General features: G+C 43.1%; 235 protein-coding genes and 2 tRNA genes (2 of these 237 only partly in view). 97 read left to right on the top strand and 140 right to left on the bottom strand.

The window, feature by feature from the left end:
• On the bottom strand, positions 1-146 hold the start of the coding sequence (locus tag V6M43_RS17865; RefSeq protein ID WP_332737676.1) for a menaquinone biosynthetic enzyme MqnA/MqnD family protein. 613 nt of this gene lie to the left of the window's left edge; only the first 146 of its 759 coding nucleotides appear in the window; its start codon is at positions 144-146; its stop codon lies off the left edge, out of view.
• Between the two features lie 26 nt (positions 147-172).
• Between V6M43_RS17865 and purB the strand changes: the two genes are divergently transcribed.
• A complete protein-coding gene (gene purB / locus V6M43_RS17860) occupies positions 173-1,516 on the top strand; it encodes an adenylosuccinate lyase (protein WP_332737675.1) in 1,344 nt (447 codons plus the stop codon).
• An 8-nt stretch (positions 1,517-1,524) separates the two neighbouring features.
• On the opposite strand, the gene V6M43_RS17855 is transcribed toward purB, so the two are convergent.
• Positions 1,525-3,117 (bottom strand): peptide chain release factor 3, encoded by a 1,593-nt coding sequence (locus tag V6M43_RS17855; protein WP_332737673.1) that lies wholly within the window; start codon positions 3,115-3,117, stop codon positions 1,525-1,527.
• 67 nt (positions 3,118-3,184) lie between these two features.
• Between V6M43_RS17855 and V6M43_RS17850 the strand changes: the two genes are divergently transcribed.
• From V6M43_RS17850 to ctlX, 3 genes are all read left to right on the top strand, one after another.
• On the top strand, positions 3,185-4,006 hold the full coding sequence (locus V6M43_RS17850; RefSeq protein ID WP_332737671.1) for a universal stress protein: 822 nt from the start codon (positions 3,185-3,187) through the stop codon (positions 4,004-4,006).
• Between the two features lie 153 nt (positions 4,007-4,159).
• A complete protein-coding gene (locus V6M43_RS17845) occupies positions 4,160-5,614 on the top strand; it encodes an arginine deiminase family protein (RefSeq protein ID WP_332737669.1) in 1,455 nt (484 codons plus the stop codon).
• A gap of 9 nt (positions 5,615-5,623) precedes the next feature.
• On the top strand, positions 5,624-6,544 hold the full coding sequence (gene ctlX, locus V6M43_RS17840; protein WP_332737667.1) for a citrulline utilization hydrolase CtlX: 921 nt from the start codon (positions 5,624-5,626) through the stop codon (positions 6,542-6,544).
• Here ctlX and V6M43_RS17835 read toward each other — a convergent pair.
• On the bottom strand, positions 6,533-7,420 hold the full coding sequence (locus tag V6M43_RS17835) for an SDR family oxidoreductase (RefSeq protein ID WP_332737665.1): 888 nt from the start codon (positions 7,418-7,420) through the stop codon (positions 6,533-6,535). The two genes, ctlX and V6M43_RS17835, sit on opposite strands and share 12 nt — an antisense overlap.
• A complete protein-coding gene (locus V6M43_RS17830) occupies positions 7,420-9,543 on the bottom strand; it encodes a prolyl oligopeptidase family serine peptidase (protein ID WP_332737663.1) in 2,124 nt (707 codons plus the stop codon). Before V6M43_RS17830 ends, V6M43_RS17835 begins: the two co-directional genes overlap by 1 nt.
• Before the next feature lie 168 nt (positions 9,544-9,711).
• On the opposite strand from V6M43_RS17830, the gene pfkA reads away from it, so the two are divergent.
• On the top strand, positions 9,712-10,698 hold the full coding sequence (pfkA, locus tag V6M43_RS17825; RefSeq protein WP_332737661.1) for a 6-phosphofructokinase: 987 nt from the start codon (positions 9,712-9,714) through the stop codon (positions 10,696-10,698).
• A gap of 33 nt (positions 10,699-10,731) precedes the next feature.
• Positions 10,732-12,222, top strand: a complete 1,491-nt coding sequence (pyk, locus tag V6M43_RS17820; protein WP_332737659.1) for a pyruvate kinase — start codon at positions 10,732-10,734, stop codon at positions 12,220-12,222.
• Between the two features lie 86 nt (positions 12,223-12,308).
• Here pyk and V6M43_RS17815 read toward each other — a convergent pair whose 3' ends face one another.
• Together V6M43_RS17815 and V6M43_RS17810 are read right to left on the bottom strand one after the other, a co-directional pair.
• Complete coding sequence (locus V6M43_RS17815) at positions 12,309-13,046, bottom strand: copper homeostasis protein CutC (protein WP_332737657.1); 738 nt, start codon at positions 13,044-13,046, stop codon at positions 12,309-12,311.
• Between the two features lie 18 nt (positions 13,047-13,064).
• Positions 13,065-14,099 (bottom strand): N(4)-(beta-N-acetylglucosaminyl)-L-asparaginase, encoded by a 1,035-nt coding sequence (locus V6M43_RS17810; RefSeq protein WP_332737656.1) that lies wholly within the window; start codon positions 14,097-14,099, stop codon positions 13,065-13,067.
• Positions 14,100-14,189: 90 nt separating this feature from the next.
• Here V6M43_RS17810 and V6M43_RS17805 point away from each other — a divergent pair, with 90 nt between their 5' ends.
• The 4 genes from V6M43_RS17805 (at position 14,190) to V6M43_RS17790 (ending at position 20,607) form a co-directional block, all read left to right on the top strand.
• Entirely contained in the window at positions 14,190-16,073 is a 1,884-nt protein-coding gene (locus V6M43_RS17805; RefSeq protein ID WP_332737654.1) for a CocE/NonD family hydrolase, read from the top strand.
• Positions 16,074-16,151: 78 nt separating this feature from the next.
• Positions 16,152-18,494: a glycoside hydrolase family 20 protein gene (locus V6M43_RS17800; protein ID WP_332737652.1), complete on the top strand. Its 2,343-nt coding sequence runs from the start codon at positions 16,152-16,154 to the stop codon at positions 18,492-18,494.
• Between the two features lie 9 nt (positions 18,495-18,503).
• The gene (gene nagB, locus V6M43_RS17795; RefSeq protein ID WP_332737825.1) at positions 18,504-20,453 is read left to right on the top strand and encodes a glucosamine-6-phosphate deaminase; all 1,950 of its coding nucleotides are present in this window, start codon (positions 18,504-18,506) and stop codon (positions 20,451-20,453) included.
• 80 nt (positions 20,454-20,533) lie between these two features.
• Positions 20,534-20,607 (top strand) — tRNA-Arg (locus V6M43_RS17790).
• Positions 20,608-20,673: 66 nt separating this feature from the next.
• Here the strand turns inward: V6M43_RS17790 and V6M43_RS17785 are convergent.
• The 3 genes from V6M43_RS17785 to V6M43_RS17775 all read right to left on the bottom strand — a co-directional run bounded on the left by V6M43_RS17785 (position 20,674) and on the right by V6M43_RS17775 (position 22,980).
• Entirely contained in the window at positions 20,674-21,204 is a 531-nt protein-coding gene (locus V6M43_RS17785; RefSeq protein ID WP_332737650.1) for a DinB family protein, read from the bottom strand.
• A 98-nt stretch (positions 21,205-21,302) separates the two neighbouring features.
• Positions 21,303-22,022 carry a hypothetical protein gene (locus V6M43_RS17780; protein ID WP_332737648.1) on the bottom strand — a complete coding sequence of 240 codons (720 nt, stop codon included), beginning with the start codon at positions 22,020-22,022 and terminating at the stop codon, positions 21,303-21,305.
• Between the two features lie 124 nt (positions 22,023-22,146).
• Positions 22,147-22,980: a glycoside hydrolase family 16 protein gene (locus tag V6M43_RS17775; protein WP_332737646.1), complete on the bottom strand. Its 834-nt coding sequence runs from the start codon at positions 22,978-22,980 to the stop codon at positions 22,147-22,149.
• A gap of 132 nt (positions 22,981-23,112) precedes the next feature.
• Here V6M43_RS17775 and V6M43_RS17770 point away from each other — a divergent pair, with 132 nt between their 5' ends.
• The 6 genes from V6M43_RS17770 to V6M43_RS17745 all read left to right on the top strand — a co-directional run bounded on the left by V6M43_RS17770 (position 23,113) and on the right by V6M43_RS17745 (position 32,933).
• Positions 23,113-24,174: an efflux RND transporter periplasmic adaptor subunit gene (locus tag V6M43_RS17770; RefSeq protein ID WP_332737644.1), complete on the top strand. Its 1,062-nt coding sequence runs from the start codon at positions 23,113-23,115 to the stop codon at positions 24,172-24,174.
• Positions 24,175-24,191: 17 nt separating this feature from the next.
• Entirely contained in the window at positions 24,192-27,296 is a 3,105-nt protein-coding gene (locus tag V6M43_RS17765; protein WP_332737642.1) for an efflux RND transporter permease subunit, read from the top strand.
• A 17-nt stretch (positions 27,297-27,313) separates the two neighbouring features.
• Positions 27,314-28,651 carry a TolC family protein gene (locus V6M43_RS17760; RefSeq protein ID WP_332737640.1) on the top strand — a complete coding sequence of 446 codons (1,338 nt, stop codon included), beginning with the start codon at positions 27,314-27,316 and terminating at the stop codon, positions 28,649-28,651.
• Between the two features lie 18 nt (positions 28,652-28,669).
• Positions 28,670-30,085, top strand: a complete 1,416-nt coding sequence (locus tag V6M43_RS17755; RefSeq protein WP_332737638.1) for an MFS transporter — start codon at positions 28,670-28,672, stop codon at positions 30,083-30,085.
• Positions 30,086-30,156: 71 nt separating this feature from the next.
• Entirely contained in the window at positions 30,157-30,723 is a 567-nt protein-coding gene (locus V6M43_RS17750) for a DUF2911 domain-containing protein (protein ID WP_332737636.1), read from the top strand.
• A gap of 71 nt (positions 30,724-30,794) precedes the next feature.
• A complete protein-coding gene (locus V6M43_RS17745; protein ID WP_332737634.1) occupies positions 30,795-32,933 on the top strand; it encodes a copper-translocating P-type ATPase in 2,139 nt (712 codons plus the stop codon).
• 57 nt (positions 32,934-32,990) lie between these two features.
• Here the strand turns inward: V6M43_RS17745 and V6M43_RS17740 are convergent, their stop codons facing one another.
• From V6M43_RS17740 to V6M43_RS17710, 7 genes are all read right to left on the bottom strand, one after another.
• Positions 32,991-33,614, bottom strand: a complete 624-nt coding sequence (locus V6M43_RS17740; RefSeq protein WP_332737632.1) for an alpha/beta hydrolase — start codon at positions 33,612-33,614, stop codon at positions 32,991-32,993.
• 1 nt (position 33,615) lies between these two features.
• Entirely contained in the window at positions 33,616-34,569 is a 954-nt protein-coding gene (locus tag V6M43_RS17735; RefSeq protein ID WP_332737630.1) for a VOC family protein, read from the bottom strand.
• A 29-nt stretch (positions 34,570-34,598) separates the two neighbouring features.
• Positions 34,599-35,531: a ring-cleaving dioxygenase gene (locus V6M43_RS17730; protein ID WP_332737628.1), complete on the bottom strand. Its 933-nt coding sequence runs from the start codon at positions 35,529-35,531 to the stop codon at positions 34,599-34,601.
• A gap of 108 nt (positions 35,532-35,639) precedes the next feature.
• Entirely contained in the window at positions 35,640-36,476 is an 837-nt protein-coding gene (locus V6M43_RS17725; RefSeq protein WP_332737626.1) for a helix-turn-helix domain-containing protein, read from the bottom strand.
• Between the two features lie 5 nt (positions 36,477-36,481).
• On the bottom strand, positions 36,482-37,021 hold the full coding sequence (locus V6M43_RS17720) for a YceI family protein (RefSeq protein ID WP_332737624.1): 540 nt from the start codon (positions 37,019-37,021) through the stop codon (positions 36,482-36,484).
• 17 nt (positions 37,022-37,038) lie between these two features.
• Positions 37,039-37,701 carry a (4Fe-4S)-binding protein gene (locus tag V6M43_RS17715; RefSeq protein ID WP_332737622.1) on the bottom strand — a complete coding sequence of 221 codons (663 nt, stop codon included), beginning with the start codon at positions 37,699-37,701 and terminating at the stop codon, positions 37,039-37,041.
• 53 nt (positions 37,702-37,754) lie between these two features.
• Positions 37,755-38,429, bottom strand: a complete 675-nt coding sequence (locus V6M43_RS17710) for a carbonic anhydrase family protein (protein WP_332737620.1) — start codon at positions 38,427-38,429, stop codon at positions 37,755-37,757.
• A 143-nt stretch (positions 38,430-38,572) separates the two neighbouring features.
• Between V6M43_RS17710 and V6M43_RS17705 the strand changes: the two genes are divergently transcribed.
• Entirely contained in the window at positions 38,573-39,232 is a 660-nt protein-coding gene (locus V6M43_RS17705) for a TetR/AcrR family transcriptional regulator (RefSeq protein WP_332737618.1), read from the top strand.
• Here V6M43_RS17705 and uxaC read toward each other — a convergent pair.
• The 3 genes from uxaC to V6M43_RS17690 are packed head-to-tail and all read right to left on the bottom strand — an operon-like array spanning position 39,229 to position 43,209.
• Positions 39,229-40,629, bottom strand: coding sequence for a glucuronate isomerase (gene uxaC / locus V6M43_RS17700; RefSeq protein WP_332737616.1), 1,401 nt, complete (start codon positions 40,627-40,629; stop codon positions 39,229-39,231). The genes V6M43_RS17705 and uxaC overlap by 4 nt on opposite strands.
• A gap of 11 nt (positions 40,630-40,640) precedes the next feature.
• Positions 40,641-41,837, bottom strand: a complete 1,197-nt coding sequence (gene uxuA, locus V6M43_RS17695; protein ID WP_332737614.1) for a mannonate dehydratase — start codon at positions 41,835-41,837, stop codon at positions 40,641-40,643.
• A 10-nt stretch (positions 41,838-41,847) separates the two neighbouring features.
• Positions 41,848-43,209 carry a 3-keto-disaccharide hydrolase gene (locus V6M43_RS17690; protein ID WP_332737613.1) on the bottom strand — a complete coding sequence of 454 codons (1,362 nt, stop codon included), beginning with the start codon at positions 43,207-43,209 and terminating at the stop codon, positions 41,848-41,850.
• 433 nt (positions 43,210-43,642) lie between these two features.
• Between V6M43_RS17690 and V6M43_RS17685 the strand changes: the two genes are divergently transcribed.
• From V6M43_RS17685 to V6M43_RS17670, 4 genes are all read left to right on the top strand, one after another.
• Positions 43,643-44,467, top strand: a complete 825-nt coding sequence (locus tag V6M43_RS17685; protein ID WP_332737611.1) for a hypothetical protein — start codon at positions 43,643-43,645, stop codon at positions 44,465-44,467.
• A 47-nt stretch (positions 44,468-44,514) separates the two neighbouring features.
• Positions 44,515-45,114: a hypothetical protein gene (locus tag V6M43_RS17680; RefSeq protein WP_332737609.1), complete on the top strand. Its 600-nt coding sequence runs from the start codon at positions 44,515-44,517 to the stop codon at positions 45,112-45,114.
• A 65-nt stretch (positions 45,115-45,179) separates the two neighbouring features.
• The gene (locus V6M43_RS17675) at positions 45,180-46,307 is read left to right on the top strand and encodes a caspase family protein (RefSeq protein WP_332737607.1); all 1,128 of its coding nucleotides are present in this window, start codon (positions 45,180-45,182) and stop codon (positions 46,305-46,307) included.
• Positions 46,308-46,309: 2 nt separating this feature from the next.
• A complete protein-coding gene (locus V6M43_RS17670) occupies positions 46,310-47,884 on the top strand; it encodes a S8 family peptidase (protein WP_332737605.1) in 1,575 nt (524 codons plus the stop codon).
• 515 nt (positions 47,885-48,399) lie between these two features.
• Here V6M43_RS17670 and V6M43_RS17665 read toward each other — a convergent pair.
• Both V6M43_RS17665 and V6M43_RS17660 read right to left on the bottom strand, forming a co-directional pair.
• Positions 48,400-50,094, bottom strand: coding sequence for an ATP-dependent nuclease (locus V6M43_RS17665; protein WP_332737604.1), 1,695 nt, complete (start codon positions 50,092-50,094; stop codon positions 48,400-48,402).
• A gap of 830 nt (positions 50,095-50,924) precedes the next feature.
• Positions 50,925-51,203: a hypothetical protein gene (locus tag V6M43_RS17660; protein ID WP_332737602.1), complete on the bottom strand. Its 279-nt coding sequence runs from the start codon at positions 51,201-51,203 to the stop codon at positions 50,925-50,927.
• 642 nt (positions 51,204-51,845) lie between these two features.
• Between V6M43_RS17660 and V6M43_RS17655 the strand changes: the two genes are divergently transcribed.
• The 8 genes from V6M43_RS17655 to V6M43_RS17620 all read left to right on the top strand — a co-directional run bounded on the left by V6M43_RS17655 (position 51,846) and on the right by V6M43_RS17620 (position 56,634).
• Complete coding sequence (locus V6M43_RS17655) at positions 51,846-52,091, top strand: hypothetical protein (RefSeq protein ID WP_332737600.1); 246 nt, start codon at positions 51,846-51,848, stop codon at positions 52,089-52,091.
• 382 nt (positions 52,092-52,473) lie between these two features.
• Positions 52,474-53,046, top strand: a complete 573-nt coding sequence (locus V6M43_RS17650) for a hypothetical protein (protein ID WP_332737598.1) — start codon at positions 52,474-52,476, stop codon at positions 53,044-53,046.
• A gap of 143 nt (positions 53,047-53,189) precedes the next feature.
• The gene (locus V6M43_RS17645) at positions 53,190-53,327 is read left to right on the top strand and encodes a hypothetical protein (RefSeq protein WP_332737596.1); all 138 of its coding nucleotides are present in this window, start codon (positions 53,190-53,192) and stop codon (positions 53,325-53,327) included.
• 81 nt (positions 53,328-53,408) lie between these two features.
• Positions 53,409-53,972 carry a hypothetical protein gene (locus tag V6M43_RS17640; RefSeq protein ID WP_332737595.1) on the top strand — a complete coding sequence of 188 codons (564 nt, stop codon included), beginning with the start codon at positions 53,409-53,411 and terminating at the stop codon, positions 53,970-53,972.
• Position 53,973: 1 nt separating this feature from the next.
• Positions 53,974-54,393, top strand: a complete 420-nt coding sequence (locus V6M43_RS17635) for a DUF5675 family protein (RefSeq protein ID WP_332737593.1) — start codon at positions 53,974-53,976, stop codon at positions 54,391-54,393.
• A gap of 203 nt (positions 54,394-54,596) precedes the next feature.
• Entirely contained in the window at positions 54,597-55,523 is a 927-nt protein-coding gene (locus V6M43_RS17630; RefSeq protein WP_332737591.1) for a helix-turn-helix domain-containing protein, read from the top strand.
• Positions 55,520-56,290, top strand: coding sequence for a FecR domain-containing protein (locus V6M43_RS17625; RefSeq protein WP_332737589.1), 771 nt, complete (start codon positions 55,520-55,522; stop codon positions 56,288-56,290). The genes V6M43_RS17630 and V6M43_RS17625 overlap by 4 nt, the downstream gene beginning before the upstream one ends.
• A 23-nt stretch (positions 56,291-56,313) precedes the next feature.
• Positions 56,314-56,634: a LytR/AlgR family response regulator transcription factor gene (locus V6M43_RS17620; RefSeq protein ID WP_332737587.1), complete on the top strand. Its 321-nt coding sequence runs from the start codon at positions 56,314-56,316 to the stop codon at positions 56,632-56,634.
• Positions 56,635-56,672: 38 nt separating this feature from the next.
• On the opposite strand, the gene V6M43_RS17615 is transcribed toward V6M43_RS17620, so the two are convergent.
• The 5 genes from V6M43_RS17615 to V6M43_RS17595 all read right to left on the bottom strand — a co-directional run bounded on the left by V6M43_RS17615 (position 56,673) and on the right by V6M43_RS17595 (position 61,996).
• On the bottom strand, positions 56,673-57,599 hold the full coding sequence (locus tag V6M43_RS17615; RefSeq protein ID WP_332737585.1) for a DUF5677 domain-containing protein: 927 nt from the start codon (positions 57,597-57,599) through the stop codon (positions 56,673-56,675).
• Positions 57,600-57,685: 86 nt separating this feature from the next.
• Positions 57,686-58,429 carry a S1 family peptidase gene (locus V6M43_RS17610; RefSeq protein WP_332737583.1) on the bottom strand — a complete coding sequence of 248 codons (744 nt, stop codon included), beginning with the start codon at positions 58,427-58,429 and terminating at the stop codon, positions 57,686-57,688.
• Between the two features lie 53 nt (positions 58,430-58,482).
• A complete protein-coding gene (locus V6M43_RS17605) occupies positions 58,483-60,105 on the bottom strand; it encodes a hypothetical protein (protein ID WP_332737581.1) in 1,623 nt (540 codons plus the stop codon).
• A 333-nt stretch (positions 60,106-60,438) separates the two neighbouring features.
• Positions 60,439-60,777, bottom strand: a complete 339-nt coding sequence (locus V6M43_RS17600; RefSeq protein WP_332737579.1) for an alpha/beta fold hydrolase — start codon at positions 60,775-60,777, stop codon at positions 60,439-60,441.
• 211 nt (positions 60,778-60,988) lie between these two features.
• A complete protein-coding gene (locus V6M43_RS17595; protein WP_332737577.1) occupies positions 60,989-61,996 on the bottom strand; it encodes an alpha/beta hydrolase in 1,008 nt (335 codons plus the stop codon).
• A 98-nt stretch (positions 61,997-62,094) separates the two neighbouring features.
• Here V6M43_RS17595 and V6M43_RS17590 point away from each other — a divergent pair, with 98 nt between their 5' ends.
• Entirely contained in the window at positions 62,095-62,583 is a 489-nt protein-coding gene (locus V6M43_RS17590) for a YqhA family protein (protein ID WP_332737575.1), read from the top strand.
• Positions 62,584-62,624: 41 nt separating this feature from the next.
• On the opposite strand, the gene V6M43_RS17585 is transcribed toward V6M43_RS17590, so the two are convergent.
• The 3 genes from V6M43_RS17585 to V6M43_RS17575 form a co-directional block, all read right to left on the bottom strand.
• Positions 62,625-63,479 carry an alpha/beta fold hydrolase gene (locus tag V6M43_RS17585; protein ID WP_332737573.1) on the bottom strand — a complete coding sequence of 285 codons (855 nt, stop codon included), beginning with the start codon at positions 63,477-63,479 and terminating at the stop codon, positions 62,625-62,627.
• Positions 63,466-64,146 (bottom strand): hypothetical protein, encoded by a 681-nt coding sequence (locus tag V6M43_RS17580; protein WP_332737571.1) that lies wholly within the window; start codon positions 64,144-64,146, stop codon positions 63,466-63,468. The genes V6M43_RS17585 and V6M43_RS17580 overlap by 14 nt, the downstream gene beginning before the upstream one ends.
• Before the next feature lie 72 nt (positions 64,147-64,218).
• Positions 64,219-65,217 carry a S41 family peptidase gene (locus V6M43_RS17575; RefSeq protein ID WP_332737570.1) on the bottom strand — a complete coding sequence of 333 codons (999 nt, stop codon included), beginning with the start codon at positions 65,215-65,217 and terminating at the stop codon, positions 64,219-64,221.
• A gap of 243 nt (positions 65,218-65,460) precedes the next feature.
• Here V6M43_RS17575 and V6M43_RS17570 point away from each other — a divergent pair, with 243 nt between their 5' ends.
• The 4 genes from V6M43_RS17570 to V6M43_RS17555 are packed head-to-tail and all read left to right on the top strand — an operon-like array spanning position 65,461 to position 67,658.
• Positions 65,461-65,664: a hypothetical protein gene (locus V6M43_RS17570; protein ID WP_332737568.1), complete on the top strand. Its 204-nt coding sequence runs from the start codon at positions 65,461-65,463 to the stop codon at positions 65,662-65,664.
• 22 nt (positions 65,665-65,686) lie between these two features.
• Entirely contained in the window at positions 65,687-66,310 is a 624-nt protein-coding gene (locus V6M43_RS17565) for an adenylate/guanylate cyclase domain-containing protein (RefSeq protein WP_332737566.1), read from the top strand.
• Positions 66,311-66,333: 23 nt separating this feature from the next.
• The gene (locus V6M43_RS17560; protein WP_332737564.1) at positions 66,334-66,726 is read left to right on the top strand and encodes a DUF6010 family protein; all 393 of its coding nucleotides are present in this window, start codon (positions 66,334-66,336) and stop codon (positions 66,724-66,726) included.
• 17 nt (positions 66,727-66,743) lie between these two features.
• Positions 66,744-67,658 (top strand): GlxA family transcriptional regulator, encoded by a 915-nt coding sequence (locus V6M43_RS17555; RefSeq protein ID WP_332737562.1) that lies wholly within the window; start codon positions 66,744-66,746, stop codon positions 67,656-67,658.
• Here V6M43_RS17555 and V6M43_RS17550 read toward each other — a convergent pair.
• The 4 genes from V6M43_RS17550 to V6M43_RS17535 form a co-directional block, all read right to left on the bottom strand.
• The gene (locus V6M43_RS17550) at positions 67,635-68,687 is read right to left on the bottom strand and encodes a HEAT repeat domain-containing protein (RefSeq protein ID WP_332737560.1); all 1,053 of its coding nucleotides are present in this window, start codon (positions 68,685-68,687) and stop codon (positions 67,635-67,637) included. The two genes, V6M43_RS17555 and V6M43_RS17550, sit on opposite strands and share 24 nt — an antisense overlap.
• Positions 68,675-69,220: a hypothetical protein gene (locus tag V6M43_RS17545; RefSeq protein WP_332737558.1), complete on the bottom strand. Its 546-nt coding sequence runs from the start codon at positions 69,218-69,220 to the stop codon at positions 68,675-68,677. The genes V6M43_RS17550 and V6M43_RS17545 overlap by 13 nt, the downstream gene beginning before the upstream one ends.
• The gene (locus V6M43_RS17540; protein WP_332737556.1) at positions 69,207-70,067 is read right to left on the bottom strand and encodes a DUF5694 domain-containing protein; all 861 of its coding nucleotides are present in this window, start codon (positions 70,065-70,067) and stop codon (positions 69,207-69,209) included. Before V6M43_RS17540 ends, V6M43_RS17545 begins: the two co-directional genes overlap by 14 nt.
• Before the next feature lie 327 nt (positions 70,068-70,394).
• On the bottom strand, positions 70,395-70,916 hold the full coding sequence (locus tag V6M43_RS17535) for a DinB family protein (protein ID WP_332737554.1): 522 nt from the start codon (positions 70,914-70,916) through the stop codon (positions 70,395-70,397).
• 156 nt (positions 70,917-71,072) lie between these two features.
• Between V6M43_RS17535 and V6M43_RS17530 the strand changes: the two genes are divergently transcribed.
• Positions 71,073-71,666: a cupin domain-containing protein gene (locus tag V6M43_RS17530; RefSeq protein ID WP_332737552.1), complete on the top strand. Its 594-nt coding sequence runs from the start codon at positions 71,073-71,075 to the stop codon at positions 71,664-71,666.
• Between the two features lie 20 nt (positions 71,667-71,686).
• Here the strand turns inward: V6M43_RS17530 and V6M43_RS17525 are convergent, their stop codons facing one another.
• The 30 genes from V6M43_RS17525 to V6M43_RS17385 all read right to left on the bottom strand — a co-directional run bounded on the left by V6M43_RS17525 (position 71,687) and on the right by V6M43_RS17385 (position 93,025).
• Entirely contained in the window at positions 71,687-72,511 is an 825-nt protein-coding gene (locus V6M43_RS17525) for a DUF6597 domain-containing transcriptional factor (protein ID WP_332737550.1), read from the bottom strand.
• A 38-nt stretch (positions 72,512-72,549) separates the two neighbouring features.
• Positions 72,550-73,410 carry an alpha/beta hydrolase gene (locus V6M43_RS17520; RefSeq protein WP_332737548.1) on the bottom strand — a complete coding sequence of 287 codons (861 nt, stop codon included), beginning with the start codon at positions 73,408-73,410 and terminating at the stop codon, positions 72,550-72,552.
• A 9-nt stretch (positions 73,411-73,419) separates the two neighbouring features.
• Positions 73,420-73,941: an NADPH-dependent FMN reductase gene (locus V6M43_RS17515; RefSeq protein ID WP_332737823.1), complete on the bottom strand. Its 522-nt coding sequence runs from the start codon at positions 73,939-73,941 to the stop codon at positions 73,420-73,422.
• Between the two features lie 23 nt (positions 73,942-73,964).
• Positions 73,965-74,903, bottom strand: coding sequence for an alpha/beta fold hydrolase (locus V6M43_RS17510; protein WP_332737546.1), 939 nt, complete (start codon positions 74,901-74,903; stop codon positions 73,965-73,967).
• A gap of 33 nt (positions 74,904-74,936) precedes the next feature.
• Positions 74,937-75,206 (bottom strand): DUF3764 family protein, encoded by a 270-nt coding sequence (locus V6M43_RS17505; protein ID WP_332737544.1) that lies wholly within the window; start codon positions 75,204-75,206, stop codon positions 74,937-74,939.
• A 93-nt stretch (positions 75,207-75,299) separates the two neighbouring features.
• Positions 75,300-75,665, bottom strand: a complete 366-nt coding sequence (locus V6M43_RS17500) for a hypothetical protein (protein WP_332737542.1) — start codon at positions 75,663-75,665, stop codon at positions 75,300-75,302.
• Positions 75,665-76,150: a YybH family protein gene (locus tag V6M43_RS17495; protein ID WP_332737540.1), complete on the bottom strand. Its 486-nt coding sequence runs from the start codon at positions 76,148-76,150 to the stop codon at positions 75,665-75,667. Before V6M43_RS17495 ends, V6M43_RS17500 begins: the two co-directional genes overlap by 1 nt.
• A gap of 54 nt (positions 76,151-76,204) precedes the next feature.
• The gene (locus V6M43_RS17490; RefSeq protein WP_332737538.1) at positions 76,205-76,918 is read right to left on the bottom strand and encodes a hypothetical protein; all 714 of its coding nucleotides are present in this window, start codon (positions 76,916-76,918) and stop codon (positions 76,205-76,207) included.
• Between the two features lie 30 nt (positions 76,919-76,948).
• Positions 76,949-78,754: a serine hydrolase domain-containing protein gene (locus V6M43_RS17485; RefSeq protein ID WP_332737536.1), complete on the bottom strand. Its 1,806-nt coding sequence runs from the start codon at positions 78,752-78,754 to the stop codon at positions 76,949-76,951.
• Between the two features lie 14 nt (positions 78,755-78,768).
• Entirely contained in the window at positions 78,769-79,557 is a 789-nt protein-coding gene (locus V6M43_RS17480) for a PhzF family phenazine biosynthesis protein (RefSeq protein ID WP_332737534.1), read from the bottom strand.
• A gap of 182 nt (positions 79,558-79,739) precedes the next feature.
• Positions 79,740-80,336 carry a YdeI/OmpD-associated family protein gene (locus tag V6M43_RS17475; RefSeq protein ID WP_332737532.1) on the bottom strand — a complete coding sequence of 199 codons (597 nt, stop codon included), beginning with the start codon at positions 80,334-80,336 and terminating at the stop codon, positions 79,740-79,742.
• Positions 80,329-80,709 carry a DoxX family protein gene (locus tag V6M43_RS17470; RefSeq protein WP_332737530.1) on the bottom strand — a complete coding sequence of 127 codons (381 nt, stop codon included), beginning with the start codon at positions 80,707-80,709 and terminating at the stop codon, positions 80,329-80,331. The genes V6M43_RS17475 and V6M43_RS17470 overlap by 8 nt, the downstream gene beginning before the upstream one ends.
• 6 nt (positions 80,710-80,715) lie before the next feature.
• On the bottom strand, positions 80,716-81,180 hold the full coding sequence (locus tag V6M43_RS17465) for an SRPBCC family protein (RefSeq protein WP_332737528.1): 465 nt from the start codon (positions 81,178-81,180) through the stop codon (positions 80,716-80,718).
• Between the two features lie 6 nt (positions 81,181-81,186).
• Positions 81,187-81,510 carry an ArsR/SmtB family transcription factor gene (locus V6M43_RS17460; RefSeq protein WP_332737526.1) on the bottom strand — a complete coding sequence of 108 codons (324 nt, stop codon included), beginning with the start codon at positions 81,508-81,510 and terminating at the stop codon, positions 81,187-81,189.
• Between the two features lie 101 nt (positions 81,511-81,611).
• On the bottom strand, positions 81,612-81,989 hold the full coding sequence (locus V6M43_RS17455; protein ID WP_332737524.1) for a nuclear transport factor 2 family protein: 378 nt from the start codon (positions 81,987-81,989) through the stop codon (positions 81,612-81,614).
• A gap of 11 nt (positions 81,990-82,000) precedes the next feature.
• The gene (locus tag V6M43_RS17450; protein ID WP_332737522.1) at positions 82,001-83,263 is read right to left on the bottom strand and encodes an alpha/beta hydrolase-fold protein; all 1,263 of its coding nucleotides are present in this window, start codon (positions 83,261-83,263) and stop codon (positions 82,001-82,003) included.
• Positions 83,264-83,355: 92 nt separating this feature from the next.
• Positions 83,356-83,865 carry a GNAT family N-acetyltransferase gene (locus V6M43_RS17445; RefSeq protein WP_332737520.1) on the bottom strand — a complete coding sequence of 170 codons (510 nt, stop codon included), beginning with the start codon at positions 83,863-83,865 and terminating at the stop codon, positions 83,356-83,358.
• Positions 83,866-83,869: 4 nt separating this feature from the next.
• On the bottom strand, positions 83,870-84,340 hold the full coding sequence (locus V6M43_RS17440; RefSeq protein WP_332737518.1) for a hypothetical protein: 471 nt from the start codon (positions 84,338-84,340) through the stop codon (positions 83,870-83,872).
• 53 nt (positions 84,341-84,393) lie between these two features.
• Complete coding sequence (locus tag V6M43_RS17435) at positions 84,394-84,786, bottom strand: nuclear transport factor 2 family protein (RefSeq protein WP_332737516.1); 393 nt, start codon at positions 84,784-84,786, stop codon at positions 84,394-84,396.
• 180 nt (positions 84,787-84,966) lie between these two features.
• Complete coding sequence (locus tag V6M43_RS17430; protein WP_332737514.1) at positions 84,967-85,713, bottom strand: AraC family transcriptional regulator; 747 nt, start codon at positions 85,711-85,713, stop codon at positions 84,967-84,969.
• Between the two features lie 102 nt (positions 85,714-85,815).
• On the bottom strand, positions 85,816-86,820 hold the full coding sequence (locus tag V6M43_RS17425) for an SDR family NAD(P)-dependent oxidoreductase (RefSeq protein ID WP_332737512.1): 1,005 nt from the start codon (positions 86,818-86,820) through the stop codon (positions 85,816-85,818).
• Between the two features lie 640 nt (positions 86,821-87,460).
• Positions 87,461-88,444: an MBL fold metallo-hydrolase gene (locus V6M43_RS17420; RefSeq protein ID WP_332737510.1), complete on the bottom strand. Its 984-nt coding sequence runs from the start codon at positions 88,442-88,444 to the stop codon at positions 87,461-87,463.
• 10 nt (positions 88,445-88,454) lie between these two features.
• On the bottom strand, positions 88,455-88,907 hold the full coding sequence (locus V6M43_RS17415) for a nuclear transport factor 2 family protein (RefSeq protein WP_332737508.1): 453 nt from the start codon (positions 88,905-88,907) through the stop codon (positions 88,455-88,457).
• Positions 88,900-89,076, bottom strand: coding sequence for a YdeI/OmpD-associated family protein (locus V6M43_RS18315; protein WP_442902326.1), 177 nt, complete (start codon positions 89,074-89,076; stop codon positions 88,900-88,902). Before V6M43_RS18315 ends, V6M43_RS17415 begins: the two co-directional genes overlap by 8 nt.
• Positions 89,077-89,093: 17 nt before the next feature.
• Complete coding sequence (locus tag V6M43_RS17410) at positions 89,094-90,002, bottom strand: alpha/beta fold hydrolase (RefSeq protein WP_332737506.1); 909 nt, start codon at positions 90,000-90,002, stop codon at positions 89,094-89,096.
• A 5-nt stretch (positions 90,003-90,007) separates the two neighbouring features.
• Entirely contained in the window at positions 90,008-90,802 is a 795-nt protein-coding gene (locus V6M43_RS17405; RefSeq protein ID WP_332737504.1) for an alpha/beta fold hydrolase, read from the bottom strand.
• A gap of 30 nt (positions 90,803-90,832) precedes the next feature.
• Entirely contained in the window at positions 90,833-91,339 is a 507-nt protein-coding gene (locus V6M43_RS17400) for a DinB family protein (RefSeq protein WP_332737502.1), read from the bottom strand.
• A 17-nt stretch (positions 91,340-91,356) separates the two neighbouring features.
• Positions 91,357-91,782 (bottom strand): heavy metal-binding domain-containing protein, encoded by a 426-nt coding sequence (locus V6M43_RS17395; protein WP_332737500.1) that lies wholly within the window; start codon positions 91,780-91,782, stop codon positions 91,357-91,359.
• Positions 91,783-91,839: 57 nt separating this feature from the next.
• Positions 91,840-92,415: an L-2-amino-thiazoline-4-carboxylic acid hydrolase gene (locus V6M43_RS17390; protein WP_332737498.1), complete on the bottom strand. Its 576-nt coding sequence runs from the start codon at positions 92,413-92,415 to the stop codon at positions 91,840-91,842.
• A gap of 85 nt (positions 92,416-92,500) precedes the next feature.
• Positions 92,501-93,025, bottom strand: a complete 525-nt coding sequence (locus tag V6M43_RS17385) for a class I SAM-dependent methyltransferase (RefSeq protein ID WP_332737496.1) — start codon at positions 93,023-93,025, stop codon at positions 92,501-92,503.
• 160 nt (positions 93,026-93,185) lie between these two features.
• Here V6M43_RS17385 and V6M43_RS17380 point away from each other — a divergent pair, with 160 nt between their 5' ends.
• On the top strand, positions 93,186-93,650 hold the full coding sequence (locus tag V6M43_RS17380; RefSeq protein WP_332737494.1) for a 23S rRNA (pseudouridine(1915)-N(3))-methyltransferase RlmH: 465 nt from the start codon (positions 93,186-93,188) through the stop codon (positions 93,648-93,650).
• A complete protein-coding gene (locus V6M43_RS17375) occupies positions 93,628-94,308 on the top strand; it encodes a rhomboid family intramembrane serine protease (protein WP_332737492.1) in 681 nt (226 codons plus the stop codon). Before V6M43_RS17380 ends, V6M43_RS17375 begins: the two co-directional genes overlap by 23 nt.
• Here the strand turns inward: V6M43_RS17375 and tilS are convergent.
• Positions 94,292-95,665, bottom strand: coding sequence for a tRNA lysidine(34) synthetase TilS (gene tilS, locus V6M43_RS17370; RefSeq protein WP_332737490.1), 1,374 nt, complete (start codon positions 95,663-95,665; stop codon positions 94,292-94,294). The genes V6M43_RS17375 and tilS overlap by 17 nt on opposite strands.
• Before the next feature lie 103 nt (positions 95,666-95,768).
• Here tilS and V6M43_RS17365 point away from each other — a divergent pair, with 103 nt between their 5' ends.
• On the top strand, positions 95,769-96,443 hold the full coding sequence (locus tag V6M43_RS17365) for a hypothetical protein (protein WP_332737488.1): 675 nt from the start codon (positions 95,769-95,771) through the stop codon (positions 96,441-96,443).
• Here the strand turns inward: V6M43_RS17365 and V6M43_RS17360 are convergent, their stop codons facing one another.
• Positions 96,444-96,755: a tetratricopeptide repeat protein gene (locus tag V6M43_RS17360; protein WP_332737487.1), complete on the bottom strand. Its 312-nt coding sequence runs from the start codon at positions 96,753-96,755 to the stop codon at positions 96,444-96,446.
• A 111-nt stretch (positions 96,756-96,866) separates the two neighbouring features.
• Here V6M43_RS17360 and V6M43_RS17355 point away from each other — a divergent pair, with 111 nt between their 5' ends.
• From V6M43_RS17355 to V6M43_RS17330, 6 genes are all read left to right on the top strand, one after another.
• Positions 96,867-97,610, top strand: a complete 744-nt coding sequence (locus V6M43_RS17355) for an electron transfer flavoprotein subunit beta/FixA family protein (protein WP_332737485.1) — start codon at positions 96,867-96,869, stop codon at positions 97,608-97,610.
• 33 nt (positions 97,611-97,643) lie between these two features.
• A complete protein-coding gene (locus V6M43_RS17350) occupies positions 97,644-98,606 on the top strand; it encodes an electron transfer flavoprotein subunit alpha/FixB family protein (RefSeq protein ID WP_332737483.1) in 963 nt (320 codons plus the stop codon).
• Positions 98,607-98,648: 42 nt separating this feature from the next.
• Positions 98,649-99,245, top strand: coding sequence for a bifunctional nuclease family protein (locus tag V6M43_RS17345; RefSeq protein ID WP_332737481.1), 597 nt, complete (start codon positions 98,649-98,651; stop codon positions 99,243-99,245).
• A gap of 21 nt (positions 99,246-99,266) precedes the next feature.
• On the top strand, positions 99,267-100,112 hold the full coding sequence (gene ispE, locus V6M43_RS17340; protein ID WP_332737479.1) for a 4-(cytidine 5'-diphospho)-2-C-methyl-D-erythritol kinase: 846 nt from the start codon (positions 99,267-99,269) through the stop codon (positions 100,110-100,112).
• A 306-nt stretch (positions 100,113-100,418) separates the two neighbouring features.
• A complete protein-coding gene (gene rocD, locus V6M43_RS17335) occupies positions 100,419-101,660 on the top strand; it encodes an ornithine--oxo-acid transaminase (RefSeq protein ID WP_332737477.1) in 1,242 nt (413 codons plus the stop codon).
• Positions 101,657-102,253 (top strand): VIT1/CCC1 transporter family protein, encoded by a 597-nt coding sequence (locus tag V6M43_RS17330; RefSeq protein WP_332737475.1) that lies wholly within the window; start codon positions 101,657-101,659, stop codon positions 102,251-102,253. Before rocD ends, V6M43_RS17330 begins: the two co-directional genes overlap by 4 nt.
• On the opposite strand, the gene V6M43_RS17325 is transcribed toward V6M43_RS17330, so the two are convergent.
• Positions 102,242-102,646 carry a hypothetical protein gene (locus V6M43_RS17325; protein WP_332737473.1) on the bottom strand — a complete coding sequence of 135 codons (405 nt, stop codon included), beginning with the start codon at positions 102,644-102,646 and terminating at the stop codon, positions 102,242-102,244. The genes V6M43_RS17330 and V6M43_RS17325 overlap by 12 nt on opposite strands.
• 64 nt (positions 102,647-102,710) lie before the next feature.
• Positions 102,711-102,784, bottom strand: a tRNA-Cys gene (locus V6M43_RS17320).
• Positions 102,785-102,863: 79 nt separating this feature from the next.
• Here V6M43_RS17320 and V6M43_RS17315 point away from each other — a divergent pair.
• The 5 genes from V6M43_RS17315 to V6M43_RS17295 all read left to right on the top strand — a co-directional run bounded on the left by V6M43_RS17315 (position 102,864) and on the right by V6M43_RS17295 (position 106,681).
• The gene (locus V6M43_RS17315) at positions 102,864-103,739 is read left to right on the top strand and encodes a nucleoside phosphorylase (RefSeq protein ID WP_332737471.1); all 876 of its coding nucleotides are present in this window, start codon (positions 102,864-102,866) and stop codon (positions 103,737-103,739) included.
• Between the two features lie 32 nt (positions 103,740-103,771).
• Complete coding sequence (gene dapF / locus V6M43_RS17310; protein WP_332737469.1) at positions 103,772-104,560, top strand: diaminopimelate epimerase; 789 nt, start codon at positions 103,772-103,774, stop codon at positions 104,558-104,560.
• 44 nt (positions 104,561-104,604) lie between these two features.
• Complete coding sequence (locus V6M43_RS17305; protein ID WP_332737467.1) at positions 104,605-105,543, top strand: magnesium transporter CorA family protein; 939 nt, start codon at positions 104,605-104,607, stop codon at positions 105,541-105,543.
• Between the two features lie 81 nt (positions 105,544-105,624).
• Positions 105,625-106,194, top strand: coding sequence for a hypothetical protein (locus V6M43_RS17300; RefSeq protein ID WP_332737465.1), 570 nt, complete (start codon positions 105,625-105,627; stop codon positions 106,192-106,194).
• A 31-nt stretch (positions 106,195-106,225) separates the two neighbouring features.
• Positions 106,226-106,681: an NUDIX hydrolase gene (locus V6M43_RS17295; RefSeq protein ID WP_332737463.1), complete on the top strand. Its 456-nt coding sequence runs from the start codon at positions 106,226-106,228 to the stop codon at positions 106,679-106,681.
• 31 nt (positions 106,682-106,712) lie between these two features.
• Here V6M43_RS17295 and V6M43_RS17290 read toward each other — a convergent pair whose 3' ends face one another.
• The gene (locus V6M43_RS17290; RefSeq protein WP_332737461.1) at positions 106,713-107,444 is read right to left on the bottom strand and encodes an SIMPL domain-containing protein; all 732 of its coding nucleotides are present in this window, start codon (positions 107,442-107,444) and stop codon (positions 106,713-106,715) included.
• Between the two features lie 17 nt (positions 107,445-107,461).
• A complete protein-coding gene (locus tag V6M43_RS17285) occupies positions 107,462-107,764 on the bottom strand; it encodes a hypothetical protein (RefSeq protein WP_039128842.1) in 303 nt (100 codons plus the stop codon).
• 74 nt (positions 107,765-107,838) lie between these two features.
• On the opposite strand from V6M43_RS17285, the gene ahcY reads away from it, so the two are divergent.
• Positions 107,839-109,167 (top strand): adenosylhomocysteinase, encoded by a 1,329-nt coding sequence (ahcY, locus tag V6M43_RS17280; RefSeq protein ID WP_332737458.1) that lies wholly within the window; start codon positions 107,839-107,841, stop codon positions 109,165-109,167.
• A gap of 132 nt (positions 109,168-109,299) precedes the next feature.
• Entirely contained in the window at positions 109,300-110,145 is an 846-nt protein-coding gene (locus V6M43_RS17275) for an endonuclease/exonuclease/phosphatase family protein (RefSeq protein WP_332737456.1), read from the top strand.
• Positions 110,146-110,158: 13 nt separating this feature from the next.
• Here the strand turns inward: V6M43_RS17275 and V6M43_RS17270 are convergent, their stop codons facing one another.
• On the bottom strand, positions 110,159-110,665 hold the full coding sequence (locus V6M43_RS17270) for a hypothetical protein (protein ID WP_332737454.1): 507 nt from the start codon (positions 110,663-110,665) through the stop codon (positions 110,159-110,161).
• Between the two features lie 54 nt (positions 110,666-110,719).
• Between V6M43_RS17270 and V6M43_RS17265 the strand changes: the two genes are divergently transcribed.
• Positions 110,720-112,624 carry a beta-N-acetylhexosaminidase gene (locus V6M43_RS17265; protein WP_332737452.1) on the top strand — a complete coding sequence of 635 codons (1,905 nt, stop codon included), beginning with the start codon at positions 110,720-110,722 and terminating at the stop codon, positions 112,622-112,624.
• Here the strand turns inward: V6M43_RS17265 and V6M43_RS17260 are convergent, their stop codons facing one another.
• Positions 112,625-113,077 (bottom strand): DUF4268 domain-containing protein, encoded by a 453-nt coding sequence (locus V6M43_RS17260; RefSeq protein ID WP_332737450.1) that lies wholly within the window; start codon positions 113,075-113,077, stop codon positions 112,625-112,627.
• Positions 113,078-113,177: 100 nt separating this feature from the next.
• Between V6M43_RS17260 and V6M43_RS17255 the strand changes: the two genes are divergently transcribed.
• From V6M43_RS17255 to V6M43_RS17215, 9 genes are all read left to right on the top strand, one after another.
• Positions 113,178-113,456, top strand: coding sequence for a hypothetical protein (locus V6M43_RS17255; protein ID WP_332737448.1), 279 nt, complete (start codon positions 113,178-113,180; stop codon positions 113,454-113,456).
• Positions 113,457-113,501: 45 nt separating this feature from the next.
• Positions 113,502-114,383 carry a cysteine synthase CysM gene (gene cysM, locus V6M43_RS17250; RefSeq protein WP_332737446.1) on the top strand — a complete coding sequence of 294 codons (882 nt, stop codon included), beginning with the start codon at positions 113,502-113,504 and terminating at the stop codon, positions 114,381-114,383.
• Positions 114,384-114,411: 28 nt separating this feature from the next.
• Positions 114,412-115,239 (top strand): DUF2452 domain-containing protein, encoded by an 828-nt coding sequence (locus V6M43_RS17245; RefSeq protein ID WP_332737444.1) that lies wholly within the window; start codon positions 114,412-114,414, stop codon positions 115,237-115,239.
• On the top strand, positions 115,217-115,627 hold the full coding sequence (locus tag V6M43_RS17240) for an SET domain-containing protein (RefSeq protein WP_332737443.1): 411 nt from the start codon (positions 115,217-115,219) through the stop codon (positions 115,625-115,627). Before V6M43_RS17245 ends, V6M43_RS17240 begins: the two co-directional genes overlap by 23 nt.
• Positions 115,628-115,782: 155 nt before the next feature.
• Positions 115,783-116,754 carry a PhoH family protein gene (locus V6M43_RS17235; protein WP_039128817.1) on the top strand — a complete coding sequence of 324 codons (972 nt, stop codon included), beginning with the start codon at positions 115,783-115,785 and terminating at the stop codon, positions 116,752-116,754.
• Positions 116,755-116,821: 67 nt separating this feature from the next.
• The gene (locus V6M43_RS17230) at positions 116,822-117,229 is read left to right on the top strand and encodes a hypothetical protein (protein WP_332737440.1); all 408 of its coding nucleotides are present in this window, start codon (positions 116,822-116,824) and stop codon (positions 117,227-117,229) included.
• A 2-nt stretch (positions 117,230-117,231) separates the two neighbouring features.
• A complete protein-coding gene (gene crcB / locus V6M43_RS17225) occupies positions 117,232-117,594 on the top strand; it encodes a fluoride efflux transporter CrcB (RefSeq protein ID WP_332737438.1) in 363 nt (120 codons plus the stop codon).
• Positions 117,595-117,602: 8 nt separating this feature from the next.
• Positions 117,603-118,145, top strand: a complete 543-nt coding sequence (locus V6M43_RS17220; protein WP_332737436.1) for an inorganic diphosphatase — start codon at positions 117,603-117,605, stop codon at positions 118,143-118,145.
• Between the two features lie 21 nt (positions 118,146-118,166).
• Positions 118,167-118,598, top strand: coding sequence for a TSUP family transporter (locus tag V6M43_RS17215; protein ID WP_332737434.1), 432 nt, complete (start codon positions 118,167-118,169; stop codon positions 118,596-118,598).
• Here the strand turns inward: V6M43_RS17215 and V6M43_RS17210 are convergent.
• Positions 118,579-119,343 carry a C40 family peptidase gene (locus V6M43_RS17210; protein ID WP_332737432.1) on the bottom strand — a complete coding sequence of 255 codons (765 nt, stop codon included), beginning with the start codon at positions 119,341-119,343 and terminating at the stop codon, positions 118,579-118,581. The genes V6M43_RS17215 and V6M43_RS17210 overlap by 20 nt on opposite strands.
• Positions 119,344-119,408: 65 nt before the next feature.
• On the opposite strand from V6M43_RS17210, the gene V6M43_RS17205 reads away from it, so the two are divergent.
• Both V6M43_RS17205 and V6M43_RS17200 read left to right on the top strand, forming a co-directional pair.
• On the top strand, positions 119,409-119,984 hold the full coding sequence (locus tag V6M43_RS17205; RefSeq protein WP_052323852.1) for an RNA polymerase sigma factor: 576 nt from the start codon (positions 119,409-119,411) through the stop codon (positions 119,982-119,984).
• The gene (locus V6M43_RS17200; RefSeq protein WP_332737429.1) at positions 119,981-120,343 is read left to right on the top strand and encodes a hypothetical protein; all 363 of its coding nucleotides are present in this window, start codon (positions 119,981-119,983) and stop codon (positions 120,341-120,343) included. Before V6M43_RS17205 ends, V6M43_RS17200 begins: the two co-directional genes overlap by 4 nt.
• Here the strand turns inward: V6M43_RS17200 and V6M43_RS17195 are convergent.
• Together V6M43_RS17195 and V6M43_RS17190 are read right to left on the bottom strand one after the other, a co-directional pair.
• Positions 120,337-120,813 (bottom strand): nucleoside deaminase, encoded by a 477-nt coding sequence (locus V6M43_RS17195; RefSeq protein WP_332737427.1) that lies wholly within the window; start codon positions 120,811-120,813, stop codon positions 120,337-120,339. The genes V6M43_RS17200 and V6M43_RS17195 overlap by 7 nt on opposite strands.
• A 33-nt stretch (positions 120,814-120,846) precedes the next feature.
• Positions 120,847-121,911 carry a hypothetical protein gene (locus V6M43_RS17190; RefSeq protein ID WP_332737425.1) on the bottom strand — a complete coding sequence of 355 codons (1,065 nt, stop codon included), beginning with the start codon at positions 121,909-121,911 and terminating at the stop codon, positions 120,847-120,849.
• Positions 121,912-122,051: 140 nt separating this feature from the next.
• Here V6M43_RS17190 and V6M43_RS17185 point away from each other — a divergent pair, with 140 nt between their 5' ends.
• Complete coding sequence (locus tag V6M43_RS17185) at positions 122,052-123,491, top strand: SDR family oxidoreductase (protein WP_332737424.1); 1,440 nt, start codon at positions 122,052-122,054, stop codon at positions 123,489-123,491.
• A 26-nt stretch (positions 123,492-123,517) separates the two neighbouring features.
• Here the strand turns inward: V6M43_RS17185 and V6M43_RS17180 are convergent, their stop codons facing one another.
• The 6 genes from V6M43_RS17180 to clpB all read right to left on the bottom strand — a co-directional run bounded on the left by V6M43_RS17180 (position 123,518) and on the right by clpB (position 128,827).
• Positions 123,518-123,874, bottom strand: a complete 357-nt coding sequence (locus V6M43_RS17180) for a hypothetical protein (RefSeq protein ID WP_332737423.1) — start codon at positions 123,872-123,874, stop codon at positions 123,518-123,520.
• 83 nt (positions 123,875-123,957) lie between these two features.
• A complete protein-coding gene (gene queD / locus V6M43_RS17175; RefSeq protein WP_332737422.1) occupies positions 123,958-124,314 on the bottom strand; it encodes a 6-carboxytetrahydropterin synthase QueD in 357 nt (118 codons plus the stop codon).
• Between the two features lie 43 nt (positions 124,315-124,357).
• Positions 124,358-124,906 carry a DsbA family protein gene (locus V6M43_RS17170; RefSeq protein WP_332737421.1) on the bottom strand — a complete coding sequence of 183 codons (549 nt, stop codon included), beginning with the start codon at positions 124,904-124,906 and terminating at the stop codon, positions 124,358-124,360.
• A gap of 63 nt (positions 124,907-124,969) precedes the next feature.
• Positions 124,970-125,470: a YdeI/OmpD-associated family protein gene (locus V6M43_RS17165; protein WP_332737420.1), complete on the bottom strand. Its 501-nt coding sequence runs from the start codon at positions 125,468-125,470 to the stop codon at positions 124,970-124,972.
• 1 nt (position 125,471) lies between these two features.
• The gene (locus tag V6M43_RS17160; RefSeq protein ID WP_332737418.1) at positions 125,472-126,221 is read right to left on the bottom strand and encodes an SOS response-associated peptidase; all 750 of its coding nucleotides are present in this window, start codon (positions 126,219-126,221) and stop codon (positions 125,472-125,474) included.
• Between the two features lie 8 nt (positions 126,222-126,229).
• Positions 126,230-128,827, bottom strand: coding sequence for an ATP-dependent chaperone ClpB (clpB, locus tag V6M43_RS17155; protein WP_332737416.1), 2,598 nt, complete (start codon positions 128,825-128,827; stop codon positions 126,230-126,232).
• A gap of 212 nt (positions 128,828-129,039) precedes the next feature.
• Here clpB and V6M43_RS17150 point away from each other — a divergent pair, with 212 nt between their 5' ends.
• On the top strand, positions 129,040-130,095 hold the full coding sequence (locus V6M43_RS17150; protein WP_332737415.1) for a serine hydrolase domain-containing protein: 1,056 nt from the start codon (positions 129,040-129,042) through the stop codon (positions 130,093-130,095).
• Between the two features lie 5 nt (positions 130,096-130,100).
• Here the strand turns inward: V6M43_RS17150 and V6M43_RS17145 are convergent, their stop codons facing one another.
• Entirely contained in the window at positions 130,101-132,017 is a 1,917-nt protein-coding gene (locus V6M43_RS17145) for a DUF3857 domain-containing protein (protein ID WP_332737413.1), read from the bottom strand.
• The gene (locus V6M43_RS17140; protein ID WP_332737411.1) at positions 132,014-134,032 is read right to left on the bottom strand and encodes a DUF3857 domain-containing protein; all 2,019 of its coding nucleotides are present in this window, start codon (positions 134,030-134,032) and stop codon (positions 132,014-132,016) included. Before V6M43_RS17140 ends, V6M43_RS17145 begins: the two co-directional genes overlap by 4 nt.
• A 58-nt stretch (positions 134,033-134,090) precedes the next feature.
• Here V6M43_RS17140 and queG point away from each other — a divergent pair, with 58 nt between their 5' ends.
• Positions 134,091-135,035 carry a tRNA epoxyqueuosine(34) reductase QueG gene (gene queG, locus V6M43_RS17135; protein WP_332737409.1) on the top strand — a complete coding sequence of 315 codons (945 nt, stop codon included), beginning with the start codon at positions 134,091-134,093 and terminating at the stop codon, positions 135,033-135,035.
• Between the two features lies 1 nt (position 135,036).
• Here queG and V6M43_RS17130 read toward each other — a convergent pair whose 3' ends face one another.
• The 4 genes from V6M43_RS17130 to V6M43_RS17115 are packed head-to-tail and all read right to left on the bottom strand — an operon-like array spanning position 135,037 to position 138,824.
• On the bottom strand, positions 135,037-135,555 hold the full coding sequence (locus V6M43_RS17130; RefSeq protein ID WP_332737407.1) for a hypothetical protein: 519 nt from the start codon (positions 135,553-135,555) through the stop codon (positions 135,037-135,039).
• A complete protein-coding gene (locus V6M43_RS17125; protein WP_332737405.1) occupies positions 135,555-136,793 on the bottom strand; it encodes an LVIVD repeat-containing protein in 1,239 nt (412 codons plus the stop codon). Before V6M43_RS17125 ends, V6M43_RS17130 begins: the two co-directional genes overlap by 1 nt.
• Positions 136,794-136,798: 5 nt before the next feature.
• Positions 136,799-138,265 carry an outer membrane beta-barrel protein gene (locus V6M43_RS17120; RefSeq protein ID WP_332737403.1) on the bottom strand — a complete coding sequence of 489 codons (1,467 nt, stop codon included), beginning with the start codon at positions 138,263-138,265 and terminating at the stop codon, positions 136,799-136,801.
• Positions 138,252-138,824 carry an RNA polymerase sigma factor gene (locus V6M43_RS17115; protein ID WP_332737401.1) on the bottom strand — a complete coding sequence of 191 codons (573 nt, stop codon included), beginning with the start codon at positions 138,822-138,824 and terminating at the stop codon, positions 138,252-138,254. The genes V6M43_RS17120 and V6M43_RS17115 overlap by 14 nt, the downstream gene beginning before the upstream one ends.
• Positions 138,825-138,941: 117 nt before the next feature.
• Here V6M43_RS17115 and bioA point away from each other — a divergent pair, with 117 nt between their 5' ends.
• Positions 138,942-140,246: an adenosylmethionine--8-amino-7-oxononanoate transaminase gene (gene bioA / locus V6M43_RS17110; protein ID WP_332737399.1), complete on the top strand. Its 1,305-nt coding sequence runs from the start codon at positions 138,942-138,944 to the stop codon at positions 140,244-140,246.
• A 10-nt stretch (positions 140,247-140,256) separates the two neighbouring features.
• Here bioA and V6M43_RS17105 read toward each other — a convergent pair whose 3' ends face one another.
• The 3 genes from V6M43_RS17105 to sppA are packed head-to-tail and all read right to left on the bottom strand — an operon-like array spanning position 140,257 to position 142,998.
• Positions 140,257-140,748, bottom strand: a complete 492-nt coding sequence (locus V6M43_RS17105; RefSeq protein WP_332737397.1) for a DUF2911 domain-containing protein — start codon at positions 140,746-140,748, stop codon at positions 140,257-140,259.
• A gap of 24 nt (positions 140,749-140,772) precedes the next feature.
• Positions 140,773-141,228 (bottom strand): hypothetical protein, encoded by a 456-nt coding sequence (locus V6M43_RS17100; protein ID WP_332737395.1) that lies wholly within the window; start codon positions 141,226-141,228, stop codon positions 140,773-140,775.
• Positions 141,229-141,240: 12 nt separating this feature from the next.
• Positions 141,241-142,998 (bottom strand): signal peptide peptidase SppA, encoded by a 1,758-nt coding sequence (gene sppA / locus V6M43_RS17095; RefSeq protein ID WP_332737393.1) that lies wholly within the window; start codon positions 142,996-142,998, stop codon positions 141,241-141,243.
• A gap of 58 nt (positions 142,999-143,056) precedes the next feature.
• Between sppA and folK the strand changes: the two genes are divergently transcribed.
• Genes folK through V6M43_RS17080 form a run of 3 tightly spaced genes read left to right on the top strand, consistent with a single transcriptional unit; the run spans position 143,057 to position 145,437 of the window.
• Positions 143,057-143,542: a 2-amino-4-hydroxy-6-hydroxymethyldihydropteridine diphosphokinase gene (folK, locus tag V6M43_RS17090; RefSeq protein WP_332737391.1), complete on the top strand. Its 486-nt coding sequence runs from the start codon at positions 143,057-143,059 to the stop codon at positions 143,540-143,542.
• Positions 143,539-144,171, top strand: coding sequence for a deoxynucleoside kinase (locus V6M43_RS17085; protein WP_332737389.1), 633 nt, complete (start codon positions 143,539-143,541; stop codon positions 144,169-144,171). Before folK ends, V6M43_RS17085 begins: the two co-directional genes overlap by 4 nt.
• 9 nt (positions 144,172-144,180) lie before the next feature.
• Positions 144,181-145,437: an MFS transporter gene (locus V6M43_RS17080; protein ID WP_332737387.1), complete on the top strand. Its 1,257-nt coding sequence runs from the start codon at positions 144,181-144,183 to the stop codon at positions 145,435-145,437.
• On the opposite strand, the gene V6M43_RS17075 is transcribed toward V6M43_RS17080, so the two are convergent.
• Complete coding sequence (locus tag V6M43_RS17075) at positions 145,438-147,669, bottom strand: cation:proton antiporter domain-containing protein (RefSeq protein ID WP_332737386.1); 2,232 nt, start codon at positions 147,667-147,669, stop codon at positions 145,438-145,440. It lies immediately after the preceding gene.
• Positions 147,670-147,712: 43 nt separating this feature from the next.
• Positions 147,713-148,195: a YkgJ family cysteine cluster protein gene (locus tag V6M43_RS17070; RefSeq protein ID WP_332737385.1), complete on the bottom strand. Its 483-nt coding sequence runs from the start codon at positions 148,193-148,195 to the stop codon at positions 147,713-147,715.
• A gap of 151 nt (positions 148,196-148,346) precedes the next feature.
• Between V6M43_RS17070 and gcvP the strand changes: the two genes are divergently transcribed.
• Positions 148,347-151,235, top strand: coding sequence for an aminomethyl-transferring glycine dehydrogenase (gene gcvP / locus V6M43_RS17065; RefSeq protein WP_332737383.1), 2,889 nt, complete (start codon positions 148,347-148,349; stop codon positions 151,233-151,235).
• Positions 151,236-151,335: 100 nt separating this feature from the next.
• Here the strand turns inward: gcvP and V6M43_RS17060 are convergent, their stop codons facing one another.
• Positions 151,336-152,238, bottom strand: a complete 903-nt coding sequence (locus V6M43_RS17060) for a polysaccharide deacetylase family protein (RefSeq protein WP_332737381.1) — start codon at positions 152,236-152,238, stop codon at positions 151,336-151,338.
• Positions 152,239-152,318: 80 nt separating this feature from the next.
• Between V6M43_RS17060 and V6M43_RS17055 the strand changes: the two genes are divergently transcribed.
• Positions 152,319-152,969: a DnaJ domain-containing protein gene (locus tag V6M43_RS17055; protein WP_332737380.1), complete on the top strand. Its 651-nt coding sequence runs from the start codon at positions 152,319-152,321 to the stop codon at positions 152,967-152,969.
• Between the two features lie 11 nt (positions 152,970-152,980).
• Positions 152,981-154,108 (top strand): lactonase family protein, encoded by a 1,128-nt coding sequence (locus V6M43_RS17050; RefSeq protein WP_332737378.1) that lies wholly within the window; start codon positions 152,981-152,983, stop codon positions 154,106-154,108.
• On the opposite strand, the gene V6M43_RS17045 is transcribed toward V6M43_RS17050, so the two are convergent.
• Both V6M43_RS17045 and V6M43_RS17040 read right to left on the bottom strand, forming a co-directional pair.
• Positions 154,105-155,505 (bottom strand): serine hydrolase domain-containing protein, encoded by a 1,401-nt coding sequence (locus tag V6M43_RS17045; protein ID WP_332737376.1) that lies wholly within the window; start codon positions 155,503-155,505, stop codon positions 154,105-154,107. The genes V6M43_RS17050 and V6M43_RS17045 overlap by 4 nt on opposite strands.
• Positions 155,506-155,512: 7 nt before the next feature.
• The gene (locus V6M43_RS17040) at positions 155,513-156,523 is read right to left on the bottom strand and encodes a DUF4421 domain-containing protein (RefSeq protein WP_332737374.1); all 1,011 of its coding nucleotides are present in this window, start codon (positions 156,521-156,523) and stop codon (positions 155,513-155,515) included.
• 48 nt (positions 156,524-156,571) lie between these two features.
• Here V6M43_RS17040 and V6M43_RS17035 point away from each other — a divergent pair, with 48 nt between their 5' ends.
• Positions 156,572-158,464 carry an ABC-F family ATP-binding cassette domain-containing protein gene (locus tag V6M43_RS17035; RefSeq protein ID WP_332737372.1) on the top strand — a complete coding sequence of 631 codons (1,893 nt, stop codon included), beginning with the start codon at positions 156,572-156,574 and terminating at the stop codon, positions 158,462-158,464.
• On the opposite strand, the gene V6M43_RS17030 is transcribed toward V6M43_RS17035, so the two are convergent.
• Both V6M43_RS17030 and V6M43_RS17025 read right to left on the bottom strand, forming a co-directional pair.
• On the bottom strand, positions 158,444-159,679 hold the full coding sequence (locus V6M43_RS17030; protein WP_332737370.1) for an MFS transporter: 1,236 nt from the start codon (positions 159,677-159,679) through the stop codon (positions 158,444-158,446). The genes V6M43_RS17035 and V6M43_RS17030 overlap by 21 nt on opposite strands.
• Positions 159,680-159,733: 54 nt before the next feature.
• On the bottom strand, positions 159,734-160,468 hold the full coding sequence (locus tag V6M43_RS17025; RefSeq protein WP_332737368.1) for a DUF4197 domain-containing protein: 735 nt from the start codon (positions 160,466-160,468) through the stop codon (positions 159,734-159,736).
• A 130-nt stretch (positions 160,469-160,598) separates the two neighbouring features.
• Here V6M43_RS17025 and V6M43_RS17020 point away from each other — a divergent pair, with 130 nt between their 5' ends.
• Positions 160,599-161,330 carry an FKBP-type peptidyl-prolyl cis-trans isomerase gene (locus V6M43_RS17020; RefSeq protein WP_332737366.1) on the top strand — a complete coding sequence of 244 codons (732 nt, stop codon included), beginning with the start codon at positions 160,599-160,601 and terminating at the stop codon, positions 161,328-161,330.
• 55 nt (positions 161,331-161,385) lie between these two features.
• Here the strand turns inward: V6M43_RS17020 and V6M43_RS17015 are convergent, their stop codons facing one another.
• The 4 genes from V6M43_RS17015 to V6M43_RS17000 all read right to left on the bottom strand — a co-directional run bounded on the left by V6M43_RS17015 (position 161,386) and on the right by V6M43_RS17000 (position 165,643).
• The gene (locus V6M43_RS17015; protein WP_332737364.1) at positions 161,386-161,763 is read right to left on the bottom strand and encodes a PKD domain-containing protein; all 378 of its coding nucleotides are present in this window, start codon (positions 161,761-161,763) and stop codon (positions 161,386-161,388) included.
• A gap of 66 nt (positions 161,764-161,829) precedes the next feature.
• Positions 161,830-162,837, bottom strand: a complete 1,008-nt coding sequence (locus V6M43_RS17010) for a potassium channel family protein (RefSeq protein ID WP_332737362.1) — start codon at positions 162,835-162,837, stop codon at positions 161,830-161,832.
• A gap of 100 nt (positions 162,838-162,937) precedes the next feature.
• Positions 162,938-164,602, bottom strand: a complete 1,665-nt coding sequence (glgP, locus tag V6M43_RS17005; protein ID WP_332737360.1) for an alpha-glucan family phosphorylase — start codon at positions 164,600-164,602, stop codon at positions 162,938-162,940.
• A 66-nt stretch (positions 164,603-164,668) separates the two neighbouring features.
• A complete protein-coding gene (locus V6M43_RS17000; RefSeq protein WP_332737358.1) occupies positions 164,669-165,643 on the bottom strand; it encodes a hypothetical protein in 975 nt (324 codons plus the stop codon).
• Between the two features lie 103 nt (positions 165,644-165,746).
• On the opposite strand from V6M43_RS17000, the gene V6M43_RS16995 reads away from it, so the two are divergent.
• Entirely contained in the window at positions 165,747-166,418 is a 672-nt protein-coding gene (locus V6M43_RS16995; RefSeq protein WP_332737356.1) for a metal-dependent transcriptional regulator, read from the top strand.
• Positions 166,419-166,427: 9 nt separating this feature from the next.
• On the opposite strand, the gene V6M43_RS16990 is transcribed toward V6M43_RS16995, so the two are convergent.
• Both V6M43_RS16990 and V6M43_RS16985 read right to left on the bottom strand, forming a co-directional pair.
• Positions 166,428-167,042 (bottom strand): Crp/Fnr family transcriptional regulator, encoded by a 615-nt coding sequence (locus tag V6M43_RS16990; RefSeq protein WP_332737354.1) that lies wholly within the window; start codon positions 167,040-167,042, stop codon positions 166,428-166,430.
• Positions 167,043-167,044: 2 nt separating this feature from the next.
• Positions 167,045-167,635 carry a Crp/Fnr family transcriptional regulator gene (locus tag V6M43_RS16985; protein WP_332737352.1) on the bottom strand — a complete coding sequence of 197 codons (591 nt, stop codon included), beginning with the start codon at positions 167,633-167,635 and terminating at the stop codon, positions 167,045-167,047.
• A 113-nt stretch (positions 167,636-167,748) separates the two neighbouring features.
• Between V6M43_RS16985 and V6M43_RS16980 the strand changes: the two genes are divergently transcribed.
• Positions 167,749-168,984, top strand: a complete 1,236-nt coding sequence (locus V6M43_RS16980; protein WP_332737350.1) for an isocitrate dehydrogenase (NADP(+)) — start codon at positions 167,749-167,751, stop codon at positions 168,982-168,984.
• Positions 168,985-169,067: 83 nt separating this feature from the next.
• On the opposite strand, the gene V6M43_RS16975 is transcribed toward V6M43_RS16980, so the two are convergent.
• From V6M43_RS16975 to V6M43_RS16955, 5 genes are all read right to left on the bottom strand, one after another.
• Positions 169,068-169,334 (bottom strand): hypothetical protein, encoded by a 267-nt coding sequence (locus V6M43_RS16975; protein WP_332737348.1) that lies wholly within the window; start codon positions 169,332-169,334, stop codon positions 169,068-169,070.
• Positions 169,335-169,353: 19 nt separating this feature from the next.
• Positions 169,354-173,142 carry a beta strand repeat-containing protein gene (locus V6M43_RS16970; RefSeq protein ID WP_332737346.1) on the bottom strand — a complete coding sequence of 1,263 codons (3,789 nt, stop codon included), beginning with the start codon at positions 173,140-173,142 and terminating at the stop codon, positions 169,354-169,356.
• Between the two features lie 20 nt (positions 173,143-173,162).
• Positions 173,163-173,705, bottom strand: coding sequence for a hypothetical protein (locus V6M43_RS16965; RefSeq protein WP_332737344.1), 543 nt, complete (start codon positions 173,703-173,705; stop codon positions 173,163-173,165).
• 21 nt (positions 173,706-173,726) lie between these two features.
• Positions 173,727-175,718: a T9SS type A sorting domain-containing protein gene (locus tag V6M43_RS16960; protein ID WP_332737342.1), complete on the bottom strand. Its 1,992-nt coding sequence runs from the start codon at positions 175,716-175,718 to the stop codon at positions 173,727-173,729.
• A gap of 443 nt (positions 175,719-176,161) precedes the next feature.
• Positions 176,162-176,374 (bottom strand): hypothetical protein, encoded by a 213-nt coding sequence (locus V6M43_RS16955; RefSeq protein ID WP_039128697.1) that lies wholly within the window; start codon positions 176,372-176,374, stop codon positions 176,162-176,164.
• Between the two features lie 142 nt (positions 176,375-176,516).
• Here V6M43_RS16955 and V6M43_RS16950 point away from each other — a divergent pair, with 142 nt between their 5' ends.
• Together V6M43_RS16950 and V6M43_RS16945 are read left to right on the top strand one after the other, a co-directional pair.
• Positions 176,517-177,086: an RNA polymerase sigma factor gene (locus V6M43_RS16950; RefSeq protein WP_332737339.1), complete on the top strand. Its 570-nt coding sequence runs from the start codon at positions 176,517-176,519 to the stop codon at positions 177,084-177,086.
• Positions 177,083-178,189, top strand: coding sequence for a S1 family peptidase (locus V6M43_RS16945; protein ID WP_332737337.1), 1,107 nt, complete (start codon positions 177,083-177,085; stop codon positions 178,187-178,189). Before V6M43_RS16950 ends, V6M43_RS16945 begins: the two co-directional genes overlap by 4 nt.
• Positions 178,190-178,320: 131 nt before the next feature.
• On the opposite strand, the gene V6M43_RS16940 is transcribed toward V6M43_RS16945, so the two are convergent.
• A complete protein-coding gene (locus V6M43_RS16940) occupies positions 178,321-179,217 on the bottom strand; it encodes a sugar phosphate nucleotidyltransferase (RefSeq protein WP_332737335.1) in 897 nt (298 codons plus the stop codon).
• A gap of 43 nt (positions 179,218-179,260) precedes the next feature.
• Between V6M43_RS16940 and V6M43_RS16935 the strand changes: the two genes are divergently transcribed.
• Both V6M43_RS16935 and V6M43_RS16930 read left to right on the top strand, forming a co-directional pair.
• Positions 179,261-180,160 carry a 1-aminocyclopropane-1-carboxylate deaminase/D-cysteine desulfhydrase gene (locus tag V6M43_RS16935; protein WP_332737333.1) on the top strand — a complete coding sequence of 300 codons (900 nt, stop codon included), beginning with the start codon at positions 179,261-179,263 and terminating at the stop codon, positions 180,158-180,160.
• A gap of 39 nt (positions 180,161-180,199) precedes the next feature.
• Positions 180,200-181,108, top strand: a complete 909-nt coding sequence (locus V6M43_RS16930; RefSeq protein WP_332737331.1) for a hypothetical protein — start codon at positions 180,200-180,202, stop codon at positions 181,106-181,108.
• Here the strand turns inward: V6M43_RS16930 and lipB are convergent.
• Positions 181,092-181,808, bottom strand: coding sequence for a lipoyl(octanoyl) transferase LipB (gene lipB, locus V6M43_RS16925; protein WP_332737329.1), 717 nt, complete (start codon positions 181,806-181,808; stop codon positions 181,092-181,094). The two genes, V6M43_RS16930 and lipB, sit on opposite strands and share 17 nt — an antisense overlap.
• Positions 181,809-181,875: 67 nt before the next feature.
• Between lipB and V6M43_RS16920 the strand changes: the two genes are divergently transcribed.
• Complete coding sequence (locus V6M43_RS16920) at positions 181,876-182,943, top strand: RluA family pseudouridine synthase (protein ID WP_332737326.1); 1,068 nt, start codon at positions 181,876-181,878, stop codon at positions 182,941-182,943.
• On the opposite strand, the gene V6M43_RS16915 is transcribed toward V6M43_RS16920, so the two are convergent.
• Genes V6M43_RS16915 through V6M43_RS16895 form a run of 5 tightly spaced genes read right to left on the bottom strand, consistent with a single transcriptional unit; the run spans position 182,928 to position 186,388 of the window.
• The gene (locus V6M43_RS16915; RefSeq protein WP_332737324.1) at positions 182,928-183,881 is read right to left on the bottom strand and encodes a hypothetical protein; all 954 of its coding nucleotides are present in this window, start codon (positions 183,879-183,881) and stop codon (positions 182,928-182,930) included. The genes V6M43_RS16920 and V6M43_RS16915 overlap by 16 nt on opposite strands.
• Positions 183,882-183,889: 8 nt before the next feature.
• The gene (gene def, locus V6M43_RS16910) at positions 183,890-184,468 is read right to left on the bottom strand and encodes a peptide deformylase (protein ID WP_332737322.1); all 579 of its coding nucleotides are present in this window, start codon (positions 184,466-184,468) and stop codon (positions 183,890-183,892) included.
• 59 nt (positions 184,469-184,527) lie between these two features.
• Positions 184,528-184,938: a Holliday junction resolvase RuvX gene (gene ruvX / locus V6M43_RS16905; protein ID WP_332737320.1), complete on the bottom strand. Its 411-nt coding sequence runs from the start codon at positions 184,936-184,938 to the stop codon at positions 184,528-184,530.
• Positions 184,939-184,970: 32 nt separating this feature from the next.
• Positions 184,971-185,858, bottom strand: a complete 888-nt coding sequence (locus V6M43_RS16900) for a UbiA-like polyprenyltransferase (protein ID WP_332737318.1) — start codon at positions 185,856-185,858, stop codon at positions 184,971-184,973.
• 2 nt (positions 185,859-185,860) lie between these two features.
• Entirely contained in the window at positions 185,861-186,388 is a 528-nt protein-coding gene (locus V6M43_RS16895; RefSeq protein ID WP_332737316.1) for an RNA methyltransferase, read from the bottom strand.
• An 81-nt stretch (positions 186,389-186,469) separates the two neighbouring features.
• Here V6M43_RS16895 and mutS point away from each other — a divergent pair, with 81 nt between their 5' ends.
• The gene (gene mutS, locus V6M43_RS16890; protein ID WP_332737314.1) at positions 186,470-189,121 is read left to right on the top strand and encodes a DNA mismatch repair protein MutS; all 2,652 of its coding nucleotides are present in this window, start codon (positions 186,470-186,472) and stop codon (positions 189,119-189,121) included.
• Positions 189,122-189,178: 57 nt separating this feature from the next.
• On the opposite strand, the gene V6M43_RS16885 is transcribed toward mutS, so the two are convergent.
• From V6M43_RS16885 to glmM, 3 genes are all read right to left on the bottom strand, one after another.
• Positions 189,179-189,847, bottom strand: coding sequence for a porin family protein (locus tag V6M43_RS16885; protein WP_332737313.1), 669 nt, complete (start codon positions 189,845-189,847; stop codon positions 189,179-189,181).
• 108 nt (positions 189,848-189,955) lie between these two features.
• A complete protein-coding gene (locus V6M43_RS16880) occupies positions 189,956-191,083 on the bottom strand; it encodes a cysteine desulfurase family protein (RefSeq protein ID WP_332737311.1) in 1,128 nt (375 codons plus the stop codon).
• A gap of 66 nt (positions 191,084-191,149) precedes the next feature.
• Entirely contained in the window at positions 191,150-192,529 is a 1,380-nt protein-coding gene (gene glmM / locus V6M43_RS16875) for a phosphoglucosamine mutase (RefSeq protein ID WP_332737309.1), read from the bottom strand.
• A gap of 78 nt (positions 192,530-192,607) precedes the next feature.
• Between glmM and V6M43_RS16870 the strand changes: the two genes are divergently transcribed.
• Positions 192,608-193,354 (top strand): class I SAM-dependent methyltransferase, encoded by a 747-nt coding sequence (locus V6M43_RS16870; RefSeq protein WP_332737307.1) that lies wholly within the window; start codon positions 192,608-192,610, stop codon positions 193,352-193,354.
• A 7-nt stretch (positions 193,355-193,361) separates the two neighbouring features.
• Here the strand turns inward: V6M43_RS16870 and V6M43_RS16865 are convergent, their stop codons facing one another.
• Complete coding sequence (locus V6M43_RS16865; protein WP_332737305.1) at positions 193,362-195,359, bottom strand: LTA synthase family protein; 1,998 nt, start codon at positions 195,357-195,359, stop codon at positions 193,362-193,364.
• An 82-nt stretch (positions 195,360-195,441) separates the two neighbouring features.
• Between V6M43_RS16865 and V6M43_RS16860 the strand changes: the two genes are divergently transcribed.
• On the top strand, positions 195,442-196,029 hold the full coding sequence (locus V6M43_RS16860; RefSeq protein ID WP_332737303.1) for a phosphatase PAP2 family protein: 588 nt from the start codon (positions 195,442-195,444) through the stop codon (positions 196,027-196,029).
• A 13-nt stretch (positions 196,030-196,042) separates the two neighbouring features.
• A complete protein-coding gene (locus tag V6M43_RS16855) occupies positions 196,043-197,344 on the top strand; it encodes a hemolysin family protein (protein ID WP_332737301.1) in 1,302 nt (433 codons plus the stop codon).
• On the opposite strand, the gene V6M43_RS16850 is transcribed toward V6M43_RS16855, so the two are convergent.
• Positions 197,341-197,829, bottom strand: coding sequence for a DUF6702 family protein (locus V6M43_RS16850; protein WP_332737300.1), 489 nt, complete (start codon positions 197,827-197,829; stop codon positions 197,341-197,343). The two genes, V6M43_RS16855 and V6M43_RS16850, sit on opposite strands and share 4 nt — an antisense overlap.
• Positions 197,830-197,887: 58 nt before the next feature.
• Between V6M43_RS16850 and V6M43_RS16845 the strand changes: the two genes are divergently transcribed.
• A complete protein-coding gene (locus V6M43_RS16845; protein ID WP_332737298.1) occupies positions 197,888-198,499 on the top strand; it encodes a HupE/UreJ family protein in 612 nt (203 codons plus the stop codon).
• On the top strand, positions 198,496-200,868 hold the full coding sequence (locus V6M43_RS16840) for a M1 family metallopeptidase (RefSeq protein ID WP_332737296.1): 2,373 nt from the start codon (positions 198,496-198,498) through the stop codon (positions 200,866-200,868). Before V6M43_RS16845 ends, V6M43_RS16840 begins: the two co-directional genes overlap by 4 nt.
• 93 nt (positions 200,869-200,961) lie before the next feature.
• On the opposite strand, the gene V6M43_RS16835 is transcribed toward V6M43_RS16840, so the two are convergent.
• Together V6M43_RS16835 and V6M43_RS16830 are read right to left on the bottom strand one after the other, a co-directional pair.
• Positions 200,962-202,326 carry a DUF418 domain-containing protein gene (locus tag V6M43_RS16835; RefSeq protein WP_332737295.1) on the bottom strand — a complete coding sequence of 455 codons (1,365 nt, stop codon included), beginning with the start codon at positions 202,324-202,326 and terminating at the stop codon, positions 200,962-200,964.
• A gap of 17 nt (positions 202,327-202,343) precedes the next feature.
• Positions 202,344-203,777 (bottom strand): DUF418 domain-containing protein, encoded by a 1,434-nt coding sequence (locus tag V6M43_RS16830; protein WP_332737293.1) that lies wholly within the window; start codon positions 203,775-203,777, stop codon positions 202,344-202,346.
• 161 nt (positions 203,778-203,938) lie between these two features.
• Here V6M43_RS16830 and V6M43_RS16825 point away from each other — a divergent pair, with 161 nt between their 5' ends.
• Complete coding sequence (locus tag V6M43_RS16825; RefSeq protein ID WP_332737291.1) at positions 203,939-206,065, top strand: penicillin acylase family protein; 2,127 nt, start codon at positions 203,939-203,941, stop codon at positions 206,063-206,065.
• A gap of 13 nt (positions 206,066-206,078) precedes the next feature.
• Here the strand turns inward: V6M43_RS16825 and V6M43_RS16820 are convergent, their stop codons facing one another.
• Genes V6M43_RS16820 through V6M43_RS16805 form a run of 4 tightly spaced genes read right to left on the bottom strand, consistent with a single transcriptional unit; the run spans position 206,079 to position 209,097 of the window.
• The gene (locus V6M43_RS16820) at positions 206,079-206,291 is read right to left on the bottom strand and encodes a hypothetical protein (RefSeq protein ID WP_332737289.1); all 213 of its coding nucleotides are present in this window, start codon (positions 206,289-206,291) and stop codon (positions 206,079-206,081) included.
• Between the two features lie 17 nt (positions 206,292-206,308).
• Complete coding sequence (locus V6M43_RS16815) at positions 206,309-207,172, bottom strand: SPFH domain-containing protein (protein WP_332737287.1); 864 nt, start codon at positions 207,170-207,172, stop codon at positions 206,309-206,311.
• Between the two features lie 32 nt (positions 207,173-207,204).
• A complete protein-coding gene (locus V6M43_RS16810) occupies positions 207,205-208,407 on the bottom strand; it encodes an MFS transporter (RefSeq protein WP_332737286.1) in 1,203 nt (400 codons plus the stop codon).
• Between the two features lie 24 nt (positions 208,408-208,431).
• A complete protein-coding gene (locus V6M43_RS16805) occupies positions 208,432-209,097 on the bottom strand; it encodes a hypothetical protein (protein ID WP_332737285.1) in 666 nt (221 codons plus the stop codon).
• A gap of 45 nt (positions 209,098-209,142) precedes the next feature.
• Here V6M43_RS16805 and V6M43_RS16800 point away from each other — a divergent pair, with 45 nt between their 5' ends.
• Entirely contained in the window at positions 209,143-211,695 is a 2,553-nt protein-coding gene (locus V6M43_RS16800) for a VPS10 domain-containing protein (RefSeq protein WP_332737284.1), read from the top strand.
• Between the two features lie 35 nt (positions 211,696-211,730).
• On the opposite strand, the gene aroQ is transcribed toward V6M43_RS16800, so the two are convergent.
• The 12 genes from aroQ to V6M43_RS16740 form a co-directional block, all read right to left on the bottom strand.
• On the bottom strand, positions 211,731-212,150 hold the full coding sequence (aroQ, locus tag V6M43_RS16795; RefSeq protein WP_332737283.1) for a type II 3-dehydroquinate dehydratase: 420 nt from the start codon (positions 212,148-212,150) through the stop codon (positions 211,731-211,733).
• 9 nt (positions 212,151-212,159) lie between these two features.
• Positions 212,160-212,690: a GNAT family N-acetyltransferase gene (locus V6M43_RS16790; protein ID WP_332737281.1), complete on the bottom strand. Its 531-nt coding sequence runs from the start codon at positions 212,688-212,690 to the stop codon at positions 212,160-212,162.
• Positions 212,691-212,787: 97 nt separating this feature from the next.
• The gene (gene carA, locus V6M43_RS16785; RefSeq protein ID WP_332737279.1) at positions 212,788-213,897 is read right to left on the bottom strand and encodes a glutamine-hydrolyzing carbamoyl-phosphate synthase small subunit; all 1,110 of its coding nucleotides are present in this window, start codon (positions 213,895-213,897) and stop codon (positions 212,788-212,790) included.
• 90 nt (positions 213,898-213,987) lie between these two features.
• Positions 213,988-214,518, bottom strand: a complete 531-nt coding sequence (rplQ, locus tag V6M43_RS16780) for a 50S ribosomal protein L17 (protein ID WP_442902325.1) — start codon at positions 214,516-214,518, stop codon at positions 213,988-213,990.
• A 68-nt stretch (positions 214,519-214,586) separates the two neighbouring features.
• Entirely contained in the window at positions 214,587-215,585 is a 999-nt protein-coding gene (locus V6M43_RS16775; RefSeq protein ID WP_039128631.1) for a DNA-directed RNA polymerase subunit alpha, read from the bottom strand.
• 92 nt (positions 215,586-215,677) lie between these two features.
• A complete protein-coding gene (gene rpsD, locus V6M43_RS16770; protein ID WP_039128627.1) occupies positions 215,678-216,283 on the bottom strand; it encodes a 30S ribosomal protein S4 in 606 nt (201 codons plus the stop codon).
• A 132-nt stretch (positions 216,284-216,415) separates the two neighbouring features.
• Positions 216,416-216,817: a 30S ribosomal protein S11 gene (rpsK, locus tag V6M43_RS16765; protein ID WP_039128624.1), complete on the bottom strand. Its 402-nt coding sequence runs from the start codon at positions 216,815-216,817 to the stop codon at positions 216,416-216,418.
• Between the two features lie 103 nt (positions 216,818-216,920).
• Positions 216,921-217,301 (bottom strand): 30S ribosomal protein S13, encoded by a 381-nt coding sequence (gene rpsM / locus V6M43_RS16760; RefSeq protein ID WP_039128620.1) that lies wholly within the window; start codon positions 217,299-217,301, stop codon positions 216,921-216,923.
• A 53-nt stretch (positions 217,302-217,354) separates the two neighbouring features.
• A complete protein-coding gene (gene ykgO, locus V6M43_RS16755) occupies positions 217,355-217,471 on the bottom strand; it encodes a type B 50S ribosomal protein L36 (protein ID WP_046369371.1) in 117 nt (38 codons plus the stop codon).
• A 10-nt stretch (positions 217,472-217,481) separates the two neighbouring features.
• Positions 217,482-217,700: a translation initiation factor IF-1 gene (gene infA, locus V6M43_RS16750; RefSeq protein ID WP_039128617.1), complete on the bottom strand. Its 219-nt coding sequence runs from the start codon at positions 217,698-217,700 to the stop codon at positions 217,482-217,484.
• 133 nt (positions 217,701-217,833) lie between these two features.
• Positions 217,834-218,232, bottom strand: a complete 399-nt coding sequence (locus V6M43_RS16745) for a hypothetical protein (protein ID WP_332737264.1) — start codon at positions 218,230-218,232, stop codon at positions 217,834-217,836.
• Positions 218,233-218,287: 55 nt separating this feature from the next.
• Positions 218,288-219,445, bottom strand: a complete 1,158-nt coding sequence (locus V6M43_RS16740; protein ID WP_332737262.1) for a homogentisate 1,2-dioxygenase — start codon at positions 219,443-219,445, stop codon at positions 218,288-218,290.
• A 202-nt stretch (positions 219,446-219,647) separates the two neighbouring features.
• Here V6M43_RS16740 and V6M43_RS16735 point away from each other — a divergent pair, with 202 nt between their 5' ends.
• Both V6M43_RS16735 and V6M43_RS16730 read left to right on the top strand, forming a co-directional pair.
• Positions 219,648-220,148, top strand: a complete 501-nt coding sequence (locus tag V6M43_RS16735) for a metallophosphoesterase family protein (RefSeq protein ID WP_332737260.1) — start codon at positions 219,648-219,650, stop codon at positions 220,146-220,148.
• Positions 220,149-220,190: 42 nt separating this feature from the next.
• Positions 220,191-221,324: a pyridoxal phosphate-dependent aminotransferase gene (locus V6M43_RS16730; protein WP_332737258.1), complete on the top strand. Its 1,134-nt coding sequence runs from the start codon at positions 220,191-220,193 to the stop codon at positions 221,322-221,324.
• A gap of 21 nt (positions 221,325-221,345) precedes the next feature.
• Here V6M43_RS16730 and V6M43_RS16725 read toward each other — a convergent pair whose 3' ends face one another.
• Both V6M43_RS16725 and V6M43_RS16720 read right to left on the bottom strand, forming a co-directional pair.
• Positions 221,346-221,816, bottom strand: coding sequence for a hypothetical protein (locus V6M43_RS16725; protein WP_332737256.1), 471 nt, complete (start codon positions 221,814-221,816; stop codon positions 221,346-221,348).
• 44 nt (positions 221,817-221,860) lie between these two features.
• Positions 221,861-222,961, bottom strand: coding sequence for a TolB family protein (locus V6M43_RS16720; protein ID WP_332737253.1), 1,101 nt, complete (start codon positions 222,959-222,961; stop codon positions 221,861-221,863).
• Positions 222,962-223,038: 77 nt separating this feature from the next.
• Here V6M43_RS16720 and V6M43_RS16715 point away from each other — a divergent pair, with 77 nt between their 5' ends.
• Genes V6M43_RS16715 through V6M43_RS16695 form a run of 5 tightly spaced genes read left to right on the top strand, consistent with a single transcriptional unit; the run spans position 223,039 to position 229,570 of the window.
• Positions 223,039-224,058: a tetratricopeptide repeat protein gene (locus tag V6M43_RS16715; protein ID WP_332737251.1), complete on the top strand. Its 1,020-nt coding sequence runs from the start codon at positions 223,039-223,041 to the stop codon at positions 224,056-224,058.
• Positions 224,059-224,072: 14 nt separating this feature from the next.
• The gene (rpe, locus tag V6M43_RS16710) at positions 224,073-224,723 is read left to right on the top strand and encodes a ribulose-phosphate 3-epimerase (RefSeq protein ID WP_332737249.1); all 651 of its coding nucleotides are present in this window, start codon (positions 224,073-224,075) and stop codon (positions 224,721-224,723) included.
• Positions 224,724-224,757: 34 nt separating this feature from the next.
• Entirely contained in the window at positions 224,758-227,238 is a 2,481-nt protein-coding gene (locus tag V6M43_RS16705; RefSeq protein ID WP_332737247.1) for a TonB-dependent receptor, read from the top strand.
• 28 nt (positions 227,239-227,266) lie between these two features.
• Positions 227,267-227,989, top strand: coding sequence for a pyridoxine 5'-phosphate synthase (locus V6M43_RS16700; protein WP_332737245.1), 723 nt, complete (start codon positions 227,267-227,269; stop codon positions 227,987-227,989).
• A 57-nt stretch (positions 227,990-228,046) separates the two neighbouring features.
• A complete protein-coding gene (locus V6M43_RS16695) occupies positions 228,047-229,570 on the top strand; it encodes a DUF4394 domain-containing protein (protein ID WP_332737243.1) in 1,524 nt (507 codons plus the stop codon).
• Positions 229,571-229,649: 79 nt separating this feature from the next.
• Here V6M43_RS16695 and V6M43_RS16690 read toward each other — a convergent pair whose 3' ends face one another.
• A protein-coding gene (locus V6M43_RS16690) for an OmpA family protein (protein WP_332737241.1) crosses the window boundary here: on the bottom strand, positions 229,650-230,686 show its 3' portion. The gene runs 574 nt beyond the window's last position; only the last 1,037 of its 1,611 coding nucleotides appear in the window; its start codon lies beyond the right edge, outside the window — the gene reads right to left on this strand; the stop codon is at positions 229,650-229,652.

The raw sequence follows: 230,686 nt of genomic DNA, 5'->3' as shown, positions 1-230,686 counted from the left end.
CTATCATCGAGTAACTTGCCCGCAATATTAGCAGGGAAGTCCATTTCCAGCGTTATCTCGTCTTGCAGCATTCCTCTCTCCAGTCCATAGATCAGCGGCTTTGTATTCAGGTAACTCACTGCTCCCACTCTGATTTTTCTGTCCAATCGCTTTAATTTAATTTTGCAAATATATGGAACTACAATCCCTTACTGCCATCTCTCCCATCGATGGACGTTATCGTAACCAACTTCAACAATTAGATGAGTATTTTTCTGAATATGCCCTGATGAAATACCGGGTGATCATTGAAGTGGAGTATTTCCTTTTCCTCGCCGATAACCGGTTTTTCAAACTTCCTGTCAAAGCCCGCAACTTCATGAAAGAAGCCGCAGCAGGTTTCAGTACTGAAGACGCCCTTACTATTAAGGAAACGGAAAAGATCACCAACCACGATGTGAAAGCAGTTGAATATTTTGTAAAGAGTAAGCTCGAAGCCTGTGGAGCTGCCAACCTGGTTGAATGGGTTCATTTCGGACTTACCTCGCAGGATGTAAACAACACATCAGTTCCCCTTAGCTGGAAAAACGCGATGGAATTCGAATACCTTCCTGCATTGTTAAACCTCAATACCGCCTTTCGCAACCTGGCAGAGAGCTGGCGCAATATCCCGATGCTGGCGCGTACACATGGACAACCCGCCAGCCCAACAAAACTGGGAAAGGAAATGATGGTATTTGTTGAGCGACTGCAAAACCAGGTTGAACAGTTAACGTATATACCTTACACCGCAAAGTTCGGTGGTGCAACCGGTAACTTCAATGCTCACCATATTGCCTATCCTAAAAAGGACTGGGTTAAGCTCGGCAATACATTTGTTGAATCCCTGGGCCTTCAGCGCCAGCAATTCACTACCCAGATCGAACACTATGATAACATGGCGGCTCATTTCGATGGGCTGAAAAGGATCAATACAATCCTAATGGATTTCTGTCGCGATATCTGGACCTATATCTCCATGGATTATTTCAAACAGAAAACAAAAAAGGGGGAGATAGGATCTTCGGCCATGCCTCATAAGGTTAATCCTATCGATTTTGAAAACGCAGAAGGTAATCTCGGCATCGCTAATGCTCTGCTGGAGCACCTTTCGGCAAAACTTCCTATAAGTCGCTTACAGCGCGACCTAACCGATTCTACTGTTCTCCGCAATATAGGTGTGCCCTTCGCACATATCATTCTCGCCATCCGTTCAATTGAAAAAGGACTTGGCAAACTTGTGCTGAATGAGAAAAAGATCAATGAAGACCTCGAAGCTAACTGGGCCGTTGTAGCGGAAGCCATTCAAACGGTATTGCGTAGGGAAAATTACCCCAAGCCCTATGAAGCGTTGAAGGATCTTACCAGGGGTAATGCAACCATCGACAAAAAAGCCATCCATAATTTCATCAATGGTCTCAAAACCTCAGCAGCTATCAAAAAGGAATTGAAAAAGATCACTCCTCAAAACTATACCGGCATAAGCGCCGACTATTAATTTGCTGATCAGATCATATCCTTATGTATCTCTGAAGTAAAGTGGAATTCAATATCCGGGTTATTGGTCCTTTCTGTATTCAGGAACCATTCACTTTGTGCCAGGTATACAAGGTGACCATCTTTGTCTTCCGCAATATTGGATGACTTAAAGCGGATGAAATCCTGCAGTTTTTTGGGATCATCACTTGTTATCCAGCATGCCTTATAATAAGGCTGGGCGCGGAATTCAACAGATGCACCATATTCCTGCAACAGTCGATACTGTATCACTTCAAACTGCAGTTCTCCCACACACCCGATGATCTTTTTATTACCACCAAACTGTGTAAATAGCTGTGCAACCCCTTCATCTGTAAGTTGCAGCAATCCTTTCTCCAGTTGTTTGGTTTTCATCGGATCCTTGTTCAGAACCTCTTTAAAGATCTCCGGTGAAAAAGATGGTATGCCAGTAAAGTAAAACTCCTCTCCCTCTGTAAGCGTATCTCCTATTTTAAAATTTCCGGTATCAAATAATCCCACCACATCCCCTGGATAGGCTTCTTCAATCACATCCTTGCTGCGGGCAAGAAAGCTATAAGGGTTACTGAACCTCACATCCTTATCAAGCCGTACATGATGGAAATATTTATTTCTTTCAAAGCGGCCTGAACATACCCGTAAAAAGGCGATCCTGTCGCGGTGCTTGGGATCAAGGTTGGCATGTATCTTAAAGATGAATCCGCTGAATTTATCTTCTTCAACATCAACTTTTCGCTTGGTGGTTTCACGGCTTCGTGGGATGGGTGCTATCCGAATAAAGGTGTCAAGCATTTCCTTCACCCCGAAATTGTTAACCGCACTCCCGAAAAATACCGGCGCCACTTTACCTGCCAGGTAATCTTCCACATTGAGTTCGCCATGAACACCATCCACCAGTTCTACATCTTCCCGAAGAACAGCTGCATCGCGTGCTCCCAGTTTATCATCGAGAACCGGGTCACTGAGGTCCTCCAGCTGTAATACCCCGTCTTCCGCCTTGGTATGGGCAGTGAAGAGACGAAGATTCTTATTATGCAGATCATATACCCCCTTAAAATCCTTACCACTGTTGATAGGCCATGTAAGGGGATGGAGCTGTATGCTAAGTTCTTTTTCTATCTCTTCAATCAGATCAAAACGGTTCTTACCATCACGATCCATTTTATTCACAAAAACGATCACCGGCGTATCCCGCATACGGCAGACCTCCATCAGGCGTCTTGTCTGTTCTTCCACCCCATTTACACTGTCAATTACCAGGATAACACTATCCACCGCCGTGAGGGTGCGATAAGTATCTTCGGCAAAATCTTTGTGGCCGGGAGTATCCAACAGGTTTATAAGAATGCCCTGGTATTCGAAGGTCATAACCGATGTAGCAACCGAAATTCCTCTCTGGCGCTCGATCTCCATGAAGTCGGAGGTAGCGTGCTTCTTGATCTTATTGCTTTTTACCGCCCCTGCCGTCTGGATAGCACCTCCAAACAGGAGGAGCTTCTCAGTAAGGGTGGTTTTACCGGCATCGGGGTGAGAAATAATGGCAAAACTGCGGCGTTTAACTATTTCTGAATGATATTTCATGACGGGCGCAAAGGTAATACATGCGGAGGATGAAGAATCATTTTGTAAATTTCCACAAATAAATACCATGAAGAGACTGCTTGTTCCTATCGATTTTTCAGAAACCTCGCGTAATGCTGCCCGCTATGCTGCTGCACTTGCAGCAGATCTGAAGGGTACAAAACTGGCTTTTTATCATGTTTTCAGCCCTGTTCTTGCCGGTTCCGATGGTACCCCCCTGGAGAACAATACAGAAGCACGCAGGCAGGTGGTTGAAATGGCCCTGGGTAATATTGTGGCCGACCTCCCACCCGGACTGGATATTGAAACCATCGCCGAAGAAGGTGATTCACTCACTGAAAACCTGGTAAGATATGTAAGACACCAGGGGGCCGACATGATCATAATGGGTCTCACAGGCGCTACCCGCCTGCAGCAATTGCTGATGGGAAGTAACTCCCTCAATATGGCCCTCGAAGCCGTTTGTCCGGTGCTTATTGTTCCGCCTAATGCAGCCTACAGGGGAGTTAAAAATATCCTTTTTGCAACCGATATGAAGAATGCAAAAACCAGCACCCCTATTCACCAGTTAAGATCAGTGCTTTCCATCTTCGAGGCTAACCTGCATATTGTTAATATTGATGTTGATCATTACGTGGAACTGACTGAAGAATATAAAAAAGAAAAAGCCGACCTGCAGCAGATGCTGGATGGTTTCAACCCCGAATTCTACTTTATCCGGATCGGTGATTTCGTCGAAACCATTAATATTTTCTCTAAAGACAAAGACATTGACCTCATCATAACAGTGCCGCGGAAACATAATTTCTTTTCTGCCCTGTTCAATCCTAGCAATACAAAACGCCTGCTTTATCATACCCATGTTCCGGTTGTGGCGATTCGGGAATAATACTGTAGTTTTGGCATATACAATGTACAGCACCTTAGCCATATCATCATTTGCTTCCAAAGCACTTCCGGCTAACTATTACCAGCCTTACTGACAGCGCTGTTATATTTCCTGCTGTTTACTAAATTCTTATTTAGTTATAATCCTTTTTATATGCCTAAAGACTTAGCATTTGCCAACGTTACCAGCGAAATTGGTACACTTAGAAGATTATTAGTTCATAGTCCCGATAGCGGCCTCGGAAAGGTAGTTCCTTCCAAAGCGCAGGACTGGCTCTTTGAAGACATTGTTCACCTGGATACCATCCGGCGGAAAGAGTATGATTATTACACCAAGATCCTGCTCTATTTCCTTGATCCGGAAAAGATCAAAGGAAAGTTGAAGGAGATCGATGCACCTGATGCGAAAAGGAATTTCTACAAGCCAGCCCACAAAGATTTTTATCGCTCTGATAAAGTGATAGAATTGCAGTGGCTGCTCGAAGAGATACTTGAAGACCGCGAGATAAGGATCACACTGGTGGCATCCGTTTGCGCCATAGAAGGCTGTTCCTATGAGAGCCAGCAGGAGATGATGAACCACTCTCCCGCCGACCTCGCCAAGATTTTCATCAGCGGCAGCCTTTCTGATAAGATCATGCTCTTTCCGCCGATCCCAAACTTCATTTTCACCCGCGATATTGGTATCACCATCAACAACCATATCCTTCTAAATAAGCCGGCAAAAAAAGCCAGGACCCGCGAAGCCCTGCTGGTGCGATATATATTTTTCAACCACCCGCTGTTCGCCGACCTGCGCAACAATATCATTGAACTCCCCGATACCCACCAGCATTTCCTTCTTCCAAAAGAAGGTGATGACAGAAAGGTTACCCTCGAAGGTGGCGACGTAATGGTTGTAAGTAAAGACCATGTGCTGATTGGCGTAAGTGAAAGAACCAGTATGGAAGCTGCTCACCAGGCGGTGCATGCCCTTTTTAATAAAGGTGTTGTAAAGAAAGTATCGATAGTGAAGATCCCAAAAAAGCGCGACTACATGCATATCGATACGGTGTTCACCCAGGTGAAAAGAAATGTATGGGTGATGCTGGGGCATTTCTCCAAGAAGGCCATCAAGAAAGATGATGCCGATATTGTTCAACGCATCCTCGAAGGAAAGAAAGAAGATCATAAGATTAAGATCATTCAGTTTCGTAAAAAAGATCTTGATAACCCTGTGTATTTCGACAACCTCGAAGACCTGCTCACAGATATCAGTCGCAATGATCTTGGCTGTGATGAAAAAGTTCGTTTTATCTATTCCGGCAACAATGAGTTCCCTTTTGATGCCCGTGAACAGTGGACAGATTCCTGCAATGTACTTGCGCTGAAAGAAGGCGTGGTGCTGGGTTATGATCGCAATGATAAAACCGCTGATGCCTTTATTAATGCGGGTTTCACCGTAATTGAAGCAAAGGAACTTCTCAATCAACTGGAAGAAGGAACAACAACAGTTGAGAAGTTAAAGGACTGTCTCATAACAATGCCTTCCGCTGAACTATCGAGGGCACGCGGGGGCTTCCATTGTATGAGTATGCCATTGTTAAGAGATCCACTGGATGAAAAATAAAATAATACCATGCAAACCACTTCCCATATAATGATGATAAGGCCGGTGAATTTCAGCTTCAATGCCGAAACGGCCGTGAACAATGCTTTCCAGGTAGCCACCGAGTCTGATGATGCACAGGATAAAGCTGCCGCAGAATTCGATGGATTTGTGAGCAAACTGCAGCAAAATGGCATAGACGTTACCGTTATACATGATACACCAGAGCCCTATACACCCGATTCAATTTTTCCAAACAACTGGGTAAGCTTTCATGATGATGGAACCGTTGTATTATACCCCATGTTTGCCGTCAACCGCCGCGCTGAAAGAAAGCCGCAGGTACTGGAAAATATTTTCGGCAAGTTTGATCATAGCCAGTTGATCGACTGGAGCAAAGAAGAAGCATCAAACCGTTTCCTGGAAGGCACAGGTAGCATGGTGCTCGACAGAGAGAATAAGATCTGTTATGCCTGCCTCTCACCCCGCACCAGCCAGCAATTGGTTGACAAGTTCTGTCAGCAATTCGGATATACTGCCGTCACCTTTTTCTCCCGTGATCAGCAGGGTCGCGAGATCTACCATACCAATGTTATGATGTGCGTTGCAGATCAATATGTGGTCATTTGCCTTGACTCCATCACCGATGAGGCAGAAAGAAAAATGGTGTCTGAAAAGATCACGCAGAGTGGCAAAAAGATCATAGAGATATCTATAGAACAGATGAATTCTTTCGCTGGAAATATGCTTCAGGTGAATAACAGGGATGGGAAGAAATTCCTTGTCATGAGCTCACAAGCATATCATTCCCTTTCAGCAAACCAGCAACAGGAACTCGAATCTTTTAACCCTATCATACATTCTGATATCACCACCATTGAAACCAATGGCGGTGGCAGTGCGAGATGTATGATGGCGGAGGTTTTCCTTCCCCCTAAATCATTGTCTTAAATATTCAAACGATTCATCAATGGACCTGGGCGCAAAACCCAGTTCCATTGATGCTTTCTCAATATTGAACCCGGTTAATAATGGTCGCCTTCCTGGCTGACTGAAATTGTCAGCGGTAACTTTCTCCAGCAATCCACTATCCAATCCGTATGCTTCTGCCAGCTTCAATGCAAATCGGTATGGTGTAAGCTGGTCCTTGCCCGACAAATGCCAGATCCCCTCTTTCTGCTGTTCTACCAGCAAGAGTATTCCATTCACCAGATCATCAACTAGTGTTGGGGTTCGCCACTGGTCATCCACCACTTTTATAGCCTTTCCGACTTCAAGACTTTCCCTGATCCAGCTATAAAGATTTGCCCTTCCCCCTTCTGGTTTTGCACCATATACTAAACAGGTGCGCACAATGGCCCATGGTATGGTAGATGTTTGTACCACCGCTTCTGCTTCCACTTTTGTTTGCCCATACCAACTGATCGGATTAACATCATCTTCTTCACTATACATTCCCCGCTCGCCATCAAATACAAAATCAGTGGAAAGAAAAATAAAGTAGCTGCTGAATTCTTCCGCGTCCAATAATAATCTGGCAGTTGCCTCCACATTCAGTGAATGCGCTTCCTTCTGCCTTTGCTCACATTCATCCACCTGCGTCATCGCTGCTCCATGAATAACCAATTCAGGCTTCTCCGCTTCAATAATAACGCGAAGCTGAAATGGATGGGTTATATCAGCATCATACCATCTCAATAAATTATGCTCAAAGCCTAACCTTGATGGCCCTATACCGGTAGCTATCACCTCATGGCCGGCAAGCGCCAATGCTTTCACCAAAACCCTTCCCACCAGGCCATTGGCCCCTGTCACCAATACTTTCATTAGTTGAATGTTGGAGTGAGACCCATATGATAAAAAGCAAATGACATCAGGTCGGCATATAGCTCAATGGATTTACTGAGGTTACTCGCTCCATGTCCTGAATTGGTATCTATCCTGATGATCACCGGGTTCTCTCCTTTGTATTTTTCCTGAAGGGTGGCTGCATACTTAAATGAATGTGCCGGCACTACCCTGTCGTCATGATCCGCAGTTGTAATAATGGTAGGTGGATAGGCAATCCCTTCCCTGATATTATGTATGGGAGAATATTTATAGAGGAAGGGAAAATGTTCCGGCTTCTCACTGCTGCCATATTCAGCGATCCAGTTCCAGCCAATTGTAAATTTCTGATAACGCAGCATATCCATCACACCAACCTGCGGAATAGCAACACCGAAAAGATCAGGACGCTGGTTGATAACAGCACCTATCAGCAGTCCGCCATTGGACCCTCCCTGTATAGCAAGTTTTTTCGGATTGGTATATTTCTGACTCACCAGGTATTCTGCTGCAGCAATAAAATCATCAAACACATTTTGCTTCTTCTCAAGCATACCTGCTTCATGCCATTTTTCACCGAGTTCTGCTCCACCTCTTAGATTAGCAACAGCATACACACCGCCCTGCTCAAGCCAGGTTAAATTCACCGCGCTGAAACCAGGTGTCATACTAATATTGAATCCACCATAAGCATATAGCAAAACAGGGTTTTCTCCATTCAATTCAATTCCCTTTTTATGGGTGATGAACATAGGAACCCTTGTACCATCTTTTGAGGGATAAAATACCTGTTTTGTTTCGTAGGCCTTAGGATCATAGGATGGTATGGTTGGCGCCTTAAAAACGGATGATTTTTCTGTGGCGATATCATACCTGAAAATGGTGGGTGGATAAGTATAGGAGCTGAAGGTGTAGAACAATTCCTTATCATCCATATTGCCATCAAAACCACTAACACTGCCTATGCCCGGCAGATTCACTTCTCCTTCCGGCGTACCATCACTATTCACGATATAAATATGTGAACTTATATTCTCCAGGTAGTTCAGAAATAATTTTCCACCGCCACTTCCCGCACCCTGCATAGGATAATTGCGCTCTTCTACAAATGGCTCCCATGCTGCCATATCAGGATTCTTTGCATTGGCCACCACCAGTTTATAATTGGGCGCCTTATCATTTGTGCGAAGGATGATACGATCATTAAAATTATCTACCCATGAATATAGATATTGACCGGGTTCTTTCACCAATGGTTTCCAATTCTTATCAGCAGATTTGCTATCCTTTATCCAGAGTGCATTACCCTGAAATCCCTTGCCCCTGTCGCTGATATTCAGTATCAGAAATCTTTCATCTTCACTGGTTGAGGCTATATGAAATCTTTGTGGATTGGAAGCGTCTTCATAGATCAGTTGATCTGCTTTCTGTGAAGTTCCTATCTTATGATAATATACCTGGTGATTCTCATTCTTGGTACTTAGTTCTTTCCCTTTTTCAGTGGCTGGATATCGGCTATAATAAAATCCGTTACCCTGCCAGGCTATTCCGGAAACCTTTACCCACTCAAGCTGATCTGCCAGGTCCTTGCCCGTCTGCAGGTCGCGCACACGGTAACTCTGCCAGTCTGACCCTCCCTTTGATAATGCATAAACAGCATAGCGGCCATTTTTTGATAGTGAGAAACTGGTCATCCTCGTTGTTCCATCAGCAGAGAGTTTATTGGGATCTATCACAAGTTGCTCAGCACCCGTTAATCCCTTGCGGCGATATAATACAGATTGATTCTGCAGTCCATTATTGCGATAATAATAATAATATTCACCCTTTCTGTTTGGCGCGGTCGTCTTCTCATAATTGCTGACCTCCAGCATTCTTTTTTTCCAGTTTTCGCGGAAGCTGATTTTTTCAAGATGGGAGAAGGTCACTTTATTCTGCTCTTTCACCCATGCCCTGGTTTCTTCACTGTTATCATCTTCGAGCCAGCGGTAAGGATCCTCAACCGCAGTGCCATGATAATCTTCTTTTGTATCGGTTTTTCTTGTTTCGGGATAAGTGAGCTGTGCAAGTCCATCCAAACTAACAAGTGTAAGTAGAACAATAATGATATTTTTTGATCGCATATTGCTTTTTTTTGAAAATGTACCCCTGCAAAATACAACAGCTCACCTGTTCTCCCGCATAATCATGGCAAATCCTTATTTTTGGCGCGCCTAAGCAAAATATTGCCGGCTCCAGCGAACCTTGCCACGCTAACTTTATGACTAACCAAAACAAATTAATTTAATTCAATGAACGATAGAAAGGTCACAAAAATCGGGGTACTGACCTCTGGCGGTGACTCACCCGGAATGAATGCTGCGGTTCGGGCAGTGGTGCGTACCGGGCTTTACCATGGATTAGAAGTGTATGGAATCATCAGGGGTTATGCCGGCATGGTAGAAGATGATATTTACCAGATGGAATCAAGATCGGTTGCCAATATTATCCAACGCGGTGGCACCATACTTAAAACAGCCAGGTGTAAAGAATTTTTTGAATACGAGGGAAGGAAGAAAGCCTATGAGAACCTCAAGAAGAGAGGGATCAACGGGCTCGTCATAATAGGTGGCGACGGATCCTTTAACGGCGCACTGAAATTCAGCCAGGAATTTGATATCCCCTGTATCGGACTTCCGGGTACTATCGACAAAGATATTTCAGGTACAGATTTCACCATCGGGTTCGACACGGCGGTTAATACTGCTGTTGAAGCAATCGATAAGATCCGGGATACTGCAGATGCGCACGACAGGCTTTTTATTATTGAAGTGATGGGTCGCGATGCTGGATATATTGCCCTGCATAGCGGCATCGCAACCGGCGCTGAACATATTCTTATTCCGGAGCGTAAAACCGATATCAACAGCGTTCTCGACAGCCTGCTGGAAAAAGAAAAACGCAAAAAGCTCGTAAACCTTATTGTAGTTGCTGAAGGCGATGAATTTGGCGGTGCAGAAGAGGTTGCCAAACACGTTAAAGCAAGATTACCTAAAGTAGATACCAGGGTTTGTATCCTCGGTCATATTCAAAGGGGTGGATCACCAACCTGTCTCGACCGACTGATCGCCAGCAGGATGGGATACCATGCCGTGGAGTCACTCATGAATGGCCGCCACAACGTTATGGTAGGTATCCAGAATAATAAGATGCATTATACTCCGCTGGAAAATGCGGTTAAAGCAAAGCAGAAAATAAATGAGGAATGGATGAAGATCGTGAAGATCCTCGCCTCCTGATGAACAAGCATTCAAGCAACGAAACCAAAACATATGTCTAAACACGCTTCCAAATACCTGCACCAGCAGATGGATAAAGAAGCAGGTCGCCAACACGCTTTTAAAAGAACTAAGATCGTAGCAACTGTTGGTCCCGCCTGTGATAAATACGAACAACTACTGGCACTGGTAAAAGCTGGCGTCAATGTATTCCGTCTGAATTTTTCCCATGGCTCACATGAGGACAAACTGATGATCATTGACCATATCCGCAATATCAATTCTACCGAGCCTTATAATATTGCTATCCTCGGCGACCTGCAGGGCCCTAAGCTCCGCGTTGGCGAAATTGAACATAACAGCCTCATGGTAACAGAAGGTGATATCCTCACTTTCACCAATACAAAATGTATTGGCACCATGGAAAAGATCTATGTAAGCTATCCTAACCTGCATGCAGATGTGGTAGTGGGAAACAGGATCTTTATTGATGATGGTAAAATTGAAGTGGAAGTAGTTGAGATCACCCCAACCAATGATGTAAAGGTGATGGTTACACTCGGAGGAAAGATCTCTTCCAAGAAAGGAATCAATCTTCCTGATACCAAAATATCTCTTCCTGCCCTAACCGAAAAAGACCTGGCTGACCTCGACTTCATCATCGAGCAAAAACTTGATTGGGTTGCGCTTTCTTTCGTGAAGCGTGTTGAAGACCTTCGTGATCTTCGCGCCATCCTCGATAAGAATGAAAGCAAAACCAAGGTCATTTCCAAAATCGAGATGCCTGAAGCTATAACCAACCTGAGGGATATCATTCTTGAAAGTGATGGCGTGATGATTGCGCGTGGCGACCTTGGTATTGAGATCCCCATGGAGCAGGTTCCCCTCATTCAGAAAGATATCATCCGCAAATGTATGCACCGTGCCAAGCCGGTTATCGTTGCAACGCAGATGATGGAAAGTATGATCGACCGCGTGAAGCCCAACCGTAGCGAGGTGACTGATGTTGCCAATGCTGTTATGGAAGGCGCTGACGCAGTGATGCTGAGTGGTGAAACTGCTACGGGTCAGCATCCCGTGCTGGTAATTGAAACCATGAGTAAGATCATCGGCGAAATTGAGAACAAAGCGTATAATTATAACCGTGAGGATGACCTCACGCCTCAGCCACACTCACCATCATTCCTGAGTGATGCTATATGTTACAATGCCTGTAAGATCGCGAAGGATGTTAACTCTGATGCACTGATAGGTATGACCCAGAGTGGTTATACCGGTTTCATGCTATCCAGTTACCGTCCCCGTTCACCGCTTTATATCTTCACCAAGGAAAGGACCCTCGTAAACCAGCTCAGCCTGAGCTGGGGAGTACGTGCATTTTTCTATAATGAAGAAGAAAGTCTGGATGATATTATCTCCGACCAGATCGAGATCCTGAAGAGCCGCGGCTTCATCAATGCCGGCGATGTTGTAGTAAGTACAGGTAGTACGCCAGTGCGTGAGCATTTGCCTACCAACGTGCTGAAGATCACGACAGTGAGATAGAGAGATGGAGGGATGGAGAGATGGAAAAGGCTGCCAGCATTCTGGCAGCCTTTATCATTATGTGAACCCAAATCTTAACTCAAATCTTACCTCTTACCTCTTACCTCACATCTTACCTCCCACATCTTCCTAATCTCCTCCCCATCCACCGTCCACTGCTCCATGTGTTCCGTCATAAGTTCATTATGCCAGAGCATCGTTGTTTGCTTCAGGGTGCGGGCAGAGCTGTGAAACTCGCGGAGACCGGTTGCGGCGGCAATGGCCGCAATATTTGTTGAGCGTATGCCCGAGCCCGGTAGTATTATGATACGGTCGTCGGCTGCTTTGATCCATTCCTGCAGTTGTGGGATGCCCTGCTCCACTGTATCACGCCCCCCTGAGGTAAGGATTCTGTTGCAGCCAGCCTCTATCACCAGCTCAAGCGATTCAAGCGGATCCTTCACCCTGTCGAATGCACGGTGAAAAGTTACTTCCATCGGGTAGGCCAGTTCCACCATGGCGGCGATCTTTGGAAAATCAATGGCCCCTTCCCTGGTGAGCATGCCAATCACCACACCTTCCATACCGGTTTCTTTTGCAAGCCTGATATCGGAAAGCATGATCGCATATTCCTCTTCGTTATAATGGAAATCTCCTCCCCTCGGCCTGATGATAGGGAATATAGGAATTGTTACCGCTTCCCTCGCTGCCTTCATCATTCCATACGAAACAGTAGTGCCTCCTTCAAGTGGATTGGCACAGAGTTCTATCCTTCCACCTCCTGCTTCTTCTATGATCTTGCAACTTTCAATATTGAAAGCAATCACCTCAAGTAAATAATCCATTGTAAGTGCTTGAAATGATCAGATTAAGAATTTTGCATTTTTTGTATAAGGCCCACTCTCCGTATGCACAGCATAGTTAAAGCCATCAATCAGTGAATAAGCGCCAACTTCTCCCTGTTTGTTGATAGCAATAAATCCGGCCTGTATCTCTTTTGCTTTCTGCAGGCCATTGCGCTTTACAATACGCTCCACTGCTTTCTTACAGGCTTCCTCAGGTGAATGCCCCACTCGCATCATCTCTACTATTGTATGTGAACCACAGATCCTGACAATTTCTTCTCCCACTCCTGTTGCCGTTGCTGCTCCTACCTCGTTGTCTACAAATAATCCGGCACCAATTATGGGTGAGTCGCCCACCCTTCCATTCATCTTGAAAGCCATCCCACTGGTGGAACAGGCGCCGCTAAGATTACCATTGCTATCGAGGGCAAGCATACCGATGGTATCATGGTCATGCTGTTGACCTGGCTTTTTCTTGTTCTTTTTATTTCTTTCTTCCAGGTGCTCAACTGTGATCATCGGATCATACTTGGAGGTCTTCAACCAGTTCCGCCAGGCTTTCTCCGCTTCCGGCGTCAGCAGGTTGGTCTTGCTGAAACCCTGCTCCAGCGCAAACTTCAGGGCGCCTTCACCAACCAGTTGTACATGCGGTGTTTTCTCCATCACCAGCCTGGCAACAGAAACAGGATGCAATATATGTTCAAGGCACATCACGGCACCACAATTACCAAACTCATCCATCACACAGCTGTCCACCGTAACCTTTCCATCCCTGTCGGGGAGGCCGCCATACCCTACACTCTGGTCGCTAGGATCAGCCTCGGTTACATGAATACCCTTTTCAAGCGCATCCAGCGCCCTTCCCTTTGCTGCCAGCACTTCCCATGCCGCCGCATTGGCCTTGGCATTCGGCGCCCAGGTGGATATCACCACCGGACCGGAAGCTTTCCCCATCTTTCCGCCAACAGGGTTAGCACGAAGCTGCTCTTTACCGATCAATACACCCAATGAACCAAGCAGCGACTGCTGCAGAAATTTTCTTCGCAATAACATGTATACAGAATTTGAATTTCAAAGTAAGGCATTTTGACCCATCAAATCAGTATTTTTAAGCCCTCATCTTTTTCAAACAATCTATTCAACATGAGAAAATCCATTTTTATTCTGTTGGCCCTATTCACAGTTTTGATTTCACAGGCACAGACACAATACACACTTGACTCTGCATGGATCCGTGATAACTATGTGAAAACAGAAACGATGATCCCTATGCGTGATGGTACTAAACTCTTCACTGCCATCTATGCGCCAAAAGACCAGTCGGAGAAACATCCCGTTCTCATGACAAGAACTCCATACTCCTGTGCGCCATATGGCGAAGACAGGTACCGCAACTTCTGGGATAACCATTGGAGATATTATATGCGGGAAGGCTATGTCATCGTACTGCAGGATGTGAGAGGAAGGTGGATGAGCGAAGGTGAATTTGTTGATGTAAGACCTTTCATCAAAGACAAAAAAGCGAAGACGGATATTGATGAAGCAAGTGACACCTATGACACTATCGACTGGCTCACAAAAAATATCGCCAATAATAATGGTCGTGTTGGAGTAATGGGAATATCCTATCCCGGATTCTATTCCACCATGGCGGCGGCAAGCGCACACCCGGCTCTCAAAGCAGTGAGCCCGCAGGCACCGGTAACAGACTGGTTTATTGGTGACGATTTCCACCACAATGGTGCCCTCGCCATCATGGATGGATTTGATTTCTATGCCGGTGGCTTCGGTTACCCACGCCCAAACCCAACTACCAAAGGCCCGGTGAATGCACTTAAGATTCCACGCAATGATAATTATAAGACTTTCCTCGAAATAGGTGCTCTTCCTAATTTCATGAAGCTTACCGGCGACAGTATTAAATTCTGGAAAGATCTCTATGCGCATCCCAACTATGATGATTTCTGGAAGGCGAGAGATGCTCGCAGGGCCATGGTGGATATCAAACCTGCCATGCTCACTGTTGGCGGAACTTTTGATGCTGAAGATGTTTTCGGTGCATGGAATCTTTACAAGGCAATAGAAAAACAAAGCAGCAATACCAATAGCAAACTGGTAATGGGGCCCTGGTTCCATGGACAGTGGAGCCGCGCCGACGGCAGCTACCTTGGCAATGTTCGCTTTGGCAGCCGAACTGCAGAATGGTACCAGAACAATATCGAGATACCCTTCTTTAATTATCACCTGAAACAACAGGGTGCTGATCCCGCCCTGGCAGAAGCCACCATTTTCTTCACCGGTGAAAATAAATGGAGGCAGTTTGAAAGCTGGCCACCAGCACCCATGAAAGAAACAGCTATCTATCTCCAGCCCAATGGCTCTCTCGCATATACAAAGCCGGCAGGCAAAGCCGCACCAAGTGAATATATAAGCGATCCCGCCAAACCTGTTCCTTATACTGAAGATGTTCATTTCAACCGCACCCGTGAGTACATGACAGATGACCAGCGTTTTGCCAGCAGAAGGCCCGATGTGCTTACATTCCAGACAGAGGTACTTGAGCAGGATCTTAGCCTGGCCGGACCATTGATCGCCGATCTCCTGGTAAGTATCAGCAGCACCGATGCCGACTTCGTTGTTAAGCTGGTGGATGTTTTCCCTGATGATTTCCGCTATGAGGGCAACCGGTCTGATGATGAATCTTACCCCATGGGGGGATACCAGATGCTGGTACGCGGTGAGATCATGCGCGGCAAATTCCGCAAGAGTTTTGAGACACCGGTGCCCTTTAAACCCAATGCCGTTGAACGCGTGAAGTTTGAACTGCCTGATGTTGCCCATACATTCAAAAAAGGACATCGCCTCATGGTACAGATCCAGAGTAGCTGGTTCCCATTGATGGATCGCAACCCTCAGCAGTTCCTGAATATCTATGAAGCTAAAGACAGCGATTTCAAAAAGGCTACCATCCGCATTCATCACGATGCCACCAATTCATCGGCCATCTTATTACCTGTAGTTAAATAAGAATGCATAAAAGATAATTTTGAGACCGGTTTACTAAAAAGCCGGTCTTTATTTTTGCACCCGGATCAAACAATTAACATGATGAAAATCTACGCTTGCCTGCTGGCACTGGCTATAACCCTGGCCAACAGCCTCTCCGCTCAAAACTATAGTATCGTTCCCGAGCCCGTTTCCTTTACCGTTTCTAAGACCGCCGGATCATTCACGGTGAATTCTTCCACTAAGATCAATAATATGGGAAGCGGACTCGAACATTCCGCAAATTTCCTGGCAGCTTATGTTCAGAAACTCTATGGCACAAAACTCGACACCATCAGAGGGGGAAATATTGCTGATATCACGCTCTATAACTTATTTAATAAAGAACCCCGAGCTGGCGCATACGAACTGCAGGTGAACAGCAAAGGCATCTTCATTGGTGGCGATGATGCAGAAGGTGTTTTTCATGGCGTACAAACACTCCTGCAGTTACTGGCACAGAATAAGAAGGACGCTGCTTTCGCACTTCCCTTCATGACCATCCGCGATTACCCACGCTTTGCCTATCGCTCTATGCACCTCGATGAAGGAAGACATTTCTTCGGGATGGATTTCGTGAAGAAATATATTGATTATCTCGCCATGCACAAGATGAACTATTTCCACTGGCATCTTACCGAAGACCAGGGCTGGCGTATCGAGATAAAAAAATATCCTCGTCTCACTGAAGTTGGTGGATTCCGTAATGGTACTATCATTGGCCGCTATCCCGGCACTGGTAATGATAACCTGCGCTATGGCGGTTTCTACACGCAGGACCAGATCCGTGAGATCGTTAAATATGCTGAGAGCAGGCATATCACCATCATTCCGGAAATAGAATTACCGGGTCATGCCTCCGCTGCTATAGCGGCCTATCCTGAGCTGAGCTGCTTCCCTGAAGAAGCCACCTACAAATACTTCCCCAAAGAAAGTGTATGGGCAGGTGATACAACAGGCAAACAGGTTATCCAGGGATGGGGCGTATACGATGATGTTTTTGTTCCCTCAGAAAATACATTCAAATTTCTGGAAGATGTATTTGATGAAGTGCTTGCTCTCTTCCCTTCCAAATATATTCATATTGGTGGCGATGAAAGTCCCAAGACCAACTGGAAGCGTTCAGCCTTCTGCCAGCAATTGATAAAAGAAAAGGGCCTGAAAGATGAACATGAATTGCAGAGTTATTTCATCCAGCGTGTGGAGAAATTCCTGAATGCAAAAGGAAGAACAATCATTGGATGGGATGAGATACTGGAAGGCGGTCTTGCACCCAATGCAGTCGTAATGAGTTGGCGCGGCGAAGAAGGCGGTATTGCTGCGGCAAAAGAAAACCACAAGGTTATCATGACACCCGGCAACTATGTTTATCTCGATCATTCACAAACACGCAATGAAGATTCGGTTACTTTCAGTGCATATACACCAATTGAAGAGACCTATAGCTATGATCCTCTCCCAGCCGAACTTCCCGCCGACAAGCATTCTTATATCTGGGGCGCGCAGGGTAATGTGTGGACAGAATACATGAAGAACCCATCAAAGGTGGAGTACATGATCTTCCCCCGACTCAGTGCGCTGAGTGAAGTGCTCTGGAGCCCTAAAGAAAAACGTAGCTGGGATGCTTTCGAAAAGAAAATTCCTTTCCTCATAGATCTCTACAAACTGATAGGCACCAATTACAGCAAGGCATATTTCGAAACAGCCGCCACTGTGGAACCTTCGGCTAACCATGATGGTTTGCTTGTGAAACTGGAGAGCCCCCTGGCTGAAGCAATATCTATTTATACCCACGAGATCCCCGGCACTACAACTATCCACAGAAGCAATTATAAGCAGGCATTTAAGATAAATGGCAGCAGCAAGGTTACTTACTGGACCGAACTGGATGGCAACCCAATGAGTTCTAAGGTTACCCTGGATTTCAGTGTTAATAAAGCAACTGGAAAAAAGATCAGTCTCGCAAATGCTCCTTCCAAATCATATCCCGGACAAGGTGGTGCATTCGGACTGGTAAACGGACTTCGTTCCGCAAAAGGAATGAACTCCGTTGAATGGCTTGGCTTCAATGGCGATGACCTGGATGCAACAATAGATCTTGGTAAAATAACTACCATTTCATCCGTTGAATTGCATATACTGGAATCACCCGGCAGCTGGATATATGCCCCACAGAATCTGGAGCTCCTCGTTTCAAAGGATGGGAAGAATTTTAAGAGTGTCGGAACTACGCAAACGTTTGATAAGAAGGAGCTGTCAATGGGTTCTATGACAATTAATACAGGTAAACAACAGGCACGGTATATCAGGCTGAAGGCCCGTAACCAGGGCGTTATAGCCGATGGAAAGGCAGGTGCAGGACATAAGGCATGGCTCTTCGCAGACGAGATCATTGTACGCTAATAAACAAAGATTATTACCTTCGGCTCTTACTTTCAACTCAAAAAAACCAACACTATCATGGTTGATTCATTCGAGAAGGTCCCTGTTCGGATCTTCAATGATCTCAAACAGGGATCGGCTTTTATTGCTGCTGAAATAGCCGCCACCATCAGGCAGAAGCAGGCAGAAGGTAAACCTTGCGTACTGGGTCTCGCAACCGGTTCCTCCCCCAAAACTGTTTATGCAGAACTGGTGAGGATGCATCGTAACGAAGGACTGAGCTTTAAAAATGTTGTCACTTTCAACCTCGATGAGTACTATCCCATCGACAATGATGCATTGCAGAGTTACAACCGCTACATGAAAGAGCAACTATTTGATCATGTAGATATTGATACTGCAAATATTTATATCCCCAATGGTGAATGGCCAAAGGAGGATATCAAAAAATACTGCGCCGATTATGAAGCAAAGATCGAAGCCCTTGGCGGTGTAGATGTTCAGATACTCGGTATTGGTAACAATGGTCATATCGGTTTCAACGAACCCGGCAGCAGCAGGTTTTCAAGAACAAGATTGATCACACTCGAAAATTCAACAAGGATCGCCAACTCATTTGAGTTCGCTAATATATCACAGGTGCCAAGGCTTGCAGTAACGATGGGTATTGATACCATCATGAAGGCCAAGAAAGTTTACCTGATGGCATGGGGTCCAATGAAGGCTCCTGTATTGCAGAAGGCCGTTGAAGGAGATGTTACTGAACAGATCCCGGCTTCCCTTTTGCAGCAACATCTCGATACAGTATTTGTAGTGGATGAAGCCGCTGCAGCTGAACTTACCCGCTTCAAATCACCCTGGCTTACAGGTGACACTGAATGGACTCCAAAGATGGTGAAGAAGGCTGTGGTAAGTCTTGCGCTTAAAACAGGCAAGCCTGTACTTGGACTCACCAACAGCGATTATAACGATAGTGGATTGGGCGACCTGCTGGTTGAAAAAGGAGATGCTTATGAGATCAACCTGCAGGTATTTTATATGCTCCGCGATACCATCACCGGATGGCCCGGCGGCAAGCCTAATGCAGTGATACCAGCACATCCGGAAAGATCTATCCCCTATCCAAAACGCAGCCTGATATTTTCTCCCCACCCCGATGATGATATTATCAGCATGGGCGGAACATTCATGCGACTGCACGACCAGGGCCATGAGGTGCATGTTGCCTACCAGACCAGTGGAAATATAGCCGTTACGGATGAGTTTGTAACACGCTTCCTTGATTTTGCTGTGGGCTTTGAAGAGATCTCCGGAATTGATGCCAGCAAGAGCAAAGGCATTGAAGCAGATGCAAGACAGTTTCTCGCCACCAAGAAACCAAGCGATAGTGATACAGAAACGATCAGGGCTATCAAGGGATTGATACGCCGTTGTGAAGCAAAAGCAACCTGCCGTTATGTAGGCATCAGCGATGATAATATTCATTTCCAGAACCTGCCTTTCTACGAAACAGGAAGGGTGGAGAAAAAACCCATGAGTGAAGAAGATGTTGTGATCACGATGGAGTTGTTGCGCAAGCTTAAACCTCACCAGGTTTTTTGTGCAGGCGACCTCGCCGATCCGCATGGCACGCATAAGGTTTGCCTGGATATTGTTTTTGAAAGTCTGCGTCGCATCAAAGCCGATGGTGACAGCTGGGTAGAAGATTGCTGGGTATGGTTGTATAAAGGAGCATGGCAGGAATGGAATATCGAGGAGATCGAGATGGCCATACCGATGAGTCCCGACCAGATGATGAAAAAACGTTTTGGCATTTTCATCCACCAGAGCCAGAAAGATATGGTGCCATTCCAGGGATCAGACAGCAGGGAATTCTGGCAGCGTGCAGAAGACAGAAACGGACAAACCGCCAGGCTATATGCGCAGTTGGGATTGACCCAATACGCTGGTATGGAGGCATTTGTACGCTGGCACTACTAATATTTTATAAAATAAGGGAGGCGGAAGTTTTGGAAAATTGATCCGCTTTCCCTTATCTTTGCAATCCCATTTACGGGAATGGCTCTGTAGCTCAACTGAATAGAGCATCTGACTACGGATCAGAAGGTTTCAGGTTTGAATCCTGACAGAGTCACACTAACAAAAAGAGCAGCTTCTAGCTGCTCTTTTGTATTGTTACCAGGTCATAAAAATCTTGCAACTAGAATAATTTCTCCTGCGGAGGCGTCACTTTTGCAAGGCGCAGATAAACCGTTGTTTGTCCACGATGGTGTGCCTGGTGCTCCAGCATTTTTGCCAGGGCTGAAGCTTTAGTAATCTCGAAGCGGTCGAAAAACTTCATCTTCTCATTCATCTGTGCAGCGGTAATTGACGGTAGATTTTTTATCACAAAGTCATAGCTGTCCATCACCATTTTCGTAACTGCTGCTTTTGATTTATCCTTCGCTTTTTCTGCTTCTCCAAAAGCAACCGGACTCGCTACTCCCGTAATTGCTGACATGAAACCAAAATTTGCATCGGTGATATGAAGCATTTGGTCAGCAAAAGAACGCATCTCGGGAGTGGGCTTAAGCGCATAGTCTGCATCCGACATAGCATCCAGATACTCCTTGGTATAGGCTTTTGATCTTTCCCAGTCTTTCACCATATCCTCCAGGGAAGACTGGCTCTGGGCAAAAAGAGAAATGCTTAATAAAAGGCAAACGGTTGCCATTAATTTTTTGAAAGTCATGTTTTTTGAGTTTTGGTGTTTATTACGTGAATGTCCATCCTGGTTATCACAATTATCTTACCATTTTATTTAATATCAGTTTCAGGGATCCCTCATTTCTATTTAGATCCCAGATCTGCCCTGGTAAAAAGCATTTCACCCCACTGATGGTCTACTGTTTTCCTGAATGACTCTTGCCACTTCTCGAAAGATCCTTCACCGTTTGCAGCAGTATATCTTTCAGGAAATGGTTTCCGGAATCCTGTTTGCCTTTCCTTTAAACCATCCTTATATCTGGTAACAACTATCAATTGTGGTGCACCCGATGAACTTGCTTCATACACAGCTACATTCATCTTGTCGGCCTCCCACATCTTTTTCATGGTTTTGTAATTCTCAACAATCTCACCATACATCCCGGGCTTGAAAAACACATGGTTAATGGCATATTTCTCAGAGTAATCATCTGGCTTAACGGTACTGATTTCTGGAAGGTAAACACCATAAAGAGAGGAAGTTTTTTCGGTAAGATGAATGGCAATGTTCTTGTTCCAGTCGGCCTGGTGTGCCGGACCAAGATCACCTCTTTTATCAACCTGCTCCCATGTAAGCGGCCCTTCCACTAGGCTGTATCCACCTGCATCTGGCCCCGACATGATCTCTGCAACACGCCACTTATAGTCGCCCGTGTGAAACTTTTGAGCATGGGCTGCAATGGCCTTTTCAAACTCGGCTACCTTGTCGGGCTTAGGGAATACCCGGGTAGCATTGATCACATTCTTATCCTGGCTGCTCCCATAAAAAGGAACAAGCATCAGGAGAAGGAATAACTTTCTCATGACCGAAATTTTAATGGTAATTAAATGGAGGGGTATTGTTGTTATAGGGAACCGCGAAGACTATTAAGTTAAGAAATATTCAAATATTTTCCCTAAAATATTTCGTGTATCCATTGCGCAGAAACTATCGTTTCTGATACACCCTGATATAATCCACTTCAAATCTTTTTGGAAAATCAGTATCTGCCGGGTCTCCCCCATTCATTCCACCGATGGCTAAATTAACCAGCATATAATGCGGCTGCCGGAAGGGATTGAATCCTGATCCATTCCTGTTCTCGAGTTCACTCAACGATACTTTATTCAATAAAACATCATCCATAAAAAGAGCGATATAGTCTTCCGTCCAGTCCATCCGCCAAACATGAAACTGATTGGCCCATGCTTCACCACCAAGTGAATCAACGGGAAATTTTTCATCATACCACAATGCCTTCCCATCCTTCCCCAGCAAGGCAATATTTGCGAGAACCTTACCCGTATAATATTCCATTATATCGATCTCACCATTGGCAGGCCATGGCTTCGATACACCCAGCGTCCACCACGCGGGCCATAATCCCTGGCTGATATCGATCTTAGCACGCATTTCAAAACGGCCATATAACCATTGCTTTTTGCCCCTCGTGATCATGCAGGATGAAGTATATCGGATGGAGTCCCTGTTCATCCGCCAATCGCTACTCCCCTTCGCATAATTTGGATTGGGCTTTGATTCACGCCTTGCTTCAATCACCAGAAAGCCATCTTTACAAAATGCATTTTCAGGTTGATACCATTGCAATTCCTGGTTGCGCACAAATCCTTTTTCATAACTCCAGCTGGCGCTGTCAGGTCTTCCCTCATTCATAAACTCATCAGCCCAAACCAGCTTATACTCAGCCGCAGTAGTATCTGCAGTTGTTTTTGCAGTGTCACCAAAAAGTGTAAGGAACGCAAGCAGAATTAATATACTCATGCAGGAATGATTAATGAGTGTGAATCTAACGCATTCTATTAATTATATAAATCATATCAGTAATAGTGTAATGCCCCTGGGCCGGCCTGATTCTAATTTTGATTTCAATAATCAACCATAAAACCAAGGCTCATGCAACCTATCAATTTAAAGTCAATTCTGACAGCAGGAATGCTCATCATCATCCTGTCAGCATGTTCTTCCAATGCAGCAGATAATAAAGATGCACTTCCAGCATTGCCATTATCCGCATTAGGCGTTGATGTTTTTATAGCGAGTGAAAAACCCTTGCATAAATCTGAAACAGTAGCCGGTTCTATTGTTCCCAACCGCTCTGTTGACATCATGAGTGAACTCACCAAAAAGATCAGTCTCGTGAGTTTTAAAGATGGATCCGTTGTTCGTAAGGGACAGCTCATCTACAAGCTGGATGATGCTGATATCCGTGCCAGGCTCCGGCAGTTACAGGCCGAGCTCCACCTGGCGCGGATCAATGAGAGCCGCCTGAGTGAACTACTTAAAACTGAAACTGTTCGCCGCGAAGATTATGATATTGCCTTGTCTAAACTTCAATCGCTACAGGCGGGAAAGGAGATCCTCCAGGTTGATCTTTCTAAAACAGCCATCACCGCTCCTTTTTCTGGCACTATAGGTATCTCGAAAGTGTTTATAGGCACACTCGTTCATCCGGGAATGCCATTGGTGAGTCTCCAGGAAGAAGGCATTTATAAACTTCTGTTCTCCGTATCTGAAAAATATTTGCCCCTTGTAAAGAAAGGTACAAGTATTCAATTCTCTACTGCTCTCGATAGCAGCATAATGACAGCAACTGTTGTATCTACCGAGCCATCTGTTGATATGCAATCAAGGAATATTACCGTGCAGGCCACAACCGGCAACCATGGTGGAAAATTAAAACCGGGTATGTCGGCAAAAATATATTTCAATACTGCCGGTAAAACAGGAAAAGGTATCATGATTCCTACAGAAGCATTGATGCCCGGCGCAAATGGTTACAATGTTTTTGTGGTGCACAATAGCCAGGCAAAGATCACCCCGGTAACAGTGAGTTATCGTAATGAACAGGAAGCCCTGATTGCATCGGGTTTGAACAACGGCGACACAGTTATGATCTCCAACCAGCTTCGCGCCGCCGACGGTGTTGCCGTAAAGATCATGAGCACTAAAAATTAACCTCCCAACCTTATTTTATGAGTTTACCATCTTTAAGTATAAAAAAGCCGGTACTGGCGGCAGTATTCTCGGCGCTCATCGTCATCGCCGGACTGGTAGGATGGCGTTACCTCGGCGTGAGGGAATTCCCGATGACAGAGCCTCCCGTCATCTCCGTCATAACATTTTATCCCGGTGCCAGTCCCGACGTGATCGCCTCCAAGATCACCAAACCCCTGGAAGAATCTATCTCTGAGGCCAGCGCCATCCGCACGATATCTTCTGAATCAAGAGAGCAGGTAAGCCTTATTTCCATTGAATTCAATCGTGATATTGACCTGGAAGATGCACTGAATGATGTTCGTGATAAAGTGGCCAAGTCAAAGAACCAATTGCCCGCCGATGTTGATCCTCCCATTGTGGAGAAAGCATCTTCACCCGATAACCTTGTTGCCTTCCTTGAAGTGGAAAGCGATACAAAAGACATCAAAGAAGTTAGTCACCTCGCCTCCACCGTTATTAAAGACCGCATGCAGTCCATCCCCGGCATCCAGAAAGTAGCCATAGTGGGAGAACATAAATATGCCATGCGTCTTCGCTTTGACCCGGTTAAACTGGCTGCCTACCAGCTAACGCCCGAGGATATACGAATTGCGCTGTCCAGAGAAAATATTGACCTGCCCTCCGGCAGAATAGAAGGCAATAATAATGAACTAAGTGTAAGAACACTTGGCCGACTCACTTCCGAAGAGGATTTTAATGAGATGATCATTAAACAGCATGGCAATGCCGTCATAAGGCTCAAAGACATTGGCTTTGCTGCACTCGGAGAAATGAATGAAAGAAATGCCATCATCAATGAAACAGATGGGAAAAATACAATCGGCGTTGGCGTTGCCATACAGATACAGCGCGGTGCAAATGCCATTGAAGTGGTGGATGAATTTTATAAGAGACTCGAACAACTAAAGAAAGAAATATCCTCGGAATACAGGCTGATCGTGGGATTTGATTTCACCAAACCTGTGCGCGAATCGATCAAGGAAGTGGAAGAAACTTTATTCATAGCATTTGGACTGGTAGTACTTATCATATTCCTGTTTCTGCGCGACTGGCGTTCTACAATCATCCCGGTTCTTGCCATCCCGGTTTCTATTTTGTCGGCCTTCTTCATCATGTTCATCGCCGGTTTTTCCATTAATGTATTGACGCTACTGGCGCTTGTGCTGGCCATTGGACTTGTGGTAGATGATGCTATCGTGGTGCTGGAGAATATTTATAAGAAAGTAGAGGAAGGCATGAACCCGGTTCAGGCTGCGTTTGCCGGCAGTAAAGAGATTTATTTTGCTGTCATCTCTACTACTATCACCCTTGCCGCCGTATTCATGCCCATCATTTTTATGGGTGGCATAAGCGGACAATTATTCAAAGAATTTGCCATCGTGGTGTCGGGCTCTGTACTGGTTTCGGCATTTGTTGCACTCACTCTCTCCCCAATGCTTAGCGCCTACCTGCTAAAGAAAAAGAATAAACCCAATTGGTTATACAGAAACACGGAACCACTTTTTATAAAGCTTAATAATGGATACTTAAGCCTGTTGAAATCATTCATGCGCCATCGCTGGCTGGCATGGGTATTCCTTCCTGCAACGGCTGTGCTTATCTATTTCATTGGACAGAAACTGCCATCAGAACTCGCTCCGGTTGAGGACCGTAGTAATATGAGCCTGATTGCCATCGCACCCGAGGGTGTATCCTTTGAAAAAATGAAGCAGAACATGATCAAGGTTGGTAAATATGTGGCTGATTCTACTGAAGGATTATACCAAACCTATAGCATGGTGGCCATCTCTTTTAACCCTGCCCCTGCCCCAACAAGTTTTGCCGTTCAATCTATTTACCTCAAAGATCCAAAAGAGAGAAAAACCACTATCCAGGAACTCTATAATAAATACGGGATGGCTTCCGGCAATTTCAGAAATATACTTTTATTCCCCTACCTGCCACCAACTATTGGTACCCGTTATGGAGGTGGAATGCCGGTGCAGTTTGTATTGCAGGCTCCATCACTCGACAGTATATCAGCAGTATTGCCTTCATTCCTGAATGCAGCAAGACAGAGTAAGAAATTCATGTTTGTGGATGCAGATCTTAAGATCAATAAACCTGAGATCAAGGTCAATATTGACAGGAAGAAAGCAGCCATGATGGGCGTGTCTATCCAGGAAGTGGCAAGAACCTTACAACTTTCTTTCTCCGGACAACGATACGGCTACTATTTACAGAACGACCGTCAGTATGAAGTGATCGGCCAGGTAGAAAGAACCAACCGCAATGATATCAGTGATCTTCGTGCTGTACATGTGCGCTCCGCAAATGGACAAATGATCTCCCTCGACAACCTTGTAACCATTGAGGAAGGTGTTAGTCCCGCTGCCATTTATCGCTATGATCAATATACATCCGCTACCGTATCAGCAGCACTTGCACCCGGCACAAGTCTGGAGGAAGGTATTGAAGAGATGGAACGCATTAAGGCAGAAACCCTGGGCCAACATTTCAAATCATCACTGGCCGGCCAATCGAGAGATTTCCAGGAAAGCCAGGGCAATATCAATCTGACCCTGATACTCGCCTTGCTGCTTATCTATATGATCCTTGCTGCACAGTTTGAAAGTCTGCGTGATCCACTGATCATCATGTTAACCGTTCCCATGGCGGTAACCGGTGCCCTGCTGAGTCTTTACTGGTTTAATCAAAGCCTGAATGTTTTCAGCCAGATAGGGATTATCACACTGGTTGGACTCATTACCAAGAACGGCATCTTGATCGTGGAGTTTGCCAATCACCTGAAAGAAACCGGGCTCTCGAAATTTGATGCTGCCATCCATGCTGCAGAACAACGATTCCGTCCCATCCTGATGACCTCACTGGCAATGATATTCGGTGCCCTGCCCATTGCCCTGACGCAGAACAGTCGCCAGTCGCTGGGAATCGTGATTGCAGGCGGACTCATCTTCGCAGGCATTCTTACCCTCTTTATCATTCCCGCAGTTTACTCCTACCTCTCTGCCGGAAAAAGAAAGAAAGCTGTTGAAGAAGAAATACCCGTATTGGAAACCATGCAAAAAGAAATCGCATAACCTCAAACGGAACAATCATGAAAAAAAATAACCTTATCAAGATCTGGTTGCCGCTGCTCTTATTATCAGCGAATAACCTCGCCGCACAAACGAAAAACCTTGCGTTAGACGAAGCCATCCAGCTGGCCAGGAAAGGAAACCGGCAGTTACAGATACAAGCACTCAACAACCGCGTTACAGATGAAGCAGTGAAAGAAGCGCGATCCTATTTACTACCTTCTGTAACAGCCAATGGAAGCTATTCGGTATACACCGAGCGGCCAGTCATCTACCTTCGGAATGAAACAGGATCACCAAAACTGGATGATGTAAAATATGGCGGCCGCTATGCATTTGATGGAAGCATTACAGCAACCTATCCCCTTCTGAAGCCGGTACAGCAGAGCAATATAAGACTTGCAAAGATCAACACGCTTATCAGCAGAGAAGAAACAAAATCAACAGAAGAGCAACTGGCATTGCAGGTTTCACAACTATACCTCACCGTGTTGCTCCACCAGCAACAGGTGCAGGTATTAAAGCAAAGTCTGTCGCGCAATGAACTTGCCTTAAAAGATTCCCGATCACTTTTCTTACAGGGAAAGAATCTCAAGACCGATACCCTCAGTAATTATATTTCGATCAAAAACCTGGAAGCAAATATCTCGGCACTGGAAAATAATATCCACGTTATAAGCACTGAATTGAAACAGCTACTTGCTATAGATACGGAAATAAATATTGTTTATACAGACAGCCTGAACGTTAACGATAGTCGCCCCACTATCGATGAAGGCAATACCGGGTTGGACCTTGCATTGAACAATCGCAATGATCTTAAAATGCAGTCATTACTGGTGGAGCAGGGAAAGGAAAAGATAGATCAGGAAAGGGCAAACTTTAAGCCACAGCTTTCTGCCATCGCCCAATACCAATTGCAATCACAGGCCGACAATCTTAGGATCTGGAATAATGGGCTGCCTCGTACTTCCTTTGCAGGAGTTAAGTTGAGCATCCCGCTATACGCCGGCAACAGGTTAAAGTACAGGACCACACAGGCAGAGCTATCAGTCAAACAAAATGAACTGGCGCTGCAGGAAATGAAGAGCAGCATACATACTGAACTTATTTCATTGCGAGCAAATCTCGATGAAGCCAAACGGCAATGGCAGATACAGGAAGAAAATGTTAAGGCAGCCACGGTAAATTATACCATGATGAATGATCGCTACCGCTATGGACTCGGCAGCAGGCTTGAACTCACTGATGCAGAACTGGCACTCACCAAAGCAAGGCTCGGAAACCTGCAGGCTGTTTATGCCATAAGGCTTGCGGAACTACAGCTGATGAAGGCAATGGGACTATTAATCAATTAAACCTTTAAAATATCAATCATGCAACTATCATCAAACAATACAGCGCGTCCTGATAATAAAAGATGGACAGCCCTCGCACTCCTGTGTACTGCACAGTTTATGGTGATCATGGACACCTCCATAATTGGTGTGGCATTACCCGCAATAAAAAATGATCTCGGTTACAGCCAGAATGGATTGCAGTGGATCTTCAACGCATACGTAATTCTCTTTGGGGGAATTCTCTTATTGGGCGGAAGGATCTCAGATTTGTTTGGCGCAAGAAAAATATTCATGTGGGGTTTTGCCATCCTCGCCGCCGCTTCCTTGCTGGCAGGATCTGCCTGGTCGCCCGCCTCGCTCAATACCGGGAGGGCCTTGCAGGGACTGGGTTCGGCATTGATAGCTCCTGCTGCCATGACCTTACTTATGACAACCTTTACCGATCCAAAAGAACTTGGAAAAGCATTCGGCTTCTGGGGTGCATCTGCTGCTGCCGGTGGTTCAGCAGGTGTATTCCTCGGTGGAGTGATTACAGAATGGATGGATTGGCGCTGGGTATTCTTTATCAATATTCCGGTAGCAATTTTTGTTTTAGTTGTTAGCCGCGCTTATTTGCAAAGCGGCAGAAAAAGCAGTGGAAAGGTGGACTTCACCGGCGCTCTGTTGGCGACAGCCTCACTGATATTATTGGTATATACCATTGTTTCAACCGAAGCATCTGGTTGGCTGTCACTGCAAACCCTGGGATTATTGTCAATCTCCTTATTACTATTTATCCTTTTCATTTCTATCCAGAAAAATAAAAAGGAACCCTTACTTCCCCTTCATATTTTCAAAGCACAAAACCTGTCGGCAGGTAATATTGTAATGGGATTGCTGGCTGCAGCATGGATCCCCTTGTGGTTTTTCCTCAACCTTTATTTGCAACAGGTTTTGAAATTGAATGCATTCAACAGCGGACTGGCTTTATTACCCATGACCATCACCATCATGATCGTTATGGTTGGTATAACGGGCAAACTGGTGGCAAAATATGGATTCAAGACCAACCTGGTGGCGGGACTTATTTCGCTTACCCTCGCCCTTGTTTTATTCAGCACCGTTTCTGCCAATGGCAGTTTCCTTACCAGTGTATTGCCAGCATCATTATTGGGAGCAGTGGGGATGTCGCTCGCTTATATTCCAGCTACCATGGCGGCGATGTCTGGAGCCAAACCAACTGAAACCGGGCTCGCATCAGGCATTGTCAATACCAGTTACCAGGTAGGTTCGGCACTTGGATTGGCCATAATTGTGGTGATAGCAGCAGCAGCTACAAAAAATTCTATGGCAACCGGCATAACAGGTGCAGAGGCACTCAATGCGGGTTTCAGGATAGCATTCATCTCCGCCGCCGTTCTTGGCGCAGCAGGTATAGTAGTTGCTGCCCTGAAAATTAAACCAGCTAATTAATAACTGGCGTTTGAATCATTCAATGAGCCGGATGCTGATTTCCTTATTTTTGCGGACTAATAATCCGAAAAATGATCAAATTAATCCGGCTCATCACTATACTCCTCCTGGTTATTAACGCAAGCGGCGCAATTGCTCAAAAGCAGGAAGAAGTTTGTTATAATCCCAACCTGGTAAAGGATACCACTAAAAAAAGTATTAAGTCGATGGCCTTTGCCATCATGGGCAATGACAGCATGAAGATCGTTTACCATTCGCCCGGCGTGCGCAACCGTGTTATCTGGGGTGGATTGGTTCCTTATGACGAAGTATGGGTTACTGGCGCACATGATGCCACTACCATTGAATTCAAAGAGGCAATTGTGATTGATGGCAAAACTATCCAGCCCGGCAAATATGCAGTATTCACGATACCGGGTAAGAAAACCTGGACCTTCATTTTAAATTCCAACTGGCAGCAACACCTTGCATCAGAATATGAGCAGGCAGAAGATATAATCCGTTTGCAGGTGAAGCCTAAAAAGAATAACCACACCGAAAGATTGCAATACTTTATTGAAACAACGGAGGCTAAAAAAGGTCAGCTATCTATGGCATGGGAGAAGAAAATGATCCAGGTCCCCTTCACACTACGCTGAGGGAGTCCCGGCATGGTTGACTGATCTGCTTAGAATTTCTTATCTTATAACAGTAAGCATTTCCGCTAATCATGGATCATTCACATCATCAACATCCCGACAACAAGCATAAGGATCACAATAAACACGAGGAGCATAGCCAGCAACAGAAGCATACTCCAACCGGGGATCATAGTGCGCACCATGACCATAGCGCTCACCCCCAACCGCAGTCAGAAGAGCAGCATGCCCATGATAAGCAACATAGCAAGGAAGCACATAATAAACACGCCGGCCATCATACAGAAGATTTCCTGAAACGATTCTGGATCTGCCTGCTGATAACAGTCCCCATTCTTTTATTATCACCCATGATCCAGCATTGGATCGGGATAGATATCAGCTTTCCCGGCAGTAAATACCTGCTGCTGGCGCTTGGTACAGCCATCTACATTTACGGCGGGATGCCATTCCTAAAAGGCATGGTGAGCGAGCTCCGCAACAATGCCATGGGAATGATGACCCTGGTTGCAATAGCCATAACTGTTTCCTTTTTTTATAGTGTAGCGGTGATATTTGGACTGGCGGGCATGGACTTTTTCTGGGAGCTGGCTACCCTGATAGATATCATGCTGCTGGGCCACTGGCTGGAGATGCGCTCTGAAATGGCAGCCTCGCGCGCACTGGAATCATTGGTGGAATTACTCCCCGCCACTGTACATATTGAAGTGGACGGCGCTGTGAAGGATATTCCCTTGCAGCAATTGAAAAAGAATGATACCATCCTGGTTAAGCCTGGTGAAAAAATAGCGGCAGATGGATTGGTGCTTGAAGGCAGCAGCACCGTCAACGAAAGCATGCTCACCGGCGAAAGCATGCCGGTTCAAAAAGAGAAGGATGCCAAAGTGATTGCCGGATCGGTTAATGAGAACGGTGTGATTAAAGTTCGGGTAACCGGCACCGGGAGCGACAGCTATCTCAATAAAGTAATACAACTGGTACAGTCGGCGCAGGCAGCAAAATCCAACACCCAAAACCTCGCCGACAAAGTTGCGAAATGGCTCACCATTATTTCCATAATTGTTGGTGTGCTCACTTTCATTTACTGGATCACTAAGGCGCAGGGCATTCCATTTGCCCTGGAGCGACTGGTAACGGTGATGGTCACGGCCTGTCCCCATGCACTTGGGGTGGCCATTCCACTGGTGGTTGCCATCTCCACCAGCAGGGCGGCTATCAGGGGGCTCCTGATCCGCAACCGCACTGCATTTGAGAACGCACGCAAATTAACGACTATCATATTTGACAAAACCGGCACCCTCACAAAAGGGACCCATGCCATTCGGAATATCATCCCGCTTACCAATCAATATACTGTTGCTGAAATATTGCAATATACCGCAGCAGTGCAGCAGAATTCTGAACATTTTATCGGTAAAGGGATCATGAAAAAACTGGGCGAAGATAAACTTGAACTTTGGCCATCCACCGATTTCAGCTACCTGCAGGGGATCGGCGTTTCTGCTAAAGTGAAGGATAAGATCGTGATTGCCGGCGGACCTAATTATTTCTCCCAGCATTCAATTCCCGTTCCTGAAATCCCAACTGCAATAGACCAGCTTACAGAAACTGTGATCTTTATTCTGTTCGATAAAGGACCCGTGGGAATAATCAGTTTTGAAGACTCTTTGAGGGAAACTTCTGCAGAAGCAGTTGCACAACTAAAGGAGATGGGCATCAAATCATTTTTGCTAACGGGCGACAATGAGAAGATCGCTGCAGCGGTTGCCGGCAAACTCAAAATGGATGGATATCTTTCCAATGTATTACCGCACCAGAAGCAGGAAAAAGTGAAGGAGTTTCAGGCGGGCGGAAAATTCATTGCCATGACGGGCGATGGCGTCAATGATGCACCTGCGCTGGCCCAGGCCGATGTTGGTATTGCAGTGGGAACAGGTACTGATGTGGCAGCAGAAACTGCCGATATTATCCTCGTGAACAGTGATCCGCTGGATGTTGTAAAGATCATTTCATTCGGGAAGGCAACCTATGCCAAGATGATCCAGAATCTTTTCTGGGCCGTTGGGTATAATATCGTTGCAATACCCCTTGCTGCCGGCATTCTCTACCCCAATTTTGTTTTAAGTCCTGCTGTGGGCGCCATACTCATGAGCGCCAGCACCATCATTGTTGCCATCAACGCACAACTCCTCCGCTACCGCCTCAAGTGATTCTTCCATCCCTCCATCACTCCATCACTCCCTTCCATCCCTCCATCCCTCCATTACTCAAACTCTCGCTTCCAAAAGCTTGTTCGCTTCCAAAACTTCTTCCCCACTTATTGTATGCCCCATTCCCGGATACACCTTCTCCACCACCGCCGCATTCATATCACGCAGAATATTGGAACTCGCATAAACCCTTGCAACAGGAACATGCATATCGGGATCGCTGGTACCGATGAATACAGGTGTGCCGGCAAAATCGCCTTTGTAGTTTTCGGGATTGATCTTCTCGCCTATCAGTCCACCCGTGAACGCAATTACCCCGCCATACCTGGCTGCATTCCTTGTAACAAATTCCAGCGTCAGACAAGCACCTTGTGAGAACCCGCCGAAGAAAATATTCTCTTCTTTCTTACCGCTTGCCTTCAATTCTTTTACCAGATCTTCCAATAGTGATAAGGCTGAAGAGAGCCATGGTTCATTCTGCTCAACCGGCGCCATAAACGAATAAGGATACCAGCTGTTATTGGTGGCCTGCGGTGCCAGAAGGGCGAAATCCTTTACTGACAAATGATCCGCCAATCCCAATATATCTTCTGCACTGCCTCCTCTTCCATGAAGCAGTACCAAAACTTTATCGGTCGCAGGCAGTGGTTTGCCTGCGCTTACTATATTCTTCTTATGCATCTTATTTAAATTGTTCGTAGTTAACCCTGATGGGTATTAATTTGTTTTCTAATTCCGCTCTTCTTGTTTCAAACTGTTCGGGTAGCTGCAAATGCTCACCCAATGTTTCCATGGATTCATCCACGCTAAAACCCGGACTCGCAGTAGCTACTTCAAACAGCACTCCTCCCGGCTCGCGGAAATATACCGAGGAGAAATATTTTCGGTCAAGCACCGGCGTTATATTTGACTTGAGTGGCATGATCCTGTTGCGGATAGCCTGGAGGCTTGCAGCGTCTGGCGTTGCAAAGGCAAGATGGTGAACGGTGCCACTTCCTGCCAGTCCGCGCAAACTATCGGGAGAACAAATGATGTCCACATAATTGCCGGGCGATTTATTTGCAGCAAACCGAAACCGGTTACCGCTTTCCGCCACCAGCACATGATCCAGCTGCTGGGTCAGTATACCGGCAGTCCGCTCATATCCCTCTTCCCATATCTCTACATTATACAATCCCCTTATTGCCATCGCAGCAGGAACAGGTCCTGAGCTATTTCCCTTTCTTGTATCTGTATCAGTAAATACCAATTCCAATCCCAGTCCATCATCATCTTCAAAATAGATCACCAGCTCCGTCCCAAAACGCTCCCGCGGCGACTTAAAAGCCACATCAAATCTTTTGAGTCTTTCCTGCCAGTAATCAAGTGCCTCCAGCGGCAGAGAAAAACTGGTAGTATTGAGCATGCCCTTACCGTGCCGGCCATTTACCAATCCCTCATAAGGAAAGAAGGTAAGTATGGATCCGGGATTGCCGGCATCATCACCATAATAGAAATGATACACTTCCGGCGCATCAAAATTCACTGTCTTCTTGACCAGTCTTAATCCAAGTATAGCGGCATAGAAATCAATATTTCTTTGCGTACTGCCGGCGATAGCCGTAACATGATGTATTCCTGTGATCAGTGCACTCATGAGCTTTATTTTGATGCGCTCTTAATAATTTACAGAACGGGTAAAACCGCTTCTATCCTTGCCCTCGCGGGTTCATACTGCTTAGGCAATTTCAGGCTGCTTCCCAATGTTTCCAATGGTTCATCCCTGGTGAAACCGGGATTATCAGTTGCCAGCTCAAACAACACACCACCGGGCTCGCGGAAATACAAAGAGTAGAAATAATCACGGTCTATCTTGGGCGTGATATTATATCCCTTCCTCGCGATCCTCTCGCGATAATCCATTAATATATTATCATCTTTTACCCTGAAAGCAACGTGGTGATTGGTTCCTGCAGCATTAACGCCCGGCCTGCCTTCACTGTCTTCAAGTATATCAACTATCGCAGCATTCTCCACCGTATTGGTTTTAAAACGATAGCGGTTTCCTTCCTGCGCTTCTAAACTGTATCCCAATATATCCGTAAGGATTGCAGCAGTTGGATCCAGCTTCCTAACGGTAAGGGTTATGCTGTGAAATCCTCTTGTGGCAACATCATTGCTCACCTCTCCTGTTACCCATGGTGCACGGTCATCTGTATGCGCCGGTACTATAAGGTCGAGGTTCAATCCATCCGGATCACGCAGCGAAAGAAACTGCTCGCCAAATCTTTCCTTCACTTCCTCCTGGGCGATATTGAATTCCTTGAAACGGCCTGCCCAGAAATCAAGGCTTCCACCCGGAACAGAATAACCTATATCTGTGGCCATGCCATTACCGGTTCTGCCAGCGCCGATGCCTTCCCATGGGAAGAAGGTAAGGATGGTACCCGGACTACCCTGTTCATCTCCATAATAGAAATGGTAGGTACCCGGATCATCAAAATTCACTGTCTTCTTTACCATCCGCAGTCCCAGTACCTTGGTGTAGAAATGGTGGTTCCTGCGGGCATTATCTGCTATCGCGGTTATATGATGTAGTCCTAAAATATTGTTTTCCATAATCTTGTTTTGAATACTGCAAATTTCGCCTGTTTTCCAGCGGTGGAGAATAGTGAAATCAGGGAAATTGATGTACAATTTACGGTTTTCTTTAGCGGCCGGGGCAGGTCAGAGCTGACGCTTATAATCGCTGAAGTTTTGTCCCGATGCTTTCTTGAAATACTTGCTGAAATGTGCTGCATCCTCAAAGCCCAGCTCATAGGCGATCTCCTTGAGTGAATGATTCGAATAGCGCACCAGCCGCTTCGCCTCCAGGATGATCCTTTGCTGTATATGATAGCTGGCAGGATGCCCCGTGATCTTCTTCACCAGCTCATTCAGGTAATTGGGCGTTACCACCAGCTCCTTTGCATAATCACTCACCTGCCGCAGCCTCGTATAATGCTGGTCGATAAGGGTAAGGAAAGCCTTTACGGTTTCATAATTACGGGGTTGGTTAAGCGCAGCCGGATTGCTTTCGAAATTCCGCGTGAGGTAGATCAGGAAGATCTGAAGGAACCCTCGCAGTATCTCTGAGCGTAATAAATAATAGTTGCTGAATTCTCGCATCATTTTTGCCACCGCTTCCTCCATATCGGCTTCAACTTCCTTATCCACTTTTATCACGGGTGCATAACCGTAAGGATAGAAGGATGGCAGGAAATCGGGGGTAAAGGAGATAACATAACCATCTACCTCGCCGTCAACCGTGAGCTGGTGTACGCTGCCGGGACTGATAAAATACACCGATCCATCTTCTATCGCCATTTTCTCGAGGTCGAGCAGGTGCACACCCTTTCCATGCCGAACCCAGATGATGGTAAAATAATTATGACGGTGGGGAATAGCATTCTGCTCCTTGCGGTTCTGCTCAATCCATTCCATGGTATGGATCTCAAAAGGTACATTCACCTCGAGCCTGTTGAATTCCAGCGTGGGATGAATATTTTGTTTGGACACCTGCATGGCCGTCAGCTTAGTTTCATGAGTTGAAGATCAGCCACTATAGTAACCTCATCCGATAACAGGATCCCCTCCTGGTCAAAATATTTATTCCAGCTGATGTCAAAATCTTTTCGGTTAAGCGTGGTGTTTAGGGTAAAGCCCGCTTTGCGATTGCCATAAGGATCATTCACCGTGCCCAGGAATCCGGCATCAAAGCTGATCTGTTTAGTTACACCTTTTATGGTAAGATCCCCGCTAACTACCAGGCGCCCCTCCACGGAATTTACTTCGGTTGATTGAAAACGGATGGTAGGAAAACGTTCAGTATCAAAAAAATCAGGAGAGCGAAGATGCTCATCGCGGGTTTCATTCTGTGTGGTGAGCGAGTTGGTATAGATCAGCAGCGAGATACTGCAGGCTTCAAAATTATCAGTTCCCGTAACCACGCTTCCTTCCAGCTCATTGAACCAACCTGTTACAGAAGTGAGTAGTAAATATTTTGATTCAAACCTTATTTTACTATGCACCGGATCGATCACCCAGCTACCATTATTTGTGGATTCCATGCAGGTTTTTTTGGGGATTAAATCGCATCCATAATAGAATCATCCGGTCGGTTATATTTAAATTCAAGAGCACCGGAAGGGCATCTCCTCACCTGCTCCTCTATCCGCTCAGGCGCTGCCCCATCCGGATCGATCCATTTCTTCTGGTTAGGCTTGAACACCGTCGGAAGCTGTGCCCAGCAACGCGTAGAATGCTGGCAGAACTTAGGTCGCCATACCACGGTTATATTTTCATTGGCATAGTTGATGGTAACGGTATCCCCCTCTTTATAAATAAAGGTCCTCACCTTTACCTGGTTCATGAGTAATTTGGAAACCGGGCATAGATCAGCGATCTGCTGCAGCCTGATCTTTACTTCTTCGTCAACCGGACTGGTAAACAAAATATCCCTGTCGATAATCGTTTCCAGTTGACCATCCTTGGTGCTCTGGTAGAGATTGGTATTAACGGCGATGCTGGGAATATCAAGTCCCTTACGTTCAATATACATCCGCAGGGTTATCAGCGTGCAGGAGGCCAGCGAGGAGAGTAAGAGTGTGAAGGGATCTGGACCGGTATCCTTACCACCACTGGAAAGGGGCTCATCAGAAATGAATTGCCCGTTACGCCATTCGATGGTGCATTGGTACTTTTCGGTACCAATGCTACCATGAACAGGTTTTTCAAGTTTATATTTCATGCAGGGGAATCTTACCCAAATTTATTCAAATAACAAATGCCCTGCTAACTGCACTATAAATTGAAAGCTCCCGCAACTTCCTTATGTGCAGGTTCAAAGTTTGTCTCGGGGTAGAAACTTACCACACCGGTGGCAATATCATGCGTTCCGCCAATAATACCCACCTCTCCGTTCTCGATCATCTCACGCAGGATCGGACTCTGCTCCATGATGGCCTGCACCGTGCGCTTCACATTCAGACTGGCAACTTTTTCAACGAATTCGGCATTGCCTGAATTGCGGTTATCCCTCACTGTTGTTTCTGCTTCTACCGCTGGCTGTATCTTGGAAAGCAGGGCGGTAAGATTACCCATCTCCACATGGTCACATGCACCTTTGATGGCACCGCACTTGGTATGTCCAAGTACCACGATGATCTTTGATCCGGCCACCTTGCAGCCGAACTCCATGGAGCCAAGAATGTCTTCGTTGATGATATTACCGGCAATCCGAACGCTGAAGATATCACCAAGCCCCTGGTCGAAGATCAGCTCTGCCGAGGTGCGGCTATCGATGCAGCTCAGGATCACAGCAAAGGGATGCTGCCCGTCAGAGGTTTCATTGGCCTGCTGAAGAAGATTGCGATTCACTTTAAGGTTGCTGACAAATCGCTTATTACCTTCTTTGAGCAGATCCAATGCCATGGCGGGTGTGATGGCAGCCTGCATTTCTTTTGTAAGCGTTTTCATTCTTGCTTTTTTGATGGTTACAAAAATAGCGAAATCGTTTAAAATAATAGTATTACTATCATAAATAAATGTAAACATATATTCACTAGATTTGCCCTATAGCCTCGGGCTCACCCATCATGAAAATTGAATTGCAAATAAGTATGAATGAGGCCCTCTATCTCCGCAACCCGGAGAGTTCGGAGCTGGGCCGCAACATCCTTTCACATAGTGTGGAGCTGATAGACAAGATCGGCTTTGAAGCTTTCACCTTCAGGAAACTGGCAGAACTGATCGGCACAACAGAAGCGGGTATCTACCGCTACTTCGAGAACAAGCATAAGCTCCTTGTTTACCTCACAGCATGGTACTGGGGATGGCTTGAATTCCAGATAAGATTTCAAACCAATAATATCAAGGACCCTACGGTTCGATTAAAAAAAGTGATCGACCTGCTTGCCGCGGCGGTGGAAGATGATGAGCGCACCAGTCATATCAATGAAGCGCTGCTGCACAAGATCATCATTTCAGAAGGCTCCAAAGCATACCTCACCAAGCAGGTGAGTGAAGACAATAAACAACAGTTCTTCAAGCCTTATAAAGATGTATGCGAAGTAATTGGGAATATTATTTCTGAATGCTCTCCGGACTATAAATACCCGAAATCACTGGCATCCACCATTATTGAGATGGCGCATTTCCAGAATTTCTTTATGCACCATCTCCCCTCCCTCACTGATTTCGGAAAATCAAAACAGGAAGCGGAGATCATTTCATTTCTGAATGATCTTGTATTCGCAAGTATAAAGAAGCGACAGCACTAAACAGAAAAATAGTCCCGCGCATTGCTGAAAGCGATCTTGCGCACGATAGATCCCATCCACTGATCATCATCGGGCAGCGTTCCCTGTTCCATTTCCTGGCCTATCAGATTGCAGAGGATCCTTCTGAAATAATCATGTCTCGAATAGGAAAGGAAACTCCTGCTATCGGTGGTCATGCCAATAAATGTACTGAGCACACCCAAATTAGAGAGCGTATTCAATTGCTTCTCGATTCCATCTTTCTGGTCAAGGAACCACCAGGCCGATCCATACTGGATCTTCCCTGCCACCGAGCCATCATTGAAGTTGCCCGTCATGGCAGCAAATACTTCGTTGAGCGCGGGGTTCAGGTTATAGAGTATGGTCCTGCACAATTTATCCTCACTATCAAGCGCATCGAGGAAACGCGCCAGTCGCATTGCCTGCGCATCATCCCCAATAGAATCAACCCCGCTATCAGCCCCCAGCCTGCTGCGCAGCCTGCTGTTCAGGTTACGGATGGCACCAAGATGGAACTGCTGCACCCATCCTTTGGTATGGTAAAATTTACAAAGATGCAACAGCACATAACCCGCAAAGGCATCTGCATCAGGCATCTGGAAATCGGCTCTATTGAGAAATGTCGAAAAGTCTTTTTCAACTGCGCTTAGGGATGCTGGTAAGGTTGGCATCTGCACCAGTCCATGATCTGAAATCCTACAACCATGCTGGTGGAAATGCTGCACCCGCTCTTGCAGCGAGCTCAGTAAGCTCTCCATGTTGGTGATACTGATTCCACTCGCCAATTCCAGCCGCTGCTTATAGGCAAGAAAACTTTCTTTATCGGCGATATTCAACACGGGGTCGGGACGAAATGATGGCCGCACCACAAAGGAGTTGCCCTGACCTTGCAGTTGCTGGTGGTATTGAAGGGCATCGCAGGGATCATCGGTTGTACCTACCAGCACTACCCTGTTATGCTCGAGGAGTCCCTTCACAGAGAAGCCGGGTTCTGCCAGCAGCGCATTGCAATGCGCATATATTTCAGGAGCCGTATCACTGTTCAAAAAAGCATCTACGCCAAAAGGATTTTTCAATTCCATCTGCGTCCAGTGAAACAATGGATTCCTAACGGTATTGGGAACCGCAGCAGCCCAGGCAAGAAATTTTTCTTCATTGCTGGCGGCACCGGTTATCAGTTCTTCCCTCACGCCAAGGGCACGCATCGCCCGCCACTTGTAGTGATCCCCCTTCAGCCAGATCTCTGTGAGGTCGGTGAAATGTTTATTGCTCGCAATTTCCTGCGGCGGCAGATGGCAGTGGTAATCAACGATGGGGAGCCCCGCCGCATAATCGTGGTATAGTCTTTCGGCCTGCTTGTTTTGCAGGAGGAAATTTTTCCTGATCAATCCTTGCATGTGCTTTTATTTTATTTCTCCTCCAACCCTCTGCGTGTGCCCAGTTCAAGTCCGCGTAACTCTGCCAGTCCCCGCAGCCTGCCGATTGCAGAATAACCTGGATTGGTTTTCTTCTTCAGGTCATCCAGCATCTGGTGACCATGGTCGGGCCGCATAGGGATGGATTGCTTGCGGCGTTTCAACAACAGCACGATCTCTTTCATCACGGCATACATATCGGCATCACCATCGAGGTGATTGTCTTCATAGAAATCGCCCCACTCATTGCGGCGTGTATTGCGGAGGTGGAAGAAGTGGATGCGCTTACCAAATTCCTTCACCATGGCCGGCAGCTCATTGTCTTCCCGAACGCCATAGGAGCCGGTGCAAAAACAGAGTCCGTTGCTCAGCGAGGGAACGGCCTTCACCAGCGCCCTGATATCTGCCGCAGTACTCACCACGCGTGGCAATCCAAGTATCGGATATGGCGGGTCATCGGGATGGATGGCCATGCGAACACCTGCCGCAACAGCAGCGGGAATGACCTTCTGTAAAAAGTAAACCAGGTTGGCACGAAGCGCATTTGCATCTATGCCTTTATATGGTTCCAACGCCTCCCTGAATTGCTGCAGGGTGAAAGACTCCTCACTGCCGGGTAAACCGGCAATGATATTACGCTGCAGGATCTGCTTTTCTTCTTTTGACATTCGCAGCCAACGATCTTCAGCACGTTGAATAGTGGCGGGACTGTATTCTTCGGTTGCCCCTGGGCGTTGCAGCATAAAACAATCGAAGGCAACAAATGCTGCTTTCTCAAAACGAAGTGCCTTGCTTCCATCTTCCACGGTATAGGCCAGGTCGGTGCGGGTCCAGTCGAGCACCGGCATAAAATTATAGGTAACGATATTGATCCCCGCTTCCCCAAGATTCTGTATAGAGCGGATATAATTGGCGATATATTTTTCACAGCTCCCGCTCCGCGTTTTGATCTGCTCATGCACGGGAACACTTTCCACCACCGACCATTGCAGTCCCGCCGCTTCGATCTCTTTTTTTCTTTTCCTTATCTCAGCCCTGGTCCACACTTCTCCATTGGGGATATGGTGCAGGGCGGTAACCACGCCACTGCAGCCGGCCTGCCTGATATCATGAAGGCTCACAGGGTCAGCGGGACCGAACCATCGCATGGTCTGCTCCAGCGCATATACGGGCTTGTTAGATGTCTTCAAATCGGTGCATTTACAGTTGACGGATCTTGATACTTCTGAAGTCCACCGCGTTGCCATGATCCTGCAGCAGTATCCTCCCCTTTTCTGCCATCCCGAAATTAGGCCATACTGCATATTTGCTCCTTGCCACCAGGGCTTGGTAGATAGGTGTGCCGCGCTGGTATTCCACCACCTTATAACCATTCAGGAAATGCTCCACGCGGTTATCAGGATGAACGCGGATCATACCGCGGTTCCATTCGCCGGGCTTCTTAATGGCCTGCCCGGGTTTGAGCGAAGGGATCAGGTCATAGAGGGAAGCGATGGTTCGGTTACCCACCACTCCTTCTTTGGCATCGGGATGTTTTGCATCATCGAGGATCTGGTATTCAAGGCCTATGGCCGAGCCTGAATTCTGTTCCTGCTCAGTCACGAAATATTTCACGCCGCTATTAGCGCCTTCCGTGAACCGGAAATCAAACTGCAGTTCAAAAGCGTTAAACATTTCTTCACTCACTATATCACCGCCGTTGGTTGATTCACCTCCACCGGCAGGCATCACGCGAAGCATGCCCTCTTCTATCTTCCATCCCTTTTCAGGGAAAGCTTTTTTGTAGGCGCCACGCCAGCCATCCGTATTGATGCCATTCCAGAGCAGCTTAACACCGTTCTTCTTTTCGGCATCGGTGAGTGCATTTGGAACAAGGTTCACCACGAAGATGCCGGTTTCGGGAGATGGCTTTAGGTTGCTGGTCTGGATCCGGATATTACGCCAGCGGATCTGCCTGCCGGCCTCTTCGGGTTTGCCGATGCTGTGCACCTGCAGGGCGATAAAGCCGGTGGTTTTAAGGTCATCCACGAGGTGGGCGGCGGGGATGCCATTCACCCAGGTGCGGACAGTATTGCCGATACATTCAATGCGATAGCGATTCCATTCATTATTGCGGAAGGCCTTTTTAGCCGGCTCATTGTATTCATGGGTATAGAGCCAGAGGCGGCGGCCTTCATCATAGATGCCACCGCTCCAGGCGCGGGCAGAAGGATCTATCTCCATCTGGTAGCCATGCACGCGACCGTTCTGGTATTCCGGCTTGCTCTCACTGCGGAACTGTATGCCCGAGTTCATGCGCGGGTCAACCTTGAATTCCAGTTCCAGGATAAAATCGTCGTAGTTCTTATCGGTAGCGAGGAATGAGTTGGGTTCATCTACAACGGTGGTACCCACGATCTCTCCTTTCTCCACAATATATTTCGCCTTGCCGCCAAGTTGTTTCCAGCCGCTGAGGTCTTTGCCGTTGAAGAGTTTGACCCAGTTTTCTTTGGCTTTGCTGGTTTGGGCAGATGCCCCCACAGTGATGGATAGGGCTATGGCAAGAAGAATCGATTTGATCATGATTATAGATGGTTTGCTCTGGCAGATTTTGAGAATCACTAAGTTAACTGGAAAAGGGGGAAATGGAAACTTGTAAAAATATTGATCAGATAGTGCCTATAAAATTAAAGTTTAGTTTTTTCAGCAAGAATGTTGGTGGTTAGATCAGATTGCTATAACCTAAATGAAAAAATACTATTGAATACGTACTCATAAAAATTACCACTTTAGGGTATTGCTAATATATCATTAACCTTATAAATTAGCATAAGTTTTAGCCACAACCCATCTTTTAAAACAACCTATCATTTAGTCAGCGAGTTGTATAATATATATAATTGCGATTAAAATTAAGGCGCCTTTTCGAGTGTCAGAATACCACTAAGTCCACCCCATACCAAGCTTACACTTCTTTTGGTAGAAAACTCAATATTTATAAAATAAATCAATTGAAATGAAATATTTTATTTGCGGATGGCTATTCCTAATATTAATCACTTTTAGTATTAACATAGTTGGACAGTTACCATCATCTAATGATGACCGTATATCACATACTTTTAATTATACGTTAAGAGTTGAGGCACCTATTTGGGAATGCGATATTACAGGTAAAATTATTGATAATGCAAAAGTTCAGACCGCTCCCTCAAATTCGATATTCACATTAATTGACCAAAATGAAGAATATTGCATAATAAAATTCTGGAATTGGAATTGGGAAAGATCAAATAAAAAAGCATTAGAATTTAATTATGTTGATTCATCAAAAGAAAGAAAAAAATACTTCCGTTTAGCTAATAAAGACTTCAACGCAAAAGCCATTAAACGATATAGAAGATGGGCACCTGTGTTTACTGCGGGGACAGTTATAGTTCCTGTAAAGATGCGTTTTAATAAATTTGATTTCTCAAAAGATTTTACAATTGGTCCAAGCATTGGAGCAAAGTTTAGAGCATCAAAATATTCCGACAATCATTTAAATTTACTACTGGGCTTTGGCATTACATCAGTTACTCTTGACAGTTTCTCAACAAAAGGGCAAATAATTACCTCAACTGATAGACCAGCGCTGACACCATCTCTCGGAATTGTTTTTGAATTCAACAATGTTCAGATCGGCTTATTTTCAGGCCTTGATTACATTTCAAAGAAAGAAAAAATTAATTGGCAGTATCAAGGAAAACCGTGGATATCTTTTGGACTTGGATATACTATTCTTTCAAGGCAGTCCAATAAAGTAAGTGATACTAATGGAAAACAAGACAAACCTTCATAAAACAATATGTATTACGTTTTAATAATTTAACCAAAAATAATTTGCAAATGAAATTGGCTTCATTAATAGTTATCTTCTACTTAGTAGAATCACTAAATGCAGATGCACAGATAACCTTAAGACTTAATAATTATACAAGTAATATAAAAAACTTTAAGGATACAACTATAGAGGCCCTGAAGATTGTAAGTTTTATTTTATCAACTGAAGAATTTAAAGAATCTCTCTCCAAGTTCAAATTCAAATGTACAAATCTACACTCATCCCGGCGAACTGAATGTAGTGAACTGCTTGGACCACAAGTTTATGATTCTTTAAATAAATTTTCTGATACCACATTAGATATAATAATAAAAAAATTACCATTAAAGGAAAGCATATTTGACCCAAATGATCAAATTGGAAAATCAAGTTATGGCAAATTTAAAGTAACTACTCGGAGTTGGTATTTAAATCAAACAACAAAATCATGGTATGCATCTGTAAAATATGCTGCTCATTTAGCTCATGAATACTGCCATATCCGGGGATACTACCATATAAATGGCCAAAAGTATGGTGAAGATGTTGCTCAAACAGTAGGAAAAATAGTTTCGAAAATTATAATGAGAAGACTAAAAGCAAATGAACCCATTACCCATGATTAGTAGTCCATTAAATTAACATCACTATTTCATTAATTTATTGTTGTATATTTTTAAACTTCTTAACTATGGATAACTTCTTCGCTTTAATAATTGGTGTTGGAGGTACGGACATTCCGGAAACAGTGAAAGATGCAGAAGCTATTCACAATGTTTTGACAACAAAAGGAGCATATAATCCCTTACACACCTATTATTTAACTGACCACAAAAGCACAAGAGATAATATTATCAATGCTTTTGATGAGATCATAAAAAAAAGTGAAGAAACAATAGATGCTACAGTATTCATTTATTATTCTGGACATGGGCAAAGATTTCCCATAGCAACCAGCAATGATTATGATTACTATTTAGTTACCTATGGAGGGGATTACAATAACAAGGAAAAAACAATGTTAAATGGCGATATATTTTCTGAAAAAATTGAAAATATCAAAGCTAAAAGAATATTAGTCATGCTAGATTGTTGTCATGCTGGAGGAATAAAAAAAGGTGGTCTGAAGACAAAAGGGGGGGAAATGACAATGTGTTCAAATAGAACCCTTCAAGAAAAGCTAAAGTCTGGGAAAGGTCGTGTTTTTGTTTCTTCATGTGATGATAATGAAACTTCTGTAATACTTCCTAATGCAAAATATAGCCTGTTTACTGAAGTTGCTTTAGAAGTCCTAAATGGATTTTATTCTCCTCTAAGAGAGTACGTAAGTGTTTTAGATTTAATATACCATGTCTTGATTGAAGTTCCTAACAGAATTCAGAAATTTAAGCATCATCAAAATCCAATCCTTACTGAAGCTATAAATCTAAATCATAAATACCATGTATGTAAAAACGGAGAATGGAAACCAAGGGATTACTTTCAGGAGACAATTACAGAACAGTCAAAAAAAGCAAGCTTAGAAGAAAATTATGACAAAAATAATTTTGAAGAATATATTCAAAAGAACAAGCCTGGTTTAGATGATATATATAAATCCATCGACAAAGAAAGGGTTCATAAAATAAACCCTAAAAGTGACTTGATCAATGAAATTGATAGTAATAAAGGTTGGAGTAAGAAATTGGGATCAACAAGTAATGATAAGGATAAGACCAAACAAAGTACTGAAGTGAATAATAATTCAAAAACTGTTAAAGAAGAATATGATGCCGATAAAATGTTAGACTTCATTAAAAACTACCTTCACAAAATATAATTATGGACCTATTAAATAACAACGGACATGTAATTAAAGATAAAGTTTTAATAAATAAAAGTCGAACCAATGACTGGGATATTGCACATAATCATTTAGATATTTCTCTCTCAAAGGAATATATTGAACCTAATCTAGAATCAAAGTTATTTGAAGTCCATAAGTATGGTATTAAAACAAAATCATTAGAAAATGATTATTTGCAAAATTGGCCTCAGCCTAAAGAAATATATGACAATTTGGTTTGGCATTTAAACGAAAACTTTTCTCAATTGCGAAAAGCTAAAGAAGCGGTAATAAGAAAAGTAGGAATAGAAAATTGCAAAATAAAAATTGCAATAATTGACACTGGTTATCAACCAGGACATCCTGCACTACCAGAAGGTTTTGAAACACCTAAAGGAATTAGTTTTATTAATGGTGAAACAAATCAAGCCGCAATTGACATAAGCACAGGAACTATTGCTGAACAAAATGGACATGGTACAGCTACAATCGCAATTTTAGGAGGAAAAAATGTAGACATTCGGATTTCAACTCAAAGTTACAAAGGCGAATTTGGTGCTATTCCTTTTGCTGAAATAATCCCTATTAGAATATGCGACACCGTAGCATTGATTAGAACGAGTGGTTTTGTAGATGCTGTAGAGTATGCAATAAATCAAGGATGTGAAGTAATCAGTATGTCAATGGCTGGAGCACCTACAAAAGCCTGGGCAACAGTTGTAAATAAGGCTTATGAAAACGGTGTTGTACTCGTAACAGCAGCAGGAAACAGTTGGTTTAAAGGATTAGCAAGTATATCACCAAAAAGAGTATTATATCCCGCCCGTTGGGATAGAGTAATAGCCGCAACTGGAGTTGCATATAATCATTTACCATACGCCATGGAAGCACAAACGAAATTAATGGGTGGAAATAGCGAATACATGCAAGGAAACTATGGACCTTTAAGTGCAATGAAATCAGCTATTGCTGCGTATACACCAAATACAACCTGGGCAACGTTAAATGATAAAAGATATCCTTTTAGAATAAACGGGGCAGGGACTTCTTCAGCTACCCCTCAAATTGCCGCTGCTGCGGCGTTATGGATTATTTATCATAGAGAAAAACTTGAAAACTTGCTAAAAAATAAGCCGACTGAGAGTTGGAAGAAAGTTGAAATGGTAAAAAATGCTCTTTTCAGTATGGCTGACAAATCACATCCAGAATATTCTAAATATTTTGGAAAAGGAATACTAAAATCCTTCGATGCTTTGAGTTTTGATCCATCAACTACAGGATTAGAAAAAGCAAAAGATGCCACAGTTTCTCTGTGGGGTATAATAGATCTATTAGGTGTGGTATTACGCTTAAAAAGTGGGAATAACGAAGAAATGATAACTCGCGGTGAGATGTTCGGGGTAGAAATTCTACAAGAAATGCACAAGAACCAAAAACTGTATAAATTTTTAGATTCTGATGAAACTTATATCTGGACAGTAGAAGAAAAAAATGAAATAGTTACAGTATTATTGGATTCACCTAATATATCATTAAGACTTAAAGATTATTTGAGGCAAGGCACTCTTTAAGTATTGTTGAATTTCGAACTTTGTTTAAATTGATTTAAATCCTAAAAATATTATTTAATAACCCTAAGTAGCTCGTGACAAACTAATGGAATATAAGTACCTAAATTTGAGGAGTCTTGCTCCATTTTTTTTATTCCCCTGATTGTAACACTATCTTTTAACTAGCGTTCGGTTTTTAGAATAATTAATAAATAAACTCAGCATTGGTAAATTTATACTGTCGCTTCTATTTTAAAAGAGCTGGAAGGCTGGGAAGCTATAGATGTTTGCCTAAAAAGCCTATATGACCAGAACTGCTGGCTCATCAATAACTACGATGAAAAAAAATTAAGATCACCTATTACTTTTTGAACTATCATTGAGTTTTCTCCGCTACGCAGCATTGCATTAAGCTGCATTTGCAGATTTGGAGATTCACCCGTTGTTACAAAATATCATCTAAAACCTCTAACTAATTGTCTTTACTACAAAGTTTTTTGACGAAAGTACAGTTCCAGGTTACCTTTCAATTTCAATTATTTAAATATCTTATTCAATGGTTTTATCATAAGATAAAATTCGTTAAAATTGTTAAGATCATTCTGGCCATCTATTTTAAATTTTTCTAGTATTTTAGTCTTTAAATGATTTCGACAATTTTTTCCTTCTGGTGAATTTTCCATTGCCTTCTGGACTAATTCTACGTTATCAGAATATACTTGTGATAATAGTTTATGAGGAATTAAACCTTCAATACATTTTTTTCCAGTTTCGTTCTTTCCAATTACTATAAACTCTTTATTTTCCTTAAGCCCAAGGGTATCAAAAGCACTTTTAACTTCAGGAAATTTATCAAGGTCGACTGTAACAACAAACCGCTTAAATCTTTCTTTGATAAACCTTAATAATATATTATTCTTAATATTTCCAGCGCCACCATATGGAAATATTTCACCATTAAAATTCAAACGACAATTTCCATGTTTTTCATCTTTTAATAATTCAAAATATTCTTTGTCTGATTCACCCTCAACCAATATTATGTCACTTGAACCGCTAAATATTGTGGATTTTAAAGGACCGAAGTCATCACCACTAATTCCAAGTGATAATGCAAACGGTTCATACCATTTATCTCCACTTGTATTTACTATTTCAGAACCTTTTACTGTCGCAGATAGATTTTTTTGAAGTAGAATGTTAGCAGATGGCTCCTTATGACTTAATAGATATGGACTATGGGTAGCGACAATTATTTGTATTTTAAACTCAAAAGCTAAATCTTGTAATACTCTGCCAAATTCAGCCTGCGCAGAAGGATGTAAAAAACTTTCTGGTTCTTCTATCACAATTATTGGCGTTAAGCGGTCATTTACAGAACTAGACTCTTGAACTCTTTTGGCATTCATTAAATTTAAAAGTATCAAGGTTCTATTTTTAGTTCCACTTCCCCAATCGTCTAATGAAACTTCAATCCCTTTTTCTTTCAATGATATTTCTACACTCTCCCTTTCAATATTTAAGCTTGAAATACCAAGGGAAACATCATACTTGTCTTCTAGTCTTCCTAGTAAAGAACTAAACTGCGTTTGATGTTTTTTAAGTAATTTTTTTACTTCATTTTCTAAACTTTCTTTTCTTTTAGTAATCTCTGTCCTATCCTCCTTACCAATATATGAAATTAGATTATCCCTTCTAGCTCTTCTTAGAAAAATTGGATCATTTTCCGTTGAATTATGAAATAATACTGAACCGGAACCTCTTAACCTATTTAATAATTCTTCCCGCTTATATTCATCTGAAATTTCGTGATTTCCAAAAATTGTTTTGATCTTTAAATCTTTTTGTTCAGCTTCCACAATCGCAATAATTCTTAAGGTTTCCTTCGAATTACTAAATTCTGTTTCATCCTTAAATATCAGCTCTTTTATAAACTTGAATAACCCAGCATCGTTTGATTCATCCAACTCAAGTTCAATTTCAACATAAATTTCTTCTTTTGTTTTGTCTTTCCTTTTTGAGTTAGGATAATCACTAGCATAATGAATAACATTTTCTGAGTAATCTCTTAAAAATCTAAAATCATATGTTAAGAACGCTAAAAGAGCTCTTATAATATTGGATTTTCCAGAGTTGTTTTTCCCAGAAAGGGCATTATAGAATGGGTTAAAGCTGATCTCTAAATTTTCTAAGCTTCGATAATTTTTCGTCTTTAGCCTCTTTATAATCATATTATTAATTGTTTTATAATTACTCTGAATGAATTACTACTTATCATTTATTCGTCAGCCGCTATTATGGACGCAGCTTTTTATAAAGTCTTTAAATCAATCTAGGATATGTGCAGGTACTTTATTGATAAAGCTTCCGATGATCTCATTAACTTTGCAAATGAAGATTTTCTGGATAAGTGTAGTCGAATCTTATTCTCATTTTGATGTTTAAGAGACGATCCAACAGGACCGTCTAACCAATCAATAATTTAGTGAAGGAAAAACTCATACTTCTTCTGAATTTCAGGCCTAACACCAGCCGAACCCAGCTTTGTATCTTTTTCATGCCTATTGTTTAAAATATTAAGACGATTTGCTGTGTTTACAGCTTTCATCTGACCCACTAAAAAATATATATCAATGTCTCAATAATCATCTAATTGCCGCATTCAAGTTTGAAAAAGTGTATGCGGCTATTAACTTCCATTTTATTTTTAGGTATTGTATATCTTGCACTTTATTGCGATCATTATTATGCTCAATAAACTGGAATGCAATTCTATTTAAGATGGTCGTTTTACCTGTACCGTTTTACCAGTTAAAATAATACGTTTAAATTCTGGCTAGGAATTTATTTGGATTCAAAATTTTGGTATTCGAAGCAGTTGTTTATGTTTCTATGTTTTAAAGATGGAAAGTTCATTTAAACTGATTGCGTCAACGAGTTATTGTGTGAAGATTTGAATATACATCTAGTTTATTGTGTATAATAATGATTAAGGATTCCGCAGGCGGGGCCATTTATGACGTCCAACACCGAGCCGAAGCTTGAGTAAAGAACTAAATTTTTACTTTAACTTTTTCTCGAAAAACTTTGTTGCTGCATCAGTTTGGGTCTTGATATGCTCCGCTTGATATTGGCGCCTATATAAATAGCCAAGTACTAATTCCTGCATTTCAACAAGGCGGACGCCTATTCCCTCCGCGTCTTTTCTAATGACCTTCGCTCTTTCTTCATCCGCAGGATGGCCAGCAAAGATGCCATCTTCACTTCCAAAACACCCCCCAATACTTTGTCTTAATTTTTCAAGAGTGTTTAAATATTTAACTTTTTGTTCGTCCGACATTTTTATTAAATTTTAATTGATTTTAACTTTCATCCAACTATTTAATTTTTAAGATAAACGAAGCCATGAATTATTTTTATTCCCTATTAAAAATATTATGTTTTAAACATTGCGAAATTTCTCATTTAAATACCCTGCTGTGCATTTGTGCAGAGTAGAATTGATCGTACTGAAAAAAAATCAATGAGTATTCACTACACTTTTGCTCATGTCCATTGTTTAAGACAATTGGTAATTTGAAGAATTTTTCTTTACAGATTCCAATATATAACGTTTCATCTTCTCCTACAATACCACTAAGAGGTAATTTTCTTCACTATATCTGCCAATTGAGTTAATAATTAAAAAACAATTTATGAAAAATTATAAGTTGCTGATTAGGTTCTCAGAAAGTGAGCAACCCCTCCAAAACCCAAACCAGGGAGCCAAAACCATATTCAGGGAGCGTTAAAACACACCATTTCCTCCTACCCACTTGTTCTACCCCCCCCATTTTAACCATCCACAAAATACCTCCTGCGCCAGTTTTGATACCTCCTGCGCACTAATTTCTACCTCCCGCGAATTTCATTTGGAATCCTTGCTGCTGCTTGTTATTGTTGTTTCAGTCAACCAGCAATCAATTATTCTAAATTATTTTTTATGAAAAAGCAGTTCATCATCATCACAGAAAAGGCTTCTGATTTCAAAGCATCTCCTGATTCAATCATCTTTATCCGCAAGTCCGGCGATCGCTGTAAGATCATTACCAAAAAGGGGAAATTTTCCGCCAGGTGCTACCTGTTGAAACAAAACCAGAATAAACCGCTTAACCCTCTTTTGAGACGCGACACTTATGGTGCCGTCCCCACCCTTAACCTGAATTGCTTTTTTCTCCTCCCTGCCTGATACCCGATCCCCCACCAACCTTTCCTAACCCACCCTGGACAGCCACATGACAGCGCGGGAGATGTGGCCCCGCAAAGTCTTCCAGTACCGGTGATGGTTAGGTTGGAAATGGATTGGCACAGATAAACCCCGCCAGACTGCCGTGAGAGTGCCGAGAGAGTGCCTGGATAGTCCTTAAAAACTCTGGCAAAACCCTGCAAAAACCCTATAGAAACCCCTTCCAGAGTACGGGAAAACCCAGGTGAACTGTCACGAATAGCACCCCCCCGTATAGCACGAATGACTCGTTTTTGCCCAGGCAAGGCCCCTTTTCTTCGCATTCTCCGCGGTAAGCTGGCACGAATGACACAATCCATCTTCGTAACGCTTAAAAACTTTTCCCATGTCATCCACTACCAACAACATGCTTACCAAAAACTACAGAGGTAAAGTAGGAAAGCAGTATGTAATGAAAACCCGCGGCGATAAATCTATCATCGCCTCCCTGCCCAAACGCCGCGATCCTGGCGTTCCCGTTCCCCCCAATATGCTGCAGCTCCAGAAAAAATTCCAACGGGCTTCTATTTATGCCCGTATGAGTAACACCAACCCCGACCTGATGCTGCAGTATGCCGATGGGCGCAGGGGGAACCAAACCGCCTTCAACGTGGCCTTCCTCGATGCTTACAAAGGTCCTGAAGTTGGTGACCTCCGCGCCGACGCTTACAAGGGACAACCCGGTCAACCTCTCTTCATTGAGGCGATCGATAACTTCCGCGTAACCAGCGTGCGCTTCACTCTCATCGCCCCCGACGGCAGCATCCTGGAAGAAGGCGATGCCCAAATGGATGAAACTACCGGGTACGACTGGATCTACACCACCCAGGTGGCGAACCCCAGTCTAACGGGTACAACCATCCGCGTTGTCGCCGAAGACCTTCCCAAGAACAGGGCCTTCTTCGAAGCCGTTCTCTGATCCACCTCCGCCCTATGATCACCCCCATTTTTTAACCTAAAAACCCTGAACAGATGAAACAAATTGATATCGACCAGCTCTCGCTCACCGGCCGCGCTCTTGCTGAGACACCGAAATTTTTCGTCAAGCTGAGAAATATCGGTATGGCCCTCGCCGCCATCAGCGCCGCCCTCCTGGCTTCTCCCGTGGCACTCCCCGCCATTGTAGTTACCGTGGCTAGCTACCTCGGTGTGGCAGCAACTGTTGCAAGCGCCGTTAGCCAGGTTGCCGTGAAGGGATAATCCATCACCTCCCCCTTCCTTCACAAGCCCCGGCCCGCGCCGGCCGGGGCTCTTTTATCTCATTACTTAATTTTTCTTTCTATGGAAAAGATACCATTGAAAACACCTTCGTGTGCCCTTCTTAAAGGGTTCCACCCACTCACTGGATTGCTGAGGAAACTCTACACACTCATCCAAAACTGGATCGCCACACAACCCAAACCCGCACTAACGGCAACCATTATCCCATCACGTATCCGTTTTAAAGATGCCGTCGACTATGCCAAAAAGGTTTACCACGATGAAGCTTTATTAAGCGCCTACCAGAAACTGGCTGCACCCGGCGTTCACCTTTTTCGGTTAGCCATCAGCGATGCACTCTGCGGCCCGCATATCTCTGACCTCTTTCACCTGGTGCGGAAAGGCGAGGACAGTCTCACCATTCGCATCAAAGCCACCGACAATGTAGCCGTTGCAAAAGTACTGTTCAGGTTTGTAGGCGCCGATGGGCATCTGCTGGAAGAAGGCATGGGACATGGTTTCGGCGACCGCGGCTGGTGGATCTACACCACCCGGCACAGCATCGATGACCTTCCCGATTCTTTGGTAACCATCACCGCTTTTGACATCTCCGGTAACAAGGCAATCATCTGTAAATATTTTTGACATGGAACTCCTCATAGAACGCGAATACGAACCTACCGGCACTAACGGCATCCTCAGTTGCAATGAGCATTTCCTCTGCTTCACCATTGAGCTCCCCTGGCAAGATAACCGCCGCATGCATTCCTGCATCCCCGAAGGCCGCTACCCGCTTGTGCTCCGTTACAGCACCCGCCATCGTCTACACCTGATGGTTAAGGATGTACCCGGCCGAACGCTGATCCTCATCCACAAGGCCAACAACGCGCTGAAAGAGCTGAAAGGCTGCATCGCCCCCGTGGCCGAAATGCTGGCCCCCGGCATCGGAAGGAACTCCGTCATGGCTTTCAAATGCCTCATGGTCACCGTTAGCAACGCCCTTGAAAAGGGTGAGAAGGTCTGGTTGCGCATAACCAGGCTTTCTGATCGCTACGGTTCCACCTGAAGTGCCAAACCCTACCCCCGACCAATCCTGGTTGGGGGTTATTTAGAACAAAAACATGCTACAGGGAGAGAAAAACCATGTACAGGGAATATTTTCGGTTACTCGCAAACATTTTATCTTAAAAGTTTGCAAGAATACTTTTCAATATCTAGCATTGTATATCCGCACCCCTGAGTAGTTGATAACTATTAAATCTACTTTACGTGCAAACGCAAATCTCACAAGAACTGAATGGTGCCATCAAGCTGAAAACCAACTTTGATGGCGAGTATCCAATAAAGGATCTTCCCCCTCATATTACGAGAGGTACCAAAGAAGAAAAAGGCAAAATTATGGCCATTGAATACCTGACGGGCGATGGACCACTTTACTGGTATTCTTTTGAAACTAAAGCCCAATGGGAACTCAGGTTCCAGGATAAAGCAGAGGAATTGAAACTTCTGATTGTAACGAAGGGCAAATTTATGCTCAATGTAAAGGGAGGCACAAACTGGTCATTAAATCCGGGAAATATCTGCCTGCTAAATTCATCCGATTACAAGATCATTTTAGATCCAAATGTCAAAGTGGATTATTTTCTTTTTCCTATCAAAGCGCTCAGCCAAAAGTATAGATGGGAAATTCTTTCGGAAAATCGTTTTAATACCACAACCAGAATGGATGAAATTATCAGGGATATAATTCAACTGTATAAGCCTGAGTATGACGCAAAGGACAAACTCTCTTGTATTTTAACACAATTGATTATCGAAGTAAAATATGCGTGTGAAATGGGACAGGAAATAGGGCTGATTGATCCCGAGGACCGCAAAAAATTAATAGAGGCGGATGAATACATACAAAAGAATGCAACCACAAAAAGGATTTTGTCCACAAAAGAAATTTCGATGTTTGTTACCATGAACGAGTGTAAGCTGAAAAAGTTATATAAGGCATACTATAAAAGGACATTAGGCGAACAGCAGAATTACTACCGGGTACTGGAGGGGAAACGATTACTCATAGAAGAAAATAGACTTGTTGAAGAAGCAGCCATATTAGCTGGATTTAATAACGCTGATACTTTTCGTGATCATTTTGTAAAACATTTTGGCTCCAAACCCATCGTTTGGTTAAAAAATAATATATGACAACCTATAAAGCACGCATAGAAGCACTTGCTGCTAAAGCTGATTTTTCGCCACGGGCAGCTTATCTGCTAAAGAATTTCTTTCTCGACCTCACAACCCAGGAAGAGCAAGATGAGCTGGACCTGTGGATGAATGAAAGTGAAGCCAATGGGGAGATGTTTGATCTTCTGATAGACGTGAACGCTGATGGAACCGGTGCCGGAACCATTGCCCTTCTGCATAAGCTGGGCCGTGAGAAAACAAAAAAGAAATTCAAATTCCACAAAGGTTTCTGGATAGGCATACTCGTTATACTGGGCGTAAGCACCCTCGATCATTTTCTTCCCAAGCATCCCATTGCCAGCTTCTTCAGCGGCGGGAAAGAGATCCGGGATTTCGGCTTCTTTGATATCACCGTTGAAACCGGCGAGGATACAAAGCAGATCTGGCTCTATGACAGCACGTTGGTTGAACTGTTGCCACATTCCAAAATCGTTTACCCTCCCCAGTTCTATCCCCACTCCCGTGAAATTGAACTGACAGGCGCGGCAAAGTTCACTGTAGCAAAATGGAAAGGCGAACCGTTCAGGGTTGTAACCGGCAAAGTATGGATGACTTGTCCGGAAGGCGTATTCACACTTCAGCAGGAAAAGGATCTTTCGCGCGGAACCATCAGTGCTGGAACAGGTGTTGTGACGGTAGGCTATACCAGACGGGAATCCTGGATTATTGAACCTGGAGAGAAAGGTCATTTTGCAAATGGCGAGGTGAAGATCGATCGCCCCTAACCCCACCCTTAAAATAAAATATCATGAACCCTCAACCCCTATTACTACCCAATGGTCGCAGCCTTGACCGGGTACCACTATCAAACATTGTTTACATCGAAGTAATGGACAAGCTCTGCAAGGTGGTTACCACCAAGCAGGAATACCAGATTTCAGCATCGCTGAATTCATTCGTGAAGCTCTTATCAGAACCTGATTTTATAAAGATCCACCGCAATTATGTGGTAGCCTTGAATCATGTCAATTCAATTGGTGATTCAGAGATTGTGGTGCTGGGCAAGAAGCTACCTGTGTCAAGGAATAACAGGATGAAGTTGTTTAGTTGTTTTAGGTTGTATAGGTAAATGAGTATTTAATTTTAAAAAACAATTTGAATTTGAATTTATTTTACTATCAGTTTTAAAGCATTTATTTTTAAAAAGGCTTCGCGGCTTTGGATATACCATTTCGTGAATTCATCTGATTTTTCAGGTAATCTTTTAGATACATAAAGCCTAAATATTTTGTAAGTGAACAGCGTTGAAAATAACACCACTTCCTGTAAATCTTTCAGATACCTTAATTGAACAATGCTTACGCTATGTTCTTTATTACTAGCAAAAACCTTACCCAAATACACGTCGGTTCCATGAACAGTCCCTGACCATTTTCTGTATAGTAATTCATAGGTACTTTTTTGATTTAGATATCCAGCTAACGCCTCAATATTTCTTGGTCCATCCTTAACCGAATACCATGGTGGATTTTTATACCCCTTTTTTATTGCCTTTTCAAAATGTAAGTTATAGCCAACTAATGATTCAGATGCTAATAACTTCTCTTTACTCTTTATAAATTCTGTAACCTGTTGAAGTTGTAATATGTCTGGTTGGGGAGAAAAGCCTTCTTTTTCAAATATCTCCAAAAGCTTTTTACTATCATTAAAATGAGGGGAAAATTTCTTTGCGCTTCTAATTTGTCTTCTTATGTCACTTACAATATAATTTAATGATCTCTCTTCAGTGTCTTTTTCAAAAAGATAATCTAGAAATAAGGTAGTTTCGAAAAGTGCCCTTATTAATATTTTTGCAGTATCTCCAGTTCCTTTATTTGTAAGTATTGAAATAGAATCAAGAATATCCAGAAAATGCCTAAAAAGCATTACCGCTGGCAAATTCTCCTCACCTCCGCTTTTTGATTTGCTATCTGAATAAAGAAGTTGACTGCCATAATTCACAGATTCCTCTATAATATCAGTAAACTCTTTAATTACTTCTAAAAGTTCTGTAGGAACTTGCCTGTTAATTATTTCTTTGATGGGAGTTGTCATAATATTTTATCCAGCAGAAGAGAGGCCTTCATAAATTTTGACAATTTGCTATTCTTAGTTTATAAATCAGAGATTCCGTCAATTAATTAATTTTCAACATCAATAATCCCTAAATTAATTAAATCTCGTATAGAAAATAAGCCTTGCTCATTCTCTTCTGCTTGAAGGTCCAAAAGAAAATCAATAGGAGTGATAAATGATAGAGGTTCGCTTCCTTCCTCTAAATCCATTCCGCTTGAGTTTACTCCAACTACACAGTTGTTTCGAAATACTGGCCCTCCACTAGAACCAGAATCGATAAACATACTTGTTTGATAGCACCTATTTCTAACTATTGGACTCCCCTCAGGCAAGAAACTTTGTACAAGCCCTGTTGTCCAATTCCCTGTAAAATTAAATGAAATATGAGGGTGAGTAAATTCTCTTGATGTACGTGGATAACCGTAAGCTGCAATTTTATCATTAATTTCCAGCGGCTTCATGGACATCTTAAATATATGAGCCATCTCAAAATCAGTTTCCTGAGCCTTTTCGTCTCGTGCTTGACCTAACTTTCCTAAGGCAATATCTGCTTGTGGATGAATTGATAAATGGGTAATAGGTCTTAAAACCAGGTTTTTATTACTCAAGGTTTGAACCCCCATAATCATACTAAAAATATTATTATTATTATCATAAAGGACATGCTTTGCTGTAACAAACCAACCATTTGGATTTATGAAAAAAGCTGTGCCTACACATATAAAATTAGGAGTCCTTTTTACGTACGCAATTAATGGAAATATGGCTTGATTATGCGCAATTGTTTGCCCAAGATTATTAGTTAACATTAATAATAATATTACTCATCAAAAAAACATAATTGGCTTAACACTTTCTACTCCTATTCCAACTGAGGTTTACCCACTTTATTACTTAACAATTCAACTTTAAAAAACAGTTGGAACATACTCGTATAAATTGTTGTATAAGTAGACTCATTATTACTATCGATATCATCTGGTCTTTTAAATAATGGGTCTGAAATCTCATATGCTAATAATGTATTTAGCGATTCGTTTCTTGATTTTATAGGATACCCACCTATTCCCGAAGCGCCCAAATTAATTCCATCATTATTACAAGTTATTTCAAAAAAATATTTATCTGTAAGAAATCCACTCCAGCTTTGACTAACATTATTAAAGGTATATTCTTCGCCCTTTCTAAGGTTTGAAATTGTAGTATTAATTCTATTTTGACCACTACCAAAACCTACAGTTACTCCATTTTCATTGTAGCTGCTTGGTAAAGGAGTTGGAAAAGTATAGGTTTTGTTAAGTGATTCATCGTAATATCTAAAGCTATTATTCTCCAACCTTTTAATTTTTACTAAAGTTGCTTTGATTGTTTGAATTAAATTAGACTTCTTTTCATAACTCACTTTCATATTTATATTGCCAGAGTGGGTTCGTGGCGTAGTTATTTTACCTAATTTAGTTTTGACTATAAAAAAGCCTCTTAGTATATTGTTGTCAGAAGTTTTATAACCCAAATTATAAAAGTCAACATTTATCAATTCTATATTACTTTCTTCGATAATAGTGGCTATTGTATCATTTTCAAATATTAAGAAATGTTTATTCCCGTCATTATCTTTAATTGTTACATTATTATGTGCAATAACACTTGCGGTAATTTGTAATTTTTCTTTTTGTCTCCTATTAAGTTCAAAAGCAAAGGCGAAGTTCCCGCTCAAAGTATCCTTACTCCAAATATTTATGGGTGTATCAAAATAATCATTTTCACTTTCAAACTTTCCCGAATTGTCTACAGCTAAAAACAAATTATAATAACGCTTATTTTTCCAAACAAACTCCTGTTGAATGGACCATCCTTGATCTATTGGATGTATTTCATTGTTATCCTTATGACCACCTGGATTATCTGGATCTAAACTTGGATGCCAATCACCAGCTGACTCCTTAACCCAAGCTCCATACATACACCCACCTGGCCGAAATTGTATATTATGCAATGAAACGGGGTAATATTTTTCAAATCCTGGATCAAATCTTATTTCACCTTCAAAATGATTCCATGGATAGTAATTATTACCAGAGCTTAGTGCATCGAAATGTTTTGTCAAAAGTGGATTTGTGAAAGGAATATCATAAACAATATTAAAATCTCCATCACTAGCATATTTTGAAAAGATTTCACGCCCACAGAATGTTCTTTTAAACCCATCTATTGGATGATAGTCTGTAACATTCCCGCCACTGTTTCTGGCTTTTTCCATCCCTATTTCCTCTGGCTTAAAAAAATCATTTCCAATTATTCCATATTGATTATTAGCTACATCGAACTTTCCATCTTCGAGATGCTGTCTTAAATTTTCAATAGTAGTCTTGGAATATGTGGTTCCATATCTATGGTCCCTTACAATTAATTTTCTAATAGTGGATTGAGAATATAAAGAACAGGCAGTCATTAAACATATTAGTAATAAAAATGAACTTCTCATACAGTTAAGTTTAATAGTGAAGTATTGGCCATGTTAACGTCTAATTATTTAATTATACTTTGTACAAAACGTTGTAGTAATTACAAAGGCGAGGGTCAGAATTAAATGGACCAGCCATACAAAAGAATCTTTTGAACTTCTATTCCGAAATCAATTTATCATTCTTCCGATAAAATTAGTACCGTATTTTTCCCGGTCCTTTCCAGTTATTTTTCCCGAACTTTTTAAAGCGGGTATATAAAAGTTATTAAGGAAGATTATACCGGGTGCAGCTTGTTATTCTGTGCAATGTCTTCCTTATTCTGTGTGGCCCAGTATTCCAACGAGGGAGGCTTAACTGAGTAGGAAAAATTTATCCGGGATCACAAATCCTCTCACACCGTTGTTTGCTCCCCCTTCCATTACCTTTTTGATCTTGTCAGCCCTCCTATTAGCTAACTGAAGACCAACAATGGGTCCATCACTCCAGCCCATCACATAGCCACTGTCAATCTTTAGTGAGTCGATCAGTTGCGACATGAAATCCGTTAACGGTCGTAAATTAAACTCAATTTGTTCAGACCTTCCTTGTCCTGGTGTATCAGGTGCAATAACTCTGAAATGTTTTGAAAGTTCAGGGATGCATTTACTAAAGTCCTTTATTCTCCTGTTGATCCCACCACCTGAAAGCAATAGCAGTGGAGTACCCTTTCCATATTCCTCATAATGGATGTTATTGCCGTTGATATTTATTGCGCTGCAGTTATTCGACTCAAATTCAATTTTATCTGTCCCGGTCTTGCAACCTGCCCCACAATAGCGAAACGGATATATGGCCGATGGCTATTTTTATGTTCTTTATTTTTTGGTGGTTAATTTATTCGCCAATACTGCACATACCTTGCTATCGCTGGTTTTCATTAGAAAGTTGTTTTAGAAATTTTATCGACCGTTCAAGTGCAAATTTTCCTGAGTCATCAAATGTAAACTGATATTCATGTCCTAAAGCGGGTTCGTGATTTTCAGGGAAAAACAATGTATCTATTGATATATTCACAACCGATAGTCTGTCTGCTAAAAGTTTAGATTGTGGTAATAAAGGATCATTATTTCCGGCAGAAATGAATGTGGGCGGAAACGCAGTTGTCAGGTAGTTTGTGACTGAAGCAGTTTTTGCATAAGCATTATTCGAAATGTCCTTCGTATCGAAATAGGCCCATGTTACCGATTTCAGGAAGGATCCAAAAGCACCTTCAGTGTTTAGATTGTCAATTTCATAGATCCCACAATATAAAAGCAAACCTTTTAGCTGCTGGAGAGTAAGGCCCGGCTTTATTCTGGTCATTTCTGCATAGGAAGGACTTGTAATGACATTTGCTGCCGCGGCTGAAATCATAGAACCACCTGAGTCTCCCGCGAGCACAAAAAAGGTGGTGTCGGCATGAAATGTATCTCCATTGGATGAAATGTATGCCAATGCCCTGTTCAGTTGCTGAATGGGTGTTGGATATTTTGCTTCCGGCGCAACAGTGTAATCAATTGAGATTACTACATAACCTTTCGCGGCTAGTATTTTACAATAATTAGCAACCTGAGTTTTATCTCCTGATATCAATCCGCCTCCATGTGTCCATACAATAACAGGTAGTTTAGCTTTTGCTTTTACAGAATCCCGATGGAAGTAGGCATCCATAAAAGCATCCGGATCTTTTTCATCATAGTGTATATTGCTGATGGTTTCTATTTGATCGGGAACATGCTTTTCCAGTTCCATATTTACCCGCACTGCTTCTTTATTGAAAGCATTTCGTATCATCCAAACTGATGGATAGGGTGACAATTTGAACGAAAGAAAAATAATACCTGCCAATACAAGGATTGAAATCAATGCCAGTTTTACAATCTTTTTCATTTGTTATTTATTGACGCTACTTCGGATCACCCTAACCATATCAAAATTATTAAATTCATTTTTAATATATTAATTCTTCTTCATATATTGAAATACATATGATGAAAATCCTCTTTGTTGCACTGCACGGAATTATCAAAGGCATTGCCTTTGTTGTTTTTATTGCCGGGTTGGTTCTGGCTTTGTTAGGTGTTTATGAATTTATTCATGCGCTATCCCATATTTCTTTACCGGATAAAAGTATAGCTGCTTCGCTGATAGCAGTAGGGATGTTACAGTCGGTTGATATATTCCTCCTCTCCCTTGTGCTATTTGTTTTTTCAGTGGGTCTCCTGGTACTGTTCGAGTCCAGGAATGCAGAGGGCTTAACGGCACTCCTTCCCTCCTGGATAAAAGTGAGCAGCTTTCTTCAATTAAAGATCATCATTTGGGAAGCTATTCTTACCACACTGGTGGTTTCATACCTGGCTGCGCTGGCTCAGTATAAGCTATCTGGCAAAGAAGTTTCGCTAACATCATTGGTCATTCCGGGTGCTATATTATTATTGGCCGCAAGTTTGTTTCTGATAAAGAAACACGATAAATAATGTTTTCGTTGTTAGCAATCCGCCTTAAATAGTCGCTCATCTCATTTGAAAAAATCAATCGCAACCTGGCTGATAAGATCAGGTCTCTCAGCAAATACTTCATGTGTTGTATTGGGTAATACACAATATTGACTATTCTTTATTAAACGGTGCATCTCCAGTCCATGTTCAATTGAGATCATATCTCTGTCACCAAGCACAATCATCACAGGAATGTTTATCCCACTATAAACGCTGGTTGGAAAATACTCTTTCTGATATACCATCATGTTCATGTTGGCAACAAATTTTCGCCAATCCTTTTTTGGAGTCAACATGTTATACCGTTCAATGTCTTCCTTATTCTGCGTGGCCCAGTATTCCAACGAGGGAGGCTTAACTGAGTCGAGGGAAAATCCATCCGGGATCACAAATCCTCTCAAACCGTTGTTAGCTCCTACTGCCATTACCTTTTTGATCTTGTCAGCCCTTCTATTAGCCAACTGAAGCCCCACAATGGCACCATCACTCCATCCCATCACAAAGCCACTATCAATCTTTAGTGAGTCGATCAGTTGTGACATGAATTCCGTTAACAGGTCATAGCTTAAACTATCAGATTGTTCAGACCTGCCTTGTCCTGGTGTATCTGGTGCGATCACTTTGAAATGTTTTGAAAGTTCAGGGATGCATTTCCCAAAGTCACTTATACTCCTGTTGATCCCGCCACCTGAAAGCAATAACAGAGGAATACCCTCTCCATATTCCTCATAGTAGATGTTTTTGCCATTGATATTTATTACGCTGCCGCTATTCGACCCATTTTCAATCTTATCTGTGCCAGTATTGCAACATGCCCAGAGTAGTGAAACTGAAATAAGGCCGATTACAATATTCGCAGTTTTACTTTCGCTCATCATTTAGTAATTGTCTGATTGTCGCCAGGTGCGATAATAAAACCAAAGGAACTACACAACATGGCAGCCAGTTAAATGGGAAATACAGAACAGCAATATTTGGTTGATCAAAAGCAAACTTTTGAAAAGGAAACGGGGCCGACAGAACTGCATTCACAACAATATTTATTAGAAGTCCTAAACAGATGAAGTTCCAAACCAGTATTAGCTTTTTGTCTATTTGATTCTTTATAAAACCAAAATAAAAAATCGCCGGAGCAGTCAGCCCTGATATAATATCAAAATTTCTGCCTTCAAAGGTCATAAGTTCTGGAACGGTCTTATTTACGAATAGCCAAAACAAAACAACTTCAACGGGAATTCTAATTGTGTGTAAAATCGTTAAGGTCTTTATATCTAAACTGTCTATATATTGTCTGCCACTTGAAGTGGTAAAAAGTCCGATGATTAGAAGTATGGGTGGCACAACTAAAAGCAAAAATCTTGGCGGAATTGTATCCGTCACGGTGTAAAAACCCGAAAGGCCGATGACCGCCTGTATTGTCAGCCAAATAAGCAGAATTACTAAAGTCAATTTTGAGTTGTTGGTCGCTTTATAAAAGAGTCCAACTGTCAATAGGGTTGTCAGTCCGAAAACGATACATATAAATGCTGGTAAATTTTCCATTGTTTACTGTGACTTTTTATATGTGCCTTCTTTGCTTGTTTGTCATTTAGCTATCTAACTTCATGGCCCGATTCACTGCTTTTTGAGCCATTTGATGGCTGCCTTAACTTTGACGTCATTAGCCAGATCATTAAAACTATCTGGTCCGTCAATAAAAATATCCGGCTTTAGTGCTTCTGTATACACAGTTCCATTTCTATCAGCTCCATAACCGATAGAAAGGTTCATGGCTGCTGAATCGCTTATTTGGAAACCATTATTTACCGTTACGTACCCGGCAGTGGTAGCACCAAGCAGGATAGTGTTAGGCCGACCTTTAAACGTCATAATCAGGAACTCACCGGAGCTGCCTGTCTGGGCACCGGTTAGGATAACAATAGGTAGTTGCCGCGCCTGCTTTATACACTTGGGAACAATAGTGGCAAGAACAGCTGTATCTATCAGAAAGCTATTGTTATTCAATAGCCAATCCTCTTTCTTTTTTATTTGAAACTCACCCACTTTACCTGAAGGCAGAAGGTTCTGAACCCCAAGAATCATGGGGTGCATGGCACCACCACCATTCAGCCTTAAATCGAGGATGAGCCCTTTGGGAGAATTATTGAGTAATTGACAAAGACTGTCGTTTAATTCTTGTGCCTTTTGAGAAAACTCCGCTATGCTGCCAGCCGGCATTGACGGTATCCTTAAATAAGCGATGTTTTCTTCCAACATCTTTTTCCTTATAGCTGGCCCTTTCTTCCATTCATTCATGATACTGTCAGAGACTATATTTACCTGCTTCTGCCAGTTGAATGCACTGTCGTTGTAAAAAAAACTGCCATGAAAATCATCAACTGATTGAAACAGGTAACGCATCACAGGGCCAAGCTGGTAGGGAGATTCAATACCGTTTGCCTTTTCTGTTGCTTCCTGCTTTACCTTAACCCAGTCAACCTTTGAAGCATTGACTGAATTTTCCCTCATGATACTTATGGTAGTATCAATGAGAAATCGCACCTCATTTTTTTGTCCATAAGAAGAAATAATAAAAAACAGAAGGAAGGAAAGAAGTAAAGCTGGTCTCCGCATGACTGTATGTTGTTCTATTTATGAATATACTCAATTATTAATCTTATATAAAATCCATACACCCTATCCTACCCTCTCAAAATTTATCGCTTAATTCCTCTCTAATATATGCTGGTATTGCGTTCTGGCTTATGCTTCGATTATGTTTCGGCCACCTATGCTAAACCTCTGTCCGTTTCTGACATCCCCCTGTCCTTCCAGGCGCTTCAATCCACGCTAGCTTTGTATTCTAAACAAAGGGATATGAGAAAAAGAGCAACATTAATGAATGTGGTGAGATCCGTTTCAGGCTTTATTGTCATTGGCTTTCTGATGAGCTCCTGTGCAAATCAATTGTTAGATATTGAAGTAAACAAAGTATTTACCCTGGATTCAATCGCCCGGGTAACATCCGCTGATATTGAAGCTGAATTGCCGATTGCCCTGCAATTAGCTTCCTGCTGGTGATAACTATTAAACTGCCTGTCAAATGGAAAAGAATATCGCCATCCTGATGGCCGACTTATCAGGATACACCGCGCTAACGGAAACGCATGGCCCGGCAACGGCTGCCGACCTGATCGATCGGTTTATCCAGATCGCGGAAAGATGCCTGGTGGGCGATACCCGGATCCATGAACGCAGAGGGGATGAAATTATGTTTGTCTCCGATTCTCCTGAAACCTTACTGGAAACTGCCCTTAACCTGGAGGCAAAAACCGCCAGGGAAGAAAATTTCCTTCAGGTGCACGGCGGACTTCATTTTGGTACCATCTTAAAAAGAGCCGGCAGCTATTTTGGTTCCACCATCAACCTGGTGGCCAGAATTGCCGCCAAAGCTTCGCCGGGAACTTTCTGGTGTTCGGATGACTTCATAGAGTCAATTGAGGATAAATCTGTTTGCAACTTCCTTTCCAAAGGCAATCACAGGTTTAAAAATATCAAAGAAGAAAAAGAGGTTTTTGAGATCAGGGTTGATAGACCAGAAAATATTACCGTCGATCCGGTTTGCCGAATGGTAATTGTAGACCACCAGAATGCGATCTATTATCCCCACCCCACGGGCCATTATTTCTGCTCTTCCCAGTGCCTTGCCATTTATCGGAATAATTGAAAATCATCATTAAACTACTAACAATGACAGCTGCTCTGATTGGTATCTCATCCGGACTGGTGATCATATTCCTTTTCATCCTGCTGAAGCAATTCGACAAGAAACTGATCTATGGCCTTATACTTTGCGGGATCGGATTTCTATATGTTGGTTTTACCTGGACGAACCTTCCCGCCTTAATTGTAAATTGTATTCAGGCGGTGGTCTTTATGTTTCTGGCATACTACGGAGTTAAGAAAAGTTTATATCTCCTGGCAGGTGGTTATTTCCTTCATGGAACCTGGGATCTGCTTTACCACCTTTTCCAGGATCCGGGTTTGATCCCGCCACAATATGACCTGTTTTGCCTGTCCATTGATTTCACTATTGGTTTTTATATTCTGCTGCTGGCAGGAACAAAGAATAAGAATCTATAAAAGTTATAATCCACTATATGCAAAAAGTTGCCTTTATCATTCCACCCACCGTTGAACTACTCGACCTTTCCGGTCCGGTTCAGGTTTTTGTAGAAGCGAAGTTCTATGGCTTTGAAATAGACATTGAATTTTACCAGTACCAGGATAACCCGGTGAGCACGGCCGGACTGGGATTTGAAAACATCAAACACTTTACAGAAGCCAAATTAAAAGAAGGTGATTTTGTATTCGTGCCCGGAATGGATAATGACTATGTAAACAGCATCCCCTTTAAAGCCGAAAGAGAATTCTTTAAATGGCTGAAAGATTGTGCTGATAATAAAGTAACGATCTGTTCTATTTGCACCGGTGCTTTTGCCCTTGGTCAGGCCGGGCTGCTGAAAAACACGGAATGCACTACCCATTGGCGGAGGGTAAAAGCCTTACAGGAGCAATTTCCCACAGCAAAAGTTGTAGCGGATATATTATTCGTTAAGAGTAATAATGTTTACACTAGCGCCGGTATCAGCGCAGGCATTGATCTTGCCCTGGCAATCCTCGAAGATTTAAAGGGCCCTTTATTCACCCATAAGGTTGCCCGCGGACTGGTGGTCTATCACCGGAGAAGCGGAACGCATAAGCAGCAAAGCATTTACCTGGACTACAGGAATCATATTAATCCGCAGGTGCATGAAGTGCAGGATTATCTCATAGACAATCTTTCCAAAGAGAACAGCATTGAATCGCTTGCTTCCCTGGTGGGGATGAGCCCCCGCAATCTAAGCCGGGTGTTCAAGGAAAAGACAGGATCTACCGTGCTGGAATACCTGACACTCTTAAGAAAGGAATATGCGAATACCATGCTTAATAATCCTGAATATACCATTGAGTATATCGCTTCAAAATGTGGGTTTAAGACGGCGAGGCAGTTACAGAGGATATTGAAGAATTGATAAAAGATGCTCCACCGCCTCCCGCCAATTATCTGAAAAATTCTTTTCGATAATGGTGGATTCATCCTCTCCTGCCATTCTGCAAAGAATAATTAAACTGAACAATGCATGTCCCCTATTCTTCCACCTTGCCATTTCGATCACAGAAGGCAGCGCATGCTTTCTGATCTGTTCCAAAATATCTTTGTCATTGGTTCTTGTCAGCTCCAAAAGAGCCATTGCACCTTTATTTCTATCGGTCCACGAAACTGAATTCACCATATCAATAAAAGGGGTGGCGGGGATAGTCACTTTGGTATCCGGACTTTCAGAAAGATACCCAGCTAATATACTTATTGCACGGGTTGCGTTATTCCGTACATCTTCATCAGGATCATTGATGGCATAAAGTAAACTTTCAGCTACTTTCTTTTTATCAGCGCAATAAGCAATTACCTGGGCGGCGGCGGCCCGATGTTCTGCATATTTAGAGTGCTTCAAAACCTTATCTAATTCGGGATACTTTTGTTTTGCAAAACCAATAAAGTTTGATTGCTCTTTTCTGGCGGCTGAATAAGTAAGTAAAGAATAGCCCTTCACATATTCCTCTGAGACCTCCCCTTTTTTTGCGCCCTCTTTGACCTGCTCATGGAAGTTTCGGTAGGACTGCATGATATCATCCGACAAACGAAGATCATGCTTTGGCGCAGACCTGTATGTAAGGAGATTTGCACCAGTTTCTGCAATGCCTATATAAATCGAATAGCCATTACGAACATCGCAGCAAACCGGACTCACTGTAACATCCCTGATACCGGGGATCGTTTTTAGTGCTGAAATAATGCTGTCTGGTTTAAAAGATACAGGGTTGATACTGTCCCCCTCTTTCAAACTGATATAAGAAAGAATACTATCAGAAGGTATTTTTCTATTTCCAAATACATCTATAGTTGATATAAGGGTCCACTGTGCAGATACGCAGATATTACAAACCAGTAAAACAGAAAACAGCAATATTTTCTTCTGCAATATTGACATCAGCTTATCCATTCCGTTAATTTAATCAAAAGACCTAAGGAAAGAAAGCCTGTTACCGAGCCGGCAACTACCATCAGAATGGCACTCAACAGTTTTATATTCAAAAGTTGATACAGGGCCGCAGTGCAGGTTGCCAGCCGGTATATGGCGAGGAGAATTAGCATCGGTAGAGATAAGCCCACCCCTTGTAATAGGGAAGCCAGAATGACCAGCACGCCCGGGAAAATCGAATAGCCGGTTGAAGACAGGATTTCTCTCAGCTTTATAGGCTTATGCAGCAGCAGTTTCGCAATAAGGAAGTATACAATTGATTGTACCAGCCAGAATGCTATCTCTCCCTGAAATCCGAACACAAAGGATTCCGTTGGGTCCCAGTTATTTATTCTTGCCCTGATCACTCCCCCTATTCCATGCGATAGGGCAACCAGTAATACAATTATGAAGGCGGAAGCTAAAGCATTACGTGTATCCTTGTAGACACTTGAATCAAACAGGCAAACTTTCTTTATTCTTTCAAAAAATAGGGAAGCTTCATTTTTGATCATTACTCAAAATATCACTTAATTCCACAACTTTGAAATTTTCGTCGAGGTCAATAAAATGCTTGAATAAAGCTGCATGACCGGCTCCAACCAGGATAACAATTTTATTGTCATTTTTTTCTGTCAGCTTCTGCACAAAAGAATACATTAATAAATTTCGCTTATACCAATTAGCCACTAAACCTGGACCAGTAAAATCGTTTGCCGTGCCTGCAGCGTTAAACATTGTTATATACGATCCAAGGTCATAATTTCGGTTAGATTGTTTATTATATTCCAGCAACAACTGGGTCAAAGAATATTTACTTTTATTTTTATTGTCTGTTTCTTCAAATTCCTTTATGCGCTTAAATATATTGTCCTTTAGTTCAGTCTGTTTGGCCCTCTCCATTGAAATCAGCAAACTGTCAAAAGGAAACTCAGTGTGCGTGTCTATCGCATATACTTTTTTATTGCCACTCAGTTTCGCTGCCCTGAATGCTAATTGAAATATTTCATTTTCTTTATAAAATGTATTCTTAGGATATTTGTTTTCTATATAATCGAAGTATTTGTTTTCCAGGTGTAATGCATATAAACTATCCAACTCCCTGGAGGCAGCATAATCCCATTCAACAAATATTTTATCTGGCGCGAATGCTTTAATTCTTTGAGCGATAATGTCTAATTCCTTTTGAGATTTTTCCGTTAAAACATCAAACTTATCCGTTTGGGCTATATCTGCACCTGGATTATGGAAATGAAATGTTCCAATCAGTAGAACTTCTTTTTCCTTATTGGATTGTTGCGCTAATACTGCAGTTGAGAAGGTTAATAGAAAAGCGAGTAAGAGTAGGTTTATAGTTCTCATGAACATTTTTTGAGATTAGACGCTGCTGGATCAGAAAGGTTACAGGAAGGGATTAATTACTTTCCCCTTTTGAACATCATCGAGGTTTGCTCCAAACAGGTCATAGTCAGTTTCCTTCCACTTGTAATTTTTAAATACAAAAGCATACGCTAAATAGTCGCTGTCGTAGGTGTCTGAATTGATGGTAAAATGCAATTCTAAAATATCCTCTTACTGGTGATGAAGTTCTATGTCAAAACAATTACCACTGTTCAGCATTTTTAATAGTTTAAGCTGGTCTGATACTTTGCACATATTAAGCGTTTAGTATTAAGTTGGCGATAATTGTTATACCGTTTTACCCGTGTTCAAAAATCTCTCAATCCTTTCCTTCTGCCTCAAATGGTGCCTCATATGCATTTCAGAATATTGCAGCCATTCATAACAATTGAAAAAACCCAGTCCCGGATGTTCAGATTTTCCGAATTGTTGCATGCTCTGCATTTTTGACCAAATGACATTTGTGTTGAATTTTAATTGCTCCAGGCCGGTTCTCAACTCCTTTATGCTTTTGGGCTGTTTTACTTTCTCTGCTGAAAGTGGATCACCCTGAATCCTTTCATCCGAAAATGACCCCTTGGCAAATAGCGTTCTTGCAGCTTCGGACATTTGGACATTCCGGTTTGCTTCATCGGTCAGGGAGATTTCGATCTGATCGTTAAACCAACCAGTATCCTCAATAAGATGATTATAGAGTTGTCCAAGTGACCATGATCCATCATCCGGCTTTAGTAATAACTGCGCCAGATCAAAGCGGTTTAACTCCGATATCCATATATCTATTGTATCGTTGAATGTATCAATTAGCATATTCACCCCACTAGGTGAGCAGGTGCTTAAAGATAATGTTTGTTGAAAAACGGCTTCTTCAAAATGTCTTTTTTATACCACCAACCCATTCTGATTAAGTAGTAGGTTTATATTGATAACTGTTATCGGCAACCTCATAGAAAAAATTTGAAAGCCATGAACAGAAAGCAATTTGTAAAACTTGCCAGCCTGGGTACCGCAGTAGCTGCCAGTGGGATGACAGGTTTCGCCCATAGTACACTTCCCAATGTTAGGTCCATTACAGGAACAGGATTCAGCTCTGATAAGGCGGTGTATGTTCCTAAAGGTAAGAATCGCTTCAAGGAGGAACTTATGATCTGGGGTGTTATCCCCCTGCAAATCAAAGTATCTGGTAAGGATACAGATGGTTCACTTTTTGTATTTGAACATGAAGGGATGAGCAAAGGTGGTCCGGCCCGACATTTCCATTACAACCAGGATGAATGGTTTTACGCTTTGGAGGGTGAATTCGCCTTTGAAGTTGGGAACGAGAAGTTTACCCTGAAGCCTGGTGATTCACTTTTTGCACCCCGCATGATTCCACATGTATGGGCTTATACCGGAGATAATCCCGGCACCTTATTATTGGCTGTTCAGCCCGCCGGATCATTGGAAGAGTTTTTCATGAAAAGCTGTAAGATGAAGTCACCACCATCTCCCCAGGAAGCAGAATCACTTTTTGCTGCTCATGGGATGAAAGTAGTTGGGCCACCTCTTTCAGTGAGCTAAACGGGCAGGCTTCTTCATTTTCATTCAAGCTTCAGGATTCTCTCCGGGGATTGATTATCCTGGTTGATCCATAAATTGGGATTAACACCGGCGAATTCCCTGAAGTCTTTCACCATGTGCTGATAATCCGTATAATTAAATAATAGTGCAATGCTTAGCCAATCGTCATCGGGATGGGCTTCTTTATACTGATAGCTTTTATAAAAGCGAACCAAACGGCTGTATAGTTTAGGACCAACGCCCATTCTTTCAGTAAACTTTCGATTAAACTGCCTTGGACACAAACAAGCCTGCCGTGCAAGCCAGTCCAGCGAAAACCGGGATGGATTGGTATAAAGGCAGGCAGCTATCTTATCAAGAGGATGTAAATCTGCTTTTACTTTTCTCAATTTATTTTTCAGGTAATCTTCCACAACATCAATCATTTCAGTGTAGCTTAAGCAATGAGCAAGTCGATCATTCACCCCTACTACTTCATTGTTAATTACAGATCCCGCGTCGAACCAACAGTCCCTAAATTCTAACAATGGAATTTGCAACAGGCGATACAGTGCCCCGGGTTGAAAATGCACTCTCAGCATCAGGTACTCCTGGCTGAGGTAAAAATTATATCTCGACACCTGCTGCCCGCAAATGGACACTGAGGGCGCAACCTGTTCTACTCCTTTTAAGGGATCGCTGATGGTTAAGTTACCTTTTGGCAAAAAGGTAATGGTATGCTCTGGCTTGGGAGAATAAGGTTTATAAGGTATGTGCTCCCCTTTTTCAAATGTGAAATGAGCAATTAGATAATCCCTGACAAACTCCTGTAAAATTGGACTAGGTGCTATGTATTGATATATCATAGCTGGTTGTTTGTGCGAATTTATTAATTATCATTCTTTCATTCAGCAATCATTCCCCGAAAGGCATTTAAAACCGCCTGGTGCATAATGGTGGCGTGGTTCTCCTCTGGCAGGTAATCAAATGCCAGTTTAATATTCTTTGCCTTAACTGATTGTATCTTCTCAGCTAATAAATTGGCATCCACTTCCATAACCCTCGGTATAACGGTTGGGGTAAGTCCCTCTTTACCAACCCCAATATAAACGGAGCTAATACTATTGGAGCTTTCCTTTAATTTTTCCAGATCATTGTTTAACAGGGAACCATTATCCCACCATAAACTTGGACTGATAATAATATACTTATTAAACAGGGTTGGCTTCTTGAACAGGATCTCTGTTGCCAGCAATCCGCCAAGTGATTGGCCGATAATTGTCCGGGAGCTATTGGTTTTGTATTTTTTCTCAATAAATGGTTGCAGTTCCTTTTCTATAAAATCTATAAATGCATCGGAATGCCCTGATGTCGGATTCTTCTTTTTATCGTCCGCAATGGTGGATGGAAAGGTATAATCCCTCCTCCTGTCTACCGTTCCTATCCCCACCACTATTGATTTGGGCACCCTATTGACCCACTCAAATGAATTGTATTGTACAAGTCCAACTATATGGATAAAATCCTCATCGGCAGAACCATCCAGCAAATAAATGACCGGATAGTGGATTGTATCTGTTGTGTTGTATCCTTCCGGCAGGTAGATATTCAGTATTCTATTTTCTGATAACCTGTTCGAGTAGATTTCTTCAATTGATCCAAGTACAAACGGTCTGGATTTACCCGTTTCAACAGGCTTCTTCGTTTGTCCAAATGATACAAGGGAAATGTAGGTGAGTATAATAATTGAGATGAGTTTTTTCATAGGCTGGTGTTAACGGTTTTGTACAAGGTCAATTAAAGCAGTTGTAAAACTGGTCAGGCGCTTATGGGTCTCGATGTCGGTGAAATTACCCTGCTCATCAAATTTCCCCTTTATACCCTGTATCAGTAAAGTAGTATCATCCCTAAACTTTGTCAATGCAGTTTTCATGATCAACTGTAATTCCTTATGGCCTTTTTGACCACCTGCCGCGGCCGTTATCAGTCCGATTGGTTTGTCCGTAAATACAGTTGTCGAAATGCACCATTCGATAGCATTTTTCAGTCCGCTGGGGATGCTGTATACATATTCAGGGGTGCAAATGATCAGTCCATCGGATTCTTCAATCGCTTTTCGGAATGCGACAATAGCTGCTGGTGGATTATTTGCAGAAAGCTCCGGGTCAAAATGCGGAAGTGATTTGAGGTCGTTAAAGATTGTCAGGTTGAATTCAGTTTCTGTCAATTTCGCAATTAGTTCAATCAGTTTCAAGTTCGTAGAATTGGAACTTGCACTTCCATTGATGGCAAATATGTTTTTCTTTGGGCGAATAATACTTAGTGTTTATCTATAAAGCTAAGCACTACTTTGTTAAATGCTGCCGGATTTTCATAACCCAGTCCATGCGAGGTATTAAGAAGGACTGCATTTTCCTTATTGCGCAAACAGCGGTTAAGCTCCTTCGTTATAGAATGGAGAAACAAGGGCGACTTGTCGCCGGCAACCAGAAGCACAGGCGTCTTTATTTTACTGAGATCATCACAACTAACCGGCGGAAATATATTTTTACTTAAGACAGATCCCCTTGTCTCCAATGTATTGGCCATCATACCTGCACGGACCTGCTCAGGAAGCTTTGAAAAATAGGAACTGTCGTCCATCACAGCCGTGATAAAAAGCTTTACCGCTTTCTCCTCGTTATTATTCTTAAAGGCTTCGGCAGCAGGTATCGCAGCTTTCGTGACAAAGTTATTAACCAGCGTGTCGCCACCTGGTACATTCTGGAGCATAGACATCACGGGAGCTTCCCCAAGCGTCAGACTGCGCACCAGGCTGGGCTGGTCCATCGTGGCTAATAATGCAGTATAGGCGCCGGAAGAATGCCCTACCAGGTGAACCGGACCGAGGTTCAGCTTTTGCAGCAATTCGACCAGGTCTCTGGCGTAAACAGTAAATGAATAATCGGCTGTATCATTAATTACCTGTTTGTTGGGATATGCATAGCGCCGGCTATAAGCGATTACCCGATAGCTTTTAGCAAAAGCATCAATTTGAGCACCCCAGCTTCGGTAATCACTCAATGCACCGTGAACAAAAACAACAGGCTCACCTTTGCCGATGTCAATATAATGAGTACTATCTCCATTAATGAATATGCTTTTAAGCTCAGGGCCTGTACCGGGCGAGCTTTGCGCCTTGGCAGAATTGCTGCTACTTAATAAATATAACAAGAACAGCGCTGAACAAAAACTTAGTGTGATTAAGTTCTTTTTCATAGTAACCAGGTTTGATGTCAACAATTCTTTCTATCAAACTTTGTTGAGGAAGGTCACAACCGGTTCCCCTATTACCCCAGCCCTCCTGATCGCTTCCTGTCTTTCAGGATCACTCATGAGCGTATCATAAAGTTCAACATTTGGAGCTTCAAACAGGAGCGTAACATCCTTGGGATTCTTAACAGAGGTGTAGATGCCCAGAAGCCTGGCTCCCGCTTCTTGTAATTTAGGCTGATCTGCATCAAAAATCTTCTTCCATTCCGCGAAGTCGCTGACTTCATGTTGGATAATTGCAGTGACCATTTTATTTGGTTGATATTAATCCCTACTCTTAAGGCTTTTCGGGATCCCCCAGTAATCAGGGGTGCGCATTTGTAGCTTTAATTTACGAAATTTTCAGGGAATATCCTCCATGATGAAAATGGCATTACTGTTAAGGTCAAACAGCCCAAACTCATTTGTATTCCATGGTGTATTTGTTTTGAATGAGTCATTGGTGACGGCGCCACGTTTTAGTAGTTCCTCAAAGAGAGGCCTGATATTGTTTACATGAATTCTGATCACTGATCCTCCAAGCAAAGGATCATCTTCTGTGTTAGCATGCCATTGTAAGTGAATGACAAGATTTTCCCTGTAAAGCACTGCATACATCTTGTCTGAGAAGTACTCCTTAAAGCCAAATTTTTCCGAGTACCAATCAACATCCCGCTCAATATTTGCAGAAGGAAGAACAGGGATGATCTTTAATAGGTCGGTATTCATTAGTGTTTAATCAATTGCTTATCTCTTGCATCAGAAATCAGATGTCCCATTATTTCCCAGCTATCTCCTTTCTTCTGAAACACTCTCATATGCGTGGTTTGCCGGTCGGGTAAAACAGAACCATCGGGCATCTTCTGGCCTTTTCTGATAACTGAAGTATGAATAATGGTATTTGTTGAATTTAAAACCTGGTAAGTATGATTGGTTGTTTCACTACTTCCCGCCATCACAAATGGTAAAGCGAATACTTCCTTTAACAGCGTTTCTACCTCAGATTTTCCGATTCTTTTATCCCCAAAGGCATTGGTGAAACGTGCTTCCTGGCTATAACCCTTAGCGGCGAGAATATAATCTTTGGTCTGCCATGCCTTGTTCCAGTCATTTATTACCGATAAAATCTGAAGACTATCCTTTGGTGTTATATTTTGTGCGGATGCCTGACAAACCCCGCATGAGAGTAGGTATAAAAGGAAAAAATATTTCATACATGTATTTTCCCCAAGATAAATATTCCATGCAAAACCAAGTCCGGAATTTACTTATTGCAACTCCCAGTATTCCACATAAATCCCCAGAAGGATATGCCAGAATAAATAGTGCCCAAGTCTAACGGCTAAGGATGCCAGAAAGCCTGCTTTCTTATAATAAACAGCTTGCAGGAAATTCATTAGAAAGCCCGTTAGCAATGAATATATTATCAGGAGAGTTCCACCACTTGGTAATTGATCAATGGGCTCGCGTAAAGCTGTTAAAACAGCACCCACCCAAAAAAAAGTATAAAAGTATTTGCCCTCTGCAAACCATTTTCCCAACAATAGTATCAATGTTAATGGAATCAGCCTGTAAAACACTTCTATCTCGAAGGCGCCTGAAAAATACAGGAAGAGAGAATAAGGAAATGGCTGCAGAAAGGGTGGCAGTTCTGTATAAGGTTGGGGATGAAGAATTAATTTAATTACAATTATGTCGAGTATCCCGAATATCGCCCCGGTTGCAGCAGGAATGAGCAGCCTTTGCTTATTGGAGATATTGTGCTCCCAAAAATTCGGAAGATTGGCTTTTGTCTGCAAGAACAAAAATGGAACACCCAATAAAAGAATAAGTACACTCCTATAATCCCATACGCGCAAAAAAGAATGATTGTCTTTAATGGCGTTACCATAAAGTAAACCTATTACAGCAATAAGCATGAATGCTGCATAGATGATCAGATTTACTTTTACCTCCCTGCTCAGTTCTAGTTTATTGCTCATTTTTTCCGATGATTTATGTATACTTCATTTTTATCTCCACATTATTAAAGGCATCAGATCGTTTGTTATAAGTAACCCGCAAAATTGTATTACCGAAATACTTGCCCAAAAGTTCATTGGATAAATGCCTTTCCTGTTTGTTTTTAAAGTTGAAACCATAGTCACTATAGAAAACACTGGCATCAAAGCTGTACTCAGCGCCAATAGGATATTTCCGGCAGTCATATCACCCATTCGCATAAATGGTTGAGTTGCGATGAAGCCAATTGAAACTAACATGGTCAATATGGAGACAAAGAGCCAGAATATTGGCTGCCTGCGAAAGCCTGATTTGTATTTTACCAGGTTGATGAATCCCGATATCAACAGATAGATGAAACCCGCTAATCCCAGGAAAAGACTAACAGCAATTGCTGCTATTTTCAAGCCCATCACTTTTTTGATTGTCTTTACGCCATCAGTAATCATATGCTCGCCGTCAGTTGTTTTATAGAAAGCATGTGATATGTGGGTTCTGTCCACCATCGAAAACAAATGATGCCCCTGGTATATCAAAGCTTTGCCCTTCCCCTGAAATGGTAGTAGTAATGCCCCATTTTCCGTTATCTCAACTTTAGTATGGGAAAACAGATCATCCAACAATCCAAATGGTTCTACTTTCGTGATCACTGGAACATAATAGCCATTCCAGTTTTTGATTTCAGTTTCTACCTTTTGATGTTTTGTAATAAAGCCATGGACCGGCAATCCAAGATATTTAACAATGGCTTCATTGAACAAGTCGTAGTTGGCTGTTTCACTATCCATATTATGGGCTATAAAAAATGCCTTCTTTTCCTTTGGGAAAAAATAGATCATGGATGCAAAGCCTAATGTATTCCCGTTTTTGGCAATGCCTACTACGCCATATCTATCACGTGAATATGCACCCAGAGCATCCCCAAAGGGAACACCATATTTAAAGGCATCTGTAAATTTCTGACTGCCCACTGATGCCAGGTATTCTTTATTTATAAAAGGCTTCCCATTAATGGTACCGTCACCCATCAGGTACCGCAGGAATTTTCCCATATCCTCCGCCGTGGTGGTAAATTGTCCTGCGGGTCTGAGGTACATGGGCATGGCAGCCACAGGTTCCCCATCATCAAAATGCCCGTAAGCCAGTTGCTTATCGGATGTTTGGGAAATAAATTGAAAGCTGCTGTTTATCATCTCCAAAGGCTTCAGGACTTCTTCGTCCAAATATTCTTCATATGGTTTTTGCTGTATTTTTTCTATGACCATTCCCAGAATAGTGTACCCGATATTCGAATAGGAATAAATGGATCCTGGCCTCGCATGTACTCTCAGAATACCCTCACTATTGAGATAAACTGTTTCAAGAGGAGTATTGGCTTTTGCGCTGGTGCTGAATACATGCCACAATTTTGCATCGGTTAACCCTGATCTATGATCGAGGAGTTGCCTGATGGTTACAGGATCCGAATTCTCCCATGGATTTTCAACTGGTAGATCGGGAAGGTATTTTTTAACGGGGTCATCCAGATCGATCGATCCAACAGTTGCCATTCTTAAAAATCCACATGCTAATATTGTTTTTGAAACGGAACCTACAAAGACTTTATCGCTGGCATTGAGCGGCTCTTTCGTTTTGACATATTTGTATCCATATGCATCCGCAGCAATTTCTCCATCCTCTGAAACAATGGCCCAGACTGCCCCCGAAAGATTTTGATCATTCAAGAGGTTTTTAATCGAGTCTCTTAATGTCTCTTTGTTTTGAGCATAAGATACATTGATGAAAAACAACAGGGGAAGAAATAGTACTAGCCTCATATGGTTTATGTAGACTAATCTAAATAGATCTCTCCCTTCATGTATAATTTCCCATGACCACTGATCTCTACCCTGTCTTGCAGATACTTACAATGCAAGAACCCTTTTCGCGCAGATAACTGAATGGCGGAGAACTCATTCTTACCAAGTTGATCTGCCCAGTAGGGAACCAGGGTGGTATGTGCTGAACCGGTTGCCGGATCTTCGTCTATTCCTGACTGTGGACCAAAGAACCTGGATACAAAATCAACCTCCTGCCCTTTCGCCGTAACAATAACACCACGGGCCGGGAGTTTTGAGATCTTGTCAAGTTCCGGAATTAAATTCTTTATATCATCCTCACACTCAAAAACAAGCATATAGTCTGTCTTACCTTTAAAGGCAGCGATTGGTTTGGTATTAAAGCAATCAGCTAACTGTGCTGTTAGTTCTACTGCTTCCAATTTATCGGCAGGAAAGTTCAGGGTCAACAGGTCTCCATTCCTGGTTACTGTCAGTTCACCACTCCTATGCGAATAAAACCGAATGGTATTCTCCGAAAAGTTTTCATGGTTGAATAATACATAGGCCGATGCTAATGTTGCATGGCCGCATAGATCAACTTCAACTGTTGGAGTAAACCAGCGGATCTGGTACTGGTCGCCATCTTTTACATAATAGGCTGTCTCGGCAAGGTTGTTTTCCATCGCGATCTGTTGAAGAAGTTCGTCACTCAACCAATGATCAAGGGGACAAACGGCTGCCGGGTTTCCGGTAAATACCTTCTCTGCGAAGGCATCTATTTGATATATTTTCTGTGTCATGATCTTTCTTGCCGACTATTCTGTTCCAATTAAGATGGTGGGAGCGCCACCGATCTGTATATGGCTTTAATCTAAGCTAGTATAATTCGTTCTTTTTTTATGGAATGAAATACGAGCGGTAAAGTCCGGCTTATTTTCGGTAAGCCCTAGCGAATCTAGATAAGTCGATATGCAAGTGATGCCTAGTCGTCCACCCCTTTTCCGGCAAGTATTTTAGGAAGGTATTTTTCAATCCTGCTCTCCCTTGTCTTAGCCTGCCGGGCGGCTGAAAAGTACAGTAGATAGCCTCTTTTGCGCCCGGGTGTTAACCCATCAAATGCTGCTCTTAGCATTTTATCCTTTTTAAGTAGCTGTTCAAATTCTTCCGGCATAGGAAAATCTTCGGTACGCCTGAACTCCACCTTCACACCGGATTCTTCTATTTTGATCGCTTCTTTTATATAGGCTTTAAGGACGGCCGAACTCTTTTGTATTTCCGCTAGGTTTTTAAATCTTATCTGCCTTCGGTCCTGCACGTTTTCTGTTTGCTGAATGAGGATTCCCTTTTCATCTTTCATCAGAACGCCTTTAAAGAAAAGCAGTGCACAATACTCCTTGAAGCCATGAATTAAAACAATATTGCTACCCTTATGCGTATAGCAGGGATGCATCCATTTGAAATCTTCCTCCAGTTTACAATCGAGGATTATCTCGCGCAACAGGGTCATTTCCTCCTTCCATTTTTTGGCTTTGCTTAAGAATGTATCAACTTTCGGATTGATGTTAATTGGTTTAAACACTTAGTGCGAATTTTTTATCGGCAGGCCTGAAATACCAGGATATGATTGTGAGGATTAGTAAAAGGAAAGGTCCAAAATATTCAACAGCCTTATCACCCGCTGCAAGATGGGTGAGTATAGCACCAGTCATCAAGAAGAAAAAACCTGCATAGGCCCACTCTTTTATCAAGGGTGATTTCGGAACCAGTATGGCCACTACTCCTATTAATTTCCATACGCCGATTATTGTTAGAAAATATGTCGGATATCCAAGGGCAGTCATTTTCTGTACTTCTTCCTCCATCTGGATTATCTGTACAATTCCTGTCGATACCATGCCCAGTGATAGCCAAAGGGTGGCAACCCAATAAATAATTTTATTTCGTTTACTCATAGCTGTTTAATTTGTTTTAAGGGCAATTTCCTGCAGTCGGTTATGCGCCATATTGATACCCTGCGCAAAGGGTAGTTTAAGCATATTGTCACGATCTGCAACCGATTTATATACAATATGCATGGTCAGTTTGCTCTGCTCTTCTCCTATAGGCTCGAAGGTTAAGAACTCGAGCTGCACAGGAAAGGGTGTGTTTTCCATTTCGAAAGTGCGGATGATCTTTTGGTTGGGTTCAAAGGCATGGATAGTACCATTAAAGAGGTGTTTACTGCCCCTGGGGTCAGTAGTTTCAAACTGGTATGATCCGTGATTGTGCGACTCAAGTTTTAGCACCTTTGTCCCCATCCACTGCTCAACAATTTCTGGTTCCACATATGCTTTGAACAGTAGTTCTAGCGGAAGGTCAAAGACCCTCGTCACAATAATTTCCTGCCTGTCATTCTCTGCATGAATTTTTGTTTTTTGTTCCATGATCAGCTATTTTTTGGGTTTATATGATTTCATCACCTTCTCCAGTTTATTGAACCTGTCATCCCATAGAGCACGGAAGGGCTCAAGAAAGTCCGAAACTTCTTTCATTTTATTTGGATTGAGGTGATAATATACTTCTCTGCCATTCAACTCCTGGCTAAGGAGTTCACATTCTGTCAGGATCTGCAAATGTTTGGAAACGGTGGGCCGGGCAGTGTCAAAGTTCGCTGCAATTGCTCCCGCACTCATCGATTGTGTGGCAACCAACAGGAGGATCGCCCTCCGTGTTGGGTCAGCAATGGCCTGGAATACATCCCTTCTCAGATTCATTATGTAGCTATTTGACTACAAATATATATGTAGTTATTTAACTACGCAATATTTTTCTGATTTTTTTGGGAATTCGGAGATCGTTGTGTTTTAATGACCTTTCAGCTTAAGTCAGTCAATTTAATGATCCTATTGCCGCGGAATTCGAAAACAGACCTTCCCTGCATTGTTAACTCCTGCCCTTTCTTTAGTCCGTTGGGAAAATCCATTCCAAGAACCGCATAATAGTTTATCTCGATTTCACTGGTATCCCCCGAATGCCTGGTGGATAAGATGGTCTGCTTTCGCTTTGTAAAATATGCCTTCGCTTGTTCAGCTTGTTCCCTGAATGCCTGCAAGCCTGCCAGCGACATATTCACATTACCATTCTGGATGTTTTCGAAAATCACATCATCATCAAAATCAGCTACCATTTTATCGGTATCAAACTGATTATAACCATCAATATAGTTTTGGATTATTTTTTCTCTATCATTCATAAAGTGAAAATCTATTTAGCCGGCATCTGCTTTATGAGCGCATCCAATTTCGTGCGCGTAACGGGGAATTCTTTTATCGCAAGGGCTTTCTTATAGTTCTCTATAGCCTTATCCTTCTCTCCTTTAGAGGCATAAAAATCGCCCATTGAATCGTATACATTTAAGCTGGTGGGATAATTTTTGATATTCATTTTAAAGAGGTATTCCGCCTCTTCCATTTTCTGACTTCCCATAGCCATATAACCCATTTGATTGATCATCAATTCCGGCACAGGGTAGTTAAAGCCAAAATGTTTTGACACCTCCTTATAATGATTCTCCACTTTTGTAATGGTGTTTCGGGAGAAGTTCATATTATCCTCCATGGTTAACCGCAGATCATAAAACTTAAAAATATGCTTTAAGGCATCATAGGTGCTGATCAGCGGAACGGAACCATGTGTTTCATCATGATAATACTTATAACTATAAGCCAACCCATTCGATTTACTTTGCTGGAAAATATTATTCAGCGCAAATATGGAGCGGATATGCTCCGAATCCATAGTGGTATCCAGTTTCACCTTCCCGGTATCCATACCGGCATTCATGGTATTGGCAATTCCCAGGAAAAGGGATTTGCCTTTATAATCGTTTTGCGACAGAATTGTGCCGGCAGACTTATTTAATTTTTGATTATCCCACCACATACTTGGATCGATCGCCACATAGGCATTGAACAGATCTTTATGTTTCAGTAGGGTGTTTATTACTGTCAGTCCCCCCAAAGAGTGGCCGATCATCACCTTATATGGAAGTGTAGGGTAAGCAGAATCGATATATGGCATCAGCTCTTCCTTCATAAACCTGGTGAACTGCTCGCCACCTCCCGAGGTTCTTACAAAATTGCTGTCCATATATGGACCTGACGCTACTGCGGTAGGCGTTAAATCCCTTGTTCTGTCAGTATTTGTTATTCCCACTACAATCATTTCCGGGCAGATGGTATTACCATTCACCGTACTTAATTGCTGTATCATTCCCACAACAGAATAGAAATGTCCATCACCGTCAAGCAGGTAAACCACTGGATACTTTGTAGGTGCAGTTACCCTGCCTCCCTGTTCACTGTTTGGTACATATACCCAAACCTGCCTCTTCTCTTTTAAGATCTTTGAATCAATATTGTCAATTGTACCAAGAATGATTTTATTGTCGGTACCGCCAGTACCGGTCTGTGCATTGCCGGTGTAAGAGATCAGGAAAATAAGAATGCCGTACAGGTATTTTTTCATAAACAATGATTATGAGTTTTAGCCGAAAAATAGCAGTACGGATTTGATGCAGCTATTGCTTTAAGATACGAATGAAAGTGGATATACTAGCATCAGTTGTCAGGGTCTGTTTCTATAAATTTATTCCTGTTAATTCCATAAATTTTGCAGTCGCTTTCGCCAAGCCTTCGATCTTCGATAAAAACAAATCCTATACGCTCATAAAATTTTATAGCACGAATATTTGATGCCAACGGATCAATCAGTACAGTGTTAACTTCCGGAACTGCGAAACACCTTTCCAAAGCAAGCTTCATCATTACTGCACCATATCCTTTGTTAAGATCATGCTCTTTCCCAATCCAGATGTCAATAGCCCTGTACCCTTCAGAAATTTCACCCCAATACTGACTTTCCTCCTGGGCTGGATTAATTATCTGCACAAATCCTAGGGGTCGACCATCTGACTCAGCAATCAATTGTTCACGCCATGCAGGAAATCTTCTAAGTTCATAGTCCCAATTCCAATCATCGTCCGGGTCACAATCAATTACATGCTGTTGCTTATCCCATTCTTCTAAAGTTACAAGATCATCAATTGTAGCGGTGCGTAAGTGGATCATACCATCAGTTATTACGCGGTCTGTAAATATCAGCTATCACCATTTTGATAGTTGTTTTTCCAATATTCTTTCCTGAATCTGAAAAGGGGCCACTAACTATACTAAAGCCGGTGGGAAAGTCGACCGTATCAGTTTTACCAACCTCTTTAATATACAATGCTGCTTTTCCGCCTTGCAGTACATACGCAGTATGGTCGGGGTGAGAATGTAAAGGAAAGATTTCGCCTGGCTTTATACTTACTTCATACATTTTAATACCCAGTGTATCTTTCAGTTTCTTTATAGCCTCACTCTGCATATTATAGCTATCCATTGCCGGATCATATGCTGGTATTGCGGGTTTATCTTCTGCCCTGGCCACCATTGTTGTATCGGCAGTTGCACCTTCAACCTTTGTTTCTGGCTGATTACAGCTTATGAAAACTAAAGAAGCAGCGATTACGGTAATGAAGCCGTTACATTTAATTTGTCGCATGATTTAAAATTTAAAACATGAATAATTAAATTCCAGTAACGTTTTCAGGGGGTTTATTTTAGCATTTGCCTGTTCTTTCTATAGGAATTCTTAATAGCTATTTTTCCATCCCGGAATGTAAATAAGTCGCACCCGGTTACCTCCACCTTTGTGCCATCTGCTTTAGTACCAGTAAAAAGCCATTCAGAGAAACCCCTGTTTCCGGAAATGAAATGTTTTGGTTTTCCCCAGTGCGCATCGGGGTAGGTTTTAAAGACCATTTCAAAAGCTTTTCTGACCTGCTCCTGACCTGAGAACTTCTCACCGTTTGCGTCAGGACCTGCGGATGCTTCAAACACACAATCATCTGTCATATGTGCCATCACTGCATTCAGATCATGTGCATTAAATGCATCTGCAAAGGATTGAAGAAAGTTCTCATCCACTTTTTTATCTGATTGTGCCATAAGCAGAATTGGAATGGAAAACAAGATTATTAAAAGGCTATACTTCATAATGTACATTATTCTATTTCTGAGGTAAGGATTTGTCAATTGTGAGTATTATAAGGTTTAATAATCAGGTTCCGTAAACTGACAATGCACAAGATCTGTTACACTGAAGCGTCCTCTTAAATTTACAAAACCTTATTGATTAATGGATGTCCGCTGTTCTAGGACTGTTGTGGGGGGATAACCAAACTGTTTTTTGAATGCAAAAGAAAAATGCGAGAGGTTCTCAAATCCCACTTCAAAACAAACATCAACCGGCCTGGCTGCTTTTTCAAATAAATGATAATGTGCCAGTTCCAGTCGCTTTTTAGTGAGCCACCGCTGCGGAGTCGTATTGAAAGCCTTCCTGAAATCTCTTTTGAAAGTGGTGATGCTTCTGCCGGTCAAATAACTAAACTTCTCCATCGGCATATTGAACATAAAATTCTTCTCCATATAACTCACTAAATCGAGTTTACCCGGTTCTTCGAAATTTGCCAACACATTGTCAATAGCGGGGTCAATGGCACGGAGTATACTGATCGCCTCTGTAATTTTCAAAAACGCAATGTTCTCGGGAATATCTTTCATCTCAAAATAAGGTATCAGCGATGCCAGGCAGCTTTGCAGTAAGGGGTGGCTGGTGAAGCGTAGTATTTTTTGTGCACCAGAACCGCCCAGCCTTGGATTCAGATCGGCATAAAATTCCCGCAGCCTTTCCGTCGTAAGGTGCATCACAACTGTTTTGTGTGGCAGTCCATTCCTGGGATAATTGATGATGGTGGCCAGTTGGTTCCTTGGTATTAAAAATATATCCCCCGACTTGAAGAGATATGTTCCATCGGCCTGTACAATTTTTGTTTCACCCGAAATAAACCAGATAAGCATATGATGCTCGAACATGATATCCGATTTAAAAAACTTATCCTCATAACAGGATAGCTTTATGTGAGGGGTGATATATTTTGCTGAGTAGTCCATCTGGTACTTATAAAGGTAAATACTTTAATCAACCACAAATTTCATGCGGCTGAGTTCTTCGCTCAATGTCCACAATCGCTTTGCATGCGTTTTATCCAACGAATAACCTAGCACCCCGCCTGCATTTGCCGCAGCGGAATTCTCTGCCACCAATTCTGCAATATCTGCATCTTCACAATACACCCCTCCCATCTCATCCAGCAAATTACTTGTAGCACACCATACTGTAGTAGCAGCGCCCTGGGGGATGGTTTTAAGCGATGCTGCCACTTCAGGTTTGATCTTACCATCCTCACCATAAAAGCCCAATTGCTGAAAGAGTTCTACAGGTGCTTCCCTTGCTAATTCTGTTCCACCAATCGAGCCGGGGTGAACCGAATAAGCCCTTACATTGAATGCTTTCCCCCTTACGTCTAACTCAAGGGAAAATAAATTGCTGGCAGTTTTGGACTGACCATAACCCTGCAGGGTCTCATATTCGCGATGCAGAAAATTAGGGTCTTCAAAATTAAATGGCGCAAACTGGTGGCCATGAGAGGATACGTTTACCACTCTTGCACCGCCTGACTTCTTCAACGCCGGCCATAATAATGCTGTGAGCTGAAACTGTGCCAGGTAATTGGTCGAAAGTTGCGATTCGATACCCCGGCTATCTCTGCGTAAGGGCACCCACATGATACCTGCATTGTTGATGAGCAGGTGTAGTGGTCTCCCTGAGGATAGAAACTTATCTGCGAAAGCGCTTATTGATCTGGGATCCATCAGGTCCATAGTTTCTAACTCAAGTTTTGGGAGGCCACTAAGATTTTTTCTTCCTTTTTCAATATCCCGGGCCGGGACAATTACCGTTGCGCCGGCTGCTGAAAGTACCCTGACCGTTTCGAGGCCTATGCCTGCATTACCGCCTGTGACGATAGCTACCTTTCCACTTAGGTCGATCCCTTCTATTACCTCGCCGGCGGTTGAATACGCATTGAATCCGGATCCCACAGGCTTTTGTAACCTGCCTCCATAATTGTTTTGTTTCATGATTATTCTTTTGATGAAACAAAACTAGAATGAAATGAAAGGGATCACTTTGTTGAAAGGTCCTGATTTGCTTTGTTGAAAAGGTCAGTTCCTTTGATCAGTGTCAGTGTTCCGCAAATAGTGAAATTTCTTACAAATTGAAAGTGCCAAGAATACATAACTTAAAAAGATGGTGTACTGAATAATTACAAATGGTAAGTACTAAGAGTATTAAAAGTTAATAATTAGTTTAATGATTTTTTTACAAATCGCAAGTACTTAGAATGCTAGTTCTTAAATGGTGGTGTACTGATTTCTTACAACTCGCAAGTACATAGAATGCTAATTCCAAAATGGTAGTGTTCTAATTTCTTACATATCGACACTAGCATTTGCTTATGTATTATACTCTTGATTTGTAAATCTTTTCCCCTACAAAACAACTCATTTTATCAACTGCCCATTCGCACAACTTTCCATTTGTAATATTTCTCTGCACCGTAGAATTCATCATCTCCTTCCGGTTACTTTCAATTTGTAAGATCTCTCTACACCTTAAAATTCATCATCTCCTTCCTATACTTTCTATTTGTAAACATCTCTGAACTCAAGAATTCATCACCTGACTTCCGCTACATGCTATTTGTAAGACCGCAAAAAACTAAAAAGCTATCTTCTCACCCAGGCCAGCATAAATGAAATTCTCTTTATACTGATCGCGCAATATTTTAAATGCGAGATGTCCTGTACAATGGCCCGGCGCTACCCTCGCCACTTTGAGATCATTCTTTATCATATTGGATATCCTTTTGGTCTCTGTTCTGTCAAAAGGCAAAAGGTGAAATCCGCCAATGAGCAGGTCAATTCTTTTACTCGTTTTGGCAATCGTCTCTTTGATTATATTTTCAACACCACTGTGTGAACACCCTACAAATAAAACTTCACCTTTATCAGTGGACAACGATAGTGATAACTCGGGCAGGTTATTCAGTTTTATCTCATCGTTTGTATCATTAAAATTGCCCGGCGTAAAGCTTTTGGGATATTTGGAAAAGTATCCCATATACTTTGCACGTGTGGGCACTAATGTTAGTCCCGGCATTATTTCTTTATACTCCTTAACATATTCAATATTGGCATGCAGGAAACGTCCACCTGATTGGTCTATTCTAAAGACAGCTGATTTGCCATCGAAATAGCGAAGTTCTTCCGGAAGGGAGTCTTTAACTAATGAATCCTGTCCCATTGCATTGAACATACCCGGAGCACCCCAAAACGTGTCATCGGGAAAATAGATCTTAACTTTTGGGTTTATAGAAAGCAGGTAATCAATTCCATTCAAATGATCATAGTGTGCATGCGAGACCACAACGAAATCAATATTTTTCAAGTCAACACCAAGTCGAAGAACATTCTTTTTAAACAGATCAGCATTGCTACCAGCATCAAATAAAATCCGTTTACCATTATATTCAATAAGTGAAGAAAAGCCCCAGCCTTTCGTTAAGGATGTATCCTTACCAAATGCATCAAATAAAATCAACGCATTGTTTGCAACAGATGTTTTTGATTGCAAAAGTTTTTCCTGGCTGAACAAGGTCAAACAATAAGACACCATCAAAACGAGCAATGGCAACTTTTTCATGTTGTTGTTTTTATTGCTGTTCCTTCATAACGGTTGAATGTAATAAGGAGATCCTCCAATCATTTCCTTCCTTTTTAAGAACCACCGATTCAAGCCATTTAACTTTCCGGTTATTGCCGTTCATTTGGATTGAGGCTTCATTAAAGTAGGTAACCCAACCAATATCACCTACTATTTTCGTTTCTATAAAATCCAGTCTATTAACCCTGTTGTAGGATGTTGCCCTATTTTTGACAGTAGTGAGTCGAAGGGCCAATGTATCAAAATTCCAAACCTCACCATTTTCCAAAAGCATAATGTCGGATGTACAATATGTCCTGGTTTTCTCAACATCCAACACTGAGATTGCATCAAACAAATTGATTACTACGGCCTGCAATACTGATTCTTTTGTATTTGATTGTGCATTTGATTTTATCGTCAAACTAAATAGTAGTATAAAGGCGAGGGTATATCTAATCATAAAATTTTTCTCCTTTTGCCAGTTTGTTAATGGTGCGTGCTATTCTTTCAACTTTAGTATCTTCTGTTTTGGCCGAATAAATCGAGTCTATAAATGCTTTCTGCTCTCCTTTGGTGCATGCCAGGAAAACTTCTAATGCCTTTGGTTCGTCTTCTAAACAGAGTTTCAGTAATGCATCAACCTAATTTAGCGATTATTTGCGTGGTGCTTTGAAAGAAATGCCAGAACGGCTTCATTGAATGCAATTGGATTCTGTCGCGGTGAGCCATGTCCGGCCAGTGGAATGATCGCCCTTTCTGCATTAGGGATTGTACGAATAATTTCATCGCTCACTAAAATATCCAGTTCCTTGGTATGCTCACCTCTTACAATAAGAACAGGCATGCGGAGCTGGGCAACTTTGTTTCTTGCCAGGTTGGGAAAAGGATCTGATGAATTCGTGACAGCTTTGAAGAAGATGGAATTCTGCATTACTATTTTTCGACGTTCTGGTGGAAGTGAATCAAATGCTCCAACTCCATCGAACCTGTTTATAAGTATGCGCATCGCGCCTTCATTGTTACCTGCTGCAAAAGCTTTCCCGGCAGGCCTGTGAATAGTTGTCATGAATTCATTATACAACTCTGCCCCACGCTCTGTTCTGGTTGCCCATTGCAGTACAGGCGGTTCAGCTAACACCATGGTTTTCACAAGCTCCGGGTGATCCATCGCAAAAGCCAATGCAGTGAAGGCTCCATATGAAGTCCCGACCAGGTGAACGGCCCCAAGCTTCATCGCTGCAATGAAACCAGCCAGATCTTTTGCGTCTGTAAGAGCAGAGTAATGGCCTGATACCTGCGAATTTTGATTTGGATAATGGTAGCGCCGGCTATAAGATATCACACGATACCTGGAGGCAAATGCCTCCATCTGTCTTGGCCATGCCCTGTAATCGCCCTGGCCGCCATGAAGAAGAATCAGGGGCTCCCCTTTTCCCTGCTCCACATAATGAAGCTCAATATCACCAACCATTATCTTGTCAACCCCATCTGCTACCTGAGCAAAAAGGGATAGCGTGCGGAGCAGGAAAAATGCTGTAATGAATGTTTTTATCATAGCTATCAGATCATGTTGACAAATTCATCCACTTCATTAGCAAACCGCTCAGGCTCTTCCCAATGCACACTATGGCCAATACCGCTATATACAGATAACCGTGAACCGGTAATTAAACGAAGAAATTGATCCTGGTTTTCTCTTCCGGTTAAATTATCATGGTCTCCCCAAACCAATAGCACTGGCACCTTAATTGAATTTAATTCACGGGTATAATCCACTTTAACTAATTGGGATAATATTGCCTTCAAAACGTTTGCAGGAATTTTAAGACTCTCGTCAACAAGGGTTTTAAGATAGGATGCACCGAGGGGATGAACTACTGTGCTGATTTGAAACTCCTCCATAAAATCGCGGTCCACCGGATCACTTAATGCATTAACTTCCTCCAGCAATTCAGTCATATTTTCGTTGCCAATAAAGGTTGAAAAGCCACCTATCAAAATCAGTCCCTTTGTTTTTTCAGGATGATCCAACGCGAAACGCAGGGCAATGCTGGCGCCCATTGAATGCCCTACAATAACAGCAGCATCAATATTCAGGTGGTCCATGAACAATGCCAGGTCGGCGGCAAAATCTTTTGGATCATAGCCGTGCCCTGGCCTGTCAGTATTGCCATGCCCTCTTTGTGAAGGGGCATATGCATGGATGTTTGCAGGCAGGTAAGGTAATAGCGTTGCATAGGATTGCCAGGAGTCAGGATAACCATGCAAAAAAATGACCTGCCTGCCGGAGGGATCTCCCTGCTCCACATATTCCATCTTAAGACTGTTAGGAAGCTCTACAGTTTTAATATTCATATGAAACTATTTAGCGTTGCCTCAAAGCATTCACAGGCTGCTAGTTTCCATATCTAATGTGGGTGCAGATCTTTGTGTGATCATTTTCCTGATCAATGAAATCTGTCCTAAATGATAATAGCTATGCTCAATTACGGCTTCAATATTTCGCAGGTAAGTTCCATATTTTTCATTAACAAAGGGCTGGTCTAACTGTGAATCTTCCATCCTTTCAACCTGGCTACAGAACAGATCTGCGTTTGACAAAAATTCATTCACTAATTTCTGCCAATCTTCTGATGATTGTAGCGGCGGAAGATCATAACTATACTTATCACTGATCTCAAGTTTTCCACCATTGAACACTTTTATGAGTCCGGCTATATAGTAGTTAACATGAAATGTGATCGCTGCAATTGTATTCAGGCTATCAATATTCTGTACTGCCTGTTCCCAGTTTATTCTTTCTAAGTGCTCTTTGAAATTGGTGTTAGCAATCCAATGCCCATTGAGCAGTACTTCCCTAAGCCTGTTTGCTAAACTGATACTCCTTGCCATTCCCTCCCTTCCGGTAATTAATGATTATGTCCTGAATGATCGTCTTTCTTTTTCATATCCATTCCGCACTTGGCACACTTGCCGGGCTTATCACTGGCCTCATCGGGATGCATCGGACAGCTATATTCTTTCTTGTCTTTCTTCATCTTTACCAGGTCCATATTGCATTTGGAGCATTTGCCGGGCTTATCACTTACTTCTTCGGGGTGCATGGGACAGCTATAATGCTTTTTCTCTTTCTTCGCCTTTACCATGTCCATATTGCATTTCGAACATTTGCCTGGCTTATCGCTAACCTCATCGGCATGCATTGGACAACTATAACTTGCCTTCTCCTTTTTTTCCTTCTCCATCTTTTGAGGTTTAGGCGTTGGATCCTGGGCAAATAAAGAAACAGACAGGATGGTGAAAGCTGCCATCAACAGAATTTTTATGGTTCGCATAATTGAATCGTTTTAAAATTTTAAGGAATTAGTGTTTTCCTTATTGTAGATACAAATTTAACCTATTTCCACAGGAGGTGATTCCTTTTTAAACCGGAAATCGCAGCAATTGGCTCCCCTGGCAATGGTACCGCTCCTGATCAATTGAAGTCCGGCCAACCCAGAGGTGATCTCATCCACTTCACATAATAGAGTTACATATTCTTCCATCTGGTGTTTTGCAAAAAGCTTGCAGATGCCACATTCTAAAATATCAAACCCATAGCCCAGTCCGAAAGTCTGCTCCTTGTCGGTAATGATATTAGCAACAAAACCATCAGGATGAGGATTTGTACTCATTCGTTTATTCAACCTGGCAATTATCTTATTCGCTATCCAGGTATTGGTCAGCTTTGCCGGCAACTTTTTCAGATAACCCTGCAGCTTATTTTTTGGCCGCACATATTCAGTTACTATTTCGAGACATGATTTCCTGATCTGGCTAAAATCTATTCCTCTTTCTGAAAGAGTTTTTATCAGGGCTAAAAAATAAGCACTGAAATCAAGTCGCCTGTCAATGGGGTTAGGCGATCTGACAGCAAAGCTTATATCCTTAAAAATGATGTTGTAATGATCATCCGTTTCGGCAATCATTTTAGAGGCTTCCCGGGGGTAATGAGCCTCTAAGATTCGTGTAAAATATTTTCGATAAGGCTGCATGGCGGGGAGACCATACAATTTAGCTATTCTTCTTCTTAAAACTGCAGAAAGTAAAATGCTGCACCACCCCCGCGGGAGTTATATGGTCATCCTGTATGCATTTTATCTTTTCAAAACCCTGCTCAAATTCTCTTGTAAGGGCTTCGGAAGAATATTGTTTTACAACCAGTCCGCTGCATTTCTCCGGACCGTTATCTGAAAAGGTTCCAATGATAAGATAACCGGCAACTGAAGATCGGGCAGTTCCGGTATAGATAAGCCTGTCTGTTTCCGAGGTAAGAAAATGGAAAGTAGCTCTGTCGTGCCAGCAATCATATTTCCCCACAGGTTTAAAATCGAGGATATCAGAAACGATCCAGTTTACCGTCGCTGCTTTTTCTCCCAATCGCTTCTTTGCATGTTCAGTGGCGGTTTCTGAGATATCCAGCACCGTTATGTCCTTGTATCCTTCCTCCAGCAAAAAATCAACCAGTTTACTATCGCCGCCGCCTATATCAATTATCCTTGCATTTTTCGGCAGGCTAAAAGAGTGTATGAATTCCATTGATGTTTTTGGAACGGGTTGTGCCCAGCTGGTTTTTCCGGGCTCGTTTTTTTGGTATACCGCTTCCCAGTGGTTTTTGCTAAATGGCTCCATGATACAAATCTCCCGCTTCAATTGATGCCGGTATGTGACTTTTGTCGCAAGAGATTATCTTGCACCCATGAAGATCCAGCTCTGGACAATCGGTAAACAACAGGATGCCTCCACTAAAGCAGCCGTTGATGATTTCACTATGCGCGTCAACCGCTATTTCCCTTGTGAATGGAAACTGCTGCCGCCATCAAAAGCCTCCGATCCCGCGCTGATAAAAAAAGCGGAATCACAAACCGTGCTGCAGTCGGTACAAAAAGACGATTACCTGGTGCTGCTGGATGAGCGGGGTAAAAATATCAGCTCTCCCGAGCTGGCATCCCTCTTACAGCAACGCGCAAACGAAAGCAGGAAACAGGTCATCTTCCTGATCGGCGGTGCTTATGGTGTGGATGCCGCTGTACGCGAGCGGGCCGATTTCACCTGGAGCCTTTCCAAACTGGTATTTCCTCACCAGGTAGCCCGACTGGTTCTTGCCGAACAGGTATACCGGGCATGCACCATCCTGCGCAATGAAAAATACCACCACGATTAATTATCTTGCCGCCATGTTTAGCATTACCCTATCCATTGTAATTATAACTGTAGTGATTTCCTTCATCGCATTTAACAACGAAAAGGTGAAGGAAGACTTGCTCTTCTGGCCCGCGGAGATCGATAGCCGAAAACAATACTACAGGTTCATCACCTGCGGATTTGTTCATGGCGATCTCATGCACCTGGCATTCAACATGATCTCATTCTGGAGTTTCGGAGAGTTCCTTGAAGTGGGACTATTTAGCCATCCTACCCTCTTTGGTAGCAATGGTAAAATGATGTTCCTTTTGCTTTATTTTCTTGCACTCATCTTTTCGGTGCTTCCCGATTATTTCCAGCACCGTAATAATTTTTCTTATCGCGCCCTTGGAGCTTCCGGCGCTGTATCGGCAGTGATCTTCTCTGCCATCATGCTTCAACCAGGAATGCCACTCCGACTGCTTTTCATACCGATCGATATTCCCGGTTATATTTTTGGTTTTATTTTCCTTGGTATATCTGCTTACCTCGCAAAAAGAGGAGGTGATAATATCGGTCACCGCGCCCACTTCAGCGGCGCAATCTTTGGCGTACTCTTTACCATTGTAGCTGCCAAACTTCTGGCCGATTATGATGTGATGAGTCACTTTATTGAAACCATCAAATCGAGGTATTAGTAAGCGGTACGAACTCAAATCGGAGGGTCTTTTTGGTTGATGCACTGATCCGGAAACGGTCATCGATCCTTTGTGCAAGTACCCAGATAATTCTTCCGGAAGATTCTATCACCCAGGTCTTTTCTTTCTGATTTCGACTTAGTTTATTATCAATGAAAAAGCGGGCAAGTTTTTTCTTTTTTCGCATACCCAGGGGGTAAAAATAATCTCCCGCTTTCCATGGGCGCAGCAATAATGGGAAGCGGATATCAGTAGCGTCGAGCCAGGCATCAAGGCTATTTTCCGAAATTGGTTCACCAGCATAGCCTTGAATTTTCCACTGGAGAATTCCATCGCGGAATTGAATCTTTCCCTCATCCCCTTCTAAAAGAATAATACCCGATGCCTCTGTGGGTAGTGGAGTTAGCACCAGCCAGTTCCTGTTCCGCAGAAGCCGGTGGGTAGGCGAATCTATATATTGCCCGGTCTGGCTATCGGCCAGAGCTTCAAGGTCAGCCATCTGCCCACTGCTAAAACCAAAAGGTTGCAGCCACTCATATAAAATGGCAGATTTACCTGGCAACTGTTTCCACTTAAGGATAGGAAGCTGTTCTTCTGCTTCTTTCTTAAGCACCAGTTTCTCCAACTGCCTCTTCATGGCTGCCATATAAAACTGCTCTATATCATGCAGGTGCCGCGCGCTATCATTGATGTTTTCGACAACAGTCGGGTACTGTTCACGTAATGCCGGGATTATATTGTTACGAAGGAAATTGCGGGCATATTTAGATTCAGCATTGCTACTGTCCTCCACCCAAGTCAACTGTTTTTGAGAAGCGTATTCAGTGATATTATTTCGACTGGCAAACAAAAGTGGGCGACGGATCTCGCCACGCGAGGGTAGAATGCCACGGAGCCCTGCGAGGCCTGATCCCCTGAATAAATTTATCAACACTGTTTCGGCATTATCGTCGGCATGATGGCCGGTGAGCATGTATTTTATTTCAGTATCAGAACCCTTACGCTCTGTTATAAGCTGGTTAAAAAATGCATAGCGAAGTTCCCTTGCGGCCACCTGTATGGATAGTTTTTTCTCCTGCGCATAATCACGGGTATCATAACGCGCCACGGCAATGGGCACATCCAATTGCTGCGCAAGCTGCCTGCAGAAATCCTCATCCCTGAAACTTTCCTGCTCACGCAACAGGAAATTTACATGGGCAATTTCAAAGCTATATCCCCCCTCCCGAAGCAGGTGGCAAAGTACTACAGAATCGATGCCGCCACTAACGCCCACGAGCAGCCGATCGTGCTTCGTAAATAACGAATGCTCTTCAATAAACTGCTTAAAAGCAACTGCCAGGTCTTTTTTGCTCATCTAGATTGCGTATATATCCGGGTATTTTTACGATAATAATATGCTACCTCCTCCCGTTAGTGTGGCATATTCGCCTCAGCGATAACCTTAAACTTGATCCTTAATGCCTGAAATAGGTCTTCTTATATCTGTAATTGATAATCTCACCCTCTTAGCTTTGCTGCTCACTGCTGCAATTTTACTGATTAAAAAGGGATGGGAACAGAAATTACAGTTGTTCATCCTGCTTCATGTGCTCTATAACCTGTTCCTTTTCGGGATCGTTTATATATACCCGATGGACTCACCCACTTTCCAGGCCATCAGCAACCTGACCATCCATATCGATACTATTACCGGGTTACTTTTCTTTTACTTCCTGTGGGATGATACCCGTTACCGGCGATTCCTGCTCATCACCATCATCCCTGTTATCGCCACCTGGATGCTGACCCTCTTTATAAAAGGCATCTACCGGAATACTTTCTGGAACCAGTTGCTGCCTTCTTTCTGGTATATGCTGGCTGCCGGTTATGCAATGATCTTGCTCTACAGGAATTCATCACTGACGGTAAACACGGTTTATGTGAGTCGATTCCTGCTGATCGCAGGATTCCTGTTCTATAATTTTATCTTCCTTGTGCTACAAACCTTTTATATATACTTCACCAGCATAAGTGATATCACCGATGCGTGGAATATCAACTACTGGGCTTATTTTATCTTCCGCCTCCTAATGCTTGCCGGAGTCATTTTCTGGTTCCGGAAGCCTGCAGCCCTTCAACCAATTATACGCTGATCAGAAAGAAAGCTCTTCCAATGCTGAGCGCAATTCACCAAATGCATGCTGGTCGCCCACCCGCCCTGCTGCTTCCATTCCTTTCTGGTAGCAATGTACTGCACCCTCGGTGTCGCCTGTACGCTCCAGCAATTTTGCCAGGTGGTAATAACTGCCAACATAATCAGGATTGGCAGAGAGGATGCCTTCAAATAGTTGCCGAGCCTGCTCATCATCACCGGTCTTGATATATTCCAACGCCAATGCATGTTTGAGAAATGAATCAGCTGGACTGGCCGCCAGAAATTCCTTAAGTTTTTGTATGCGGTCCATAATTCTTGAAAAAATTATTTGAGCTGCAACTGTAACTATCTTTGAACCTATTATATTTGTACAACGATTAGTTGCATAAACAACTTTCAAACATTACATAATTGCAGCTGTATGAAAATTTTAGTTTGTATCAGTAAAACGCCGGATACCACGGCAAAAATAGCCTTCGCGGATAACAACACGAAATTCGCTGCCGACGGCGTTCAGTGGATCATCAACCCCTATGACGAATGGTATGCTATGGTGCGCGCTATCGAGCTCAAAGAAAAGGATCCCTCCACTATTATCCATCTTATCAATGTTGGCGGCGCCGATGCTGACCCCATCATCCGCAAGGCCCTTGCACTGGGTGGTGATGAAGCCATCCGTGTTAACACAGACAGTACCGATTCATTCACAATTGCCAGCCAGATCGCGAATGTTGCCCGTGAGGGTGGTTATGAACTGGTATTCACCGGCAAGGAAACCATTGATTATAATGGATCCTCAATTGGGGGCATGGTAGCGGAGTTATTGGATATGCCCTTTGTATCGCTGGCCACCAAATTTGAACTGGCCGGTAATACGGCAACCATCACCCGCGAAATAGAAGGCGGTGAAGAAGTTGCCGAACTCTCAATCCCTGTTGTGGTTAGTTGCCAGAAAGGAATGGCCGAGCAGCGCATTCCCAATATGAAAGGTATTATGGGCGCACGTACCAAGCCATTGAAAGTGGTGGAACCAGTTTCAGTAGAGGCACTTACCAGTATTGAGCGTTTTGAATTGCCTCCGGCAAAAGCAGGTGTTAAGTTGGTATCGCCCGATAATCCGGAAGAGCTGGTTCGCCTGCTTCACGAAGAGGCTAAACTTTTCTGATCACCTTATTCCATCATCATTCAATTGCTACGCATGTCTGTTCTTATATATATAGATCAAGCCGAAGGCCAAATAAAAAAATCATCTTTCGAAGCAGCCAGCTATGGCGCGAAACTAGCAGAACAAACCGGCACCAGTGCCGAGGCCCTGGTATTAGGAAATGTTAGTGACGATCTCTCTGCCCTTGGAAAATATGGCATTAAAAAAGTGCACCATGTTGCCGATGCGCAACTCGATCACCTCGATGCTCAGTTGTTTATTAAAGTTATTGCAGAAGCGGCCGCGGCCAGCAAGGCAGATATCATCGTTATCTCTGCCAATGTGAATGGCAAGGCCATTGCGCCCGGACTCTCCGCCCGCCTCAAAGCCGGACTGGTAGCGGGTGCTGTTGCACTGCCCGATACCAGTAATGGATTCGTGGTGAAGAAAGCCGTTTTCAGCGGAAAGGCATTTGCCAATATCAGGATCAATTCCCCCATTAAGATCATATCCCTCACCCCCAACGCATTTACACCAGTTCTGGGAGAAGGCGTTGCAGAGGTCGCACCATTTGCTGCCACCCTGGAAGCACCGAAGGTGAAAGTTACCGCCACCAATAAAGTGAAGGGACAGATTCCATTAAGTGAAGCCGAGTTGGTGATCAGTGGCGGTCGCGGATTGAAGGGACCTGAGAACTGGGGTATGATTGAAGAGCTGGCACAATTGCTGGGTGCGGCAACAGCTTGTAGTCGCGCCGTTGCCGATGCACACTGGCGTCCGCACCATGAGCATGTTGGACAAACAGGAGGATCCATCGCTCCCAATTTATATTTTGCTGTAGGCATCTCCGGTGCTATCCAGCACCTGGCTGGGGTGAACCGAAGTAAGACTATCGTTGTGATCAATAAAGATCCGGAGGCACCATTCTTCAAAGCCGCTGATTATGGTATTGTGGGTGACGCTTTTGAATTGATGCCGAAGATCATTGAGGCGGTGAAAAAGCTGAAAGGCAAGTAAGCGGTTTTTTTTAGTAAAATGCCTTAGTTTCGTGCCTTCATTATGAGGAAGATAGAACTGGAAATAGTAGCCTTGTCGCACAGCATTACCCAAACACATTCATACGCAGTGGTGCTTGGGGAGGTAAATGGACTGCGCAGATTACCCATCGTAATCGGCGGTTTTGAAGCCCAGGCCATCGCTGTTGCACTGGAAAAAATGCAGCCCAGCCGCCCGCTGACACATGACCTGATGAAGAACTTCATGAGTGCCTTCAATGTTGACCTCACGGAGATCATCATCAGCGACCTGCAGGAAGGGATCTTCTATAGTAAACTGGTTTGTGTAGGTGAAAATGATACCGTGGAGATCGACTCCCGTACTTCTGATGCCCTGGCACTTGCCGTGCGTTTCGGATGCCCTATCTATACTTATGAGAACATCCTCGACAGTGCCGGCATCCTCATGGAAGACAGTTCTGGCAAGGCTAAAAAGCAGGTGGAAGCCGGGGCGCCAAAAGAAAGTCCCTCCGGCCGCGAAGACCTCAGCGCACTCAATCTCGAAGAACTTAACACCCTGCTCAGTGAAGTGCTGGAGCAGGAAGACTACCTGCGGGCCATCGCCATCCGTGATGAGATCAACAGCAGAAAGTCACAATAATATTTCGCTAAACTAACGGCCTTGATCGTTTTCCCAAATGCCAAGATCAACCTGGGATTACAGGTTAAAGCCAAAAGGCCTGACGGTTTCCATGACCTGGAAACCGTCTTTTTTCCTATTAACTGTACCGATATGCTGGAAGCAGTGCGTGCTGAAGAATTTGCGTTTACCACCAGCGGCCTTCCAATCGATGCAGCTTCGGAACATAATCTTTGTATTAAGGCCTGGAATATTCTGGCAAAAGATTTTGCGCTATCGCCGGTAAAGATGCACCTGCATAAGCAGATCCCCATGGGGGCGGGCCTCGGTGGCGGAAGCTCCGACGGCGCTTTCACCTTATTGCTTCTAAACAAATTATTCAAACTGGATCTTTCCGAAGAACTGCTTATCAACTATGCATTGCAGTTAGGAAGCGATTGTCCTTTTTTTATTCAGAACAAACCGGTGTTTGCCACTGGAAGGGGTGAGATCATGGAACCGGTTGAGATCCCTTCGATGAGAGGTAAAAAAATACTCCTGGTAAATCCAGCCCTGCATATCAGCACCCGCGAGGCATTTGAGCAACTTGAGTTGAAGGGAGGAAATTCAGATCTCAGGGAGGTGGTGAAGGAGCCGGTGGAGAGGTGGAGGGATGGAGGGATGGAAGGATCGAGAGATGGAGGGATGGAGAATGATTTTGAAGCGGGGGCAAGCGCGAGATATCCTGAGATAGCTCAGATCAGGGAAGAACTTTATAAGCAGGGCGCACTGTATGCCGCTATGACAGGCACAGGCTCAACGGTGTTCGGAATTTTCAAAGAAGTGCCGGCAGGATGGGAAAAAAGCTTCCCCACCCAATATCGCTGCATCGCCACAACCATGGCCTGATTTTTCCCACTGCCTAAAAATTCCTATTTTCGTACAAAGCATTCATATCAACTCACACACTACCATATTCAGCTTCCTGGCTGCTAACCTTGATCTTCTAAATCACTGACGGAAGAAATGTAAGAGGTAAGATGTAAGATGTAAGATTTACGTTGGAGATGTACTGCGGTTTTTTGGGGTTTGTGGTGGGGTTATTCTCCTGAAATGAATAATGGCGTTTTTTCTGTTCTCTTTTATCTATTCTCTATTGCCTCTTTTATTCCCTATTGACTATTGACTATTGCCTTACAAAAAATTTCTTCCAAAATGTCATCAACAATCGCAACTATAGTATCTGAAAAAACAGCCTATTTTCTTGAATTAGAAGAAAAGCATGGCGCACATAATTATCATCCCCTGCCTGTTGTTCTTGAACGCGGCGAGGGCGTTTTTCTCTGGGACGTGGATGGAAAAAGATATTTCGATTTCCTGAGTGGATACAGCGCTGTTAACCAGGGACATTGTCATCCGAGAATTGTGCAGTCGCTCATTGAGCAGGCTTCTGTTCTGACGCTTACTTCCCGTGCTTTTCATAATAACCTGCTCGGGGAATATGAAAAATATATCACCGAATATTTTGGCTATGATAAGGTGCTGCCAATGAACACCGGTGTGGAAGGTGGTGAAACCGCTATTAAACTTGCGCGTCGATGGGCCTATGTTAAAAAAGGTGTTGCCGAAAACAAAGCCAAAGTGCTGTTTGCTGAAAATAATTTCTGGGGAAGAACACTGGCAGCGATCTCCTCTTCTACCGACCCAAGCAGCTATAGTAAGTTCGGTCCCTTTATGCCGGGCTTTGAGATAATTCCTTACAATGACCTTGCAGCCCTGGAAACTGCCCTGCAGGATCCTGATGTAGCAGCATTTATGGTGGAACCCATCCAGGGTGAAGCAGGTGTAGTAGTGCCGCATGATGGATACCTCACCGGCGTACGTGAACTCTGTACAAAATATAATGTACTTTTCATAGCTGATGAAATCCAGACAGGATTAGCCCGCACTGGCAGGATGCTTGCATGTGATCATGAGGGCGTAAGGCCTGATATCCTGATCCTCGGAAAGGCATTAAGCGGAGGAACAATACCCGTGAGTGCAGTGCTGGCAGATGATTTCATCATGATGAATATCAAGCCGGGAGAACATGGATCAACTTATGGTGGAAACCCGCTCGCCTGCAAAGTGGCGATGACGGCACTGGCAGTTTTGAAGGATGAAAGCCTGGCCGAACATGCAGAAGAGATGGGTGAATTGCTGAGAACAGAACTGGCGAAGCTAAACTCCCCCTATATTGAGACCATCAGAGGAAGAGGTTTGCTGAATGCCATTGTTATCCGACACCAGAATCCGGAAGCAGCATGGGATCTTTGCCTGGCGTTGAAAGATGCTGGATTGCTTGCCAAGCCAACCCATGGTGATAAGATCCGCTTTGCACCGCCACTGGTTATCAGCAGGGAGCAGATTCTTGAAGCGGTGGCAATTATTGGGGAATGCTTAAAACAACTTGATTGAGAAGAGATATAGCAATCGGAATGAGTGATGGAAGTACCGTGCCACTTGCCCTCGCAGCAGGATTGAGTGGCATGGCCGTTCCGTCTGATATCATCGTTTTTTCAGGATTGGTAATTGCCTGTGTTGGTGCTGTAGCCATGGGCATCGGGGCATGGGCGGCACAGCGATCTACCAATACCCAAACCATCAGCTCGCCCGACCTTATGGAACTTGGATTCTCCGAAAGTCAGCAGGAGCAGGCCATTTCAGTGCTTAGGAAAGAACATAAGAACCTGGAAGAGGTGATCAGTGTTCCTGACAAATTAAAAGAGAAAAATAATAACCAGGTATATCGGAGGGCAGCAATAACAGTTTCTATTGCTTATTTTTTGTCGGGCTTACTGGTGATATTTCCCTACATCATATTAACTGATCCGGTGCGTATGCTTTTTACTGCAGCTATCATTGCCTGTGCAATACTTGTGATCTCAGGATATTATAAAGCAAAAGAGAATGGGATCAACCCATTGTTTGGCGCTATCCTCACAATGAGTATCGGGATCATGGCAGCAGGCGCTGCATTCGGGGTGGCGAAACTCATATCAGGATCCTGATATGCCGGTCTTAATATCTGACTCCCTTGGTAGCGCAGCCATAACCATCTGTATAAGTGATGCTCCCAATAAGAGATACAATCCCCATTGGCGCGATGGACAATCACCACCATGACAAGTTGATACAAGAATATAATTCCGGAATGCCCAAGCAAGATTAAATCCCGCAAAAAAAAGATTGGTTTTCTTGGCCCATAGTTTAGGCACCAGGAATAATACTAACGAAATCGCACTCATAAATACATTCATGATACCCGGTTTACCAAAGCCTGTACCTTCAGTTGAAAAACCGGTTACATGAATGTTCAGTCCCGGGATGATAACCCAGGTAAGAAAACAGGATATGATAACGAGCAAGGATGCGACTGCACCAACCTGGTTAGAATATTTCATGATATATATAATAAAGTAACAACAAAAAAAGAGGACCATAGTTTTTAAACTATGATCCTCATTTTGGAGGTCCCGAGCGGATTTGAACCGCTGTAGAAGCTTTTGCAGAGCTCTGCCTAACCACTCGGCCACAGGACCATTTAAAGAAGGGCGAAATTAGGGATTTTTATACATTCGTTGCAAATCTCTTCAAACTATTTTCATAAACGCATTGATCATGAAATCTATTGCACCTTCAGAATTAATTATTAACAATCGCGGTGCTATCTATCACCTCGATCTGCGACCGGAAGAACTGGCAGAAACCGTTATCACGGTAGGCGATCCCGACCGTGTTGCAGCCATCAGTAAATATTTTGACCGGGTGGAATACAAGCGTCAACATAGAGAATTCATCACCCATACTGGTTTTATTGGAACCAAACGAATCTCCGTTTTATCAACCGGTATTGGTCCCGATAATATTGATATTGTATTGAATGAGTTGGATGCATTGGTCAATATTGATTTTGAAACCCGTATGATCAGGCCTTCGTTACATTCGCTGTCAATTATTCGCATAGGCACTTCCGGGTCACTGCAGGCAGATATTCCTGTGGATGGATTTGTTGCCGGCACACATGGTTTGGGTATCGATAACCTGTTGAACTTTTACCTGCATGTTCAGCATGAGGAAGAGCAGCAACTTATCCAGTCGTTTCTCACCCAAACGCAACTGCACCAGAAAACCGCCCAACCATATATCACCAGTGCCTCCCCTTCGCTGATGAAGCATTTTGTAGAAGGCTATCACCAGGGCATTACCGTTACTTGCCCCGGTTTCTATGGTCCACAGGGAAGGGTGCTGAGGCTGGGACTGAATAATCCCGACCTGATTGACCGCCTGACTGATTTTCGGTTTGGTCAGCACAGGATCGCTAACTTTGAAATGGAAACCTCCGCGATATATGGACTGGGCCGATTGTTGGGGCATCATTGCCTTAGCCTGAATGCCATCGTTGCAAACCGGGTATCAAAGGAATTTTCTAAAGACGGGCAGGCTGCAGTTGAAAAGCTGATCCAGAAATCACTTGAGATCATTGCCGCCATTTAGCACCGCCATTTAACCACTTAACCAGTGACCGTATGAAATTGGATTTTTTTAAATACCAGGGTACAGGAAATGATTTTATCATACTTGATAATAGAAAGGGCGATCACTCCACACTAACAGCTTCGATTATCCGCTTTTTGTGTGATCGTCGGTTTGGCATAGGAGCTGACGGACTCATGCTATTGAATTCGAGGAGTGATTATGATTTCGAAATGAAATATTATAATGCTGATGGCAATGAAAGCAGCATGTGTGGCAATGGTGGAAGATGCCTTGTGAAATTCGCTTACGAAACAGGGATCATCCGCACTACTTATCGTTTCCTTGCAGTAGATGGTGAGCACGAGGCAGAGATCGACGAACAGGGAAGAGTTAGACTTAAGATGCAGGATGTTATTACGATCAATGAATTCAAGGGCGACCAGGTATTGGATACCGGCTCACCCCATTATGTGAAGACTGTTAAAAATATAGAAGAGATAGATGTGTTTGAGAAGGGACGGGAGCTGAGAAACAACGATCATTTTTCGCCTGGAGGTATTAATGTGAACTTTGTAGAAACAACATCTGATCATGAGATCAAGGTGCGCACCTATGAACGTGGCGTGGAAGATGAGACCCTGAGCTGCGGAACCGGCGTTACAGCATGTGCTATTGTGAATTATCACAATGAGTTTGGCTTTAACGAAGTGAGGGTGCAAACCCGTGGCGGATGGTTGAGCGTGGAATTTGACCGCAACCATGATGGAAGCTTCACTAATATCTGGCTCCGCGGGCCTGCTGAAAAGGTTTTCACCGGCACAGTGGAAGTAGGCGCATAAACCTCTTTTTGTGATTATAGCTTTTATCTGTTATTTGCAGCCACGTGATCCAGTACTTTAAAAATATCAACCACCAGACCATTGCCATCAATAAGCCTGAAAACGGCGCATGGGTGAATGTGCTTCCACCGCTTAAGCAGGAGGAGTTCACTGAATTGGCTGAGGGACTGGATATTCCGCTCGACTTCCTTACCGACTCACTCGATATTGATGAAAGAACCCGTTTTGAAGAAGATGATAATGTAAAACTCATTGTCATTAAAACTCCGACGGAGAACAATTCTTTCAATGATAGTGACGCGTTTTATATTACCATTCCTATCTGTATTATTTTAACGCATAACCAGATCGTAACGGTAAACTCTTTTGAGAATGATGCCATCAAGAAATTCCTGAATACTTTCCAGAACCGTCATCCCGATAACCGAAAGCTGATGGTGCTTAAGATAATAGAGAAAGTGGTGCAGAACTATATGGAATTCCTAAAAGAGATCAATCACAAAAGAAACCTGCTGGAGCAAAAGCTCTATGATTCAAACAGGAACGAGGAACTTTTGCAACTGATGCGGATCCAGAAAAGCCTGGTGTATTTTGTAACGGCGTTACGTAGTAATGAACTGTTGCTGATCAAACTGGAGAGAACCAATTTTCTCAGTCTTAATGAAGAGGAAAAAGAGATCATGAGTGATCTGATCGTTGACAATTCGCAGGCCCTTGAGATGGCAAATATTTATACGAATATCCTTTCCAGCACCCTCGATGCTTTTGCCAGCATCATTGCCAATAACCAGAACGAAGTGTTGAAAAGGCTTTCTGTTATTACCATCACGCTAAGCTTCCCGGTATTGGTGGCCAGCATTTATGGCATGAACGTGCCTATCCCCTATGCCAACTCGCCCTATGCGTTTTATATTCCCGTATTTCTTTCCATGGCTATCTCGCTCGCCATTGGCTGGTTTTTCCTTAAGAAAAAGTTATTCTGATTCCTGCCGGTTGCATTTCACTAGTGGATTTTGTAGTTTATTGAGGTGAAGCCTCACCTTATCCTTTTATGCTTGTTGGGCATGGCCTGCAAATTATCATTTTCGCAGGAGCCAGTAGAGAAGCCTGTTCCCCTGAAAGGTTTTTTTGGGGTAAACCTTGGAGTAAGTGGGAGCTTTTCCGAAAAGCGTGGCCCGAATTATATCGGCATGACGGATGCCATGTTCAATCTTTCTTTCAGTTATACAAAACCGCTTATTAAAGACCTGGGCTTATCAATAATACTACAGCCTATTGGTGTATTCACAGAAATTTTTGCATTTGAGGGCGATTTCTCCTGGCAATCCTCATTGATCGCCGCCGTTAATATAGGTCACGGTTCAAGTTTGGTAAGCGAGGCAGGTTATGGATGGTATGGTGGAGCGGGCATCGTGTATAATTTACTCGAATCCTATGATAAAAGAGGAGGTGAATTTTACTTTCATAAGTTGACAATCTTTGGTCCGATAGCGGTTACTGGATTTCGTATTCCTCCTAAGGCTGGAAGAACAGAACATATTGATTTCCGGCTTAGTTATGGAATGGATATGACCGTGTCAAAGAAAAGACTTTATGAAATTCGGCTTTCCTTTGGCGGATTTGGTAAAGATTGATATTCGGTGCATTTTGCAGGAAAGGAATCTCATGTTTAATATCCGGGTTTATGGAATACTGATCAATGAAGACCGGCAGGTATTGGTTAGTGATGAAAAGATTCGCGGTGGATTGTATACGAAGTTTCCGGGAGGGGGACTTGAATTTGGTGAAGGAACACGCGATTGCCTGGCCCGTGAATTCATGGAAGAAATGCAATTGAAGGTTAATGTGGGAGATCATATTTATACAACGGATTATTTCCAGATGAGCGCTTTCAATCCCGCCCACCAGATCATCTCCATTTATTATTTTGCCCATGCGCTTGAAGAAATCAAAGCACCCCTCAGAACTATCCCCTTTGATTTTGATGAATCACAGCTACGCATATACGAGGAAACCAAAGAGATAGAAACTTTCCGTTTTATAAACTGGCATGAGTTCAATGAGGATGCTGTTACATTGCCTATTGACAAGATCGTTGCATCCATGGTCAAATCACGCTGATCCCTCCATCCCTCCATCTCTCCATCTCTCCTTACCGGGCCAAATAATCCACCTTCAGCGTTATGCTCGCAGTCTTCTCCCTTGAGCTTGTATTAAATGCCCCGCCATAACTGTAATCCTCATTCGAATTTTTACCGGTTATCTGGAACACACCCATATTCGCTTTTTTCAGGTGGCCCAGTGAAATGCCGCTGCTCTTAGCGATTGTTTCTGCTCTCAGCTTAGCATCCTCCGATGCCTTGGCAAGCAGGTCGATCTTTAGTTCATTTAGTTGTGTATAGTAATAGGCTGGTGCCATGGAATTGAACTCCAGTCCACGCTCGAGTAGTTCCGTCACTTCACGCGATACTTTTTCAACTAAGATTATGTTTTTTGAATCTACCGTCACCCTTCCTGTTAATGAATAACCTGTGAATGCGGAACCAGTCATCCTGCCATTTTCGTCATAGCGCGAATCAAAAAGTTTTTGCATATCAACAGAGGAAAAGACAATCGCAGAATCGGGTATACCCTTCCCTTTCAGGTAATCGCGTATTTGCTTCTCATCTTCTTTGAGTGATGCGTAAGCGGCGCGGAGATCCATCCCGGTTCTGGTAAAGCTTCCCCTCCATACTACCTGGTCACTGGTGAAATCTTTTTCTGCGAGTCCGGTCACGGTAATTGTTTCCGTGGAGATGAATTTATATTTATATGCGTTTGCCAATATCAATACGCTGATAATGACCGCAACGCCGATGATGATTGCGCCAGCAAAATTTTTCATGAGTAAGGTTAAATATTCTAATGGTGGATAGATAATTTTTTGATCATCTCGGCGCTAATATCATCGGCATATACGCCATAGGCATTTACCAGCGTTCCCTTCTGCCCGTGTTTGGATTCTATAGCATATAAAATACTGGAGTCCGACGGGTTTGTGGCACCTTCAAAACGGTGAACTTCAACGATCTCGAATTCTGAAGGGAGGAGGTTGACCGGGGTCTCGTGGCAGGTGATACAATCAAAAGAAAGGTTAAAATCTATATTGAAACCACGCTGCTTCAGCCCGTTTACGGCTTCTGATAAAGTATCGTAGGCTATCATGGCTTAAAATTGAAACACAATCTAATAAAACTTCCCTCAAATCAGTACCTTTGCGCCGAATTAAAAGAGTTAATATGTCCACAGTAACAAAATCAAACATTGATTTTACACTGCCTTATAAGGTAAAAGATATCAGCCTGGCTGAATGGGGTCGTAAAGAGATCCGCCTCGCTGAAGCTGAAATGCCCGGATTGATGGCCCTGCGCACTGAATACGGCGCTACACAGCCATTGAAGGGTGCACGTGTTGCAGGTTGCCTGCACATGACCATCCAGACTGCCGTGCTAATCGAAACGCTGGTAGCATTGGGTGCTGAAGTAAAATGGAGTTCCTGCAATATATTCTCAACCCAGGACCATGCTGCCGCTGCTATTGCTGCGGCAGGTATCGGGGTGTTTGCCTGGAAGGGACAAACAAATGAAGAAGCTGAGTGGTGTATTGAGCAGACCCTTTTCTTTGGTGCTGCCGACCGCCCGCTGAATATGATCCTCGACGATGGTGGTGATCTCACCAATATCGTTTTCGATAAATATCCTGAGCTGATCCAGCATATCAGGGGACTAAGTGAAGAAACCACAACTGGTGTTCACCGTCTCTATGAGCGCATGGCTAAAGGCACATTGCCAGTTCCTGCATTCAACGTGAATGATTCAGTTACCAAGAGCAAATTCGACAACAAATATGGTTGTAAAGAATCTCTGGTTGACTCTATCCGCCGCGCAACTGATGTGATGCTCGCCGGAAAGGTTGCTGTTGTTGGTGGTTATGGTGATGTTGGTAAAGGTTCTGCTGCATCTCTGGCTGGTGCAGGTTGCCGCGTTATCGTTACTGAGATCGATCCAATCTGCGCCCTGCAGGCTGCGATGGATGGTTTTGAAGTAAAGAAAATGATCGATGCTGTTAAAGAAGCTGATATCGTTGTTACTGCTTCCGGTTGCCGCGACCTCATCACTGGTGATCATTTCCGCCTGATGAAAGACAAGGTGATCGTTTGTAATATCGGGCACTTTGATATTGAGATCGATGTGGCCTGGTTGAATACGAACTATGGACATACAAAAGATACCATCAAACCACAGGTAGATATTTATACCATTGATGGCAAAGATATCATTCTGCTTGCAGAAGGTCGCCTGGTAAACCTTGGATGTGCAACGGGTCACCCCAGTTTTGTGATGAGTAACTCCTTCACTAACCAGACCCTTGCGCAGATCGAACTCTGGACTAACCACAGCCAGTATGAGAACAAGGTTTATGTTCTCCCTAAACATCTTGATGAGAAAGTTGCCCGACTGCACCTCGCTAAGATCGGGGTTGTGCTTGATGAACTTACTCCCGCCCAGGCCGAATACCTCGGCATTTCAGGAGAGGGTCCGTTCAAGCCGGAACACTACCGTTATTAATAGCCCGTCTGACATCCGTCAGGACATACGTCAGACGCATAATAATTCAGCCCGCATTATTGCGGGCTTTTTTTTATCCCCCATCTGACATCTGTCCTGACGGATGTCAGATGGATAGTATTAATTTGCAGCATGACACTTAAACTCTTAGCGGCTTTATTACTTCCTTTTATCGCAACAGCACAGGAACCCCTGCATGTGATGAGTTTTAATATCCGGCTTAATACGCCAGCCGACAGTGCCAATGCATGGCCATACAGAAAAGAATTCGTGGCAGACCAGGTACTTAAAAACAATGTCCATCTTCTTGGCGTTCAGGAGGCATTGCATGAGCAGATGACTGATCTCGCATCGCTGCTGCCGGGCTATAAATATGTTGGGAAGGGAAGAGATGATGGCGGAGAGAAAGGTGAATATTCGGCAATCTTTTATGATACTGCGCGAATCGAGGTTATCAATTCAGCTACCTTCTGGCTCTCAGAAACACCGGAAGTACCTGGCAGTAAAAGTTGGGACGCGGCCATCACGCGGGTGGCTACCTGGGCGGAAGTAATGGATAAGATCACCGGTGAAAAATCATTCGTCTTCAATACCCATTTTGATCATATCGGAAAAGAAGCCAGGAGGCAGAGTGCTCTGCTGCTCCTGAAAGTAATGGAAGTAGTAGCAGGTGATTATGATATTATCCTGACAGGCGACTTTAACGCCACCCCCAATGAACCGCCGATCGTGGCATTAACCGACAAAGACAAACCTTATTACCTGGTCAACACCGCCAGTAAAAGAAGGAAGAAACTGGTTGGTCCCGCCGGAACTTTCAATGGATGGAAAACAGACTCATTACCCAAGGAGCCCATCGATTTCATTTTCTATCGGGGAAATTTTAAAGTGAAAAAGCATGTAACGATCCTGGAAACCCGGGATGGCCGTTACTCCTCTGATCATTTTCCTGTACTGGTTCACTTGCGACAGAAATAGGTCTGTAGAAAACTTATCTCGGGAGCGTTTTTGCCTCTTTCGCCATACAGGCGGTGAGCTGCATCAGTAGGTCTTGCTGCTGGGGAGTGAGGCTTATGGCGGTGAGCTTTCCATTGCGATCGGAAAATGTTATGGAGATCACTTTTTTTGTGGAGAGCCGGTTCATGGCGGTGGGAGTATATTGTCCACTGCGCATGGTGATATGAAAGAATCCATTGCAATTATCGCCGCCGGTATTCTTCAGTTCAAGTTTCTGCTTGCCACCTTCAAATACAAATGTTGCTTCTGAACGGTCGCCGATGCAATTGGCCATGGGATTATTGATGACGAAAAAATAATCCACCTCTTTGCTGGTTGCATCAATGGAGAGTTTTACCCCCTGAAGATCAACAAACCCGGTGGTGAGTTTAGGCTGGCCACTGAAATCGTCGGTGGTCTTCTGGAGCTTGCAATCCTGGGCATTTATTGCGTGAGAAAAAGCCAGCAGGCAAAGGGTAATTGAAGCGGACAAAATTTTCATGGGTGTAAAATAACATAATCCAGTATTTTCATTGCCCAATTTATCCCTCAAGTTATGTTAAGATCTTGCCTGATTACCCTACAATTAATTGTAAGTGTTATTGTTTTTGGCCAGGGAACTGTTCCCGGTCCAAAACTGATTCCGCAGCCCGTAAGTATGCAACCCGGCGCGGGCACCTATACCCTACCCAATGCCGTGAGTATAGACCTTAGCGACCAGGTGCCGGAGCTGATCACCATCAGCGACCAGCTTTCTGAACGCATTAAGGCAACCACGGGTTTCAACACCAGCGTGGTGCGCAATATGCCCAATGCGGTGATTCGTTTACAACTCAACAAGCAGGCCGATGCCACCCTTGGTAAGGAAGGCTACCAGCTCGAAGTGAATGATCGCGGTATAAGGATCAGCGCCAATGAAGCTGCCGGCATCTTCTATGGACTGCAAACAATGTGGCAGTTATTCCCACCAGAAATTGAAAGCAAAACAGTGGTGAAGAATATGAGCTGGAAAATTCCGCATGTGAATATCAAGGACCATCCAAGAGTTGCATGGCGCGGACTCATGCTGGATGTTGCCCGGCATTTTTTCACGAAGCAGCAGGTGAAAGATTTTATTGACAATATGGTGAAGTACAAATACAATCGGCTGCATCTCCATCTTACTGATGACCAGGGATGGAGGATCGAGATCAAGAGTCTTCCCAAACTCACCGAGGTGGGAGCTTTCAGGGCAGAGCGTACAGGCCGTTGGGGCGACTTCCAAAAACAACAACCAGGAGAAAAAAGCAACTATGGTGGCTTCTATACGCATGAAGATATCCGTGAGTTAGTAGCTTATGCCAATGCCAGGTTTGTGACCATACTTCCTGAGATAGATATTCCGGGTCATAGCCTTGCCATGATCGCCGCCTATCCCGACCTGGTATGTACTCCGGGTAAATACCAGGTGAGTGTTGGAGATCGTTTCATGATCTGGCCCGGCAATGGTAAATTCTATGGCATACTGGATAATAATTTATGTCCGGCCAATGAGAAGGTTTATGAAGTGCTCGACAAAGTATTCACTGAAGTAGCGCAGCTATTCCCTTATGAGTATATCCATATGGGAGGCGATGAAACCTATAAAGGCTTCTGGGAAAAAAGCGCCGCTATCAAAGCCCTTATGAAAAAAGAGAACCTGAAAGACCAGCACGAAGTGCAGAGCTATTTCGTGAAGCGGGTAGGAAAAATCATTGAGTCCAAAGGAAAGAAAATGATGGGATGGGATGAGATCATGGAAGGCGGACTTGCACCTGGCGCGGCGGTGATGAGCTGGCAGGGAGAGAAAGGCGGTATTGAAGCAGCTAAAATGAAACATCCGGTGGTGATGAGTCCGAATACCTTCACCTATGTTGACCTCTACCAGGGTGATCCCCTTGCTGAGCCTCCCACTTATGGAATGGTAAGGCTGAGTAAATCATATTCCTTCAACCCTATTCCTCCAGGTGTTGATTCAAGTTATATACTTGGCGGACAGGCAAATCTCTGGAGTGAAAGATTACATACTGTAAGGCATGCAGAGTATATGCTCTGGCCACGAGGCTGGGCCGTTGCTGAAGCAGTATGGAGTCCTATGGCGGTGAAAGACTGGAAGAGTTTTGTGAATCGCACTGAGGCGCATTTTACCCGATCAGATTTTGCAGGTACTAATTATTCACGCAGCATGTATGATCCCATCGTTAATGTAAAAAAGGTGAAGGATTCAACCATTGAAGTGAGTCTCACATCAGAAGTGGAAGGCATCAATATCCATTATAGTTTTGATGAGTTTGAGCCTGATACATTTTATCCCGTATATAAAACACCATTGCAATTTCCGGCAGGGGCTTCCAATCTTAAACTGGTAAGTTATCGTGATGGCAAACAGGTGGGGAAAAGGATCACACTGCCACTGGCTGATCTGAGAAAAAGAGTACGTTAATTACAGGACTACCTCTTTTGCTTCAAACCAGAAAGCATCGAGGGCAATCAGCCTGGGCTTAATAAATGAGATGATGGTGGGCCAATCGGCCTGGTTGAGCAGTGAAACGCCGTTCAACCGGGAGTAGATCCGGCTTACCATTTTTTCGTTTTCATCGGCCTGGTCCCGGAGCCAGTTCCATTCCGGTCCTTCAACAGGAGCAAGGAAACCGGCCATCGCCTGGCATTTATCAAAGAAGATGTGGCGTTCTGCTGTGTCGGGTTGGGCGATGAGTATGCCAGTTTCGCAGTAGGACCTGCCACCGTCTATGCGGAAAAATACATTTTTGACACCTGTTCTGTAATTCATCCAGTTAACCTGCCCTCCATCCATTGGAGGGATGGGCTGCATATATTGGCCCAGTACCGTAAAAAACTTAGTTTTTAACAGGGATGCTTCTTCTCGGGTGAACATGCCTGCAAAATGTTCAAAACTTTTCAGTTTTTTAGAAGTTTTTAGGGAACTGTAGCACGGGAATTGCTGCTTATAACTTGTTTATAGAAATCAATAGCAGATGCAATTCGTTAAAAATATACAGTTCACTCGTCTTATTAAGGCCGATGGACGCCTGAGGGAATTTAATTTCCGCAAGATGATCACTTCGCAGGAGACCCTGTTTTCCGTTGATGTTGTTGACGACAGGGGAAACAGGATCATGTTTAAAATGAACAAGCAGGATGGAAACTGGAAGATCATTCCAACGCCTGTTCCAGCCTGGGTACAGGACCAGGAACAGAATATGAGCGAAATGATCAATGAAGAGCTTACAGCCCAAACATTTACTGTTTATTAATAGTATGTTTAATAACTTTCCGGTCATCAATCAATTGATTATTTTATGGCCGGAATTCTTGATCTAGTTGGCAATACTCCTCTTGTTGAGCTTAAGCATGTAACTGTTAATCCAGCTGTGACCATCTATGCCAAACTCGAAGGCAATAATCCAGGTGGCAGCGTAAAAGACAGGGCTGCCTTTGGCATGATCAAAGGTGCCTATGACCGTGGTGAGCTCAAACCCGGCATCAAACTCATCGAAGCAACCAGTGGTAATACAGGCATAGCGCTTGCTATGATCGCCAGCCTTTATGGCGTTGAAATAGAACTCGTGATGCCAGAAGATGCAACCCGCGAAAGGGTGTTGGGTATGGAAGCATTTGGCGCAAAAGTGATACTCACTCCTAAAGAAAAATCAATGGAAGGTGCTATTGATTATGCCAATGAGCAGATAGCAAAGGGTGGATATCTCATGCTTAACCAGTTTGCCAATCCCGATAATCCACAGATGCATTATAATACCACAGGTCCGGAGATCTGGAATGATACGGATGGTAAGGTTACGCATTTTGTTTCTGCGATGGGTACTACCGGAACCATCATGGGTGTTTCGAAATATCTCAAAGAAAAGAACCCTGCAATTACTATTGTAGGATGCCAGCCAACAGATGGTTCTAAAATACCGGGTATCCGCAAATGGCCAGAGGCATATCTCCCAAAAATATTTGATCGTAAGCGAATAGATCGCGTGATCGAGATCGACGAAAAATATGCCCGCAGTATGGCAAAAAGGCTTGCGCGCGAGGAAGCAATATTCAGTGGCATGAGCAGCGGGGGTGCCGTTCATGCAGCAATAGAACTTTCGAGGGAACTAAAAGAAGGGATAATTGTTTGTATCATTTGCGATCGCGGCGACAGGTATTTGTCGTCAGATCTGTTTGATTAATGATCCAACCTTTACACAATTTCCCATTATGGTTCAAGCATATAATTTTCTTGCATCCTGGCAATTATTTCCGGAGAAATGTGACTACCAGCAGGGCATGCCGCCACGTTCGGGCAACTATCGCATTGAATCTGCCAACCAGCAACAGGAACTCTCGATACAGATCAACTGGGTTACACTTGACAATGAAGCTTTTTTCTCCCAATATGAAGTGAGGCCGGATGGCATGCTGCATCCTTTTTCTGATAAAACACTGGCCGATAGTATTCGCGCTGAGATCCTGAATGCTTCCACTATTGATGTGCAATTTCTTCGTGAGGATGATATTGTTCTTCGAGTGAAGAAGGAAATCATGCCCAATGGTTATCTGAAGATATCTCAGGAATCAAGAGATAAGGATGGAAATCCATTCCGCAATATCGATATCTATCATAAGCAAATGAGTGTATTGCCTTATGCTTCTTCTGTTGGCAGTGTGATGATCAAGCCTACGGAAGAAGGTGTGATAAGGCATAAGGCATTGCAGGCGATGGAGGAACAAACGAGCATGCACCTGAACCAGATCCGCGAACAAATAGAACTGTTGGCAAGGCAGGCTCAGGAGATACGCAAGCGAAAGGAATTATCTATGATCGTGTATGGTGCGAAGTTGAATTTTCAACCTGTTATAGGACATATATATTACCTCTACGAAAAGAAGGATGATACATTTATTCTTTCCATGGTGAGTCCCGCCGAATGGGGCGCTTCCGCCCCTTTCAAGCAATTCATTGCTGCTGTACGTTTACTTGCTGATCACACCTGGGTAGAAGTAACTGAACAAAAGAATGGCGATGCCGGAAGAACTGCTGTATAAGTTGCGCGTTGGCATGAGCAACATTGATGGCAGGGGCTGTTTTACAGAGCAGTCGATTGGCGCACGAGTAAAGATCGGTAACCTGGGAGGAGAGATCATTACAGTGAGGGAAGCGCGTAAAAGAGTGTTGGGAAGAAAGAAAGTTGCCATGGTTGAATTCGGGGATGGTCCTGCACTTGATGCAAGTAGAAATTCCAATGCCTTACGATATGTGAATCACTCCTGTGTTCCCAATACTTTTATGAGATGTTGTTATGGTAGGGTAGAATTTTACACACTTCGCAAACTCAAAAAAGGAGAAGAGCTGACATGCAATTATGGAGATACCCATCATGATGGAAAGCTTGTTTGCAAATGCCGGGCGCCGGGTTGGAGGGGATCTATATGAGCGCTCAGAATATTAACAATATCCACAATCTGTGTATAAGTAACTTTGCATCTATATAGTCACAGAATTATATTTACTAAGCTTCTTTGTAAAGCATGCGATGAGAGAATCGCGACTGCCGATGGTATTAATTGTGAACTTAAAATTGTAGCGCATTGACAGAAAAAATCATCAACCTCGAAACCGTTAACCCAATTGAATTTTTCGGAGTTAACAACGGCAAATTAGACATTCTCAAGAAAAAGTTTCCTCTTTTAAAAATTCTCTCCCGCGGCACACAGATCAAACTCAGCGGTGCTCCCGAACAGGTAGATACGGCGAAGGAAAAGATCGACCTGATCGTTCAGTACCTTGAACGCAATGGCCATATGAGTGAGAATTATTTTGAACAGATCCTTGGCGGCGATGATGCCGAAACGGTTGACCACTTTGTGGAGCGCAACCCCAATGACATTCTCGTGTTTGGTCCAAATGGGAAAACAGTTCGTGCACGTACTGCCAACCAAAAAAGAATGGTTACGGGTGTTGACAAGAATGATATTCTTTTTGCGATTGGTCCGGCGGGAACAGGTAAAACCTATACCGCAGTTGCTCTTGCCGTGAGGGCATTAAAGAACAAGATCGTGAAGAAGATCATCCTTACACGTCCGGCAGTGGAAGCGGGAGAAAGCCTGGGTTTCCTTCCCGGCGATCTCAAGGAAAAGATTGACCCTTACTTACGCCCGTTATATGATGCCCTGGATGACATGATCCCGGCCGACAAGCTCGGCTATTACATGAGTAACCGTACCATTGAAATCGCGCCGCTTGCATATATGCGCGGCCGAACACTAGACAATGCGTTCATCATTCTTGATGAAGCGCAAAATGCTACCGACCTCCAGCTGAAGATGTTCCTGACAAGGATCGGCGCCAATGCAAAGGCCATCATCACCGGTGACCTTACGCAGGTGGATCTTCCTAAGAACCAGCGAAGCGGATTGGAGAAAGCTGTACGGATCCTCAAAAATGTAGACGGTATTTCGCACATCGTTCTCGATGAAGAGGATGTTGTTCGTCACCGCCTGGTTAAAGCCATTATCAGGGCTTACGATCGTGAAAAAGAGAGAGAGGATCATTCCTCCTGAACAATGTGTAAAAACCAAATAAAGGCGTCGGTATCTTACTGACGCCTTTTTATTTAAGTTTGTGGGTATGAAGCAGAACACCCTCCTATTGAACGCCTTACTTATCACCTGCCTATTCGGTTCCTGCACCAATGATGCTGCCTTTAAAAAGGCGGAAGATGCACAGGATGCAGGTAGAGAATTCATCCGTGCATCATTGGATGGCAATATGGCCAAGGCTGAATTCTATCTATTGAAAGATTCTACCAACCAGATGATCTTCGATAAATGGAAAAACGATTTCTATAATAAACTGGATACTGAAGAACGCATGCGCTTCAAGGATGCCAATATCCTTCCGGTAAATATTGAAACAGTGAATGACTCCACTGTGAATTACACTTATACAAATACTTATAAGAATAAGGATACCACCACCGTGCGTATTGTGAAAATAAATGGAGAGTGGCTGGTGGACTTTAAAGATATCCACTGATTATGCTGAGAAATTACCTCTTCGTTGCCCTGGGCGGTATGGTGGGTTCTGTGCTACGTTATGCAGCCAGCCAGCTGATCAGGCCTTCACATTTCCCCTGGGCTACGCTAACGGTGAATGTAATAGGATCATTGATCATTGGGTTGGTCGTAGGCTTTTATAACCGGCCCGGCACTGATGATGCCATGCGGCTCTTGCTGGCCACCGGGCTTTGCGGGGGGTTCACCACCTATTCGGCCTTCAGCACAGAAAATGTACAATTGTTACAGGGTGGCCACTACTCCACCGCCCTGTCGTATATTGCAGCCACTTTGCTGCTGGGTTTTGGTGCAACAGCAGCCGGGTTCATCTTAACCAAAAACTGAAATAATTTATGCTCACCGTTTCACATCCATGGCATGGCGTTCCAACAGGCGAACATGCTCCACGTGTTGTTACCGCCGTAATTGAAATACCACAGGGTTCAAGGGCTAAATATGAGATCGATAAAGACAGCGGATTATTAAAGCTGGACAGGATTATTTATTCCTCCTTTTATTATCCCTGCAATTATGGTTTTATACCTAAAACATATGGTGGTGATAAAGATCCGCTTGATATCCTGGTGATCACATCACAGCCCGTACAGGCCATGTGCCTGATGGAGGCAAAGGTTGTGGGTGTAATGCGTATGATTGATGGCGGTGATGCAGATGATAAGATAATTGCTGTTGCTGCTAATGATCCAAGTGTTAACTACTATAATAATATAGAAGAGTTACCCAAGCATTTTTTTGAAGAGCTACGTCATTTCTTTGAAGAATATAAAAAACTGGAGAACAAGACAGTTGTCGTAAATGAATTCCAGGATAAAGCAACTGCTCTCGAGATCATCCAGGAAGCGATCGAATTCTATAAAGAAACATTCCAGAAATAAGCTATCCATCTCCGTTAGCACATGAATATACCAGAACTGATCACCATCATTGTCATTGGGCTGGCCGCAGGTGTGCTCAGCGGATTGGTTGGTGTGGGTGGTGGCATTATACTAGTTCCCCTGCTGATCTATTTTTTTAATTATACCCAGCACCAGGCCCAGGGTACTTCTCTGGGCGTACTTACATTACCGGTAGTTGTACTGGGCTTCCTTCAATATTATAAGTACTGTAAAGACACTGCAAACCCGATTGATTTCAGGATCATAGGACTATTGGCAATAGGTTTTATTTTCGGTGGTCATTTTGGGGGAAAGATCGCCGCCAAAATAGATACAGTGCTAATGAAAAAGATCTTCGCGGGTATACTTTTCTATACTGCTTTCAAATTGCTTGGCTGGGACAGCCTCCTGTTAAATTGGATAAGAAAACTATTTAATCCAGGTAGCGCTTGATGATACGCAGCTGGTGGGTTCGTTTACCAGTGTCGCGGTTTATTATTCCTGCATGATCAATACTATCTATGCGGACCTTACCGGAGGCATGGATGATCTCATGATCGTTCAGCAAGATCCCCACATGGGTGATGCGACCATCATCTTCTTCAAAGAAAGCCAGGTCACCACATTTTGCTTCCTGTAAAAAGCCAACCGACATACCTTCCGTAGCCTGCAGATAAGCATCGCGAAGGAGATGAATTCCTGCATGGCGATATACCATCTGTGCAAACCCACTGCAATCTATCCCTGCGGTTGTACGTCCACCCCATAAATAGGAAGTGTTCAGGTATTCCAATGCATGCTGATATAAAATAGTTCTGATATCAGCTCCGGATGGTGTGATCGATAATCCCTCAAAAGAAATAGAATAACCACCGCCATTTATGGTTGCCTCATAAACTGGTGTGCCCAGGAAAACAGGCATCGGCTGCCCGTTTACGTTAGCAACGCCAGCCGTACCACTGAAATATCCTTTGATGGAAACAGAATCATCGGTTAATGATGCCAGTTGTATCTTCTGGCACCACCCTTCGTAACCATCATGGATGGAGCGAATGAAAAGCCACTCTTTATTGATTTCATCTAATATATGAACCTGTTCTCCCAACAGGAGCTGGCTGGTCATTTCACTGCGATGGTCGGCCGCAGCCCTTACCGGGCAAACGGCAACAACAGGTATATAAATACGGTCACTAATCATATGAAGGCACAAATTATGGAAATAGCCTATACCGGCATCTTACAAAAAAACAATAAATTGTTGTTGTGAACGCAGACAGGTACAATCATATAAGTGAAAAAGAATTGCTTGACCGCTTTTATGCCGATCATAACAAAGAGTGGCTTGGCATTTTGCTACAGCGATACACTTTATTATTGTTGGGTGTATGCATGAAATACCTGAAGAATGAAGAGGCAGCCAGGGATGCAGTGCAACAGATCTTTTTGAAGGCCATTACAGAACTTGAAAAATACCGGGTGGAATATTTCAAATCATGGCTTTACATGATCGCGAAGAATCACTGCCTGATGCAGTTCCGCAACAAACACCGGAAAGCCCTTGAACTGAATGACCATACCTTTTTACCCGAAGATGAAACGGCTATAAATGCTATCCGTGAAAAAGACCAGCTGCTGGATTGGATGCATGAGGGTTTACAAACACTCAGTGCCGACCAGCAGCAATGTATAACTTTATTTTACCTGAATAAGAAAAGCTATCAGCAGGTATCTGAAGAAACAGGATTCAGCCTTTTGCAGGTGAAGAGTTTCATCCAGAATGGCAAACGAAACCTGAAACTCATGATACTCAAGAGGCTTCAGCAAAAGGAGCACCAATGAACAAGCAATTGTTGAACATATTGGCAAACAGCAATAAGGATATTGACAACCAGCTTCTGATGGATTATATCAGCGGGAGGTTATCTCATTCAGACCAGCATGCAGTGGAAGAATGGCTTGGCCAGAATGAATTTGCCGCAGATGCCCTGGAAGGACTGCAGGAATTTGGAAATAAAGAACAACTTCAGGAGCTGGTCACCCAACTAAACCAGGATCTTAAAAAATTCCTGCAGCAAAAGAAACAGAAAAGGGAAGAAAGAAAATGGAAGGGAAATCCCTGGGTTTTACTTGCAGTTGTATTACTGCTTACACTGGTAGTTATTGCGTTTGTAGTATTGCGTATGCTGCAAACTCAGTAAAGAATCTTATCCGTTTTAGCTTTCCATTTTTCAAAAACCTGCTTTGCAGCTTCGAGTGGAAGATTGATGAATGGAATCTTTCGGTCGCCATAATCTACATCCATCTCTTCATAAATAAATGAATCATCAAACCCAGCTTCAGCTGCATCCTTCTTCGTTGCTGCAAAATAAACCTTGCCTGGCCTTGCCCAGTAAATAGCGCCCATGCACATGGGGCAGGGTTCACAGGAAGCATACAGTTCACATCCGGTTAATTGGAAATCATTCAGCAGATGACACGCTTCCCTGATCGCTACTACTTCAGCATGTGCAGTGGGATCATTAGTTGACAACACTTTGTTATGGGTAGCAACCAGAACTTTTCCGTCTTTTACGATTACACATCCAAAGGGTCCGCCATGGCCCTCTTCCATACCTTTATCAGATTGCTGAATAGCAAGTTGGAGATAATGTTCCTGTTCACTGGTCATAGGTATTCTGAGGATCGGTGATAGTCAGTTTTATTACTGGTATTGAATATAGATCGGCATTGGTCTGAGTTTAAGCAACTCTTCTGGTGTCATTATCCTCGAAGGTGTTTCCCTCAGATCATTCTTATAGAAGATCTTGAAGCCTGTGAATTCAACGGGTTCTCTTTGTACAAATAAGCGGTAGGTATTGATCTTGCGCGCAGGAGCTCCCCATCCATCCATATGCATTACCACCTGAACTTCAGGACGTGTTTTGATCTGCTTATAATTGGTAACCATTTTCTGGGTGAAGCGGTGAACCACCAGAACTTTGGCAGGCAGATTATTCTTCTTTACGAGGTCGGCAAGATATTCAGTTGCATAATTGATATCTGAAGCATCGAATGTGCCGACAGCTTTTCCCGGTGCCTGTCCCCCTTTCATTGAAAATTCAGGATCAATGCCGAGGTGAACATTAGGCATGCTAAGGTATTTTTCGAGCTCCGGAATTTCTGACTGAAGGCTACTAAGTCCAACCTGGATATCAAGAAATACAATGGCGTCGATCTTCTTAGCCATATTGAGAACTGAATCGATCTGGTGGAAGGGCATGCGGAGACGATATTTTCCTCCTTTACCCGGACTACCCTGTGCGGTAACGGCAATATAGTGCAGTGCAGGTTGAACCGGCATTTCCGGATCAGCGGCCTCCCATTTTTTAGCCTCGTCTTTCAACCTGCTAAGCATTTGAGCTGGCGGCAACTCTCCCAGTATACCCATCCGGGTGCTGTAGAGATTCCCATAATAAGCAATGATTCGTTTAAAAGGCAGAATTGCACCATTAACCGGGTAATCGGTTTTTACCGGCCAACGTCCAGTTGTATCGCCATTGGCGATATAATTGATCTTTTTATTAAATACTGCTGTATCAACATTTGAGAGGGGGGCTACTGTGGTGGAGGCAGAAGTGGAAACAGATTTATCCGTTGTATCTGCACCAACAACACTACTATCTGCACCCTTGGTTTGCTGTTCTTTGGAATAAACAGTTTCACAACCAATCACACTTAACACTACTGGAAGGGCAAAGAGCCCTCCTACTACTAACTTCAATTTCATAAACGGTTTTTTATCATAGGACCAGCGGCAAGTTACCGATTAAGGCCCTTCTACGCAAAAAAACGATAATCAGAACATTTTATTATTGCCTGGTCTTAAGGTTGTATCAACATAATCCATGCCATCCCTGTTATGAGGAAATGCGCATCCTCATTACCGGAGCAAATGGTTATATAGGGCAGAGGCTTATTCCAACCCTGCTGGAAGCAGGGCACGAGTTGGTTTGCAGTGTACGCAACCGAAGGCGGTTTGAGGAAGAACATCAGCATCCCCAGTTATCGGTGATTGAGGTGGACCTCCTGGAGGAGAGTTCACCCTCCTGCTTTCCCGAAAATATTGATATTGCCTATTATCTTGTTCATTCGATGAGTGCTGATAATGATTTCAGCGGCATGGAAACAAGATCGGCAGAAAAATTCCTGCACTTACTTGAGCCTACTAATTGTCAGCAGGTGATCTACCTCAGTGGAATCGTTAATGAAAAACAATTGTCACGACATCTTTCTTCAAGGCTGGCGGTTGAAAAAATTCTTCGTGGCGGTAGAATTCCGGTTACAACATTAAGGGCGGGTATAATTGTTGGATCAGGGAGCGCATCCTTTGAAATAATCCGCGACTTGGTTGAAAAGTTGCCGGTGATGGTGACACCAAAATGGCTTAACACATCCTGTCAGCCTATCGCCATTCGGAATGTAATACAGTTTCTTGCAGGTGTTATGAATCGTCCTGAATTTTATAACCGTGATTTTGATATCGGTGGACCAGAGATTCTTAGTTACCGGGAGATGCTTTTAAAATTTGCCGAAGTGCGATCCCTCAAAAGATGGATATATACCTTGCCGGTAATGACACCCCGACTATCATCTTACTGGCTATATTTTATTACTTCAACTTCATACCCCCTGGCGGTGAATCTTGTGGATAGTATGAAGATCCCTGTCATTTGCCGGCCAAATGATCTTGCGTCGGTATTGGGAATAACATTGTTACCCTACCAGGAATCAGTATCGCTGGCGTTTCAGAAAATTGAGCAGAACCTGGTATTAAGTAGCTGGAAAGATGCATTTGTTGCCTCATCCACTCCCACCGACTGGATGAACAGGATAGAAGTTCCAAGCTTCGGATGTTTTATTGACCAGAAGGTAAAAGAGATCAAGGGAGAGACAGAACCGGTGATGAATAATATCTGGCAGATCGGCGGGCAACAGGGATGGTATTATGGAAACTGGTTATGGCGAACAAGAGGCATCATGGATAAAATGGCGGGAGGGGTTGGATTAAGGCGGGGCAGAACAAATAAGTTCGAGATCCATAGTGGTGATGCGTTGGATTTCTGGCGTGTATTGATTGCGGATAAAAAGGAAAAGAGATTACTTCTTTACGCCGAAATGAAATTACCCGGCGAAGCCTGGCTTGAATTCAGGGTGATCAATAAAGACAATAAAAACTATTTGCAGCAAACGGCAACGTTCAGGCCAAGGGGTTTGGGGGGAAGATTATACTGGTATGCAATGCTTCCTTTCCATTATTTCATCTTTCAGGGAATGGCCAATAGGATTGCAAAAAAAACTGCCTGGTAAATCCAGGCAGTTTAATTATAATAATCTTAAGCTGTTTTGTTATCGTCACCATCAAATTTATCTTTGATGCTTGCCCACCAGCCACCTGCTTTTCCTTTTAGTTCTTCCCACTTTTCTTTAGCTTCATCATCCCAGGTTTCCACCTCAGCTTTCATATCTTCATACCGGCCGGAAGCTTTTTGTTTCAGGTCATTGATTTTCTCATCACTGAATCCAGTTTTTGCCTGTAACTGCTTCCAGAGGGCTTCCGCTTTGTCTTCCACCTTATCCCAGGTCTCTTCTGCTTTATCTTCAAATTTCTCCCAGGAATTTTCAACTTTATCTGCTGCTTTTTCAGCGCCTTCGGAGGCAGCATTCTTCAGGTCTTCTGCATTTGTGTTCATGGTGTAACTTATTAATGGTTAACAATATTTATAAGGATCAGAAAGTTAAGCTTTTTAACCCTAAAATACATGTTTCCAAATCGTTATTTCCCATCGTAGATAACCCCTGATGTAGGGGTTTCATGGAGTTCCACCCTAACAAGTAAGGGTAGCTGCGGTTTCACTTTATCCCAGATATAAACAGCTATGCGTTCACATGTTGGATTCTCTAAATCCGGGAGTTTGTTCAGACATTTATGATCCAGACTTTCAATCACCGGTTTAACCACTTTTTTAAGGTCGGCAAAATCCATGACCCACCCGAGTTGGGGGTGCAAGGGGCCCTCCACCCATACCCTTAACCGGTAGGTATGGCCATGCATTTCTTTACATTTATGGCCTTCAGGAACATTTGGAAGGAAATGAGCAGAATCAAATGTAAACTCCTTAAACAACAGCATATTCTAAAAAATAAGGCTGCAAAGGTACCTGTTTTCAGGATTCTTACGCCCTTTTCTTCCTAGCGGGCAACCTTTCCAGGAGGGTTTTCGACAAGGCAGGCTGTGTAAACTTGCCGTCATAAAGCTGGTCATTTATAAATAGAGCAGGAACATCCCGAACTCCTTTTCCTACTCCTTCGAGCAAATCGGCCCTTACCGTCCAGCCATAAACCGAGTCGACCAATTTTGGAATGAAATTCTTGTCTTTAACACCAGCTTCAAAAGCATATTCTTTTAAACTAATGGATCCCAACCTTTTACGATGCGCAAAAAGAAGATGATGCATTTCCCAAAATTTTCCTTCCTGAACAGCAGCCACGGCTGCCTCGGCTGCCTTATGGGCAAATTGGTGGATTCGGGTTAGGGGAAAATGACGGAACTGGAATCGAATACGCCCATCATACTGTTTGAGCAAAAGATCGATGACATCCTGTGCTTTAGCACAGGCTTCACTTTCATAATCGCCATACATTACCAGGCTCAATTCTGCCTTTTCTTCCCCGATCCATACTGTCCGAGGCTCTATGATCTCTAATTTATTCTGATTTATCATGGTTTGTTCTGTTTGGCAGGGCTTTGGTTTGTAAATATATCAACAAAAGCCGGCTACAATTGTTCAGGCCTTCCTGGCCCTTAACATTTCAGGGTATCCCCAGCCCTTTGAAAGGGCTATAACTGCTTCGGCAATGCGGCTGGCTTTTGTTTCTTCGGTTTTTGCCGAATCGATCCATTTGCTGAAATACACTTTGTGTGATGACGCAAGTGTATTAAAATAGGCAAACGCATCGGGCTCATCTTTCAGACATAGCAAAAGATCGGGATTTAGCTCATAGGGGACCTTATCCTCTTCCAGAGCAAGTTTGAGCATATCGCCGGCACGTTTTGAAAGCTTTCTTCGCAACTCTGTTTTTAGTGCCAGAATGAAATCCCCCTCCCCCATGGGTATCATCGCCATTCCCGAAATTTCGTGATCATCCATTTTTCCCCTGACCCGAAACGACTTCCTGCAACCCGGTTTAAGCTTTACTGCAATTGCCGCAGGAACTTTAACATAGGTCCAGCCGGTTTTTTCTCCCATCTGTCCGAATTTCTCTATAAGTGCTGTAAACCTGACCATATTAAAGATTTAGTTCAGGTAAGCCCTCATAAGAACAGCGTTCAAGGGGATCAAGGGCAGTTCGAAAATCTTTACGGATGGGGCTTGCTTTCATCAGGGCAGCATCTGCCTGGTAGGTGGATAATTCATGAATGCGTTCTTCTGATAATTCCGGCTTTATCCATTCCAATGCCAGTTCGGGGGGAAGCACCAAAGGCATCCGTTTTTTCTTATTGTGAACCTGTTCCATCAATGAGTTGGCAGCAGTTGTGAGTAATGCGAACCCGGTCAGGTGTTCTCCGGTTGCCTGGTCGGTCCAGTTTTTCCAGACCCCTGCAATAAAGAAAATTTCCTGAGCAGGCAGATGAACAAAATAGGGTATTGCAACATCTTTCTTACTCCCCTCCGGCTTCCAGTGACGCCATTCATAAAATCCACTGGAGGGCACCAGGCATCTTTGGTGTAGGGCAGCTTCCCGATAAAGTTTTGATTCCAACACCTTTTCACCAACAGCATTCAGGGTCGTATATTTTTGCCTGCCTGCCTCGACATCCTTCATTGTTTTCATCCATGGCGCTATAAATTCCCAATGTGCCATAAGAGCTTCAGGCAGGTCATTACCGGATGGTATTCTAATGATAGGCCATTGTGCATATTCAAATCCACTCTGTACAGGAAATGCCATAGGACTGCCATCTGGCAGCGCTATGGCATAATCGCCCAATTGTATAGATTGGCTGACCGGAATGATCAGCCGGTTATAATAACACATCTTTAAAATTAATCATTCCTGAAAACAACCACACCATCAAATACATCCACCAAAACCGGGCGATCCTTTTCTATATCACCCATGAGTATGCGCTTACTGAGTTGGTTGACGATCTCCTTCTGAATGAGTCTTTTTAAAGGCCTAGCACCAAATACAGGATCAAATCCATGCTCGGCCAGGAAATCAATTGCATAGTCGCTGAACTTAAGCTGTATATTATTCTTTGCGACGAGTTCATGCAATTGAGCTAACTGAATGCGGATAATGTTCCGGATATCATTCTTCATCAGGGGCTGGAACATAATGATCTCATCGACCCTGTTCAGGAACTCGGGACGGATGGTCTGCCTTAACAAGTCCATTACTTCACGCTTTGTACGATCTACAACTTCTTCTTTATTAGCTTCTGTAACATCTTCGAAGTTTCCCTGTATAATATGACTTCCGATATTACTTGTCATAATTATAATAGTGTTCTTGAAATCCACAACCCTGCCTTTATTATCGGTGAGTCGACCATCATCCAGAACCTGGAGCATCACATTCCAAACATCGGGGTGGGCCTTCTCGATTTCATCCAGCAGAACAACACTATATGGTTTACGTCTTACCGATTCGGTAAGCTGGCCTCCCTCATCATAACCAACATAACCCGGAGGGGCGCCTACCAGTCGGGAAACAGTATGCTTTTCCTGGTATTCACTCATGTCGATCCTTGTCATCATGTGTTCGTCATCAAAGAGATAAGCAGCAAGAGCTTTTGCTAATTCTGTTTTCCCAACACCGGTTGTACCAAGGAATATGAATGATCCGATTGGTCGGCGGGGGTCGCTTAGTCCTGCCCTGCTTCTTCGAATGGCATCAGCAACAGCTGTAATCGCTTCTTCCTGTCCTACCACACGATCGTGCAGGTGATCTTCCAGCTGGAGTAACTTTTCTTTTTCACTCTGCAACATTTTTGCAACCGGAATGCCAGTAGCTTTAGCAACTGATTCTGCAATATCTTCTGCATCCACTTCCTCTTTCATAAGCCTGCTACTATGCTGGCTGTATTCTTTCAACTCTGCACTGAGGTCATTGATTATCTTTTCCTGCTGCTGGATTTTTCCATAACGGATTTCGGCTACTTTTCCATAGTCGCCGTTACGCTCTGCTTTCTCAGCTTCAAGCTTCAAATCCTCTATCGATGCTTTTGCTGTCTGAACCTTCTCCACCATATCTTTTTCCTGCTGCCATTTGGCTTTCAGGGTATCACGCTCAACACTCAGGTTACCTATTTCTATTCCTAGTTCCTTAAGTTTTTCTTCATCATTCTCCCGCTTGATCGCTTCGCGTTCAATTTCAAGCTGCCTTATCTGGCGCTCCAGTTTGTCTAGTTCTTCCGGCATTGAATTCATTTCAAGCCTGAGTTTTGCAGCACTTTCATCGATCAGGTCAATAGCCTTATCCGGAAGGAACCGGTCTGTAATATAACGGTGCGATAACTCAACAGCCGCAATAATTGCTTCATCCTTAATGCGTACATGGTGGTGTGTTTCATAACGATCTTTAATTCCGCGCAAAATTGAAATTGCATCATCTACAGATGGTTCATCAATCATTACTTTCTGGAAACGCCGTTCAAGTGCTTTGTCTTTCTCAAAATATTTCTGGTATTCATTAAGGGTAGTTGCTCCTATTGCCCTCAACTCACCTCTTGCCAAGGCAGGCTTAAGGATATTGGCGGCATCCATTGCCCCTTCTCCACCACCTGCGCCTATTAGGGTATGTATCTCATCAATAAACAGAATGATCTCACCATCACTTTTGGCCACTTCGTTCACAACACCTTTAAGGCGTTCTTCAAATTCACCTTTATACTTGGCACCTGCAATCAACTGGCCCATGTCAAGCGCAAAAATTATCTTGCTTTTCAGGTTCTCCGGCACATCACCATTCATTATGCGCATTGCGAGGCCTTCGGCAATGGCAGTTTTACCAACCCCTGGCTCACCCACAAGGATGGGATTGTTCTTGCTACGACGCGTTAAAATATGAAGTGTACGCCTGATCTCTTCATCGCGTCCAATCACGGGGTCAAGCTTTCCGTTTCTTGCAAGTTCATTGAGGTTCTTGGCATATTTGTTAAGCGTATTGAACTGGGTTTCCTGGGTCTGGGAAGTGATGGTATCACCTTTTCGCAATTCCTTTATAGAGGCAATAAGGCCTTTTTCAGTAAGTCCGGCATCCTTGAGCAGTTTTGCAGTTGAATCATTTCCCTGGTGAATGGCGAGCAGAAGGTGTTCAGGTGTTACAAACTCATCGCCAAATGATTTAAGGACAGAACCAGCCCGAAGTACCACATTGTTGGTATCGCGGCTGATTGCCTGAGCAGGCTCGCCTTGTGCCTTTGGAAGCTTATCAATCAACTGGTCAAGCTGTGCCTCAAGTTGGGTAATGTTAACGGCATTTTTCTTAAGAAGATATTCGATGGGTGAATCCGACTGGTCGAGCAATGCCTTCAATAAATGTTCTGTTTCAATATTGGTATGCTGCCCATTAAATGCCAACTGCTGTGCATTCTGGATTAGCTCACCCGCCTTGATGGTAAAATTATTCAGGTTCATATTTCTTTTTTCTTCTAGGTTGTATAATCAATCATCAAACCTCTATCCAAGCTTTTATTCCGGTAACTATGGCAGAAAAAAACAATACGACCTGACGCCAGAGCAGGATTATCCCTGGTTTCCTGTAATTTTTTCAGTCTAAAACATATAACTATGGTTTTTAACGTTATGAGCAGCAATCAACACTTAATTTTATCTTCTAATCATAGTATATGAGTAACCTTATGAAGACTTTATTCTTTTCCCTGGCACTGGCAGCGTCCGCTAACGTTTTAGCACAGGCCAAGCCAAAGCTGAGGGCCGGACTTATTGATATCCCGGCAATTACTTCTGTATTGGAGAAGAACAGCAAGGATCTCGGGACTGATTTTGCCATGATCATTTACAAGGATGGAAAGGATATATATAAACGTGAGTTTGGTGAGATGAAAACAACCCAGCAGGAAAATATTGGCGCGGCAAGCCAATGGCTTACAGCTGCATTGGTCATGACTTTTGTAGAAGAGGGCAAGATATCACTCGATGATCGCCTTGGTGATTATATACCTGCATTGGAGAGTTATAGCAAAGGTTATATTACATTACGGCACTGTTTAACACATACAACCGGAATAGAAACGGATCTTCCCAGCTTCCGGGCTGCCATCAAAAAGAAAAAATATAATACGCTCGAAGAGGAGGTAAATGCCATCGCAAAAGACAGGAATCTTAAATCAAAACAGGGAACTGAATTCTATTATGGAAATATCGGTCATAATATAGCTGGACGAGTATTAGAGATCATCAGCAAGAAGAACTTTGACAGGCTGGTGCGCGACCGTATAGGTAAACATCTTGGTTTTAAGAGAACTAATTTCATGAGTGATGATGCCTATGCAGAGAATCCGTCAGGGGGTGGAAAATCCTCTGCGGAAGATTATATAAAATTCCTGGCGATGTTGCTTAACAAGGGCCAGTTCAATGGCAAACAGATTCTGACAGAGCGTTCTGTTAATGAGATCCTGAAACTACAGGCTGCCGATGCAAAAATAGTTTATACCTCACCTTTATCACAGGGCAATTCCTACGGCCTTGGCTGTTGGATCGAGGAAAAGGATGCCGAAGGGAATGGCATTCTTGTAAACTGCCCCGGTATCAGCGGAACCTGGCCATGGATCCATCGCGGAAAAGGCTATGCTGCAGTTGTTTTTACAAAATCTGACAGCCCCGATCAGAAAAGAACCATTTTTGAAGAAATCAGGCAGGTGGTTGAACAATCGATTCAATAATCGGATTATTCAGATTTCTTTAATACAACCCTGCTATTATCAGACTTATAAATATTATCATAGAAAGCCACCAGATCATTATAAGCAGTGGCGCTAAAATTGCCTTTATTCAGCTCTAACCTACGATGATAAATAATCTTTCCGTCGGTAAATTCTATAATAGAATTGTATGAGCCGAATGGAGTTTTCAGATCAATGTTTTTGGGTTTGCTTTCTACCAGATAACCCGGCGGTATTGTTATATGGACCGTATCGTTTTCTATCCTTTCTTCAGTTAGTTCAATGTTATAAAGACGTGCGGTATCTGTATTGATTTTTGTGCTCCATCGATTTCCGATATTGGGAAGAATAAATAATCTCTTACCACTAAACTGGGCATAGTTACGCGCAATGATATGCAGGTCTTCCTTAATGACAGGCAGCTTTCCCTCAAACTCTTTGTAGTCAAATGAAATGAGGTCGTAATCCGGCAGGTCAATATTCTTCTTCAGGTATTTTTGAAGTTCCTCTTTTGAATAATGATGGATGCGCGCATGAACATCATCACCACATAGTGCCTGGTAATGATTAATCAGAGATGCCCTGAGGCTCCCGTCGGTTTCTAATGTTGCGGTTACTTTTGACCAGAATAGGTTATCGTCTTTTTTATATGCAGGAGTGCGAACCAGCTTACCACCAGCATCTGTTACAAGTAGTGCATTTCTATTTCCGGTAAAGCTTCCCATATAGCCTGCTGCCTGAGTTTGGCTGGTACATTCCAGCCACATAGTATCATTTTTCATTGGAACTGCGCATACAATATGATTGAAATTATCTGAAGGAAAATCTGGCGGAAATTCCCTGACATCATCTCCTGCACCTATAAGAACATAATGGGCCTTTATCCCTGCTTCTTTGAGCATGGCAACCATATAATTAGAAAGAGCTTTACAGTCGCCGTATCCATTCTCAACAACATAACTGGCAGGGAAAGTACGGAGCCCACCAATTCCAAGCTGAACACCAACATAGCGTGTGGTTTGCTGGAGATAATTATAAATTTTTTTTACTTTTTCTTCGTCGCTTTTCAATCCTTCAACCAGTTGTTTTACTTTAAGTTTGGTAGCGTCCGGTAGCTGATCTCTTCCAGCATTAAGCTTAGCATAAAAATTACCATATTCTTCCCAACTGCTGAGGGAGCCGTTAAAGTCATCGATCCGAAAAGTGGAAGGAGATATCGTAATATGTGGTGCCAGCTCTTCTATAGAGGGTGCTGCATATTCTCCAACAATTGCAGGATGGTTTGTGATCGACCATTTCAGGATCTTTCTTGAACCGTTGTTTGAAATAACAGCGGGGCTTGATATATTATACTCCCTTGTTCTTAACTGGTAGTCTTTGTCCATGATGGCAGTATAACTACTTTGCATCACCGAAACTCCCCGGGTTCTCAGCGGAGTCCAATCAGGAATAGAAAGACTTTGGGATTGGCTATATTCAAGCTCATATGCTACTGTATAGGGATAAGTTCTATGGTAAAAATTATGGTATTTGTAGCGGTTATCATCAATCATCTGACCGGAGATGGTGTAGTTCTCATCTTTGATCTCCGATTTTTTTAAGCTGCGGATTTTGTTGCCGGCAGCATCAAACAAAGTTCCATCCATTTTTTCAATAGATACCATTTTGGAATAACCCGCAACAAGATATGCGTGATGATCGCCTGACTCATTAAGGATGGTAACAATACGGCGATCTTTAACCGTAATCTTTCCCAGGGAATGAATTTCAATTACCTGTTCCTGGAGACGTATTACTGCATTCGCATTTTTTACCAGCTGTGCCGGGATACTCATGAATGGATATTCGCTCGCCGATATATTGAAACTGGCCACCGTAAGGAATGAAGCCAGGAAAAAAAACTTCTTCAAATGACTACTCATGGTTTCGCGGTTTTTTTGAGTACAATCTGTTCTGCCTGCTTATTAACGATAAAGCCATAGAAATTTCTCAGGATCTCATAATCTTCCTGAACAAAGGTGGTTTTATTCAACAACACCCTGCATCGGAGTTGAATCCGGGTTTTATCATATGATACCAGGTATTCAAAATAACCGTCGCTATCATTCAGGGACACTTTTGCTGATTTAGGAATTTCATCAACAACATAGCCTTGAGGGATCTCCAGATTAAGGAGGTAAGTTTCATCAATGCGGTATGGCATCTCCACGGGGTATAAGCGGGTGGCAGATTTGAAAGGGTTCTCTTTGTATCCGTCACCGATAATTGGATTGAGATAGATTATTTCCGGATCATCGGCTTTAAGAGAAATATTATAATGCAATGCTATGGGGTTCTCAAGCTGTGTGAGTGAATCAAAACGAGCGTCTTTTACAATAAAATCCGGTCCAAGGCTTGTCTTGAGTTTATCTATGATACCTGCTTCTCCTGATTGTTTAATGGCATGCCGGTACCGTAATGAATTATAGTAACCCATCTGTGTTTTTACGTATCCATTGAACTGTCCGTTTTCGGGAACAATGAAGGCCATGGTCACCTTCTTTTCAAGGAGGGAGTCAGATGAAAGAAATATTGCCGGTGGATCTTTGGTTAACACACGGGCATGACCGTTATAGCATGATTCATCGAGCATATTAAAACCAAGTTCCGGAATGCTGGCATCGAGCAGGTAATCATTATCACCAACCAGCGCAGCTGTAACCACATAATTGAACCGGTCCATCAGAGGGTAAATCTCATTTGTAAAACCGTGACGACGCGTGCTAAGCAATACGGGATAAGTTTCAATGCCGGCCTGCTCCAGCATTGCCGTGAGCAAAAGATTTAAATCGGTTGCTGTTCCGCTCTTCTGTTTGAATATACTCTTAAGGGTTGTGCTGGTATAAATGCTTCCCCGGCTTACACAGGTATAATTATCTCTAACATATTGAAATATTTTCTTTGTTTTCTCATGCGGATCAGTGGTGTTACCAATTACATTCTCCAATTCGTCTTTGAGCCATCCGTTGAATTTTGATAACTGAAGACCAAAATTTTCATGCTTCATCATATCCTCTGAAACTTTTGGCCAGCTGTTCATAACATAATCAATCGGACTTTGGGGATAAACAATTGCAGAAAGCTGGAATTCTATTTTGCTGCGGTGATTATTAATTGTTGTTGTGAATGCTTCTTCCTTTAAGGATGGTACATTTTTTATGACCCAGGTTTTCATAACAACCATACCATCAATGGAAAAGGGCCTGCTATTGGCATCGAGCCCGGTTTTCGGCCTGATAAGAAAAGTACGGGATGTTTCTTTTGATTTATTGATATGAAAAGGAAGATAACCCTGTGTTAATGTAACATAGTGGTAGTATTCAGGTATCTCTACGTTATACTCACTCCAGAGGCAGGGATAGTCGCCCTGGAACTGCCATGGGCGGAAATCAAAAAGAAAATCGGAGAGGATGGTATAACTGATCTCAAAGATGGAGCCTTCCTTCAAAGCAGGTAGGGCAAATTTCTTCATATGATAATTCCGGTTTTCCTTTTCCGTGAAAACCTGGGAGTTCTCAAGCTTTGTTTCCACTATTTTACCTCCTTCGAGGTTATAGGTAAATGCTTTAAGGGCACGCAACTCTTCCTTCATTTCTGAATTACGGGATATATAAACAGGGATATTGAAATCACCTGCATCAAGACCATTTTTATTGAGGATCTTCACGCGCAATTGGCGTTGGAATTCATATCCAAATCCACCGGAGTTATTTGGTAAAATTCGGGAAGTACCGACATCTGAAATAATTACGGCATTTGCACTCGTATCAAAGGTGGGAGCTTGTTGCTTAAAATCCTCGGGACTAATTTTACCGAATTTGATCGGGGATTTATCCTGGGCGTTAACTACTGAAATTAGAATACAAAAAATGAATGTGCCGATGCTACGGATATTCATAAGGATGGGTTTAGAACCCGAAAAATAATAGAAATTTGATTTTAACAAAACTTTTTCTTTGAATTTCGAGATTAAAATTTCTGAAAAGATAAAAAGCTATGCTTCTGAACTTGGATTTCTGCATTGTGGAATTGCAAGAAACAGACGACTGGATGACGATGCAAGGCGCCTTGAAAACTGGTTAAACAATAATTACCATGGCACCATGTCATACATGGCAAATCATTTTGACCTTCGGGTTGACCCTGGCAAATTGGTTCCGGGTGCAAAATCTGTTATTACCCTACTCATGAATTATTATCCGGCAGTAGAGCAGGGAAAAAATATACCAGGGATCTCAAAATATGCATATGGTCATGACTACCATGAAGTGATCAGGGAAAAACTCCATCACTTACTGTTTCGCATACGCGAATTGGCAGGGGAAGTGAATGGACGTGGCTTTGTAGATTCAGCACCCGTGCTGGAAAGATCCTGGGCAAAGGAAAGCGGACTTGGCTGGATTGGAAAAAATGGTAATCTTATCAACAAAGAAGCGGGCTCTTTCTTTTTTATAGCAACCCTAATAACAGATCTTGAACTGGAATATGATGATCCATATACCAAAGATTATTGCGGTACCTGTACCCGTTGTATTGAAGCTTGTCCCACCGATGCTATTTTACCTGATAAAACAATCAATGGCAGCAGGTGCATTTCTTATTTTACTATTGAACTGAAAGATTTACTGATCCCATCGGAGATGAAGGGAAAATTCAACAACTGGATGTTTGGCTGCGATATCTGCCAGGATGTTTGTCCATGGAACAGATTTTCCAAACCTACCACGGAGCTTGCATTTAGTCCAATACCAGGTTTATTAAATATGACAACGGGCGATTGGGAAATGCTGGGTGAAGAGCGTTTCAAAAATCTGTTTCGTCATTCGCCACTGAAGCGCTCCAGATACAAGGGAATATTGAGAAATCTGCGGTTTCTCAAACAGGATGATCCAATAGACTAGATCAGAACTGAAGGCCCATTCTTAATGAAATCCTGCTAAGTTTATAATTGTACATATCAATATTCTCCGGGCATGGCCCTATGACGCAGGGTTGTACATCCTTACGAGGCTGGATAACCTGTTTGAAGCTATGACCTATATCAAACAGCACTGCAGATCCGGTTTTGCCAACATTGATCTTATATCCAACTCCTCCCCTTGCAAACCAACCGGGTCGGTATTCACTGAAATTTGCACCCCCATCAGCACCTACAAACAATGCATTTTTCACCAATCTCCATTCACGTGCAACAGATGCATACACCGGAAAGCTGCTAATACGATAATTATCCCATCCCAATCCAATACCTGCAAACCAATTATTAAGGGAAATGCCATTAACGGTATGTAGTTCACCAGCTCTTTCTGATGAGCCAATAAGTAATCCAACAGTGTTCAATGAACGGAACTTAAGCTTTTGTTGAGCATGAACCAATTGCAATGATGAGAGCATTATCAATAACAACATTATTATTTTCATCAGTTGGTCTTCAGCGTACTTAAATGAGAAAGTTTTCCATCCTCCCCTATCCTGTATTGTCTCAATCCATCGCCGGCAACAAGTATAAGAAGTGACTGTCGAATAATAACATCATAGGTATCGGCCACCTCTATGCGCTGCACGGGTTCAATGTTCAGGGGTTGTTTTTTATTGAAAACTTTCAGACCGGCATCACCATCGCAGATATATAAAAAGTCGCCCTTTATTCCAAGTCCAAACGGATTAGCCATTGAATAGGTCTTTAGCAATACCGGGTTGCTGATATTGGTAATATCCAGAACATCAAGTTGGTTTGAGGTACCCATACATTCAGTACCAGTACGCAATGTTACATATGCATGGTTATCATCGGCAACTACCGGATCGCAGGCATTGGCATGAGAGAAACTGCCAACAAGTTGGGGACTGGCGGGATTTGAAATATCTGCTATGAACATACCGGAGGAAGATCCTATAAACAATTTATCTCTGAATGGATATACAGTTTCAATATTCCAACCAAAAGGGTTGGCATTAACAAGTGTCGGGTCTTCTGGTTTTGCGATGGTAAAAGAAGAAAGCGTTGAAGTGCTAACTGTATACAGATAATCATTCACGATCGAAAAACGGGCCATTGATCCCCCGATACCATCACCCCCTGCCTTTGTATCTCCACTAAAAGCAATTTGACAATTGACACAGAACCACCCTGGGGTATTTATAGGTCCATCTACTTCAACTATGGTGTCTTTTGTATTCCAGCCAATTATTATCTGATCGGGGTTGGTGTTGTAACCATACTGGTAATTGCGTTCGGGAAAAATATTCTCAACGAGCTTTTTCTGAACGGGATTCATGGGATCTGAGATATCAATTGCCAGCATATCGGCGTAGAGATCTGCATATAGGATATTTCCTTTTACAGCTATATCAATATTGCCGGGAAGTTTTATAAAGGCTTTTACCACAGGCCTTGCCGGATCACTATTATTGATGATATGAATACCATTACCGGGATCGTTCATGAAAATATAGTTACCATACCACCATATTTTCCCTGTCTTATCAATTGGTCTTGGCTCCTCCGCACTAAGGCCAGCAAGAATGGCTGATTTAGAAGCATAGATCGGCGTCCTGATCGAATAGGTTCTGGTTATACGGTCCTTTACACAAGAGCTGAGTACAAGGCATGCGAGGACCATTGAGAATGCCATCCTCATTTTAATTACCTGTTTCATATTTGTTAGTTTTTGGCTTTGAATTGTATCCTTGCCCCGATGCCAATCATCAGGAGGTGTTTCTTCGAATTGGTACGTTCAGGTGAATTCAACTGGTAGCTGGCAAAAGGACCTACAGCCACCTTAAGGATATCAGATCTTAGCAAACCATAATTTATGGAAGTGTGAATGCCGGTTTGCCATTTATTCAAGGCATTGTCATCACGGTAATATACTCCGGCCTGTTTGTTATAGAGAAGTGCATCACTGCCAATAAGGTAACCGATAGTCAGTCCGCTGTTCCACGACCATCTTGCAGCACGGTCAAAGTTCCAGGCAAATTCCAATGGCATCTGTAGAAGATGGTAGCGATTATAAAATGCCTCACCATTATTACCTGCTCCATTATAGGCTGCACCCACATCGAGACGTTGCTGGTCCTGCCCATATAAAGTCAAAGCAGAATCAACCGCTTTTCCGATTTCAATTTTATTAGACATGTAATTGTACTGAAGTCCAACAGATACTGCAGTACGTTTACTAAGTGGTCTGCTGAAGGAAGCACCTATCTTAAATGCCGGTGCTGCTGTAACAGCGGATGGCCTTCTTTGGATAGCTGCTAATCCGGCCGGAACAGAGGTGGGTGCCAGGTAATCATTAGCCACAGCATTATACTGCTGCAGAATGCCTTCCTGAAGGGAGCTTGCACCCAATCCAAAGTCTATATTCCAGCTAAGCTTTTTATTTTCATCTTTCTTTTTAGGTAAAGAGTTTTGAACGACAAGGTTATTATCTCCAACAACACGGCGCGGTTCAGGAATTAAAAAATCTTTTGAATTGTTATGGAGTGAAAATCTTGTATACGCATTTGGATCATTCGGAATATCCTCCTGGATTGAAAACTTTTCACCATCTTCTGTTGGGATAGTATTTTGTTTTATTACCAATTGTACTTGCTCTGTAGTTTGACCGGCAAGAGGTTTTCTTCCTGCTTTATTTTTATCTAATTCCTGCCCTCCAGCCCTTTTTGCCACGGACTTATCAATATCTCTTTGACTTATGGCCGTTTCCGGATCAGACTCTCGCCCAATGTTTAGTTTTGTATCCGGGCCAACAATATTTTTTTGTTGTCCGATGGTATTATTATTATGATCGGTTTTATCAAGCTCACTAAGATGTTTATCCTGCTTTCTCAGATCATCTTCATTAATTTTTTTCTGCTGCGGAGTACTATTAGTTCTCTCAGTAGTTGATGGGTGGGAATCCTTATTTTCTGTTTTGTTTATGGCGATTGGAGAAGTGCTGTTTTGATTATACCAGGTAATTCCGCCGGCTGTCAGGAACGAGGCGAGCAGGAAAAACCAAATTATTCCTCTCCTTCGCTTTCTTTTATGGAGCTGTGCCTCTACCCCCTCCCATACTGCCGGGGAAGGCTCAAGCTGCAGTTCCTGCATTTTAGCTTGTAAATTTCTATCGAATTCAGGACCGGGCATATCGGGTTTGTTTAGTTGATTCGGATTCTTTTTCCAACCATGTTATCAACAGGTTGCGGGCTCTCGCATATTGTGATCTGGATGTTCCTTCGTGAATTCCCAGCATACTGCTGATCTCCACATGGGTATATCCTTCAATTGCATGCAGATTAAAGATGGCCTGGTAACCGGGCGGAAGTTGTCGCACGATATCAGCCAGCTGCTTGGCATCAAGCATCATTTCCGGATCATCAGGTGATACGGGATGAAGGAAATGATTTTCGTCGGCACTGAATGAAAGATCATACTGGTATCGACTGTTTTTCTTAAGATAATTGATAGCTGTTGTAACCATTATCCGGCGAATCCATGCACCAAGGTCACCTTCGCCCCTAAATTGTGAAAGGTAATGGAACACTTTCACGAACCCCTCCTGTAAAACATCTTCTGCATCAGACATGGATTTGGTGTACCGGTAACAAACACCTAACATCCGGGATGCAAACAGTTCATAGAGCGCTTTCTGCGCCGATGGCTTCCCTTTCAGGCAATCCTTCACCAATTGGTGTTCTGTTGTCATTATTCTGATTAAACTGACAAGGTATTATTGTTGGCCGTTGCATGTAGTTAAAAAAATACAAATGGCCGGTTTATTGTATTGAATGGTAGGCTGAAGGCTTTACCCTAGTTTTACGGCATGAACTGGATAGAGAAAGACAGGGAGCTGATCTGGCATCCCTTTACCCCGCAAAAGCAATCTCCCGAACCCATCTTCATTGAATCCGGGAAAGGTAGCTGGCTTTTTGATGAAAAGGGGAATAAATACCTTGATGCCATCAGCAGCTGGTGGGTGAATCTTCACGGCCATTCCCATCCTTATATAGCAGAAAAGCTTTACCAGCAGGCACTGGCACTGGAACATATTATCTTTGCCGGTTTTACGCACCAGCCGGCTATTACGCTGGCCGACCGTTTGTTACCATTGCTTCCTGGTGATTTTTCGCGCATATTCTATTCCGACAACGGTTCAACTTCCACTGAGGTGGCGCTCAAAATGGCGCTTCAATATTGGTGGAACAAGGGAACGACGGAATGGGAGGATTCACCACCCCCCCGCCGAACCATTCTTGCTTTCAATAACTCCTACCATGGAGATACATTCGGAGCGATGTCTGTAAGCGACCGCAGTGTTTTCACCCGCCCATTTCATGATCTGCTGTTTGAAGTATGTTTTATTGATACGCCAACATCAGGCAATGGCGAGGAGTTGGACAATCTTCTTGAAAAAGGGGGACAAAGGATAGCGGCATTCATTTATGAACCAGTTGTTCAGGGAGCAGGTGGTATAAAACTTATGGACCCCGGGCTGTTAAATACTGTGCTGGAAAAAGTGAAGGCCAGGGGAATTATTTGTATAGCCGATGAAGTGATGACCGGATTTGGCAGAACGGGAAGGCTGTTTGCAAGTGATTACATGGAACAGAAACCAGATATCATTTGTTTATCCAAAGGTTTAACAGGCGGGGTTATGCCATTAGGCGTTACTGCCTGTACAAAAAAAATTTATGAAGCTTACCTAAGTGATGATAGAAAAAAGACATTTTTTCATGGTCATTCCTTCACAGCAAATCCGCTGGCATGCACAGCTGCCATTGCCAGCCTGGAACTTTTGCTGGAACCAGCGGCCAGGGAAGGTATTGACAGTATTTGCAAAATGAATTTAGTATTTGAAGAAAGACTAAAAGAGAAATATCAATCAAGGGCTGTTATTAAAAACACCCGCGTTTCGGGAACCATACTTGCTTTCGAAATAAATACCGGAGAAGATGTGTACCTGAATGAAATCAGCAGGATTGTGACTGCAAAAGCTCTTGAAAAGGGAGTTTATCTGCGTCCGCTGGGCAATACAGTATATTTTATGCCCCCTTATTGTATAACTGAAAATGAATATGGCTTCCTGACAAAGGTCACGGAAGCCATACTGGATGAATTATTTCCTTAAATAAAATTTATCAGGATACCGGAACTGCTACCTGGGTTTTATCCCATTCCATGATCAACTGGCCATTTTCAACCCTGATAGTGAATGATTCAACGGGAGCTGACAATTGCTTTACCGGTGCTGTAACTTCCAGCACGTTTTTGCCTTTGTGCTTCTCATACTCATATGCACCCCACTGCTTCAACTGGCTATTGAGAATAATTGTCCATTCTTTCTCTCCAGGAATAGTGAACAGTGTATAGGTTCCCGCTTTTACAGGTTTTCCACCAAGGCTTCCATCTGCCGTAAACGTGATTTCTGTTGCTTCATCTGCACCTGCGCGCCATACTTTACCATATGGTACCAACGCACCAAAAATTTCACGATCTTTCTTTGCAGGCCTGCCATAGGTTACACTTATGTTGCCCGCGCTCACAGTTTCGTGCGGACTTTTTCTTTGTTGCTGGGCACAGGCAGGCAAAATGCTTGAAATAGCAATGATTGCCAGAAATAAATACTTCATATAGCTGATTTTTATCTTTTAAAGTTAAGGATTCGCTTCCACAAGCGTCTTAAGATCGGTAAGACTTTCCTGCATGGGGGTGCCCAATTGTCCATCATATATAATACTGGCGATCTTTTCCCAGGGGTACCAGCTCAGCGTAAAATCAAAATACCATTGAACGGTAACGGTTCCTTCCACCTGGTTATAAACAGCCATACCGCTTTGAAATGTTTTATCGCCTGCCTTCCAGCGAGTAAGTACAAGGCTATCGGTGCTGCTGATTGTTCTGACGGCAAATTTCTTACTGCTGTCTTTAAAATAGGCATTCCACAGAGGCCATTTTGACTGGTCCTTCAAATAAGGAAGCACATCATTGCTCGCTGATCGGATATCAATTGCACGTGATATCCTTATATTGGAAGGTATTAACAGGCTCATGGCAGTGAGCAATAAAAAAAACACAACAGCACTGATTAGCACCAGTTTTATTAAGCGCATGAAATAAGTGGATTAGCGAATGATCAAACGGAAAGGCATTTTCGCTTGTACTTTACCGATGGATTCTTTGATTGAAAGCCATTCGGTATAAATACCATAAAAACCGGATCCAAGACTTTCTTTCATTGATTTTGTTTCAACCGTGTTTTTGTAGGCCCCTGTTATGCGTTCAAATATGTTTAATTTTTCAGGGTACTCCCTGATCCGGTAAGTTTTGAGTTTAGCAAGGCTTGCAGCCGAACGCATAGCATCGCCCAATCCACCGATTCTGTCAACCAGTCCGATCGAAATTGCTCTTTTACCCGTCCATACCCTACCCTGTCCTATACTGTCTGCAGCAGCTATAGGCATCTTCCTGCCATTGGCCACGCGGGTTAGAAAAGTATTATAGATACTGTCAACATCCTGCTGAAAAAAACGTCGTTCTGTTTCAGAAAGAGGTTCTACAATTGATGGTGAATTGGCATAGGGTCCGGTTTCTACTCCATCAAAAGTGACGCCTAGTTTATTACCGAAAAAACCCTGCATATTAGGAATGATAGAAAACACTCCAATAGATCCGGTGATCGTATTGGGTTGTGCAAAGATACTGTCGGCATTACAAGCCATATAATAACCTCCCGAGGCTGCAACGTCTCCAAAACTTATAACGACCGGCTTATCATTTTTTGCAAGCTCCAATTCGCGCCACATATTTTCACTGGCCATTGCACTGCCTCCTCCGGAATTGATCCTGATCACAATTGCCCTAACCTTATCATCAAGCCTGGCTTTTCTTATATAATTACGGAAACGGTCACCGCCTATATTTTCTGCATCACCAGCTCCATCAACGATATTACCTTCTGCATAAATGAGAGCGATAGGGTCGGTTCCTTCACCACCTTTATAATTTACTGCCTGCGCATATTTACCCATTGAAACAAAAGAAATTTTGTCAATGTTTTTGCTGTTACTAAGTCGGCGTATCTCTTCTTTCACTTCATCTTCATATTTAATGCCATCAACCAGTCCGGCTTTGAGCGCATCTACTGCTGACCGTATGTTATTTGAATCAGCCAAACGTCTTAATTCAGCAGAATCTTTTCTGCGCGACAAAGCAGTTTCATGGAGAAAATGAGTGTAAAGATCTTCCAGCAGAACGCGTGATTGTAATTCATTAGCCGGTGTCATTTCTTCTTCGCGGAATGGTTCTGTTGCACTTTTAAATTTTCCAGCATAAAAAATCTGAGGTTCAATCTCTAACCGGTCCAGTGCTTTTTTAAAGAATACATACTGAAGACCAAATCCGCGCCAATCGACCCCGCCTTTGGGATGTGTATATATTTTGCCGGCAACATTGGCAACATGGTAGGCCTGCTGTGGAATTACTTCTCCATAGGCAATTATGAATTTTCCAGAGGCCTTAAAATCTTTAAGAGCCGTTCTGATTTCCTCATTGGTACCAAAGCCATTGGCATTGGCGCCGGCCTTCAGGTAAATACCTTCCACCTGGTCATCATTTTTTGCAAACTGAATAAGGCGTACGATATCATAAACACCCGGCTGGGCAAAATCATCGCCACCACTGAATGGTCCGAAGGGATCTTCCTTAGCCTGTTCGGCAATTGGTTTACCGAGGTCGAGGTATAAAACAGAATGCTGGTCAATCACCACATCCTCCCGCGAGGCCACTGCGCCTGCAATACCGAACAAAAGAAAAACTGTCAGCAATGCAAAAACGAAGAGAGCCAGAAGCGCTGCGAAAAAGTATTTGAAGAATTGTGCCATAGAACAGCTTGGTTAAAAAAGAGTTTGCCGGATATTTGGGCTGTAAAGTAAAGAATATATGCATAAAGCATACCTCTTGATAGGGGGTAATATGGGAAACCGCGTGGGATATCTTGAACAGGCAGCCAGCCTTATTGGAAAAATGGCTGGCAGCGTGACCCGCCGCTCCTCCATTTATGAAACGGCTGCCTGGGGAAAGATGGACCAGGCTGCATTTCTTAACCAGGTATTGGAGCTTGAAACCGAAGAAGTCGCCATGGACCTTATGACAACATTATTACTGATAGAAGAAAAAATGGGTCGTCGCCGTCTAAACCGGTACGGCCCCAGGATAATTGATATCGATATTCTGTTATTTGACCAGCAGGTTCATGATACGGCCCATATTGCTATTCCCCATCCGCAACTTCCCAACCGGCGTTTTGCCCTCGTGCCCCTGGCAGAACTGGCCCCCGAACTGGTACACCCTGTTGAAGGGATAACCATAAAAAAAATGCTGGACGAATGCCCCGATGAGCTGGCTGTAAATAAAATCACCCTATGAATTATCATTTTATTACGATCGAAGGAAATATTGGAGCTGGCAAAACCACACTTGCCCACCTTTTATCAAAACATTATAATGCAAGATTGATTCTGGAGGCCTTCGCGGATAATCCATTCCTGCCAAAATTCTATGAGAATCCAGCCCAGTTTGCTTTCCCCCTTGAATTATTTTTTATGGCGGAACGTTATAAGCAACTAAAAGAACTGGTGCATACAAAGGATCTTTTTCATAGCATTACGATCTCAGATTATCTCTTTACCAAATGCCTGCTATTCGCCAAGGTTAACCTTCCAGAAGAGGAGTTCAGATTGTATCAGAGTCTTTTTGATATTATCCACCAACAGTTGGTAAAACCAGACATACTTATTTATCTGCATGCCCCGGTGCAGAAGTTGCAGGTGAATATCCGTAAACGCAACAGGCCATATGAACAAAGTATCCCCGATGAATACCTATTCAATATCCAGGAAACCTATACTCAATACATTCGTCAGCATAATATAAAAACATTATTTGTTGATGTAAGCAATGCTGATTTCCTGGGTAATGAGAAACATGTTCAGGCAATACTGGATGCACTGGAAAAAGATTATGAGAATGGAAAACACTTTATTGCACTTCCCTAACGCCCATATATGACCGAGATCCAGCCCTCACGGCAACAACAGTCAGATCCGCTTGCAAGTATCAGGCTACCGGAATTCCGTTTTCTTATGGCTGGAAGATTCCTTTTTATCATGGCCCTTCGAATGATGTCAACACTTGTTGGCTGGTGGTTATATGAACTTACGAATGACCCGCTGGCCATGGGTTTGGTGGGACTGGCAGAAGCCATCCCTGCCATATCTCTGGCATTGTACGCGGGGCATGTTATAGATCTTTCTGATAAACGTAAACTCCTGCTCAAAGGAGTATTTTTATACCTGAGTTGCGCCCTTGCGCTTTTGATGCTTTCATGGTCATATCATAATGGTGGAACCAAAGCGATGGTTGTTGGGGGTATTTATATTGCAATATTCTTCACTGGTATTTTCCGTGCATTCACGGGACCATCCTTTTCAGCTATACTGGCGCAAATGGTTCCCCGGCCCTTACTGGCAAATGCAACCACCTGGAGCCAGGGCACCTGGTTAACGGCATCCGTTACAGGGCATGCGAGTGCAGGTTTCCTGATTGCTGCTTTTCATACTACCGGTACCCTGGTGGTAATTTGTTCACTCATCAGCATAGGGTTGATAATGATTAGCCGACTTCTTCCTAAACCCCCGGCAGCAAGGGCAGGAAACCAGAGGACATTGGACAGTGTAATGGAAGGACTACAGTTTGTGTTCAGAACCAAAGAAGTACTTGGAGCGTTGACACTTGACCTGTTTGCCGTTCTCTTTGGTGGCGCAGTTGCCATGGTTCCTGTATTTGCAAAAGATATTCTGAAGGTGGGTCCTATCGGATTTGGCTGGTTGAATGCCGCGGCAGATATAGGCGCAATATGCGTTGTTATTCTGCTCACGCTTTTCCCAATGAAGAGGGCACAGGGTAAAAAGCTTTTCTTTGCTGTGGGTGGTTTTGGACTATGTATAATAGTATTCGCCATTTCAAAAACATTCTGGCTTTCATTCACCGCCCTACTGGTAAGTGGCCTGCTGGATGGGGTTAGCGTTGTGGTTCGGGGAACAATTCTCCAACTCAAGACGCCTGATGATATGCGAGGCAGAGTGATGAGCGTTAACAGCATGTTCATTAACAGCAGTAATGAGATCGGTCAATTTGAGAGTGGTGTGGCTGCAAGAGCAATGGGACTAATACCCTCTGTGATTTTCGGGGGCACTATGACCATACTGGTAGTGATGACTACCTGGTTTAAAGCACCGGCCCTGCGTAAGATGGAATACTGATCATTTACTATCGAGCATTTCAAGAATCCTGCGCCTGTCTCCCACTACCCATACTATATCATCCCATTCAAAAATGGTATATGAATCAGGATTCAGGATACGCTGCCCATTTCTTTCAATGCCCACCACCAATCCATTTGTTTTTTCCCTGATACCGGAACCCCGAATGGTTTGTCCCTTCAGCAGGTTATGCTCATCCACCCTCATTTTCATCAGTTTTATATCTTCTTCTTCAGGAGTGGTAACTTTTATAACGGATGGTTCAACTACTGCCCTGAATGCCTGCAGTTGCTGGTCGGTTCCAATTACACCCAAACGGTCATAGGGAAACACCATTTCATTTCTTTTAGGAGCCGGAATTTTTATACTCCCCCTGTCAATTGATGCTATATTCACTCCATACTTTTCACGCCATCCGAGTGATTCAAGACTTTTACCAAGCACTTCCGCTTCTGGTCGAACAGTAAAATAAACGAGGTGTGCATCCCATGGAGAAAGGGTACTTGTTGCACCTGTATTATTCTCAAGGTCCTTATGATGAAGGTTGGTCATGAAGCGTCGTTCAATGCGGGCATAAAAGGCCTGTAATCGTTTTGAAAAAATAAAGAGCACCACAGCCAGCACAATAATGGCACCGATGAAAGCTGTCATCACATCGAACAATTGGTTCAGCAATAAAAACAAATAAAGTACTGCCAGCAGGTTACGAAGGATCTCCACTACAACCAGTGGTCCATGGTTTGCCTGGCTATTCAACCATAGGCTGGTATAGGCCCCACGCTGCAATTTTTTTATGGTAAGGGCCCATATAAAAGGAGAGAGCAGAAGTAATGTCAATGCAACAGTAATAACATGTGCCACCATCATATTATCAAACTGGGTACGTAACCAGGGGTCGAGAAACCTGACAGCCATGAATATAGCGGCAAGTATTACCACCGAATTTAGGGTGATGGTAAAAAGGTAAGTTTTAAAAACCTGCTTCCAGTCTGCATCAGCTGGTATCTGTTGTGCACCGCTACTATATCGGTTCAGCCTGTTCCGCCAGCGTGGCGGCAACCTGTTGTCGATAAAATTATAGAGCGGCAGGGAGCACTTTATCATGAAAGGCGTGGTAAAGGTTGTAATGACCGAAACCCCAACTGCGATAGGATAGAGAAATTTGCTTGTAACGCCCAATGATACTCCCAGAGTAGCGATAATGAAGGAGAATTCACCAATTTGTGACATGCTCATTCCAGCCTGCATGCTTTGTTTAAGGGGTTGACCGGAAATAAATGATCCGAGGGTCACATAAAAAGTTTTTCCGAGTATAACGGCAAGTGTTATGAGCAAAACAGGCCATTTATATTGCCATAACAGAGTTGGGTCTATAAGCATCCCCACAGATACAAAGAAGATAGCTCCGAAGAGATTTTTAACCGGCTGCATCTGGTGTTCAATGCTCTCAGCCTGGGATGTTTCCGCTAAAACAGAACCCATTATAAATGCGCCAAGGGCAGCCGAGAAACCTATATTGGTTGCGAGAATCACCATAGCCAGGCAAAGTCCGAGTGAAATAATCAGCAGCGTTTCCTCATTCAACCACCTGGCGGCCCAACGGAAAAAGCTGGGAAGGATCAAAATACCGCTTAAAAACCAGAGGCTTAGAAAAAAGGCGAGTTTAACTACGGCAAAAATCAGTTCCTTTCCGGCAAACTGCTGGCTTACGGCAACTGTTGACAGTAATACCATGAGTAAAACGGCAACTATATCTTCAATCACCAGCATTCCCATCACTGATGAGGCAAAACTTTTATCCTTAATCCCCTGCTCTTCAAATGCTCTTATTATAATTGTGGTAGAAGAAATGGCAATGATTCCACCCAGGAAAATGGAATTCATCTGTGACCATCCCAGGAGCATGCCGGTTGTATAACCGAGCAGCAACATTCCACCGATCTCTATAATACCGGAGATGGAGGCAGCCCCTCCTACCCTCATGAGCTTCTTAAAACTAAATTCAAGTCCCAGGGAAAACAAAAGAATAACCACGCCTATCTCTGCCCAGATCCTTACGTCTTCGGCAGCGCCTACTGTGGGGAAAAAATTAAAATGAGGGCCCACCAACAAACCTGCAATGATATAGCCGAGTACAAGCGGCTGCTTCAGCATTCTGAAAATAAGGGTTGTGATAGCAGCAGCACCAAGAATTAAAGCCAGGTCCTTAATGAGAACAGGTAAATGAGCCATGTTCACAAATATCGGATTTGGCAATTGTATTTCCGCCGCCTTATTACTTTATGTTAATCATCAGTTTTTCCAGAACATAATATACTGCGGGACAAAAGCTACTGTTCTTTAAAGTGAGTGGAATCCGCTTCAGGAGTACGTCTTCATCAGTATAGGGGAAACGCTCGCAATCTGAGGGCCGGTGTTCATAGATGCTGCAGAAATTATCATGGCCCAGAAAGGGGCATGGGGTTGATCGCACAACATAGTCACCATCTTCATCGAGCCGAAGGTAAGTTTCAATGAAAACGCTTTCTTTCATGCGGAGGTGTTTACTGATCCTCTTTATATCTGTGGTTTTAAAACGCGGGGAATAATTCTTACAGCATGCGGCGCATTGGAGACAGTCGATCTTTTCAAAGGCTTCGTCGTGGAGTGCGGGCAGAGCCTTTAGCACCTTATTCTTATTAGCAGATTGTAAAAAGCTCTTATACAGCTTTTGCCGCTCTTCTGCTTTTTTCTGCCAATTGGGAAGGATTTCCGTCATCCCGCAAAGAAACAACATTTTCTCCGGCACTGCCGGCATGTGAACGTTAACAAGGAAGCAAACGTTTGCCTAAAGTATTGAACAAACAGATGTTAGTCTGCCGACCAAATATTACCTTTGCGCATCCGTAAAAAGGTCAATCTTTCATATTATGAATTTATTCCAATCGCAGTCGAATGAATTTCTCACCCGTCATATCGGCACCCTGTCTTCCACAGATGAAATGCTGGCAACAATAGGAGCCGGTAGTCTCGAAGAACTTATCAGTAAAACTATCCCTGTGGCTATCCGTAAAACAGATGCCCTGGCAGTACCAGATGCAATAGGCGAAGCACAGTTGCTGAAGGAGTTGAAAGAGATCTCCCTTCGAAATAAAGTTTACCGCTCCTATATTGGACAGGGTTATTATGACACCCTTACCCCCAGTGTTATCCTGAGAAACATTTTTGAGAATCCGGGATGGTATACCCAGTACACTCCTTACCAGGCGGAGATCTCACAGGGGCGACTGGAAAGTTTACTCAATTACCAGACTATGGTAAGCGATCTTACCGGACTGCCCATTGCCAATGCATCACTGCTTGACGAAGCTACCGCTGCGGCGGAGGCGATGAATATGTTCTTTCATCATGTGAATCGTACTGAAAAGATTGACCAGCCAAAGTTTTTTGTTGATAATGATGTATATCCACAAACCCGCGACCTGGTAATAACCAGAGCCACTCCTATTGGAATAGAAGTTGTTTTTGGTGATTACAGAACAGCAGAAATTGATAATGGATATTTCGGCGCCCTGGTACAATATCCCAATGATAAGGGAAGCATAGAGGACTACCGGAATTTCATCGGCAAACTTCATGCAGTGGGTGGATATGTAGCCATGGTAACAGATTTGCTGGCGCTTACCCTGTTAAGTTCACCAGGCGAATTAGGAGCGGATGTTGCGCTTGGTTCAGCACAACGTTTTGGTGTGCCGCTGGGTTATGGAGGACCTCATGCGGCTTTCTTCAGTGCCAAAGATGATTTCAAGCGTGCCTTACCGGGTCGTATAATTGGAATTAGTATTGATGCATCCGGTAACCGTGCCTTGAGAATGGCCTTGCAAACACGTGAACAGCATATTAAGCGGGAGAAAGCAACTTCCAATATTTGTACTGCCCAGGCATTGCTGGCCAACATGGCAGCTATGTATGCCGTGTATCATGGTCCGGAGGGACTTCGTAACATAGCCATGCGGGTTAGCCTGCTTACCCGCACGCTTGCCCATGAACTAACTTCTCTGGGTTTCAAGATTGTAAATGAATATTATTTCGATACACTAACAGTTGAAGTCACAGAGATTTCTGCTTTTCGTGAGGCCGCTCTGGCCAGAGAGATAAATTTCCGTTATTTACCGGGTAACCTGGTAGGAATATCGTTAGATGAAACAGTGGTTCAATCTGACCTGCTCGACATTGTTGGTGTATTTGCTTCTATATCGGGTAATGAAAATTTTGGTGTTGGTGTAAGCTTTGACAATGAGGCGGCATTAGACAATATCCCTTCTGCAGTTACACGTACCAGTGAGTACCTCACGCATCCTGTTTTCAATACACATAGAAGTGAGAGCCAGATGATGCGTTATATCAAATCACTGGAAAACAAAGATCTCTCTTTGAATACGTCGATGATCTCACTGGGAAGTTGCACGATGAAACTAAATGCTGCAACTGAAATGATGCCTTTGAGCTGGAGTCATTATAGTAAGATACATCCGTTTGCTCCTGTTGACCAGGCTGCGGGTTATCAGCAAATCATAAAAGAGCTTTCTGCTTTTCTTTCTGTGATCACCGGATTTGATGCCTGCAGCATGCAACCCAACAGCGGTGCACAGGGTGAATATGCAGGCTTACTAACCATACGGAATTATCACCTTGCTAATGGCGATAAACATCGTAATGTTATCCTCATTCCAATTTCAGCCCATGGAACCAATCCTGCATCAGCAGTTATGGCGGGTATGAAAGTAGTAGTGGTGAAGGCCCTTGAAAATGGGTATATCGATCTGGAAGATTTCCGTGCCAAGGCTATTCAGTACAGTGAAACCCTTGCTGGTACCATGATCACCTATCCCAGTACTTACGGAATTTTTGAGGAAACCGTTAAAGAGATCTGCGATATAGTTCACCAGCATGGGGGCCAGGTATATATGGATGGCGCCAATATGAATGCGCAGGTGGGATTAACTTCACCCGGTTTGATTGGTGCGGATGTTTGTCATCTGAACCTGCACAAAACCTTTGCCATTCCTCATGGTGGTGGCGGGCCCGGAATGGGACCTATTTGTGTGAAAGCACACCTTGAGCCACATTTACCTGGCCACTGGGCTACCGGAAATGGTGAAAATGAATATGGCGCAGTATCGGCAGCTCCCTATGGATCGGCATCTATCCTCCTTATCAGTTATGCTTATTGCAGGATGCTGGGGTCAGAAGGATTGCGCATGGCAACGGAATATGCTATCCTGAATGCCAATTATATGAAATCCAGGCTTGACAAAGCCTATTCAGTTCTTTATAATGGAAGAAATGGAACCTGTGCGCACGAGTTCATAGTTGACCTTCGTCCGTTTAAAACAAGTGCGGGTATTGAAGCAGAAGATGTAGCCAAGCGCCTGATGGATTATGGATTCCATGCACCAACGATGAGTTTCCCCGTACCTGGAACCATAATGATTGAGCCCACAGAAAGTGAGGACAAAGCCGAGCTGGATCGTTTCTGTGATGCAATGCTTTCAATTCGCGAAGAGATCGCAGCCATTGAAAATGGCAAAGCAGATAAAGGCAATAACGCACTCAAAAATGCTCCACATACCCAATTTTTGATAACAGCTGACCAATGGGATAAACCGTATAGTCGTCAGCAGGCAGCTTTCCCCTTGCCTTATGTTAAGGAGAATAAGTTCTGGCCGAGTGTGAGCCGTGTTAACAACACGTTTGGTGATCGCAATCTCATCTGCACCTGTGAGCCGGTTAGCTCATACGCGGAAGAAGAAGCATGAGGCTGATGAATGGTAATTATTGAATGATCGGTGATGATTAAACGCTGGTGATACATCAGCATTTATTGATCACCGATTTTCTTTCTTAAAGCCTGGGCAATTATTTACCAGTAAAGCTTCCGGCCATTCGCTTCAATAATTGAGGGCCGTCCCAGTTGCCTGGAACAATAATGCGACGGATAGTATGGATAGGGTCTGTTGAATCCCTTGCTGTGGATAATTGATAGGAAGCAACCATTCCTTTGTCTTTCAATGGTTGAATGATCTGTGGACTCCATAGCCCAAAAGGATATGCGAAAAATTCAACTGGTTTTCCTGTAATTGATTCCAATCTTTTCCGGGGCTTTGCCACTTGCTTATCCCAATCCTCGCCGGAATACTTCTTTACATTATTATGGTCCCAGGTGTGAAGGGCAATGGCATGTCCATCATCAGACAATTTGCGAATCTGTTCTTCGCTCATAAAGTTTGGGCGGTTTATGGCAACGGTCATAATAAAGAATACTGCCTTTTGATTCAACGGCTTCAGTACTTCTTCAGTAACCTGGAACTGCTCATCGCAGCCATCATCAAAACTGATCATCACTGGCTTGGCTGGCAGGGTTTCGCCATTCACTAAATAGCGATAATGTTGTTCCGGAAGGATCGTAGTATATCCACTATCAGCCAGAATTTTCATTTGCTCTTTGAATACTGCAGGCGGAACAATGTAATCACGCGCTGAGCGTGAGTCAGATGGCCGGTAATCACGAACCTGGTGATAGCATAAAACAGGAATTTGTGGCCTCGATAAAACGGTGACTGCATCCGGAACCTTTAAGGAAGACAAAGATGCGATTGCTTCATTATTTGAAGGTGTTGGGTTATTTACCAGGGATGATTCAGCGTTTTGTATAGCAACTTTTGCAGCCCCTTCCGGCTTATTATTTGAACAGTTCAGCAGCAGTAATGAAAAGCCGGCAATCAAAGCTGGCCTTAATGAAAGCAGGAATTGAATTTTCATATTATTAAAACGTCAAAGAGATAATTGTTCGTATCCGGCCGCAAAATTAGTGTTAGCTGACCTATTTTTGATTATTAATCATGGCTATAAAGGATTATTATGATATTCTGGAGATACAGCCGGGTGCGGGTGATGCAGTAATTAAGAAAGCATACCGAAGGCTGGCCATGCGGTACCATCCCGACAGGAACATAGGCAATGCATATGCCAGCAATCATTTCCGGGAGATCCAGGAGGCTTATGATGTGCTATCAGATCCGATTAAGAGAAGTGAGTATCACCACAAACGCTGGCAATACAGTTCAGATCAGATCTTTAAACATCCACCAATTATTATAACTCCGGCCATACTGCTTGCTGAAGCCCGTAAGCTGGAAAAATATGTTTCAGGTATAGATATTTTCAGAATGAATCATGAAGCATTACAAAAATTGCTTGCCCAGCTTTGCAGTGAAACTAATATCCGGATCCTGCAGGAATCAGAACAACCAGAAAAAAACCGGGAGATAGTTCACTGTATTCTTAATATCATCAGACCGCTTCGTTATCCAAATTTAGTACCACTTGTTCCGTCTATTGTTCAGATTGCGGGAACCGATAATGAACTTATTGAATCTATTGATGAGCAGGTAAAACAAAAGAGGATCCAATATTACCTGGAGAAATATAACTGGTTGTTTGTTGTTTTGTTAGCTTTAGGCATCAGCCTGATGATATATTTACTGGCTTAATTACAAATACCATGTTTAAAAGAATAATATTTTCCCTCTTATTAACTGTTTCTGTTTCCATTTTATGGGCACAGCAATATTACCTTTTCACCGGCACCTATACCAACGGAACCAGCGAGGGTATCTATGTATATCGATTTGATGCCTCTACGGGAAAAGTTGAGGGTGTTGATACTGCCAGGGGAATTGAACAACCATCTTACCTGGCCATCTCAGAAAAAGGAGACTACCTCTATGCAGTAAGCGAAACAGGGGGAGATAAACCGGGGCAGATAACCGCCTATTCCTTTGATAAATCAATTGGAAAACTTAAGCTTTTGAATACAAGGCCGAGCCTTGGGGACCATCCCTGCTATATAACGGTTTCGGGGAACCGTAAATGGGTGATTGCCGGAAATTATAGCGGTGGAAACATTGTTGCCTATAAAGTTAATGAGGATGGAAGTTTATCTGACCAGCACCAGTTAATAAATCATGAGGGTAAAAGTATAAATTCAGAAAGGCAGGAGGCGCCACATGTACATGCCACCGTTATTACTCCAGATGGCGATTATTTGCTTGCCCCTGATCTTGGTACTGATAAAATTATGGTGTATCGCTTTAAAGAAAATGCCAGGCGCAATCCACTTTCTAAGGCGAAGGTTCCCTATGTTGACATTCACCCGGGCAGTGGTCCACGCCACCTTGCATTCCATCCAAACAGGAAATGGGTTTATCTTATGGAGGAAATGACCGGAGAAGTAAGCGGATATCGCTATAAAAATGGAAAACTTCAGCTCTTCGATAATATTGATGGACATCCCGCAGAATATAAAGGCAGCAGGGGCAGTGCCGACATACATATTTCTCCTGATGGAAAAAACCTCTATACTTCCAACCGCTATGAAGCAAACAATATTGGCATTTTCAGAATAGATCCCCGTAACGGCAAATTAAAGAATACAGGATTCCAGGATGTGATAGGTCAGAAGCCCAGGAATTTTGTAATTGAGCCTTCCGGCAAGTATGTTTTAGTTGCTAATCAGGATACCAATGATATCCGCTTTTTCCGTCGTGATTCAAGCACAGGATCCTTAACACCCACGGAAACCGTTATTACGGTGGGCAGTCCGGTCTGCCTTAAATTATTTCCATATTAATTATGGATTGAAGCCATAATGCCTTTAACAAATTTTTGCAGGTCAAAATTATATCCGGCTGTTTGTCCGAGCCGTACAATTACCAGTTTCTTTGAGGGGATACCAATGATATATTCTCCCTCATAGCCATAAGCATAAAACATGTCGGGGGGCAGTGAGGGAAACATACGCTTTGATGTATCCTTCGGATTACCCGCATTCAGGCGCATATGATAACCATATTCACCTAACTGAGCAACTGGCGTGGGTGTGAGCGATTTTTTGATCCAATTCTCGGGAAGCAACTGTTCACCATTCCATTTTCCATTATTAAGGTATAGCAATCCAAACCTCGCATAATCACGTGCGGTTGCGAGCATGTATGAAGAAGCCACATAAGTGCCTGATGCATCAGGTTCAAGAATTGCACTGAACATACCAACCTTATGAAACAGTTTAGTAGCGGGGAATGCGTGGTAGACATTATCACCCAGGTTCTGGCGGATAAGCCGCGAAAGAATATTCGAATTTGCACTACAATAATAAAATACAGAGCCGGGTGGGTATTTTAATGGCTGTGTTGCAGCATATGCTCCCATATCGGGCTCACGGTAAAGCATATTGGTGACGGTAGTGGCTTTGGTATAATCCTCTTCTACATTAAGCCCGGTTGTATGCGTTAATAAATTTTCAACTGTTATCTTTTCCCGACCGTCGGAAGCTGAACGCCATTCCGGTACTGCCGCTGGCATGGAGATATCGAGACGGCCATCCCGCACCATAATTCCAGTTAAAGCGCCCCAGATCGATTTTGCCATTGACCACGAATAGAGCAGACTATTCCGATCGAATCCAGGAGAATATTGCTCTCCTACCAACTGACCGTCATACAATACCACTACAGCCCGGGTGCGAATAGGTTTATCAGCATCATTCTCTTCAAAGGCAAATCGGATCGCGTTTCCAAGATTTGCAGTATCTATTCCACGAGGGAAACTATCGGGAAGAAGATCACCCAGGGGCCAGGGAATTGAATCATTATTTGTTATGGGAGAAGGCGGAAGGTGAAAAGTCTTTGATCTCCACTCCTTTTCAGATATGCCGGTAATAAGTGTACACCCCAATCCCTGCCTGTAAGCGGCTTTCTGAACAGCAAACCCCAAAACAGATGCATTCACAGAACTATCCTCTTTATTTACAGAAATTTTTGCAAGATTAAGCGGGAAGCGACCCAATTCCTCTGCCTTAACTGAATTCAGATCGCGCCCAGCTGCAAAAACGCATGAACAGGTCATTTTTGCACTATATCCGCTGATAACAGGAAAAGCGCCCCATAAAAAATAGATCAAATAACCAATCAAAAGCAGCAATACTAGTAAGGTTATACGCTTCAACTGTATTCTATTATTAATTCGCATATTGCTGCTATTTAGGATCTAACCATTTGAGTTTGGGTTTGAGGCGCGGTCCTGGTAAAAATCTGCGGGCAAGTGTAACCCTGTAATTACCTGTATTGAAAAGATACCTTTGGTTACTGCTGGCACCTCTTACTGTAACACGGTTGCCAACCATTGTTAAGCTGGCAACCCAGCGATCACTATTATATCCAGCAACGCCCCTGTAAATAAAATTGGGGCTTACGCTAAATTTATCGCTGGTTCCACCATTCCTGAATTCGCGCGTAAGGCCAACGTCCAGATTCAGCGTAGCTGAACCTGTAAGGAACCAGTTTTTTGCCATAACAAGTGTATAGGCGTATCCTGCCCCTGGTCCGGCCTCAATGAACCGTACCCGCCTCACCTCCTTCTGGGGGTAATTCATTGCAAGCAAACCCGGAACAAAATTACTATCAGCTGAAAATGACCCGGCATAGATCTCCCCACCCAATAACCAGGTGCCGGCCGACTTTTGTTGCCATTCGCTCTGTACCATAGCAGCCCTGTAAGAAAATTTTCTTCCATTCTGCAATTGGTACACGGCTAATCCAAATAGCGAAACGCCAATATCCGGACGTACATAATATTTATCATTGTCGGGTATGGCAGTGCCCCTGGGTAATAAAAAATAGCCTTTGTACAGCTGGCCAAAAAAATCCATTGTCCAGTTGCGGGTATAAATATGACTTTGAAGGTCAAGATAGCGGGTATCACCCCTACCCTTATCGCGGTTCAGGAAGGGAAAGCCATATGCCAGGTTAAGGGTTAAAGAACGGTAGGTAAATCCCACTCCCATATTAATGGTGGTATTGGGCCGGTAACGCAGATCCGGAACATCCTCTTTCCCTTCAAGAACAATGGCTGTATATTTCTGGGAGAAGTAAAATCTTGTAATCAGTTCGGGCGCATATGTTTTTATATAATGTGAATCCACCTCGGGATCCGGATCAGGGTAGACAGGAAATTGAGATGCAGCAGGAGTTCCTATTTGCAGCATCATTAATAGCAAACCAACTATATGCAACCTTAGTGTTTGTATCTTCGCGCCATGCATTATGTTTCTGTAGAAGGTTTAGGGAAAAGTTACGGCATCAAGCCATTGTTTGAGAAAATTTCTTTTAACATTGAAGAAGGTGACAAGATCGCTCTGGTTGCCCGGAACGGTTCGGGCAAATCAACATTGCTAAAGATACTATCCGGCAAGGAAACTCCTGATAGCGGTAAAGTGTGGATCAATAAGGATGTTACCGTTGCCCTTTTTGACCAGGAACCAGAATTCATAGAAGAATTATCTGTACTTGACAATATATTTCATCACAACCATCCCACGTTAAATGCCATCAAGGCTTTTGAAGCAGCCAGCGAATCAGAAGATGCTGAGGCTTTGGGTAAAGCAATTTCAGGCATGGATGATACCGGTGGATGGGATTTCGATTCAAAGGTAAAGCAGATCCTTGGCAAATTAAATATCCACCACCTCAACCAGGCGGTTGGTACGCTATCGGGGGGACAAAAGAAAAGGGTTGCATTAGCGCGAACCCTGATCGATATCGGATTTGAGCATAAGCATACATTGCTTATTATGGATGAGCCAACAAACCATCTTGATGTTCAGACCGTAGAGTGGCTGGAACACTACCTGAACCAGGAAAAAGTGACTCTTTTACTCGTTACGCACGACCGGTACTTTCTTGATGCTGTTTGTGAAGAGGTATGGGAGCTTGATGGAAACGACCTTTATGTTTATAAGGGAAATTACGAGCAGTTCATGGAAAGAAAAGCTGCCCGAATTGAGCAACAGGCCTCCAGTGTTGATAAAGCGCGTAACCATTACCGTAAGGAGCTTGAGTGGATGCGTAAGCAACCCAAGGCAAGAACTACGAAATCAAAAAGCAGGCAGGATAATTTCTATGAAGTTGAGGCCCGGGCAAAACAAAAACTGGAGGAGCAGCAAATGCAGCTGCAGATGAAAATGAACCGGCTTGGGGGAAAGGTTGTAGAACTAAAAAAGGTTTCCAAGCAATATGACGATAAAACAATCCTAAAAGGATTTGATTACACGTTTAAGAAAGGGGAAAGAGTTGGGATCATCGGTAAGAATGGTGCGGGTAAAACTACCTTCCTCGATATTCTCCAGGGAATTGTAGAACCCGATAGCGGGAAGGTAAATATTGGTGAAACAATCATATTTGGATACTACTCCCAACAAGGTCTGCAATGGAAGGAAGATATGCGTGTAATTGAATTTGTGAAAGGATTTGCAGAGAGTTTTCCTCTTGCTGATGGGGGAAGTTTAAGCGCCGCACAATTCCTGCAGTTGTTTTTATTTAGTCCCGACCAGCAGTATGGCTACATCAGTAAACTAAGTGGCGGGGAAAAGAAAAGATTGTTGTTACTGACAATGCTATTCCGAAATCCCAATTTCCTGATACTTGATGAACCAACCAACGATCTTGACCTGCCTACATTGGCTGTGCTTGAAAACTTCCTATCAGAATACCAGGGATGTTTACTGATCGTTTCGCATGACCGATATTTTATGGACAGGCTGGTGGATCATCTGTTTGTATTTGAAGGCAATGGTAATATCCGCGATTTTCCAGGCAATTATAGTCTATATCGCGATTGGTTGAAAGACCAGGAAATAATCGAGGAAACCAAGCCACAGCAAGCTGCAGGCACTACCTCTACAACAAGACCTGATATTGAGGATAATGGTCCAAAAAAGAAATTCAGCTTCAAAGAGAAAAGGGAATTTGAATTGTTGGAGAAAGAGATAGCAACATTGGAAACAGAGAAAAGAATGTTGGGTGAAAAAATGTCGGCCAGTGATCTGCCATATAATGAGCTTCAGCAAACCGCAGAAAGGATAGGAAAGATAACGGAGTTGCTGGAAGAAAAGGAAATGCGATGGCTGCAGTTAAGCGAGCTGGCGGGGTGAGGAAACAGTATTGACAGACCTGAAATTCCAGAATACTATTGCCACTAACAGGCATGCACCACCCACAACGTACCAGGTATAGGAGAATCCCTTATTTTCTGCGAGTTGGGCTGAAAGCATTGGACCCAATGTTTGTGCTGCAGACCAGGCCATTGTATATAATGCTGCATATTCACCCCTATTGAATTCACTGCTTCGGGAAATCCAGAAACTGTTCATAAATGGCATAGAAAAAATTTCACCAAAAGTGATCAGAACAATAAGCATTGTTGCAATCAATAGCCCGATCTTTCCAATTCCAAGTATAATAAAGAATAAAGCCACCATGCCCACACCGAGGGCAATATAGGCCATCTGGTGCCTCCTGCCCTCCAGGCGGTAGATCAGCACCATTTCAAACATCACGATCAAGATGCCATTCATTGCCATGAGCATACCGATCACAGGTTCAGAAAAATGAAGCTCCCTTTTGAAATAAACTGTAACGTTTGTAAAGAGCTGGAAGAAGCAGGCACCAAATACAGCAACCAGCAGAATGAAAAAAAGATAGGTTCTGTCTTTATATGCGCTACTTATTCCATTTGCTGAAATAATTTTATCCCTTTTTAATGGTGTAGCCTTCCATCCAATATTACCCAGGAATTTCCACATCAGTATAGCTGCAAAGAAATTGGTAAATCCATCGATCCAGAACAGCCACTCGTAGCTGAATTTTGCAATTATGCCGCCTAATGCTGAGCCCAAAGCCCATCCCAGGTTAACAGCCAAACGGTTAAGGGAATAGCTGCGTGTACGGTTTTCAGGAGTACTGTAATAAGCTATAGCCGTGGAATTAGCGGGACGAAATCCTTCATTCACAAAACTCAGCAGGAAAGTGAAGATGCATATTAGCGGAAGGCTTTTCATTTGGGCGAGCACAATAAATAATATGGCTCCTCCGAGTAATGTAAAAAGCTGTACTTTATAAAAACCAATACTATCAGTGAGTTTACCACCTACATATGCTCCAAAAAAAGCACCTGCCCCAAAACAACCAAAAACAAAACCAGCCTGGCCCACTGAATATCCCATGGCCGGGCTGGTTAAGTATAAGCTAAGGAATGGCACAACCATGGTGCCGCTCCTGTTGATGAGCATGATAAGGGAAAGCAGCCAGGTCTCTTTTGAAAGGCCACTATATGCATTACGGTAAACAGATAAGGTATTCGCAATCATAAAGGATTGCAATTTACTTTAATCCAATACAGCCTGTCTGCCGTTCAAGTAAAATTACCTGGATCCGAAAACCTTTTTCAGGATATCGCTAACTCTTGCTGCGGGATTGGTCCTGATCTTTTTTTCTTCGTCGGCTACATAGTAGAAGATACCATCAATTGCCTTACCGGTCACGAATCCTGAAAGGTCAGGATTCACTGGTTTCAGGGTAAATTTATTATATACATCAAATACTTCTTTCCAATATTTTGTAGCACCTGTTTTTTCGAGGGAGTTTTCGATTATTGGCCTGAAAGCTGCCGTAAGATCAGGGGATGTGGTTTTGCGAAGGTATCCCGTGGCAGCCGAATCAGTACCGCGAAGTATTCCCACAGCATCCTGTACGGTCATCTGTTTTACTGCATTAATAAATATGGGTGCAGCCTGCTTTGATGCATCTTCTGCTGCGCGGTTCATACTGAGGATGGCATCATCAACCAGTTTACCCATTCCGATCTGGCGGAGCCTCTGTTCCACTTTGCGTGCCTCTTCAGGCATAAGTAATTTTACCGCAGCATCCTTAAAGAAACCGTCTGCAGCAGAAAGCTTACCAGTACTGTTATTTGTTCCTACAACAAGTGCTTCTTTTAATCCGGCAATGATCTCATCATTACTCAGGGACCCTGAGCCCCCTACAGTTTTCAGAATATTACCGGCTTTCTTGAGAACATCATTTGTTTTATCAGTTTGTTGGGCCGTTGCGCAGGATGCAAACATTACTATACTGGCGGCTAAGTAAAAGATTCTCATGTAAGTGATTTTAGAGTAAACGGGGGATAATAGATTTAAAGTATGCTAAAGCAGCAATAATAAGACCAATATGAGGAGTGAAAGGTTTAATGAAGGGATTGTATTATTTTCGATGCCACAAAAAGTAAACATGCGCAGAACGCTTCTAACATCCTTTTTCCTCGCAGCAGCTGTTTCAGGTATGGCACAGGCAAAAAAAACACCTGCAGCGCCGGCCAAGGCAGCTACAACAAAAAAACCGGCAACTGCAACTCCGGTGCCCTTAAAAAATGCAACAGATTCCATGAGTTATGCAATTGGCATGAGCCTTGCGAAATTCTACCGTGATCAGGGTATTACCCAGATCAATTCAGCGCTGGTTACAAGGGCGTTGAATGAAGCCATGAAAGGACAGAAAACATTACTCACCGAAGATCAAATGAATATGAGCATTACAAATTACCTGCAGCAACTCAAGAAAGAGAAATCAGCCGCAGCACGCAGGGCAGGGGAAACTTTCCTTGCTGAAAATAAGACAAAGCCCGGAGTGGTGGAACTTCCAAGCGGATTACAGTACCTGGTGGTTAAAGAAGGAACAGGTCCTAAACCTGCTATTTCAGATAAAGTAAAATGCCACTACCATGGAACGCTTATCGACGGAACCGTTTTTGACAGTTCTGTAGATCGTGGCCAGCCGATTGATTTTCCGGTAAATGGGGTGATCAAAGGCTGGATCGAAGCATTGCAATTAATGCCGGTAGGTAGTAAATGGAAACTGTTTATTCCGGCCGACCTGGCTTATGGAGACAACCAGGCGGGAGCAAAAATACTTCCGGGAAGCACGCTTGTTTTTGATGTGGAACTTTTGGATATCGTTAAATAAAAAAACAGGTCTGGCGCTTGCCAGACCTGTTTTTTTTAAAAGGTACGATCAACAATTATTTAACAATAATTTTCACTTCATCGGTGGAAAGGCCTCCTTTATCATCAATTACAGATAAACGGAAACTGTACTCTCCTTTTGATGCAACATTAAGAGCGGTGATGGCTGCCTGTGGATTAGCGATAACAACTGGTGAGCCGCCGATCTGCGTCCAGTGATACCTCGAGATAATGCCATCCGGTTCGCGGGATGCAGTACCATCAAGTTGTAAAATATCTTTAGAGGAAATTACCAGGTCTTCGCCTGCATTAGCCTGGGGTGGAATATTCTTTACCGCTTCCTGCTTCTTATCAGCCCCATTTCCTTTAACGGGATCAGTTTCGGAAAAGCCAAGGGTAGATGCAAGGGATACTATTAAAAGGATCGCTTTCATAGAGGGATTTTTTGGTGATAGAATAATAACGAAGCACCATCTCCCATTATTATGCCAGATTTCGTATTAATCTATATTCCCCTTCATTTTTTCGATCTGTGCCCTTGTACCGAGTACAAATACCTTCATTCCGCTCTTAATTTGTAGTTCATCGGGAGGATTGATCTGGAATTTCCCTTCTCCATTTCTCACCCCGATACAGTTTACTCCTGTTTTTTTCCAATCCATTATTTCCCTGAGTGAGCAATCATGCAAGGGGGCAGGCAATTGCTGGTAATCTACCGATTCAATATGGATAGACTCCCCTTCCTCACCGCTGATATAATCTATGAATTCTATCACATCAGGTTTTGATACAAGGGTGGCCATATGGGTGCCACCAATCCTGTCTGGCATTATCACATGATCGGCACCGGCCTTCTTCAGCTTTTGTGCAGAGCTTTGTTCTGAAGCGCGACTGATAATCCGGATCTTATTATTAAGCGAGCGTGCCGATAAAACGATGAACACATTATCTGCATCCACAGGCAGACTGCTTATCAATGCAGAAGCACGATCGATGCCTGCTTTTTTCAATACATCATCATCGGTAGCATCACCATGGATAAAAAGCACATGATTGTGCTCCTCTCCCATTTTAGGTACAAGTTCATGACGCTTTTCAATTACCACAAACTGGTGATTATGTAAACCAAGCGTTCTGGCTGCCTGTTGACCATTTCGTCCAAAACCACAGATGATCACATGGTTGTTGAGTTTGTTAACCGAGTTCATGAGTTTGCGGAATTTGAAGTATTTATTGATCTCTCCGTTAATGATATGTTGTATGATCCTTGTAATAGCCCAGGCGAGTGTGATCCAGCTCAGGATGAGCATGCAAACAGTGAAGATCCTTCCGTCATCACTAAGTGGTCTGACTTCAGTAAAGCCGGCGGTAGTAATGGTTATCACGGTCATATAAAGAGCTTCCACAAACCGGAAGTCTTCAACTATCATATACCCGGTAATACCAATTGATGCAATCAGGATAAGCAGCATCAATGGCTGTAGCAATTCCCATCCTTTAGGTTGCACGCGTTCTGTTTTATCTAAATTTAATGCAGACTATCGGATAAAAGAAAACCGGGTGCAAATGTTTTTCATTTGCACCCGGTTAATATATTAAAGTGAGATTTTAATAAGCGGCGTTGTATAACATCTCATAGTATTCATGGGCCATTCGATTGCTTTCAAACTGGTAACGCACATCGCGCATTCCATTTTTCACAACCTGGCGCCAGGTTTCTTTATTACTGTAATAGAGCGGCAGCACCTGCTGTTCCAGGATCTTATAAAGCATTTCCAGGTCATATTCGTCCTGCTCATGCGTATTCATATTTGCATAATCTGCTTTGGGAATCACAAAACCATTATTGCCATGGTTAACGAATTCCGGTATCCAGCCATCGTCGGTACTGAAGTTAGCAGCCCCATTCATTGACGCGGTCATGCCACTGGTTCCGGAAGCTTCGCGGGGAACCCTTGGGTTGTTGAGCCAAAGATCGGCAGCCTGCTTCATACGCTTTGAAAGTGATAGTTCATAGCCGATCAAAACCGCCATGTTCTTATGTTGCTTGCTTAAATGAACAAGATGGTTGAAATCATTGATGGCGGGATAATCCATTGGATAAGGTTTACCAGCCCAAATGATCTGAACAGGAAAGTTCTTATTCTCAAGCAATGCGCGGAACCTTTGCTGGTCGCGGGTTATCAGGTCAGCCCTCTTGTAACCGGCAAAACGTCTAGCCCATACTATAGTGAATACATTCGGATCGAATAATTTTCCCGTCTGGTCGGCAACGATCTCAAAAGCCCTTCTTTTGAGGTATTCTTTACGGTCATCAAACATTTTGTCGTTACCCTCTTCCATAAATTTATACAGTTGCTTATCGGCCCAATAGCGCCAGTTCTGGGCATTAGTGATGGAGAGGATGGGACAGATATCCGTATATTTTTCCCACATATGCCTTGATACCACTCCGTGCAATTGGGATACACCATTGGCAATGCGCGCAAACCGCAAGGCTGCCAGTGAATGATTGAACTGATCATCAGTAATTCCTGTAAGCGTGCGAACTTCATCAACAGAGAGGCCACAGAAATAACTCATTTTATTACAGAGATAGATATCATGCTTCTCATTTCCTGCTTCTTCAGGAGTGTGTGTGGTGAAAACAAGACGTTTTTTAACTTCCTGGATATTGTTACCAAACTTACGATAGAGATAGAAGGCGGAACTTATTCCATGAGCCTCATTGAGGTGGTATACATCCGGATTGAAACCAAGTTCATCCATGAGTTTAGCACCCCCAACACCGAGGAGAATGAACTGGGCTACCTTGGTGGCAACATTGGCATCATACAAACGATGGGTGATGGTTTGAGATACATAATCATTTTCCGGAAGGTCAGTGCTTAAAAGAAAAAGCGGAGCTGATTTAAAGGTCTCCGGATTCAGGCAAAATACTTTCACCCAAACAGGATGATCATGAATGGATATCTGAAATTTAATACCGGTATCTTCCAGGAAACTGTAATGTTTTTCCATCCAGGTAACCTGCAAGGTCTGGTCCTGGTTGCGAACCTGGTCGTAATAACCATACTTCCACAAAATACCAATTCCCACCAGATTCTGGCGCAGCTCATACGCACTTCTTAAATGAGAACCCGAAAGAAAACCAAGCCCTCCGCTATATATTTTCAGAGGCTGATGAATAGCAAACTCCATGGAGAAATAGGCAACTTTTTTGGCATAGCGATCATCGTGGGCATAGGGAACTTTGTAATTTCTGAAATTCATATCAAGCATTTTCGATTGGCAATGTGTATCAGCGACGCAATATAAACGATTATTTAAAACGTATTATTACTTCTTTTTCTTGTTTGCGGGAGGTGTTGCCTTTTTCTTACGGGTGAAACTACCTTCAAAGAAGCATTTAATATCGCGATAGGAACCGCATCCTTCCAGTTCTTTCATGGTTACAGTATTGCCTGAAAAAGTAAAATCGATCAGGCATGGACCATTTGTTTCAGTGTACCGGGCAGTATTTTTTCCGGTGATATTTGCTTCGCCTTTTAATTCACCGCGGCATTCACCCCCATCCTTTTCAAAGTGAACAAAAAACATTAAAGTGCCTTCAGTGCGGCCATCGCGGAAGGACAATACATTTTTTTTATCACGGATATAATCACCTGAAAGTTTATGTGTTGCTTTCAGCGTATCAATAGGATTCAGCAAAACTGCTGAAGCAGCGTCTTTATCATTAGACTCTGTGAGGATCATTGTAAAAACACCTTCGGTATTATAAACATATACTTTCTTATTATATACCACCTGGCCATCGGCAGCGGTACGTTGCCGTAAAGTTGTAATGGTATAACGGCTATCCATGGTTGCCACATTTCTATCCGCTTCTTTGGGGGTTCCGGAAATAGTTACAAGGGGAAGAACCGTTTTGTAGATCTCTTTATCAAAAACAAGCAGATAGGCAGTTCTTTTCTGCGCCAGAACGGCTTTAACGAACAGATAGGTTTCACCATCTTCTACTTCCAGTTTTCCAATTGGATAAATCTTTGGTTTGGATTTTTTACCAAAAACCGGGTGAAGGATACTATCGGGTACAAATTGGGCAAATATTTTGTTACCAATACGAAGGGAATCGGGCGACTTTGCCGGCAGGCTCGTATCGGCTACGAGAAATGGAAGTTTTAGTTCCGGGAAAAAATCTATGAAATCATCCACTTCAACCTTTTCGGTATCCAGTAATGGTTTCTTTTCTTCCTTACAGGCCATCAATAAAATAGAAAGCAAACAGGCCGTGATCCAGCTAGTACGATACATGAGATAGATTTCCGTGAACAGCTAAAATACTCTATCTGACATAAATGCCTGTTTTTGATACGATATAATTTTTTAGATTTACCTAAATACATATTTAGTCAAATTGAAATATTCGAGCAGTAAGGAGAATTATATCAAGGCTATTTTTCATCTTCAGCAGGATGAGGAAGTGGTGAGCACAAATGCACTTGCGAAAGCCTTATCAACCCGGCCAGCATCGGTCACCGACATGCTTAAAAAGCTGAAGTCACAAAAACTATTGCAATACCAGCCGTATAAGGGTGTAAAACTAACTGCGGAAGGGAAGAAAATTGCCTTACAAATAATTCGCAAGCATCGTTTATGGGAGTATTTCCTGGTTGAGAAACTGGGCTTTGGCTGGGAGGAGGTTCATGAGATCGCTGAAGAACTGGAACATATCAGCAGCAAAAAGTTAATAGACCGGCTTGATATATTCTTAGGCAATCCAAAGACCGATCCACACGGTGATCCCATTCCTGATAGCCAGGGAAGGATGCCTTTGATCCGCCAGATATGCCTTCTTGAACTTCCGGAGAATATTCAGGCCGACGTAATCAGTGTGAGTAATCAATCAACTGCCATGCTTGAATTGCTAAGGCATAACCATATTGCCATTGGCACCAGGTTGGAAGTAAGCAGGCGATTTGCTTTTGACCATTCCCTGGAAATCCGGATGCCATCCCAACCATTTTTTACAATAAGTGAGCAACTGGCGGCCAATATTTATGTAGCCTTTGAAGCTGAATCCAAATGATGCAAATCATCATTTTGGTTTAATTCTGAGGAGATGCTTCAGCCTGCTGAAAGTTTCGGGTTTGATATTGAGATAAGAAGCGATGTATTTCTGTGATACACGTTGCAGCATATCAGGATGTCTTTGTATATATTGAAGAAATCTCTCGCGGGTGCTTAAACGTATTTGTGAAAGATCGCGTAATTCCTTCCTTACATACATCTGTGAAGTCATCAGTCTACCAAGTTTATTCAACTCCGGCATGTCAATATATAACTGCTGCAAATGATCATAATGAAGGGATAGAAAAACGCATGGCTCAATGGCTTCTACAAAACAAAGCGAAGGCTTGCGGGTGTGGAACGACAATTCAGAATGGATAAAATGCCCTTCAGTGGATAATTGCAGGGTAATTTCTTTTTTGCCGGTGATGATATATTTTCTAGCCACACCTTTGAGGATATAGTTGAAATAATCATCTGTTTGCCCGGTTTCAACAACAATTTGCCTGCGTTCAAAATTACGGATGGTAAAAAAAGAAGCGATCCTTTTAAACTGTTCTTCGGTTAAACCTGAATTGGCATTGAAATAAGCGTAAAGTGATTTCAATGCTGGTTCATATTTTTTCAGGGTTGCTTCTGGCATCATCAAACGATTTTGTCTTTTTCTTCCATTAGCTGTTTTTTATACCTGCTGAAAGTTTCAGGTTCAATATTAAGGAGCGACGCCAGGTATTTTTGTGGCACCCTGTTTATCAGTGATGGTCTCTCTTCCATCAACATCTGGAACCTCTCTTTGGGTGTTTGGATCATCCTTTCGATATCCTGTTTTTCTTTGTAAAGAAGCCATTCAAGGATTATCAGCCTACCCATTCTTTCAAAATTTGTACTGCTGGCATACAGCGTTTCCAGGGAAGAGCGGGTGATAAAACCAAGTGTAGCTGGTTCCATGGTTTCCAACACGAAATCGGAAGGCACACCAGAAAGGAATGAAACACTTGATGACACTAGATCACCCTCCATACTGATCTGAATGGTGACTTCTTCTTTATTGCGGTAAAAATATTTTCGTATGATCCCTTTCTGAATGAAATAAACATGCTGCTCCATTTCTCCGGCCCTGGTAAGTATCTGCTTTGGTGCACAGGTCATTATCTGAAGGTGTTTCAACAACATTTCTTTTTCATCTTTCTTCAAATCAATGAACCGGGAAATATAGGAATAGGCATCATCTGACATGCTAGTGATTCATTATGCAAATCTACTACAATCGTGTATAGGACATTTTTCTCATTTGTTTTTTTACTCATTTACCTTAGGTTTGCAGACTTGCATCAATAAATCAGGCAACTATGAGTACAAAAATCAAAGTAACCAACCCGGTTGTTGAACTGGATGGAGATGAGATGACCCGCATCATCTGGCAATTTATCAAAGACAAACTGATCCTCCCCTACCTGGAACTGGATATAAAATATTATGATCTCGGTATTGAGCATCGCGATGCTACCAATGACCAGGTTACCATTGATGCCGCCAATGCAATCAGGCAGTATGGTGTAGGCATAAAGTGTGCGACCATAACTCCGGACGAAGCCCGTGTAAAGGAGTTCAACCTTCAGCAAATGTGGAAGAGTCCCAATGGAACTATTCGAAACATCCTTGATGGCACTGTTTTCCGCGAGCCCATTGTAATCAGCAATATCCCAAGGCTCGTTACAAACTGGACCGCTCCCATAATCGTTGGAAGGCATGCTTTTGGTGACCAGTACCGTGCAACCGATACGGTTATTAAGGGTAAGGGAAAACTTACTATGACCTTCACTCCTGAGGATGGAAGCACACCACAAACATTTGAGGTCTTTAATTTCAAGGGCGATGGAGTGGCAATGAGCATGTATAATACCGATGAAAGTATCACCGGTTTTGCCCGCAGTTGTTTTAATATGGCGCTAAGCAAAAAATGGCCATTATACCTGAGTACCAAGAACACGATTCTGAAAAAGTATGATGGTCGGTTTAAAGATATATTCCAGGAGATCTATGACAATGAGTTCAAGGCATCATTTGAAGCTGCCGGAATTGTATATGAGCATCGGCTGATTGATGATATGGTTGCCAGTGCATTGAAATGGAATGGCAATTTTGTATGGGCCTGTAAGAACTATGACGGAGATGTGCAAAGTGATACAGTGGCGCAGGGTTTCGGATCCTTGGGCCTGATGACCTCTGTATTGATCACACCAGATGGAAAGACCATGGAATCGGAAGCAGCACACGGAACTGTAACCCGTCATTACCGCGATCACCAGGCGGGTAAACCGACCTCTACAAATCCTATCGCATCGATTTTTGCGTGGACGCGTGGACTCGCTTTCCGCGGCAAGCTTGATGGGAACCAGCCACTGATCGATTTTGCAAATGCATTGGAGGCTGTTTGCATAGAAACGGTTGAATCAGGCAAGATGACCAAGGACCTTGCGGTTTGTGTTCATGGTAATAAGGTGAGTCACGGTGAGCATTACATGAATACGCAGGAATTCCTGGATGCTATTGATGATAACCTGAAGAAGAAAATGGGATTCTGATTCTAAATTTTTAGTATACCAAATTTTGGGCACAAAAAAGCCGCTTCATTTCTGAGGCGGCTTTTTGATTTGTTTTTATTTGTTTAGCGATTTGTCTTTTTGGCATCAGCCGGTTGTATTGAAACGGCATTACGACTTTTTTCTGCTTCTGCCCGCTTAACCTGTTCTTCCTGCTCACGGGCGATCTTGCGCATATTTTCAATTTTACGTTGCATGACCATTTTGTCAGGCATAGGCCTGTTGCTTGGAAGCAGGGCTTTGTCGGCCTTTGAATGTGTCTGGGCTTTGAGGCTATCGGAAGCCGCCACCAGCATGAGCATCATGATTATGTATTTGATGATGTTTTTCATATTAATATGTTTGGATTTATTATTTAACACTAACCAGTACATTGATTTTTCCCACTCCATTTGCATTATAATCCTGCAAGGCTTTTCCAAGAACCTGACCAACTCTTACCTTGTCGGGATCAGCTTTCATGGCTACTCCGGTGAGTGAAGAAGTTACCAGAAGATCACCCCTTTTGATGGCTCCGCCTTCAAGGCAAACTTTCGTGGGAATTACTCCTATAACACCCATTGGAACACCATTGTCCATAGCGCCATTTACGGCATCTTCTTCAGTAAGCAATAATCCTGGTTTTGTTGCATAAACACCTGCCACAAGTGTTGAATATGGGGCAGAGGATTTAACCATTTTGCGATCACCCTCGGTAGATATTTCCAGAACATCACCGGGCTCGTAACTGCTCAGTGAACCTTCCACATTAAAGAATTCAGCAACGTCGGCACCATTGGTTTGTGTACCACCATTAAAGAATGCCTTTCCTGTGCGGTCGATCCTGGCAACATTGGTAGCTCCTACCTGGAATACTGCAAGGTTACCACTACCGGCAACATCTAAACGGGCCAGGAGAGCTGTTCCCATTGAACCACCTTCTGTATTTGCTTCTGCAAGAACACCGATACCTTCGGGTGAATTTCCACGAACACCTGCATAAGTACCGTAGTTGGTACCGGCAATTGCTCCGGCAATATCACTAACGTTCATACCTGAAATTCCTTCACCACCATTATTATGAATACCCCAAACAGCGGCACCACCCAGGCTATTGGCAAAGGCCATTACCCCATTTCCTTTTGTACTGGAAACACTGATGGCGTTATATTGGTCGTTAGATACGATGAGGGCATCATTATAATTGGTTCCTTCGGTTAGGTCAAAAAAGGCAGAACTTCCGTTTTTACTTTTTCCAAATACACCATATCCGCTTTCGCTATATCCATATACACCTGATTTGGTATTTGAGCTGCCATAAACACCAATACCGGTATTTGAGCTTCCAGATACACCCATACCCCCGCCGCTATGTGCACCGAGTACACCATATCCATTAGCAGAGGTTGAAGTTACTGTACCCCTTACTGCTGCTGCCGTAGCGGCAGGAGTTGCATTGGTAATGCGGCCTGCAATACCTGTTGCATTGGCTGCAGAAGAGCCATTGGCACCGGCTACAGCAGTACCATAGTCGGTATTACTTATACCAAACAGATCCGAGGTACTGGCAGCCGTTGTTGTGAAAGGCAGAACGAGTCCGCCACCACCTGCATTATCAGTTGCAGGAGCCCATTGTGTACCATTGAATTTGAGAACCTGTCCACTTATGGGAGCAGCACCACCGATGGCAACACCATTGAGTTTAGCAACTGCCGGATTGGGGAAGGTACCACTAAGATCGCCACCCGCAGGGCCACTGGCAGGAAGTGAAGTTGGAATTACTCCGGCAGCAAGTTTTGCTGCCGTAATAGATCCATCCGCGATTTTGGCGGTAGTTATTGCGTTTGCGGCAACTGTTGGATTGGGATAAGATCCGGTGAGATCACCACCCGCTGTTCCGCTCACTGGTAAAGAGGTTGGGATTACGCCGGGGGCGAGTTTGGCAGCAGTGATAGAGCCATCGGCTACTTTAGCGGTAGTGATAGCAGCATCCGCTACTTTAACTGTTGTTACTGCGTTAGCAGCGATTTTATTGGAAGCAACTGCATTGTCAGCGATCTTGGTGCTGATAACTGCATTGGCTGCAATAGTTGGATTGGGATAAGATCCGGTAAGGTCACCACCTGCAGTACCACTCATCGGCAAGGATGTTGGGATTACACCCGGTGCCAGCTTAGCGGCAGTAATGGAACCATCTGCAACTTTTGCAGTAGTGATGGCTGCATCAGCAAGTTTTGTTGTAGTAATAGTATTTGAAGCAATGGTCGGATTGGGATAGGAACCGGTAAGGTCACCACCCGCAGTACCACTTATGGGTAATGAGGTAGGTATTACGCCAGGGGCAAGTTTAGCAGCAGTAATTGAGCCATCTGCTACTTTACCGGTAGTTATGGCATTGGCAGCTATTTTATTGGAAACCACAGCATTGTCAGCAATCTTGGTGCTGCTAACTGCATTTGCAGAAATGGTTGGATTAGGATATGACCCTGTCAGATCACCACCTGCAGTTCCACTCATTGGCAAAGATGTTGGAATTACACCTGGTGCAAGCTTTGCTGCAGTGATTGAACCGTCAGCAACTTTAGCAGTTGTGATGGCAGCATTTGCGATTGTTGGATTAGGATATGCACCTGTGAGGTCTCCACCAGCGGTACCACTCATGGGTAAAGAGGTTGGAATTACACCTGGAGCAAGCTTTGCTGCGGTAATAGAACCATCGGCGACTTTAACGGTAGTTATGGCATTGTCAGCAATTTTGGTGTTGTTGATCGCATTTGCAGAAATGGTTGGATTGGGATAAGAACCTGTAAGATCACCTCCTGCCGTTCCGCTCATTGGCAGAGATGTTGGAATTACACCCGGGGCAAGTTTAGCAGCAGTGATTGAACCATCGGCTACTTTGGCTGTAGTAATGGCATTTGGACTAATATTCAGAGACGAAATGGTATTGTCTGCTATTTTTGAACCTGTTACAGCTTTGTCGGCGATCTTAGCCGTACCAACCGCATTTGCAGATATGGTAGGATTAGGATAAGTTCCCATCAGATCACCACCTGCAGTACCACTCATTGGTAATGACGTTGGAATAACTCCCGGCGCCAGTTTAGCTGCAGTGATAGAACCATCCGCTACTTTTGAAGTTGTTACTGCATTATCGCTGAGGTTATTTGCAGAAATGGTATTATCAGCCAACTTGGCTCCTGTTACGGCTTTATCAGCAATCTTACCAGTGCCTACAGCATTAGCTGCAATTTTGGTAGCAGATACTGCGCCATTGGCAAGGGTTGGGTTGGGATAGGTGCCAGCCAGATCACCACCTGCAGCACCAGTTGGTGCACCGGAACCACCACCAATGATCAACCCTGGGGCTAATTTGGCTGCAGTGATAGAACCATCCGCAACTTTTGAAGTGGTGATGGAATTGTCCGCAATTTTGGAATTGCCTATTGCATTGTCAGCAACTTTATTTGAAGTGATTGCATTGTTAGCTACAGATGGATTGGGGAAGCTACCTGTGAGGTCACCACCGGCAGTGCCAGTAGCCGAGCCTCCCCCAATTACGATGCCCGGTGCAAGCTTGGCTGCCGTGATGGAACCATCAGCAAGTTTTGTGGTTGTAACAGCTCCGTTAGCCAGTTTATCGGCATTAACCGATCCGTTTGCCAGTTTATCACTGTCCACCACACCATTTTTTAAGGTAGGGTTTGGGAAATTACCTGACAGATCTCCACCAGCCTGTCCAACAGGATTAGCTGATTCGGCCCTGAAAGCAAATGGAACACTGGTAAGCGGTGAGCTACCTAATGCTATATATTGTGATCCACCTTTCGGATCCATTTCCACCTGAAGGTATTTTCCGGAATTGTTTGACCAGTTTACGGATTCCAGGGTTCCTGAAACACTGGTTGCTCCCTGGCTGCCGATGGCAGTAGAAAAAAGACCAAACTGGTTTGTTTCCACCTTTCGGACTTCCTGGTAAACGACTGCACCGTTGGGATTTCCTTCCCTAACAGTAAGCCTTAAACTGATGGACTGGTTACCTAACGCAACTCCCGAAGCGTTTCTGGCAATACCCTGGTAATTGATCTGCTTTGGCACCTGAGCATGAAGTGAAGTGCATAAAAACAGTCCTACCACAAATGGCATAACTTGTTTTATCATTGGAATTGGATTTTGGATGGTTAATCGATCTTAATTATCTTAAATGAACCCTTTCTGACAACTGATCCCTCCACCGGCTCCAGTTCAACATACAGATAGTATCCGCCTGTTGCCAGCTTTGTCATATTTATTGTTTGTGTGTACCCGTACCCGTAGTACTGGAACTGGCTTTGAAACACCCGTTCGCCTTTTGCACTGTACAGGATGCACCTGATTCTTCCGATCTGCCGCAGTGAAAATTGCACCTGCAACAGGCTGCGTACCGGGTTGGGCAGTATTTTTACTTCCCCCGGCGCAAATCCCGGATCTGAAACCATCACCAGCTGCCCCCCAAAATCGGGTTGCAAAAGGCCCTGCGTCACAAGCAATACTTTGTTGTCAGATATCCGTGTGTCAATGCGGGCGAGTTCCCCGATACTCCAGTCAACCTGGTAATGATCGTTTCGGAAGCTTCCCCCCCCGGCATTCACCGCGGAACTGGTCCTTTGTTGCGCTGCCAACCCAAAGGAAATGCAGCAGCCAAGGGCCATCAGGAATAGTTTAAGTGGTTTCTGGAATTTCATGGTTTGGATTTGGATGCTTTTCTAGGGTTTTCTTCTGGTAAGGATCATTTTTTGATTCATCAGTTGGTCGCCCACCTGAACCTGAACAGGATATATACCGCTGCTCCATTTATCAAACCCGTCAAATCCAATCACATTATTCCCTGAACGGAGTGTTACCCTTTTCATTTCCATTAACGCACCGGCCGCATCAAAAATTTTAATGACAGCAAAATCATTGTCTGACAGGGAAGGAATAACCAATTGCATCCTGTCCACTACCGGGTTTGGCGAGATGGTGAAACTTCCAGCCGGCCGGCTTCCCCGGCTCAGGTCCAGAGGATCTGAATACCGGACAGTCCCATCTACCCGAACCATCTTGATCCGGTAATGTACCTGGTTGCCTGCAAGGTTAGCTATATTATCATCTGTTAAATAGGTGGCATATCCGGTACTTCCATTATTATTCAGTTGTTTAACAGTTGAATAGTTTCTGCCATCTACACTCCTTTCTATGATATAATACTTAACATTCTCATTGGCCGAAACATTGAATTCCAGTCGGACCAGTGTATTCTTTAAAGATCCACTTAACTGGATTCGGTTATGGGGTAAGAGTGCGCAAATGGGGTCTTCGGTAATTACCACTGTATCCATTGCATATTGCCCACAGCCGGCCAGCAATTGCTGGCGTACTATATAGGTACCGGGGGTATCCACTGTAATGGAAACACCGAATGTATCACCAACAATATTACCGTCGGGGGTGATCCAGGTATAAGTTGAGGTTGGAAGAGGATTAAGTACGCTGATGGTACTGATCATCTCATCGCCGCAGATCATAGGCAGGTCAGCCGCCGCATCAGCAGCTTCAAAGGTGAAAAAGTCGAAAGGCCCCACGAAATCTTTCAATTCCGCTTCAAAGGAGGCAGACGCCCTTGTTTTTACAAGAATACGTCTGAAGGGCATTCCGCAGGCACCACCACCACCAAGCAGACTGATTGGATCAAGTCCCAGGGTGGTCATATTCACGGAAAATTCGAGGAACTGTTTCGCATCATAGGTGGTCTGGACGGTGTTATTTCCCCTTACTAACTGAAAAGGTCCTGCCCAGGTGGCAAGGTTATTTTGCAATCCCGAGTAGAATAATTCAGTATTATCCTTAGGCCTGATATTGGCGTAACCATAGATCCCCCCTGCACCGTCAAAATCGCCCACCCAATCAAAGTTGGGAGAATTGATTAATAGTGCGGATTGATGAACCCATATCCGGGCTTCAAGGATTTCGAGGCCACTTCCACCGAACTCTGCCGAAAATATCACATCACCCGGAGTAGTAACCACGCCGGTGGTGGCATCAAATTTCCAGGAGGTATGTCCGGCATCAGGGCCATAACCGGAAAATTTACCGGTGGTCCTATTGAAAAAGATATCGGTCTGGTATAATTCAAAATCGAAATAGCGGCTTCCGGAATTCACGTCGATGGCCACTCCGCCAATGAACCAAAGGGAGTCTGCGAGGGTGAGCCCTTCCCCTGCCCGCCTGACGTGAACGAACATGTCGAGGATATCATTCTTTTGGGGAATGTTACCAACAGTTGTTTCTCCATCCCAGGTAGCGGGACTATCCCCGTTTTTATTGGAAATGGTGAATACGGTAGAATCCTGGTCGTGGTAGTCGCGGATAAAAATGGCATCAATCAGCCTTCGGCCACTCACTGTGTCAAAAGGCGGATAGCGCATGAGGCGGAAAAAAGGAAGTTTCCTGAAATTGGGATCAACTGCGTACTGGTCAGTGATAAATTTAGCCCCGGTGGTATCAATAATAAATATTGGAACCCCACCAAGTGGCCCAATTGAAAGGTTGGCAAACCAGTCGTGCGAAAAATTTACACTTTGGGGCAATAGACCCAGGTATGGAGCTCTTAATTCACCGTCAACTCCAAAGTTAGCTTTGTTGGCGGCTGTGGCACTTTGGGAGTATCCCTGAAAAGAAAGAATAACTCCCAACAATATGATTATTAGTCGTTTCATAACATTTAATTGACATTAATAAAATAGTAGAGGTTGAATGGAAATACCTCTGTTTTGTCAATTGCCTGTCCATGAATGACTGGCCACCATCAGTTGGTGACAGGGTGATAAGGTTGGCCTTTTAGGCAGTTTCGGGTAAGCGTGTACAATTGCTTTCATAAGATTCTGATTTTGGACAAAGGATCTGGACAAGCTAACAACGACAGACATTGCCTATTTATTCTGTAAAAAGGAATATTTTATCGGCTTTTTTGACCGTTGGGTAGATTTCCTAAATCCTTGCTAGTAAGAATCCCACCAAACTATGAGTAAGACCACAAAATCAGTCAGTTATGGGCAAAAAAAAGTCGATCCCGGTTAGAGATCGACTAATTTTTAAGCCCGTTAGAGAAAGCCATCCTGCGAACAGGATAGCCCTAACGATTGCTTGCCATATGAAAAACTTACTTTTTCAAAGAGTCAACTACAGCTTTAGCGCTATCAACAGCAGCATTAGCAGTAGAATCAATAGCAGCTTTAGCGCTATCAACAGTAGCAGTTACAGCTGAATCAACTGCATTAACAGTAGAATCTGCGATTTCTTCAGTTGTGTCAGCAGCGTTGTTACAAGCAGCGAAAGCGGCGGCGATAGCCAGAACAGCAAAAAACTTTTTCATGAATTTTTTTTTTGTGTGTTTGAATGAATGATTTGCAGCTTTATACCCGAATGGGTTAAAAGGTAACCCTGCCATCTTAAAATATTTTTTCAGCGTTGATTACGGGTTACTATTTGTTATTTTGAGTATTAAACGAAGCAGTGTGACCACAGATCCAATAGAAAGAGAATTGTTAATGGGACTGGCCAGGAATGAAAGCAAGGCGACGGAAACCATTTATAAGCAACATTATAATATGGTACAGGCGATGATTATTAATAATAGTGGTACAGCTGATGATGCCAGGGATATTTTCCAGGAGGCCATCATGGTTGTATATGAGAAGGCCAAAAGTCATGAATTTGAATTACACTGCCGCCTGAAGACATATATTTATTCTGTTGCGAGAAGGTTGTGGCTCAAAAGGTTACAGCAAATAACGAGGTTTTCATCAGAGGTAGAAGAAGTTGCAGAATCGGTACCTGTGGAAGAGGAATTAGAGCAGCATGAACTTCAGAACCAGGCCTTTCAAATGATGGAAAAGGCAATGCATAGTATTGGTGAGCCCTGTAAAAGTCTTTTGGAGGCGTATTATATACATAGGAAGAATATGGCGGAAATAGCGGGGGATTTTGGGTATACGAACGCAGATAATGCCAAGAACCAGAAGTATAAATGTTTAACCCGCTTAAAGAAACTGTTTTTTGCGCAATATAAAAACCAGGCAGTATGATGGAAGATGTGCAGTTATTGGAGGCAATTGAAAGGTATATCCAGGGCGAAATGAACGCCCAGGAGAAGGAATATTTCGAAGAGCTTCGCAGAACCAATCCGGAAATTGATCAACTTGTTGTGGAGCAGACCCATTTTCTCCGTCAGATTGGCAATTACAGTGACCGAAAGGCATTTCGTTCCCTTTTGCAGGAAACGCATAGCAAGCTCCTTGAAAACGGTGAAATTAAAACTGAATCACCGAAAGTAAAGGTTATGCAGTTGGTGGACAAGTATAAGCGGGTATTGGCTTTGGCTGCATCAATTGCGGGATTAACAGCCCTTGCCATCAGCGGGCTTGTATCTTACCTCACGCCAAAAAGTAGTCCGGTTGAGATTGCCCAGCTCAAAAAAGAAATAAATGCGGTAAAGATCTCCCAGAAGAAGACCCAAAACGAGATCAACACTTTTAAAACAGCCGATAAGCCTGCTGAATTCCGTCCGGCGCAGCCGGGAAAATTCGGCGGTACCGGATTTCTGATCGATGGCAAAGGGTACCTGGTAACATCTGCCCATGTGGTGGCCAAAGCGGATTCTATCTATATAATCAATACGAAAGGCCAGTATTTCAAGGCTAAGACCCTTCATGTGAATGACAATACTGATATCGCCATCCTTAAAATAGTAGATGATCGTTACCAGCCCATCCGGCTTCCTTATGGAATAAGGAGGGCAAAGGCTGAGCTTGGAGAGCAGATCTTTACGCTGGGCTTCCCCCGTACAGAGATCGTTTATAATGAAGGTTATCTCAGTGCAAAAACAGGTTTCAATGGAGATACAATAGCTTACCAGATCGCGATCTCAGCCAACCCGGGAAATTCCGGCGGACCTATTTTCAACCATGCGGGCGAAGTGATCGGGGTGTTAAGTGGTAAGCAGTTGACAGCTGAAGGAGTTGTTTTCAGCAGCCAGAGTAAGAATATTTTCCAGGCTTTGGAAGCAATAAAGGCAGATACCACAGCAGTAACGATCAGGATGCCAACGCAATCAAACGTGAAGGGGATTGAACGTGTTCAGCAGATAAAAAAGATCGAGGAATGCATCTATAACGTAATGAGCTATTGAGTTTGAGGATATGTTTCGATTATGTTTCGAGTATACTTCGACCAGTCTTCTCCCCCGCTAACTGAATAAACATATAAATAAAAAAAACTGGCGTATCATCATGATAGCGCCAGTTTTTTTGTGCAATAAGCTTATCCCCATAAGCTCTGCGGGTACTCCCCTTTTTCTACGAGGGCATCAAGGCTGGCCTGAACACTTGGCGCGTCTTCTTTATAAGTAACCCCAAACCAATCGGCACTGGTGGCGATCACCGGGATCACCCCTTTTCCGGATTTGGAGAATTCATCAGCTACAATAGGTATAAAAAATTCTGCCTTTGGATTTTCTTTATTGACATTCACGAATTCACGGAACATATCGTGGCTGATGGCAAAAATGGAAGGGTGGAAACACCAGAAATTCATGGATACACTGCTATCCAGCGGCAGTTCATGAGGTTCCATGCCATCATCACAGGTGATTTTTCCATCCCGCAATGCGATGTTCAATCGCTCGGCAATTGACTTAAGATTGCCTTTTTCATCAAGTCTGCAAACGCCCCTATTAACCGTTCCGTGGTCAGAAAGGGTTTTGAGCAATTCATAACCAATAATAGCATAGGTGCGTTCATTACAATCATTCACCAGAAAATTATATGCCTTTTCAAATGCATCCCTGCCATAAAAATCATCTGCATTAATAACCGCAAAAGGTTCCTGAACGGCAGATTTTGCACACAATACAGCATGAGCTGTACCCCATGGTTTGGTACGATCAGCCGGAACATCGCCTTCAACATAGGCATTCAGGTCCTGGAATACATACTCCACATTTATTTTCCCTTCCAATTTGGAGCCGAATTGTTCCCGGAAATTCTGTTCAAAGTCTTTTCTGATAATAAAAACCACTTTTCCAAAGCCGCTTCTGATCGCATCATAAATGGAATATTCCATTATTGTTTCACCACTTGGACCAAATCCCTGTATCTGTTTGAGGCTACCATACCTGGAAGCCATTCCGGCTGCCAGTATCACGAGTGTTGGTTGCATTGTTCTAATTTTGAGTTTGAGGGCACGAATATAATATACCCCGATGAATATACCCCTTCCCCTTCATAGTATCCCAATACAATCGTTCAGGTACTCAGCATTGCAATCGGTTGAAACTGATATCCTCCGGCTTGACCAGCTGCATCCGGTTGTTTCAGGAAATAAATGGTTCAAATTGAAGGTTTACCTTCAGAATGCCATCCGGGAGGGCAAGGAAGGCATTTTGAGTTTTGGCGGGGCCTGGTCGAATCACCTTGTTGCCCTGGCCTTTGCAGCACGGGAGGCGGGACTGGGCTCCCGCGGAATTGTGCGCGGAGAAGAAGGAGTAAAATTATCGGATGCCCTAACCGAAGCCAGATCATATGGTATGGAACTGGTTTTTGTGAGCCGGGATGCCTATCGCGATCCGCAAATCCTGCAGAATGATCCTTCCCTGCTACCTCCTGACTGGCTGGTGGTGCCTGAAGGAGGCCGGGGACCGGAAGGAATTGCCGGGGCTGAAACCATACTATCTCTTGTGCCTGATTTAGCAGTCTATACGCATATCTGTTGTGCCGTAGGTACCGGCACCATGCTTACCGGGATCTGCAATGCCGCTCTTCCACTCCAGGAAATTATAGGGATCAGCAGCCTGAAGGGAAATGACCAGTTAAGCGCTTCTGTACGAAGGAGCCTGCGTGATGCTAACCGTAATTTTAGGATATTATTCGATTTTCATTTCGGTGGATATGCCAAACATCCTCCGGAGCTCATAGCGTTTATGAATGAATTTTATGCCGCCACTTCCATCCCGACTGATATTGTATATACTGCGAAAATGCTATATGGTGTGGATAAATTAATTCGGGAGCACTATTTCAAAAAGGGGTCGCGGCTGCTATTGATTCACAGTGGTGGATTACAGGGAAACCGATCATTAATGCCCGGTGAGTTGATATTTTAACGTCTGATTACCATCAGTGCTATCTTATATTTGTCACCGATGGCAAGTATTAATTCTATGATGATCAGGCTGGGATTACTTTTATTGTTGGCAACCTGCGCACCACAATTATGGGCCCAGGACACACTTCCTGCGTTCAATGTGGTATTACGTTCAGGCAATAAAGTGCTGGTTAGCTGGACCAACCCCTATGGCAAAAAAATCCGTCAACTTAGTATTCAACGTTCAGCAGATAGTCAGCGCTTATTCAAGACCATCATGACCATACCTGATCCTACCGTTCTGCAGAATGGTTATCTTGATTCACGTTCGCCTGATACCAGTCAGTTTTACCGACTCTATATATTACTTGACAGTGGTCGTTATGTTTTCAGCAAAAGCCAGAAAGCAAAAACTGCTGCTCCTTCACGCGTTGTGGACAAAAATGAACCTGCAGTTATTAAAAATGAGAAGAGTCCTGAGGTTTCCACCGTTCCCGAAAAGAAGGATCCTTCCAGTAGAACTGAAGCACCCACAGTAGTAAAGCCTATTCATTATTATACAGTAAAAAGAGCAGATACTATTAAGGGCAGGATCCCAGATACTGAACTCCGTAAATTTCGTGATTCTATCAGCTATCGCACGAAAGACACGCTTCTGGTTTCTCATCCCGATACCATATATATCAGACCTTTTGTTCCCCGCGATGTATTCAGGCCATCCCCCTATATATTCACTGACAGAAGGGGATTATTGAATATCCAGTTACCCCAGGCAGGGCGAAAGAAGTACAGGGTATCCTTTTTTGAAGCAGACAAATCCCCCTTATTTGAGATCAGGGAGGTTACCGAAAAGGTTTTGATCATGGAGAAATCGAATTTCATGCATGCTGGCTGGTACCATTTTGAACTTTACGAGGATGGTGTGCTTCTTGAAAAAAACCGCTTTTATATCAGTAAAGATTTCTGATAATGTTGGTGTCAATCGTTTGTAACCTGATCTGGAAGACAGTTTCAAAACTTCTTTTAACTATTTGTTTCACCTCTTCCATATCGGGTGTTTGCCCCAATTCCTTTTCCAATGAAGTAACTGCTTTCTGTTTTATACCGCAGGGAACGATATGATCGAAATAGCTGAGGTCGGTATTTACATTAAATGCAAAACCATGCATTGTGATCCACCTGCTGCAGCGGACGCCCATGGCGCATATCTTTCTTTCTTTGCCTTGAACTTGCGGGTCGAGCCAAACCCCTGTTTCGCCTGCTGACCGCTCCCCTTTCAAACCATAAGCTGCCATGGTGAGGATGATCACTTCTTCGAGGTTGCGCAGGTATTTCCCGATATCGGTATAGAATTTTTCGAGGTCAAATATTGGATATCCCACCAGTTGCCCGGGACCGTGAAAAGTAATATCACCACCCCTGTTCGTTTTAAAAAATGCGATCCCTTTTTCTTCACGCTCAACTTCTGAAATCAGCACATGTTCCATGTGCCCGCTTTTGCCCAGGGTATAAACGGGAGGGTGCTCTACAAATAAAAGGTGATGTTCCGTATTGCTGGCTAGTCCACTACCCTTTTTAGTTACATTAGACAGTAGAAGATCCTCCTGCATATCCCAGGCCTGCTGATAATCCATTTGCCCCAGGTCTTTAAACAATACATCCTGCATCCTGCAAAATTAGCGTAAGGCTGGGTGCAGATGCCTATTTTTGCGAAAATTAGTTTGAAACATGGTTATGGCGCATACAGAAGATGAATCAGAAGAACAGCAGGATTTCACAGAAGAACTGTATGAGCAACATACTATCCGAATTGATGCGGGACAGGAACCTTTACGGATCGATAAATTCCTGGTGGCCCGTATCGAGTATGCTACCCGTAATAAAGTTCAGAAGTCAATTGATGCGGGCAGGGTACTGGTAAATGGCAAAACCGTTGCAAGCAATTATAAGATAAGGCCGGCTGATGAGATAGTAGTTTACTCCCACCGGGAGAAAAGAGGTGAGCATATAGTTCCGGAGGAGATGCCCCTTAATATTCATTACGAGGATAATGATATTATTATCATTAATAAGCCGGCTGGATTGGTGGTGCATCCGGCATCAGGAAATCCTTCCGGTACGCTGATCAATGGAGTTGCATGGTATTTACAACAGCAGAACAAGGATATCACGGAAGAAAACCTGCCCCGCTTTGGCATGGTGCATAGGATAGATAAAAATACCAGTGGCCTGATGGTATTAGCTAAAAATGATAAAGCGGTCACCTCCCTTGCCAGGCAATTTTTTGACCATACTGTTTTTCGCCGTTACATTGCTTTGGTATGGGGTGATCCTGCTGAAGAGGAAGGCACAGTGGTTGCACACATTGGCCGGCATAAAAGATTCCGTAAACTATTTGATGCATATCCGGAAGGGGAATATGGCAAAGACGCCATCACCCACTACAAAGTGTTGGAACGCTTTGGATATGTAACGCTTGTGGAATGCAGGCTGGAAACGGGCAGAACCCACCAGATCAGGGTACATATGCAACATATTGGTCATCCTCTCTTCAATGATGATTTTTACGGAGGCGACCGGATTGTAAAAGGGACGGTTTATACCAAATACAAACAATTCATTGAAAACTGTTTCAATACCTGTCCAAGGCATGCGCTACATGCAAAGAATATCGGGTTTAAACATCCTGGCACCGGTGAACATGTATTATTTGAAAGTGAGCTTGCAACTGATATGCAACTACTGATAGAGAAATGGCGGAATTATGTAAAATTCAAGGGGATCAGTCATTCCGAAAGCTGAAAGATGGTGGCTGTAAATATGCCCCTTTCTCTTTTTTTGGTGGCTACTTTCCAGTTTCCGATATAGCGGATTGTTATGGGAACCAGGAGATCATTGATTTTTCCCATCTCAACTTCCATTTGTACATTAAAGTCATAGATGCCTGTATTATAGCTCATATCATAGGTGCGTGCGATAATGCGCATATCGGAAGCATCAAACCATGTATTGATCTGGTTAATAACTATACTGCTTCTTTCAGCATCGGTAAGATTGGGGCGGGGCGTTATTTTAAAAGTATAAGCGTTACGCCCCTGGTAATACTCCATATCCATTTCAAAGTTATAGAGCCGGGCCATGGGTAATTCGTAGATATTGATCTTATTACCAATAAATGGAATACCTGGAATTTTGCGTCCGGGATTAAAGAACAACATTTTCAGTTGTTCTTTATGCTTATGGAGTCCTTTCTTTTTTTTGAGACTGAGCTCTGCTTCTGCAACAGATTGTTGGGCACCACAAACCATACCTTCTGTAAAAAACAAAGCCGCATACATTTCTGCTGTGTAGTAGTTCCATTCATTTTTCCTGTTTTTCAGGTCACCTCCTATCGTCTCTTTCAACACCTCCATCTGGCGGCAGTCTCTGTCAACTCTTTGCCGAATGGTGCTTTCAAGGGAAGCTATGACCTTTCCCTTCTTATCCATCATCCTGATATCATTGATGGAAGAATAATTCAGCTGGCGCAGGTTTTTGAAGGCACGGTAAAAGCTGGTATCGAATTGAATCCGTCTGATAAAAGAAGGAATGTCCATATTATTCCGTACAACAACTTCTTTCAATGTAACCACTTTCTGATCAACCAATATGGTAGTATCCTGGGAATGGAGCGGTGCGATAGCAAATAACAAAACACCTCCCATCAGTATTTTCAGGGCAGGTATTCTATTGAGTTTCATTAGGGAAATTATTTATAGAACATCATTCGGTAATCAACGCGCACTTTACCTTTAGAGATATCATCTAATTTGCTTTTGAGCAATTTACGTTTCAGTGGTTTAAGATGATCAATAAAAAGTTTGCCATCAATATGGTCGTATTCATGCAGGATTACGCGTGCGGTAATTCCGGTGAAGGTTGTTGATTGAGGCTGAAAATTTTCATCAACATAATCCAGTGTAACTTCTTCGGGGCGGAATACATCTTCGCGAATCTTCGGAATACTCAGGCATCCCTCATTATAAGGCCAATCATCACCATTGAGTGTTTTGATATGTGCATTTATAAAGACCTGCTTAATACCAGCATCACCCGGGTATTCAGCTTTTTCTTCGTCGTCGAGATTTTCAAATATTTGCTTACTATCCACTACAAACAATCGGATATCGCGGTTGATCTGTGGTGCTGCCAGTCCTACTCCATTACTATAATACATAGTCTCCCACATATCTGCGATCAGTTTTTCCAGTTCGGGGTAATCTGCTGATATATCCTTTGCTACCATCCTCAGTACGGGATGTCCATATGCCACTATTGGTAGAATCATCTGCTATTTTAATTAAACGATTTGCAAAGTTAGGAAAAGAACCTGAAGAAGAGGGAGGCTTAGGCGCGCCCCAGCCATTCCTGGAGCATAATTGTAGCGGCGATCTCATCTACCAAAGCTTTATTACGTCGGTCCTTTTTTTTCATCCCACTCTCCAGCATACTCTGTCTGGCCATTTTTGATGTATATCTTTCATCCACTTTGGTAATGGGCATCTGGGGAAAATTCTTCTTAAGATCTTTAATGCAGGCTTCCACCAATGGTGTGGCATGGGTATCAGTATCATCCCAGTTTTTGGGTTCGCCAATGATGATGCGTTCAACTTCCTCCTGTTCAAAATATTTTTTAAGAAACGGTATCAGCTCTTTGGATGGAACGGTTGTAAGTCCGCTGGCAATGATCTGAAATGGATCTGTTACCGCTATGCCTGTTCTTTTGCCACCATAATCAATTGCGAGCACTCTTGGCATGAAGGTTTATTGGTTTAGTTGATGTTATTGAATTAACGAAGGAAGAGGTCGGTAATAACTAATATTGAGAATACAACACTGGCAATTCCGTTGGCTGTCATGAAAGCAATATTAACGCGTGAAAGATCGTCTTTGCTTACAATGGATTGCTGGTAAATCAGCATGCCCGTAAATACGGCCACGCCAGCCCAGTATAACCAGCCAAACTCGCCATATATACCGGCAATGATCACACTGGTAGCGCTCAACAGGTGCAGAAGGCGTGAAACGAATAATGCTTTAGCCCGGCCCAGGGCAGCCGGAATGGAATGCAATTGCTGGCTGCGATCAAAATCTTCATCCTGCAAAGCATAAATAATATCAAATCCACTAACCCAGAATATGACGGCAAAGGAGAAAAGTATTGGGAGCCAATCAAATTGTCCGGTGACAGCCAGGTAAGCCCCGATGGGTGCCAGTGAGAGTCCAAGCCCCAAAACCAGATGGCAAAGTGCGGTGAATCTTTTGGTGAAACTATACCCAAGAACTACCAGCAATGCAACCGGGGAAAGGTAAAAGCAAAGGGCATTAATAAAATAGCATGTTGCCACAAAAAGGAGGCTGTTAAAAATTGTGAAGAGCAGGGCTTTATCGGCACTGATTATGCCTGCGGGAATTTCGCGTATTGCTGTTCTGGGATTCTTCGCGTCAAAATGCCTGTCGAGATACCTGTTAAAAGCCATGGCGGCACTGCGGGCAAAAACCATACAAAGTATTACAAGAATAAATTTCAGGATGGCGGATTTGTAATCCTGTGTGAGGAAGCCGAAATACCCTGTGGCGCCCGTTGCTGCAAGAAAAAAACCGATCATGGCAAAAGGCATTGCGAAAATGGTATGCGAAAATTTAATGAGGCTTAAATAATTCCGGATAGCTGTCATAATTATATTTTTTCACGTACTAGTTCCCACAAAACTATTCCCGCAGCAACAGATATGTTCAGTGAGTGTTTCATTCCAAGTTGCGGGATCTCAATACATCCATTGCTGGCAGCAATAACATTGGCATCCACGCCGCTAACTTCATTACCAAAAACCACTGCCAGCTTTTCGCCGGCTGTTGTTTCCAATTGATTAAGCAGATAGCTGCCAGAAGCCTGCTCAACCGCATAAATACCATATCCGGCTTCTTTAAGGGATTCCACAGCTTCGAGCGTTGAAGGATAATATTTCCATTCTACGCTTTCTGTAGCGCCAAGTGCTGTTTTATGAATATCGCGATGTGGAGGTTGTGGTGTATAGCCACAGAGGTAAACAGCCTCCAGGAGGAAGGCATCCGCTGTACGGAAAACACTTCCTACATTATGCATACTTCTAATATTATCGAGCACTACTATGATCGGTATTTTAGCGGCTTCCCTGAATTCTTCCACAGTTTTGCGGTTCAGTTCATCCATGCTGAGTTTTCGCATCCTGCAAAGATATTCACTTTTTGCCCCCCACCGCTAAAACACGCTTTCCTGCAGCGTCCTTAGCACCTATATTTGCTGGCCATGTCAAAGAGTAGTGCCGACACCCCTTTAATGCAACAGCACCGGGCCATCAAACAGCGGTATCCCGATGCGATCCTGTTGTTTCGGGTCGGTGATTTTTATGAGACCTTCGGGCAGGATGCCATAATTGCTTCCCAGGTTTTGGGCATTACCCTTACCAAGCGAAACAATGGTTCAGCCTCGGCGTCGGAGCTGGCAGGATTTCCGCACCACTCGGTTGAAACATACCTGCATAAACTGGTTAAGGCTGGATACCGTGTGGCTATATGCGACCAACTGGAGGATCCGAAGATGGCCAAGGGCATTGTTAAAAGAGGGGTGACGGAAATGGTGACGCCTGGTACTGCCACCAGTGATAAATTACTTGACCACCATTCCAATAACTTCCTTGCCAGTTTATATTTTGTTAGCGATGACCTTTTTGGAATTGCATTTCTTGATATTTCAACAGGCGAGTTCTTCATTGCTGAAGGTGACCGCGAGTATGCGGATAAAATGTTACAGTCGTTTCAGCCGGCAGAAGTTTTGTTCCAACGCCCGCGACAGAAACTGTTCAAGGAATATTTTGGTCCCCGGTTTTACACGTATTCACTTGATGAGTGGATATTCCAGGACAGTTATGCAAAGGACATACTATTAAAACATTTCCAGACACATTCCCTTAAAGGCTTTGGAGTAGAATCACTTACTAATGGACTGATTGCGGCCGGAGCCATAATGCATTACCTTAAGGATACGGAACATCCCAACCTTCAGCATATTACTTCTATGCAAAGGATCGACAGGGATGATTTTCTTTGGATGGACCGGTTTACTGTTCGCAACCTGGAACTATTGGGTACACCCGGTGCGGAGAGTCACTCGCTATTAAGGGTGATGGACCAAACAGTGAGTGCCATGGGCGCAAGGTTATTGAAACGTTGGATCGTATTCCCGCTAAAAGATATTAAGCGGATAAATGAGCGATTGGACCTGGTGGAATTTTTTATAACATCTGTGGATATGCGCAATCAGTTATCGCAGCATATCCGCCAGGCGGGAGATATTGAAAGACTTGTAAGCAAGATACCACTGAAAAAGATTGGTCCGCGCGAGGTGTTGCAGCTCGCAAAGGGATTAGAACAGGTAGCAGCCATAAAACTGCTTTGTGGCGGGGCAAGCAATGATTACCTCGCGCGGCTTTCGGATGCATTAAATCCATGTGTATATATAGCGGCTAAAATCCATGCAGAGTTGGTGGAGAATGCCCCTCCAACAACAGCAAAGGGGAGTTTTATTGCATCGGGAATTAATAAGGAGCTGGATGATTTAAGGGCCATCGCAAGTACCGGCAAAGAATACCTGGTACAAATGCAACAGAAGGAGTCAGTGAATACAGGAATACCATCTCTGAAAATAGGGTTCAATAATGTGTTCGGCTATTACCTTGAAGTAACCAATACCCATAAACATAAAGTTCCTGCAGAATGGACCAGGAAGCAGACCCTGGCAAATGCCGAAAGATATATAACACCGGAGTTAAAAGAGTATGAAGAAAAGATAACGGGTGCCGAGGATAAGATCATGCGGATCGAGCTTGAATTATTTGAGTCTTTGTTGAACGAATTGCAGGATTATCTACAACCTATACAGGCGAATGGAAATATTCTGGCCATACTTGATTGTCTGGTTTGTTTTGCCAATATAGCCCTGCAATTCCGATACAAAAGGCCGCATATGCATGAGGGTGGTGATCTGACCATAAAAGCAGGACGTCACCCGGTTATTGAAAGGTTCCTTGGCGCAGGAGAACAATATGTATCCAATGATATAGAACTAAATAAAAGTGAACAGCAGGTTATTATTCTTACGGGACCCAACATGAGTGGTAAAAGTGCTTTACTCAGGCAGGTAGCTATTATAACACTTATGGCGCATATGGGGAGTTTTGTACCTGCTGATGAAGCAGAGGTTCCTATAACGGATAAGATATTCACAAGGGTTGGTGCATCAGATAACCTTAGCGGAGGAGAGTCAACTTTTATGGTTGAAATGAATGAAACGGCCAGCATCCTTAATAACGTAACATCGAGAAGTCTGATCCTGCTGGATGAAATTGGAAGAGGCACATCAACCTATGACGGAATATCCATTGCGTGGAGTATTGTAGAATACCTGCACCAAACTGTTCATGCGCCACTAACCCTTTTTGCTACACATTATCATGAATTGAATGAGCTGGAAAATAAATGGGAAAGGGTTAAAAATTTTCATATTACCAATAAGGAAGTAGGTAATAAAATTATTTTCCTTCGCAAGCTTGCACCGGGAGGAAGTACTCATAGCTTTGGAATTCATGTTGCCCGTATGGCGGGTATGCCGGGCACTCTCATTAACAGGGCAAATGAGATCCTCGAACAATTAGAAAGCAAACATCTTGGTTCAGGAAATGATATTTCAGATCATGACAATAGCGCAGGATCTCCCAGAATTGAAGATCTGGGTCATAAAGTGAAGGAGATCGGTGGACCAAAAATACAGTTATCTATTTTTGATGTGCACTCCCAAACCTTTGACCAGATCCGTAAAGTATTGGAAGGGCTCGATATCAACCGGCTTACGCCCGTTGAGGCGCTTTTAAAACTTCAGGAGATAAAAAACATGATCAACTAAAAAACGGCAACTATAAGCTGCCGTTTTTTTTGTGGATTTCAGAGGACTACTTTACTATTAGAATTTAAGTGACATTCCAATTTTCACAGCCTGGTTACGGGCATTAACTGATTTGTTAGCATCTATCCTGCTAAGTCCGTAATCATAACCTGCGTTAATGGCTACTCCATTTCGGAATTCGTAACCAATACCAGCAGTAAGGGCTGCATCAATTTTATTGAACTGGTCAGTTACATCAAACTTTTTATTGAGGAGATTCACACCAAGTACGCTGGCTCTGGTGCGGAGATCGGCGTTCATGAGGTAAGAAATCTGTGGACCTGCATAAATCTGGAAACCATTACCAAGGGTAGCTTTAATAAGTACCGGCATATCGAGGTATTGTGACATCAGGTCGGCTTTTGCGCCTATACCCAACAGATCCAACACTTTCAAATCAACATCACCCTTGAGTGTATATCCTTTAGTAGAATACATTAAACCAGGCTCGATAACAACTGTTTCAGAAATTGGTAACTGAACAAAGCCACCAACATGCATACCAGTACGTCCGGTTGTTGATACATAGCCATTTGTCCATTCAAGAATCTGGTTAAGTTGATGGTTAGCTTCGCCACCAATAGTAGCAAAATTGACACCTGCTTTAACACCAAATTTTACATCAGACTGGGCATAACTGAAAACAGTAGCCGACAATAACAGTAGTAGTGTAATTATTGATCTCATATGATTAGTTGACGCGGATTTGAAAGCCGTTCAATATTCTGACCACATGAGGAGAAAGAAGTAAAAAGAGCTGGTTCTAATGTTTTGTTAATGACAAACCTGGAATCTTCAGATCATTCCTTTAAGCTTATCCACTACGAAGTCAACTTCCTCTTTAGTATTATGCTTACTAAAGGAGAACCTTACAGCAACCTGGTTGGGATTGTTTTTAATGGCACGGATAACGTGTGATCCCTGGTCAACACCGCTGGTGCAGGCACTTCCGCCTGATGCGCATATGCCACTGATATCGAGATTAAATAATATCATTTCAGACTTCTCTGTTTTCGGGAACGAAACATTAAGTACAGCATAGAGACTATTACCGAAGGCATCACCATTAAATTCAACACCATTTATATGAGCCTTCAACTGATCTCCCATGTATTGCTTAATGGAAGCAACATATTTACTATCTGCCTCATAATTGTTGGTAGCGATTTCAAGCGCTTTTGCAAACCCAACGATACCATATAAATTTTCAGTTCCCGCACGCATGTTTCTTTCCTGCGATCCGCCATGAAGGAATGGTTCTATGTGAACGCTTTCATTTATATAGAGCATACCTACACCTTTGGGACCATGAAATTTATGTGAAGCACCTGTAATAAAATGTACCGGTGTTTTCCTAAGGTCAAAAGGGTAATGCCCTACTGTTTGAACAGTGTCTGAATGGAAGATCGCATTGTATTTTTTACAAATCTCGCCTACGGCATTAATGTTGAGCAGGTTGCCAATTTCATTATTGGCATGCATCAGCGTTACCAGGCATTTATCCTCACATTCTTTAAGGAGAAGTTCCAGGTCTTCAAGGTCGATATGACCGTCTGGAAGAAGTTTTACATAGCTGAGGGCAGCTTCTCCTTTTTTATGGAGGTATTCGATCGTATGACTGGTAGCATGGTGCTCTATCCTGGAACTGATAATATGCTTGCAGCCAAGATTTCTAACTGCGGCGGTTATGGCAGTATTACTGCTTTCTGTGCCGCCTGAGGTAAAGAATATTTCAGCAGGGTGTGCATTAAGGATCTTAGCGACTGATTTACGGGCATTCTCTATGGCCAGGCGGCTCTCTCTGCCGTAGGAATAGATGGAAGAAGGATTGCCAAATTTTTCAGTGAGGTATGGCATCATAGCCTCCAGCACTGCCGGATCAAGGCTGGTAGTTGCTGCATTATCGAAATAAGTTCTGTTCACTTGAATGCATTTAAATAAAAAGGCTCCCTTAAACAGGGAGCCGCAAATTTCTGAATTTATTTTGATTTAAAGGAACTCTTTAATATCCTGCATTAGCCTGAGTGCTATATTATTGGCCGTGGTCTCGAAATTACTTTCTGCATAAATCCTGATTATCGGCTCTGTATTAGAGGTTCTCAGGTGAACCCAATCACTATCAAATTCAATCTTCAAACCATCTTCAGTATTGACCGGCTGCTTCTTGTATTTCTTCTTTATTTTTTCAAACAGGTCTTTTACATCAATATTTTGCTCAAGTTCGATTTTATTCTTGGAGATGAAATAATCGGGGTACCTGGAGCGAAACGACTTAATACCATTTTTATGTTGTGCCAAAGCACTCAGGAAAAGGCCGGTTCCGATAAGGGCGTCACGACCATAATGAAGATCAGGCATAATAATTCCACCATTGCCCTCCCCTCCTATCACGGCATTCATTTCCTTCATCTTTTTCACCACATTAACTTCCCCTACAGGTGAGGGAAAATATTCGCCGCCATGTTTTAATGTTATTTCCTTTAATGCCTTGGTGGATGACATATTAGAGACAGTGTTACCCTTTCTATTCGAGAGAACATAATCGGCAACAGCAACCAGGGTAAATTCTTCACCAAACATGCTGCCATCTTCACAAACAAAACAAAGTCTGTCAACATCGGGATCAACTGCGATGCCCAATGAAGCATCCTTCTTTTTGACTTCAGCACTCAACCCGGAAAGATTTTCGGGGAGGGGTTCGGGGTTATGGGCAAACTTTCCGTTTACTTCTTCATTGAGAACAATTACCTCTTCCACACCAAGTGCTTTCAATAATTTAGGCATTGCAATGGCGCCAGACGAATTGATGGCATCAACTACAATTTTCAAATTTTTGGCACGAATGGCTTCCACATTCACTAAGGGGTGATTACATACAACCTCAATATGTTTATCGAGGTAAGTATCATTTGTTGTTATTGAACCAAGTTTATCGACGGGTGCAAACTTAAAAGATTCTTTAGCTGCTAATTCAAGAACCTGGGCACCCGCTTCTGCAGAAATAAATTCACCATCACTGTTGAGTAATTTCAGTGCATTCCATTCTTTAGGGTTATGGCTTGCGGTTATAATGATACCACCATCTGCCTTCTCCCATTTAACCGCCATTTCAACGGTTGGAGTGGTAGATAATCCGAGGTCAACAACCTGTATTCCGAGGCCCACCAGCGTTTGCAAAACCAATTGATTGACCATATCACCGGATATGCGCCCATCACGCCCAACAACAACTTTAGCGGATTTGTTACCGGATAAAAGCATGCTGCCGTAAGCAGCAGAAAATCTTACAATATCGAGGGGAGTCAGATTTGTGTTTGGAAGCCCGCCAATGGTACCACGAATTCCGGAAATACTTTTTATCAATGCCACAGTTCGAAAGGTTTAAGTATTCCAAAAATAAGCGATTATTTGGGTTTCGCCCTTTACTTTTGGTAAAAATACCCCTACATGCCGACAGGAAGTTGGTTTCGCGACTGGTTCAATTCATCATACTACCATCTTCTTTATTTTAAGCGGGATGAGGATGAAGCAGATAAATTCATCCGGCAACTGGTGTTAAAGCTGGCACCCGGGGCAGGCTCTACAATGCTTGACATTGCGTGCGGCCGAGGCAGGCATTCAAGGAGCCTTGCAGCGATGGGATTTGATGTTACAGGCATTGATATTTCGGAGGACAGTATCAAGGAAGCACTAAAATATGAACAGGAGAACCTGCATTTTTATGTACATGATATGAGGCTCCCTTTCAGGATGAATTATTATGATTATGCATTCAATTTTTTTACCAGTTTTGGGTATTTCCGAACAGAGCGCGAACACTACAATGCAATAAGAACCATTGCTCAGTCTTTGAAACCAAATGCTCTATTTGTGATGGATTTTCTGAATGTACATTATGCAGAAGATCATTTGGTACATAAGAGTGAAGAAGAAATAGATGGAGTGAATTTTTATATTACAAAATGGTTTGATGAAACTCATTTTTATAAAAGGATCGTTGTAGAAGATGAAAATTTTGAAGAGCCATTAGAGTATACAGAAAAGGTTGCAAAATTTTCTCTGGGCGATTTCAACGATATGTTTTCTTTTCATAACCTCCAGATCCAGGAAGTTTATGGCGATTATGAATTCGGGCATTATGATGTCCGAAAGTCGCCACGCCTTATAATGATGGCCAAAAAAATAAAGGTTTAGGAGAGAATTAGTCTTCCGATTTTTTATTGTTCAAAAGCATATATCGTGCTGTTTCATAGAATGCCTCGCTCCACCATTCGTATGGAGCCGTATCAGGAATATTCCCTTTAAATGGAACGGCAAAATCTGCCCACTCCATTACTGTAGCATTACCCTGCATAGGCCGGTTATAGTAAAATTGATTTTTCAGCAGACCAATATTCTTGTTATTATAATCCATAATAAAAGCCATATTCCCCCTCCCACTATCGCGATGGTGGGCAACCATAAGATCACGACCCATTGCAGTATTTTTGTAAGGAATATTTACAATTCCTGCCAGTGTTGGCAATACATCGATTTGCGATGCGAGATCATGCAGTTTCATTGCAGGCAATTTTCCAGGTGCATAAAACAATAAAGGAACATGATTTGCTGAGAGGCTGTTAACCGTCCAGGAAGATGGAAAACCAAAATTAGCATTGCCGGCAATTCCATGATCTCCTATGAACACAAAAATTGTATGTTTAAAATAAGGAGATTGTCTTGCTGTTTCCATGAACTGTTTAATACTGAAGTCCATGTACCGGAATGCGTTCAATTCTTCATTACTACGATATCCGAATTTATCTAGGCTGTCCTGGGGATAGTTGACAAGTCCCATTGCTTCCTGGTCTTCCTTAGGAATGGTATATGGTCGATGATTGTTTGCCGTTTGTATAACAGCAAAGAATGGCTTTTTTTCTTTTTCGAGAACTGCGTGAGCCTCCCTGAAAAGGTTATGGTCACTTATCCCCCATACATCAACATTTGGAACGGAGTAGCTTCCTTCCTCGTAAAGATGAAGTCCGGCAATATTGTTAGTAAGTATACCCCTGATATTTGCCCAGCTTGTACTTCCTCCCAGAAAATAATATTTTTCATAGCCCCGGAAATCATTGATAATGGAATGCTGATCAACCATCAGCGGATTCCTGCTAGCTGTTTTAACCAGTTCAACATCCGGAATACCGGTAATGGTTGCCCATACACCTTTGGCAGTACCGATAAGTGGTGTAAAGCAATTATCAAAGAACAAACCTTCCTTACAGAGGGAAGAAAAATAGGGTGTTGCATTCAGGGGATTTCCCCACATAGAGCTTTTATAACCACTGAAACTCTCACATAGCACCAGAACAATATTGGGTGATGGCCTTCCTTTCCAGTTATACAAAGAATCAGGAGCCACAAGCCTTTTAAAATTAGGCTTCTCGGGGTCGGGAGAATCTACTTCAAGATAAGCGGCCATTTGCGGGTAAGCAGCTTTAACCTTTAATGCATCATAGGATGAACTCCTGAATTTAAAAGAACTGAAAAATGATTGTATCGGGTTTAGGGCAATATTTGCCTGGAAATCATTTCCCAGGTTAAATGCATCGCTCCAGCGTAGAGGATATTGAGCAACCCTTCCAAATATGGCCAGGGCAAAAACCAGGAACGAAGCCACAAAAAAACTGATTCGCGAACGACGGGTTGGAGGCAATCCTGTATCAGCGATAAATGAATAAATCCATCGGATTGTTTTTGCGATCAGCCAACTAATCACAATAACGGAAAGGATTATTCGAAAAACGGGATAAGTTTGCCACACCATCCCTGCTGATATTTTTGCATCCTCCAGAAAGCTAAGAGCACTTGCATTCAGTCGCTGGTTCAGGTAGCGGTAATGCAAAAAATCCACAACAAAGAAAATAGTGAGTAACAAGCTGACCAGTATAAAATAGATAATCCAGATCCTTCTGGCGTTTTTGTTTTGAAAGGGATTTAGGACAGGAAAGGCTGAAAACAGGAGAAAAAACAGCCCTATGGCGGCAACCACGCGTGCATCATACCGAAATCCAAGCCAGAAGGTGGGGAATATATTGTCTGTTTCGGTTTCGGGTAAACGAAACATATACCAGCTAAAAACACGAGCGGCGGTCATGGCCAAAAGCAAAAGGATGGAAATTGCAAAGACCCATCTAACGGTGCGGGGGATCCTGTTCATAGTGTGCAAAAGTCGGAATTATTTAAACTTCACCATGCGGTTAATACATAACTGCTTATTTTTGTGATTGTTAGAAAACAACATGGATCTTATAGAACGGTTAATTGAATATGACAGGAGCCTGATGCTTCGCATCAACAGCGAATGGCATAGCCCGGTGCTTGACATGGTTTTCCAGCATATTCGGGAAACCTATTTCTGGGTGCCCCTTTACTTGTTTTTCCTTGTATTTGCTGCAATTAATTTCGGAAAAAGGGGCTGGATATGGGTAATAGCAGTTATAGTTACCATTGCGATCACAGACCAGGTGAGCAGCAACCTTATCAAAAATAATATTTTCAGAACCCGGCCCTGCCGTGATCAGTTACTTGCCGAGCAAGTTCGATTTTTTATCAGCTATTGTCCCCGAAGCAGCAGCTTCACTTCATCACATGCTACTAATCAATTTGGTTTCGCCACTTTTATGGTCCTCACTTTAAGACATATTACAGGGCCCTTTATAAGCCTTTTGTTCCTGGCAGCTGCAGCTGTTGCCTATGGACAAGTATATGTTGGTGTACATTTTCCGCTTGACGTGATAGCAGGTGGAATGGTAGGCGCCGGTATTGGTTACGGAATGAGTGTTATCTTCAACAAGAATTACGGGCTGCCCCCTGTGAAAACCAGCTGACAATACAATAAAAATGACGGAGATTCTTATAATACTGGGACTAATCCTGATAAACGGACTTTTTTCGATGGCTGAAATAGCGCTTGTTTCGTCCCGTAAGGCAAGGCTTGAAAGCCAGGCCAACAGGGGTGATGCCCGGGCCAGGGAAGCCCTTGAGCTATCAAACCATCCGGATACATTCTTATCAACCGTGCAAATAGGTATTACCCTGATCGGGATATTGACGGGTATATTTTCGGGTGACACTGTAACATCGGATGTGGCTGCTTTTTTCCAGGGCATCCCTTTACTTGCACCGTACAGCAATGGTATTGCAACAACTGTGGTGGTAATAATCCTGACCTATTTCAGTATGGTGCTTGGCGAACTACTTCCAAAACGAATAGGCCTTAGCAATCCCGAAAAGATTGCCAAACTGGTTGCCCGTCCCATGCATATCATCAGCCGGATTACCCATCCGTTTATTTGGCTTCTCAGCAAATCGACGCATCTTCTTTCTAAATTATTTAATGTTCAACGCAATGATACCCAAGTAACTGAAGAAGAAATAAAAGCTATTATAAGTGAAGGTACCGAGCAGGGTACAATTGATGAGGCAGAACAGGAAATAATTGAGCGTGTATTTCACCTTGGAGACAGAAATATAAGTTCCTTAATGACCCACCGGAGTGATATCGTATGGTTTGATCTTAATGACAACGAGGTTTCCATCAAGGAGAAGATTTTGAAGGAACCACATTCCATTTATCCGATTTGTGAGGGTGATATTGATAATATCAAGGGTGTTGTATCAATCAAGGATCTCTACATTACAAATGATCTTACTCTTTTTAAACATATTATGAAACCTGCCATGTTTGTTCCTGAGAACAATACGGCTTACCGGGTTCTTGAACGGTTTAAGGAATCACAGCTACACTCCTGTTTTATTGTTGATGAGTATGGAAGCGTGCAGGGAATGATAACCCTAAACGATATTTTGGAAGCTATTGTTGGCGACCTTCCCCAGCCGGACATAGAAGATTATGAAATCATAAAGCGTGATGATGGCTCTTACCTGGTAGATGCTCAAATACCTTTCTACGATTTCCTTTCAAGGTTTGAAATGACAGACTGGATGAATGAAGGCGAACATGAATTCAATACTTTGGCAGGATTTATACTACATAAGCTGGAGCGTATTCCGCAAACCGGAGATTCTATGGAATGGAAGGGCTTTAGATTTGAGATCATTGATATGGATGCACTCAGGATCGATAAGATATTAGTGACCATTTCCGAAGATATCCGTGAAGGGATGGATGATGCTGATTAAAAGTCAAATTCAGCCGTATGATCGGGATGCACCAGTTTTGAGCTTTTTCGCTGTCCCCCCACTGTACAATGCATGAGATTTATCTGCTTGTCAAAAGAGTTATATAAAAGGGTATTTTCAATTTCTATATTCTTTACGGAAATAACATTACTAACCTGCACATAACACCAGGCGGCTTCACGCTCACGCTCATATCCAACAAATTCAAGACGCACTGGTTTACCGTTAACCTTTAACCTTAAGTTTTCGGAAAGATAATCTGCCACCTGTTGATTTGTACGGGTGGCGTCTTTTGGATGGGTAAGATCGATGCTGGTATTATAGGACTTGCCCAATGCGTTTTCAAAATCATCAATAAATAGTTTGACACTGATCTCAATGGTCTTTTCAGCAGGGTTATGCTGAATTTCAGTAACCCCTACATAAAATGGATGGAGGACGGTTATAAAGGATGTCATTAACCACTTAAACAAAACTACTGCCATTGAACAATTAAATTTTTCTGTCACAAAACTCTGATTTATTTTGGAGACCTGACGAACTATGCAAGATTTTAACCTTTACTTCGGCCTGGGTGTAGAACATATTCTGACCTGGGATGCTCTCGATCACATATTATTCATTACAGCACTATGTTTAAGGTACAGGATCCAGGATTGGAAAAAGATCTTCATACTTGTGACCTCCTTTACGATCGGGCATAGCATTACACTTGTTCTCAGTGTATTAGGGCATGTTAAAATGGATGTAGAATGGATAGAGTTCCTCATCCCTCTTACGATAGCAGGCACAGCATTAAGTAATTTATTTTATAAGCCTGGAAGGCAGCATAGTAAATTGTCACTGATATATTTCCTTGCCCTGTTTTTTGGAATGATACATGGGTTGGCATATGCAAATCTCCTACTTGACCTGGAGGGAGGCCAAAATTTAAGCAGCCATCTTCTGGCATTTAATCTGGGCATAGAAGTTGGTCAACTATTTGTAGTAGCGGTTGTTTTACTGCTATCTTATATATTCGTTGAAAAGTTTAAAATCGGGCAGGGCTGGTGGATCGGGATCCTTTCTTCCATCATTCTCCTGTTCTCATTAAAAATGGCAATAGAAAGAATTCCCTCAGTCAGAAAACCTACACAAACAGCAATAATAACATGAGAAGACTACTCTTTGCATGCCTGGGATTTTTAGCCTTACCGGCGTTTTCCCAGAACATTCAGAACAATCCCGGATCCAACCATGCGAACAAGTTTGAGCAGTTGGGAACCATTTTACCAACTCCGAACGAGTACAGAACAGCAAGTGGAGCCCCTGGCCCCAAGTATTGGCAGCAGCGGGCCGATTATGATATCAAGGTGGAACTTGATGAAGCGAACCTTCGGCTAACAGGTTCGGAGACTGTAACATACTACAACAATTCTCCGGATGTTCTGACCTATCTGTGGCTGCAGCTGGATGAAAACGAACACAGTTCAGAGCGCAATGCAGATTACCAGGATGCAAGTACAATGGGCGCGCAAACATCAGATCTTTTCATCAAGCGTTATGAGAATGAAAAGAATGATTTTGGTGTTAACATTACCAAACTTACAGATGCACTTAATAAACCACTTAAGTATGTTGTGAATAAAACAATGATGCGTGTGGATCTTCCTACTCCATTGAAGCCCGGACAAAAATATGTTTTGAAGATAGACTGGAATTACCGGATCAGTGATCGTATGAAGGAAGGCGGAAGAGGTGGATATGAATTCTTCCCGGAAGATGGCAACCATTTGTTTACGATTTCACAGTGGTTCCCACGCCTTTGTGTTTACAGCGATTTCCAGGGATGGCAGAACCATCAGTTTACAGGAAGAGGTGAATTTGCCCTTGTTTTTGGAAACTACAAGGTTCAGATGACAGTTCCCGCCGACCATGTTGTTGGTTCAACGGGTGAGTGTCTGAATTACCCTGCTGTTTTGAATGCCGCACAACTTGCACGTTGGCAGAAGGCCCAGACAGCTAAGGATGTTGTTGAGATCGTTACCCTTGATGAAGCCAAGGCTGCAGAAAAAAACAAAAGCAAGTCAAAGAAGACCTGGATATTCAAGGCTGATAATGTTCGTGACTTTGCCTGGACTTCAAGCCGCAAATTTGTATGGGATGCCATGCCGGCAAATGTTGAAGGTAAAAAGGTTATGTGCATGAGTTTCTATGGCAAGGAAGCATATGGACTCTATCGCCCCTACTCTACCAAGGCTGTTGCGCATACCATTAAAACCTATTCAAAGTTTACCATTCCATATCCATACCCGGTAGCGCAGAGTGTAGAAGCATCAAACGGTATGGAATACCCGATGATCTGTTTCAACTATGGACGCACAGCGCCTGATGGAACATATAGTGAAAGCACCAAGTATGGAATGTTGGGGGTTATCATTCATGAAGTTGGTCATAACTTTTTCCCAATGATCATCAATAGTGATGAACGTCAGTGGTCATGGATGGATGAGGGACTAAATACATTTGTAGAATATCTGACTGAAGAACTTTGGGATAATAAGTTCCCAAGCCGTCGTGGGCCGGCTGCTTATATTACGGATTACATGAAGCTACCTAAAGACCAGTTGGAACCAATTATGACCAATAGTGAAAACATCATTGGTTTTGGTCCAAATGCCTATTCAAAGCCAGCAACCGGATTAAATATTCTGCGGGAGACCATCATGGGACGTGAGTTGTTTGATTATGCGTTTAAAGAGTATGCACGTCGCTGGGCATTCAAGCATCCGACACCTGCTGACCTTTTCCGTACGCTTGAAGACGCGAGTGCTGAAGACCTTGACTGGTTCTGGAGGGGATGGTTCTATAGTACAGACGTAACGGATATGGCTATTGATACTGTCAGATATTTACGTCCTGAATTTGGAGAGCCTGTGAACAGGAATCCATCAGGTGTAACTACCACTAAACTTGCAAAACCGCAGGTTAATGCATTTGAGGATATTTCTAAAGTGCGTAACCGTGAAGACAAGAATGTTGTATTTGAGGTAGACAGAGATACAACCTTGCGTGATTTTTACTGGCGTTATGCCCGTGGACTGGAACCAGTTGATACCACTACCTACACCATTCCGGCCGCTTCAAACATTGAAAAAGCAGACGCAGAAATTCAGCAGAAGTATGCGAACAAACACATTTATGAGGTTGCTGTTTCAAATAAGGGAGGCCTTGTAATGCCAATCATTGTTGAGTTCACATATGCGGATGGCAGTAAGGATATTGACCGTATTCCTGCCCAGATCTGGCGGAAGAATGAAAATAAGGTAACCAAGGTGTATTTGAAGGACAAGGAAGTTAAATCAATCAAACTTGACCCTATGCGTGAAACTGCGGATATCAATGAATCCAATAATACCTGGGGCACTATAGCTGAACCAAGTAAGTTCCAGCTTTACAAAATGAAGCAGGGTACCCGTGGTCAAAGTACTGGCATTACGCCAATGCAAAAGGCTAAGGAAAAGAAGGACAAGAAAGCATTCTAGTTAGGTTTCCTGACGGATTTAACCGTTATAATAAAAAAGGAGATGGCATATGTCATCTCCTTTTTTTATCGATTACTTCTGGTTTAATTAAGATCAGGCAAGCTCCTTTTCAAAATTGGCAACTGGTTCAGTTCTATGCAAACGCATCGGTTGAAGCTTCCAGTAAGTTAACGATCGCCAAAGCCATTCAAAGGGTCCGAATCGGAAATATCTTAGCCAGATAGTGGAAAAAATCAATTGAAATATCCAGATAATTATCACCACATAATAAAGTTGGTGGAAACGAAGTTCATTGTACTTGTCAAATCCGTATCCGTTGAAATAAAAAGTGCAGAAAATACTTTGCATCAGGTAGTTGGTAAAAGCCATCTGACCAACATTGGAGAGTGCCTGCATTAACCATGGCACCAGCTGGCTGCGATATACGAGCATTATCAGGCTTGCATGTCCAAGGGAAATAAATACCCGCTTCCAATCATATAATATTTCATGCCCTACCCTATATTGATCAACATACTGTCCAATATTGACACCACCAATTACTCCTTTCCAAAACATTGCCCAGCTACAGGTTATGCCAATAGTATATCCAATAATTAAACATAAAAGGTAGGTAGATGTATTACATTTATTGGAAAAAAATCCGACAGTAAATAAAGCCATCCCCAGGAACATCATGGTGAGGCTATCCCAGATGCCATGGTAGCCTCCCCACGTTTCACTACCGGCATTTTGTGGCAATAAATGCCTGAAGATTGTGGGATAATTCGAATGCATTGCTTCCAGATCTTTATTAACTATGGCAGAATCAACTGTGGTTCTTTGCTTCTCCATTTCCTGCCATTCGGCTTTTGCCTGTTCCTGGGCCGGGGTGAGTTTCTTTTTTTCCTTTTCCGCTTTAACTGCAGCATGGTAAGCATGTCGTTTATTACGGAGGTCCTGGTAGTTGGAATCGATCTTCAATAGTCCCACAAAAAGACAAAGCGCAGATAAGGTCAATAACCATTTTGTTCCCGCATTGCGGAATGGAAATAATAGCATTCCAGCTATTCCATAAAAAAACAGGATATCGCCGCGCCATAATAATATATAGGCGTTAAATACACCGAACAATACCAACCATAATAATCTTCGATAATAGTATTCAGCTACGGTGGGTGCTCCGGGAACTTCTTTTTTATTCATCATAAAAAGGATCATCCCTGCGCCAAAAAGCATTGAGAATAATCCCCGCATTGTGCCTTCAAAAAAGATAAATATTGTTTGCATTGTTTTGAAATCAACTGAATCATATGGTCCTTTAATGATTTCAAAAAATTTGCTCCAATGAATACCAAAGCCTGGAATATTCATTAACAGGATCCCGAGAAGGGCAACACCTCTCACAACATCAACTGATTTGATCCGATCTGCTGAAAAAACCGGATGAGGAGAATCAGGGGTTCTGTTTAGTTCCATATAATAAATTCTAAGGTTTAATTACTAGTTATTGAAGAGGGATAAGCTGATACTTTCGGTTCTTGTTTTGGTAGAGATTCCCAGGTTCCACTCACAAGTGAATTGAGTAACCATTCTGCCGGCCCTTGTTTATAGAATCTAATCCAGAGAACACTTAATATTACCTGTACCAGTATGACTTCCGCAGCAAAAAGATATAATTGAACCTGGGTAAGACGCCCAAAATAACCCAAACCAAATCCATAGAAAAAGAGGGATGATACGATCGACAATATCAGGTAATTGGTCAATGCCAATCGCCCCACAGCAGACCATGCCTGCCAAAACGCATTGGACTGTTTTAATTGTGAAAGGCACAGAACCAGAGATGCATATCCGGTTACCATAAATAGTTTTTCAAAAGGCATGAACATAGCTGGTGGCACCCAGTTTGATGCAATGTATTTTTCATAATTGATAAGGGATAATTGTTGCTGGTGAAGTCGCCACCAACCTAATAGTAAACCAGCGCCAAGAAATAGAAGCGCATAAAAAAGATATTTTCTAATGTTTAAATTACCAGTAAGAAACCCTGATTTAAATAATAGCATCCCGAGCAAAATCAGGCTTCCAAAATCCCAGATACCCTTTGTGTAAGTCCAGCTGGCTTGTTTACCCTGGACCCTTTGAAGTAAATGTTTCCATGAGGTTATATAGGAGACAGACTGTAGTTGTTTTTTTTCACCAGCGTCGCGAGTAGAGTCATATTGCCTTCCTTTTACAATTCCTTCCCATGCAGCTTTTTCCTCCTGTTGTAATTTGGTAAGCGTATCCTTCTTAGCTTTAACGGAGTCAGCCGGGAGTTTGTTTAGGGTTGCTGTTTTTGCAATAGCTGAATCCTTTTTGATCCTGGATTCAATAGCCAGAACTGCCCTATGCTTTTTATAGGCGGATTGATGATCTGCATAATCCCAATAAATTTTAGCCGTAAAAATTAAGGCAGTTATAAGTGTGGCAAGAAGCAGACCTTTTACAGAAAGCCTGGTAAAGGGAAACAATAATATACCCAAAATCCCCAGGTGGAAAAGGATATCACCAGAAAACAAAAATATCAGTCCATTCACCACCCCCAGGATTATAAGCCATATTTGCCTTCGGATAAATAAATCGGCCTTTAAAGAATTATCGGCATTGCCTGAATTGGTAAAATAAAATACAAGGCCGGCCCCGAATACCATTACTAATATACCGATCATTTTTTCATGGAGAAGGAGCTCGATTGCTCCGTAAAACCGGTAATCGAATCCCTTTGATTTAAGAAGTAAGGCCGTTTGTTGGATTTCTGAGAAGCCACCCATATTCCAAACGGCTGTAATAAAGCTTCCCATTAAAGCAATCCCTAATAAAATCCGGCAATATTCTTTGGTGTAATTGCCTGCTTCAGAATGCTGATTCCATGCGGAATTTGACATACAATAAGGTTTAGTGGTACTACAAAAGAGTAGATAAAATACAATTTATTTATTATATTTTTAAATATATATAGCCAACGTTAATGCGTATATATAGTGCTATGAGGAATTTACTGATTATTATGGTTATGTGGTTAGGGTGCTCAACCAAGGGGGACCACTTGGAGAAAAACGATCCTGATTTAATTGCAGAGAGGGTCACAATAATACGTGACAATTGGGGTATACCCCATATTTATGGTAAATCCGATGCAGATGTTGTTTTTGGTTTAATGTATGCGCAGTGCGAGGATGGATTTGAACAGGTAGAACAAAACTATCTTGAAAAGATGGGGAGATTGTCAGAAGTGTATGGTCCTTCTTATTTGTATACAGATTTATTGAACAGGCAGGTATATGATAGTATTGCGGCTCGAGAAGATTATGCAGCAGCTCCCCTATGGCTAAAAAAATTACTGGATGCATTTGCAGATGGTGTAAATTTTTTTTTACTCAACAACCCCGATAAGAAACCCAGAATATTAAAACGCTTTGAGCCATGGTTTCCATTGCTATTTACCGATGGAGGATATACATCCATGCAAACGGCGGGGATACGATTAAAAGATATTCAGCAGCTTTACCCTTTGCCTGCTGATGACGAACAGGCATCTGTATTCAACTTTCATCAACCTGCTTCTTTGAATGGCTCTAATGCATTTGCGATATCACCAACAAAAACGTTGTCCAGGAAGAGCCTGCTTTATATTAATCCCCATGTAAGATTTTATTTCCGAACCGAAGCGCACCTGGTGAGTGAAGAAGGACTGAATGCATATGGTGCAATAACCTGGGGGCAGTTTTTTGTATTCCAGGGTTTTAATCAACATTGCGGGTGGATGCATACCTCAACGATGGCAGATGTAGCAGATTTATATGGAGAAAGAGTTAGGAAGAATGGGGATGGCTTCCAATATTTCCATAATAATAGCTGGAAAAATATAACGGAAAAAGAAATTACCCTACGTTATATACTTGATGGCAAGGTCCAAGTACATCTATCCAAAGTTTTCCAAACACATCACGGACCAGTTCTTGGAGAGCGTGATGCGAGTTGGTTAAGTTTAAGAGCCAATAATCGCTCCCTCAATGGACTAATCCAATCCTGGCAAAGAACAAAGGCAGTGGATTTTGAAAGTTTTCAGGAAATCCTTGAATTAAAATCTAATATTTCCACCAATACAATGTATGCAGATCGGAAGGGCAATATTGCCTATTGGCATGGCAATTTTCTCCCTAAAAGAGATACCAGTTACAACTGGAATTTACCTTTAGATGGTACTACAAGTGCTACAGAATGGAAAGGTCTATATGAACCGGGGGAACTTGTACATTTTATTAACCCTGAAAATGGATGGCTTCAGAATTGCAACAGTTCTGCATGGGGGGCAACAGGTGAAAAGTTAGATGAAAGAGCCAAATACCCAGCATTCATGGCTCCTGAAAAAGAAAATTTCAGGTCGTTGTATGCAATCAAATTACTCGCTTCTAAGCAGCAGTTTACAATTGAGTCATTGGCAGCCCTGGGATTTGATACCCATCTTTCTATTTTTGACACTATGCTTCCCCCCCTGATCAATGCATATAATTCTTTACCTGAATCCGATCCACTAACTGACAAACTTAAAGCCCCCATCGATACATTGAAATCATGGAATAAAAAATCAGCTATCTCATCAGTTGCCACCAGCCTTGCAATTGAATGGGTTTATGCAATCATGAATTTTCAGGCAGGAAGCATTGATCCGATGGAAATAAATGACCAGGTGAACTATGTATCATTACTTATGCAAAGAACCAGTACTTTGAAACAATTGGAATTGCTGGATTTGGCAATTAAGGGGATGGAAGAACATTTTGGCAGATGGAAAATACCATGGGGTGAGATGAATCGTTTTCAACGGCCTCTAAATGAAGGGGAGTTTGATGATGCATTACCCAGTTATCCTGTGGCTATGGCTTCGGCATTTTTCGGATCACTACCAGCCTATGAAGTAACCTGGGCTAGCTCGAAAAAAGGTTATGGCTATGCAGGGAACAGTTTTGTTGCCGTGGTGGAGTTTGGTGATTCCATAAAGGCGATGGCAATTTCTACTGGAGGACAATCAACTATACCCGGATCAAAGCATTTTAATGACCAGGCTGAGCTGTTTGTTAAGGGTAAACTAAGGCCAGTCTATTTTTACAAACCAGATGTATTGAGACATGCTGCTTCACAGTATCATCCCGGAAAAGTTGAAAAAAAATAAATAAGCTTATATTCTACCCCGAGCCATTTTTAGAATTTGTTTCTCCATTTGTTGCCTTACGCTTTGCAGGTTCAGTTTTAGGCAATCTTCCTGCAGCCCTAAGCTGTTGATGAATGATCCATTCAAGCTGACCATTGACACTTCTGAATTCATCAGCCGCCCATTTCTCCAGGTGTTTATAGATAGATTCATCAAGGCGAAGCACAAAGTTCTTCTTTTCACTCACGATTTACCATTTACATTTTACTGGTACAAGGAACCGGTGTTTAGAATGGGTGTTGCAGCCTTTTCAGCACAGAGAACCACCATAAGATTGCTAACCATAGCGGCTTTCTTTTCTTCATCAAGGTGAACGATCTCTTTTTTTGAAAGTTCTGCCAGCGCCAGTTCAACCATACCCACGGCACCTTCCACAATTTTGGTACGAGCTGCAACAATGGCAGTGGCCTGCTGGCGTTGCAACATCGCGCCTGCAATTTCAGGTGCGTATGCAAGGTGACTGATACGGGCTTCCATAATAAAGATTCCCGCGGGCGCGAGGCGGTCGGTCAATTCCTGCTCAAGCAATTCATTCACTTTCTCTCCTCCCCCTCTTAAAGTAATATCAGCCTGAGCATCTTCAAACTGGTCATAGGGAAAGCTGGTGGCAAGATGACGTATTGCGGCTTCACTCTGAACCCGAACATACTGTACATAATCTTCTACATCAAATGCAGCTTTATAAGTATTGGCAACCTTCCAAACAATCACGGCGGCAATCTCAATGGGGTTTCCAAGTTTATCATTCACCTTAAGTTTACTGCTCTCAAGGTTTTCTGACCGTAATGAGATCATCTGTTTCCTATAAAGGGGATTCACAAACAGTAATCCATTCTCTTTTGCCGTACCAATGTATTTGCCAAAAAAGGTGAGTACGCGTGAATGGTTTGGAGAAACTACAATCAGACCAGCGGAAATAAATATTGCAACTGCCAATAATATCCCGCCCCAGATAAGCATTGACCTGTTGCCTGCGTAGTTGATAAAGAGATAAATGGCGCCAACCACCAGGCCGAGTGTCAGCAATAATGCCAGATAACCGGAAATGGGCCTAACAATCTTTTCCATAAAAGCAGTTTGATATTAAAATGATATCAAATTTATTGCTTTCTCTCCATATTTCCAAATAGGTATCGTGCTAAGCCAAGTGCTATCAGGAGTATTATTATGCTCCCATATCCCAGCCAACCATAACGCAGAATCTGACCTTCTTTACCTTGTATTACGATTTGTCCGGCAGCAATTGATGCAATGGTGGTTCCCACCTGCTGGAGGCTGCTGTTAAAGCTCATAAAACTTCCCCTTTGTTCGGGCTTAACCACATTACTTATCATAGCCTGGGCCGTTACCCCTCTTCCGGTGGAAAGGATGAACCATACTGCAAACATCAACAATACAAAAACAAAGGGAATAGGTGAGAGATGTGTTAGGCTGAAAACAAAGAAAAGGCTGAGTAACACGCAGATTGTAAAAACAGGCAACTTGCCAAAACGGTCGGCTACCCTTCCGAGAATATTTGCGGCAAAAAATGAAGCAATCCCTCCTACCAGGTATATCATGGGTGTTTGAGATCGCGAAAAACCCATATTGTATTCCATGAAGGGATTAATAAAAGGAATGATGAGGAAATGTCCCATCATAATGAGTGCAGAAAATAAAAGTGCAAGCATCTGTTGGCGGCTGCGAAGAACCTGTGAGAGTGCTTCCCAGGCTTTGGTTCCTTCCTCACGGTCACGCACATGTGCATCCATTACAGGAATGTATCTCATTAACAATGGCAGGAGTATTAATCCTAATACAGCAACGAGTATAAAAGGTGCGTGCCAGCTGATCAGATTTGAAAGATAGAGGGCAAATGGAACACCAAGAGTAGATGCTACTGCGAAAGCGCTCATAACGGCACCCATAGCCTTCCCTCTTTCCTCATAAACAAAAAGGTCAGAGATGATTGACAATACTTGTGCTGCGATTAGTCCACCGAAAAGTCCGGCCAATAACCTGGCCGCGAGCAGCAAAATATAGGAGGGTGCCAAACCGCAGGCAAGTGTTCCCAGTAAAAATCCGGCATAAGCAATAATCAATAATTTTTTCCTATCGAACCTATCAACAAAAAATGCTGCTCCAAAACCACTTATAGCAGCACTTATAGTATAAGCACCAACGAGGTATGTGAATTCGCGGGGATTGATGCTGAAATAGGGCATAAGGTAATTACCCAGCGGCATCATGATCATGAAGTCAAGGATATGCGTGAAATTCAGCGCTGCCAGCAGGAAGAGGATGATCTTTTTGTCGGATCGCAAGTATTGGTGGTGTTTATTCAGCCGCTAATATCCTACAGATCCGTCACGCACACGGATCTTTTTCTTCCCGGCATTCTTTTTTTCGAAATCAAGTACTTCTTTTGGCTTCTGCACCTTTTTTGCACTAACACTCATTGTGTCTTTGGCAAGTGTGGGAGGGAGATTGCTTTTATCAACCTTTCCCAAAAGATAGAATTCTGTTTTATTGATGAACCCTGAGGATGGGTCATAGAATTTCCAGGTGCCATGTTTTAAAGAAGACCCTTCATTCTTTACTATCACCTGGTTGAAATTTCCCGGACTCATTACATCTTCCACATCAATTGTATCATATTGCTGATTGGGATTAAATGCTCGCCAGCTTTCTTCCCTTATGAGATTACCACTTATATCAAAATACTGGCTCATTCCATCCAGAAATCCCCAGCGATAATTTTCAATAGCAAGAAGGTCTCCCATCAGGGAATATTTCCGCCAGTTTCCTTCTTTCAGATCATCTTTATACTCACCCTCTTCTTCATACCCGCGTTCTCCCCTTACAGTTTCGTATTTGTGCACCCATGGACCTTGTTTAAGACCCATCTTATCAACACGGTTCAAGGTATCTCCCTTAACCCCAATTATAAAATCCTTCCACTGCGCAACGCTGCTTGTGGAAACGAAGAGGAGTATGAATAGAATCCAACGCATTGTTAGTATGTTTGAAGTTAACATTATAACGAAATCAGGTCTGATATGTTATCCAGTTTTATCCGCACCAGCAAATTTGCCAGCCTAGTAGCTGTTCTCATTTACACCCAAAGCTACGCACAAATCAAGCCAACAACAGCAGCGGAGCGTCTTAAAGGAATGCAAAACCGTAGCAAAATGGAGGCGGGAAGCATTCTTAAGGACATTAGTTTCCGCAATATCGGCCCAACGGTGATGAGTGGAAGGGCTATTGACCTGGAGGTAAATCCCGATGACCCCACAGAATTTTATGTGGCTTATGCGAGTGGTGGTCTCTGGCATACCACCAATAATGGGCAATCTTTCATCCCCATATTCGACACGGAGCAGGTAATAGGTATTGGTGATATAGCCGTGAACTGGAAGGCGCCCAGGCGTAGCATCTGGGTTGGTACCGGAGAGGAAAACAGCAGCCGTTCATCGTATGCAGGTATCGGTGTATTTCGCTCCACCAACAATGGAAAAACATGGGAATATCTTGGATTACCCGAATCGCAGCATATTTCAAAAATTATTATCCATCCAGCAGATACCAATACTGCCTGGGTATCAGTAATTGGTCATCTGTATTCATCCAATAAAGAACGAGGGGTGTATAAAACCACTGATGGGGGCAAAAGCTGGAAACAGACATTATTTATTGATGAACATACTGGAGTAATTGATATGGATATCAACCCAAAAAATCCATTAGAACTATATTCTTCCGCATGGTATAGAACCCGATCAGCATGGAATTTTGAAGAGAGTGGTAAATCGAGTGGTATTTACAAGAGTAATGATGGCGGGGTTAACTGGGAACTAATTAGCAAAGAGGGTTCAGGCATTATTACCGGAGATGGACTTGGAAGGATTGGTCTGGCAGTATCCTCATCTGATCCGCAAATAGTATATGCAGTGGTTGACAACCAGTTTGGGCTACCAGATACAACTGCCGGAAAACAAGATACAGTATACCAGCTGAAGGACTTTAAGGGATTAAATAAAAAGCAGTTCGATGAGTTGAATGATGGAAAACTCGAAAAATTTCTCAGGGCCAATCGCATGCCAGACAAATACACTGCTTCATCAGTTAAAGCTATGGTTAGGGATGATAGGGTTAAGCCAACAGCTCTTTATGATTATTTTTATGTGAATGATGGTTTTCAGAACAAATCTGTCAAAGGTTGTGAGGTGTACCGAAGTAATGATGCAGGCAAAACCTGGAAGTTAACCCACGACAAACCCATTAACATTTTCAGTACTTATGGATACTATTTCGGGAAGATATATGTATCACCTGTAAACCCCGATAAGCTTGTGATCCTTGGCATCTATGCACAGCTTTCCGAAGATGGTGGAAAAACGTTTAAAACTATTGATAAACCAAATGTTCACGCTGACCATCATGCGCTTTGGATAAACCCGAACCGTGACAACCATATGATCAATGGGAATGATGGTGGTGTAAACATAACCTATGATAACGGTTTGAACTGGTTCAAGGCAAACAGTCCCGCAGTGGCTCAGTATTATTCTATTGCATTGGATAGCGCCAGGCCATATAATATTTATGGGGGATTGCAGGATAATGGCAGTTGGTATGGACCATCAAATCACAAAGAAAACATTGGTTGGGTGGATGAAGGAGATTATGCTTTCAAACGGCTTAATGGTGGCGATGGTATGCAGGCACAGGTAGATACGCGAACCAATAAAATCGTTTATAGTGGTTCTCAATTTGGGTATTACAATCGTATTGATCTGTCTACGAAGGAAAGAAAAATGGTGCGGCCACAACATGAGCTGGGTGAGCTGCCCCTCCGATTTAACTGGCAGACGCCCATATTGCTTAGTGAGCATAACAAGGATATTCTTTATTATGGTTCCAACCGCTTTCATCGTTCGCTACTCAAGGGAGATCAGCTTCAGACTTTAAGTCAGGATCTTACAAACGGGCCACGGCAGGGTGATGTGCCTTTTGGAACAATAAGTACCATCAGTGAGTCCCCTTTACGATTCGGACTGGTGTATACAGGGTCTGATGATGGGAATATTGCCGTTAGTAAAGATGGAGGAAACAGTTGGACGCAAATAGGGAAACCTGTTGAAAGCCGTAAGAATAAATCTACTACCAAAGAAAGGTTAGTTAATCTCGAAACGCTTCCACAGGATCTTTATGTTTCAAGGGTGCTAGCCAGTGCATATAAGGAAAACAGGGTGTATGTAACATTGAATGGCTACCGCAATGATCATTTTAATGCATATGTTTTCAGGAGTGACGATTATGGAGCCAGTTGGCAACAACTTGGTCTGGATTTACCATTGGAACCTGTGAATGTTATCCGTGAGGATCCCCGATCAGAAAAAATACTTTATATCGGAACCGATGGAGGGGTTTATGCAAGTATAGATATGGGCGTCAGTTTTATGACCCTGGGGCAGGGTATTCCCCGTTCTGTTCCGGTTCATGATATTGCGATCCACAAAGGCGAAAATGAAATTGTAGTGGCTACTCATGGCCGAAGCCTATATATTGGTAAACTTGACAAGGTTCAGGAAGCTGCATTAAAACCCTAAATTTTATACCCGTCTGACGTATGTCAGGACATACGTCAGACGGGGAAGAGGGCATGGACTGCCAATTCGTATCCTTTAAGTCCCAGCCCGCAGATAGTGCCCCTTGCTTTGGCTGAAACATGGGATATCTTTCGAAATTCTTCGCGAGCATGAATATTGCTTATATGCACTTCAATGACGGGTGAATCGATGGCTGCAATTGCATCGCCAATTGCGACGGAAGTGTGTGTATATCCACCAGGGTTCAGAATGATACCATTAACGTCAAAGCCTACCCGCTGCAATTCATTAATGAGTTCTCCCTCAACGTTACTTTGGAAATAACTGAATTCAACAGATGGGAATTTCTCTTTGAGTTCTTCCAGGTAACTATTAAAATTTTGTGATCCGTATACAACAGGCTCTCTCCTGCCAAGCAGGTTCAGGTTTGGACCATTGATGATGGCTATCTTCATGATATAAATTTAGTCCAAGATTTTCGCATATATATATAGGCTTATACGCTTATCATTTTTGATCTCTGTATCTCTTAATAATCCTTCGCAATTAAAACCACAATATTCGAGCAATCGCCGACTACTGTCATTACCAGATTCAACCCAGGCTTCCACCCTATGCAGTTTCCAAATGCGCGTCATTTGTAGGAGTAATTCTGGTAAAACTTTTCGCATTATCCCTTTTCCCCAATGATCGGGAAGTAACCAGTAGCCAATCTCGATCTTCTCATGTTTGTGCTGGAAATTGTTACAACCACAGGCACCGACCAATTTACCGCTTGAGTTGTCAGTGATCTTCCACCATCCACCCGTACCATCGCTCAGGATCTGTTCATAAAAATCCATCTGTGCTGCGGTTGCCTCATAACTGCGGTAACTAACACCATAAAATGGAATTACCTGGGGATGACTTAATCCCTCAAAAACGAAGGCCTGATCGGAGCGCTCTATGGCTGCCATTTGGAATTCGTCAACAGTAAAAACCGGCAGGTGTATCATACTTTATGCTAATGAAACAGTAAAATAAGCATTAAGGCTTAAAAAAAACCAGCAAGCGAAAGGCTTGCTGGCTATAGTATCAATATGAGGACTCAATTCAGTTCTTTGCTTCCTTGATCATTTTAATAAACTCATCAAAGAGGTAGCGACTATCGTGGGGGCCTGGAGTGCTTTCGGGGTGATACTGAACAGAGAAGGCTGGCTTTCCCTTTATACGAATTCCTTCAATTGAATTGTCATTCAGGTTAACATGGGTGATCTCTATATGATCTGCATTCTTTACTGCTTCAGGATCTACACCAAAGCCATGATTCTGAGTTGTAATTTCGCATTTTCCTGTAACCAGGTTTTTCACGGGGTGGTTTAGTCCCCTGTGACCGTGATGCATTTTGAAAGTAGGAATTCCATTGGCGAGTGCAAGTAACTGATGACCCAGACAGATTCCGAATAGTGGCTTTTCTTCCTTCATGATGTTTTGTACAGTAGCAATGGCATAATCCATGGGAGCAGGATCACCAGGTCCGTTAGATATAAAATAACCATCCGCATTAAAAGATTTAAGCTCTTCAAAACTCACTTTGGCGGGATGAACCCTTACAAAAGCGCCCCTTTCAACCATACATTCCAGGATATGTTTCTTCACACCGTAATCGATTACAGCGATGCGAATATCACTTTGGGGATCTCCCAATTCATAAGGAGACTGGGTGCTCACCTTACTGGCAAGTTCGAGACCGTTCATAGAAGGAACTTCCCGCAACAAAGCTTTTAGTTCTTCAATATCCGAAATAGCTGAGGAGATAATACAATTCATTGCACCTTCTGTACGTACTTTGGCAGTGAGGGCCCTTGTATCAACTCCTTCAATGGCTACGATACTATTTGCTTTAAGATAATCATCAAGGGAGCCCTGGGCCATACGGCGACTGAATTGTTCTTCCAGGTTGCGGGCGATTATGCCACGAACCTTAACTGTAGAAGACTCAATATCTTCATCTTTAACGCCATAATTACCTACATGGACCGTATTCATTATTATTACCTGGCCATAGTAGCTCGGGTCTGTAAAAACTTCCTGGTAACCGGTCATACCGGTATTGAAGCAGAGTTCACCAGTGGTGGTGCCAATGGTTCCAAATGCTTTACCATAGTGAACCGATCCATCCTCCAGGACTAGGATAGCTTGTTGTTGAGGAGCTTGCGTCATTATACTGGAAAAAAGTTTTGCAAATATCTGTAAAAAAAAGGCAGAATGGAAAACCATTCTGCCTTTATAGAAAATCAATCATTCATTCCTTTATTCAGCTGCTTTTTCTTCTTTGGAATCAGCAGGCGCTTCAGCTGTGTCAGGTGCTGCAGTTTCAGCAGCAGGCTTAGCTTTTGCCGGAGTTTCTGTAGTGGCTTTCTTAGATCCACGACGTGTTCTCTTGGCGGGCTCTGCTTTAGCATCAGCCAGTTTACCATATACTTCATTGAAATCAACGAGTTCGATCATAGCCTGTTCAGCATTGTCACCCACACGGGCACCAAGCTTAATGATACGGGTATAACCACCCGGGCGGCCAGCGATCTTTGCTGCTATGCTATCAAAGAGTTCAGCAACCGCTTCTTTATTCTGCAGGTAGCTGAAAACAACACGACGGTTGTGGGTATCATTTGATTTAGCCTTAGTGAACAAAGGTTCTGCATACACGCGAAGCGCTTTTGCTTTAGCGAGTGTAGTTACGATACGCTTATGTTCAATCAGGTTGATCGTGAGGTTAGCCAGAAGGGCCTCGCGGTGGGCTTTTTTACGGCCGAGATTGTTTTGTTTGTCTCCGTGACGCATGACATTAAATTTTACCGGCTGCACCGTGTCAGGAATTGCAGCCTACGATTATAAATAGTGAACGTGAATTAGTCTTCCTTATCAATTCCCATTTTAGCAAGGTCCATTCCGAAGCTAAGACCACGTTCATGGAGTACCTGCTCTATTTCAGCCAGTGATTTCTGACCGAAATTGCGGAACTTCATGAGGTCTTCCTGCTCGTATTGAACCAGTTCGCTCAGGGAGTTGATTTTGGCGGCTTTCAGGCAATTGAATGCACGAACGCTCAGGTCCAGATCTTCCAAAGGAGTCTTCAGTACTTTGCGCAGTTGCAGCGTTTGCTCATCAACCAGATCTTCTTTCTTTTCTTCCTTGTTATCGAAAGTGATGTTCTCATCAGTGATGATCATCAGGTGCTGGATCAGGATGCGGGAAGCCTGTTTAACAGCTTCTTCCGGATGGATGGTACCATCGGTTGCAACGTCCATGATCAGCTTTTCGAAGTCGGTTCTCTGTTCCACACGGGTGTTCTCAATACTGTACTTAACATTCTTGATAGGCGTGTAGATAGAGTCAATGGGAATGAAGCCCAGTGGAGCATCTTTCTGCTTATTATCTTCAGCGGGAACATAACCACGGCCTTTACCGATGGTAAGTTCGATCTCGAGTTTTGCAGAAGGATCCATGGTACAGATCAGCTGCTCAGGATTCATGATCTGGAAGCTTTGCGTACCGTCCTGGATCATTCCCGCAGTGAATTCGCTCTTGCCTTTAACGTGCAGAACGATCTTCTCATTGGAAACTTCAGTATCAACTACCTTCTTAAAGCGAACCTGCTTAAGGTTCAGAATGATATCAGTAAGATCTTCTGTAACACCTTTGATGGTAGCAAATTCATGTTCAGCCCCTTCAATTCTGATACCCACGATAGCAAATCCTTCCAATGAGCTCAGTAGTACCCTGCGAAGGGCGTTACCGATGGTTACACCGTAACCAGGCTCCAACGGACGGAATTCGAATTGTGCTTCAAAATCATTTGCTTTCTGCAGAACGATTTTGTCGGGTTTCTGAAAGTTTAAAATGGCCATTTGTATGTTCGATTTACGTTTTGTTGTTCCGAAAAAAGTATGCGCCGCAGCGGCATCCCATGATTCGGTAATGGGTTATTGACTATCCTCTATTACTTAGAGTACAATTCAACGATCAGTTGCTCCTTGATATTCTCAGGAACATTTTCCCTTTCAGGATATGCGATGAAGGTACCAGTCATGGTAGATTCATTCCAATCGAGCCAGCTAAACTTCTGGTTTTTGCCGCGAACCATACTTGTTAAGCCAGTCTTTTCTGTTGAAGCGGGCTTGAAAGTAATGATATCACCTGCCTTAAGCTGGTAAGAGGGAACATTCACAACATCACCATTAACCATGATATGCTTGTGACTAACCAACTGACGGGCAGCTGGCCGTGAAGGAGCGATACCCATACGGAATACCGTATTATCCAAACGTGCCTCGAGCAGTTTGATCAGGTTTTCACCGGTAACACCTTTACGACGTGCAGCCTCTTCAAATGTTCTGCGGAATTGCTTCTCGAGAACGCCATAGGTATACTTTGCTTTTTGCTTTTCGCGGAGCTGGAGGGCGTACTCACCCAGGCTCTTACGCTTACGGGCAGCACCATGCTGACCGGGGGGATTGCTGTTCTTGTTAAGCCATTTTCCATTTCCGAGGATCGGCTCACCGAAGATTCTAGAAATTTTGGTCTTTGGACCAGTGTAACGTGCCATATCAACTTGATTTTTTAGTTACGATGTACAATCATTAAAAATCTTAAAATCGATTGTACACCCATGTTTGAAAATACAAAATCCGAAACCCAAAGCCTGATTGGACCTTGGGTTTCGGTATATAAAAGACATTTATACGCGGCGTTTTTTCGGCGGACGGCAACCGTTATGTGGTAACGGGGTAACATCCTTGATCATCACCACTTCAATTCCTGATTGGCTAAGAGAACGAATAGCGCCTTCACGACCAGAACCAGGTCCTTTCACGAAAACATCCACACGCTTCAGGCCTGCATCAAGTGCAGTTTTTGCAGCATCTGCGGCAGCCATCTGGGCGGCATAAGGGGTATTCTTCTTAGAACCTTTGAAACCCATTTTACCGGCAGAGGACCAGGAAATAACCTGACCATTCTTATTGGTAAGGCTGATGATGATGTTGTTAAACGTGGCAGAGATATGGGCATCGCCATATGAATCTACCTTCACGATTCTCTTCTTGGCAGCGGCTTTAGCGCTGGTTTGTTGTTTTGCCATTTAGATAATGAGGTAATCTTTAAAAAATATCTCCCGGTACACATGTTCCGGGATCGTGGCGCTCCTCCCCCTCCTAAGCTGGATCTGGTAGCGGCACTATGTCTTACTTCTTAGGAGCCTTTTTCTTACCAGCAACTGTCTTACGCTTTCCTTTACGGGTACGGCTGTTCGTTTTGGTACGCTGACCACGAAGCGGTAACCCTTTACGGTGACGCAGACCACGGTAACAGGCGATATCGAGCAAACGCTTGATACTCATCTGCACCTCAGAGCGCAGCTGACCTTCCACCTTCAACTCGTCGTTGATGATGTTACGGATGGCAGTCAACTCATCATCATTCCACTCATTCACTTTCTTTTCATAGCTGATATTAGCTTTGTCAAGAATTTGCTGAGCAGTAGAGCGACCGATTCCGAAGATATAGGTCAGGCCTATCTCTCCTCTCTTGTTTTTTGGTAAGTCAACACCGGCAATACGAGCCATAATCTGATTCTATTTTCGATTTACTAATGACTGATTCAGGGCACAGTCAAGGATTACCCTTGTCTTTGCTTGTAACGAGGGTTTTTCTTGTTGATCACGTACAGCTTGCCTTTTCTCCTCACGATCTTGCAATCAGCGCTGCGCTTTTTGATTGATGCACGAACTTTCATGACTATTATATTATTTGTATCTGAAAATAATCCTACCCCTTGTCAAATCATATGGACTCATCTCCACCCCTACCTTGTCGCCCGGCAGGATCCTGATATAGTGCATCCTCATTTTCCCTGAGATAGTGGCCAGTATTTCATGGTCATTTTGCAGCTTAACTTTGAACATAGCGTTCGAAAGTGCTTCTACTATTATTCCATCCTGTTTAATGAGTGCTTGTTTTGCCATACAGATTTTGGGAGCGCAAAGATATGATTATTTGGCACAAAAAATAAAAAAATGGGGATTTTTTCCCCATTCTCATTGAAAATGTTGTGCTTAGGTGTCAAAACTACTGAAAATATGACGGAAATCGAGTATTCTAGTTCCTTCCCAATTCTACTTTGGTCATTTGATAATAATGATTCTGGAGCTCATGTACCCCGAGGTGGTGCTTGATATGCCGGCGGTCTTCGCGGTACCAGATCTCAAAATCGTCAAAAGCACCTTCCTGCCTTAGCTGTAAGCGGAAAGGTCCTTTCTTGTATTTTATCCAGCCATCACCATTTGTTTCCTTCTCAAAATTGAACTTCATCAACTGCTCTTCCGAAAGGGGTATTGAGCGAAGATTGTCGGGCTTGAACCAGAATTCCTGGACCTCCGTCTGAACGCAGACCTCTTTGTCTTCCCGGTTCAGCTCATTAACGATGCCTTCCCATAATTCTCCCTCATATTCGGCCATTACATAATCTCCTGGTTTGATTTCACTGAATTTGATCATATGGCAAATGGTTTTGTTCCTACAATATAAGAAAATTGACCTTTTTAATACCAGTCTATTCTGCCCACGACATTGTATATCCCTGGTTTTCGATTTCAAGGGCTTCTACTGTCAATTGTAAAGGATGGAAGGTATCGACCATAACGGCCAGTTCCCCGGTTTCCTTCTTGCCAATACTTTTTTCCACAGCACCAGGGTGAGGCCCGTGGGGTATGCCAGCAGGATGCAGCGTGATCATGCCCCGGGTAACATTCTTGCGGCTCATAAAATCACCGTCAACATAATACAAAACCTCATCACTGTCTATATTACTATGATTATAGGGAGCTGGTATGGCCTGCGGATGATAATCATAAAGGCGGGGAACAAAGGAACAAACAACAAAATTATTTGCTTCAAAAGTCTGGTGAACAGGTGGTGGCTGGTGAACGCGTCCTGTTATGGGTTCAAAATCATGTATGCTGAAGGCAAATGGATAACAACATCCATCCCATCCTACCACATCGAAAGGATGATGACCATAATGAAGTCCATATTGCATACCTTTTTTACGGGTTTTAATCAGGAAATCCCCGGCTTCATCATAAGATCTCAAATCCTGCGGGCCCCTTATATCACGCTCACAAAACGGAGAATGTTCCAGTAATTGCCCATACCTTGAAAGGTAACGTTTGGGGTATCGAATAGGGCTGAAGGATTCTACTATAAAAAGCCTGTTATTTGAATCTGTAAAGCTGATCTGGTAAATAGTACCTCTCGGTATCACGAGGTAATCACCATATCCAAAGGGAAGTTCACCATACTGGGTGTAAAGCACACCGCTTCCGGCATGTACAAAAATCATCTCATCAGCATCTGCATTTTTATAGAAGTATCGGGTCATGCTTTCGCGAGGGGCAGCCAGCACAATATGGCAATCATTATTCACAAGCACCGGTTTACGGCTTTCCAGAAAATCATTTTCCGGCTTTATTTGAAATCCTTCAAAGCAACGATGCTGGAGCATTTTCTCTTCGGCAACAACCGGCATAGTGTTGATTGGAGGATCTGTACTAATTATTTGTGTTGGTGGATGTGCATGATAAAGGATAGAATAATCATTTGAAAATCCTTCGGTAGAAAAAAGCTGTTCGGAATATAAACCACCATCAGGTTTACGGAACTGAGTATGACGTTTGTGCGGGATTTGTCCCAATTTAATATAATGAGGCATCTTAAGGTTTATTGATTGAATGAAGTATTTTTTAGCAAGGACGCGACTACTGCACGCTACGATCCAGCATCGCCAGAAGGAAAACATATTTCCAGGAGCGTTTATCAATATACCAGGTAAAATTTCTGTTGTATGGCATGGCTTATCGTATTGCTAAGATACAAAATCATACTTTCCACCTAAAATAAGCGAAACAGCACAAATGACCAGGATCGGACTAATTTCAGACACACATGGTTTTCTTGATGAAACAGTATTCAGATATTTCAGAGATTGTCACCAGATATGGCATGCCGGTGATTTTGGAAACATCAACATTGCGGAAGAACTTGGTCAAAAGAGCGGACTCCGGGTTCGAGGTGTTTATGGAAATATTGATGGTAATGATATTCGCAGTATTTACCCGGAAGAGCTTGCTTTCGATTGTGAAGATGTGAGGGTTTTCATGAAACATATCGGTGGATATCCCGGCAGGTATGCTCCCGGTGTTAAAAAACGCATCATAGAAGAGAAAGCCGCACTATTTATATCAGGCCATTCCCATATTCTAAAGGTTCAGTATGATGAAGGCTTGCAATGCCTCCATATGAACCCCGGTGCTGCCGGTAAACAGGGCTGGCATAAAGTACGCACCATCATCCGCTTTGTTATTGATGGAAATCAAATGAAAGACTGTGAGGTAATAGAACTGGGCGGCCGTTAATCATGCTTTTTCGTATCTTAAGGGGACCAAAAAAACTGCAAAATGTCAAACCAGCTACATCGTCGCGACTGGCTTAAGCAAACTGCCCTTGCCACTCTGGGAATGGGATTTTCTTTGAATTCACTTGGTGGAGAAGACTATCTTCCAAAATCATACGGATCTGAGTCCGGATTGCTAAATCTCGGCTCTAATGAAAATCCATACGGACTATCACCGTTAGCGAAAAAAGCGATTGCAGATATGATAGGCACAGCGCATCGTTACCAATATAATATTCCCAGTTTGCAGAGCTTTCGACAGGAACTTGCCGATTATTACGGGGTAACACCAGATCATATCCTGGTAACACCGGGATCTGGGGAAGCATTAAACCTTCTGGCCCGGCATTTCAGTAAGGGAAATCTCGTCACTGCAAATCCAACTTTCGGCATACTTCCCAATACAGCAAAAAAAATAGGTGTTGAAGTAAAAGAAATTTCGCTTGATGGGGAAAAGGTCCATGATCTGAATGCTATGCTGAAAGCTATTGATGACAGAACTGCGCAGGTGTACATCTGTAATCCGGCAAACCCTACCAGCACAATGCTGAAACCTGCAGTACTTAAATCTTTTTGTGAAGAAGCAAGTAAGCGTACGATGGTATCCATTGATGAGGCCTATATTGATTTCCTGGATGCCCCTGACAATGAATCAATGATATCATTGGTTAAAGCTGGCAACCCCAATATCATTATCATAAGGACATTTTCGAAGATCCATGCCATGGCAGGAATTCGGGTGGGTTTTGTGATAGCGGATCCAAAGACAATCAAAGATTTACAGGCAAACTATTTTGGCAGCAGTAATTTTTGTTTAAGTGCCTTATCAATGACCGCTGCTATGGCAAGTCTGAAAGACAGTTCTCATAGCAATTCCAGTAAAATAAAAAATGCAGCGGCCCGTGATTATACATACAAGTCACTACAGCAAATGGGCTATCGTTGCATCCCCTCCTATACGAACTTCCTTTACTTCAACCTTAAAGATTATAAAGGAGATTTTGCAAAGGATATGCTCGCGAAGAATGTTGTGCTTCGCTCAAGTGAGCAACCCGATGGAAAATGGGCCAGAGTAAGTATCGGTACTATAGACGAAATGAAACAATTTATGAAGCTCATGAATAGTCTCAACACCTAAAAGTACCGATACCCGGTTCAATTACATACCTGGGAACCATCCTCTGCCAAGATTTTCACGGAATGGCCAGGGAACAGCAACCAGCAGAATAATAAGTGCAATCAGGAACATCATGAAGGCTTTCCTGTGTTGAGCTCCTCCTGCATTGGAAGGCTTTCCTGCAGAACGTCCCACTGTGATCAATATTATGGCAACTATCATCCCAACCATGTGTTCAACTGCAAAAAAACGTTCAGTGCTGTTCTTCATAACTTCACTGAAACCTTTGTCCTGGATGAGTTTTAAACCCCAGGGACCTGCGAACCACTGGTATAAGCCAACCAATAAGGTTACATGGGCTGATATCATCAGGAAAAGGTCAACTTTCCGATCACCTGCACTATAGCCGGATTTGGTAGTCATCCCTTTATAATGCTTAATAATTGCGATGATCAATAAAATGAAGATGACCCATCTGAGGAGGCTGTGAAGGTGTAATAGACCGTTGTACATGTTATACTATTTGAGGTTTGGTGTAATAATTAATAATGAGATATTTACTCAGTCCAATCGGCAACAAATATATTGGTATCCCGGGTACTACCATTATTACGATTGCTGCAGAATACAATCTTTTTTCCATCATAACTGAACATAGCAAATGCATCGAAGCCCTTATCGCGGCTTATTTTCTTCATATTTGATCCATCTCCATCAACCATATACAGATTGAATGGAAAGCCTCTTTTATATTCATGATTTGATGCAAACAATATTCTTTTACTATCGGGCATAAAAACCGGAGCCCAATTGGCCTGGCCAAGATTTGTAACCTGCTTTACATCGGATCCATCGATATTAGCAGTATAAACTTCCATTCTGGTTGGTGCAACCAGATGTTCGGCAAGTAGTTTTTTGTATTCCGATTCTTCCTCACCCGGAGCAGGTCGGCTGGCTCTCCAGATTATTTTTTTTCCATCCGGGCTGAACCATGCACCCCCGTCATAACCAACGGTATGGGTCAATCGCTTTTCCCTGCCAGACTTCAGGTTCATGCAATACAACTCAAGATCGCCATCCTTATCACTTGTATATACCATGAGGCGCCCATCAGGTGAAATAGTTGCTTCTGCATCATACCCATCTGAGGATGTCAATTGCTTAACAATCTTACCTGTAGTGTCGGCCAGGAATATATCATAGGTATTATAAAGCGGCCAAATATAGCGGTTACCATATTTGGTTCTATCAGGAACCGGCGGACATTCATCTCCCCCCAGATGCGTGGAGGCATATACGATATGCTTACCATCGGGTAGAAAAAATGCGCAGGTTGTTCTACCTTTTCCGGAACTAATTAGTTTCGGGACAAAAGGCTCTGCAGCGCTTTCGGGAATTTTGCCCATATATATCTGGTCACAGGGTATCCCTTCTTTGAGGCTGGTTTTCTGGTATACCAGGTATTTACCATCATAACTAAAATAAGCTTCTGCATTATCACCGCCGAAAGTAAGTTGTCTCAAGTTTCTGAAATGAGTTTCCTCCGGATAGTGTAGTGTATCTGAAAGGTTAGTGTTCTTTATTTCAGAAGAACCAGTGGAACCCATGGCAAAAAAAGCCCCGGTGATCACTATACCTAACCAATTATACAAAACCATCATAATATGTTTTAATTTTATCCGTGGCAAATGTATTAGTATAATAGCATTTTTTGTGAAAACCATAGCTTTGGCCGATGAAATCATTATTCGCCATTTTAGGATTGGCTGTTACATTATTATTTTATTCCTGTGGTTCGGATGTAAATTCCGGTGATGATAAGGGCCAAAATACCAGTATCCTCTCCGTGGATCCTTACAAGCCGTTATCAGACAGTATCAATGCCGATAATAAAAACACTGAGTTGTATATACGCAGGGCATCCCTTCTTACAAGGAATGCCGAGCACGAACTTGCCTATGCCGACCTGCAAAGAGCCTGGGAATTATCGCCGGTAGAGGAAATTGCTGAAATGAAAGTTAGTTCTCTCTTTATGGCTGGCAGAAATGATAAGGCATTGGAACTGCTCAAAGAACTTACGGTAAGGTTTCCCGAAAATACTAATCTTAAGAGAAGATTGGGAGAAGCACTTCTGCAGAATGGGCAATATGATAAAGCACTGGAAGCGTATGATAAAATGCTGGCAGAAGACTCCCTCGATTTTGAGGCCTGGTTTGAAAAGGCAATGTTGTATCTGGAGAAAAAAGATACCCCTTCAGCGCTTCGCCACCTGGAAACATCTTTCAGGATCCAGCCACTTCAAATGACGGCATTATCACTTGCTAATCTGTATGCTGAAGCACGGGATCCACGATCATTGGAGATGGCGGACCTGGTAATTGGAAGGGATTCTGTTGGGGAGATGCCAGATCCCTATTTTATCAAGGGAATCTATTTTGCGAATACCGGCAATACTGCAAAAGCGCTTGACCAGTTCAACCAAGTTATAAAGATCGATTGGAAATTCCAGGAAGCATATATCGAAAAAGGAATAATCTATTTTGATCAGAAAAACCTTGACGAAGCCCTCAAGCAATTTAAACTTGCTGCTACTGTTTCCAATACTTATGCTGATGCTTATTACTGGCAGGGGCGCTGTTATGAAAAGTTGGGCAAAAAGGAGGAAGCTTTGAGTAATTACGCAAAGGCATATTCGCTCGACCGAAATTTTACCGAGGCTGTTGAAGCAGCCGCTAGGGTTAAAGGAGAAAAATAATTTATCTTCCCACCATGATCATTGCCCCTTCCTTACTAGCCTCCGATTTTCTGAACCTGGGTTCAGTATGTAGTATGCTTAATGATAGTGAGGCCGATTGGTTTCACCTGGATGTTATGGATGGCCGCTTTGTAAATAATATCAGCTTTGGGCTTCCGGTGATTGAGCAGCTTCGTAAGGCAAGTAAAAAGTTATTTGATGTTCATCTGATGATAGAAGAGCCGGAAAAGTATACCCATGCATTCAGGAATGCAGGCGCTGATATCCTTACAGTTCACCTTGAAGCCTGCAGGCATCTTCATCGTAATATCCAGGAAATAAAATCATTGGGAATGATGGCCGGGGTTGCCATTAATCCACATACACCCGTACAATTACTGCAGGATATTCTCCCCGATATTGATATGGTACTTATCATGAGTGTTAATCCGGGATTTGGGGGACAGAAATTCATTCCGCATACTTATGATAAAATAAGCATCCTGCGACAGAGGATAGAACAATTGGGAATAAATGTGAAGATTGAAGTTGATGGAGGAGTTGATATGACAAATGCACGTGCACTGGCTGAAGCAGGAGCGGATGTTCTGGTAGCTGGAAGTGCTGTTTTTCATTCACCTGATCCCCGGGCCACAATTGCTGCAATGAAACAGATTGACAGTTAGATTGAATTACAAACGCTTTTATAAAGCATCCTGATTGAAAACCTTAGCCATACTACTTAGCCTTCTTCTGGGATTATTTTGGGGAGCATACTCCCAGGATAAAACAGCAATTATTTATGGAATGATCGTTGACGAAAATGAACAACGTCTTAGTGGTGTAAGCATTTCAATTCTCGGCAAACAAGGGGGACTTCGCAGCAATGACAGCGGGTATTTCAGGATCACGGTGCCTGCAGGAAAAGCTATAGCGCTGATTTTTACTTATACCGGGTACAAACCTCAACAGAAAAATTTCCTTCTCAATAATGCCGAAACAGAAACAATTACTATCCGAATGGAAAAAGGAGCACAGGAACTAAAAGAGGTAACGGTCACAGATGAGCGAAGCCGGCGTGAAGCCGGTCTGGTTAATATAAACCCTAAACTTGCTTTAAATATTCCGGGGCCAGGCGGTAGTATAGAAAATCTTATTAAGGTATTTGTTGGAACGAATAATGAGCTAACCTCAAATTATAATGTAAGAGGTGGAAGTTATGATGAGAACCTGATCTACGTGAATGATTTTGAAATTTACCGTCCATACCTGGTCAGAAGCGGGCAACAGGAAGGCTTAAGTTTTATCAACCCCGAAATGACGAGGAGTGTAAATTTCTACAACGGTGGTTTTCAAAGCAGGTATGGTGATAAACTTTCATCAGTACTTGACATTCAGTATAAGAAACCCAAAACATTTGGAGGGTCTGCCTATATAGGCCTGCTGGAGCAAGGTCTCCAGCTTGAAGGAACAGGCGCAAAGAACAAGTTTTCCTGGCTAATAGGTGCACGTAACCGGAGTAACCGTAATCTGCTGAGCAGCCAGGAAACAAAAGGGAATTATGTTCCATCGGCGGCCGACCTACAGGGATTATTCACCTGGGAATTCAATTCAAAATGGACAGCAGAATTTATAGGAAATATTTCAGGAACAAAATTTACGTTAGAGCCTGAATTCAGCCAGCCTTCCGCTGCGGTATTTTCACCATTTTTTTCTGCCAACCTGGGGTTGGACATATATTTTGAAGGTCGTGAGGAAGACAGTTATAGTACCAATATGGCTGGATTATCAGTTATAAACCAGCCACGGAAAAACCTCAGGCTGAAATGGATGGCATCGAGATTCAGTAATAAGGAAAAAGAATCCATTGACATTACCGGTGCTTATCTGTTTGGGGAAAGGTCGTTTGACCGTAGCATGCCGGAATTCGGTCTGATTATAAATCCACTTGGTGCCGGTGTATTTCAGAATTATGCCAGGAACAGCCTTGATATTGAAGTGTGGAACTTAAGTCATAAAGGTATCTATGACAGAGGTAATCATTATTTACAATGGGGACTAGGTGTTGACCGCCAGCAGATCACGGATCAACTAAGGGAGTTTGAATACCAGGATTCTGCCGGTTATTCACTCCCCTATCAACCTGGAGAATTATCTCTTTTTAACAGGCTCCGGTCATCCGCGGATTTTTCGGTTAATCGTTTTAGTGGGTATTTCCAGGACAATATAAGTGTTGGCGATTCGTCGGGTCTGAGCATACAAGCTGGTGTGCGATTTAATTATAATGACCTTAATGAAGAATTATTAATATCGCCCAGAGCGGGTATTTCCTGGAAGCCAATCAGCTGGAAAAGGGATATTATTTTTCGGGGAAGTGCAGGTATTTATCATCAACCTCCTTTTTACCGGGAGATGCGCCGTTACGATGGAAGTATTAATTATTCACTCAAAGCCCAAAAAAGCTGGCAGCTGAGTGGGGGATTTGATTATAATTTCAAGGCATTTGACAGGATGCTTCGCCTTACCACAGAAGCGTATTATAAGAGTATGTGGGATGTTGTTCCTTATGACATAGATAATGTGAGGATGAGATACTTTGGCGAGAACAATGCAAAGGCATATGCTGCGGGACTGGAAGCCCGTTTATTTGGGGAGGTTGTGAGGGATGCAGAAAGTTATATAAGTGTGGGTTTTATGCGGACACGAGAAGATATTGAAGGTGACCAGTTTTACAATTATACAATTGATTCACTTAACCGGCCTATTGACAGCACTCTCACAGAGAATGGTTGGTTGCGAAGGCCAACTGACCGATTGGTTACAGTAGGTATATTTTTCCAGGATTACCTATCTACTAATAAAAATTTCAAGGTTTATGTAAACACCATTTATGGAGCAAACCTGCCTTATAACATCCCCAACAGTGTCAAATACAGAAATGCACTTGTGATTGATCCTTACCTCCGCATTGATATTGGTTTCAGTGCCCTTCTGCTTAATAGTGATCCTGCAAAAAGACGGAGCCACAGTCCATTTCGCAATTTTGAAAACCTTTGGGCAAGCCTTGAGGTCTTTAATATTATTGACCGCGCTAATACTATTTCCTATTTACTGATCAAGGACTTTTCTAACACAACTTATACCATACCAAACAGACTAACTCCAAGACTCGTGAATCTGAAACTGGTGGCGAGGTGGTGAACAATCCTGCAGTGACTATATTTGCATTATGACCAAACTTTCTGTTAATATCAACAAGTTTGCTACCATAAGGAACAGCAGAGGTGGCAACAATCCCGACGTTGTAAAAGCAGCCATTGATGCGCAGGCTTTTGGTGCAGATGGGGTTACAGTTCACCCCCGCCCCGATGAGCGGCATATTCGCTATTCTGATGTTAGAGCCATCAGGAACATAATTACTACAGAATTCAATATTGAAGGCAATTGCCGTGAACAAAAGTTTGTGGATCTTGTACTTGAAGTTTTACCAGACCAGGTTACGCTTGTTCCGGATGCAGAAGGTCAGCTCACATCAGATCATGGCTGGGATACAATCCGACATCGGGATTATCTGATAGATATCATTCGTACGTTTAAGAAAGCGGGTATCCGAACATCTATTTTTGTGGATCCTCTAAGTGAAATGGTGGAAGGTGCGGCTGAAACAGGAACTGATAGGATCGAATTATATACAGAATCTTATGCCAGGGAGTATTCCCAAAACCGCGCTCAAGCAATATCACCATATATCGATGCTGCGAAGCTGGCAAATCAACTCGGGTTAGGCATCAATGCGGGCCATGACCTCGATCTGCAAAACCTCCGGTATTTTGCAGAAAATCTCCCTTTTCTGGACGAAGTATCTATTGGACATGCCCTTATTTGTGATGCCCTCTATCTTGGCTATGAAAATGCCATCCAATTATACAAACGCCAGCTAAATCATCCTTGAGCTAAAACTGAAGGTTAAAAAACTCCGTATATGGCCCATAACCAACAAACGGAGTATATGAAAAAGATAACTACAACATTACTGAAAGGCAGCCTGGCTGCCATGCTTTCGCTGGGAATAATCGCTTGTAATAAGAATGATAATCCCGGAATGATGCCGGAGGGGCCGGATATATTATTCTATGCTTTGGATAACGGAATGAACCTGTTGAAATACAATGCACAATCACCCAAAATGCCGGAATCCAATATGACAATCAACGGCATGCAAACCGGTGAAAAGCTTATTGCTATTGACTTTCGCCCGGCTACCGGACAGTTATATGGATTAGGCACAACAAATCGTTTGTATGTTATCAACACCAATTCTGGTGTGGCTGTTCAGGTTGGTCCGGTCTTAACACCTTCCCTGTCATCTGGCGTTGCAGGCTTCGATTTCAATCCAACCGTTGACAGGATCAGGGTTGTAACGAGCAATGGTCAGAATCTCCGCCTGCATCCCGAAACTGGTGCGGTTGTAGCTACTGATGGAAATATTAACGGAGTAACCAATGCCATGATTACGGGAGTAGCATATGATAACAATTTTGCCGGAACAACCACTACAACATTATTTGATATTGACGTGCAAACCGACATGTTATACAAACAGGATCCGCCCAACAATGGTACAATCGTTGCCATTGGGGATCTTGGAGTTGATTTCAATGGAGAGACAGGTTTTGATATCGCTCCTGGAAATAAAATTGCACTAGCCACAAACGACGTAAAAGGCAAAACAGCTCTTTACATGATCGACCTGGCAACAGGTAAGGCAAAAAGCCTTGGCAATTTAGGTGGCGGATCCAATATCAGTGCAATTGCGATTCCCACTGAACCTGTGGCCTATGCAATAAGTGGTGGAACAAATCTTCTGATATTCAACCCTGATAAACCAGCACCTATAATAAAATCAATTACAGGTTTGCAACCGGGAGAAATGATTGTAGGGATAGACTTTCGTCCACTTAACGGACAGCTATATGCGCTTGGCAGCAGCAGCAAACTATATACGATCAATTCCGCGAATGGAAGTGCATCTTCTGTGGGCGCTTTACCCCTATCAACTATTCTAAATGGTAATAATTTTGGATTCGATTTCAATCCTACTGTTGACAGAATACGAGTAGTGAGTGATGCCGGCCAGAACCTACGGTTGAATCCTGACAATGGCATGGTTGCGGCAATTGATGGATCCCTTAACCCCGGTATGCCTGCAGTGAGTGCTGCTGCTTACACGAATAATTTTGCTGGTGCAACAATTACCACATTATTTGATATTGACCATGCTACTGATAAGTTATACCGCCAGGATCCGCCAAATGCAGGAACCTTAGTAGAGGTTGGTTCACTTGGGTTGAATATAGAAGGAACCAACGGTTTCGATATTGGGGGAAAGAGTGGAATGGGCTGGGCCATTTTAAATTCAGGGGGAATAACAAAATTATATCGCATAGACCTGAATACAGGTAGCGCCAGTGCTCAGGGAAATTATGTGTTTAGCAGCAGCATAACCGGCTTCACTGTTGGATTAGGAAACTGATCACTGATAAAAGAAGAGGACCTTCAACAGGCGCTCTTCTTTATCTCGTTTTAATTTGTTTACGCTATTGCTGAAGAAATCAGTTTTTCATGATCTTAAATTCAACTCTTCGGTTCAATTGACGGTTCTCGTCGGAGTCATTTGGTACAACAGGTTTTGTTTCACCATAACCCTGTGTTATAATCCGCGATGCATTTATACCTTTTGAAATGATATATTCAACCACAGATCGGGCGCGGTTATCACTTAGCTTCATGTTGTATTCATCTGAACCATAACTATCCGTATGTGCACTCATCTCAATTTCAATAGAGGGATTTTCTTCCAGCAGTTTTACGACCCTGTCCAATTCAAGATAGGATTCAGGCCTCAGTGACCACTTGTCGAAATCAAAAAATACATTGTTCAACCGAACTATCTGACCAATTTCAATAGGTACAAGGAACAGGTCTTTATGGATCTCTTTATAGCCTTCTTTTACTAGAGAGTCCAGATTTAAATTCTCAGATATCGCGAAAAATTTGTCGGCAGTAGCCCGAATGCTGTAATTTTTATTAAAGGGAAGAACGATCTTGAAAGCCCCATCGATTGCATTAGACATGCCATTACCTGCAATTATCCCATCTGGCAATGTTTCGTATAAAAGTGATGCGCTTAAGGGTTCATTTGTTTTTTTATTATAAACATTTCCACTAACAAGTATAACAGGGTCCGGCTTTTCCTTTTCCATAAGTTTTACACGAACGATATCGCTTTCTCCATAAGTATTTAGTTTGGTGGAAAGGTATGCGTACTCCCCGCCAGCATCAAGCGTAAAAAAGGCATCCCAATTTTCGGTATTGATAGGGCTTCCAAGGTTTACCGGGTCACTCCATTTCTGCCAGCTATCGTCAAGCCGACGAGTCATCCAGATATCATTATCACCCAGCCCTCCTGTTCGGTTACTACTGAAATAAAGGGTCTTTCCATCTGCTGCCAGATAGGGAGTCATTTCATCCGTTTCAGGGGAGTTGATCTTTTTACCTAGGCTTTTTGGCTCTGTCCAACTACCATTTGACGTAAGAAAGCATACAAATATGTCATTCAGGGATCCCCCTTTTTCCGGGGTCATATAAA

Origin of the sequence: Flavihumibacter sp., assembly GCF_036676075.1 — a bacterium.
GTDB lineage: Bacteria > Bacteroidota > Bacteroidia > Chitinophagales > Chitinophagaceae > Flavihumibacter.
Note: the sequence above shows the minus strand (reverse complement) of the source record. Positions and strands in the feature narration are given on the sequence as shown.

Coding starts and splice junctions, on each gene's coding strand:
- purB (WP_332737675.1), top strand. CDS start 173: ATGGAACTACAATCCCTTACTGCCATCTCTCCCATCGATGGACGTTAT.
- V6M43_RS17855 (WP_332737673.1), bottom strand. CDS start 3,117: ATGAAATATCATTCAGAAATAGTTAAACGCCGCAGTTTTGCCATTATT.
- V6M43_RS17850 (WP_332737671.1), top strand. CDS start 3,185: ATGAAGAGACTGCTTGTTCCTATCGATTTTTCAGAAACCTCGCGTAAT.
- V6M43_RS17845 (WP_332737669.1), top strand. CDS start 4,160: ATGCCTAAAGACTTAGCATTTGCCAACGTTACCAGCGAAATTGGTACA.
- ctlX (WP_332737667.1), top strand. CDS start 5,624: ATGCAAACCACTTCCCATATAATGATGATAAGGCCGGTGAATTTCAGC.
- V6M43_RS17835 (WP_332737665.1), bottom strand. CDS start 7,420: ATGAAAGTATTGGTGACAGGGGCCAATGGCCTGGTGGGAAGGGTTTTG.
- V6M43_RS17830 (WP_332737663.1), bottom strand. CDS start 9,543: ATGCGATCAAAAAATATCATTATTGTTCTACTTACACTTGTTAGTTTG.
- pfkA (WP_332737661.1), top strand. CDS start 9,712: ATGAACGATAGAAAGGTCACAAAAATCGGGGTACTGACCTCTGGCGGT.
- pyk (WP_332737659.1), top strand. CDS start 10,732: ATGTCTAAACACGCTTCCAAATACCTGCACCAGCAGATGGATAAAGAA.
- V6M43_RS17815 (WP_332737657.1), bottom strand. CDS start 13,046: ATGGATTATTTACTTGAGGTGATTGCTTTCAATATTGAAAGTTGCAAG.
- V6M43_RS17810 (WP_332737656.1), bottom strand. CDS start 14,099: ATGTTATTGCGAAGAAAATTTCTGCAGCAGTCGCTGCTTGGTTCATTG.
- V6M43_RS17805 (WP_332737654.1), top strand. CDS start 14,190: ATGAGAAAATCCATTTTTATTCTGTTGGCCCTATTCACAGTTTTGATT.
- V6M43_RS17800 (WP_332737652.1), top strand. CDS start 16,152: ATGATGAAAATCTACGCTTGCCTGCTGGCACTGGCTATAACCCTGGCC.
- V6M43_RS17785 (WP_332737650.1), bottom strand. CDS start 21,204: ATGACTTTCAAAAAATTAATGGCAACCGTTTGCCTTTTATTAAGCATT.
- V6M43_RS17780 (WP_332737648.1), bottom strand. CDS start 22,022: ATGAGAAAGTTATTCCTTCTCCTGATGCTTGTTCCTTTTTATGGGAGC.
- V6M43_RS17775 (WP_332737646.1), bottom strand. CDS start 22,980: ATGAGTATATTAATTCTGCTTGCGTTCCTTACACTTTTTGGTGACACT.
- V6M43_RS17770 (WP_332737644.1), top strand. CDS start 23,113: ATGCAACCTATCAATTTAAAGTCAATTCTGACAGCAGGAATGCTCATC.
- V6M43_RS17765 (WP_332737642.1), top strand. CDS start 24,192: ATGAGTTTACCATCTTTAAGTATAAAAAAGCCGGTACTGGCGGCAGTA.
- V6M43_RS17760 (WP_332737640.1), top strand. CDS start 27,314: ATGAAAAAAAATAACCTTATCAAGATCTGGTTGCCGCTGCTCTTATTA.
- V6M43_RS17755 (WP_332737638.1), top strand. CDS start 28,670: ATGCAACTATCATCAAACAATACAGCGCGTCCTGATAATAAAAGATGG.
- V6M43_RS17750 (WP_332737636.1), top strand. CDS start 30,157: ATGATCAAATTAATCCGGCTCATCACTATACTCCTCCTGGTTATTAAC.
- V6M43_RS17745 (WP_332737634.1), top strand. CDS start 30,795: ATGGATCATTCACATCATCAACATCCCGACAACAAGCATAAGGATCAC.
- V6M43_RS17740 (WP_332737632.1), bottom strand. CDS start 33,614: ATGCATAAGAAGAATATAGTAAGCGCAGGCAAACCACTGCCTGCGACC.
- V6M43_RS17735 (WP_332737630.1), bottom strand. CDS start 34,569: ATGAGTGCACTGATCACAGGAATACATCATGTTACGGCTATCGCCGGC.
- V6M43_RS17730 (WP_332737628.1), bottom strand. CDS start 35,531: ATGGAAAACAATATTTTAGGACTACATCATATAACCGCGATAGCAGAT.
- V6M43_RS17725 (WP_332737626.1), bottom strand. CDS start 36,476: ATGCAGGTGTCCAAACAAAATATTCATCCCACGCTGGAATTCAACAGG.
- V6M43_RS17720 (WP_332737624.1), bottom strand. CDS start 37,021: ATGGAATCCACAAATAATGGTAGCTGGGTGATCGATCCGGTGCATAGT.
- V6M43_RS17715 (WP_332737622.1), bottom strand. CDS start 37,701: ATGAAATATAAACTTGAAAAACCTGTTCATGGTAGCATTGGTACCGAA.
- V6M43_RS17710 (WP_332737620.1), bottom strand. CDS start 38,429: ATGAAAACGCTTACAAAAGAAATGCAGGCTGCCATCACACCCGCCATG.
- V6M43_RS17705 (WP_332737618.1), top strand. CDS start 38,573: ATGAATGAGGCCCTCTATCTCCGCAACCCGGAGAGTTCGGAGCTGGGC.
- uxaC (WP_332737616.1), bottom strand. CDS start 40,629: ATGCAAGGATTGATCAGGAAAAATTTCCTCCTGCAAAACAAGCAGGCC.
- V6M43_RS17690 (WP_332737613.1), bottom strand. CDS start 43,209: ATGATCAAATCGATTCTTCTTGCCATAGCCCTATCCATCACTGTGGGG.
- V6M43_RS17685 (WP_332737611.1), top strand. CDS start 43,643: ATGAAATATTTTATTTGCGGATGGCTATTCCTAATATTAATCACTTTT.
- V6M43_RS17680 (WP_332737609.1), top strand. CDS start 44,515: ATGAAATTGGCTTCATTAATAGTTATCTTCTACTTAGTAGAATCACTA.
- V6M43_RS17675 (WP_332737607.1), top strand. CDS start 45,180: ATGGATAACTTCTTCGCTTTAATAATTGGTGTTGGAGGTACGGACATT.
- V6M43_RS17670 (WP_332737605.1), top strand. CDS start 46,310: ATGGACCTATTAAATAACAACGGACATGTAATTAAAGATAAAGTTTTA.
- V6M43_RS17665 (WP_332737604.1), bottom strand. CDS start 50,094: ATGATTATAAAGAGGCTAAAGACGAAAAATTATCGAAGCTTAGAAAAT.
- V6M43_RS17660 (WP_332737602.1), bottom strand. CDS start 51,203: ATGTCGGACGAACAAAAAGTTAAATATTTAAACACTCTTGAAAAATTA.
- V6M43_RS17655 (WP_332737600.1), top strand. CDS start 51,846: ATGAAAAAGCAGTTCATCATCATCACAGAAAAGGCTTCTGATTTCAAA.
- V6M43_RS17650 (WP_332737598.1), top strand. CDS start 52,474: ATGTCATCCACTACCAACAACATGCTTACCAAAAACTACAGAGGTAAA.
- V6M43_RS17645 (WP_332737596.1), top strand. CDS start 53,190: ATGGCCCTCGCCGCCATCAGCGCCGCCCTCCTGGCTTCTCCCGTGGCA.
- V6M43_RS17640 (WP_332737595.1), top strand. CDS start 53,409: ATGGAAAAGATACCATTGAAAACACCTTCGTGTGCCCTTCTTAAAGGG.
- V6M43_RS17635 (WP_332737593.1), top strand. CDS start 53,974: ATGGAACTCCTCATAGAACGCGAATACGAACCTACCGGCACTAACGGC.
- V6M43_RS17625 (WP_332737589.1), top strand. CDS start 55,520: ATGACAACCTATAAAGCACGCATAGAAGCACTTGCTGCTAAAGCTGAT.
- V6M43_RS17620 (WP_332737587.1), top strand. CDS start 56,314: ATGAACCCTCAACCCCTATTACTACCCAATGGTCGCAGCCTTGACCGG.
- V6M43_RS17615 (WP_332737585.1), bottom strand. CDS start 57,599: ATGACAACTCCCATCAAAGAAATAATTAACAGGCAAGTTCCTACAGAA.
- V6M43_RS17610 (WP_332737583.1), bottom strand. CDS start 58,429: ATGTTAACTAATAATCTTGGGCAAACAATTGCGCATAATCAAGCCATA.
- V6M43_RS17605 (WP_332737581.1), bottom strand. CDS start 60,105: ATGAGAAGTTCATTTTTATTACTAATATGTTTAATGACTGCCTGTTCT.
- V6M43_RS17595 (WP_332737577.1), bottom strand. CDS start 61,996: ATGAAAAAGATTGTAAAACTGGCATTGATTTCAATCCTTGTATTGGCA.
- V6M43_RS17590 (WP_332737575.1), top strand. CDS start 62,095: ATGATGAAAATCCTCTTTGTTGCACTGCACGGAATTATCAAAGGCATT.
- V6M43_RS17585 (WP_332737573.1), bottom strand. CDS start 63,479: ATGAGCGAAAGTAAAACTGCGAATATTGTAATCGGCCTTATTTCAGTT.
- V6M43_RS17580 (WP_332737571.1), bottom strand. CDS start 64,146: ATGGAAAATTTACCAGCATTTATATGTATCGTTTTCGGACTGACAACC.
- V6M43_RS17575 (WP_332737570.1), bottom strand. CDS start 65,217: ATGCGGAGACCAGCTTTACTTCTTTCCTTCCTTCTGTTTTTTATTATT.
- V6M43_RS17570 (WP_332737568.1), top strand. CDS start 65,461: ATGAGAAAAAGAGCAACATTAATGAATGTGGTGAGATCCGTTTCAGGC.
- V6M43_RS17565 (WP_332737566.1), top strand. CDS start 65,687: ATGGAAAAGAATATCGCCATCCTGATGGCCGACTTATCAGGATACACC.
- V6M43_RS17560 (WP_332737564.1), top strand. CDS start 66,334: ATGACAGCTGCTCTGATTGGTATCTCATCCGGACTGGTGATCATATTC.
- V6M43_RS17555 (WP_332737562.1), top strand. CDS start 66,744: ATGCAAAAAGTTGCCTTTATCATTCCACCCACCGTTGAACTACTCGAC.
- V6M43_RS17550 (WP_332737560.1), bottom strand. CDS start 68,687: ATGGATAAGCTGATGTCAATATTGCAGAAGAAAATATTGCTGTTTTCT.
- V6M43_RS17545 (WP_332737558.1), bottom strand. CDS start 69,220: ATGATCAAAAATGAAGCTTCCCTATTTTTTGAAAGAATAAAGAAAGTT.
- V6M43_RS17540 (WP_332737556.1), bottom strand. CDS start 70,067: ATGAGAACTATAAACCTACTCTTACTCGCTTTTCTATTAACCTTCTCA.
- V6M43_RS17535 (WP_332737554.1), bottom strand. CDS start 70,916: ATGCTAATTGATACATTCAACGATACAATAGATATATGGATATCGGAG.
- V6M43_RS17530 (WP_332737552.1), top strand. CDS start 71,073: ATGAACAGAAAGCAATTTGTAAAACTTGCCAGCCTGGGTACCGCAGTA.
- V6M43_RS17525 (WP_332737550.1), bottom strand. CDS start 72,511: ATGATATATCAATACATAGCACCTAGTCCAATTTTACAGGAGTTTGTC.
- V6M43_RS17520 (WP_332737548.1), bottom strand. CDS start 73,410: ATGAAAAAACTCATCTCAATTATTATACTCACCTACATTTCCCTTGTA.
- V6M43_RS17510 (WP_332737546.1), bottom strand. CDS start 74,903: ATGAAAAAGAACTTAATCACACTAAGTTTTTGTTCAGCGCTGTTCTTG.
- V6M43_RS17505 (WP_332737544.1), bottom strand. CDS start 75,206: ATGGTCACTGCAATTATCCAACATGAAGTCAGCGACTTCGCGGAATGG.
- V6M43_RS17500 (WP_332737542.1), bottom strand. CDS start 75,665: ATGAATACCGACCTATTAAAGATCATCCCTGTTCTTCCTTCTGCAAAT.
- V6M43_RS17495 (WP_332737540.1), bottom strand. CDS start 76,150: ATGAAATATTTTTTCCTTTTATACCTACTCTCATGCGGGGTTTGTCAG.
- V6M43_RS17490 (WP_332737538.1), bottom strand. CDS start 76,918: ATGAGCAATAAACTAGAACTGAGCAGGGAGGTAAAAGTAAATCTGATC.
- V6M43_RS17485 (WP_332737536.1), bottom strand. CDS start 78,754: ATGAGGCTAGTACTATTTCTTCCCCTGTTGTTTTTCATCAATGTATCT.
- V6M43_RS17480 (WP_332737534.1), bottom strand. CDS start 79,557: ATGACACAGAAAATATATCAAATAGATGCCTTCGCAGAGAAGGTATTT.
- V6M43_RS17470 (WP_332737530.1), bottom strand. CDS start 80,709: ATGAGTAAACGAAATAAAATTATTTATTGGGTTGCCACCCTTTGGCTA.
- V6M43_RS17465 (WP_332737528.1), bottom strand. CDS start 81,180: ATGGAACAAAAAACAAAAATTCATGCAGAGAATGACAGGCAGGAAATT.
- V6M43_RS17460 (WP_332737526.1), bottom strand. CDS start 81,510: ATGAATCTGAGAAGGGATGTATTCCAGGCCATTGCTGACCCAACACGG.
- V6M43_RS17455 (WP_332737524.1), bottom strand. CDS start 81,989: ATGAATGATAGAGAAAAAATAATCCAAAACTATATTGATGGTTATAAT.
- V6M43_RS17450 (WP_332737522.1), bottom strand. CDS start 83,263: ATGAAAAAATACCTGTACGGCATTCTTATTTTCCTGATCTCTTACACC.
- V6M43_RS17445 (WP_332737520.1), bottom strand. CDS start 83,865: ATGATCCACTTACGCACCGCTACAATTGATGATCTTGTAACTTTAGAA.
- V6M43_RS17440 (WP_332737518.1), bottom strand. CDS start 84,340: ATGCGACAAATTAAATGTAACGGCTTCATTACCGTAATCGCTGCTTCT.
- V6M43_RS17435 (WP_332737516.1), bottom strand. CDS start 84,786: ATGGCACAATCAGATAAAAAAGTGGATGAGAACTTTCTTCAATCCTTT.
- V6M43_RS17430 (WP_332737514.1), bottom strand. CDS start 85,713: ATGTTCGAGCATCATATGCTTATCTGGTTTATTTCGGGTGAAACAAAA.
- V6M43_RS17425 (WP_332737512.1), bottom strand. CDS start 86,820: ATGAAACAAAACAATTATGGAGGCAGGTTACAAAAGCCTGTGGGATCC.
- V6M43_RS17420 (WP_332737510.1), bottom strand. CDS start 88,444: ATGAAAAAGTTGCCATTGCTCGTTTTGATGGTGTCTTATTGTTTGACC.
- V6M43_RS17415 (WP_332737508.1), bottom strand. CDS start 88,907: ATGATTAGATATACCCTCGCCTTTATACTACTATTTAGTTTGACGATA.
- V6M43_RS17410 (WP_332737506.1), bottom strand. CDS start 90,002: ATGATAAAAACATTCATTACAGCATTTTTCCTGCTCCGCACGCTATCC.
- V6M43_RS17405 (WP_332737504.1), bottom strand. CDS start 90,802: ATGAATATTAAAACTGTAGAGCTTCCTAACAGTCTTAAGATGGAATAT.
- V6M43_RS17400 (WP_332737502.1), bottom strand. CDS start 91,339: ATGGCAAGGAGTATCAGTTTAGCAAACAGGCTTAGGGAAGTACTGCTC.
- V6M43_RS17395 (WP_332737500.1), bottom strand. CDS start 91,782: ATGCGAACCATAAAAATTCTGTTGATGGCAGCTTTCACCATCCTGTCT.
- V6M43_RS17390 (WP_332737498.1), bottom strand. CDS start 92,415: ATGATTGCCGAAACGGATGATCATTACAACATCATTTTTAAGGATATA.
- V6M43_RS17385 (WP_332737496.1), bottom strand. CDS start 93,025: ATGGAATTCATACACTCTTTTAGCCTGCCGAAAAATGCAAGGATAATT.
- V6M43_RS17380 (WP_332737494.1), top strand. CDS start 93,186: ATGAAGATCCAGCTCTGGACAATCGGTAAACAACAGGATGCCTCCACT.
- V6M43_RS17375 (WP_332737492.1), top strand. CDS start 93,628: ATGAAAAATACCACCACGATTAATTATCTTGCCGCCATGTTTAGCATT.
- tilS (WP_332737490.1), bottom strand. CDS start 95,665: ATGAGCAAAAAAGACCTGGCAGTTGCTTTTAAGCAGTTTATTGAAGAG.
- V6M43_RS17365 (WP_332737488.1), top strand. CDS start 95,769: ATGCCTGAAATAGGTCTTCTTATATCTGTAATTGATAATCTCACCCTC.
- V6M43_RS17360 (WP_332737487.1), bottom strand. CDS start 96,755: ATGGACCGCATACAAAAACTTAAGGAATTTCTGGCGGCCAGTCCAGCT.
- V6M43_RS17355 (WP_332737485.1), top strand. CDS start 96,867: ATGAAAATTTTAGTTTGTATCAGTAAAACGCCGGATACCACGGCAAAA.
- V6M43_RS17350 (WP_332737483.1), top strand. CDS start 97,644: ATGTCTGTTCTTATATATATAGATCAAGCCGAAGGCCAAATAAAAAAA.
- V6M43_RS17345 (WP_332737481.1), top strand. CDS start 98,649: ATGAGGAAGATAGAACTGGAAATAGTAGCCTTGTCGCACAGCATTACC.
- rocD (WP_332737477.1), top strand. CDS start 100,419: ATGTCATCAACAATCGCAACTATAGTATCTGAAAAAACAGCCTATTTT.
- V6M43_RS17325 (WP_332737473.1), bottom strand. CDS start 102,646: ATGAAATATTCTAACCAGGTTGGTGCAGTCGCATCCTTGCTCGTTATC.
- V6M43_RS17315 (WP_332737471.1), top strand. CDS start 102,864: ATGAAATCTATTGCACCTTCAGAATTAATTATTAACAATCGCGGTGCT.
- dapF (WP_332737469.1), top strand. CDS start 103,772: ATGAAATTGGATTTTTTTAAATACCAGGGTACAGGAAATGATTTTATC.
- V6M43_RS17300 (WP_332737465.1), top strand. CDS start 105,625: ATGGCCTGCAAATTATCATTTTCGCAGGAGCCAGTAGAGAAGCCTGTT.
- V6M43_RS17295 (WP_332737463.1), top strand. CDS start 106,226: ATGTTTAATATCCGGGTTTATGGAATACTGATCAATGAAGACCGGCAG.
- V6M43_RS17290 (WP_332737461.1), bottom strand. CDS start 107,444: ATGAAAAATTTTGCTGGCGCAATCATCATCGGCGTTGCGGTCATTATC.
- V6M43_RS17285 (WP_039128842.1), bottom strand. CDS start 107,764: ATGATAGCCTACGATACTTTATCAGAAGCCGTAAACGGGCTGAAGCAG.
- ahcY (WP_332737458.1), top strand. CDS start 107,839: ATGTCCACAGTAACAAAATCAAACATTGATTTTACACTGCCTTATAAG.
- V6M43_RS17275 (WP_332737456.1), top strand. CDS start 109,300: ATGACACTTAAACTCTTAGCGGCTTTATTACTTCCTTTTATCGCAACA.
- V6M43_RS17270 (WP_332737454.1), bottom strand. CDS start 110,665: ATGAAAATTTTGTCCGCTTCAATTACCCTTTGCCTGCTGGCTTTTTCT.
- V6M43_RS17265 (WP_332737452.1), top strand. CDS start 110,720: ATGTTAAGATCTTGCCTGATTACCCTACAATTAATTGTAAGTGTTATT.
- V6M43_RS17260 (WP_332737450.1), bottom strand. CDS start 113,077: ATGTTCACCCGAGAAGAAGCATCCCTGTTAAAAACTAAGTTTTTTACG.
- V6M43_RS17255 (WP_332737448.1), top strand. CDS start 113,178: ATGCAATTCGTTAAAAATATACAGTTCACTCGTCTTATTAAGGCCGAT.
- cysM (WP_332737446.1), top strand. CDS start 113,502: ATGGCCGGAATTCTTGATCTAGTTGGCAATACTCCTCTTGTTGAGCTT.
- V6M43_RS17245 (WP_332737444.1), top strand. CDS start 114,412: ATGGTTCAAGCATATAATTTTCTTGCATCCTGGCAATTATTTCCGGAG.
- V6M43_RS17240 (WP_332737443.1), top strand. CDS start 115,217: ATGCCGGAAGAACTGCTGTATAAGTTGCGCGTTGGCATGAGCAACATT.
- V6M43_RS17230 (WP_332737440.1), top strand. CDS start 116,822: ATGAAGCAGAACACCCTCCTATTGAACGCCTTACTTATCACCTGCCTA.
- crcB (WP_332737438.1), top strand. CDS start 117,232: ATGCTGAGAAATTACCTCTTCGTTGCCCTGGGCGGTATGGTGGGTTCT.
- V6M43_RS17220 (WP_332737436.1), top strand. CDS start 117,603: ATGCTCACCGTTTCACATCCATGGCATGGCGTTCCAACAGGCGAACAT.
- V6M43_RS17215 (WP_332737434.1), top strand. CDS start 118,167: ATGAATATACCAGAACTGATCACCATCATTGTCATTGGGCTGGCCGCA.
- V6M43_RS17210 (WP_332737432.1), bottom strand. CDS start 119,343: ATGATTAGTGACCGTATTTATATACCTGTTGTTGCCGTTTGCCCGGTA.
- V6M43_RS17200 (WP_332737429.1), top strand. CDS start 119,981: ATGAACAAGCAATTGTTGAACATATTGGCAAACAGCAATAAGGATATT.
- V6M43_RS17195 (WP_332737427.1), bottom strand. CDS start 120,813: ATGACCAGTGAACAGGAACATTATCTCCAACTTGCTATTCAGCAATCT.
- V6M43_RS17190 (WP_332737425.1), bottom strand. CDS start 121,911: ATGAAATTGAAGTTAGTAGTAGGAGGGCTCTTTGCCCTTCCAGTAGTG.
- V6M43_RS17185 (WP_332737424.1), top strand. CDS start 122,052: ATGCGCATCCTCATTACCGGAGCAAATGGTTATATAGGGCAGAGGCTT.
- V6M43_RS17180 (WP_332737423.1), bottom strand. CDS start 123,874: ATGAACACAAATGCAGAAGACCTGAAGAATGCTGCCTCCGAAGGCGCT.
- queD (WP_332737422.1), bottom strand. CDS start 124,314: ATGCTGTTGTTTAAGGAGTTTACATTTGATTCTGCTCATTTCCTTCCA.
- V6M43_RS17170 (WP_332737421.1), bottom strand. CDS start 124,906: ATGATAAATCAGAATAAATTAGAGATCATAGAGCCTCGGACAGTATGG.
- V6M43_RS17165 (WP_332737420.1), bottom strand. CDS start 125,470: ATGGTCAGGTTTACAGCACTTATAGAGAAATTCGGACAGATGGGAGAA.
- V6M43_RS17160 (WP_332737418.1), bottom strand. CDS start 126,221: ATGTGTTATTATAACCGGCTGATCATTCCGGTCAGCCAATCTATACAA.
- clpB (WP_332737416.1), bottom strand. CDS start 128,827: ATGAACCTGAATAATTTTACCATCAAGGCGGGTGAGCTAATCCAGAAT.
- V6M43_RS17150 (WP_332737415.1), top strand. CDS start 129,040: ATGAGTAACCTTATGAAGACTTTATTCTTTTCCCTGGCACTGGCAGCG.
- V6M43_RS17145 (WP_332737413.1), bottom strand. CDS start 132,017: ATGAGTAGTCATTTGAAGAAGTTTTTTTTCCTGGCTTCATTCCTTACG.
- V6M43_RS17140 (WP_332737411.1), bottom strand. CDS start 134,032: ATGAATATCCGTAGCATCGGCACATTCATTTTTTGTATTCTAATTTCA.
- V6M43_RS17130 (WP_332737407.1), bottom strand. CDS start 135,555: ATGAAAATAATAATGTTGTTATTGATAATGCTCTCATCATTGCAATTG.
- V6M43_RS17125 (WP_332737405.1), bottom strand. CDS start 136,793: ATGAAACAGGTAATTAAAATGAGGATGGCATTCTCAATGGTCCTCGCA.
- V6M43_RS17120 (WP_332737403.1), bottom strand. CDS start 138,265: ATGCCCGGTCCTGAATTCGATAGAAATTTACAAGCTAAAATGCAGGAA.
- V6M43_RS17115 (WP_332737401.1), bottom strand. CDS start 138,824: ATGACAACAGAACACCAATTGGTGAAGGATTGCCTGAAAGGGAAGCCA.
- bioA (WP_332737399.1), top strand. CDS start 138,942: ATGAACTGGATAGAGAAAGACAGGGAGCTGATCTGGCATCCCTTTACC.
- V6M43_RS17105 (WP_332737397.1), bottom strand. CDS start 140,748: ATGAAGTATTTATTTCTGGCAATCATTGCTATTTCAAGCATTTTGCCT.
- V6M43_RS17100 (WP_332737395.1), bottom strand. CDS start 141,228: ATGCGCTTAATAAAACTGGTGCTAATCAGTGCTGTTGTGTTTTTTTTA.
- sppA (WP_332737393.1), bottom strand. CDS start 142,998: ATGGCACAATTCTTCAAATACTTTTTCGCAGCGCTTCTGGCTCTCTTC.
- folK (WP_332737391.1), top strand. CDS start 143,057: ATGCATAAAGCATACCTCTTGATAGGGGGTAATATGGGAAACCGCGTG.
- V6M43_RS17085 (WP_332737389.1), top strand. CDS start 143,539: ATGAATTATCATTTTATTACGATCGAAGGAAATATTGGAGCTGGCAAA.
- V6M43_RS17080 (WP_332737387.1), top strand. CDS start 144,181: ATGACCGAGATCCAGCCCTCACGGCAACAACAGTCAGATCCGCTTGCA.
- V6M43_RS17075 (WP_332737386.1), bottom strand. CDS start 147,669: ATGGCTCATTTACCTGTTCTCATTAAGGACCTGGCTTTAATTCTTGGT.
- V6M43_RS17070 (WP_332737385.1), bottom strand. CDS start 148,195: ATGACGGAAATCCTTCCCAATTGGCAGAAAAAAGCAGAAGAGCGGCAA.
- gcvP (WP_332737383.1), top strand. CDS start 148,347: ATGAATTTATTCCAATCGCAGTCGAATGAATTTCTCACCCGTCATATC.
- V6M43_RS17060 (WP_332737381.1), bottom strand. CDS start 152,238: ATGAAAATTCAATTCCTGCTTTCATTAAGGCCAGCTTTGATTGCCGGC.
- V6M43_RS17055 (WP_332737380.1), top strand. CDS start 152,319: ATGGCTATAAAGGATTATTATGATATTCTGGAGATACAGCCGGGTGCG.
- V6M43_RS17050 (WP_332737378.1), top strand. CDS start 152,981: ATGTTTAAAAGAATAATATTTTCCCTCTTATTAACTGTTTCTGTTTCC.
- V6M43_RS17045 (WP_332737376.1), bottom strand. CDS start 155,505: ATGCGAATTAATAATAGAATACAGTTGAAGCGTATAACCTTACTAGTA.
- V6M43_RS17040 (WP_332737374.1), bottom strand. CDS start 156,523: ATGATGCTGCAAATAGGAACTCCTGCTGCATCTCAATTTCCTGTCTAC.
- V6M43_RS17035 (WP_332737372.1), top strand. CDS start 156,572: ATGCATTATGTTTCTGTAGAAGGTTTAGGGAAAAGTTACGGCATCAAG.
- V6M43_RS17030 (WP_332737370.1), bottom strand. CDS start 159,679: ATGATTGCGAATACCTTATCTGTTTACCGTAATGCATATAGTGGCCTT.
- V6M43_RS17025 (WP_332737368.1), bottom strand. CDS start 160,468: ATGAGAATCTTTTACTTAGCCGCCAGTATAGTAATGTTTGCATCCTGC.
- V6M43_RS17020 (WP_332737366.1), top strand. CDS start 160,599: ATGCGCAGAACGCTTCTAACATCCTTTTTCCTCGCAGCAGCTGTTTCA.
- V6M43_RS17015 (WP_332737364.1), bottom strand. CDS start 161,763: ATGAAAGCGATCCTTTTAATAGTATCCCTTGCATCTACCCTTGGCTTT.
- glgP (WP_332737360.1), bottom strand. CDS start 164,602: ATGAATTTCAGAAATTACAAAGTTCCCTATGCCCACGATGATCGCTAT.
- V6M43_RS17000 (WP_332737358.1), bottom strand. CDS start 165,643: ATGTATCGTACTAGCTGGATCACGGCCTGTTTGCTTTCTATTTTATTG.
- V6M43_RS16990 (WP_332737354.1), bottom strand. CDS start 167,042: ATGCCAGAAGCAACCCTGAAAAAATATGAACCAGCATTGAAATCACTT.
- V6M43_RS16985 (WP_332737352.1), bottom strand. CDS start 167,635: ATGTCAGATGATGCCTATTCCTATATTTCCCGGTTCATTGATTTGAAG.
- V6M43_RS16980 (WP_332737350.1), top strand. CDS start 167,749: ATGAGTACAAAAATCAAAGTAACCAACCCGGTTGTTGAACTGGATGGA.
- V6M43_RS16975 (WP_332737348.1), bottom strand. CDS start 169,334: ATGAAAAACATCATCAAATACATAATCATGATGCTCATGCTGGTGGCG.
- V6M43_RS16970 (WP_332737346.1), bottom strand. CDS start 173,142: ATGATAAAACAAGTTATGCCATTTGTGGTAGGACTGTTTTTATGCACT.
- V6M43_RS16965 (WP_332737344.1), bottom strand. CDS start 173,705: ATGAAATTCCAGAAACCACTTAAACTATTCCTGATGGCCCTTGGCTGC.
- V6M43_RS16960 (WP_332737342.1), bottom strand. CDS start 175,718: ATGAAACGACTAATAATCATATTGTTGGGAGTTATTCTTTCTTTTCAG.
- V6M43_RS16955 (WP_039128697.1), bottom strand. CDS start 176,374: ATGAAAAAGTTTTTTGCTGTTCTGGCTATCGCCGCCGCTTTCGCTGCT.
- V6M43_RS16945 (WP_332737337.1), top strand. CDS start 177,083: ATGATGGAAGATGTGCAGTTATTGGAGGCAATTGAAAGGTATATCCAG.
- V6M43_RS16940 (WP_332737335.1), bottom strand. CDS start 179,217: ATGCAACCAACACTCGTGATACTGGCAGCCGGAATGGCTTCCAGGTAT.
- V6M43_RS16935 (WP_332737333.1), top strand. CDS start 179,261: ATGAATATACCCCTTCCCCTTCATAGTATCCCAATACAATCGTTCAGG.
- V6M43_RS16930 (WP_332737331.1), top strand. CDS start 180,200: ATGGCAAGTATTAATTCTATGATGATCAGGCTGGGATTACTTTTATTG.
- lipB (WP_332737329.1), bottom strand. CDS start 181,808: ATGCAGGATGTATTGTTTAAAGACCTGGGGCAAATGGATTATCAGCAG.
- V6M43_RS16920 (WP_332737326.1), top strand. CDS start 181,876: ATGGCGCATACAGAAGATGAATCAGAAGAACAGCAGGATTTCACAGAA.
- V6M43_RS16915 (WP_332737324.1), bottom strand. CDS start 183,881: ATGAAACTCAATAGAATACCTGCCCTGAAAATACTGATGGGAGGTGTT.
- def (WP_332737322.1), bottom strand. CDS start 184,468: ATGATTCTACCAATAGTGGCATATGGACATCCCGTACTGAGGATGGTA.
- ruvX (WP_332737320.1), bottom strand. CDS start 184,938: ATGCCAAGAGTGCTCGCAATTGATTATGGTGGCAAAAGAACAGGCATA.
- V6M43_RS16900 (WP_332737318.1), bottom strand. CDS start 185,858: ATGACAGCTATCCGGAATTATTTAAGCCTCATTAAATTTTCGCATACC.
- V6M43_RS16895 (WP_332737316.1), bottom strand. CDS start 186,388: ATGCGAAAACTCAGCATGGATGAACTGAACCGCAAAACTGTGGAAGAA.
- mutS (WP_332737314.1), top strand. CDS start 186,470: ATGTCAAAGAGTAGTGCCGACACCCCTTTAATGCAACAGCACCGGGCC.
- V6M43_RS16885 (WP_332737313.1), bottom strand. CDS start 189,847: ATGAGATCAATAATTACACTACTACTGTTATTGTCGGCTACTGTTTTC.
- V6M43_RS16870 (WP_332737307.1), top strand. CDS start 192,608: ATGCCGACAGGAAGTTGGTTTCGCGACTGGTTCAATTCATCATACTAC.
- V6M43_RS16865 (WP_332737305.1), bottom strand. CDS start 195,359: ATGAACAGGATCCCCCGCACCGTTAGATGGGTCTTTGCAATTTCCATC.
- V6M43_RS16860 (WP_332737303.1), top strand. CDS start 195,442: ATGGATCTTATAGAACGGTTAATTGAATATGACAGGAGCCTGATGCTT.
- V6M43_RS16855 (WP_332737301.1), top strand. CDS start 196,043: ATGACGGAGATTCTTATAATACTGGGACTAATCCTGATAAACGGACTT.
- V6M43_RS16850 (WP_332737300.1), bottom strand. CDS start 197,829: ATGGCAGTAGTTTTGTTTAAGTGGTTAATGACATCCTTTATAACCGTC.
- V6M43_RS16845 (WP_332737298.1), top strand. CDS start 197,888: ATGCAAGATTTTAACCTTTACTTCGGCCTGGGTGTAGAACATATTCTG.
- V6M43_RS16840 (WP_332737296.1), top strand. CDS start 198,496: ATGAGAAGACTACTCTTTGCATGCCTGGGATTTTTAGCCTTACCGGCG.
- V6M43_RS16835 (WP_332737295.1), bottom strand. CDS start 202,326: ATGGAACTAAACAGAACCCCTGATTCTCCTCATCCGGTTTTTTCAGCA.
- V6M43_RS16830 (WP_332737293.1), bottom strand. CDS start 203,777: ATGTCAAATTCCGCATGGAATCAGCATTCTGAAGCAGGCAATTACACC.
- V6M43_RS16815 (WP_332737287.1), bottom strand. CDS start 207,172: ATGGAAAAGATTGTTAGGCCCATTTCCGGTTATCTGGCATTATTGCTG.
- V6M43_RS16805 (WP_332737285.1), bottom strand. CDS start 209,097: ATGCGTTGGATTCTATTCATACTCCTCTTCGTTTCCACAAGCAGCGTT.
- V6M43_RS16800 (WP_332737284.1), top strand. CDS start 209,143: ATGTTATCCAGTTTTATCCGCACCAGCAAATTTGCCAGCCTAGTAGCT.
- aroQ (WP_332737283.1), bottom strand. CDS start 212,150: ATGAAGATAGCCATCATCAATGGTCCAAACCTGAACCTGCTTGGCAGG.
- V6M43_RS16790 (WP_332737281.1), bottom strand. CDS start 212,690: ATGATACACCTGCCGGTTTTTACTGTTGACGAATTCCAAATGGCAGCC.
- carA (WP_332737279.1), bottom strand. CDS start 213,897: ATGACGCAAGCTCCTCAACAACAAGCTATCCTAGTCCTGGAGGATGGA.
- rplQ (WP_442902325.1), bottom strand. CDS start 214,518: ATGCGTCACGGAGACAAACAAAACAATCTCGGCCGTAAAAAAGCCCAC.
- V6M43_RS16775 (WP_039128631.1), bottom strand. CDS start 215,585: ATGGCCATTTTAAACTTTCAGAAACCCGACAAAATCGTTCTGCAGAAA.
- rpsD (WP_039128627.1), bottom strand. CDS start 216,283: ATGGCACGTTACACTGGTCCAAAGACCAAAATTTCTAGAATCTTCGGT.
- rpsK (WP_039128624.1), bottom strand. CDS start 216,817: ATGGCAAAACAACAAACCAGCGCTAAAGCCGCTGCCAAGAAGAGAATC.
- rpsM (WP_039128620.1), bottom strand. CDS start 217,301: ATGGCTCGTATTGCCGGTGTTGACTTACCAAAAAACAAGAGAGGAGAG.
- ykgO (WP_046369371.1), bottom strand. CDS start 217,471: ATGAAAGTTCGTGCATCAATCAAAAAGCGCAGCGCTGATTGCAAGATC.
- infA (WP_039128617.1), bottom strand. CDS start 217,700: ATGGCAAAACAAGCACTCATTAAACAGGATGGAATAATAGTAGAAGCA.
- V6M43_RS16745 (WP_332737264.1), bottom strand. CDS start 218,232: ATGATCAAATTCAGTGAAATCAAACCAGGAGATTATGTAATGGCCGAA.
- V6M43_RS16740 (WP_332737262.1), bottom strand. CDS start 219,445: ATGCCTCATTATATTAAATTGGGACAAATCCCGCACAAACGTCATACT.
- V6M43_RS16735 (WP_332737260.1), top strand. CDS start 219,648: ATGACCAGGATCGGACTAATTTCAGACACACATGGTTTTCTTGATGAA.
- V6M43_RS16730 (WP_332737258.1), top strand. CDS start 220,191: ATGTCAAACCAGCTACATCGTCGCGACTGGCTTAAGCAAACTGCCCTT.
- V6M43_RS16725 (WP_332737256.1), bottom strand. CDS start 221,816: ATGTACAACGGTCTATTACACCTTCACAGCCTCCTCAGATGGGTCATC.
- V6M43_RS16720 (WP_332737253.1), bottom strand. CDS start 222,961: ATGGTTTTGTATAATTGGTTAGGTATAGTGATCACCGGGGCTTTTTTT.
- V6M43_RS16715 (WP_332737251.1), top strand. CDS start 223,039: ATGAAATCATTATTCGCCATTTTAGGATTGGCTGTTACATTATTATTT.
- rpe (WP_332737249.1), top strand. CDS start 224,073: ATGATCATTGCCCCTTCCTTACTAGCCTCCGATTTTCTGAACCTGGGT.
- V6M43_RS16700 (WP_332737245.1), top strand. CDS start 227,267: ATGACCAAACTTTCTGTTAATATCAACAAGTTTGCTACCATAAGGAAC.
- V6M43_RS16695 (WP_332737243.1), top strand. CDS start 228,047: ATGAAAAAGATAACTACAACATTACTGAAAGGCAGCCTGGCTGCCATG.